At 39.4% G+C, this 230,686-nt stretch carries 200 protein-coding genes, 5 tRNA genes, 1 pseudogene and 2 riboswitches (2 of these 208 cut by a window edge); of the genes and pseudogenes, 113 read left to right on the forward strand and 93 right to left on the reverse strand.

Going from position 1 to position 230,686, the window contains the following annotated elements; translation table 11 throughout:
* Positions 1 to 759 carry the 5' portion of a hypothetical protein gene (locus CMT41_RS03675; RefSeq protein WP_058026398.1) on the reverse strand. It extends 216 nt beyond the left edge of the window, so the window shows 759 of its 975 coding nt (coding positions 1–759); the start codon lies at positions 757 to 759; its stop codon lies off the left edge, out of view.
* A 91-nt stretch (positions 760 to 850) separates the two neighbouring features.
* Between CMT41_RS03675 and CMT41_RS03680 the strand changes: the two are divergent.
* Positions 851 to 1,285, forward strand: a pseudogene (locus CMT41_RS03680) (IS1595 family transposase); the annotation flags it as partial.
* A 256-nt stretch (positions 1,286 to 1,541) separates the two neighbouring features.
* Here the strand turns inward: CMT41_RS03680 and CMT41_RS03685 are convergent.
* Complete coding sequence (locus CMT41_RS03685) at positions 1,542 to 2,090, reverse strand: TrmH family RNA methyltransferase (protein ID WP_088568917.1); 549 nt, start codon at positions 2,088 to 2,090, stop codon at positions 1,542 to 1,544.
* A 422-nt stretch (positions 2,091 to 2,512) separates the two neighbouring features.
* Between CMT41_RS03685 and CMT41_RS03690 the strand changes: the two genes are divergently transcribed.
* The 3 genes from CMT41_RS03690 (at position 2,513) to CMT41_RS19320 (ending at position 3,400) form a co-directional block, all read left to right on the forward strand.
* A complete protein-coding gene (locus CMT41_RS03690) occupies positions 2,513 to 2,932 on the forward strand; it encodes a hypothetical protein (RefSeq protein ID WP_057179835.1) in 420 nt (139 codons plus the stop codon).
* 176 nt (positions 2,933 to 3,108) lie between these two features.
* Positions 3,109 to 3,219, forward strand: a complete 111-nt coding sequence (locus CMT41_RS19660; RefSeq protein ID WP_198149782.1) for an adenylyltransferase/cytidyltransferase family protein — start codon at positions 3,109 to 3,111, stop codon at positions 3,217 to 3,219.
* Positions 3,209 to 3,400: a hypothetical protein gene (locus CMT41_RS19320; protein WP_198149783.1), complete on the forward strand. Its 192-nt coding sequence runs from the start codon at positions 3,209 to 3,211 to the stop codon at positions 3,398 to 3,400. The genes CMT41_RS19660 and CMT41_RS19320 overlap by 11 nt, the downstream gene beginning before the upstream one ends.
* A 230-nt stretch (positions 3,401 to 3,630) precedes the next feature.
* Here CMT41_RS19320 and CMT41_RS03700 read toward each other — a convergent pair whose 3' ends face one another.
* Complete coding sequence (locus CMT41_RS03700) at positions 3,631 to 4,194, reverse strand: class I SAM-dependent methyltransferase (protein ID WP_232300011.1); 564 nt, start codon at positions 4,192 to 4,194, stop codon at positions 3,631 to 3,633.
* A gap of 30 nt (positions 4,195 to 4,224) precedes the next feature.
* Positions 4,225 to 5,118 (reverse strand): LysR family transcriptional regulator, encoded by an 894-nt coding sequence (locus CMT41_RS03705; protein ID WP_058026401.1) that lies wholly within the window; start codon positions 5,116 to 5,118, stop codon positions 4,225 to 4,227.
* Between the two features lie 186 nt (positions 5,119 to 5,304).
* Here CMT41_RS03705 and CMT41_RS03710 point away from each other — a divergent pair, with 186 nt between their 5' ends.
* Positions 5,305 to 6,282: a zinc-dependent alcohol dehydrogenase family protein gene (locus CMT41_RS03710; protein ID WP_057179837.1), complete on the forward strand. Its 978-nt coding sequence runs from the start codon at positions 5,305 to 5,307 to the stop codon at positions 6,280 to 6,282.
* 178 nt (positions 6,283 to 6,460) lie between these two features.
* Here the strand turns inward: CMT41_RS03710 and ygjK are convergent, their stop codons facing one another.
* From ygjK to CMT41_RS03725, 3 genes are all read right to left on the reverse strand, one after another.
* Entirely contained in the window at positions 6,461 to 8,941 is a 2,481-nt protein-coding gene (gene ygjK / locus CMT41_RS03715) for an alpha-glucosidase (RefSeq protein WP_057179838.1), read from the reverse strand.
* A 256-nt stretch (positions 8,942 to 9,197) separates the two neighbouring features.
* Positions 9,198 to 10,529 carry a TonB family protein gene (locus tag CMT41_RS03720; protein ID WP_057179839.1) on the reverse strand — a complete coding sequence of 444 codons (1,332 nt, stop codon included), beginning with the start codon at positions 10,527 to 10,529 and terminating at the stop codon, positions 9,198 to 9,200.
* Positions 10,522 to 10,932, reverse strand: coding sequence for a BlaI/MecI/CopY family transcriptional regulator (locus tag CMT41_RS03725; protein WP_057179840.1), 411 nt, complete (start codon positions 10,930 to 10,932; stop codon positions 10,522 to 10,524). The genes CMT41_RS03720 and CMT41_RS03725 overlap by 8 nt, the downstream gene beginning before the upstream one ends.
* Before the next feature lie 148 nt (positions 10,933 to 11,080).
* Here CMT41_RS03725 and CMT41_RS03730 point away from each other — a divergent pair, with 148 nt between their 5' ends.
* A complete protein-coding gene (locus tag CMT41_RS03730) occupies positions 11,081 to 11,770 on the forward strand; it encodes a hypothetical protein (RefSeq protein WP_057179841.1) in 690 nt (229 codons plus the stop codon).
* 66 nt (positions 11,771 to 11,836) lie between these two features.
* On the opposite strand, the gene CMT41_RS03735 is transcribed toward CMT41_RS03730, so the two are convergent.
* From CMT41_RS03735 to CMT41_RS03745, 3 genes are all read right to left on the reverse strand, one after another.
* Positions 11,837 to 12,745, reverse strand: a complete 909-nt coding sequence (locus tag CMT41_RS03735; RefSeq protein WP_057179842.1) for an aldo/keto reductase — start codon at positions 12,743 to 12,745, stop codon at positions 11,837 to 11,839.
* Between the two features lie 13 nt (positions 12,746 to 12,758).
* Positions 12,759 to 14,285, reverse strand: coding sequence for a tryptophan halogenase family protein (locus CMT41_RS03740; RefSeq protein ID WP_058026402.1), 1,527 nt, complete (start codon positions 14,283 to 14,285; stop codon positions 12,759 to 12,761).
* A 132-nt stretch (positions 14,286 to 14,417) separates the two neighbouring features.
* Positions 14,418 to 17,390, reverse strand: a complete 2,973-nt coding sequence (locus tag CMT41_RS03745) for a TonB-dependent receptor (RefSeq protein WP_057179844.1) — start codon at positions 17,388 to 17,390, stop codon at positions 14,418 to 14,420.
* 456 nt (positions 17,391 to 17,846) lie between these two features.
* On the opposite strand from CMT41_RS03745, the gene CMT41_RS03750 reads away from it, so the two are divergent.
* Both CMT41_RS03750 and CMT41_RS03755 read left to right on the forward strand, forming a co-directional pair.
* Positions 17,847 to 20,504, forward strand: coding sequence for a hypothetical protein (locus CMT41_RS03750; RefSeq protein WP_058026403.1), 2,658 nt, complete (start codon positions 17,847 to 17,849; stop codon positions 20,502 to 20,504).
* Positions 20,505 to 20,724: 220 nt separating this feature from the next.
* A complete protein-coding gene (locus CMT41_RS03755; protein WP_232300012.1) occupies positions 20,725 to 24,957 on the forward strand; it encodes an alpha-1,6-glucosidase domain-containing protein in 4,233 nt (1,410 codons plus the stop codon).
* Positions 24,958 to 25,099: 142 nt separating this feature from the next.
* Here the strand turns inward: CMT41_RS03755 and CMT41_RS03760 are convergent, their stop codons facing one another.
* Entirely contained in the window at positions 25,100 to 26,035 is a 936-nt protein-coding gene (locus CMT41_RS03760; protein WP_058026404.1) for a TlpA family protein disulfide reductase, read from the reverse strand.
* A 215-nt stretch (positions 26,036 to 26,250) separates the two neighbouring features.
* Here CMT41_RS03760 and CMT41_RS03765 point away from each other — a divergent pair, with 215 nt between their 5' ends.
* Positions 26,251 to 27,222 carry a LysR family transcriptional regulator gene (locus tag CMT41_RS03765; RefSeq protein ID WP_058026405.1) on the forward strand — a complete coding sequence of 324 codons (972 nt, stop codon included), beginning with the start codon at positions 26,251 to 26,253 and terminating at the stop codon, positions 27,220 to 27,222.
* Between the two features lie 118 nt (positions 27,223 to 27,340).
* On the forward strand, positions 27,341 to 30,235 hold the full coding sequence (gene pulA, locus CMT41_RS03770) for a pullulanase-type alpha-1,6-glucosidase (RefSeq protein WP_058026406.1): 2,895 nt from the start codon (positions 27,341 to 27,343) through the stop codon (positions 30,233 to 30,235).
* A gap of 133 nt (positions 30,236 to 30,368) precedes the next feature.
* Here the strand turns inward: pulA and CMT41_RS03775 are convergent, their stop codons facing one another.
* The gene (locus CMT41_RS03775) at positions 30,369 to 31,241 is read right to left on the reverse strand and encodes a 1-acyl-sn-glycerol-3-phosphate acyltransferase (RefSeq protein ID WP_057179849.1); all 873 of its coding nucleotides are present in this window, start codon (positions 31,239 to 31,241) and stop codon (positions 30,369 to 30,371) included.
* 564 nt (positions 31,242 to 31,805) lie between these two features.
* Between CMT41_RS03775 and CMT41_RS03780 the strand changes: the two genes are divergently transcribed.
* The 5 genes from CMT41_RS03780 to CMT41_RS03800 all read left to right on the forward strand — a co-directional run bounded on the left by CMT41_RS03780 (position 31,806) and on the right by CMT41_RS03800 (position 38,963).
* Complete coding sequence (locus CMT41_RS03780) at positions 31,806 to 33,953, forward strand: winged helix-turn-helix domain-containing protein (RefSeq protein ID WP_058026407.1); 2,148 nt, start codon at positions 31,806 to 31,808, stop codon at positions 33,951 to 33,953.
* 74 nt (positions 33,954 to 34,027) lie between these two features.
* Entirely contained in the window at positions 34,028 to 34,204 is a 177-nt protein-coding gene (locus CMT41_RS03785; RefSeq protein ID WP_157447788.1) for a hypothetical protein, read from the forward strand.
* A gap of 215 nt (positions 34,205 to 34,419) precedes the next feature.
* Entirely contained in the window at positions 34,420 to 34,683 is a 264-nt protein-coding gene (locus tag CMT41_RS03790) for a hypothetical protein (RefSeq protein ID WP_057179861.1), read from the forward strand.
* Positions 34,684 to 35,290: 607 nt separating this feature from the next.
* Positions 35,291 to 36,304: an FHA domain-containing protein gene (locus CMT41_RS03795; protein ID WP_057179862.1), complete on the forward strand. Its 1,014-nt coding sequence runs from the start codon at positions 35,291 to 35,293 to the stop codon at positions 36,302 to 36,304.
* Entirely contained in the window at positions 36,297 to 38,963 is a 2,667-nt protein-coding gene (locus CMT41_RS03800) for a serine/threonine-protein kinase (RefSeq protein WP_058026408.1), read from the forward strand. The genes CMT41_RS03795 and CMT41_RS03800 overlap by 8 nt, the downstream gene beginning before the upstream one ends.
* Positions 38,964 to 39,018: 55 nt before the next feature.
* Here the strand turns inward: CMT41_RS03800 and CMT41_RS03805 are convergent, their stop codons facing one another.
* The gene (locus CMT41_RS03805) at positions 39,019 to 39,399 is read right to left on the reverse strand and encodes a hypothetical protein (protein ID WP_058026409.1); all 381 of its coding nucleotides are present in this window, start codon (positions 39,397 to 39,399) and stop codon (positions 39,019 to 39,021) included.
* Between the two features lie 452 nt (positions 39,400 to 39,851).
* Between CMT41_RS03805 and CMT41_RS03810 the strand changes: the two genes are divergently transcribed.
* The 6 genes from CMT41_RS03810 (at position 39,852) to panP (ending at position 45,568) form a co-directional block, all read left to right on the forward strand.
* Positions 39,852 to 40,253, forward strand: coding sequence for a hypothetical protein (locus CMT41_RS03810; protein WP_058026410.1), 402 nt, complete (start codon positions 39,852 to 39,854; stop codon positions 40,251 to 40,253).
* Positions 40,254 to 40,340: 87 nt separating this feature from the next.
* The gene (locus CMT41_RS03815; protein WP_058026411.1) at positions 40,341 to 40,550 is read left to right on the forward strand and encodes a hypothetical protein; all 210 of its coding nucleotides are present in this window, start codon (positions 40,341 to 40,343) and stop codon (positions 40,548 to 40,550) included.
* Between the two features lie 717 nt (positions 40,551 to 41,267).
* Positions 41,268 to 42,248: an ABC transporter ATP-binding protein gene (locus CMT41_RS03820; RefSeq protein ID WP_058026412.1), complete on the forward strand. Its 981-nt coding sequence runs from the start codon at positions 41,268 to 41,270 to the stop codon at positions 42,246 to 42,248.
* A complete protein-coding gene (locus CMT41_RS03825; protein WP_058026413.1) occupies positions 42,249 to 43,013 on the forward strand; it encodes an ABC transporter permease in 765 nt (254 codons plus the stop codon).
* 1 nt (position 43,014) lies between these two features.
* Positions 43,015 to 43,770: a tRNA (guanine(46)-N(7))-methyltransferase TrmB gene (gene trmB, locus CMT41_RS03830; RefSeq protein ID WP_082606418.1), complete on the forward strand. Its 756-nt coding sequence runs from the start codon at positions 43,015 to 43,017 to the stop codon at positions 43,768 to 43,770.
* 166 nt (positions 43,771 to 43,936) lie between these two features.
* A complete protein-coding gene (gene panP, locus CMT41_RS03835) occupies positions 43,937 to 45,568 on the forward strand; it encodes a pyridoxal-dependent aspartate 1-decarboxylase PanP (protein ID WP_057179869.1) in 1,632 nt (543 codons plus the stop codon).
* A gap of 208 nt (positions 45,569 to 45,776) precedes the next feature.
* Here the strand turns inward: panP and nagB are convergent, their stop codons facing one another.
* Entirely contained in the window at positions 45,777 to 46,583 is an 807-nt protein-coding gene (nagB, locus tag CMT41_RS03840) for a glucosamine-6-phosphate deaminase (RefSeq protein WP_057179870.1), read from the reverse strand.
* Between the two features lie 279 nt (positions 46,584 to 46,862).
* Here nagB and CMT41_RS03845 point away from each other — a divergent pair, with 279 nt between their 5' ends.
* The 10 genes from CMT41_RS03845 (at position 46,863) to CMT41_RS19325 (ending at position 56,256) form a co-directional block, all read left to right on the forward strand.
* Positions 46,863 to 48,320 (forward strand): HDOD domain-containing protein, encoded by a 1,458-nt coding sequence (locus CMT41_RS03845; RefSeq protein WP_058026414.1) that lies wholly within the window; start codon positions 46,863 to 46,865, stop codon positions 48,318 to 48,320.
* A 131-nt stretch (positions 48,321 to 48,451) separates the two neighbouring features.
* The gene (locus CMT41_RS03850) at positions 48,452 to 48,997 is read left to right on the forward strand and encodes a YcxB family protein (RefSeq protein ID WP_438819291.1); all 546 of its coding nucleotides are present in this window, start codon (positions 48,452 to 48,454) and stop codon (positions 48,995 to 48,997) included.
* Positions 48,998 to 49,033: 36 nt separating this feature from the next.
* Entirely contained in the window at positions 49,034 to 49,903 is an 870-nt protein-coding gene (locus tag CMT41_RS03855; RefSeq protein ID WP_057179872.1) for a sulfite exporter TauE/SafE family protein, read from the forward strand.
* Between the two features lie 116 nt (positions 49,904 to 50,019).
* Positions 50,020 to 51,030, forward strand: a complete 1,011-nt coding sequence (locus tag CMT41_RS03860) for an extracellular solute-binding protein (RefSeq protein ID WP_057179873.1) — start codon at positions 50,020 to 50,022, stop codon at positions 51,028 to 51,030.
* The gene (locus tag CMT41_RS03865) at positions 51,027 to 52,655 is read left to right on the forward strand and encodes an ABC transporter permease (RefSeq protein ID WP_082606419.1); all 1,629 of its coding nucleotides are present in this window, start codon (positions 51,027 to 51,029) and stop codon (positions 52,653 to 52,655) included. Before CMT41_RS03860 ends, CMT41_RS03865 begins: the two co-directional genes overlap by 4 nt.
* Entirely contained in the window at positions 52,652 to 53,728 is a 1,077-nt protein-coding gene (locus CMT41_RS03870) for an ABC transporter ATP-binding protein (protein WP_058026415.1), read from the forward strand. The genes CMT41_RS03865 and CMT41_RS03870 overlap by 4 nt, the downstream gene beginning before the upstream one ends.
* Positions 53,729 to 53,853: 125 nt before the next feature.
* Complete coding sequence (locus CMT41_RS03875) at positions 53,854 to 54,624, forward strand: response regulator transcription factor (RefSeq protein WP_058026416.1); 771 nt, start codon at positions 53,854 to 53,856, stop codon at positions 54,622 to 54,624.
* A 181-nt stretch (positions 54,625 to 54,805) separates the two neighbouring features.
* Positions 54,806 to 55,534 carry a 1-acylglycerol-3-phosphate O-acyltransferase gene (locus tag CMT41_RS03880; RefSeq protein ID WP_057179876.1) on the forward strand — a complete coding sequence of 243 codons (729 nt, stop codon included), beginning with the start codon at positions 54,806 to 54,808 and terminating at the stop codon, positions 55,532 to 55,534.
* 49 nt (positions 55,535 to 55,583) lie between these two features.
* On the forward strand, positions 55,584 to 55,934 hold the full coding sequence (gene rraB, locus CMT41_RS03885; protein ID WP_057179877.1) for a ribonuclease E inhibitor RraB: 351 nt from the start codon (positions 55,584 to 55,586) through the stop codon (positions 55,932 to 55,934).
* Between the two features lie 166 nt (positions 55,935 to 56,100).
* Positions 56,101 to 56,256, forward strand: coding sequence for a hypothetical protein (locus CMT41_RS19325; protein ID WP_197410250.1), 156 nt, complete (start codon positions 56,101 to 56,103; stop codon positions 56,254 to 56,256).
* A gap of 223 nt (positions 56,257 to 56,479) precedes the next feature.
* Here CMT41_RS19325 and CMT41_RS03890 read toward each other — a convergent pair whose 3' ends face one another.
* Complete coding sequence (locus CMT41_RS03890; protein WP_058026417.1) at positions 56,480 to 57,502, reverse strand: LacI family DNA-binding transcriptional regulator; 1,023 nt, start codon at positions 57,500 to 57,502, stop codon at positions 56,480 to 56,482.
* 255 nt (positions 57,503 to 57,757) lie between these two features.
* On the opposite strand from CMT41_RS03890, the gene pgi reads away from it, so the two are divergent.
* From pgi to CMT41_RS03930, 8 genes are all read left to right on the forward strand, one after another.
* Positions 57,758 to 59,398: a glucose-6-phosphate isomerase gene (gene pgi / locus CMT41_RS03895; RefSeq protein ID WP_057179879.1), complete on the forward strand. Its 1,641-nt coding sequence runs from the start codon at positions 57,758 to 57,760 to the stop codon at positions 59,396 to 59,398.
* Positions 59,399 to 59,888: 490 nt separating this feature from the next.
* Complete coding sequence (locus tag CMT41_RS03900) at positions 59,889 to 62,540, forward strand: TonB-dependent receptor (RefSeq protein ID WP_058026418.1); 2,652 nt, start codon at positions 59,889 to 59,891, stop codon at positions 62,538 to 62,540.
* Between the two features lie 109 nt (positions 62,541 to 62,649).
* On the forward strand, positions 62,650 to 64,176 hold the full coding sequence (locus tag CMT41_RS03905; RefSeq protein ID WP_058026419.1) for a tryptophan halogenase family protein: 1,527 nt from the start codon (positions 62,650 to 62,652) through the stop codon (positions 64,174 to 64,176).
* A gap of 389 nt (positions 64,177 to 64,565) precedes the next feature.
* Positions 64,566 to 67,205, forward strand: a complete 2,640-nt coding sequence (locus tag CMT41_RS03910; protein WP_058028132.1) for a family 20 glycosylhydrolase — start codon at positions 64,566 to 64,568, stop codon at positions 67,203 to 67,205.
* 179 nt (positions 67,206 to 67,384) lie between these two features.
* Positions 67,385 to 68,290, forward strand: coding sequence for an N-acetylglucosamine kinase (gene nagK / locus CMT41_RS03915; RefSeq protein ID WP_057179882.1), 906 nt, complete (start codon positions 67,385 to 67,387; stop codon positions 68,288 to 68,290).
* 60 nt (positions 68,291 to 68,350) lie between these two features.
* Entirely contained in the window at positions 68,351 to 69,481 is a 1,131-nt protein-coding gene (nagA, locus tag CMT41_RS03920) for an N-acetylglucosamine-6-phosphate deacetylase (RefSeq protein ID WP_058026420.1), read from the forward strand.
* A gap of 58 nt (positions 69,482 to 69,539) precedes the next feature.
* A complete protein-coding gene (nagP, locus tag CMT41_RS03925; protein ID WP_058028133.1) occupies positions 69,540 to 70,856 on the forward strand; it encodes an N-acetylglucosamine MFS transporter NagP in 1,317 nt (438 codons plus the stop codon).
* A 348-nt stretch (positions 70,857 to 71,204) separates the two neighbouring features.
* Positions 71,205 to 71,414, forward strand: coding sequence for a TIGR02922 family protein (locus CMT41_RS03930; RefSeq protein WP_057179884.1), 210 nt, complete (start codon positions 71,205 to 71,207; stop codon positions 71,412 to 71,414).
* A gap of 103 nt (positions 71,415 to 71,517) precedes the next feature.
* Here CMT41_RS03930 and ccmE read toward each other — a convergent pair whose 3' ends face one another.
* The 5 genes from ccmE to ccmA form a co-directional block, all read right to left on the reverse strand.
* Positions 71,518 to 72,054: a cytochrome c maturation protein CcmE gene (gene ccmE, locus CMT41_RS03935; protein WP_058026421.1), complete on the reverse strand. Its 537-nt coding sequence runs from the start codon at positions 72,052 to 72,054 to the stop codon at positions 71,518 to 71,520.
* Positions 72,054 to 72,299, reverse strand: a complete 246-nt coding sequence (gene ccmD / locus CMT41_RS03940) for a heme exporter protein CcmD (RefSeq protein WP_058026422.1) — start codon at positions 72,297 to 72,299, stop codon at positions 72,054 to 72,056. Before ccmD ends, ccmE begins: the two co-directional genes overlap by 1 nt.
* Positions 72,300 to 72,327: 28 nt before the next feature.
* Positions 72,328 to 73,071, reverse strand: a complete 744-nt coding sequence (locus tag CMT41_RS03945) for a heme ABC transporter permease (RefSeq protein ID WP_057179887.1) — start codon at positions 73,069 to 73,071, stop codon at positions 72,328 to 72,330.
* A gap of 810 nt (positions 73,072 to 73,881) precedes the next feature.
* Positions 73,882 to 74,535, reverse strand: coding sequence for a heme exporter protein CcmB (gene ccmB, locus CMT41_RS03950; protein ID WP_058028134.1), 654 nt, complete (start codon positions 74,533 to 74,535; stop codon positions 73,882 to 73,884).
* A gap of 154 nt (positions 74,536 to 74,689) precedes the next feature.
* Positions 74,690 to 75,334, reverse strand: a complete 645-nt coding sequence (ccmA, locus tag CMT41_RS03955; RefSeq protein ID WP_057179890.1) for a cytochrome c biogenesis heme-transporting ATPase CcmA — start codon at positions 75,332 to 75,334, stop codon at positions 74,690 to 74,692.
* Positions 75,335 to 75,670: 336 nt separating this feature from the next.
* On the opposite strand from ccmA, the gene CMT41_RS03960 reads away from it, so the two are divergent.
* The 6 genes from CMT41_RS03960 to dinB all read left to right on the forward strand — a co-directional run bounded on the left by CMT41_RS03960 (position 75,671) and on the right by dinB (position 82,393).
* On the forward strand, positions 75,671 to 77,710 hold the full coding sequence (locus CMT41_RS03960) for a heme lyase CcmF/NrfE family subunit (protein WP_058028135.1): 2,040 nt from the start codon (positions 75,671 to 75,673) through the stop codon (positions 77,708 to 77,710).
* A gap of 2 nt (positions 77,711 to 77,712) precedes the next feature.
* Positions 77,713 to 78,261 carry a DsbE family thiol:disulfide interchange protein gene (locus CMT41_RS03965; protein ID WP_057179899.1) on the forward strand — a complete coding sequence of 183 codons (549 nt, stop codon included), beginning with the start codon at positions 77,713 to 77,715 and terminating at the stop codon, positions 78,259 to 78,261.
* Between the two features lies 1 nt (position 78,262).
* A complete protein-coding gene (locus tag CMT41_RS03970) occupies positions 78,263 to 78,730 on the forward strand; it encodes a cytochrome c-type biogenesis protein (protein WP_082606420.1) in 468 nt (155 codons plus the stop codon).
* 42 nt (positions 78,731 to 78,772) lie between these two features.
* A complete protein-coding gene (gene ccmI / locus CMT41_RS03975) occupies positions 78,773 to 80,083 on the forward strand; it encodes a c-type cytochrome biogenesis protein CcmI (RefSeq protein ID WP_058026423.1) in 1,311 nt (436 codons plus the stop codon).
* A 59-nt stretch (positions 80,084 to 80,142) separates the two neighbouring features.
* Positions 80,143 to 81,219: a ferrochelatase gene (gene hemH / locus CMT41_RS03980; protein ID WP_057179892.1), complete on the forward strand. Its 1,077-nt coding sequence runs from the start codon at positions 80,143 to 80,145 to the stop codon at positions 81,217 to 81,219.
* Between the two features lie 112 nt (positions 81,220 to 81,331).
* On the forward strand, positions 81,332 to 82,393 hold the full coding sequence (gene dinB, locus CMT41_RS03985) for a DNA polymerase IV (protein WP_058026424.1): 1,062 nt from the start codon (positions 81,332 to 81,334) through the stop codon (positions 82,391 to 82,393).
* Positions 82,394 to 82,467: 74 nt separating this feature from the next.
* Here the strand turns inward: dinB and CMT41_RS03990 are convergent, their stop codons facing one another.
* On the reverse strand, positions 82,468 to 83,676 hold the full coding sequence (locus CMT41_RS03990) for a carboxypeptidase-like regulatory domain-containing protein (protein ID WP_058026425.1): 1,209 nt from the start codon (positions 83,674 to 83,676) through the stop codon (positions 82,468 to 82,470).
* Positions 83,677 to 83,692: 16 nt separating this feature from the next.
* On the reverse strand, positions 83,693 to 84,907 hold the full coding sequence (locus CMT41_RS03995; protein ID WP_058026426.1) for a hypothetical protein: 1,215 nt from the start codon (positions 84,905 to 84,907) through the stop codon (positions 83,693 to 83,695).
* 678 nt (positions 84,908 to 85,585) lie between these two features.
* Here CMT41_RS03995 and CMT41_RS04000 point away from each other — a divergent pair.
* From CMT41_RS04000 to CMT41_RS04050, 11 genes are all read left to right on the forward strand, one after another.
* Positions 85,586 to 85,795 carry a hypothetical protein gene (locus tag CMT41_RS04000; protein WP_057179904.1) on the forward strand — a complete coding sequence of 70 codons (210 nt, stop codon included), beginning with the start codon at positions 85,586 to 85,588 and terminating at the stop codon, positions 85,793 to 85,795.
* A gap of 74 nt (positions 85,796 to 85,869) precedes the next feature.
* Entirely contained in the window at positions 85,870 to 88,500 is a 2,631-nt protein-coding gene (gene alaS / locus CMT41_RS04005; protein ID WP_058026427.1) for an alanine--tRNA ligase, read from the forward strand.
* 451 nt (positions 88,501 to 88,951) lie between these two features.
* Complete coding sequence (csrA, locus tag CMT41_RS04010) at positions 88,952 to 89,149, forward strand: carbon storage regulator CsrA (protein WP_057179906.1); 198 nt, start codon at positions 88,952 to 88,954, stop codon at positions 89,147 to 89,149.
* Positions 89,150 to 89,513: 364 nt separating this feature from the next.
* Positions 89,514 to 89,605, forward strand: a tRNA-Ser gene (locus tag CMT41_RS04015).
* A gap of 166 nt (positions 89,606 to 89,771) precedes the next feature.
* Positions 89,772 to 89,848, forward strand: a tRNA-Arg gene (locus CMT41_RS04020).
* A gap of 64 nt (positions 89,849 to 89,912) precedes the next feature.
* Positions 89,913 to 89,989 (forward strand) — tRNA-Arg (locus CMT41_RS04025).
* Positions 89,990 to 90,054: 65 nt separating this feature from the next.
* Positions 90,055 to 90,131: transfer RNA gene (locus CMT41_RS04030), tRNA-Arg, on the forward strand.
* A gap of 1,873 nt (positions 90,132 to 92,004) precedes the next feature.
* Positions 92,005 to 92,274: an OadG family protein gene (locus CMT41_RS04035; protein ID WP_231732966.1), complete on the forward strand. Its 270-nt coding sequence runs from the start codon at positions 92,005 to 92,007 to the stop codon at positions 92,272 to 92,274.
* A 61-nt stretch (positions 92,275 to 92,335) separates the two neighbouring features.
* A complete protein-coding gene (gene oadA / locus CMT41_RS04040) occupies positions 92,336 to 94,114 on the forward strand; it encodes a sodium-extruding oxaloacetate decarboxylase subunit alpha (RefSeq protein WP_057179908.1) in 1,779 nt (592 codons plus the stop codon).
* Between the two features lie 8 nt (positions 94,115 to 94,122).
* Complete coding sequence (locus CMT41_RS04045) at positions 94,123 to 95,253, forward strand: sodium ion-translocating decarboxylase subunit beta (protein WP_057179909.1); 1,131 nt, start codon at positions 94,123 to 94,125, stop codon at positions 95,251 to 95,253.
* A 135-nt stretch (positions 95,254 to 95,388) separates the two neighbouring features.
* A complete protein-coding gene (locus tag CMT41_RS04050; protein ID WP_057179910.1) occupies positions 95,389 to 96,213 on the forward strand; it encodes a M48 family metallopeptidase in 825 nt (274 codons plus the stop codon).
* An 88-nt stretch (positions 96,214 to 96,301) separates the two neighbouring features.
* On the opposite strand, the gene pdxH is transcribed toward CMT41_RS04050, so the two are convergent.
* The 8 genes from pdxH to napE all read right to left on the reverse strand — a co-directional run bounded on the left by pdxH (position 96,302) and on the right by napE (position 102,479).
* Entirely contained in the window at positions 96,302 to 96,955 is a 654-nt protein-coding gene (pdxH, locus tag CMT41_RS04055; protein WP_058026428.1) for a pyridoxamine 5'-phosphate oxidase, read from the reverse strand.
* Positions 96,956 to 97,061: 106 nt separating this feature from the next.
* A complete protein-coding gene (locus CMT41_RS04060; protein ID WP_058026429.1) occupies positions 97,062 to 97,274 on the reverse strand; it encodes a PA3496 family putative envelope integrity protein in 213 nt (70 codons plus the stop codon).
* Positions 97,275 to 97,545: 271 nt separating this feature from the next.
* Entirely contained in the window at positions 97,546 to 98,133 is a 588-nt protein-coding gene (locus tag CMT41_RS04065) for a cytochrome c3 family protein (RefSeq protein WP_058026430.1), read from the reverse strand.
* Between the two features lie 168 nt (positions 98,134 to 98,301).
* Positions 98,302 to 98,817 carry a nitrate reductase cytochrome c-type subunit gene (locus tag CMT41_RS04070; protein ID WP_058026431.1) on the reverse strand — a complete coding sequence of 172 codons (516 nt, stop codon included), beginning with the start codon at positions 98,815 to 98,817 and terminating at the stop codon, positions 98,302 to 98,304.
* Positions 98,818 to 98,826: 9 nt separating this feature from the next.
* Positions 98,827 to 101,325: a nitrate reductase catalytic subunit NapA gene (gene napA, locus CMT41_RS04075; protein ID WP_058026432.1), complete on the reverse strand. Its 2,499-nt coding sequence runs from the start codon at positions 101,323 to 101,325 to the stop codon at positions 98,827 to 98,829.
* A 110-nt stretch (positions 101,326 to 101,435) separates the two neighbouring features.
* Positions 101,436 to 101,729: a chaperone NapD gene (locus CMT41_RS04080; protein ID WP_057179916.1), complete on the reverse strand. Its 294-nt coding sequence runs from the start codon at positions 101,727 to 101,729 to the stop codon at positions 101,436 to 101,438.
* A gap of 29 nt (positions 101,730 to 101,758) precedes the next feature.
* Entirely contained in the window at positions 101,759 to 102,286 is a 528-nt protein-coding gene (gene napF / locus CMT41_RS04085) for a ferredoxin-type protein NapF (RefSeq protein WP_058026433.1), read from the reverse strand.
* A 28-nt stretch (positions 102,287 to 102,314) separates the two neighbouring features.
* Positions 102,315 to 102,479, reverse strand: coding sequence for a periplasmic nitrate reductase, NapE protein (gene napE / locus CMT41_RS04090; protein WP_058026434.1), 165 nt, complete (start codon positions 102,477 to 102,479; stop codon positions 102,315 to 102,317).
* A gap of 243 nt (positions 102,480 to 102,722) precedes the next feature.
* Between napE and CMT41_RS04095 the strand changes: the two genes are divergently transcribed.
* Complete coding sequence (locus CMT41_RS04095; protein WP_058026435.1) at positions 102,723 to 104,969, forward strand: tRNA(Met) cytidine acetyltransferase TmcA; 2,247 nt, start codon at positions 102,723 to 102,725, stop codon at positions 104,967 to 104,969.
* 265 nt (positions 104,970 to 105,234) lie between these two features.
* Here the strand turns inward: CMT41_RS04095 and CMT41_RS04100 are convergent, their stop codons facing one another.
* Together CMT41_RS04100 and CMT41_RS04105 are read right to left on the reverse strand one after the other, a co-directional pair.
* Positions 105,235 to 105,435, reverse strand: coding sequence for a hypothetical protein (locus tag CMT41_RS04100; protein ID WP_058026436.1), 201 nt, complete (start codon positions 105,433 to 105,435; stop codon positions 105,235 to 105,237).
* A gap of 280 nt (positions 105,436 to 105,715) precedes the next feature.
* On the reverse strand, positions 105,716 to 105,898 hold the full coding sequence (locus CMT41_RS04105; protein ID WP_057179922.1) for a hypothetical protein: 183 nt from the start codon (positions 105,896 to 105,898) through the stop codon (positions 105,716 to 105,718).
* 173 nt (positions 105,899 to 106,071) lie between these two features.
* On the opposite strand from CMT41_RS04105, the gene CMT41_RS04110 reads away from it, so the two are divergent.
* From CMT41_RS04110 to nqrM, 22 genes are all read left to right on the forward strand, one after another.
* Positions 106,072 to 106,953: an ABC transporter ATP-binding protein gene (locus tag CMT41_RS04110; protein WP_058026437.1), complete on the forward strand. Its 882-nt coding sequence runs from the start codon at positions 106,072 to 106,074 to the stop codon at positions 106,951 to 106,953.
* A gap of 33 nt (positions 106,954 to 106,986) precedes the next feature.
* On the forward strand, positions 106,987 to 108,006 hold the full coding sequence (locus CMT41_RS04115; protein WP_058026438.1) for an ABC transporter permease: 1,020 nt from the start codon (positions 106,987 to 106,989) through the stop codon (positions 108,004 to 108,006).
* A gap of 240 nt (positions 108,007 to 108,246) precedes the next feature.
* Positions 108,247 to 109,365 (forward strand): beta-ketoacyl-ACP synthase III, encoded by a 1,119-nt coding sequence (locus CMT41_RS04120; protein WP_058026439.1) that lies wholly within the window; start codon positions 108,247 to 108,249, stop codon positions 109,363 to 109,365.
* 20 nt (positions 109,366 to 109,385) lie between these two features.
* The gene (locus tag CMT41_RS04125; protein WP_058026440.1) at positions 109,386 to 110,036 is read left to right on the forward strand and encodes a hypothetical protein; all 651 of its coding nucleotides are present in this window, start codon (positions 109,386 to 109,388) and stop codon (positions 110,034 to 110,036) included.
* Positions 110,037 to 110,102: 66 nt separating this feature from the next.
* On the forward strand, positions 110,103 to 110,426 hold the full coding sequence (ftsB, locus tag CMT41_RS04130) for a cell division protein FtsB (RefSeq protein ID WP_058026441.1): 324 nt from the start codon (positions 110,103 to 110,105) through the stop codon (positions 110,424 to 110,426).
* Positions 110,426 to 111,139, forward strand: a complete 714-nt coding sequence (ispD, locus tag CMT41_RS04135; protein ID WP_058026442.1) for a 2-C-methyl-D-erythritol 4-phosphate cytidylyltransferase — start codon at positions 110,426 to 110,428, stop codon at positions 111,137 to 111,139. Before ftsB ends, ispD begins: the two co-directional genes overlap by 1 nt.
* An 11-nt stretch (positions 111,140 to 111,150) precedes the next feature.
* Positions 111,151 to 111,663, forward strand: a complete 513-nt coding sequence (ispF, locus tag CMT41_RS04140; protein ID WP_058026443.1) for a 2-C-methyl-D-erythritol 2,4-cyclodiphosphate synthase — start codon at positions 111,151 to 111,153, stop codon at positions 111,661 to 111,663.
* Between the two features lie 55 nt (positions 111,664 to 111,718).
* Complete coding sequence (gene truD / locus CMT41_RS04145; RefSeq protein WP_057179930.1) at positions 111,719 to 112,813, forward strand: tRNA pseudouridine(13) synthase TruD; 1,095 nt, start codon at positions 111,719 to 111,721, stop codon at positions 112,811 to 112,813.
* Positions 112,814 to 112,827: 14 nt separating this feature from the next.
* On the forward strand, positions 112,828 to 113,583 hold the full coding sequence (surE, locus tag CMT41_RS04150; protein WP_057179931.1) for a 5'/3'-nucleotidase SurE: 756 nt from the start codon (positions 112,828 to 112,830) through the stop codon (positions 113,581 to 113,583).
* 19 nt (positions 113,584 to 113,602) lie between these two features.
* The gene (locus CMT41_RS04155; protein WP_058026444.1) at positions 113,603 to 114,253 is read left to right on the forward strand and encodes a protein-L-isoaspartate(D-aspartate) O-methyltransferase; all 651 of its coding nucleotides are present in this window, start codon (positions 113,603 to 113,605) and stop codon (positions 114,251 to 114,253) included.
* Positions 114,253 to 114,831 carry a YqaA family protein gene (locus tag CMT41_RS04160; RefSeq protein WP_057179932.1) on the forward strand — a complete coding sequence of 193 codons (579 nt, stop codon included), beginning with the start codon at positions 114,253 to 114,255 and terminating at the stop codon, positions 114,829 to 114,831. Before CMT41_RS04155 ends, CMT41_RS04160 begins: the two co-directional genes overlap by 1 nt.
* A gap of 137 nt (positions 114,832 to 114,968) precedes the next feature.
* Entirely contained in the window at positions 114,969 to 115,781 is an 813-nt protein-coding gene (locus CMT41_RS04165; protein WP_083494345.1) for a peptidoglycan DD-metalloendopeptidase family protein, read from the forward strand.
* Positions 115,782 to 115,894: 113 nt separating this feature from the next.
* The gene (rpoS, locus tag CMT41_RS04170) at positions 115,895 to 116,785 is read left to right on the forward strand and encodes an RNA polymerase sigma factor RpoS (RefSeq protein ID WP_088568896.1); all 891 of its coding nucleotides are present in this window, start codon (positions 115,895 to 115,897) and stop codon (positions 116,783 to 116,785) included.
* Between the two features lie 245 nt (positions 116,786 to 117,030).
* The gene (locus CMT41_RS04175; protein WP_198149784.1) at positions 117,031 to 120,171 is read left to right on the forward strand and encodes a ligand-binding sensor domain-containing protein; all 3,141 of its coding nucleotides are present in this window, start codon (positions 117,031 to 117,033) and stop codon (positions 120,169 to 120,171) included.
* A 486-nt stretch (positions 120,172 to 120,657) separates the two neighbouring features.
* Positions 120,658 to 121,995: a Na(+)-translocating NADH-quinone reductase subunit A gene (locus tag CMT41_RS04180; protein ID WP_057179935.1), complete on the forward strand. Its 1,338-nt coding sequence runs from the start codon at positions 120,658 to 120,660 to the stop codon at positions 121,993 to 121,995.
* A gap of 2 nt (positions 121,996 to 121,997) precedes the next feature.
* Positions 121,998 to 123,209, forward strand: a complete 1,212-nt coding sequence (locus CMT41_RS04185; protein WP_057179936.1) for an NADH:ubiquinone reductase (Na(+)-transporting) subunit B — start codon at positions 121,998 to 122,000, stop codon at positions 123,207 to 123,209.
* A complete protein-coding gene (locus CMT41_RS04190) occupies positions 123,202 to 124,014 on the forward strand; it encodes a Na(+)-translocating NADH-quinone reductase subunit C (protein WP_057179937.1) in 813 nt (270 codons plus the stop codon). Before CMT41_RS04185 ends, CMT41_RS04190 begins: the two co-directional genes overlap by 8 nt.
* Positions 124,014 to 124,637 carry an NADH:ubiquinone reductase (Na(+)-transporting) subunit D gene (locus tag CMT41_RS04195; protein ID WP_057179938.1) on the forward strand — a complete coding sequence of 208 codons (624 nt, stop codon included), beginning with the start codon at positions 124,014 to 124,016 and terminating at the stop codon, positions 124,635 to 124,637. The genes CMT41_RS04190 and CMT41_RS04195 overlap by 1 nt, the downstream gene beginning before the upstream one ends.
* A gap of 4 nt (positions 124,638 to 124,641) precedes the next feature.
* Complete coding sequence (gene nqrE, locus CMT41_RS04200; RefSeq protein ID WP_057179939.1) at positions 124,642 to 125,265, forward strand: NADH:ubiquinone reductase (Na(+)-transporting) subunit E; 624 nt, start codon at positions 124,642 to 124,644, stop codon at positions 125,263 to 125,265.
* 69 nt (positions 125,266 to 125,334) lie between these two features.
* Positions 125,335 to 126,558 (forward strand): NADH:ubiquinone reductase (Na(+)-transporting) subunit F, encoded by a 1,224-nt coding sequence (gene nqrF / locus CMT41_RS04205; RefSeq protein WP_057179940.1) that lies wholly within the window; start codon positions 125,335 to 125,337, stop codon positions 126,556 to 126,558.
* Positions 126,559 to 126,815: 257 nt separating this feature from the next.
* Positions 126,816 to 127,847, forward strand: coding sequence for an FAD:protein FMN transferase (locus tag CMT41_RS04210; protein WP_058026447.1), 1,032 nt, complete (start codon positions 126,816 to 126,818; stop codon positions 127,845 to 127,847).
* A 192-nt stretch (positions 127,848 to 128,039) separates the two neighbouring features.
* Positions 128,040 to 128,270: a (Na+)-NQR maturation NqrM gene (gene nqrM, locus CMT41_RS04215; protein WP_057179941.1), complete on the forward strand. Its 231-nt coding sequence runs from the start codon at positions 128,040 to 128,042 to the stop codon at positions 128,268 to 128,270.
* Between the two features lie 175 nt (positions 128,271 to 128,445).
* Here nqrM and dxs read toward each other — a convergent pair whose 3' ends face one another.
* Genes dxs through CMT41_RS04230 form a run of 3 tightly spaced genes read right to left on the reverse strand, consistent with a single transcriptional unit; the run spans position 128,446 to position 131,543 of the window.
* A complete protein-coding gene (gene dxs / locus CMT41_RS04220) occupies positions 128,446 to 130,338 on the reverse strand; it encodes a 1-deoxy-D-xylulose-5-phosphate synthase (RefSeq protein WP_058026448.1) in 1,893 nt (630 codons plus the stop codon).
* A gap of 54 nt (positions 130,339 to 130,392) precedes the next feature.
* Entirely contained in the window at positions 130,393 to 131,295 is a 903-nt protein-coding gene (locus CMT41_RS04225) for a polyprenyl synthetase family protein (protein ID WP_058026449.1), read from the reverse strand.
* The gene (locus CMT41_RS04230) at positions 131,295 to 131,543 is read right to left on the reverse strand and encodes an exodeoxyribonuclease VII small subunit (RefSeq protein WP_057179944.1); all 249 of its coding nucleotides are present in this window, start codon (positions 131,541 to 131,543) and stop codon (positions 131,295 to 131,297) included. Before CMT41_RS04230 ends, CMT41_RS04225 begins: the two co-directional genes overlap by 1 nt.
* 274 nt (positions 131,544 to 131,817) lie before the next feature.
* On the opposite strand from CMT41_RS04230, the gene pomA reads away from it, so the two are divergent.
* From pomA to thiI, 3 genes are all read left to right on the forward strand, one after another.
* On the forward strand, positions 131,818 to 132,582 hold the full coding sequence (gene pomA, locus CMT41_RS04235; protein WP_057179945.1) for a flagellar motor protein PomA: 765 nt from the start codon (positions 131,818 to 131,820) through the stop codon (positions 132,580 to 132,582).
* A gap of 59 nt (positions 132,583 to 132,641) precedes the next feature.
* A complete protein-coding gene (locus CMT41_RS04240) occupies positions 132,642 to 133,586 on the forward strand; it encodes a flagellar motor protein MotB (protein ID WP_057179946.1) in 945 nt (314 codons plus the stop codon).
* A gap of 93 nt (positions 133,587 to 133,679) precedes the next feature.
* Positions 133,680 to 135,134, forward strand: coding sequence for a tRNA uracil 4-sulfurtransferase ThiI (gene thiI / locus CMT41_RS04245; protein WP_057179947.1), 1,455 nt, complete (start codon positions 133,680 to 133,682; stop codon positions 135,132 to 135,134).
* A 103-nt stretch (positions 135,135 to 135,237) separates the two neighbouring features.
* On the opposite strand, the gene CMT41_RS04250 is transcribed toward thiI, so the two are convergent.
* Positions 135,238 to 136,179, reverse strand: coding sequence for a ketopantoate reductase family protein (locus CMT41_RS04250; RefSeq protein ID WP_083494206.1), 942 nt, complete (start codon positions 136,177 to 136,179; stop codon positions 135,238 to 135,240).
* Between the two features lie 41 nt (positions 136,180 to 136,220).
* Complete coding sequence (locus CMT41_RS04255; RefSeq protein ID WP_058026450.1) at positions 136,221 to 136,598, reverse strand: VanZ family protein; 378 nt, start codon at positions 136,596 to 136,598, stop codon at positions 136,221 to 136,223.
* A gap of 205 nt (positions 136,599 to 136,803) precedes the next feature.
* On the opposite strand from CMT41_RS04255, the gene CMT41_RS04260 reads away from it, so the two are divergent.
* Positions 136,804 to 137,286 (forward strand): YajQ family cyclic di-GMP-binding protein, encoded by a 483-nt coding sequence (locus CMT41_RS04260; protein ID WP_057179949.1) that lies wholly within the window; start codon positions 136,804 to 136,806, stop codon positions 137,284 to 137,286.
* A gap of 165 nt (positions 137,287 to 137,451) precedes the next feature.
* Here CMT41_RS04260 and CMT41_RS04265 read toward each other — a convergent pair whose 3' ends face one another.
* The 4 genes from CMT41_RS04265 to CMT41_RS18510 are packed head-to-tail and all read right to left on the reverse strand — an operon-like array spanning position 137,452 to position 139,128.
* A complete protein-coding gene (locus CMT41_RS04265) occupies positions 137,452 to 138,210 on the reverse strand; it encodes a hypothetical protein (protein ID WP_058026451.1) in 759 nt (252 codons plus the stop codon).
* Positions 138,191 to 138,496 carry a heavy-metal-associated domain-containing protein gene (locus CMT41_RS04270; RefSeq protein WP_058026452.1) on the reverse strand — a complete coding sequence of 102 codons (306 nt, stop codon included), beginning with the start codon at positions 138,494 to 138,496 and terminating at the stop codon, positions 138,191 to 138,193. The genes CMT41_RS04265 and CMT41_RS04270 overlap by 20 nt, the downstream gene beginning before the upstream one ends.
* A 13-nt stretch (positions 138,497 to 138,509) precedes the next feature.
* The gene (locus CMT41_RS04275; RefSeq protein ID WP_058026453.1) at positions 138,510 to 138,905 is read right to left on the reverse strand and encodes a hypothetical protein; all 396 of its coding nucleotides are present in this window, start codon (positions 138,903 to 138,905) and stop codon (positions 138,510 to 138,512) included.
* A 1-nt stretch (position 138,906) separates the two neighbouring features.
* A complete protein-coding gene (locus tag CMT41_RS18510; protein WP_083494207.1) occupies positions 138,907 to 139,128 on the reverse strand; it encodes a GDCCVxC domain-containing (seleno)protein in 222 nt (73 codons plus the stop codon).
* Between the two features lie 67 nt (positions 139,129 to 139,195).
* Between CMT41_RS18510 and CMT41_RS04280 the strand changes: the two genes are divergently transcribed.
* Complete coding sequence (locus CMT41_RS04280) at positions 139,196 to 139,624, forward strand: MerR family transcriptional regulator (RefSeq protein ID WP_057179953.1); 429 nt, start codon at positions 139,196 to 139,198, stop codon at positions 139,622 to 139,624.
* Between the two features lie 224 nt (positions 139,625 to 139,848).
* On the opposite strand, the gene CMT41_RS04285 is transcribed toward CMT41_RS04280, so the two are convergent.
* The 16 genes from CMT41_RS04285 to CMT41_RS04360 form a co-directional block, all read right to left on the reverse strand.
* Positions 139,849 to 140,805 (reverse strand): tetratricopeptide repeat protein, encoded by a 957-nt coding sequence (locus CMT41_RS04285; RefSeq protein WP_057179954.1) that lies wholly within the window; start codon positions 140,803 to 140,805, stop codon positions 139,849 to 139,851.
* A 2-nt stretch (positions 140,806 to 140,807) separates the two neighbouring features.
* Entirely contained in the window at positions 140,808 to 141,785 is a 978-nt protein-coding gene (locus tag CMT41_RS04290) for a type II secretion system F family protein (RefSeq protein ID WP_057179955.1), read from the reverse strand.
* Positions 141,786 to 141,788: 3 nt separating this feature from the next.
* On the reverse strand, positions 141,789 to 142,757 hold the full coding sequence (locus tag CMT41_RS04295; RefSeq protein ID WP_197410251.1) for a type II secretion system F family protein: 969 nt from the start codon (positions 142,755 to 142,757) through the stop codon (positions 141,789 to 141,791).
* 11 nt (positions 142,758 to 142,768) lie between these two features.
* Positions 142,769 to 144,091, reverse strand: a complete 1,323-nt coding sequence (locus CMT41_RS04300; protein WP_057179957.1) for a CpaF family protein — start codon at positions 144,089 to 144,091, stop codon at positions 142,769 to 142,771.
* The gene (locus CMT41_RS04305) at positions 144,091 to 145,332 is read right to left on the reverse strand and encodes an AAA family ATPase (RefSeq protein ID WP_088568895.1); all 1,242 of its coding nucleotides are present in this window, start codon (positions 145,330 to 145,332) and stop codon (positions 144,091 to 144,093) included. The genes CMT41_RS04300 and CMT41_RS04305 overlap by 1 nt, the downstream gene beginning before the upstream one ends.
* Before the next feature lie 53 nt (positions 145,333 to 145,385).
* Positions 145,386 to 145,886, reverse strand: coding sequence for a TadE/TadG family type IV pilus assembly protein (locus CMT41_RS04310; protein ID WP_057179958.1), 501 nt, complete (start codon positions 145,884 to 145,886; stop codon positions 145,386 to 145,388).
* Between the two features lie 2 nt (positions 145,887 to 145,888).
* A complete protein-coding gene (locus CMT41_RS04315) occupies positions 145,889 to 146,371 on the reverse strand; it encodes a TadE/TadG family type IV pilus assembly protein (protein WP_057179959.1) in 483 nt (160 codons plus the stop codon).
* Positions 146,372 to 146,380: 9 nt separating this feature from the next.
* Positions 146,381 to 147,697: a TadE/TadG family type IV pilus assembly protein gene (locus CMT41_RS04320; protein ID WP_057179960.1), complete on the reverse strand. Its 1,317-nt coding sequence runs from the start codon at positions 147,695 to 147,697 to the stop codon at positions 146,381 to 146,383.
* 11 nt (positions 147,698 to 147,708) lie between these two features.
* Positions 147,709 to 147,975, reverse strand: coding sequence for a hypothetical protein (locus CMT41_RS04325; protein ID WP_057179961.1), 267 nt, complete (start codon positions 147,973 to 147,975; stop codon positions 147,709 to 147,711).
* A 29-nt stretch (positions 147,976 to 148,004) separates the two neighbouring features.
* Complete coding sequence (locus tag CMT41_RS04330; protein ID WP_058026454.1) at positions 148,005 to 149,471, reverse strand: type II and III secretion system protein family protein; 1,467 nt, start codon at positions 149,469 to 149,471, stop codon at positions 148,005 to 148,007.
* A gap of 77 nt (positions 149,472 to 149,548) precedes the next feature.
* Positions 149,549 to 150,346 (reverse strand): Flp pilus assembly protein CpaB, encoded by a 798-nt coding sequence (gene cpaB / locus CMT41_RS04335; protein ID WP_057179963.1) that lies wholly within the window; start codon positions 150,344 to 150,346, stop codon positions 149,549 to 149,551.
* On the reverse strand, positions 150,346 to 152,064 hold the full coding sequence (locus CMT41_RS04340) for an AAA family ATPase (protein ID WP_088568894.1): 1,719 nt from the start codon (positions 152,062 to 152,064) through the stop codon (positions 150,346 to 150,348). Before CMT41_RS04340 ends, cpaB begins: the two co-directional genes overlap by 1 nt.
* A gap of 108 nt (positions 152,065 to 152,172) precedes the next feature.
* A complete protein-coding gene (locus CMT41_RS04345; RefSeq protein WP_083494208.1) occupies positions 152,173 to 152,784 on the reverse strand; it encodes a prepilin peptidase in 612 nt (203 codons plus the stop codon).
* The gene (locus CMT41_RS04350) at positions 152,766 to 153,008 is read right to left on the reverse strand and encodes a Flp family type IVb pilin (protein ID WP_058026456.1); all 243 of its coding nucleotides are present in this window, start codon (positions 153,006 to 153,008) and stop codon (positions 152,766 to 152,768) included. Before CMT41_RS04350 ends, CMT41_RS04345 begins: the two co-directional genes overlap by 19 nt.
* Positions 153,009 to 153,357: 349 nt before the next feature.
* Positions 153,358 to 154,905 carry a L,D-transpeptidase family protein gene (locus CMT41_RS04355; protein WP_058026457.1) on the reverse strand — a complete coding sequence of 516 codons (1,548 nt, stop codon included), beginning with the start codon at positions 154,903 to 154,905 and terminating at the stop codon, positions 153,358 to 153,360.
* Positions 154,906 to 154,960: 55 nt separating this feature from the next.
* Entirely contained in the window at positions 154,961 to 155,821 is an 861-nt protein-coding gene (locus CMT41_RS04360; RefSeq protein ID WP_058026458.1) for a helix-turn-helix transcriptional regulator, read from the reverse strand.
* Between the two features lie 360 nt (positions 155,822 to 156,181).
* On the opposite strand from CMT41_RS04360, the gene CMT41_RS04365 reads away from it, so the two are divergent.
* From CMT41_RS04365 to metH, 4 genes are all read left to right on the forward strand, one after another.
* A complete protein-coding gene (locus CMT41_RS04365; protein WP_058026459.1) occupies positions 156,182 to 157,339 on the forward strand; it encodes a GNAT family N-acetyltransferase in 1,158 nt (385 codons plus the stop codon).
* Positions 157,340 to 157,394: 55 nt separating this feature from the next.
* Positions 157,395 to 158,009 carry a DUF938 domain-containing protein gene (locus tag CMT41_RS04370; RefSeq protein ID WP_058026460.1) on the forward strand — a complete coding sequence of 205 codons (615 nt, stop codon included), beginning with the start codon at positions 157,395 to 157,397 and terminating at the stop codon, positions 158,007 to 158,009.
* Positions 158,010 to 158,133: 124 nt separating this feature from the next.
* Entirely contained in the window at positions 158,134 to 159,072 is a 939-nt protein-coding gene (locus CMT41_RS04375) for a homoserine O-succinyltransferase (RefSeq protein WP_058028137.1), read from the forward strand.
* A gap of 56 nt (positions 159,073 to 159,128) precedes the next feature.
* Positions 159,129 to 162,821 (forward strand): methionine synthase, encoded by a 3,693-nt coding sequence (gene metH, locus CMT41_RS04380; protein ID WP_058026461.1) that lies wholly within the window; start codon positions 159,129 to 159,131, stop codon positions 162,819 to 162,821.
* A 149-nt stretch (positions 162,822 to 162,970) separates the two neighbouring features.
* On the opposite strand, the gene hpf is transcribed toward metH, so the two are convergent.
* The 3 genes from hpf to radA form a co-directional block, all read right to left on the reverse strand.
* Entirely contained in the window at positions 162,971 to 163,468 is a 498-nt protein-coding gene (gene hpf, locus CMT41_RS04385; protein ID WP_232300014.1) for a ribosome hibernation-promoting factor, HPF/YfiA family, read from the reverse strand.
* Between the two features lie 92 nt (positions 163,469 to 163,560).
* Positions 163,561 to 165,834 carry a S9 family peptidase gene (locus CMT41_RS04390; RefSeq protein WP_057179972.1) on the reverse strand — a complete coding sequence of 758 codons (2,274 nt, stop codon included), beginning with the start codon at positions 165,832 to 165,834 and terminating at the stop codon, positions 163,561 to 163,563.
* Between the two features lie 244 nt (positions 165,835 to 166,078).
* Positions 166,079 to 167,467: a DNA repair protein RadA gene (radA, locus tag CMT41_RS04395; RefSeq protein WP_058026462.1), complete on the reverse strand. Its 1,389-nt coding sequence runs from the start codon at positions 167,465 to 167,467 to the stop codon at positions 166,079 to 166,081.
* A 308-nt stretch (positions 167,468 to 167,775) separates the two neighbouring features.
* On the opposite strand from radA, the gene CMT41_RS04400 reads away from it, so the two are divergent.
* Positions 167,776 to 170,244 carry a PilZ domain-containing protein gene (locus CMT41_RS04400; RefSeq protein WP_058026463.1) on the forward strand — a complete coding sequence of 823 codons (2,469 nt, stop codon included), beginning with the start codon at positions 167,776 to 167,778 and terminating at the stop codon, positions 170,242 to 170,244.
* Between the two features lie 81 nt (positions 170,245 to 170,325).
* Here the strand turns inward: CMT41_RS04400 and serB are convergent, their stop codons facing one another.
* Entirely contained in the window at positions 170,326 to 171,336 is a 1,011-nt protein-coding gene (gene serB, locus CMT41_RS04405) for a phosphoserine phosphatase SerB (RefSeq protein ID WP_057179975.1), read from the reverse strand.
* Positions 171,337 to 171,445: 109 nt separating this feature from the next.
* On the opposite strand from serB, the gene CMT41_RS04410 reads away from it, so the two are divergent.
* Positions 171,446 to 172,159 (forward strand): hypothetical protein, encoded by a 714-nt coding sequence (locus CMT41_RS04410; protein ID WP_058026464.1) that lies wholly within the window; start codon positions 171,446 to 171,448, stop codon positions 172,157 to 172,159.
* Positions 172,160 to 172,236: 77 nt separating this feature from the next.
* On the opposite strand, the gene CMT41_RS04415 is transcribed toward CMT41_RS04410, so the two are convergent.
* From CMT41_RS04415 to aceK, 8 genes are all read right to left on the reverse strand, one after another.
* Complete coding sequence (locus tag CMT41_RS04415) at positions 172,237 to 173,133, reverse strand: TatD family hydrolase (RefSeq protein ID WP_232300015.1); 897 nt, start codon at positions 173,131 to 173,133, stop codon at positions 172,237 to 172,239.
* A gap of 201 nt (positions 173,134 to 173,334) precedes the next feature.
* On the reverse strand, positions 173,335 to 175,119 hold the full coding sequence (argS, locus tag CMT41_RS04420; protein WP_058026466.1) for an arginine--tRNA ligase: 1,785 nt from the start codon (positions 175,117 to 175,119) through the stop codon (positions 173,335 to 173,337).
* A 375-nt stretch (positions 175,120 to 175,494) separates the two neighbouring features.
* Positions 175,495 to 177,075 (reverse strand): peptide chain release factor 3, encoded by a 1,581-nt coding sequence (gene prfC, locus CMT41_RS04425; protein WP_058026467.1) that lies wholly within the window; start codon positions 177,073 to 177,075, stop codon positions 175,495 to 175,497.
* Positions 177,076 to 177,732: 657 nt separating this feature from the next.
* Positions 177,733 to 178,002: a hypothetical protein gene (locus tag CMT41_RS04430; protein WP_058026468.1), complete on the reverse strand. Its 270-nt coding sequence runs from the start codon at positions 178,000 to 178,002 to the stop codon at positions 177,733 to 177,735.
* Between the two features lie 175 nt (positions 178,003 to 178,177).
* Complete coding sequence (rimI, locus tag CMT41_RS04435) at positions 178,178 to 178,678, reverse strand: ribosomal protein S18-alanine N-acetyltransferase (protein WP_058026469.1); 501 nt, start codon at positions 178,676 to 178,678, stop codon at positions 178,178 to 178,180.
* Positions 178,675 to 179,052, reverse strand: coding sequence for a DNA polymerase III subunit psi (locus CMT41_RS04440; protein WP_057179981.1), 378 nt, complete (start codon positions 179,050 to 179,052; stop codon positions 178,675 to 178,677). The genes rimI and CMT41_RS04440 overlap by 4 nt, the downstream gene beginning before the upstream one ends.
* 212 nt (positions 179,053 to 179,264) lie before the next feature.
* A tRNA-Trp gene (locus CMT41_RS04445) sits at positions 179,265 to 179,341 on the reverse strand.
* 151 nt (positions 179,342 to 179,492) lie between these two features.
* Entirely contained in the window at positions 179,493 to 181,259 is a 1,767-nt protein-coding gene (aceK, locus tag CMT41_RS04450) for a bifunctional isocitrate dehydrogenase kinase/phosphatase (RefSeq protein ID WP_057179982.1), read from the reverse strand.
* Between the two features lie 263 nt (positions 181,260 to 181,522).
* Here aceK and queA point away from each other — a divergent pair, with 263 nt between their 5' ends.
* The 6 genes from queA (at position 181,523) to CMT41_RS04485 (ending at position 189,447) form a co-directional block, all read left to right on the forward strand.
* Positions 181,523 to 182,611, forward strand: coding sequence for a tRNA preQ1(34) S-adenosylmethionine ribosyltransferase-isomerase QueA (queA, locus tag CMT41_RS04455; protein ID WP_057179983.1), 1,089 nt, complete (start codon positions 181,523 to 181,525; stop codon positions 182,609 to 182,611).
* A gap of 102 nt (positions 182,612 to 182,713) precedes the next feature.
* The gene (gene tgt / locus CMT41_RS04460; protein WP_057180337.1) at positions 182,714 to 183,847 is read left to right on the forward strand and encodes a tRNA guanosine(34) transglycosylase Tgt; all 1,134 of its coding nucleotides are present in this window, start codon (positions 182,714 to 182,716) and stop codon (positions 183,845 to 183,847) included.
* Positions 183,848 to 184,069: 222 nt separating this feature from the next.
* Complete coding sequence (gene yajC / locus CMT41_RS04465; protein ID WP_057179984.1) at positions 184,070 to 184,408, forward strand: preprotein translocase subunit YajC; 339 nt, start codon at positions 184,070 to 184,072, stop codon at positions 184,406 to 184,408.
* 183 nt (positions 184,409 to 184,591) lie between these two features.
* Positions 184,592 to 186,439, forward strand: a complete 1,848-nt coding sequence (gene secD / locus CMT41_RS04470) for a protein translocase subunit SecD (RefSeq protein ID WP_057179985.1) — start codon at positions 184,592 to 184,594, stop codon at positions 186,437 to 186,439.
* 18 nt (positions 186,440 to 186,457) lie between these two features.
* Complete coding sequence (secF, locus tag CMT41_RS04475) at positions 186,458 to 187,405, forward strand: protein translocase subunit SecF (protein WP_058026470.1); 948 nt, start codon at positions 186,458 to 186,460, stop codon at positions 187,403 to 187,405.
* 626 nt (positions 187,406 to 188,031) lie between these two features.
* The gene (locus tag CMT41_RS04485; protein ID WP_083494210.1) at positions 188,032 to 189,447 is read left to right on the forward strand and encodes a DEAD/DEAH box helicase; all 1,416 of its coding nucleotides are present in this window, start codon (positions 188,032 to 188,034) and stop codon (positions 189,445 to 189,447) included.
* A gap of 101 nt (positions 189,448 to 189,548) precedes the next feature.
* Here CMT41_RS04485 and cobA read toward each other — a convergent pair whose 3' ends face one another.
* A complete protein-coding gene (cobA, locus tag CMT41_RS04490; RefSeq protein ID WP_058026473.1) occupies positions 189,549 to 190,340 on the reverse strand; it encodes a uroporphyrinogen-III C-methyltransferase in 792 nt (263 codons plus the stop codon).
* Between the two features lie 148 nt (positions 190,341 to 190,488).
* Complete coding sequence (suhB, locus tag CMT41_RS04495) at positions 190,489 to 191,292, reverse strand: inositol-1-monophosphatase (RefSeq protein ID WP_057179990.1); 804 nt, start codon at positions 191,290 to 191,292, stop codon at positions 190,489 to 190,491.
* Between the two features lie 320 nt (positions 191,293 to 191,612).
* Between suhB and trmJ the strand changes: the two genes are divergently transcribed.
* The 9 genes from trmJ (at position 191,613) to fdx (ending at position 199,233) form a co-directional block, all read left to right on the forward strand.
* The gene (gene trmJ / locus CMT41_RS04500; protein ID WP_058026474.1) at positions 191,613 to 192,428 is read left to right on the forward strand and encodes a tRNA (cytosine(32)/uridine(32)-2'-O)-methyltransferase TrmJ; all 816 of its coding nucleotides are present in this window, start codon (positions 191,613 to 191,615) and stop codon (positions 192,426 to 192,428) included.
* Positions 192,429 to 192,470: 42 nt separating this feature from the next.
* A complete protein-coding gene (gene cysE / locus CMT41_RS04505; protein WP_057179992.1) occupies positions 192,471 to 193,280 on the forward strand; it encodes a serine O-acetyltransferase in 810 nt (269 codons plus the stop codon).
* A gap of 247 nt (positions 193,281 to 193,527) precedes the next feature.
* Entirely contained in the window at positions 193,528 to 194,034 is a 507-nt protein-coding gene (iscR, locus tag CMT41_RS04510; RefSeq protein WP_057179993.1) for a Fe-S cluster assembly transcriptional regulator IscR, read from the forward strand.
* A gap of 48 nt (positions 194,035 to 194,082) precedes the next feature.
* Positions 194,083 to 195,297 carry an IscS subfamily cysteine desulfurase gene (locus tag CMT41_RS04515; RefSeq protein ID WP_057179994.1) on the forward strand — a complete coding sequence of 405 codons (1,215 nt, stop codon included), beginning with the start codon at positions 194,083 to 194,085 and terminating at the stop codon, positions 195,295 to 195,297.
* Between the two features lie 135 nt (positions 195,298 to 195,432).
* Positions 195,433 to 195,825 carry a Fe-S cluster assembly scaffold IscU gene (gene iscU / locus CMT41_RS04520; protein ID WP_057179995.1) on the forward strand — a complete coding sequence of 131 codons (393 nt, stop codon included), beginning with the start codon at positions 195,433 to 195,435 and terminating at the stop codon, positions 195,823 to 195,825.
* A gap of 11 nt (positions 195,826 to 195,836) precedes the next feature.
* Entirely contained in the window at positions 195,837 to 196,160 is a 324-nt protein-coding gene (gene iscA, locus CMT41_RS04525; RefSeq protein WP_057179996.1) for an iron-sulfur cluster assembly protein IscA, read from the forward strand.
* Between the two features lie 164 nt (positions 196,161 to 196,324).
* On the forward strand, positions 196,325 to 196,852 hold the full coding sequence (hscB, locus tag CMT41_RS04530) for a co-chaperone HscB (protein WP_057179997.1): 528 nt from the start codon (positions 196,325 to 196,327) through the stop codon (positions 196,850 to 196,852).
* A 91-nt stretch (positions 196,853 to 196,943) separates the two neighbouring features.
* Positions 196,944 to 198,806, forward strand: coding sequence for a Fe-S protein assembly chaperone HscA (hscA, locus tag CMT41_RS04535; protein WP_058026475.1), 1,863 nt, complete (start codon positions 196,944 to 196,946; stop codon positions 198,804 to 198,806).
* Positions 198,807 to 198,894: 88 nt separating this feature from the next.
* On the forward strand, positions 198,895 to 199,233 hold the full coding sequence (gene fdx, locus CMT41_RS04540) for an ISC system 2Fe-2S type ferredoxin (protein WP_057179999.1): 339 nt from the start codon (positions 198,895 to 198,897) through the stop codon (positions 199,231 to 199,233).
* Positions 199,234 to 199,342: 109 nt separating this feature from the next.
* Here the strand turns inward: fdx and CMT41_RS04545 are convergent, their stop codons facing one another.
* The gene (locus CMT41_RS04545; RefSeq protein WP_058026476.1) at positions 199,343 to 201,682 is read right to left on the reverse strand and encodes a peptidase U32 family protein; all 2,340 of its coding nucleotides are present in this window, start codon (positions 201,680 to 201,682) and stop codon (positions 199,343 to 199,345) included.
* Positions 201,683 to 201,815: 133 nt separating this feature from the next.
* On the opposite strand from CMT41_RS04545, the gene CMT41_RS04550 reads away from it, so the two are divergent.
* Entirely contained in the window at positions 201,816 to 202,538 is a 723-nt protein-coding gene (locus CMT41_RS04550; RefSeq protein ID WP_057180338.1) for a glutathione S-transferase, read from the forward strand.
* An 8-nt stretch (positions 202,539 to 202,546) separates the two neighbouring features.
* Here CMT41_RS04550 and CMT41_RS04555 read toward each other — a convergent pair whose 3' ends face one another.
* Entirely contained in the window at positions 202,547 to 203,095 is a 549-nt protein-coding gene (locus CMT41_RS04555; protein ID WP_058026477.1) for an NUDIX domain-containing protein, read from the reverse strand.
* A gap of 393 nt (positions 203,096 to 203,488) precedes the next feature.
* Here CMT41_RS04555 and CMT41_RS04560 point away from each other — a divergent pair, with 393 nt between their 5' ends.
* Positions 203,489 to 205,183 carry an RluA family pseudouridine synthase gene (locus CMT41_RS04560; RefSeq protein ID WP_058026478.1) on the forward strand — a complete coding sequence of 565 codons (1,695 nt, stop codon included), beginning with the start codon at positions 203,489 to 203,491 and terminating at the stop codon, positions 205,181 to 205,183.
* A gap of 89 nt (positions 205,184 to 205,272) precedes the next feature.
* Here the strand turns inward: CMT41_RS04560 and CMT41_RS04565 are convergent, their stop codons facing one another.
* Positions 205,273 to 205,482, reverse strand: a complete 210-nt coding sequence (locus CMT41_RS04565) for a helix-turn-helix transcriptional regulator (protein WP_058026479.1) — start codon at positions 205,480 to 205,482, stop codon at positions 205,273 to 205,275.
* Entirely contained in the window at positions 205,479 to 205,805 is a 327-nt protein-coding gene (locus tag CMT41_RS04570; RefSeq protein ID WP_232300016.1) for a hypothetical protein, read from the reverse strand. The genes CMT41_RS04565 and CMT41_RS04570 overlap by 4 nt, the downstream gene beginning before the upstream one ends.
* Before the next feature lie 467 nt (positions 205,806 to 206,272).
* On the opposite strand from CMT41_RS04570, the gene CMT41_RS04575 reads away from it, so the two are divergent.
* Complete coding sequence (locus CMT41_RS04575; protein ID WP_057180004.1) at positions 206,273 to 206,650, forward strand: response regulator; 378 nt, start codon at positions 206,273 to 206,275, stop codon at positions 206,648 to 206,650.
* Between the two features lie 54 nt (positions 206,651 to 206,704).
* On the opposite strand, the gene CMT41_RS04580 is transcribed toward CMT41_RS04575, so the two are convergent.
* From CMT41_RS04580 to CMT41_RS19455, 10 genes are all read right to left on the reverse strand, one after another.
* The gene (locus tag CMT41_RS04580; RefSeq protein WP_197410252.1) at positions 206,705 to 207,931 is read right to left on the reverse strand and encodes an EAL domain-containing response regulator; all 1,227 of its coding nucleotides are present in this window, start codon (positions 207,929 to 207,931) and stop codon (positions 206,705 to 206,707) included.
* Between the two features lie 46 nt (positions 207,932 to 207,977).
* Positions 207,978 to 209,084 (reverse strand): protein-glutamate methylesterase/protein-glutamine glutaminase, encoded by a 1,107-nt coding sequence (locus tag CMT41_RS04585; protein WP_307188489.1) that lies wholly within the window; start codon positions 209,082 to 209,084, stop codon positions 207,978 to 207,980.
* Positions 209,059 to 209,601 (reverse strand): chemotaxis protein CheD, encoded by a 543-nt coding sequence (locus tag CMT41_RS04590; protein WP_198149785.1) that lies wholly within the window; start codon positions 209,599 to 209,601, stop codon positions 209,059 to 209,061. The genes CMT41_RS04585 and CMT41_RS04590 overlap by 26 nt, the downstream gene beginning before the upstream one ends.
* A gap of 80 nt (positions 209,602 to 209,681) precedes the next feature.
* Complete coding sequence (locus tag CMT41_RS04595) at positions 209,682 to 210,509, reverse strand: CheR family methyltransferase (protein ID WP_198149786.1); 828 nt, start codon at positions 210,507 to 210,509, stop codon at positions 209,682 to 209,684.
* 94 nt (positions 210,510 to 210,603) lie between these two features.
* The gene (locus tag CMT41_RS04600; protein WP_057180009.1) at positions 210,604 to 212,280 is read right to left on the reverse strand and encodes a methyl-accepting chemotaxis protein; all 1,677 of its coding nucleotides are present in this window, start codon (positions 212,278 to 212,280) and stop codon (positions 210,604 to 210,606) included.
* A gap of 41 nt (positions 212,281 to 212,321) precedes the next feature.
* The gene (locus CMT41_RS04605; protein WP_082606432.1) at positions 212,322 to 212,798 is read right to left on the reverse strand and encodes a chemotaxis protein CheW; all 477 of its coding nucleotides are present in this window, start codon (positions 212,796 to 212,798) and stop codon (positions 212,322 to 212,324) included.
* 58 nt (positions 212,799 to 212,856) lie between these two features.
* Positions 212,857 to 215,076 (reverse strand): chemotaxis protein CheA, encoded by a 2,220-nt coding sequence (locus CMT41_RS04610; RefSeq protein ID WP_058026482.1) that lies wholly within the window; start codon positions 215,074 to 215,076, stop codon positions 212,857 to 212,859.
* The gene (locus CMT41_RS04615) at positions 215,076 to 215,423 is read right to left on the reverse strand and encodes an STAS domain-containing protein (RefSeq protein ID WP_058026483.1); all 348 of its coding nucleotides are present in this window, start codon (positions 215,421 to 215,423) and stop codon (positions 215,076 to 215,078) included. The genes CMT41_RS04610 and CMT41_RS04615 overlap by 1 nt, the downstream gene beginning before the upstream one ends.
* Positions 215,424 to 215,495: 72 nt before the next feature.
* Positions 215,496 to 215,858 carry a response regulator gene (locus CMT41_RS04620; RefSeq protein WP_057180012.1) on the reverse strand — a complete coding sequence of 121 codons (363 nt, stop codon included), beginning with the start codon at positions 215,856 to 215,858 and terminating at the stop codon, positions 215,496 to 215,498.
* 43 nt (positions 215,859 to 215,901) lie between these two features.
* Complete coding sequence (locus CMT41_RS19455; RefSeq protein WP_082606433.1) at positions 215,902 to 217,125, reverse strand: methyl-accepting chemotaxis protein; 1,224 nt, start codon at positions 217,123 to 217,125, stop codon at positions 215,902 to 215,904.
* 337 nt (positions 217,126 to 217,462) lie between these two features.
* Between CMT41_RS19455 and CMT41_RS04630 the strand changes: the two genes are divergently transcribed.
* The gene (locus tag CMT41_RS04630) at positions 217,463 to 218,803 is read left to right on the forward strand and encodes a hypothetical protein (RefSeq protein ID WP_058026484.1); all 1,341 of its coding nucleotides are present in this window, start codon (positions 217,463 to 217,465) and stop codon (positions 218,801 to 218,803) included.
* A 106-nt stretch (positions 218,804 to 218,909) separates the two neighbouring features.
* Here the strand turns inward: CMT41_RS04630 and CMT41_RS04635 are convergent, their stop codons facing one another.
* The 6 genes from CMT41_RS04635 to CMT41_RS04660 form a co-directional block, all read right to left on the reverse strand.
* Positions 218,910 to 220,784, reverse strand: a complete 1,875-nt coding sequence (locus CMT41_RS04635; protein WP_058026485.1) for a TonB-dependent receptor domain-containing protein — start codon at positions 220,782 to 220,784, stop codon at positions 218,910 to 218,912.
* 454 nt (positions 220,785 to 221,238) lie between these two features.
* Positions 221,239 to 223,071: a TonB-dependent receptor domain-containing protein gene (locus tag CMT41_RS04640; protein WP_058026486.1), complete on the reverse strand. Its 1,833-nt coding sequence runs from the start codon at positions 223,069 to 223,071 to the stop codon at positions 221,239 to 221,241.
* Positions 223,072 to 223,107: 36 nt separating this feature from the next.
* A riboswitch (cobalamin riboswitch) is annotated at positions 223,108 to 223,276 on the reverse strand.
* A gap of 17 nt (positions 223,277 to 223,293) precedes the next feature.
* Positions 223,294 to 224,190, reverse strand: a complete 897-nt coding sequence (locus CMT41_RS04645; protein ID WP_057180017.1) for a cobalamin-binding protein — start codon at positions 224,188 to 224,190, stop codon at positions 223,294 to 223,296.
* Between the two features lie 114 nt (positions 224,191 to 224,304).
* Positions 224,305 to 224,922 carry a cob(I)yrinic acid a,c-diamide adenosyltransferase gene (cobO, locus tag CMT41_RS04650; RefSeq protein WP_057180018.1) on the reverse strand — a complete coding sequence of 206 codons (618 nt, stop codon included), beginning with the start codon at positions 224,920 to 224,922 and terminating at the stop codon, positions 224,305 to 224,307.
* Between the two features lie 56 nt (positions 224,923 to 224,978).
* Positions 224,979 to 225,965 (reverse strand): FecCD family ABC transporter permease, encoded by a 987-nt coding sequence (locus tag CMT41_RS04655; RefSeq protein ID WP_058026487.1) that lies wholly within the window; start codon positions 225,963 to 225,965, stop codon positions 224,979 to 224,981.
* Entirely contained in the window at positions 225,958 to 226,788 is an 831-nt protein-coding gene (locus CMT41_RS04660) for an ABC transporter ATP-binding protein (RefSeq protein ID WP_058026488.1), read from the reverse strand. Before CMT41_RS04660 ends, CMT41_RS04655 begins: the two co-directional genes overlap by 8 nt.
* Positions 226,789 to 226,832: 44 nt before the next feature.
* Positions 226,833 to 226,943: riboswitch (adenosylcobalamin-variant (AdoCbl-variant) riboswitch) on the reverse strand.
* Positions 226,944 to 227,249: 306 nt separating this feature from the next.
* Between CMT41_RS04660 and bfr (CMT41_RS04665) the strand changes: the two genes are divergently transcribed.
* Together bfr (CMT41_RS04665) and bfr (CMT41_RS04670) are read left to right on the forward strand one after the other, a co-directional pair.
* Entirely contained in the window at positions 227,250 to 227,735 is a 486-nt protein-coding gene (gene bfr, locus CMT41_RS04665) for a bacterioferritin (RefSeq protein ID WP_057180021.1), read from the forward strand.
* Positions 227,736 to 227,746: 11 nt separating this feature from the next.
* Entirely contained in the window at positions 227,747 to 228,214 is a 468-nt protein-coding gene (bfr, locus tag CMT41_RS04670) for a bacterioferritin (RefSeq protein ID WP_057180022.1), read from the forward strand.
* 47 nt (positions 228,215 to 228,261) lie between these two features.
* On the opposite strand, the gene CMT41_RS04675 is transcribed toward bfr (CMT41_RS04670), so the two are convergent.
* Positions 228,262 to 228,456 (reverse strand): (2Fe-2S)-binding protein, encoded by a 195-nt coding sequence (locus CMT41_RS04675; protein ID WP_057180023.1) that lies wholly within the window; start codon positions 228,454 to 228,456, stop codon positions 228,262 to 228,264.
* Between the two features lie 210 nt (positions 228,457 to 228,666).
* Complete coding sequence (locus CMT41_RS04680; RefSeq protein ID WP_058026489.1) at positions 228,667 to 229,893, reverse strand: threonine/serine ThrE exporter family protein; 1,227 nt, start codon at positions 229,891 to 229,893, stop codon at positions 228,667 to 228,669.
* A gap of 88 nt (positions 229,894 to 229,981) precedes the next feature.
* Between CMT41_RS04680 and CMT41_RS18985 the strand changes: the two genes are divergently transcribed.
* Positions 229,982 to 230,155, forward strand: a complete 174-nt coding sequence (locus CMT41_RS18985) for a hypothetical protein (protein WP_157447790.1) — start codon at positions 229,982 to 229,984, stop codon at positions 230,153 to 230,155.
* 86 nt (positions 230,156 to 230,241) lie between these two features.
* Positions 230,242 to 230,686, forward strand: the 5' portion of a protein-coding gene (locus CMT41_RS04685; protein ID WP_058026490.1) for a class II aldolase/adducin family protein. It continues 326 nt past the right edge of the window; 445 of the gene's 771 nt are visible here — the first part of the coding sequence; its start codon is at positions 230,242 to 230,244; its stop codon lies off the right edge, out of view.

The raw sequence follows: 230,686 nt of genomic DNA on the forward strand, positions 1-230,686 counted from the left end.
ACAGCGGCCAGTTAAATCAATGAGTTCAAGGTAATCGTCAATATTAAAGGGCAGTCCTTTCGGTTGGTTTTTATGCTCATTGCCAATAAAAGTTAGCAATTTTTCTGCTTGCTTACCTTGTACTGCCGCTTTGATGCGTTGCTTAATACTGGTGTAGTCTGATTGCTCAGGCGTGGTTGCTATTTTTGCCCTCACAGGGTTTAAGTCAACATAGGCCATACAGGCAATAATCGCGGCTTCATCAAGTAAAGCTTGCGATTTAAAACGACCTTCCCAGAAACAGCCCGTGCAGTTATCTTCACGATTAGCCTGTCTCGCTATGCCCTCATTAAGTACCCGCATAAACCAGCTGATATCCGTTAATCGTTGCCGATAGACTTGGGCGGTTTGTTCAACCATGGCCTGTAAAGGTTCAATGAGTGCATCACCGCGCGAATATTGCTGGGTTAGCAGTGTGCCTTTAAATAGTCGATGCCAGCGATGAATAACCTCTGCGGTTGACCATGATTTGGCTTTTTCTTCATCAACAAAAAGCACCAAATGGCTATGATTACTCATCACCGCATAAGCACAAACATCAATGGAAAAAATATCCACTAAAGAAAGTAGCTTATCTTCAACCCAAGCACGGCGATGCTCAAAACTGCGACCCGTCACCTTATCTTCACCACATAAAAAAGCACGACGAACACAGCGAGAAATACAGTGATAGTAGGGCGTATCAATTAAACTGATTTGTCTTTTTCTTGCCACAGCCATATGAGCCTCGATTAAAATAAGGGGTGATTATTTGATTTTAGCTCAGTCACAAATTTTTCCATAACGATGGCTGTCCTAGTTATTTCTAACTAAACCCAGAAAACGGGGTGGTAATATTGATAAAAGAACTAGAGAAGGACAGGTCACAGTACTTTTATCTATTGATCGCAGTAACCATATGATTAATCCGATATTATCGGCTGATACAACGGCAGAAATAGCCGCTAATTTAGCTCCTAACATTACTGAGAACTCGGTATTATGCAGTGATGGCTCATGGTCATATGTGACGATAGCCAAGCAAAAAAATTGTGACCATAAGCGACTAATAAATGGTAAGGAGAGAGTCATAGATAAGGTTTACCATATCCAGACCGTGAACGGTGCAATAGCCCACTTTAAGGGTTGGGTTAACGGGAAAATGAAAGGAGTAGCCACAAAGTATTTATCGAATTACCTTGCTTGGTTTAGGGAAAGTAATGCAAAGCTTAATAAACAGGAAATATTAATCGCTGCCTATGGGTGACAACAGTGTTCTACAACAGAGCCATAATTTAGCTGTTCACTTTTTATGAGATGTCAGTTTCATATTAAAGCGGATTTTATGCATTCAATTTATTGTTAATCTGGATTTTTAATAAAGGCTGTTTGGCTTTAGACCTCTAATTTTTTGATTCTATTAAGAGCAGAATTTTACTTTAAACTGGATTTCACAAATAGATGGCAGCAGACTAAATAGCGATAAAAAAGCGACCTAAACTTATCTTGAGGTCGCTTTTTCTTTACACTTTTAACGTCTTACGAATTTGGCTGGCACACTCAGCTAAGACAATAGCGCCAGCGGTGGAAACATTTAACGAATTACCCATGCCAAACATGGGGATGTGTATTTGTTGCTGGCTTAATTGTAATGCTGCTTCACTCACGCCTTTACGTTCATTGCCTAATACTAAGACACAGGGCGATGGGTAAGTAACCGTTTTATAATCAACAGATTCATGGCATAGCTCGACACTAAAAATTCCATAACCTTGCTCTTTTAATGTTTGTAAGCTTGCCGTGGTGCTATCGCTATATTCAATGCAAACCCATTTAGCTTCATTGCGCGAGGCTTTGCGCAACTTCTTTTCTGAAATAGTTAACTGGCCACAAACAATGATTTTTTCAATAGCGAAAGCATCGGCTAAACGAATAAAAGAGCCAACATTGTAGCTATTAGTGACATTATCCAATACCACGACTAAAGGCAGTTTAGGCTGATTGAGGTAGTCCTCTCTGGCGGGCTTATTTTTTCTAAGCTCATCTTTACTTAGTTGTATTGAGGGCTGTATTGCTGACTGCATGATATAGATCCTGTTACGTGTATGAGCACGTATATAAATTAGTGTCTGAGTGAATGCCATAACTCAGCACCACCACATGTTTACATCTGATGGCGGTATTGTACTTGTTGACAGCGTAATGTTTAGGGCATTTTTTAGTTTTTTTAAAAACTGTTTGTTTTATGCTCTAAGGGCGTTTTTAGCCATCATAGCAAGGTCTTAACTTCAATTTTTTTGTGTTATATATTCTATTAAATCTAATAGCGACACTTCACCTAGTAAAGCTAAAACGCAACTAGGGGGTAATTAGCATCACTTATATGAGTAAGTATGCTGTTTAGTTGCCATTTAGTTGCGGTAAAACATTATAATGGTCGCTTAAAACTTAGTTAACCCTAATTACTTTCTACTATAAATAATAAGGCCACAAGATGAATACCAAAATATACAAGCGAGTACTTTTACTCACTGATAGCTTATTGGCGGCGGCTCAACAAAAAAATCAAAAGATATTCGATGGTTTTTATGCTGAATTAAAGCAACTCTGTGAAGAGTATGAAAAATCGGATAAAGACCATCCGGTCCAGTGGGAAACTCTTGCTGATTTCACCGATGATATAGAGTTAGCCATTACTATATATCAACAAGCTTTAGATAAGGCAGAAGCGATTAATTCTAAAGATTTCCGTTCTTCTATTGGTTTTTCAATTGCGGCGCTAAAAGTCGAGTTAGGTGATAAAACTGGGGCTATTGAGCATTTAGAAAAAGCTAAAATCAGTTGTAATAAAATTATTGATAAAGAATTAAAAGCTGAGATTCATGATTTATTGGAAGAATTAAAGCAGTCATAAAACAATTTTAAAAAGTAACTGCGTTATGGTTAATACGGCTGATTTTCTCCTGAGCCCTTCTTAGTCAGCAGGGGGATATTGACTTAACTGACAATAAATTATCGTTCAGTTTAGTCACTTATAAAAGAGCTGTATAATAACAGGGATATTACTCTAAACTAGGACTTAAAAATCATATGTTGGTGTATACAGTTGGTACGTTTGATTTATTGCATGTTGGCCATATTGCCTTGTTAGAGTACTGTCGGACATTGGGTGATGAAGTCGCGGTGGAGGGTGGCTTCTGATGAAGTGGTCAGTTCTTATAAGCCCAATGTGCCTGTTATTCCACTTGAAGAGCGCATTGAAATGCTGAAAGCATTACGGTGTGTTGATATTGTACGGCTTTACCACAAACTTGAATATGTATCTGCTTGTCAAGAATTGAAACCTGATATTTTTGTTATTGGTGAGGATTGGGGGAGATAAACCGCATAACCTTGATGTGGAAAACTATTTACCTGCTGAGGGCGGTAAAATCATTCAAGTCAGTTATAACCCAAAAACATCATCGACAAAAATAAAACAAAATGTCATTGCTCAATCTCATCGCCATTAGCGGGGTTTTATGCCGCTGCGCTGCATTGCTTTAGCGAACTGCATAACTAAAGCTAGACCTCATTTGTGCTGATGTGTCCGTATTATCGCAGCAAGAGCATTTATCTCTTACTAATTTTATAGAGATAGACGGGGGATTTATAAAAATCATTAACTTGTATTATTTTGCTGGCTTGCCACCCCGGTAGGGCAAAGTTATTGCTGATGACAAAGCTAACGCCTGATAGCTCAAGCGGTAATTTATTACTGATTTTTTCCATGGCTTGTGGGAATAAATAGCACACTAATACCGAGGACGAAGGTAGCTCTGCCTGATAAAAGTCTTGTCGATGTAAAGTTAAGTTCTTTAATCCTAGTAGCTTCTTAACTAAGCTCGATGTTAGCCAGGGCAGATATGATAATTCATAACCAATTATTTCCCGGTGCGGATATCGCTTGGCAATAGCGATAACAAAGTTGCCCCAACCACTGCCTAAATCAATTATCGGCCCTGCTTTTGTTTCTATTTCAGTTTCATCAATTAACTGCATCATAGCGTGATTGGCTTTATTAGAGCTAGGCATAGGAGATATACCTAATTTTACCGTGCTAAAAATGATCGATACGGTCATAGGCAGTGCAATAAAGGCAAAAAACAATAGTAAAAAGAGTTCAAATATAGGCAAGGAAAATTCTCTAATGGGGAGTGCTAGCTATTAAGTTTCTACAATGTTTTCTACTAAAAAGTCCAAAAATACCCGTGTTTTTACTGACACCATTTCTCGCTGTAAATAAATAGCGTAAGTGGAGCTTAGTTCTTCATAAGGACTGAAGGTATATTCCGGCATTACATTAATCAAAGAGCCATCGTTTAACTCTTTTTTAACTGCCCATAGTGGCATTAAGCTAAGCCCAGCATCATTTAACACTAGCTGTTTTTGGCCGTTTACTGAGTTAACAGAAATAGTATCACTAATGGTTAATTTTGTTCTTTTATCAGCCATTAAATACCAATTTTGCCAGCGAGAATAGCTATAACGGATACATTGATGGTCTATTAGCTCTTCAGGGCTTTGCGGTGTGCCCTTGCTCGCCAAATATTGCGGACTGCCACAGAGTAAAAAATTATTATAGGCCAGATGTTTGGCAATCAAGGTCGAATCAGCTAAGCGTCCGCTGCGAATAGCAACATCGATATTCTCTTCTACTAAATCAACAACGCGCTCAGTTAACTCAAGTTTGATATCAATATCAGGGTACAGCGCGATAAACTTTGGCATTAGTGGCAACACAATACTTTCGCCAAAACCTACCGTCATAGTTATTTTTAGTTTGCCCTTTGGTTTTTCTTGCAAGTCATTGACTGCTTTTTTAGCTTCATCAAACTCAGCAACAATACGCTGAGAATACTCATAATACTTTTGCCCGGCTTCGGTTAAACCGGTATTTCGGGTAGTTTTATTTAATAAACGCACACCTAGCTCTTGTTCAAGCGCGGCTAATTGTCTTGAAATAGAGGAGGGCTGTACATCAAATATTCGACTCGCTGCTGAGATACTGCCGGTTTCAACCACAGAGTTAAAATACAGTAATCTATTTAATGAACTCATTACTACTCCGCTTGGCGCTAATTTTAGATGCTAACACTTATTGCTGACCACTTTAACTTTGCCTTGCTAAAAAAGCAAAGGTGATTTGTCAGTTGGGTAATGGTTTGCTTTGTTGGCAACACATAAAATGGCGACACTTACACGAACAAGCAGACCCGTACATAAACAAATAAAGAGAGTAAAAATATGAAAGCAATGATCATTAAAGAAATCGGTAGCACTGAAGTTTTCCAACTTGTCGAAAAAGCAAAACCAGTAGTTAAGCCAGGTCATATGGTAGTTGCAGTGAAAGCAACAAGTGTCAATCCCATTGATACTATGTTGCGTTCAATAGAACTACCTTGGTCAACAAACTTACCTGAAGTATTACATGGTGATGTTGCCGGTATTGTTATTGAAGTGGCTGCAGACGTTAACAACTTCAACATTGGCGACGAAGTTTACGGCATGGCTGGCGGTATTAATGGTGTTGATGGTGCCTTAGCTGAATTTATGTTGGTTGATGCCCGTTTAATGGCGATGAAGCCTAAAACACTAACGATGAAACAAGCGGCGGCTCTGCCATTGGTAGCAATCACTGCTTATGAAGCACTGGTACAAAAAATGAATGTGCAAGAGGGTGACAAGGTACTTATTCATGGCGCTACCGGTGGCGTTGGTCATATTGCCATTCAATTGGCGAAAGTGCTAGGTGCCACTGTTACTGCTACTTATGCTCCTGCTAATGAAGCGCTAGCAAAAACACTGGGGGCCGATAACTTAGTTGATTATGCCACTGAGTCAGTTGCAGACTATGTGCAAGCATATACTGATGGTGCAGGTTTTGACAAAATATTCGATACCGTTGCCGGTGATAATATTGAAAAATCATTTGCCGCAGCTAAGTTCAATGGTCATGTGGCAACAATTTTACCCATTGTCGATCCATTACCAATAGCCCTTAAAAGTTTGTCATTCCATAGTGTTCTGGCGCTTATTCCATTATGCCATGGCATTAACCAGGCATCACATGGTCGCATCCTTACAGAAATTGCTGAACTTGTTGATGCCGGTAAAATCACCCCTATTATCGATGAAAGTAACTTCTCAATTTGGGACGTTGCCAAAGCTCATGATTACCTTGCTTCTGGTAAAGCGGTAGGCAAAGTTACCCTTACAGCATAAGTTTAGCTCTATGCCATAATACTGTGGTCTACATTATAACCCTATGATTTTATGTTGAGTATTGCTGAAGTGATAAAGGCGAGCTTCACAAGCAAGACGGTATATGGATATACCTTATGTGGACAATGCAGGACGCATATTGTCCTGATGTCAAAGAGCGTGTACGCGTCTCGCTTGTTTACTCAGCTAAAAACTCTCGATACAACATTAATAAATGTGCGGCGCTCCAGCTAAAGTTTGTTGCGCCTTGTACCGCGCCCGTTTCAGGGTTGTAGTTCTCTCTAATAGCGCCATTTTCACTTAAACCTTCGGCATTATTAAATAATTTCTCTGCTAAAGTTTTAGCTTCTTGATGATAGCCATAATTATCGAGGGCAATTAAACCAAAATAGAGCTGGTCTAACCAAACTCGGCCACGCCAGTATATATCTGCATCATAAGCGGGGTTTGATAGTGCTGCCGTACCTAGTGGGATAGTGCTATTAAACTCGCTACTTTTTAACATGATATTTTTAACCCGCTCGGCTTTCTCGACGTCAGCTATATTGGCCCATAATGGACTCCAGCCCTCGGGACCTCGGCCACGGGCGGTTAATAGTTTACCAGTACAGGCCATATTATCGGCTTGCTCAGTTTTTTTCTTACCTTTTTGATAAGTGACGGTAAAACTTCGATCATAGAAAAAGCCGCTATCTTCATCGAAAAAGCACTGGTTAATACGTTTTGCCAATGTTTTAGCTGCTTGGCGATAACTTGCGGCAAGTTTATTTTGCTGCAGTAGCTCTGCCATATTGGCTAATAATGTTTTTTCATGAGCAAGATAGGTATTAAGCTCTACTGATTCTTGATTGATAGAGAAACCGAGCAAGTCACCAGCGTCGTTGGTATTTGGGTAGAACAGCACTTGCCAGTCTTTACGGGCTTGTTTTACATCACCTTGATAATATTGCTTAGCATAAGCGGTTAACTGCTCGGTATTAATAAAGCCAAATCTGGCGGCATTATCCATACCAGACTCCCAAGCGCTGCCATGTTGAGCGCCAATATCTATATCATCATAATCGCTGCTCGCTATGATGCTTTGGTAAAGGGCAATACCTGAGCAGTGATACCAATGTTCATCTGCGCTTTGACACGCGGATAAATCAAAACCTGCTTTGCTAGGCTTAGTGATATAGCGCACCTTAAAAGTGATATTGCCTTGTTTGTCATTATGGTATCTATGTTTAGTCGCGCCATACTCAACCAAACCGTTTTGGTTATGATCTCTGTTACGATACCACCATTGATGATAACGCTGTAATTTAGGCAACATTTCTGCGATAAAGCTCACATCTTCTGTGGCTTTATATATCTCCCATACCGCCCAGCTAGCAAGAGGTGGTTTAGTATTACGTTCGTTCCAGTTACCGCCGTCACCGCCACGGGCTTTATCCTGATTATAAAATATGGCATCAATGATCATGCCTTCATCTTGTGGTCTGATGGCATCATCTGCTTGAATTTGATAGGCAAACATTGCACGAATATTTTCTTTGGCGACATCAGCATTAAAGTGCGCCATAGCATAAGCATGTTTCCAGCTATCCCATGCCCAAAAACCATTGAACCAACGCGCGGTAACTGAGGGAGTAACCCCCGCATGGCTTAATTTACCGGCTGGGCTACGCCAATTACCATTAAGGGTTTCAACCGCTTTGATGGCTACTTTATTTTGGGCTGGGCTGCGTTTACTGTTTTTACCAACGGCCATGGCTTTGTCTAAATACTGCTGCCAGCGTCGCTTTGTGGCTAAAATTTTGCTTTGCGGCTTCTTTAAAGCTGCTTTGATAAAAGCTTGCTCAGCATCTGCTTCAGTTTGGTTATGAAAGTAACTTTGTGTACTAAATATGCTGGTACTGCTATTTTTAGCAATGCTGATTGTGGCTGTACTCTGGTAGCTATGCTGTTTTTGTTTAATCGTCGTTTTAGTGGCTAGTGAGCGGCTAATTTGATATTGAGCACTGTTGCTGGTGAGAATATTCCAAGTGTTACGCACTTCGCCAAAATGAAAGGTTATGCCGTTCGTTGTTGTTGATAAACTTCTCTGCCATTGGGGTAGGGCTTGTTTAACCGTTTTTTTATCATCCCATTGTGTCAGTAATTCACCTTGCCAACTAAGGGCTAAAGCCAGCTTATCATTTGTGTTATTTATAATTTTTGTTTCAATAATAGCGGTTCTGTGACTGATAAAGTACAAACTCAACTCAAGTGTTAATTTTTTAAAAATAAAGGCTTGCTGTAATTCACCAGGTTTAGCAGTACGGCTGATTTTCGCCCGAGAAAAGTCTAAAACTTTATTGTTACTTAAATCCGTTATGGTTAATTGCTCTAATTTTTCAGCAATAAATAAGCTGTATTCTTCGGCAATAACCATAGGGCCAGTAAAAGCGGCGTAATTGTTCTCTTGCTCAGGCAATAAAAAACCATGCCAAGCACCTAAATCAAACAGTGGGTTAAAGCGTTGGTTTTGGTATTTATCGTATTCTTTATGCTGTTTGGGCGTACCGGCTCTATCAATGACATTACTAGTATTACTCGACGCTGCCAAGGCAATGAATGGTAATAGTATTAGTGTGGTAAATATTAATGCTAGTGATGGTTTTCTAAATAACGGCATGGTACTTCTTCTTATTTGAACTTGTTACTATGGCAAATGGAGCAATAAACTATTTCGATTGGAATTAGTCACGGACAAGTGGCATTAGATAACCGTACTATGAAGTAAGCTTGGTATATTGTATATCCTTTTGTTTTTAGTTGCGGGCGCACTTTTTAAAATGGAAAATTAAAAGTTAAAAGTTAAAGGGGTATAAAAATAAAATACCTGTAAAGCAGGGGATGCCTTACAGGTGGAACGATATAAGAACTTAAAACTATCGGCTTACCTTGATACGCTCTATTAATGACTCTGGCTGTTCAGATGACTCACTCATAACAAAGTCTAATTGCACCAATAAGTTTTTATGCACCTTATCAGTTGCTTTATAGCGCCACTGTTTTAACGCAGTAACTGCTGATCTATCAAAGGTGTAAGCGGGCTTGGCATTAATCACTTCGACATGACTTACTGAGCCGTCAGCCTCGACATCAAATTTTAATACCACAGATCCTTCGGTGCCAGCTTTAGCCGCAGCAAATGGATACTTAGGCTCTATCCTGTGGGTAGGGGATAAGCCAACGACAACTTTTGTCTGGCTAACCTTGCTACCTTCATCTTGATGTAATTGATGACCCGCATAACTAACGCCTGCCAGTAATGAACTTGATACTAGAGTAAGCAAGCTTAATTTAACTACCTTAGTGATGGTGCTCTTTGTTGAGAAGCCTTTTGACATCTGCCTTATTTGTGCTATTCGATTAAACATAAAATGTTGTTCTCCGTTTTGCTTGAAACTGAGTAAGGTAAAAGCATTAGGCGGTGACGTTTCCGCCGCTAATACCAGTGCTTTACAGTATTGGATCCTGGATTGGGTATGTTTTTTCGCCAAAACAACTTGGTCACAGGAATGCTCTTGATCTTGACGAAATGCCGCATAAGCACGCCAAGCTAGCGGATTGAACCAGAATAGCGCTAAGAGCATAAGCGCTAGCTGATTCGTCCACATATGGTGCTGAGAAAAATGACACACTTCATGACTGATGATCAGTTGTTGCTGCTCAGTGGTGTAAAGTGCGGCAAAGTCTTCAGGAATAACTAAGATTTGTTTGAATAAACCCATAAGTATTGGGCTATGAATATGGCTGCTTTGCGCAAGCATTAACTTCTTTGCGCCACTTTCATTTATTTGTTTTTGATGTTTACTATCTGTTAAAAAAGCTAATTTTAACGCTTTTCGATAGTTATATTGCGTTAAGCCCCAGTAACTAACAAGTAGGGAAAAACCTAACAGCCAAGTGCTAGTGAGCCATAAACCGAGTAGGTTATCCAACGATAATTGCTGGCTAATGCTCTGGCTTGGGGTCACTAGATAACGTTGTATTAAGCTATTTTGTGATTCAAGAGCTGTTAGCTCATTGATACTTAGACCAGTTAAATACTGCCAAGGTAAGGGTAGGAAATAAAGCACTAAACTTAGTGGAATAACCAGCCATAAGTTATAAACAGTATTGGCATCGATACTTTTTCTTAACGGCTGGCGGATAAGCAGCATTAGTGATAATAAAACTGTCAGTGGTAGTAATGAATTAACTAACGCGCTAATCATTATTTTTCTCCCAGTCAGATATCAATGATTTTAGTGCGCTAATATCGTCTTTATTAAGCTCGTTTTGCTTAGCAAAACCAGCCACTAAAGGTGCTAACTTACCGCTAAACATGCGTTCAATTAGACTTTTGCTTTCGTTTTGTGTATAGGTTTCACGCTCTAATAAAGGTGAATAAATATAATGACGTTGTTGTTTTTCAAAGCTAATCGCTTGTTTTTTTACTAACCGATTTAATAAAGTTTTTACCGTTTTTTCATGCCATTGCTTATCTTGATTTTTATCAACGCTACCACTGTCATTGGCACTGTCATTAAGCTTGGCAATTATATCGTTAGCGCTAGCAGGGTGGTTTTGCCACAGTGCTGCTAATACTTCAAATTCGGCATTACTGATTTCAGTCATATCACTTCCAGATTTTTTCTAGGTATAATTCTAGGAATCGTTAACGATTACAAATGTAATTTATGAGTTAAGATTACACTTGTAATCTTAACTGTCAATTGTTATTTTTATCTGCGGGTTTATTATTTCACATTAGGAGGTTAATAAAATGAAGATGATAAGTATGGTGTTGATGTGTTTTTTTCTTTTGGCGTGTTCAGCAAGCAAAGTACACCTGTATACTCGTTATTTATCTGCACAGGAAACGGAGGCAATCACTAAAAACCTCGAGGCACATGGTTTTGATGTCATAGCTAATACTCTTGTTTTTCCTGATGATGTTCAGCAATCTACCTTACTTTATTCTCCATTTGTTGAAGGGGAAAACAGGGTAAATGTTTTAATAGCGACACTCGATAAAATGGGCTGGACTATCGCTAATGTACAGCTTCTTTTTGCTGGCAATCACTATTACACCAAAAATAGTATTGGTCTGCTTTTGCTGCCTGATGGCGTGAGACAAAGTGATAAAGTGACCCAGCAAGATCTGGTCAATGAATATGAAAGCAAAGGGTGTGATACATGGATAAAACTTAGCCTAAATAGTGATGCTAGTTATCAATTTTTATATTTAAATAAAACTGACCATCAAAGTGAGCAGTTAACAGGACGTTGGCAGATCACCAGTTACCCTTATATTGAGCTGACTTCGTCAAATAAAATGTGGCGTTTCTATTATGAAATACAAAAAAGTACCACTACCGATGTGGTAGGTAAAATAGAACTTATTGAATTAAAACCGGTAGATGAACATTATACCTGGCCGAAATGCAGTTTTGTTTATGGGCTAAGAGTGTAATATTTATAAAAGCAAAGCGTATTAGCAAAACTAATACGCTGAGGGTATTTACTAATGGTTGACGACTTAAGGCTGGGCATAACCGTTTCGTGCTTCAAGTAAACGATACCAATCGGCATGGCTATATTCAATTATTAAGGCTTGTTTAGCCGCGATAATACGCTTAGGCGTAGTTGAACCAATAATGGGGCAGATATTGGCTGGATGTTTAAGCAACCACGCTAAAATAACTTGCCAAGGCTGACAGTTATATTGTTCTGCTTGTCGTGTTAATTCTGTTGCAATACGCTGCTCATCATCAGTTGAAAAGGTATTGCCCCAAGCAGGATAAGCCACCCCGCCTAGTGGGCACCAAGCAATAGGTGTTATGCCTAACTGTTGACACTGATCTAAACTGCCATCGGTCAAGCTGCTGATATTATGTATATTAATTTCTATTTGATTAACCAGTAATGGCTCATCTAAGGCTGATTGCAATAAGTTAACTTGTGACGGGCTAAAGTTACTGACACCAAAGTGTTTCACTTTACCGCTGGCTTTTAGTTGTTGGAACGTTTGCGCTACTTGTTCGGCATTCAATAAATAATCAGGGCGATGCAGTAAAAACATATCGAGGTAATCAACATTTAACCGCTTTAGTGAGTTTTCGACACTGGTAGTTAAATAGTCTGTTGAAAAATCATAACGCTGGGGCTCAAAGCGAATACCGGCTTTGGAGGTGATAATAAGCTGTTCACGTATTGCCGGTGTTTCTTGTTTAAGCTCATTAAGCCATTCGCCAAACAAACTTTCACAGTGACCACCGCCATAAATATCGGCATGATCAAAGTGGTTATAACCCGCCTCAAGTGCCGCTCTAAGTGCCAATTTACCCTTGGCTTTATCTGCAGGGTTATTATCACCGGCAATGCGCATACAGCCATAAATAAGGCGAGTAGAGTTTAAATGGGCATTTTTATAATGTATTTTTTTCATAAGTTATTTGTTTCTATTTTATTAAAAAAGGACATTTTTCTTTTAAGTAATCTTCATGGTTAGGTAGTTTTTGCACCGTTTTTGTCATGATGTCATAAAATGAATTCATCGTGCGTGGTAAATCAATTTTCTGCTTGTAAGCCATGATAGGCGCAACCGTCGTAGGATGTATATTTTGACCGGTTAACACAGCTAACCAATTATCTTGTTTAAATAAATCATTAGCATCCACATTCAGGTGACCATGGCTTGAAAACAAATCTATTTGATGTTGAAGTGAATCAGGAATGTCCATATGTTGGCAATAACGCCAAAATTCGCTGTCATCCCGCTTGGTTGCTTTATAGTGCAAAATAATAAAATTTCTTATATGTTCATATTCAGTAACGGTTAAATTATTAAATTGTTTGGTGTTGACTTCATCACATTTTTTATTAGGGAAGTGAGCAATTAAACGCATCACTGCTCGTTGGATTAAATGCAAACTAGTAGACTCTAGCGGCTCTAAGAAGCCAGCCGATAAGCCAATGGCAACACAGTTTTTATGCCAAAATTTTTCACGACGACCAACATTAAAGTGAATAACCCTTGGCTCTGAAAGTATTTCGCCATCAATATCACTTATTAATTCGTCCATTGCCGACTGTTCATCGATGAACTCACTACAATGCACTGAGCCGTTACCCATGCGAGTTTGTAGTGGAATGCGCCACTGCCAACCTGATTGTTTAGTAATAGACCGTGTATAAGGGCTAATCACTTTAGTATGACAAGTTTGCACAGCAATAGCGCGATTACATAATAAGTTTTCTGACCAATCTATAAACTTAATACCTAAGGTTTTATTAATCAGTAAGGCAGTAGTGCCACTACAGTCAATAAAAAAATCGCCAGCAATATTTTGGCCACTCGCTAAAGTGACAGAAGAAATAAAACCATTACTTTCATGAGTGTCTACTTTGGTAATTTTACCTTCTTGTCTTTTTACTCCCCGTTTTTCACTGTAAGATCTTAAATAGTTGGCATATAAACTGGCATCAAAATGATAGGCATAATCAAAGCCAGAAAAGAGTGATTTTTTGTCAGGTGAAGGCGGTGAAAACTTATTGTTTTTAGCTAAATGCCAGGCACTGGCGTAATCGTGTAATGGTTTATTATCCCCCGACGCTCGATGTTTATTCCAAAAATAAGAAAAAGGAATGTAATCAAAATCGACCGCAAATCGTCCAAAAGGGTGAAAGTATTGATGGTTTTTCTTAGGCCAATTTTCAAAACTAATACCTAACTTGATTGAGCCATTACAATGTTTCAGAAAATCATTTTCGTCGATGCCAAGCATCCGATTAAAGGTTTTGATTGGTGGTATGGTAGCTTCACCCACGCCAACAGTACCAATGTTGTCTGATTCAACAAGTGTTATGTTAACCTTTGAGCCCTTTGCGTTACATTCTAGTTGTTTAGACAACATTGCAGCCGTCATCCAACCAGCTGAGCCGCCGCCGACTATAACGATATTGTTAATTTTATCTGTTGAGGACATTTTGCACCTTAGCTTTTTTAACGTTATTCAAAACAGTATTACACTAATATCATTATCATTATTATTATTGAAAAAAAAAGCAACACTTCATATTTCATAAGTGTTGCCCTTTATTTTCTATCGGGTAACTATTTACATAGTGTAATTTACGCCGAAGTATATTGTGCGACCGAAGTACTGAATAGTACCTGTGCGCGATGTATTACCAAAATATGAGATATTTGGTTCATCGGTGATATTATCCGCAGAAATAACGGCTTGTAGATTTTCAGTGAAGTTATACGACACTTGTGCTGAAATAATCGTTTCTTCTTGGAAGTAAGCCGATTGATCACTACCAATCGCTACTTGACGACTTAAGTAGTCACTACGATATCGACCACTAACACGTGCGGATAGCTTATCATCCCAATCATAGAATAATGTCGCACTTAATACGCGTGGTGATAAACCTTCAAGAGGACCAAGTTGATTTTCTTCTCCAGGAACTGAAGATTCAACTTCAATTTCACTCTCAGTATAAGAGAAATTCACATTAGCGCCTAAACCTGATAAATATCCAGGGAGAAAAGAAAAGGTTTGTGTGTAACCTATTTCAATACCGCGTATGTAACCCGCATCGCCATTGTTTTCCGCATGGCTATAATCACCATTTTCCCAAACTAAGACATTACCACTGTCATCTTCTACTTTATTGTCTGGAATAGACGGTAAATCAAAACCATTGGCTGCAAAGTCATAATTTATTTCAGTATTATCACTGACAATATTTGCAACATCTTTGTACCAAAGGGCAACAACGAAAGCCCCTTCAGTTTCAGTGAAATAATGTTCAAAAGAAATATCATATTGGTTCGCATAGAACGGGCGTAATTTCGGGCTGGTAGAGCTATCTAAACCAATATAGTTACGACCATCACCATCACGGTTAACATCAAATTTCCAGTTACCACTGTTTGCCATAGTTGGCATTTCAGGGCGTGACATTACTTTTGCATAAGCAAAACGAATTTGATCATCATCGGTGACTTTGAAGTTTAAGTTCAACGAAGGTAAAAAGTCGTTGTAACTTTCGCTAATTTTTTTATGTTCCCAATCGCTATTAGTTCCGCCAACATCATCATAGATGGTATCGCCATTACCTGCGCCAACATTGACTAAACCCGTACTGCTTTGTGTCGTATCAACATAACGAGCACCAAAGTTACCTGTTACGGGGAGGCCAAAGAAATCAGTATCAATGTTTATTTGTAAGTAGGCTGACAATACGTCCTCTTCAACAAGGTTGGCTTGGGTCATGGTCCAATCATGTTGCCAAGTACGTACTGGTGTACGATCAACATTGGGAATCCAAGCATTTAAGATAGCGTCATTATCAACAGATAAGAAGCTAGGCATACCTGATAAGTTGCCACCAATGGTGCTAACTGTTGAGTTACTACTATCTAATACATGTGGTTGAAAACGCGCAACTTCAACAAGGTTGCCATCGGCATCTTCGCCATAAGTAATATATTGGCCATTACGCATGTTACCGTCGGTAGTACCATATAAGAAACGGGCACGGCCTAAGTCATAATCACGCATTGATGCACGAACACCAAACTCTACTGAACTAAATATGTCACTTTCTAGTTGGTAAGTAAAATCAACACGAATAGCGTCTGAAGAGTTTGACTCAATATGAGGGTACGACTCCGAACTAGTTACCATCATGTGTGCAGTGTCAGTGAAGTCTTGATTAAATTGAAGATTAGGGTTATTTAAACCATTTAGCTGATAGCTAAAAATTACATTATCATCAATAATTGGTGTTGGCGCACTTGAATCTTCAAAGTAGGCCATACGCAAAACCTGATCTTTGTATTCTTCTTCACCTTCAGAATGAGATATATCAACTGTCATCATCAAGTCATCAGTAATATCCCAATCACCACGTAAGCCAAAGGCTGATGATGAACTATTAGTAGTATTATCATCGGCTTGTGTTTGGATGTTTATATCACGTGAGGACCCTGGATACGGAGGAGCAAGCAAAGTGCCATTTGGATCTCTGTAGATAGTACCACCAACAAGTGCACCATCGGCAGATAAAGGGTTGTCAATTAATAACCCTGCACCAGGGGTGGCAATATTATTTATACCTGAAATACGTAAGCCGCGATCCCATTTGTTTGAGTCAAACTTAGAGTGAAAACCATCGAACTGAAAGCGCAGATCATCTCTTGGCTCCCAGTTTAGTGCTAAGGTAAACGCGTTACGCTCATCTTCACCGCCACGCTCATTAATTTCGAAACCAGAAGAAACTAAAATGCTTTCGGGAGCACCATCGTAGGCGGCAGATAAGTCTTGTTCATCAAATTGATAGTTAACAAAACGACTGGAAACGGTAGGTTGAAACATATTGGCCCAGCCAACAGCAATGCCTACTGTTTCATCAAAATATTTGCCTTGATAAGATAAGGTTAGACGACGACCAAAGGTGTCAGAATCCTCATTGTCGGCAGCGGCTTCATTGTAGTTGCCATGTAACGAAGCACGAAAGGAATGGTCTTCTTCGTTATCTAAGGCATTAGCTGTTTCTAAGTTAATCGTTGCGGCGATGCCACCTTCGATTAAAGAGGCTTTTTGTGATTTGTATACTTGCGCGCCAGAAATCAACTCAGCTGGGAACATATCGAACTGAATTGAGCGACCACCACTGGTTGATACCATTTCACGACCGTTTAAGGTAGAGAAAACAAAGCCACCAGATAAACCACGAACGTTTAACTCGCTTGATTGACCATCAATACGAACAGAAGTTACACCGGGTAAACGTGTAAGAGAGTCTGCAATGGAAACATCGGGTAAACCACCAATATCATCGGCTGAAATAGCATCAACAACCGTATCAGAAAAGCGTTTAGTATTAAGAGACTTGATGATACTGCCTCTAAAACCTGTTACTTCAATAACTTCGACTTGTTCTTCCGATTTATCTTGTTGTTTTTGAGCTTCTTTGGGAGTTTCTTCTGCCGCATAGGCAATGTTAGACATTGCCGCGATTTGAACTCCTCCCATCATGAGTGCGAGAGTCAGCGCACTGGGCTTAAATGTTTTCATGTGTATCCCCTAAGGCAAGTTGTAGTTATGCTTAATTCTTAATGCTTGATGTTTAGGCTGTTTTCTCTGTTGAAAAGAGCTGCACCTTGCAGTTATTGCTACCTTTATTTAGTTATCGGAATGTAACTTTTATATACACTAGTGTTTAGTCTTGTTCGTTCTGGTAATTCTATATTCAGCAAATCGAGTTTAAAACAACTTAATCAAAAAACAAGCAATTGTTCAGTGCATACGTATGCAGTTTACTAATCATAAATGCATACGTATTCATAGATTTTTAAAGGGATAGGGTTATATACAACATCATATGCTTTGTGTAGGTTTAAGAGGTTACTGAAAAAAATTAAAATCGGAAAAGTAATCTTGTGTTCCTTACTTAATCAGCAAAGTTTTAGGGATAATACAAAATATATACACATAAACTAAAACCATAATAGTTAATGGAGTTATAAACTCATGAAATATAAATTCAAGCCAATTATGCTTGGAAGTGCGATTGCCGTATCTTTAGCCCTAAGTGGTTGTGGTAGTGATCAAGCACAGCCAGAAATAACAGACATATTTGCAGAAGTCGGTTTGTGGTGTAAAAACCCTGACTTAGTTCAAATTGCGAGTGCAGACTTTTATCCACTTACTGCTGATGAACAAGCTGGTATTGATGCGGGTAAAGCTGAAGCCAAAACTGCTGCAGAAGCAGGAGCAGGCGATTCATGGGATGAAGCTGCTTGGGAAGCTGATTTTAAATATGAACAGTTAGACCTTTATAGCATTTTAGATTTAACGCTTGAAGAAACTGAGCGTCAGGTTATTGCGAAAGAAGAAGCACTTGCTTTTCAAATAGCACAAGGCCAAGACGTGATTCGTGGTGAAGGTTTTAATGAATGGTTTGAACTTTGGTTTGCAGAAATCCCACCAGCTAGCTACTTAGGGCCATCACAACGTATCAATCGTTCTGTAAATGCAACGACTGCGGACATGGATGGTGATGAAATTTGTTATACGCCGCCATTATCTTGTCCTAACTATAAAGTGATTGACGAAGCGGGTATATACGAGTGTATTATTCCCGAGCAAAACCCTATTTTAGATGCTCCTGCACCTGTTGTTATCGCGGGCCCAAATGAAGCTGTTGTATTCTACCGTAATGAAAATCATGTTGATGGTGGTGATAACGACGCACTTTATGAAAACATGGTAGCTCATACATGGAATGATGATGCCGGAGTCTGTACTGCTTATGCTGATGATAGTATTTCAAGTTGGGGACAAAACTCAAATTATGCAAATGAGCCTGGTAATATAGGCATTGACCCTAATTATGGTATGTTTTGGAAATTACTTTTAGTTGATGAGCCAGGTAATTGCGGTAATGTTATTTTTAATGATACCGCTGACGGTAAAAAGATTTCTGATAGCGATTTAATGATGCCAATTGGTCCATCCGGTAATGTGGTATTACATAACCTTGATAAAAACGCTTATGCTGATGATAACTTCTCCGTAAACGTGCTTGATGGCATGTTACTGGTTAACCAACATCCTTATTTTGGTGCGGAAGCCTCTTCAGGAGTAACGTCTTGTGGTTGGAGCCAAACAGCAAATGATGCGGGGATTTGTGTTGGCGAAGAATTAGTCTGTCCGGTTGACACAGTAGCCGTAGGTGTTGGTGCTGAAGAAATTTCTTCAAAATGTGTTGTCACCTTTAACCCAGATGAAACCGCATTATTACTTCGAGGTGCTTTTAATGGTTGGGATGGCGCTGGAGATGCAAATTCAACATTCGCCTATGCAGAGGGTCAATATCGTGTAAACCACACTTACACCACAGAAGAAGAATGTGTAATTGTTGCACCTATCGAAGAAGATCTAGAAGCTGAACCAGTCGTTGAAGCCGTAGACGGTGAAGATTGTACTGACTCATATGACTTTAAAGTAGCTGACATTGATTGGTCTGAGCCTAGCTCTTTCGGTAGTATTAAAGGCGGCGATCAATCAGCTGTTGGCTCTACTATCACTATGACTGTTGGTGAAGGTGTTGGTCAGAACATGAAAGTTGATATGACTAAAGACAAAATTTACCAGTTTTTAGTTAATGCTAGTGATGCAGCTGAAGTTAAATTAACTATTAGCGAAGTACCTGTAGATGCCTTCCCAATGTTAACTATTGGCGCAGAAACTATGGCGCTTAGTTATAGCACTAATGGTCAATACGTAACACGAGTTGACTTAGCTGCTGAAACGCACAGTTTCACTATTGCAGATTCAAGCACGGGTTTTGCTGTCGGTGCAATTGATACTGATAATGTTGTTATGGCAAGTACGCCATTAACATTAGAAAGTGGAGGTGGCGCGTTAAGCTTTACTTCAATGGCTGCGAAATATGACTTTGTTTTAGATCTGTCAGACCCTGCTGCACCAAGTATTGAAATAAAACCTGCTTTACCATTTGGCTCAACGCAAGTTTTCATTCGTGGCTCAGTCAATGGTTGGTCTTCACCAGCTACTGACCAAGTTAAATGGAATGCTGATACTAGAAGTTATAGCGTAATTTACGGTTTAGAAGCTGATGGTAATCATGCCTTTAAATTTGCTGACTCTAGTTGGGGCGTAGTTAACTTAGGTTTTAACGACGTGACTATTTCTACTGATGCTGATGCAATTACGGTAACTGATGATGGCGGAAATATGCGTGTATCAGTATCTAAAGCAACATCTTATAAGTTTGAAGTGATCTTTGATTCAGCTGACCCTGTGGTTAAAGTGTCAGAAGCGCCATTGTATTTACGCGGTAGTATCACTGATTGGGGCGCTTCAGAGGTTAATCAGTTAGCTTTTGTTGCAACTGATGCAGGCAACACTGCTGAAGCTTCACATACTTACTCACTTGAAGTGGTTATTACCGGTCCTGGTGAATTTAAAGTAGCCGATGAAAATTGGGGCGGATCTTTTGGTTATAACTGGGGTGTTGAGATTGCAGATACTAAAGTTGAATTGGGTGTTGCATTGGAACTTGTACAATCTAACAACAACATCAAAATTGACTTACCTGCCGGTACCTATATTTTCGCTTTTGAAGATGGTGTTACTAAAACGATGACGGTTACGGAAAAGTAGTTACTTTGACGTAAATGTTAAAAGTTATTATTACAAAGTGAAGCTGATTATTTTGTAAATAAAATCAATTAGTTTAGCTAAAAAGCCCTGCCGATAGGTAGGGTTTTTTTATACCTGAAAATTGCTTTATTGAATACGTATGTAACCTCTGTTCAACAAATAAACAAAGCTTTAGCATGAGGTAATTACCTAAGAAAAATAATGATAAAAGGATAATATTTTGATATTACCAATAAGCTTTAAAAAGATAATAATATGCGGTGTATTAACCACTGGCTTAGCTGCTTGTGGTGGCGGTGGTGATGATGGTGGCAAAGGGTCAGATCCAGATACAAACCCAAACAATAATGCACCAACCGTAACCAGTTTTAGCGCACAAACCAGTACGACTTCTCTTTTTGAGGTCACCTTCTCTTGGGAGGTAGCTGATAGTGATAATGATGCGCTTGCTTGCGTATTATCTACGGGTGATAGTCAAGCTAACATCGATATTGCCGATTGCAAAGCAACCACTTCAGCAACGGTAACTTATCAAGCAGCAGGCAGTTATAGTGCTAATTTAGCAGTGTCAGACCCGAGTAATGCCTCAGCGAATAGCGACTTTGCACTCAGTTTGGTCGATGAGAATACTTTACCTGATCCAGTGGTTAGTGCAGGTGATGACGAGTTAGTTATTTTCTATAACCGCTCTGACGATAATTATGAGAACTGGGTATTACATTTATGGAATGGCGATGGCTGTATTGCTTATGCCGATTTTGCTGATGATGAAGGTACTGTTTGGGCTCTAGGCCAGGCAGCAAATGGTGAAGATGCAAACTATGGTGCTTATTGGATACTACCACTAAAAACTGATCATAACGGTTGCGCTAATTTTATTGTTCATAAAGGTGATGAAAAAGACATTGGTGGCGATACTAATAATGTAGTCGATCTAACCGGTGAGCACACTATTTGGACATTATCAGGTAACAGTGAATTATATACAGAGGCTATATTAGCCTCTGAAGGTGTATTTATCGAAGGTGCTAGTGCACATTGGCTAACTGCATCGACAGTTTTACTACCGATAGACAATGCCGCTGAAGTTCGTATCTACCATTCGGCCACTGCTGATTTAGCCTTTGATGCTGTTACCGGCATAACGGGTGATAATTATATTACTTTTACCGCAAGTACGCTTAGCGAAAATGAAGCGGCATTGGTGCCTCATATTAAAGATTCATTTGCAGCTTATGCAACGAATGCCGATTTATCATTAATTAAAGCCGCCCTAAAAGATGAGTTAGTGGCAATAGCGTATTCAGCAAACGGCGAGATGTTATCGGCAACACGTGTGCAAATAGCCAAAGCCCTTGATGATATTTATACCTCAGGTGATAACGACGCTAATGAAGCAATCTTGGGTCTTGTCTATACGGCTAATAACATTACCGCTTCAGTTTGGGCACCAACAGCACAAAGTGTTGCCTTACACGTTTTTGATAAGGCTAAAACTCTAACTAGTACCGAAACCATGATACTTGATGCGGCAACAGGTATATGGTCATTTACTGGGGATAAGGTCTCTTATGATCGTCAGTTTTTCCGTTATCAAGTCAGTGTTTATCACCCGGTTTCACAAAAAATTGAAAACATTTGGTCAACTGACCCTTACTCAGTGAGTTTAGCGACTAATGGTTTGTATTCGCAATTTGTTAACTTAAATGACGATGATTTAAAACCTGTTGATTGGGATAATCATTTATCACCTACGATTGCAGAAATTGAAGATGCTGTGATTTTAGAGGCGCACATTCGTGACTTTAGTATCACGGACAGCAGCACAACAGCACAAAATCGTGGTAAATATTTAGCCTTTACTGAAACTGATTCAAATGCCGTGCAATACCTGAAAAGTCTAGCCGACGCGGGTGTTACTCATTTTCATATGTTGCCTGCTAACGATATCGCTACCATTAAGGAAGGCGTAGGAGAAACCGTTAATATTCATAATACTGTTGCTGAGTTATGTATTTTAAATGCTAGTGCACCGGTATGTGGTGTGGAAGATAATAGCGCCACCATTCTTTCAGTTTTAGAAAGTTATCAACCAACCAGCAATGACGCTAAAGATTTAGTGGCGTCTATGCGAGGCATTGACAGCTTTAACTGGGGTTATGATCCTCATCACTTTAATGCACCAGAAGGCAGTTATGCTTCAAATGCTGATGGCGTTACTCGTATTAAAGAAATGCGCGAAATGAACAAAGCCTTACACGACTTAGGTTTTAGAGTGGTGCTCGATGTGGTTTATAACCATACCTCAGCTTCTGGTTTATGGGACAATTCTGTTTTTGACAAAATGGTGCCGGGTTATTATCACAGGTACAACGAGATTTCTGGTGATTTAGAAAAATCTACCTGTTGTGATAATACCGCGACCGAACATGTAATGATGGGTAAATTTGTCATTGATTCCTTAGTGCAATGGACCAAGCAATATAAATTTGATAGTTTCCGTTTTGATATTATGGGGCATATGCCAAAAGCCACTATATTAGCAGCGCGTGCAGCGGTGCAAGCAATCGACCCTGATAATTACTTTTATGGTGAAGGTTGGAACTGGGGGGAAGTAGTCAGTGGCCGTTTATTTGACAATGCCATTCAACAAACGATGGCTGGCTCAGAGGTAGGTACCTTTAATGATCGGCCACGTGATGCCATTCGTGAAGCGGTACTTTCAGTAACATCTCCCGACTTAAATAAAATAGATAAAATTCGTCGTGGTTTAGCGGCAACCTTACAAAATTATCAACTGCAAGATTTTAAAGGTGTGATTAAACTAGGTCGTGATTTTTCAGACGGTCAAGCCTATGCTTTAGACCCTGCCGATATCATTAACTATGTTTCAAAACATGACAATGAAACCTTATGGGATTATTTACAATATAACTTACCGACAGCAATGCTTAATGATGATCGGGTGCGAGTACATAACTTATCGGCAAGCATTCCGTTATTAAGCCAAGGCATACCTTTCTTTCAATTAGGGCTAGACAAGATGCGCTCTAAATCTATGGACAGAAATACCTACGATGCTGGTGATTGGTATAACGCCGTTGACTATAGCAACCAAAGTAATAATTGGCAGGCGGGTACCCCTATTGATAATAGTAATGACAGTAATTTAGCAACGATTGCTAGCATAAAAACCAATGTTGAAATTGCTGTTGATAACAATGATATTGAGTTCAGCTCGGCGATATTTGCTGAGTTCTTAGCTATTCGAAGTGATAGCCCGTTATTTAGATTAACCACAGAGCAAGATGTTATTAACCGTGTTGGTTTTCATAATACCGGCTCTAGTCAAACCCCAGGTTTAATCGTGATGAGCATCGATGATGGTACTGGTGGCTCTACTCAACTAAAGGACTTAGATAATAACTATGATGCTATTGTGGTGGTCATTAACGGTACCGATGCCGAGCAAAGTCATACTATCAGCACAGCTACTGATTTTGCCCTTCATTCAATACAATTAACCTCTGCTGATACTAGTGTTCAGACAGCAAGTTTTACCGCTGGAACGGGTGCAGGAACCTTTACTGTACCGGCTTATACCAGTGCCGTATTTGTTAAGGCACAAGTTGGCGCTCAAGGAGCAGGGTTAGCAGCGGGTATTACTCGAGATGCTGTCGATGTTGCACCCTATGGTGATACCGTTATTTACCTACGCGGCAGTATGAATAACTGGAGCAGTGAGGAGTTAACCGATGCTTATCGTTTTATCTATGAAGAAAACGATATTTACAGCCTTAACGTTAATTTAACTGCGGGCCAGCAAAGCTTTAAATTTGCCGATGCACAGTGGGCCAATTTAAATTTAGGCTTTAATGATGTGAGTTTTACCGCAAGTTCAATTACGGTAAATGATGATGGTGGCAATATGACGTTTTCGGTAGCAAGTGATGGTATTTATAGCTTTACCATTGACGCTTCTGCTGCAACAGCGCAAATCACTATTACTAGCATTGCACTAACCGTGGATTGTCGCGCATTAATCGACTCTGCTGATGCTATTCCATTTGACATTGCCGGCGGCGGTGAACTCTATGTCAAAGGTAATCATTCTGGCTGGGGCGCAAATGAGTTATATCGTCTACATTATAAAGGCAATAATATTTATCAGGCAGTAGCTGATTTTGCTGGTGATATGCAATTTAAGCTGGCTTCAGACGATGATGATTGGACGACACAGTTATGGGTACAAGCTGAAGCTAGTAACGATATTAGTAGTGATAACTTAGCTGTTGGAGTGAACTATGTTGTTGCCTATGATGATGGCGGAACTGATAATAACGTTATTACACTGGAAGCCGGAAGTTATAGCTTTTTGTTAACACTCAATGAAGCTAACCCAAGCCAAGGTGCTAATGTAGGCAGCCTGATTATTCAGCAGTGTCAGCCATAGCAATCAAACCAGAATAACATGCTGGTAAAATAGACCTTGAGCTTGTTTTGAAGGTTTATCAGAAAGGCTTGCTAAGTAAATCAGCAAGCCTTTTTTTATTTTAACTTTGCACCGGAAAGCTACTGGTAAATTATTACTCTTCTTATAGCTTGGATATTTGTTCAGCTAAAGCTTCAGGCTCGTAAAAGTCAGAAGTTCTTAATATGACTTCACCATCTTTTACCATGATTAAGCTCGGTAATTCTTTCACGGCATATTGATGAAACATGCTATTGCTAACATCAATCGCAATGGCATGTTTTACCTGATACTTCTTAGTGTAATTCGCGAGTTCAGCAGGACCAGTCCAAAGTCTGGAAATGATGCCTTGCCATTCGATGTTAGCAAACTGTTGAGTTAAATCATTGATTGAATTTTGTGCCGCTATGCATTGTTGTGATGAGCTTGGGCGAGAGTCTTTAAAATACCAATCACACCAAGTAGCGGTAAATAAAAACGCCTGTATTTTATTGTCATTAAGCCCTAACTCCAGTGGCAATGCGGTTTCGGTAATGGCATTGTCGGCCAGTAAATCAAGTTGTTGTTCACTACTGAGCAGGGAAATTTTGTTATCAAGCACTGAATCAGCTTTATGGCCAAGGTGAACTAAGTTCATTTGTTTATCAAACAATAAATGATACGGGGTACCGAGTAACCGAAACGCTTGCGCTAAGTCGCCACTTTTATCGATAGCCATAGGCATTGATAAGTTAAACTCTTGCTGCACTTTTTGCACCGCAGCTAAATTATCATTGATACCTAGATTAATGGCGATGATCGCTAAATTGTCACTATGTTGTTGACTAATTTGCTCAAAATGGGGCATTTGCTCAATACAGGGTTTGCACCATGTTGCCCAAAACTTTAAATAGACCGGCTTTTTACCTTGATATTGCGCTAAGGTAACCACTTCTCCCGTGGTTAAGGTTATTGGCATGGTTAATAACTGCTGTGATACATTACTGGCTTGCACCAATAAAACTGGACTGATAAATAATGTCAGAGTGATGGACAATAACAATCGTTTTAACATGAACATAAGGATTCCCTTAGTTATTAGGTTGAAGGTAATCAACTTAAAGGTAATTTTTTGAAAATTTTATCAACTTTGTTGACTGGTGTTTTCAATCAAACTTAGTTTACGTCAAATAATTATTATCAGAAGTGCCGATAATGACTTACATTAGTGAATATAATTCATCAATACCATCCGTCGATTTAATTCACTCATTCCATTCATTGAGGAAGAGCATTATGGATAAATTTAAAAGCATCGCCTTGTTTATGTCGACTATCGAGACTGGCAGCTTTGCTGCAACAGCCAAAAAACACTCGACAGATCCATCCACGGTAAGTAAGGCTATTAAAAGGTTAGAAGAGCAGCTCGGCCTGCAATTGCTTTATCGCTCTACTCGGCAGTTAAGTTTGACCTCAGCAGGGCAAAAGTATGCCGATACCGTTGGCTCTCTCTATCAACAACTTGAATCGTGTGAGCAAGAATTAAAATCAGACAACAATAGTTACAGTGGTGCATTGAAAATTAATTTACCGGTATCGTATGGCCGTATGTATATGCTGCCAATGTTAAGCCAATTTAAAAAAACCTATCCTGAAATCCAGCTAGATATCAGTTTTAATGATGAATATGTCGATATGATTAGTGATGCGGTCGACGTTACTATTCGCAGTGGTACTTTAAATGACAGCCGTTTGGTGGCACAAAAACTGTCACCCATGCCTTTTGTGCTGTGCATCAGTAATGAGGGGGTCAGTAGTAAGGGCGTAAGTAATAAGTTAGTAACCAGCAGCGAGATTGATATTTCGAATAAAGGGCTCTCAGTTTTACCTTGGCTGTTATTTCGCTTCAAACAAACAGGTAGGACAATGCCGATAAATTTCTGCTATCAAGGTTGCCATATTAATGTTGAACCGAAAAACGTCACCATTGTTGATGATGGTGAAGCAATGGCCCAAATGTGCGCGGAAGGTTTGGGCCTTAGTCTTATGCCTCATTTTACCGCTAAGGCATTAGTCGTTGCCGGCAAAATGAGGGTGGTGGCAGAACTTGATGAATTTGCCAATTCAGGGGTATTTATTGTATATCCAAAAAGAAAATACCTGCCCAAACGCACGCAACTATTTATCGAATTTGTTAAAGCTTACCTTAAAGAAATAGGCGAGTTGCCATCCAAAACTTGGCTTGATAGCCCACTAAAACCGAGTTAACAGTGTAGAGTATCATGGGGTAAATATTGAATACGTATGCAATTAAGCAAAATCAGTATTTATATAATGGCTGAACGAGTAAGTTAATATCCATAACAATATTACCGACTCGTTTATTATGAAAATGTCTTTTTTTTCTCGCTCTCACTCAAGCCTTAGCCGGGCAATTTATGCTGTACTCTCAACAACTATATTGGTTAGTGCATGTGGTGAAACAAGTAAACCTAGCCAACTAAGCCAACCAATAATTAATACTGTCAATAAGGTCACTGCTGTTGCAGCAAGCTTGTTTAAAGCAAGTGACTTGGCTAATTTACCGAGTGATAGCTCTGCTCATTGGTTAACCAGCCAATTATTGGTACTGCCAAAATCACGGAACAACTATCAATACCAGTTACTGAGTAAAAAATCAGCTGGTTTTAATGCCATTGATTTATTAGCGGTTAGTTTCCCAGATAAATTAGCAAAAGAGTTTCCTCATTTAGCTGATTTTCAAGCCTATAAAGTGCAATTAACGCCAGAGCAAAGTAAGCGCTGGTTAAAACAACAACTCATGGTGGTGGCGATTGAAGCCGGTCTTGGTCTAAGTAAGCAAGCAAAAAAAATTGCTTACGTGCAAACCGGGGGCGTAATTGATGCACTTTATACTCAGGGTGATAATGATGCCGATGAAGTGGCTGATTTAGGCGCAACCATTATCAATAATCGACAAGGTGAGGGCGTTAGCGCTGTTGTAAGTAAAACCGTTAGCTTTAAGTTATGGGCACCAACAGCACAAGCGGTTGCTGTGCAGCTTTTTGATGACAACTTACAAGCAATTTCAGGCGGTAGGCTTGAAATGGTAGAAGATAGCCATACCGGTGTTTGGCAGGTATTGTCAGATAAGCAAGCGAGTTATGCTTATTATAAATATCAGCTTAGCGTTTATCACCCGGTATCCCAAAAGGTAGAAACCTTATCGGTTACCGATCCCTATTCCTTAAGCTTATCTGTTAATAGTGAGTACTCACAGGTTGTAGATTTGAATGACGCTATTACGCAGCCTGAAAACTGGCTAAATCAGTCAATACCGACGGTGAAAAATGTCGAAGACAATGTTTTTTATGAAGTACATATTCGAGACTTTAGTGCCAATGAACAACGGCTAAGTAACCCTAAGTTTAAGGGGAAATATAAAGCCTTTAGTGAGACTAACTCTAATGGCGTGCAACATTTAAAAACACTGCAAGCGGCAGGCTTAAATAACATTCATTTATTACCTACCTTTGATATGGCCACCGTTAATGAAGATGCCAGTAAACATCTTGATATAGATGATAACCTGGCCAAAGTTTGCGCTATTACAGCCAATATCAGTATCTGTCAGCAAGCTTACAATGCTGAGCAAAGTATTAAATCACTATTACAGAGTTATGCCGTTGCAGGCGAGCAAGCACAGCAGTTAGTTAGTGAGTTACGCCAAGTTGATAATTACAACTGGGGTTATGATCCTTTTCATTACACTGTGCCAGAGGGCAGTTATGCCGTTAATGCCCAAGGTGTTGCACGCTTAGTCGAATTTAGAGAGATGATTCAAAGCCTGCATGGTTTGGGATTTCGGGTGATTATGGATGTAGTGTATAACCACACCCATCAAGCTGGCTTAGCAACCAATGCTGTATTGGATAAAATAGTACCTCATTATTACCACAGATTAGACCCGATAACAGGCGCTATCGAGCAATCGACATGTTGTGATAATACCGCGACAGAGCGAGTGATGATGGCAAAACTAATGACCGACTCGTTAGTAGTTTGGGCACGTGATTATAAAATTGATGGTTTTCGTTTTGATTTAATGGGCCATCAACCCAAGGATGTGATGTTGGCAGCAAGAGCCGCTGTGCGCCAAGTCGACAGTGATACTTACTTTTACGGTGAAGGTTGGAATTTTGGTGAAGTGGCTAATAATAAACAATTTGTCCAAGCCAGCCAGTTAGAGTTAGCCGGCAGCGAAATAGGGACTTTTTCTGACCGATTACGTGATGCCGTGCGTGGCGGTGGTAATAATACTCGCGATTCTCAAGGCATTGGTAATGGTTTATTAACTTTTCCTAATGAAAAACAACATAAAGAAAAAAATCGTCGCGCTTATGTGTTAAGAATGGACCAACTACGCATCGGTTTAGCCGGTAATTTAGTGAATTTCCCTTTAAAAGTTATTAATGGTAAAAAAGTATTAGGCAAAGATATTCCTTATGGTGATCAGCCAACGGGTTATGCCCTAGACCCCGCTGATACCATTAACTATGTTTCTAAGCATGACAACCAAACCTTATGGGATAACAGTCAATATCGTCTAGCTTTTGATGTTTCTACTGATGACAGGGTTAGAATGCACTTGCAAAGTTTAGCGTTCATCTTATTCGCCCAAGGTATTCCTTTCATTCACATGGGCTCAGAGTTTATGCGCTCTAAGTCTTTCCTGAGAGATAGCTATGACTATGGTGACTGGTTCAATCGTGTCGACTTTTCTAAGCAAGATAACTTTTATAATATCGGCTTACCACCAGCAGAGAAAGATAAAGCTAACTGGCCGTTAATAAAGCAAGTTCTTGCCGGTCATCAGGGGCGAGATCAGGTTAATGCTAAGCATATTGAGTTTAGCAGTAATATATTTACCGAAATGCTAACACTGCGGATGAGTTCGCCGTTATTTAGATTAACAAGCAGTGCCGCGATTATTGATAAAGTGACTTTTCTCAATACGGATAACGAGCAGCTAGGTTTATTGGTGATGAAAATTGATGATAGTCAGGGCGAATCTGTTGATGCCAAGCTATCTAGCATGATGGTTATTTTTAATACCAGTGATAAAAGACAAACTTTCGCCTATGGCAGCACTCAGGGTTATCAATTACACCCAATACAAAAAAATGGTGTTGATGAAGTGGTGAAGCAAAGTAAAGTAACGGCAACAGGCTTTACTGTGCCAGCACTGAGCAGTGTGGTATTTGTCAAACTGAGAGGTTAGTTAAGTTTTATTAATTAATCGAGTTTCATAACTCTTTAGGCAAAAAAAGGTCCTGTTGAGCAATTATTAATAATTGGCTCAACAGGACCTTTAATCTTTTTAAACCATTAGCGCTTACTCGCGTAAATGGTATTTATACACTCGGCGATAAATGTAAAAAACAGCCACGACCGGCGAAGGTCAGTTGATAGTGAGGCTCAATATTTTTATCTGTGCGCAGGGTTTTTTCTAACAAGCCTTTTTCAACTAAAAAATCTAACATGTTAGTTGATAGCTCACCCAATTTTGCTTTTGCGGTAATTTCAACTTTAGTGGCAACACCTTTAAATGAGTACAGCGCTTGTATTATTTTTGCTTCAACTTCAGAAATCTTTGGCATGCTACCTGTGTATGGAGGGTATTGATTTATGGGGAACTTACCTTGAACACTTTCGTAAGACGCCTGTATCGCTTTAATATCATTCTCTTTATTATCGGTTAATTTAAAGGTATGAAAAACGCCAGTCTCTTTACTTAAGTAATCTACTTTCGCTAAAAATATCGGTAAGTCACAACCTTGGGCAACATGGTAAAAGCCACTTCTCCATTTAGGTACTAGGCCGCGTGTTCCTTCTGGAGTGAATAAGAAAAACACTCGGTTTAATTTTTGGCTATTGATAAAGTTTTTTATTTGCTCAACTTGGCCAATGCCTTTTGCGGAACGATCAATAGGTATGGCGCCAAGATACATCATCCAAGTGCCTAACACTGGGACTCGACATAAGGTGTCTTTTACCGAAAAGTAAATTTTCACATCTTGCAAAATAGCTGCACCTAGGGCGTAAAAGAAATCCCAGTTTGAAGTATGAGGAGCAGCGATAGCCACACCTGCACCTTCAGGCGCTGTTTTACAAAGTTTCCAACCAGCAAGTTTAAACCAAAGAGTAAACATAAATTTTAAGAAGTATTTAATGAAAATACCGTCGAAGATGGTTTTTTCTCGAATGGTGAGTGCTTTTTTAGCCATGGTAAAGTCAATTCAAAGTTACAACTAAGATAGCTGCTATTGTAGCAGGTAAGTTACAAAAAATATTGATGTAGCTAGCTATTTAATCAGCTTAGTCTTGGTGGTAAACACTCAAAGTGAACGTTTGTTTGAAATAGGGCTTGCTCCTTGAGCTAGCTAGTATGTTTTTATCAATAAAAACGGGTTGTTAGTTTGTTTTTTTGCATAGAAGAAACTTATAGAGGGCTAGCAAGGTGTTTGAAATAAATAAACTGGGCTCATAGATAAGCTGCTTTATTTAAAAGGATTAACTTAATGATTATCTATATCGGAATTTTCCCAGGTAAAAACACTGATGTTGTCTTAATAAACTGAACTAGTGATAGCTTGCTACCATGAATGAGTTGAACTCGACGATATCTTGTTATCTTACCTAGTAGAGTGGTGGCTATTTATATACAATCTATTTTATATAAATTTATTATTCGCGTAATAACTCAATTTTATCATTAGTTTAAAGGTTTTTCTTGTCTTTAAAACAAGTTTAGCGAGTAGGTAAAGCAATAAACATGAACCGAGCCCTTAATGAATAAAACCATGCATAAGTTAATGAAGTATCAGCTAGCTAATTTAACCTTTTGCCCGGCGACTAAAACCGTGGTTAAAGCGGACGGTTCTGTTGAAAAGTTACGGCCACAATTAGCCAATATCTTAACTTTATTTATTGAAAATAAAGGCCAGTTGATTAGCTCTGAGCTTTTACATAGCAGTGTCTGGAAGAAACGTACCGTAGAAGATAAAACGGTGCAGGCGGCGTTAACAAAACTGAGAGCAAGTTTAGGTTGGCAAGCAGATGAAAACCTTATAAATGAAAGAAGTGAAGGTTATCGCTTAGTTTGTGAAGTAACCGAACTCATTGAATCAATCGAGGAAAAAATCGATAAACCGTCAGAGACACTCGCTGAAAAAATAACAACAAACACTATTGTTAAACCTTTATATGCCGCCTTATACGTTTCGCTAACGTTAACTTTAATAATCATGTTATATGTCCACTTTAGTACTGACCACTCAGTAAATGGTAAAACATTTACCACAAAACCCATTACCTATATTAAAGGTCAGGAGCTGAACCCCAGTCTATCTCCTGATGGTAAATACCTAGCTTTTACTCATGCTAAAAGTAAAACCTTGCAATATCAGGTTAAAGTTAAGTTATTGTCGAGTAATCAGTTCTTATCGGTGGATGAGGCAGAATTTTCAAGTACGCCTAGTTGGAGTCGTAATGGTTCAACTTTATATTATCAGGCCTTTACACAAGAAGAATGCTGGGTAAAAAAGGTAGAACTTATTGGTGAAATGACTTTTGCGAAACCCGAAATTATTACGTCATGCGGTAAAGAAAAAAGCGAAAGCCCAGTGGTGGTAGATAATGATAATGAGTGGTTGTACTTCTCTTATAAAACCGCACTAAATAAGCCAATGCAAATTAAGCGCATCAACTTAAATACTGAGAAAGTGCAACAACTAACTAGTCCAACGGAAGATGCCTACGGTGACTACAGTTTAAGCTTAAGTCCTGATGGAAAAACCTTAGCTATATTAACGTTTGACTCTGCGGCTCTTGGTCGTGCTTACCTTATGAATTTGCAAACTAAAGAGCAAGTTTTAGCCTTTAGCTATAGTCACCTTTTATATAATGTATCTTGGGCAAAGGATGGGGAATCGTTCTTTTATATCGACCAAGACGCTTATATTGTGCAATTTAATCTAGCTAAAAAATCTCACCGCCAAATAACAAAACTGAGCCAACCTTCGCAAACCATTCAAGTGATTAAAGACCATCATTTTTTAGTGGGTTTTGGTGAGTTTTATATAAGTGATTTATATAAGGCGACATTAGGCTCTTATAAAACCGTACAGCTGCAAGAAAGCTATTTTAATGATCATTCAATTACACCAATAAGCACATCACCGGAGCAATATGTTTTTGTTTCCAATCGATCTGGGCTACAACAAATTTGGCTATATAATAATGGCAGCTTAAAACAGCTGACCCACTATCAAAAGTCGCTATCAATTAAAGAACTCAATTTGTCTGGTAATGCTAGCGCATTAGTTTATTTAACCGATGCAAGGTTAAATGTGATGGATTTAAAACCAAAGCAACCACGTTATCAACAAGTAGCTAGCAGTGATGCGTTATTTAGAAGCCCAATCTGGCACTGTAATAACCATACCATATTGGCTTCGACCAAGATTAAGGATGTCTGGTCTTTAGCTGAAATTAAGCCATCAACCGGCACTGTTAATATTCTCTTGCAAGGAGTCACGGGCATTAAAGCAGATTGTAACAATGATAAATACTATGTTACCCAGGAAGAAAAGTTTGGCATCTATTTATTAAGTAACTTAGCCAATCACTTACTTGGTGATTTACCCGAAAAGTTACCCGAGAGTTTATCTGAGAATATTCAAGCAATACCCTATTTAGCAGATTATTATTTGGGTAGTGGCAGGCAATGGTTAGTAGATAATGATGTTGCTTACTTTGTCCATCAACGAGCATTTTACTCAACAATACTTAATGGCAGTACTGAGCCAGTAAAACACATGAGCAACATAAATCTGAAAGAGTTCAAGATATTAGACGCAAAGCTCTACTTCAGTGAAAAAGTACTTAACGATTCATATATTGCACAAATATCCGACAACGGCAGTAAAAAGCAGTAAACGGCAGTTATTTATTGTCGTTAATTTGCCGTAGTTTAACTCCATCTAAGCGCTAATTTTTAAAGATGGAAACCATGAATAAAATAATTACTGTTATCACTCTGTTATTCCTTACGCTATTCATTAGCACTGCTTCTGCTCAAAGCCCTGGTCAAGAACATGATTTCAGCGGCACCGCCAAAGGCGAGCAAAAAACGCCAATAATCATTTTTTGCATGCCTTTTCCGTCTTGTGAAAAAGATGAAAAATAAGGGCCAAAGCCAGTAATTATTTTTAAGTCATTACTGATATTAATTACTTTTAATTGTTATGAGTGGCGATGGGCTGACAGAAATTGCTAAAGATATTGACAATACATGGACAGAGTCACAGCTCTTAATCTATCAAACGCTAGCGTTATTCGTCATCAACATTGATGTAGGCCTCTATATTTCCCACGCTTTTGTGGGCAAGGAAACAAAAAATCATGCATGCAATGCTATCCCTAGATTTAGATAAAAAGACTTCGACAGAGCAACGTGAAAAATTTTATGCGCACATAAGAGATAGTGGCTGGATGACCTTAGCTAAGGTCACGACAACGTGGTTCACTTGTTATAGAGACTCGGTAACAGAAGCAAGAATCATCGCTGAAGTGAAACAAGATGTAGCAGCTGCAGCTAAGTATTCAGGGGTTACTTCTTATGATGCCGTGGTGAATGTCAGCCAATCGAAGCCAAGTTCATTTTAAAAATAAATAGGCTGATGCAAGACTCGCTAAATAAACTAGCAACCAAGACATCCTTAATTGCTCGTTTAATAACGTAATAGAGCAACTAACGCAACACTGGTTGCCCTCTTATTATTACATTTTTGTGAGCTCTTTAACGGTTTGATAAATACTCTTTGCCAGCTCAGTCTTCATGGTCTTATCAAACAAGCTAGTACACTCGCCATCATATTTTATTGCCTTTTTTCGGCAACTTTGGCTAGGATGCGCTTAAAAAATAAATCATAACTGTTTATTATTCTTAATTAACGTATTGATTTAGCACTCACTTCCTTAGTGATGAATACCTTCATTATTATGCCTGCACCAGACTAGCTAATACAATATTACTGTTGATTTAAATAGATATTTTGTTGTTAATTATTACTTGAACCTTAGCTAGGTAAGAGTAAATAAGGACTAAAGTATTGTATTCTCGATGCTTTTTTAGGCTGTTTTTTAGTTAGTTACTAGCGCGTAATACGAGAAGTTAGTATATTCACTAGAAGAGTCACTTGTATTTATATACAATCAACCTTTCCATGCATTTTGCATCCCAGTATCAACTTAACGTATCAATGATAATAATATGGCTTCAATTTTAGAACTTGGTAGTAAAAACAAAGCGTTAAGTTACTTAAATGCCTGTCATTGTTTTGGCCGTTCGCCGACTAATGTTGATACTGTTATCAATGCTCAGGAAGTATCTCGCATACATGCGGTAGTTGATTGGACCCACGGCCAATGGCTTATTCGTGATATCAGTAATAATGGTACCTGGGTAAACAGCCAAAAATTAGTTAAAGATAGCCCGCATAAACTCAAGGTCGGCGATAAGATATTTTTTGCTGCAAGTGATAGCCACGGCTTTGTCATACAAGACTTGAGCCCTCCGCAAAACATGTTACTGCCTATTGAGCAACAGGGTGAGCACGCTACTGAAACACCCATTATTTTATCCGATGGCAATTTACTGCCCTCAGAAGAAAATCCTGAAATTGCTTTGTTTTATGTGCCGAGTAAAGACCAGTGGTATAAAGAGTTCTTGGTTGATACCGACGGCAGTGCTTATCCTGTGGTAAATTCGGATTTAATATTTTTTGCGAATCAAAAGTGGCAGTTAAAATTAATTCCCTTAACTGAAAATACCGTGTTAATGGCTAAACCTAAATTATTAGCTCATCAGATAAAATATCGCTTTAATTTAAGTCAGGATGAAGAAAATACCGAATTGACGGTAACGACTGATGATGAAAAATTCTCTTTAGCCATTAAAGCACATCATTACTTAACCTTGAGCTTGGCTAGACATCGTGATGAAGACGCAAAAAATGGTATTGATGAAGATAATCAAGGTTGGCGCTTGCCAGAAATTTTAACCAAAGAGCTAGGCTGTGATATCACCCTTTTTAATACCCATGTTTGTCGCGCTAAACAGCAATTTAGAGACATGCTTGATGGCGCTTGTGACGGTGATGAATTAATTGAGCGTAAAGGTAAAAAAATACGTTTTGCGGGCATTTTTTATCGTATTTATAAAGGCAATGAACTGATTGTCAATCGCGGACAAGATAAGATTTCTCTTACGGTATTACATGGATAATCAGTTACCACATTACAGCCGTGAACGATTATTGGGTGAGGGTGGTATGGGTAAGGTTTACCTAGCCCAAGATAACCAATTACAACGACAAGTAGCGATTAAAGAATTAACCTATCAGCCGAAAGATGGAGAGGTTAATCACGCCCTACAAGAAGCACGTTTATTAGCGCGGGTGAATCACGCTAATATTATCCAAATTTATAATGTCCATGATGAAGGTGATCATATCTCCTTAGTCATGGAGTATTTCAATAGTAAAACCTTGACGCAATTTCTACTTGAGTCCTACTGCACCCTAGTAAAAAAGTTAGATTTGTTGCAACAACTCTCTGCCGGCTTAGCCGCGGCGCATAAAAGTGATGTTATTCATTGTGATTTAAAGCCGAACAATATTTTAGTGAATGCTCAGGGACTGCTTAAAATCACTGATTTTGGCATCGCCTTGATAGCAAGCAACGAAATTAATAATGAGCAGACCGACAGTACTGAAGGCATGCAATATGGTAGTTTGCTTTATATGTCGCCAGAGCAAATACAAAAAAAACCTTTAGATTATCGTAGTGATATTTTCTCATTTGGTATTGTTGCTTATCAATTAATGGTGGGTAGCCATCCTTTTACTCTTGGTAATAATGGCGGCTCAGCCACTGATATTGCTCAAAGAATATGTCAGCAAACGCCGGAACACGCTAAAAACTTAATGCTTAATGCACCCAGTGCCTTAACCGATTTGTTAATGGAAATGTTAATCCAACCTCTTGAGCAAAGAACCTTAACGGCTAGCGCCATAGAAAATCGTTTAAAACATATTAGAACCGCGTTAATACAAGCTGAAATAAGTGAGCAAGCAACTATACCTTTAAGTGAAGTACCTTTGGGTGAGTTGCCGTTATCTGCTCAGCTAACAGCGAATGAATACGCTACCCAGCCTATTCAGCTAGCTGAAAACTTACCAACACCCTGGTTTAGACAGAGCAATATAGCCATTACTAGCATGACCATATTATGTATTATGCTGATTTTACTTTATTGGTTTGATCAGACTAATAAAGTGGAAAGTAAGCAAGTTGTTATATTAAAACCAACGTTGTCAGACAGCTCAATAATGGCGCCTATGCAACAAGATTTAGTTACTTCAGCGGTAGAAGATGCTTTAAGGCAGGCAGTGATAAATACTAAAGATATGTATTTAATCTCGCAACGAGAAGTGAATGCCATTACTAAAGCATATCCAGATGATTTGAATAAACTAAGGCAAGCAACAGGTGCATCAGACATTATTTCCACCGAGCTAGAGTGTGATAATAACCGCTGCAAGGTGAGCTTTTCTCGTTTAGTGGCGAACGTTAATAACAGTGACAGGTTAGCGGTGAAATCTGAGAAAAATTGGTTAGCACCGATAGATAGATTTAGTGCCGTTTTTAGTACCAGCCAAACGCAGTTTGCTGCACTTTTTCCTGAACACTCCGAAGTAAACCAATCAGCTTTAGTGCAGCGGCCTATTAATGAAGATGATTATCGTGACTACATCGAACTTTATAGTGAAATTAAAGGTCATGGCAATTACAGTGCTGACAGTTTAGATCAGTTAGAAGCCTTGTTAACTCGCTCTCCCTATTTATATGCTGCTTATGGCCTATATAGGGATACCGCTTTAGATTTGTACATGGATTCAAAGGATAAAAAATACTTTCAACAGCTAGAACAGTTATTACAAAATTCACCACCTGAGTACCGTTACAGTGTTTTTGAAGCTATAGATAGGTTTTGGTTAGCCTCGGATATGGGACAAGTTAAAGCAGCAAAACTTCAAATTACTGAAGCGAAAAAAAGAGGCGCTGATGGTTTAACCATTTTAGGTTTTGAAGCCTTTATGTTTTTTAGCTCTGGAAAATATCAACAAGCAGCTGACTCATATGCTAATGCTTTTAAACTCAGACCCAGTACAGCACTATTAAACAATATTGCCTTTAGTTATTGGCGTTTGGGTGACTTAACTAAAGCAGAGTATTCATTAAATGAAATGCTTGAAATTGTTCCTGATAATTCTATCGCACAACGTTTACAAGTAAATATTTGGCTAATGCAAGGCAAGCTGGAATTAGCCATTAGTGCCTATGAAAAAATAGTTATTAGTTTAAATAATAGTAAAGACTTAAGTAATCTAAGTTTAGCTTATGGCTTAAATAAACAATATATTAAGTCGCTTGAATTTGCCCATAAAGCGTTAAAGCTAAGCCCCAAGCACCCTGTTAATTTATTAAATTTAGCCGATATTGAAATGATTCTAGGAAATGAATCGGAGGCTATTTCACTTTATCAAAAAGTAGTTATCATTTTAGCAGATAAAGATGAAGTTAAGTCTTTAACATATTTAGCGCAAGCTTATGGCCAGTTAAAGCAAGCTAATTTGGCGATAGCAGCGTTAACTAGAGCGCAAGCATTAGCGCCAGAAAATGGCGAAGTATCTTATAGTTCAGCCATCGTTTATAGTTTGTTAAAAGAAAATGCTTCGGCACTTCATCATGTGAAAAAGGCATTAAAGGATCATATAGGTGTTGTTTGGTTTAACCTTCCTTGGTTTGATGGTTTATGCGCAGAATTTGAGTTTCAACAGTTAATGAAAAAATATGATAATGCTACCCGCTGTTCAATTTGACCTTACGTTCTTTTGAGATGATTTTAAGTTTCATTGCCGCAATGAGTTAATCAGCTTAATTTCGGATAATGCCACCGCCATCTTGAATAGCCCCAAATGTTGAAAATGGTTGTTCTTCTACCGGCTGTTCTAATGTAATCGATTGTGCGTTATAAATATTCGCTATCATCCAAAACATATGGGCATTTCTTTCTGCTAAGTTTAATAATCTTTCTAGTTTTACTGGCTCTGACTCAGCCATATTCAATAATTGCTTGAGTAGTTTTTTATCCGTTAAGGCAATGTCATTTAATCTGTCAATGAGAACTGGGTCAGTTTCTGCCAGGGTGATTAACATCTCTGTAGTGTTAGTGGTGCTAGCTGCAAAGGCACTAGGTAAATAAACGCTGCTAGTTAATACCAACACTAGAGATAAAACTTTAATAACTTTGTTCATGACATATCCTACTTAATTTTTATGGCTGAATTTCAGTACTATTTCTGTACTTGGAATGAGTTTCCCTTAAAAGCTGAACATAAATTTACAGACTTACTGCCTCGCAAACCATGACAGCTAATTACAGCTTACTTAATACTGTTATTTATCTTGCTTTTCAATGTATTTATGCGCAATAACTTGTTATTTAATCATTGCTTAGTATTATTATTTATTTAGCATGTTTTTTTTTAAGTTATGGCTGATATTTTATCATTCGTAATGGCTTGTCATTTTTTGTACGATTTTAACGGTAAAAATCATTAATTTTTTTAATGTCAGGGTAATGTCATTGTTGTTGTAATGGTGTGTAATGTTTTTTTTCTTGTAACTATGGAATAGTGCATTAAGGAAAAAAATCATTAACTTCCCTAAGAGTATTTATATATTCGCAGGCAAGGAAGGCAATAAAAATGTGTGCAATGTTATCACCGAGCTTAGACTTAACTTTTGACTTTAACCTAGGCAATGAGGTTGCAGTTGCAGCACCCCGCCTTATTGCTGGCTCACAAAGCTTAACCAAAGTAAGTAGGCAGGATAAAATGTCATGCCAGCAAGATCACCAGCGGCAGTTTGACGAAAGTGCATTGACAACCTTAGCTGAGTATCAAATGCATGGTAAAGGTAAACATAAGTGTTGCCATTGCGCTTATAACTCTGGCTTCAAGCAAGGCTCGCTGTTACAAAATTTCATTAGCTTGGATATTGATAGTTTAGGAGACGCACAGGTCAGTGCTGATGGTGGCTATAAAAGTGTTCACCAAGCTTTTGCCCTAGGGTATAGCGATGGCGTTAATTCATTTATTAGAAGTTAACGGTATTTTTCAAGGTGTTGCATAAGTTATAAGGAAGTAAAAGGGCTCAATGTTATTTGCGGCCAATATTTGCAACCGGAGTAGTTTATGCAAAGTAGAAAAACACTAACAAGTAGATCTGGTTTTACTCTAGTACAAATAAATATCTTGGATAACAGCGGCAAGGTTATAAGAACTTCTTATGAGGTGGCAGACCATAATGAAGATGTTATTGGCCGTTTTGGCAGCTTAACAGAGGCTGAGAGCTTTATTAAGCTGTTAAGCAACTTGAACCAGCCAAGCCTAGTGGCACCATAAGTAGTCGCCTCATAATAGAATGGCATAGTAATGACAGCTCTAATCGTCTTTTACTAACTATAAGAAATAATAGAAGTCATAATATTAGTAAAAGTACCCGAGCAAAGCCAAGCTAATCGTTAATTTCCCCATAAAAAGGGCAAGGAGTTAAAGCTCCTTGCCCTTTTTGATGCCCAGTTTTTAGTGCCTCATTTTTGTTGGCTCTAATAGTTAAGAGCATCTAGTGAGGTACTGTTGCTATGGTTCTTTTTTAGTGCGCTATTCTTTATTGAATTACATGCCTGTGCACTTGGCTCAGGATCGTCATCCCCGTGGTGTTTTAATCGGGGATCTAGTGTATAAAGAGCAATGGATCTTCGATCAGAGACTTCGAAGATGACGTATACAAAAAGTTCCTGAGTAAACTACATAGGCATGTTGAATTATTACGTATTGAGCTACAAGTGTGCTTTAAAAAACGCAGTTTTCATGGTTTTATAAGGCAAGTAAGTGCCAGCACCTTCTTTTATACTGTGGCTACGATGAGGATAAGTCATAAATTCAAATGACTTATTGTGCTCAATTTAATATCACTAGTTTCTAGCCGACAGACAATAGAGGCTTAGTGATAAAAGGGACGATAAACTAGCTTTAGCGGCTAAATATAATATTTGCGCTATTGAAAATAAATAGTTAGGCTCCATATTTATATCCATCCATATTTCACTGGCAGCTAACATGACCTACGCACTAGAAATTAGCGCATTAAAAAAAACCTATAAAGGCGGTTTTCAAGCTTTAAAAGGTATTGATTTAACTGTATCACAGGGCGATTTTTTTGCCTTGCTTGGCCCTAATGGTGCCGGTAAATCTACAGCTATTGGCGTGATAACGTCGCTGGTGAATAAAACGGCCGGTCAAGTAAAAGTATTTGGTTATGACATCGATACTGATTTGGAAAAAGCGAAAAGCTTTATCGGTTTAGTACCACAAGAGTTTAATTTTAGTCAGTTTGAGCCCTTGATGAATATTTTAGTGAATCAAGCTGGCTATTATGGTGTAACTAAATCTGTGGCTATAGAGCGGGCAGAAAAGTACCTAAAGCAACTTGAGCTATGGGATAAACGTGATGCACCCGCGCGGACACTCTCCGGTGGTATGAAACGTCGTTTAATGATTGCCCGTGCTTTAATGCATGAACCGAAAATGTTGATATTAGATGAGCCAACGGCTGGCGTTGATATTGAATTACGTCGCTCGATGTGGAGTTTTTTACGTGAGTTAAATCAGCAAGGCATTACTATTATCCTCACCACTCACTATTTAGAAGAAGCTGAAATGCTGTGTCGCAATATTGCCATTATTGATGGTGGTGAAATTGTTGAAAATACCAGTATGAAAAAATTACTGGCACAATTAGATGTTGAAACCTTTATTTTCGATATCAAAGAGGGGACCGCGGTAAGTAAACTTGAGCAATTTGTTAAGCAATCCTCCGTCATTACTTATCGACTTATTGATGATCATACCTTGGAGATGGATTTAAAAAAGGCGCAAAACCTTAATCAGGTTTTTGAACAATTGAGCGTGGCTAATATTGAGGTACAGAGTATGCGCAATAAAAGTAACCGCTTAGAAGCCTTGTTTGTGAGTTTGATCAATAAAAAGTCCAGCGCTAGGCAAACTAAGCCGCAAAGTGCTGTTGTCGGAGCAAACTAAATGAATAACTCTATTGCCTTAAAAAGTATATTAACCAAAGAAATACAGCGTTTTATGCGTATTTGGGTGCAAACCTTAGTACCACCAGCCATTACTATTAGCTTATATTTTGTTATTTTTGGCTCATTAATTGGCTCGCGTATCGGTGAAATGGACGGCTTTGATTATATGTCGTTTATTGTGCCTGGCCTTATTATGATGAGTGTTATCACGAACTCATACTCTAATGTGGCATCGTCATTTTTTAGCGCTAAGTGGCAACGAAATGTTGAAGAAATGCTGGTAGCGCCGGTACCTAACTGGGTGATTGTGGCGGGCTATGTTGGCGGCGGTATGTGTCGTGGTATTTTAGTTGGCTTGATTGTTACCCTGGTTTCCTTGTTGTTTGTTGATATTCAACTACATAATATTTGGGTGATTATCGCTACTGTGGTACTTACATCGGCAACGTTTGCCTTAGGCGGTTTAATTAATGCTATTTTTGCTAATAGCTTTGATGATATTTCTATTATTCCTACCTTTATTTTAACGCCGTTAACGTATCTTGGTGGGGTGTTTTATTCGATCAGTTTACTGCCTGAGTTTTGGCAGGGCGTTTCGCAGGCTAACCCGATTGTTTATATGGTTAATGCTTTTAGGTATGGCTTTTTAGGGATATCAGATGTTAGTCTTGTGACAGCTTTTGCCGTGATTATTTTCTTTATTGTCACTTTATTTACCATTGCCATGGTACTTATCTCTAAAGGTATAGGACTTAGAACTTAACATGACAGAAAAGATGACAGCTAATATTACCGGAAAAATGACCACATTGAACTCGCAACCAGCATTGGGTGACTCTAAAGCAATTATTAGTAATCAAGCGGGCATTCATGAGAAGCTTGATGAGGTGGTGAAAAAGCATCTTAGCCATGTATTTCAAAAGCCTTATCAAGCACACACGCAAGCAGCCTTTGCGCAAATGGATGTTTTGGTACAAGATTTTTTAGTGGCTAACCCTGAGGGTGAAATCATCTTAGATGCTTGTTGTGGTGTCGGACAAAGTACCCGCATCTTAGCTCAGCAGAACCCACAAGCATTAGTGATTGGTGTGGATAAGTCAGCTCATAGAATTAATCGCAATGTTGAAGGCTTTGCTGCGGAAGATGGTTTTAGTGCACAAAACTATCATTTAGTGCGCGCCGATCTTAATGATTTCTATCGTTTGGTGAAAAGCGCCAATTGGCCGGTATCAAAGCACTACATTTTATATCCTAACCCTTGGCCTAAGTCTAAGCATTTACAGCGCCGTTGGCATGGTAGTGCCGTATTTCCACAAATGGCCAGTATTGGTCAGCAGCTTATTTTACGCAGTAATTGGCGGATCTACTTAGCCGAGTTTCAACAAGCGGCTAAGCAGGTTAATTTGCACGGTGAAATTTCTTCATTAACGGTAGTCGAAGCCTCGTCTGCACTGACGCCGTTTGAAGCAAAATACCAAGCTAGTGGACAAGTTTGTTGGCAATTAATCCTACATAGATAATGAATATAGTTAGTAATGTTGACGAAATCACAAGACTTTTGCGCTGTTTTTTATTAAAGTGCGTTTTTCGTGTTAGCTACAAATAGCCAATAAGTATTAAACTTGCGTATGGGCATAACAGTAATTGGTCAAGCAAGTCAATATAGTGAACAGTTAAGTGAACAGTATGAGAGCAACTAAGCGCATTGCCGAGGCAACGCAAGAGTCATTACATCGAATTTTTACTATTGCCGAAGCGCCTGATTCTACTTTGGGGCGCCTTGAGCAAGAAATGTCACAAAATTTGGTTGGTTTTTTAAACAACCATATTGTTGCCAGTAAAAATGCGTTATCGGACATTGAGAAAGATTTTGTTAATCCTCATATTCCTGAGCAGCCAGAATTTGTCTCAGATCATATGCATCATTTGCTCGATAAATTAGTCGCGCAATCAGTACATACCTCTAGTCCTAGTTTTATTGGTCATATGACCTCAGCGCTACCAGCATTTATTTTACCCTTATCTAAGCTGATGGTGGGTTTAAATCAGAACCTAGTTAAAGTTGAAACCTCTAAGGCTTTTACCCCGCTAGAACGTCAAGTTATCGGTATGATGCATAACTTGATCTATCAACAGGATGATGATTTTTATAAAAGTTGGATGCATAGCGCACAGCATTCACTGGGCACTTTTTGCTCCGGTGGCACAGTCGCTAATATTACCGCTTTATGGGTCGCACGAAATAAGCTACTGCAAGCCGACGGTGACTTTAGAGGCGTAGCTCGAGAAGGCTTACACCGTGCTATGAGACATTATGGCTATCAAGACTTAGCTATTTTAGTCTCGGAACGTGGTCATTACTCACTGAAAAAATCCGCTGATATTCTCGGTATAGGCCAAGAGAATGTTATTGCCATTGCCACCGATGAAAATAATAAAATAGATTGTCAAAAGCTGGCAGAAAAATGCCAGCAACTTAGCGCTAAAAATATCAAAGTACTCGCTATTGTTGGTGTTGCCGGTACCACAGAAACCGGTAATGTTGACCCTCTTGATAAAATGGCTGTCATTGCTCAGAAAATCCAATGTCATTTTCATGTTGATGCCGCTTGGGGGGGAGCTACATTGTTATCGAATAAGTACCGTCCTTTGCTTAAAGGCATCGAACAAGCCGACTCAGTAACCATTGACGCGCATAAACAGATGTATGTGCCTATGGGCGCTGGTATCGTTATATTTAAAGACCCTGGCTCGGTGAGTGCCATTGAGCATCACGCCGAATATATATTACGTAAAGGCTCAAAAGATTTAGGTAGTCATACCCTTGAAGGCTCTCGCCCGGGCATGGCGATGTTAGTGTATGCCAGTTTGCATATTATTAGCCGACCAGGTTATGAAATGCTGATTAATCAGGCTATTGAAAAAGCGGAGTATTTTGCTGAGATCATTAATCAGCATGATAGTTTTGAGTTAATTACCCGCCCTGAATTGTGTCTGTTAACCTACCGTTATGCACCTAAGTCAGTACAAGCACTGTTGGCTCGTAATGATAATGACGCCAATAAATCGGTGAATTTGCTACTTGGTCAGTTAACCAAGTTTATTCAAAAACGCCAACGCGAAGACGGTCGCTCTTTTGTTTCACGTACTCGTATTGAAGTGGGTAAATATGGCGGTGAAAAAGTAATAGTTTTTAGAGTCGTCTTGGCCAACCCATTAACCACGAAAGAAATTTTACAAGATATATTAGAGCAGCAATGTCAGTTAGCGCTGGAAAGTGAGAACTTTTTACCTGAGCTACTGCAAATAGCAAAATAATATTCGCATTCTTTAGTGCCTACTCAGCCAATGAATACCTTAAAAAAGGCGCAGGTTAATCAATCGATTAACCTGCGCCTTTTTTGTTTTTCTTTACCGATATTAGCTAATATTTAGCTTGGTTTTAACAAGGAATACTTGCTTAAATGCAACTAAATTATGCTTTTAGTAGTTGTTTATTAGTAATTATATTTTTAGTAATTGTTTATTAGTAATTATGATACAAGCCAAACTCTTGGTTTATCTTACCGTTTTGTTTATCGGCCCACAGATAATACTCTTGATCTGCCAATTCACTAGCCGCTGCTTTATCAAGTAAGACAATGGCATTTTCATGTAGCTGTAAAGACGATGCCGGACAAACTGCCGATAAGGCACCGGTTACCATATCGTTTACTGCCTTGGCTTTGTTTTTACCTGTTGCCATAAGAAGTACATACCTAGCATCGAGAATAGTGGCAATACCCATGGTCATGGCTAACGTAGGTTGAAATTCATTAGCAGAAAATAAACGACTGTTATCATCAAGGGTTTGTTGAGTAAGTGTTTTAATGCGTGTCCGAGAGGCTAAACTTGACGTTGGCTCATTAAAACCAATATGGCCATTTGCACCTATGCCTAATATTTGTAGATCGATACCGCCTGCTTGGGCAATTTTATCTTCGTATGCTAAGCCTTGTACTCTTGGGTTTTCACCCTGGTTACAAATAGGTAAAAAGGTCTTGGTTTTATCGATATCAACATGGTTAAACAAGTGCTCATTCATAAAATATCGGTAACTTTGTGCATTTTTTTCATCAATACCTAAGTATTCATCCAAATTGAAACTGGTGGTATTGCTAAAACTTAGCTCACCAGCTTTATATTTATTAACCAATTCTTGATAAAGGCTAATAGGTGTGCTGCCTGTTGCCAAACCTATAACAGGGTTTGATTTTTTATTGATTAGCTCTGCAACCCATTCTGCTGCACTTATGGCAACTTGTTGTGCATTATCAAAAATAATAACTTGCATGTTTTTTCCTTAGAAAAATGAAATTAAATAAAAGTGCACTGTACGCTTATAGTGTAAGCGATAAAATTTATAATATGATAAATATACTATCACCCTATTGAAAAATGACAGCGCTGTCAATTACTAATACTGTCTGTTGATAGATATATATATATATCTAGCTATCAGTGTTTTTCTAAACATAAATAATCGTTTTATTGTGTTAAAAATTTAGACATATCCGCTTATTGATCGCATAGTTAGTTTATGCATAGTAAAGATAATCGTTGAGAAAATGTTATGAACTATAGAGGTTTACAAACAACGGAACAATGGATTGAGCTTATCGCTAATAGTGAGCTACCGGCTATTACTTCTACCGCGAAGATGTTGGATAAATTTGCCAACGATGATAAATCGTCATTGCCTAAATTAAGTGAAGCTATCTTGCATGATCAAGGGTTATCTTCATGCTTGCTTAAAGTTGCCAATAATATTCAGCACATCAGTATTAATAAAGTCACCACAGTATCTCGGGCTACTGTGGTATTAGGTATTCAAACGGTTAAAAATATCTGTTTAACGGTAAAATTAGTTTCTAGTTTACTGGCCACCAAGACCCTTGATATTAATGTCTATGAAAAATTAACTCAGCTGATGGCTAATTCATTTTACGCGGGTATGTTAGCTAAAATGATGGTGCCTACTTACAGTGATGAAGTGCAAGAAGAAGTATACCTAGCTGCGATGTTATATCGTATTGGCGAAAGCGCTTTTTGGAGTGCTGGCGGTGACGTTGCCAAAAAACTAGCAAATTATCAGGCAAAATCAAGCCAAGATTTTAAGCAATATTGTCAACAAGAAATGGGCACCAGCTTTACTGAATTAAGTAAAGGCCTTGCCAGTACGTGGAACTTGAGTGATTTATTAATCAAGGCCTTGGATCAGCCCACCAATCGTACCGATGAGGTGAAAATTATTTATTTTGCCGATAAATTGAGCGCTATTATTGCCAAGCCAGAAGGTAGTAGCGCAGACTATCAACGCTTACTGGCCGATATAGCTGATATTATGAATATTTCGGTAAGGCAGTTAACGGTGAGAGTTGACCATACCCGTGAGCAAGCCGATAAGTTACTGTCATCTTATGGTGCAGAAATTTTAATTCCGTTAATTAAAAGCTTACCTGCTAGTAAAGATTTCGAAGCCCAGAGCGATATTGCTAGTACTGCGGAGCCTGCTAGTAAAGATAAAGCCTTATTAGCAGGCTTTATCAAGCTAACTAACTTGATGAAGACAAGTAAAGATCTTAATGAATACCTACAGTTAGCGCTAGAGAACATTGCTTTTACCTTTGCTTTTGATCGTAGCTCTTTCTTATTGCTGGTTGATGAGAGAGCTAGTGTTAAGTCTCGCTTGGTGGTTAACAACAATGGCCAAAGCGAAGCCGGTAAAATCAATATTGATCTAAAAAACAGTGATAATGTTATTGCTAGGGTGATCAGTACGGATACCGCTGCGCTGATTAATGATCATCAAGAAGTTCGTTGGCGTGATTTAATTACTCAACAGATCAGTGATTTGATTACTCATGGTGCCATAGCTTTTGTACCCGTAAAAATAGCGGGTAAAGCTATAGGGGTCATCTGTTTGCAATTACTTACGCCAAAGCAAAAGATAGCCACGCAAGACTTTCAACAAGTATGTAGCTTTATTGATCATCTTAATATGTGTTTAACCATGATCAAGTACCGTTAAACTAGTATGAAATAGTATTTTATGCCATAGACACTGCCCGCTATTTCTTTGTAAATATAGAGACAATTAGTTACTCGTTTTAGCAGGTCTTCTGATAAACTAGCGCTAACTTTCTTTGTGAACCGACTTTAATGTCTGTAAATTTAATGACTCAACCTGCAACGATGCAAACAAGCTCCTTTTCTACCAGCTTTACCCTAGATAAAGCGCACTATACTGAATGTTATAGCCAATCTAGTACTTTGACACATAATAAAAAAACCTATTTTAAAGCGAATATTCTAACTGTTTTTGGTTTGATTATTTTGTTATTTACCCCGGTTAACCCTTATGCTGCTTGGTTTGTCATTGTCTTAGGTATTATAGAAACCTTGGGTGTTTATTATCATAAACCTTGGTGGGTGATGAGGCAGATGTTTAGTAAGGCCTCTGGCAGTGAAGTGAAGCTTACTATTGATGAGCAAGGCATACTGACCGAGTCATTTCATATAAATAATCGCATTTTATGGACCGATGTTACTATCGTCACTGAAACTGAGCTAGGTTTTGTTGTTTTTTTTAGTTTGGGTAAAACGGCAATGGGCAAAAATATTGCCAGTAAGAGTTATATTTCTAAAAGTTGCTTATCCGATGAGGCTATTGCCTTTATCAGCCAGAAAAACCCAGTTGTTGCTTAAGTTAAGTCAGCTAAGTTAAGTTAACTCGGGATAGTTATGGCCAAACCAGCATTTATGCGCTTATCAAACCCCAAGTTTATTGGCCTCTTTATCGTCTTATGGGCCAGCTTACTGTTAAGCTCTAACCATGCCATGAACGAGCTGCTGGACTATGTCTTATTTACCTTTTTAGGTACCTTAGGGGCTATTTTTGCTAACTCAACCGGAGCTGGCGGTGGTGTGGTTTTTATTCCCATGTTTGCTAAACTTAACTTTTCTGAACAGCAAGCAATAGCGACCAGCTTTGCCATTCAATGTTTTGGCATGACCGCAGGTGCTGTCACTTGGTGGCATCATTATAAAACAGAAAAAACTGACTTACGTTTATGGCAGGGCTTTAAACGTATCATTTTTGTCACCACCATTGCCGCAATTATTGGCTTAAATGTGGTGTTTTATTGGCAAGTAAGCTCTCCAGCATCTTTGCATACCAGCTTTAGTTGGTTTTCATTAGTACTCGGCTTTTTCATTATCTTAACTATTTATTTACTGCAACCGCACCGCGAGCGTAGTCAGTTATACTATCTAGATTATATTGCTCTTGTGCTCATTGGTTTATTTGGCGGCGCCGTAACGGCTTGGTTAAGTGTTGGTGTGGGTGAGTTATTAGTTATTTATCTGCTATTACGCCACTTTGATATCAGCATGGCGGTAGCCGCAGCGGTTATCGTTTCCGCCATTAGTGTTTGGACGGCAATTGCCCAAGTTCATAACGATGTTTATTGGCAAGTGGTTTTATTTGCTGGCCCTGGTGCCGTATTAGGTGGTATTTTTGCTAAAACGTTAGTGACACATTTATCGGCAATTAAGTTGAAATTGTTTTTTGCTGCTTGGTTATTGATAAGTGCTGCCGTGGGGTTAAGTTAAGTAAGTAAAGAAATAATGATCTGTTACAAATCTTAATGAGAATAATTCTCAAATGCCTTGACAGCCTTTGCTGTCCTTGTACAATTCGCGGATACTATTTTACCGAGACTATTTATATGTTTAAAAAGATGTTGATAACCTTATTTTTTGTATTTTTTTCTATGACAGGTTTTATCGCTAATGCTAGCGAAGAGGTTAATGTTTATTCATACCGTCAGCCTTTTCTTGTTGAACCTTTGTTCGATAAGTTTACTGAAAAAACCGGTATCAAAGTTAATGTGGTCTTCGCCAAAAAAGGCATGGCTGAACGTTTAGCGCGTGAAGGTAAATATAGTCCAGCAGATATCTTACTTACCACAGATATTAGTCGTTTGATTGAATTACGTGATAAAGGCTTAGTGCAAGCGGTTAATTCTTCGATATTAACTAGTGCTATCCCCAAGCAATATCAAGCAGAAGATAATACGTGGTTTGCCTTAACTATTCGTGTTCGTAATATATATTCATCGAAACGTTTAGGTAAAATTGATATAAATTATGAAGACTTAGCGGACGAAAAATATAAAGGTCGTATTTGTACTCGTAGTGGTAAACACCCTTACACTGTCGCTTTAGTTGCTTCGATGATCAGTGAACATGGCGAAGCTTATACTTTAGATTGGTTAAAAAAGTTTAAAAATAACTTAGCGCGTAAACCACAGGGCAGTGACCGTGGTCAAGTACAAGCTATTCATCAAAACCTTTGTGATATATCCTTAGGTAATAGTTACTACTTTGGCAAAATGCTAAAAGATGACAAACAAAAAGTGTGGGCTGAAGGGGTCTATATTAACTTCCCTAATCAAAAAAATCGTGGTGCTCATATAAATATTTCCGGCATTGCTATGGCTAAATATGCACCGAATGCAAAAAATGCCCAAGCCTTAATGGAGTTTTTAGTGTCTAAACCTGCGCAACAGCTATATGCAGAAATGAATATGGAATACCCAGTTCGAACGGATGTGGCTGTTTCTGAACTTGTTGCCTCATGGGGCAGCTATAAAGCTGATAGCTTACCGCTAGAAGAGATAGCAAAAAATCGTAAAGTGGCATTAAAGTTATTAGATCAAGCACAGTTTGATTTGTGATAGCACTGAATAATAGTAAAACATGGAAGTTTTCTAGCTATTTAATTGCCCTGGTACTTATGGTACCAGTGCTGGTTATGCTAGTCGGCGGTATTAGTGCTTCAACGCAATTATTTGCCCATTTATGGCAAACGGTACTGCCAACGTATCTTGAAAATACTTTATTACTCGCCTTTGGGGTGGTGATGTTGGCGTTAATCTTTGGTGTATTCAGTGCCGCACTCATTACCCAAACCAATATCGTTTTTAAAAAGCAGTTACGCTGGTTATTACTGCTACCTTTAGCGATGCCAGCCTATTTAGTAGCTTATCTTTATACCGATTTATTCGATTACGCTGGTCCGGTACAGCGTAGCCTGCGCTCTTGGTTTGGTTGGCAATCGCCCAATGACTATTGGTTTTTTGATATACGTACCTTACCTGGCGCTGCGTTAATGCTAGCCTTGGTACTATTCCCTTATATTTATATGCTGACTCGAGGCGCTTTTGAGCAGCAAGATCAAAACTTAATTCGCGCCAGTCGATTATTGGGCTTAACGGCAAAGCAGAGTTTCTTTAAAGTTGCTTTACCCTTAGCTAGACCTGCTATTGCGGTTGCCGCTAGCCTAGTGTTGATGGAAACCTTAGCTGATTTTGCTACGGTGCAATACTTTGCCGTTAATACCTTAACGACAGCGATATACGATACTTGGCTTGGTTATGGTGATCTTGGCGCGGCCAATGCGCTAGCAAGTGTCTTGATGCTATTAGTGCTGTTTGTGGTATTAGCCGAACAACGCAGTAGAGCAGGATTACGCCATCAAAGCGCTCGACCTAATTTAAGCCGAGAGTTAATACAATTATCTTTTAGCCAGCAAGTTATCGGCAGTATTTTTTGCTGGGCACTGGTTATTTTTGGCTTCTTACTACCTATTAGTTTATTGATCGTTATGGCGGTGCAATACAGTGATGTTGCACAATTATCGGTGTTAATATCTACCGGTATTAATTCATTGAAAATATCAGTCATTGCCGCGACAGTTGCGGTACTTATTGCTTTATCATTAGGTTTATATCAGCGCTTACATAGTGACAAGTTTCGTCATATACCTCATCATATATCAGGGTTTGGCTATGCCGTACCGGGTACAGTACTTGCCATGGCGATGTTGTCGACCTTAGGGCCATTAGATCATTGGCTAAATGATCTAGCAGAGCTCTTGGGTTTTTCCCCACCAGGCTTAATTTTATCCGGTTCAATATTTGCCATTATATTTGCACTAGTAGTACGTTTTTCTGCCATAGCCAATGGCACTATTGTCAGTGCTATTAAACAAATTCCACAATCACTCGATTATGCTCCGGCATCATTAGGGGTTAATTTAACGGGCAGCTTAACTAGGGTACACTTACCTATTTTAACCCCCGCCATACTGGTGGCATGGTTATTAGTTTTTGTTGAGGCGATGAAAGAACTACCCGCGGTATTATTATTGCGGCCTTTTAATTTTGAAACCTTAAGTAGTCAAATTTATCAGCTTATTTCGGATGAAATGCTAGAGCAAGGTGCCTTAGGGGCAATCATGATTGTGTTGTTTGGTTTATTACCGATAGTGCTACTAAATAAGAGCAAGGAAAAAGTATGACGGCGTTGTTAACTATCCAACAACTTTCGATAACATTACAAGACAATGTTGTTTTATCTGAGCTAGATCTTAGCTTAAATAAAGGTGATATTTTAGGACTTGTTGGCGCAAGTGGTTGCGGAAAAACTACCTTGCTCAATGCCATCGCTGGTTTTAATAAGCCAAGTCAGGGCAAAATAGTTATTGATGAACTGTTACTCAGTGATGATAACTGTTGCGTACCAGCGGAAAATCGTCAAGTAGGCATGATCTTCCAAGATTATGCCCTTTTTCCCCACTTAACGGTACACGAGAATATCGCCTTTGGTATTAGTAAATTAAGCAAAGCACAGCAAAATCAACAAATTGATCAGTTACTCACTATTTTAAAGCTAAAAGAATATAGTGATAGTTATATTCATCAACTTTCTGGTGGTCAACAACAACGTGTCGCTATTGCCCGTGCGCTGGCGCCAAAACCTAAATTACTCTTGCTTGATGAGCCATTTTCCAATATAGATGCGCGCCTTAGAAATGAATTAATGGTGGAAATAAGACAGCTATTAAAGCAATTTGATATGACAGCTATCTTTGTTACCCATAATAAAGATGAAGTTTTTACTTTTGCCGATAAAATGGCGGTGATGGCACAAGGTAAGTTACTTCAATTTGATACGCCAAGCGTTATTTGTCAACAACCTAATAGCTATCAAGTTGCTGACTTTCTTCAGCTTGGCAGTTGGTTACCGTGTCATCTTGATGCTACGGGGGCACAGAGTTTACTGGGTCGACTTGCTCTCGATAAAAAGTGCCTTGAGCAGCATAAGTTGGCTTATTTATTGGTAAAACCAGCACAGCTATTACTCAATACGGTAGTCGCAGGGGATCATCTGGCCAATGCACAAGTTGACTACATCAGTGTGACCGAGCAAGGTTACCATTATTACTTAAGTAGCCTAGACAGTGCAGTGACTGACAAGGCATTGTCTTTTAGCAAATTAAGTTTATACAGTGATAGGGTGCTGTCATTAAAGCAACAAGTATCGGTAAGTGTTAAACCTCATGATTTTTTATTTTTTAGCAAAAGTAATTAACCTTCAATATCTTACCAGCGCTGCAAGTTGTTACAGCTCCTTTACAAGCTATTACAGTCTCCTATCGACTTTGATTTTATACTTTAGTTATCAAATCTAAGTCGTTTAATTTTAAGGAGTCTGTCATGCCATCAAGTATAGAGCTTGTTGAAAATACAACACCACTTGAAACTAACCAGAATGAGCAAAGTTCACAACAATTATTGTTGATTGAAAATGAGCAATACCTAAGCGAAGCTTTTGCAATTCATGGTACTAACCTTGGCTATCAAACGATAAAGGTTAGTACTGGTGAGGTAGTTAGCAAAGAATTGCCACGTTATTTAGTTGATAATCAACCCAATATGATTGTCTTAGATGTAGGTTTTGCCGATAGTGTAAAACTGCTGCTAATTCGTGATATTCGTGCGCTATTTGACGGTCTGTTAGTGGTGGTTTCCAGTAAAAATAGTGAACAAGAACAAATTGATGCTTTTACTTTAGGTGCTGATGATTACTTAGTTAAACCGATGAATAATCGTATTTTAATGTTGCGCATAGCGGCGTTATTTAGTCGGCAAAATAATAAAAGCAACCAGGTTGCCTTAGCTAGTTTAACTGTGGGAGATGTCTGTTTACAGCCAAAATCTCAAAAATGCTTTATCAACGGTGCACTGGTGAAATTAACTACCTTTGAATTCAAGTTATTGAAAGTACTACTTGAACATCAAGGTAAAATTTTATCGCGAGATCAGCTCTATAACACCTTGCTTAGGCGGGTATACAACGGGGTTGAGCGTACGCTTGATGTCAGGATGTCGCAATTGCGTGAAAAATTGACTTTGGCTGGTATGAAGAAGAATCAAATCGAAACGGTTTGGGGGCAAGGTTATATGTTTAATAATCTATCCTCTTAGTTGTATTTTTTTCAGCGGCTAAATGGTGTGCAATAGTAGGGGTGTTACCACCCTTATTATTTGACTATTATTAGCTCAAGAACCATTTTTAGCTTAAATAGCTAATAGCTTTACCCTATTATTTGATTTTTCTGTATACTCGCCCATAGTCTTTTCCTAGCTACCAATATGGGAGCTTTTTTTGCTAGCTGTAATCCGTTTTATTTTAATAATTTTAGCCTTGATGTTTATTTGCATCATCTCTATTTTTTACTGTTTAATTCGTCCATTTCATCGTGATAATGTCTATCATACGGCACGTTTTTTAGGGAAAATCCCTAAACTAATGGGTGTTGAAGTGGAAGTTAGAATCCCTGAATCAGTTAAAAATATTGGCCCTGTGGTTTGGCTGGCAAATCATCAAAATAGTTATGATCTTTTTACTCATGCCAATGCGGTGTTACCTGGTACTGTCAGTGTTGGTAAAAAAAGTCTCAAGTGGATTCCTTTTTTCGGACAAATGTATTGGTTAACCGGTAATATTTTAATTGACCGTAATAATACAAATAAAGCTATGAATACCATAGAGTTAACAGCAAATAAAATAAAAAATGATAAACTTTCGATATGGATGTTTCCCGAGGGAACCCGCAGTCGTGGTCGAGGTTTATTACCGCTTAAAACGGGCGCTTTTCGTACGGCCATGCGGGCTGGTGTCCCTATTGTACCTGTTTGTGCCAGTAACCAACATGGCACTATTCAGTTAAACCGCTGGGATAATGGTAAAATCATTATTGAGTTCCTTGAACCGCTGTATATTGAAAATACTGGTCGTGAAAATTTACGAAAAACGGTGCATCAGGTCCATGAATTAATGAAAAATAAAATTGAACAATTATCTGCTGAAGCCGCGGCTTATCATAATAAATAACGCGGGTATTAATGGGGAATTTTACGAGTCAATATAAATAGGTATTAAAATGATAGATGAAGAATTACAGCACTGGCTTAAACATACCGAAGTACTTGTTGGTGAGCTACTTGCAGATGGTACTAACGACGAGGTTTACCACACCATAGAGCACCATTTTGCCAGTAGCGATTTTGATTTGCTAGAGAAGACAGCCATTGCGGCATTTAAGCTCGGCTTGGAAATTGAAGACCCGGAAGAAGCCGAATTAGAAAATGGTGATAAGGTCTTTGCTTTTGATATAGTTACTGAGCAGATGCTGGATGTTGATTTAATTAAAACAGAAACTAAAGTTATGTTTGAGTTGGCAAAAAAATGTAAAGTCGACTACGATGGTTGGGGCACGTATTTTGAAGAATAACTTTTTATTTTTTGTAATGTACTAATAAACTTGAACATATATGCTAAATATCATAAGGTGGATTGATTACTCGCTAGTATAATATCTCAGCAATGTCACTGGCGCTAATATAGAGCCAGTTGCTCGCTAACTTATCAGTATATAAAGACACTAAGGAAAGTAAACCATGGAATGGCTTAGTAAATCTCTGTCACAAGAACCTCTGGTATTAGTTCTCTCAATTACTGTTGTTGTCGGTATCTTTATTTTTGCCGCAAGAAGAGCACACTTAAATCATTTAGCTAAAATGAAAAAGATAGATGATTCATTTAACATCAAATAAAGCGTGTGCACGTTTCTCTGACTAACACTTTTCAAGCAATTAAATCAATAACATTCACTAGGTGAGCATTGCTACGGGCGACAATCAGCCTAATCTGTATTTTCAATTTAAGCATAGCCAGCAGAGTTAACAGCATAAAGATCTTTTATTTGCTGAATTCCCTACCTTAAAACTAACTTATCGGCTAAAACACGTCGAATAAAGCCTAAAACAAGTCAGCTATTTAACACCTAGCGGTAGAATCTCTGACGATAATTTTTGGTACATATTGACTTATAGTGATCGGATTTTTTTGCTTACGAATTTGACTAATAAGTAACTTTGCCGCATCTTCGGCAATTTGTTTATTTGGCTGATCAGCGGTAGTTAATTTAGGCCAAGTTTGGCGGGAAAAGGGACTGTTTTCAAAACCAACAATAGATAATTGTTCTGGAATAGAGATATTCATTAATCTTGCGGCAAATAATGCCCCCGCGGCAATTTCATCGTTACACGAAAATATGGCAGTAGGGCGGGTATTAGCCGTTTGCTTAGACATTAATTCTTTCGCACCATTGACACCAGAATCAAACGAGTAATCACCTTCAATAACAAGGGTTTTATTAAACTCAATATTGCTGGCTTTTAGTGCTCGCCGATAGCCTTTATAGCGTTCTATAGTCGACATATGTTCCGCGTCACCGGCTAGAAAGGCAATATCTTTATGGCCTAAATCAATAAGGTGTTGGGTCATCGTTTGCGCAGCATCTCTATCATTGACCATAACACAAGGGCTAAGATCATCAGGGGCAACATCACCAGAGAGGATACGGACAACTTTAACATCAAGCTCTACTAGCGATTTTACAAAGTCAGGCATTTCAGATAAAGGCGGTGTTAAAATTAAGCCAGCAATACGCGCATGCTTGACCATGTTTACTACCTCTTTGCTAACATCTTTATCTTTTGCATCACAAGGGTGAATTAATAACTCAAAACCATGTTGTTTGCAGGCTGATAAGATGCCCTTCTGCATATCAATAATGTAATAGGCATTGGGATTATCATATATATAGGCAATTGAGTAGGATTTTGCTCCTGCTAAATTACGAGCAGATAAGTTTGGTTGATAGCTAAGTTCATCAACAGCCAACTGTACTTTCTCTCGTGTCAATTGGCGTACTGAAGTTTCATTATTAATAACACGAGAAACCGTTTTTATTGATACGCCGGCACGTTTTGCTACGTCATTTATTGTCGCTTTCATTTGCAGGTAACCTTGCTGTTATTATTATAAATTGACTGGTTCTACCAGATGCTTTGTTATTATTACATGGCTGTTCGGTGGTAATCTACCTGCTTTTACAGTATTCTGTAGAGTATTAACAATTGACAGCGCTGTCATTTTTTTATAGGGTATCATGAAATTTTTGCAAGTCATAATGATTAAATCGAGTAAACACTCAGTTGAAACTTGTGGCAAAGTCGATAATCGTGTCTAAATCATCTTATAGGAACTTGTATGTCATCTCGTCAAGCATTAGCTAGCTGGAAAAAGCTTCAGCAACTTGCCAAAGATAAAAAATCTCAGCACATGAATACCTTGTTTGCACAAGACAGTGAACGTTTTAATAAGTTCTCTATTGAATTACCCAACATGCTGCTCGACTACTCTAAAAACCTTATTGATAGTGAAACCATGACTGCATTACTTGCTTTAGCCGAAGAGACAAAAGTTTGTGATTGGCGCGCGAAGATGTTTGCTGGTGAGAAAATCAATCAAACTGAAGATCGCGCGGTACTTCATACCGCGTTACGCCGTCCACATGATAAACCTCTTATTGTTGATGGTGAAAATGTCACCGATCAGGTGCAAAAACAGCTCGGCGAGATGGAGGTTTTTGTTAATAAGGTCCGTCAAGGTCGATGGTTAGGTTACTCTGGTAAGCGTATTACCGATATTGTAAATATAGGTGTTGGTGGTTCAAATCTTGGCCCTCAAATGGTTACCGAAGCATTAAAACAGTATAGTGATGGTAGTGTTAATGTTCACTATGTTTCTAATGTCGATGGTGCGCAAATTGTTGAAGTACTACGTCCACTAGAGCCTGAAAAAGTACTTTTTATTGTTTCAAGTAAAACCTTTACCACCAAAGAAACCATGACCAATGCTCGTACTGCTATTAATTGGTTAACCAGCGCGTCTTTTGACGAAAACTCGGTTGCTAAACACTTTGTCGCCGTAACAGCAAATAAAGAAAATGCCATGAGTTTTGGTATTGAAGAGAAAAATATTTTTGATATGTGGGACTGGGTTGGTGGTCGCTTCTCATTATGGTCGGCTATTGGTCTTGCCATCGCTCTTGATTTAGGCTTTGATAAATTTAAAGAGTTACTCAGCGGTGCCTATGATATGGATCAGCACTTTATCAACGCGCCATTAAAAGATAATTTCCCTGCTATTTTAGCCTTGATCAGCGTTTGGAATACCACATTCCTTGGCTCACAGTCACAAGCTATTCTACCCTACGATCAAACATTGCATATGCTGACCGCTTATTTACAACAAGCTGAAATGGAAAGTAATGGTAAGTCGGTGACTTGGGATGGTGATGAAGTAGACTATGCCACTGTGCCCTCTATTTGGGGAGAGCTTGGCATTAATGGCCAGCATGCTTTTTATCAGTATCTACATCAAAGTAATAATGTCGTGCCCGCTGACTTTATTGGCTCGGTAAAAAGTGTAACGCCGGTAAAAGGACATCATGAAACGCTGATGTCAAACTTCTTTGCCCAAACCCAAGCGTTAATGACGGGTGTTAATGAAGAGCAAGTCCGTGCTGATCTTAAAGCTAAAGGTCGTACTCAAGATTACATCGATAAAGTAGCACCACATAAAGTCCATAAGGGTAATAGACCGACCAATACCATTTTATTAAAATGTATCAATCCTAGAAACCTTGGTAGCTTAATTGCCGCTTATGAACATAAGATTTTTGTACAAGGTATCATCTTGCAAATATGTTCATTTGATCAATGGGGGGTCGAGCTTGGTAAGGGGCTAGCGGCAGAAATTCAAGACGAATTAGAAACTAACAATATCTCTGAGCAACATGATTGTTCAACGGCAAGCTTACTGAAGTTTTATCAGTCAGCAAAATAGCGCCAGCAAGTAAAACTAAACCTTTAAAGCGTTACTAAAAGCAAAGCACACTATTAAAAGCTAATGTCTACCTAGGGTGGCATTAGCTTTTTTTTATCCACAAATCAATTAAGTCAGTAAAATATCTGTTTGCCTTATCCTCTAGCACCAGCTGATTTTTTATTCTATAAAGTAGAATAAAAAATCATTTTGTGCCCTTTTACGTGTTTTTTTTATACAGAAAGTGATGATCTTAGATAGTTCAGTAATTAATAACAAAATAATATATTAAAAAAAACCTATTAATTCATACTCTTTGTGAATTTATGTAGTCATTATGTAACTATTGGTTAAATTATTCTGGTCAAACGTAAAAATAAACGGTATGGTTTCTTAGCTCTTATGACAGCGTTGTCATTAAATATTGACAGCGCTGTCGTAAAACAAAAAATATTATAAATAAAATAAAATAAAAACATTTTAAAAACAAAACATGTGTAAGGGAAAGTCGATGTCAATTAAAACATTTAAAAAAGGCGTGTTAGCAAGTTCAATTGCTATGATCCTAGCGGGTGTATCATCACAAGCTATAGCAGCCGAAGAAACAGCTTCAAAAATAAATAAAGATGAAGTAGAAGTCATTCAAGTAACCGGTATCCGTGGTTCTAACAGAGCTAGCGTAAATGCCAAACGTTTTTCAAATGCTATTGTTGATTCAATTAGCGCTGAAGATATTGGCCAATTCCCAGATTCAGATGTTGGTCAAGCATTAGGTCGTATCCCTGGTGTTACTGTCAGTCGTTCATTCGGTCAAGGTTCATCAGTTTCTATTCGTGGTACTGACCCTTTAATGACGTTAACAACATTAAACGGCCAAAACGTAGCATCAACGGGTTGGTATGATCAATTAAATATTGACCGTTCTTTTAACTACTCAATGCTTCCGTCTGAACTTATTGGAGGTATTGAAGTTTATAAATCTAGCCAAGCCAACCTTGTTGAAGGTGGTATTGGTGGTACTGTTATTGTTAAAACACTTAAGCCTTTCGATTTAGAAGCGAACAAAGCTTTTATATCAGTTAAAGGTGAATACGGTTCAATTAACGAAACTGTTAGCCCTGAATTATCTGGTTTATACAGCTGGAAAAATGATGATGAAACATTCGGTGTTTTAGTTTCTGCTTCTTATGTTGATCGCGAATATTTACGTCGTGGTACTGAGTCTGATTTAGATTGGGGTGGCCGTTCGTCTATTCAACCTTCAGGATTCTTACAAAACCAAGAGCGCACAGCCTTAGATGCAACTCTTCAATACCGCCCAACAGATAATTTAGAGTTTGGTGCTCACATTTTATCTTTAAAACTTGGCGCTGATAGTCTTGGTGCTAACATGTACATTCAAACTGATACCGATTGGGGCGACGGTGCTAGTAACTGTCAGCAGTTCAATAATGCTGGTGTTTGTACATTAAGTGATACTTCTGAAGCGAATGCATCTCGTGTATTCTTCCAAAACTGGGCACGTACAGGCGAAATGACCTCTAATACCTTTGAAATTAATGGTTCATATGAAGGTGATGGTTTCGCTATTTCTGCAGTAGCTGGTAACACTAGTGCTGAAGGTGGCACTCAAATGACTGCTAACTTTGGTTATGGCTGGTGGGGCGATAACTTTGGTCAAGTCAAATGGGCTGGTCAAGTTGACGCTACGGGTAAACAAATCGATATCAACGGTCGTGATATGAGTTTTACTCAAGATCAACTTGATACCACTGTTGGCACATCTCAATGGACTGGTACTCAAGGTCCTAACTCTGATGAAGAGAATTATGTACAATTAGATGTTGATTTTGATTTAGACTTAGGTGTAATTACTAAGTTTGAAACAGGCATTCGTTATACTCAACATGAATTTGAAAAATCTGAATACCGTGCAATTTACGGTGATGGCGAGAACTCTTTCAATACTTCAGACCTATACAGTGGCACAATGGAAATAGGTGAAGCGGGTTACACTGTACCTAAAGGAAATTTAGATGCAATGATTAACGCTACAATCAGCTTAGTTGATCAATTTGCCTATAGCCGTTCTGCATATGGTTTAATTGAAGAAGATAACTTCTCGTTATACGGAATGTTCACTTTTGAAGGTGATAATTACCGCGGTAACTTCGGTGTTCGTTATATTAGCACTGATGTAACTTCTAATGGCCATGTTGTAGATAACTCTCCTGCTGATGCTCTGGCTGTAAACGAAGGTTGGAGTGAAGAAATACATAGTGTTAAAGATAGCTATGATGATTTCTTACCTAGCTTTAACTTAGCGTATGACTTATCTGAGGATGTGATTTTACGTTTCTCAGCATCGCAAGCAATAACTCGTCCAAACTATGATAATTTATTCTTATCAAGTCTTTCTGGTTATCCAGATGATCGTCAAGGCAATGAAGAAATTACTTATGGTAATCCTGGTTTAAAGCCTATGAAGTCAACTCAGGCTGATTTAGGTATTGAATATTACTATGGTGACGGTAACTTAGTTTCTGCGACGTTATTTACTAAAGATATAGAAAATTTTATCGTAGCAACTACAGAGTATAATCAACAAATTGGTGTCATTAACAATGACCTTGACCCTGCTGCGGATGATTGGACAGTAAATAATTACAAAAATGCTGGTGGTGGTAAAATTCATGGTATAGAACTACAAATAAACCACGCTTGGGACAATGGTTTTGGTATTAATGCTAACTACACCTATGCTGATGGTAGTGCTCCTGCTGAAGTTTATACTGATGGAATTGGTCAGTTTACAGAATCTTCAGAGCATACTGCCAACTTAGTTGGTTACTGGGAAAATGATGATTTCTCAGCACGCGCTGCTTATAACTGGCGTTCAGAGTACATGGTTCGTGAATATGGTAAATACTACGGTAACCGTATGCATGATGATTTTGGTACTTTAGACCTAACATTCGGTTGGAATGCAACAGAGAGTCTTACTTTAAGACTTGAAGTTGTTAATGTACTTGCTGAAGACGATATTCAATACGGTGCCGCTGCTGTTGGTACAGCAGTTAAACCTGCTTTACAAGACGGTTACCCAACTTGGTCTTTCAACGGTGAAACAACTTACAAGCTAGGTGCTAGCTATAAGTTCTAATCACTGAGTATAATGATGAAAACCCAGTCTCGACTGGGTTTTTTTTTATGTACAAAAAATGGCTTTTATGTAATTTTAATTTATTAGTAATATATTGCGGAGAAAGCATATGAAAATTAAACGCATAGCAATAGTTGGTGCCGGAACATCGGGATGGCTAGCTGCAAACCATCTTGGTTGTGAACTCAGTGCCGATGCCGAGATAGAAATTACAGTTATTGAATCAAAAGACGTGCCTACTATTGGCGTCGGTGAAGGCACAGTCCCTTATATTATGAAGGGATTAAAACGCTTTGGTATTTCAGAAGCCGAATTACTCAATAGCTGCGATGCAACATTCAAGCAAGGTGTTAAATTTGTTAACTGGCTCGACCCAATTAAACATGGTGAAAACTATTATTATCATTCGTTCGATGACCCCTATCCCAATGGCTTTAATGTAACGCCTTATTGGAATTCTTATGAGGGCAGTAAATCTTTTGATGATATAGGGGTTCAAGCCAGAATATCGGAACTTGGTTTATCGCCTAAAATGAAAAACTCTGGTGAGTATGAGGGGGAGCTATCTTACGCTTACCATTTTAATGCCGCCAAATTTGCTAATTTATTGGCATCGAATGCACAAAAAAGATTTAATGTTAAACATCAATTTGCCACCATTGAAGGAATTAAAAGGTGTAATGAAGGTAATATCAGCCACTTAATAACAGCGGATGGCGATGAGTTAGCTTTTGATTTTTATATTGATTGTAGTGGGTTTTCTGCTGTCCTTATCGGTAAAGGCTTAGCGGTTCCCTTTGAAAGTAAAGCAAAAGAGCTGCTTGTTGATACTGCGCTTGTGCAACCCATGCCACTGAAAGCCGATGAAGATATTAATCCTTATACAACCGCCACAGCACATAAAGCAGGTTGGATTTGGGATATTCCTTTAACAACGCGAAGGGGCACCGGCTTTGTATACTCAAGCAAGTATATGAGTGAGTCAGAGGCTTTGGCTTTATATGCTGAGTATTTAGGTGTAAATGAAAAAGATCTATCGCCTAAAAAACTGCCAATGGCGGTTGGTTACAGAAAAGAGTTTTGGTGTAAAAACTGTGTACCTTTAGGTTTAGCTCAGGGGTTTCTTGAGCCCTTAGAAGCAACCTCCATATTACTTTCTGATTTTTCAGCTGAATTATTAGCAAAAAACTTTCCACGCGACTCAACAAATATTGAAACTATTGCTCCCTATTTCAATAAGGTAGTTACTTATGTGTGGGAACGAACTGTCGATTTTATCAAGTTACATTATTGTTTGTCTGATAGAACTGATTCTGATTTTTGGTTAGATAACCAAGATGAAACTTTTTTATCAGCTGAGTTAAAAGAACGCTTGCAAAAATTTAAACTCTGCCCACCACAACAGTCTGACTTTTTCAGTCGATTTGATTTGTTTAATGAGAAAAATTTTCTTTATGTTTTATACGGTATGAAATTTGAGACACAAAAGACAATACTATCGGACAAAGAAATAGAAATGAGTCGTACTATTTTAAAAAACAATGATCGTTTAGTCGAACAAGCAGACCAGCACTTATTAAAACACAAGGATTGGTTGATGGGGCTAAAGAGTGCAATGGAAAAATCGAAATCTTAATTGATTTTTTGATATTGTTATTGCAACTTTTGTTGGGGGTTATCAAAAACAGGGCTTTGGTAATGTCGTTATTCTCCATAGATGCAAATGAGTATTTTACCACTGTCAGCTGTCTTTTTATGGCAGTAGTCGGCAAAAAGTATATCAAGTGTTCGCTTGAAAAATAGGGTGAATTCTAAATCGTAGTGTGGCTGCGTGAAGATAAAACAATCAAGTTTTACAAAAGAAAGTGGGTAATCTTGTAATTAGATTATCTTTTAATTTATTTAATTTCTATATTTTTGACAGCGCTGTCAAAATTATAGATAGTTATGATAACAATAATATCTAAAGCAGAGCAGCTTATCAAATAACGCTGTAAAAGGTCCTTTAACATGCACATTAGCAAGATGAATAAAACAGTCTTAGCGCTTACTATTGCCGCTAGCTTATCTTTACTCGGTTGTGAAAAATCTCCAGCGCCAGCCGTTGATACCGGGGAAAAAATTAACTTACAAGCCATCTATTCAGTCAGTCAAGGTGACATTGATAAAATAGCCCAGCATTTACAGGTTAGCTATCGTGTGGTTACTAATATCGCCAGTGATAAATGCGACAGTAAAGTTGCCGATGGTGCCTGTTTTGAAGTGGAGTTAACCTTTACCGCGCAACAAGCCATAGCAGCAAAAGACTGGACCATTCATTTTAGCCAAATTGCCCCAATTCAATCTTTTGAAAGTGATGATTTCAGCGTAAAACACCTAAACGGTGATTTACATCAGATCAGCTTAAAAGATAATTTTTCCGGCTTTGCTGCGGGTGAAAGTAAAAGCTTACTCTTTCGCGCACAATTCTGGTCATTAGCCGAATCCGATGTGATGCCAAATTACATTGTCAGTGCGCCCGGTATAGAGGCTAGGGTAATTGCCAGCACTAAGCCATTTATTGATACCGATTCAGGCTTAGAAATGCTGCCTCATGTTGCTAGCTTTACCGATATTGAGCGCCAGTTTAAGCGCAGCGCCGCCGATAAGACGCAATGGTTAACCCCGGAAAAACTCTATCAACGTAACGCTGTGCTCACTGAAGACCAGCTCGGCGTTGTCCAAGCAATTATTCCTACGCCTAAATCCGTGAGTATCGATGCTAATAGGGGCTATGCCAATATTAGCCAAGGTGTTGCTGTATCTTTAGGCAATGTTAACCACGCTGATGTTGATGCGGCCCTTTCACGTTTAAGTACTTTAGGCGTGAAGCAAAGTACTACCGGCTTACCACTACGCTTAAGTATTATTAAAGATGACGATAAAGTTATCGGCAGCTATAGCTTAACGGTTACAGAAAAAGCCATTACCATAGTGGGTGTTGACGGTAATGGCGTATTTAATGGCTTGCAATCATTAGCCAGTCTTGTGACCGTGGGCGAGTCGCGTATACCCATGCTAGTGATTGATGATGAACCTCATTATGTTTTTCGTGGCATGTTAGTTGATGTGGCGCGTAATTTTCACTCAAAAGAATTTATTTTAACCCTGCTTGAGCAAATGGCAGCTTACAAATTAAATAAATTACACTTACATCTAGGTGATGATGAAGGCTGGCGTTTAGAAATTCCAAGCTTACCGGAATTAACGGATATTGGCGCCAAGCGCTGTTTTGATGTTACTGAAGAGCATTGCTTAATGCCGCAACTAGGTGCAGGCATTGATGAAAACTCGTCGGTAAATGGTTATTACAGCGTCAGTGATTATCAAGAAATTTTACAAGCAGCAAGCGCGCGTCATATTCAAGTGATCCCATCACTTGATATGCCGGGTCATTCTCGTGCTGCAATTAAGGCGATGACGGCACGTTATAAAAAATATCAAGCCTTAGAAGATGAAGCAAAAGCGAAACAGTTCTTACTAGAAGATTTTGAAGATACCACCAAGTATGCATCGGTGCAATTTTATGCTGATAACACCATCAATGCTTGTTTAGAGTCTTCTTATGATTTTGTCATTGAAGTGATGACCCAGGTGAAGAAGATTCATGCCGATGCCGGTCAACCGCTGACCCGTTATCATATTGGCGCAGATGAAACCGCAGGGGCATGGTTAGACTCTCCTGCTTGTATAGATTTTGTTGCTAATAATGATAAAGGTGTCACTAAAATGAGTGAGTTAGGGGCTTATTTCATTGAACGTGTTGCCGGTATCTTATCAGAGCTTGATATTGAAACAGCGGGTTGGAGTGATGGTATGGAGCATACTAACGTCGATAATATGCCAGCTATTGTGCAAGTTAATGCTTGGGACACGCTATTTTGGGGCGGTCACGATAAGGTTCACCAGCTAGCAAACCGAGATTGGCAAGTGGTTATTTCTAGTCCTGATGTTTTATATTTTGATTTCCCCCATGAAGCGGATCCTAAGGAGCATGGCTACTATTGGGCATCACGTCATACCAATACTGAAAAAGTCTTCCAATTTATGCCGGATAACTTGCCTGTTCATGCTGAATTTTGGCTCGATAGAGAAGATAATACTTATGTTGCTGACGATACCAAAACGCCATTGGCCGCTGGGCAAAAGTTCTTAGGTATTCAGGGGCAATTGTGGAGTGAAAATGTTCGCACTGATGATATGGTGGAGCATAAGATTTTCCCACGTTTATTAGCTTTAGCTGAGCGTGCTTGGCATCTAGCTGACTGGGCGGTGCCTTATAACTATCAAGGCGCTAAATATTCATCACAGAGCAATACCTTCACCACAAAAATGCAAGCCCTGCGTGATAGCCAATGGTCTTTATTTGCTAATACCTTAGGGCAAAAAGAGTTTGCCAAGCTTGAGTTAGCTCAAGTCGATTACCGTTTACCTACCGTAGGCGCTATTGTGCAAGCAGGGAAGTTACATGCCAATATTGCCTTCCCAGGCTTAACCATAGAGTATCAAGTAAACGGCGAAAACTGGCTTATTTATCAAGATCCTATTGCAGTTTCTGGTCAGGTAAGTATCCGTAGTCGTAGTAGCAATGGTTTGAGAACCAGCCGTATCACCCAAGTAAAATAATAACGCTAAAATGATCTGACTGGTATTTATCTAGTATTATCAGTCAGTTAATTTACATTTAATTACACTTGTAATGAAAGCTTAATTTTTATCAAAAAAAACAAATGACAACGCTGTCATTTGTAGCTAAGATGAAAAAATCAAAAAATAAAAATATGAACAGTTAACATGGGATCGGTATGCTGACAAGTAGTGACAAAAACAATGAATTATTTTTAGGCATTGATGGTGGTGGCAGTAAATGCAAAACCATTATTATGAATAAAGATAATGAAATACTTGGTACAGGCATGTCAGGTCCCGGCAATCCCTTGCATGGTTTTGAGCAAGCAACACATTCTATTACTGAGTCGGCTAAATTGGCGTTAGCTGATGCAGGTTTAGCCCATATCAAACTGGATGAGCTAGTTGCCGGTGTTGGTTTAGCGGGTGTTAATTTACCTGGGCTCTATGAGCAAATGGCTGCTTGGCAGCATCCTTTTAAAGCGATGCATTTAGCGACCGATTTATTAATTGCTTGTTTAGGTGCCCATAACGGTAGTGATGGCGCGGTGATTATCGCCGGTACCGGTTCTTGTGGCTTTGTTTGTGTCGATGAACAACACACTATCGTTGGCGCTCATGGTTTTCCCCATGGCGATAAAGGCAGCGGTGCTTGGTTTGGCTTACAAGGGGTTAAACAGGTTTTATTATCTCTTGATGGCTTGGTCGCACCAACCTTGATGTCAGCTGTATTGTTGAAAAAACTTAACTGCAAAGACGATACTGATTTAGTTGAAGCCGTTGCCAGTCAAAAGGCGACCTACTATGCCCAGCAAGCAAACTTAGTTTTTGATGCCGCAGAGCTAGGCGATAAAGTTGCCTTGGCTATTGTCTATGAGGGTGCTGAATATATTAACGCCATTGCGCGGACTTTAGCGGAAAAAAAGCCACCACGTATGTCTATGCTTGGCGGACTAACACCGAGATTAAAATCTTGGTTAGCAGGCGATATAAAGGCGAATCTTGCTGAGCCATTAAACCCACCGGAAGTTGGTTCAATACTTTTTGCTCGGCAGCAACAAGCTAAACAGTCGGCACAGTAATCGGCGTAATGCCAGTATAATTCAATATAACCACTTGAACTTGATAAATTAGGACAGCTAATGACACCAATGCGCTTCCATGCTAAACGACTATTTGACGGACATGCTTTTCTTGATGATCAAGTGTTGACTATAGTGGCCGGTAAAATTACCGACATTGACCAAAACACCAGTAAGGTAGATGTTACCGCGAAAGGACTTGTGGTTCCTGGTTATATCGACTTACAAGTTAACGGTGGTGGCGGGGCATTATTTAACGACTCACCCTCGGTTGATAAGCTAAAAATAATCATGGCTGCTCATGCTCGGTTTGGTACTACAGCTATGATGCCCACTTTGATTAGCGATAAAATTGAAGTAATGCAGCAAGCCGCCGATGCTATTGCCCAAGCAATATCAACTGGTGTCGCTGGTATTCTTGGTATTCATTTCGAAGGGCCACATTTATCAATCGAGAAAAAAGGCACTCATTGTGCTGATTATATCCGCGGTCTTTCCTCCGCAGAGTGGCAGGTTCTTTCCCGTCAAGATATTGGCCAGGTTATTGTCACCCTAGCACCCGAAACAGTCAGTACTGATGATATTAAGCGTATGGTTAAGTTAGGTATTAAAGTTTGCTTAGGTCATAGCAATGCCGATTATCAAACAACTCAACAAGCAATCGATGCCGGCGCTAGTGGCTTTACTCATCTATTTAATGCTATGTCGCCATTACAGGGGCGTGAGCCTGGCGTTGTTGGCGCGGCGCTATTAAACAACAACACTAGCTGTGGCTTAATTGTTGATGGTTTTCATGTCGATTACGCCAGTTGTAAATTAGCGATTCAAGCTAAACCCCGAGGTAAAATATTCTTAGTCACTGACGCTATGCCGCCAGTGGGTACCACACTAACTCAATTCGCTTTATATGACCGCACTGTTTATGTTGATAATGGCAAACTTACCTCAACCACGGGGGAGCTAGCTGGCTCTTCGTTAGATATGGCTAGTGCCGTTAAAAATACCCACCAAGGCTTGGGTATTCCTTTAGATGAAGCACTTCGTATGGGCAGCTTGTACCCGGCACAATATTTATATCAAAACCAAGCTGTTATTCGTGGTGAACTTATGCCAGGAAAACAAGCTGATATGGTGGTATTAAATGATGACTTATCGGTAAAAGAGACTTGGATTTCAGGTCAGAAAATTTAATTTACACTAATAATTTTACGCAAAAACTATAATAACAATGCAAGATAACGAGGAAGTTATGGAAATGTCACTCACGCAAGAAAAACAAGAGAAAAAACAGAGTAATGTCGTGCCGATGATAATCGTCGCTGGGCTATTCTTTATTCTAGGTTTCGTCACCTGGTTAAATGGCTCCTTGATGCCTTACTTGCAACAGGTTTTGCAACTAAGCCCCTTTCAAGCATCACTTATATTATTTTCATTTTATATCGCGGTGACCTTTACCGCGCTACCTTCTGCCTTGGTTATCCGTAAAGTGGGCTATAAAAATGGCATGGCGCTAGGCCTAGCTACGATGACATTTGCCGCTTTATTGTTTATTCCCGCCGCTAAAACACAAATGTTTCCTTTATTTTTGTTAGCTCAATTAGTAATGGGCGCAGGACAAACATTACTGCAAACAGCCGTTAACCCTTACGTTGTCCGTATTGGCCCTGAAGAGTCAGCGGCAGCACGTATTTCAATTATGGGCATCTTAAATAAAGGTGCTGGTGTGGTAGCGCCTATCGTATTTACTGCCTTAATCTTAAGTGGCTTTACTGATACCGTTGGTGTTGAATTAACACAAGGTCAAATTGATGACATGGCAAATAGCTTAATTACCCCGTATTTAGGACTTGCTATTTTTATTGGTGTATTAGCTTTTGGCATCAAAAAAGCTCCTTTACCTGAACTACCGAGTGAAGAAGAAGAGGGTGAACATAAAGGTCAACTAAAAGAGGCGCTTGCTCACCCTAACTTGGCACTTGGTGTTGTTGCACTATTTTTATATGTGGCAGTAGAAGTTATCGCCGGCGATACTATTGGTGCTTTCGCACTGGCTTTAGGGGTTGAAAGCTATAGTGTGATGACTTCATATACCATGGCTTGTATGGTATTTGGTTATATTTTAGGTATTACCCTTATCCCTAGGTTTATTTCGCAACAAAAAGCCTTGATGGTTTCTGCCGTTTTTGGTTTAGTGTTAAGTTTTGGTGTTATTTTGGGTGATAACAATTCGTTTGCCATTGCTAACTCACTGTCCTTTATCCTTGGTGGTGCGCAATTACCCGATACCTTGATTTTAATTGCTTTCTTAGGACTTGCTAATGCCATTGTCTGGCCTGCTATTTTTCCATTAGCACTTTCAGGTATGGGTAAGTTAACCAGTGTTGGCTCTGCGCTTTTAGTTATGGGGATTTCAGGTGGTGCATTTGGTCCATTATTCTGGAGTATAGCAAGTGGTAGTAGCGGTCAAGCGGTAGATCTTCAAGGCGGTTATATTGTTATGTTACCTTGTTATTTGTTTATTTTATTCTACGCTGTTAAAGGCTGCAACATGAAATCTTGGAAATAATTGCTTAAATTAGTGCTTGCTACGTTTATTTTAGAGTGGCATTTAAAACGCTAGTAACAATAACCTCAATGCTGCCTTGTTTAAACTAGGTAAGCTTGAGGTTTTTTTATGATTAAAATTCAATAGTTTAACCTATAGTTAATAATGTCATAGCATATGAAATATTATTGTTTAAAACATGGCTTACTGGTTGGTCCAGGTGTTGACGTACTGGTCGAACCATTATAGTATTAGCTCACTGGTTAAGGTCTGACCACTTTTATGGCCTTGGCAAATGAAAGTGGCTAGCTACTTTAGCGGGAAGTAAATAAAAAAACTAAACTTTAAATGATTTAAAAGGATTTAATTATGTCTGCAGCTAAAAGGAAAGTAACCGTTATCTATTGCTGTGATGACGACTTAGCTATGTATCGGAAAACACAAACCTTTAACCTAAACGCCTATGGCGATATGATCATTCCACAAGAATTTAAACGTGGTAAAACCATAGTGGCGGTTTGTGACGGTGACGTTAACGTGATTAATAGCGTTGGTGATAAACTTGTTGATGAGTATTAGCATTGATAAACAATGGCAGTAATAAACACTGCTATTGATAATGTGGTTAAGTAAAAAAACAAAAAAAGGTGACAGCAATGTCACCTTTGTTGTGTCTATCTCATTAATAGCCGTTAGTACTTTTACTTTGTAGTTGTTTATCCGTGTAAGTGGCTTTTTCATGTTTTTTACCAGCAGCCTCAGCTAGCTCTGCCGGCATATAGTTTTCATCATGTTTAGCAAGTACTTCACTGGCTTCAATACTTAAGCCAGTAAGCGGGTGGTCGACTAGCGTGCCATTGGCGACTATGCCTTGGCCTTCACGAAATAGATCTGGCAAGATTCCTTCATAATAGACAGTAACCGTAATGTCGCTATCTTTGAAGACAATAGGCATGGTCATATCACTGAGCTTAAATGATACTTTTAAGTTCTCAGGGTCGCGCTTTACCGTTCCAGGGACCACTAAGCCACCAATGCGAAGACGTTGGCCAAAAATTGGTTTTAAACCGGTCTCTTTTTTACCCTGAGTGATCTCAGAAGGGGTAAAAAATAAATCAATATTTTGACTTAATGCATATAAAACAAGGCCAAAGACAGCGCTGATGCCAATCAGGATAGAGGCGACCATAGCTAGACGTTTTTTACGGCGTGGATTCATTATTCAGGTACCTTATTTAATTCTCTATTGTGGAGTTCATGTTGTTGCTTGCGCAGGTCTTTGGCTTGGCGGAGTTTATCTTCTCGCTGCTTGCGCTTAGCTATTTGGTCGATGATCTGCTGATGACCAGCTTTAGAGCTGATCAATAAAAGGCTAAGTATCAAAGCGGTGGCACCAAAAGAAAGCCAGACATAGAAACCATATCCGCCCATATTGATGAAATCGCTAAAACTATTAAATTGCATTGAGTGCTCTCCAACTTGATGCTAATTATTAACGGGTATGATTTTTTACTAACTCACGCACCCAAGGACGAATACTATTGCGCGCTAAAATTTCATTACGAAAACGCAGGCTGATAATTACAGCAACTAATAAAGAAAATCCAATAAAACAAAAGATAAATGGCCATAGCATCTCAAGTGCCATCGATGGTTTCTCTAGCTTACTTAACGTTGATCCTTGATGAAGAGTATTCCACCAGTCAACAGAGTACTTAATAATTGGAATGTTGACCACACCAACTAGGGTTAATATTCCTGCCGCTTTACCGGCTAAGTTTTTATCTTCAAAAGCATTGTGTAAAGCAATAACCCCTAAATATAAAAACAATAAAATGAGCTCTGACGTTAAACGTGCATCCCAAATCCACCATGTGCCCCACATAGGTTTACCCCAAGCAGCACCGGTAATTAACGCTATAGCCGTAAATGCAGCACCGACCGGCGCCATGGCAGCAGCAGAGGCATCAGCAAGTTTTAATTGCCATACTAAACTGCTAAATGCTGCGATGGCCATGGCAAAATAAATGCCCATAGACAAAGAGGCTGCCGGTACATGAACATAGAAAATACGAAAGCTGTCACCTTGCTGATAATCAGCAGGGGCAAATAGTAGTGCCCATACTAAGCCTATACTCAGGAATATTGCCGCAAGCGCACTTAGCCAAGGTAATAACTTATTGGTGAGGCGATAAGATACTTCCGGGTTTGCGTAAGGGTGTAACCATTTCCACATTTATTTATTCTCACTATTTTTGTCGGTTATAAGGCAGGGTTACCGTGTTATTTCTCATGGTAAAGTAACAGTGCTATTTAGTGTTTATCGTGTCTATATTGAGCGTTACCATTTCCACGTACCGCCTATTCATGTTAATTACTACTCACTATTTTTTGTCGGTTATAAGGCAGGGTTACCGTGTTATTTCTCATGGCAAAGTAACAGTGCTATTTAGTGTTTATCGTGTCTATATTGAGCGTTAGCATTTCCACGTACCGCCTATCATGTTAATTACTACTTACTATTTTTTGTCGGTTATAAGGCAGGGTTACCGTGTTATTTCTCATGGCAAAGTAACAGTGCTATTTAGTGTTTATCGTGTCTATATTGAGCGTTACCATTTCCACGTACCGCCTATCATGTTAATTACTACTCACTATTTTTTGTTGGTTATAAGGCAGGGTTACCGTGTTATTTCTCATGGCAAAGTAACAGTGCTATTTAGTGTTTATCGTGTCTATATTGAGCGTTACCATTTCCACGTATCGCCTATCATGTTAATTACTACTCACTATTTTTTGTCGGTTATAAGGCAGGGTTACCGTGTTATTTCTCATGGCAAAGTAACAGTGCTATTTAGTGTTTATCGTGTCTATATTGAGCGTTACCATTTCCACATACCGCCTATCATGTTAATTACTACTCACTATTTTTTGTCGGTTATAAGGCAGGGTTACCGTGTTATTTCTCATGGTAAAGTAACAGTGATATTTAGTGTTTATCGTGTCTATATTGAGCGTTACCATTTCCACATACCGCCTATTCATGTTAATTGGTACTCACTTTTAGGGCGGCGCCCACAGCAAAGGGGGCGAGCGTTAAAGAGCCAAAGAACAATGCGCCGATTATAGCAAGTTGGCCGCTGTAAGGTAAACCAAGTGCGGCAGTGTCTATGGCGCTGGTAGCAAAAATTAATACTGGGATGTATAGCGGTAACACCAGTAAACTGAGTAACACACCGCCTTTTTTAATCCCCACGGTAAGGGCAACACCAACCGCGCCTAATAAGCTAAGCACCGGTGTGCCGAGTAATAGAGTAAGCATTAAGGCGGTGTAACTGTTTTCATCTAGATGCAGTAACACCGCTAACAGTGGTGCTATTAAGATAAGTGGCAAACCGGTTATTAACCAATGAGCAAATATTTTAGCTAATACTAACAAAAAAATAGGATGAGGGCTTAGCAGCATTTGCTCAAGGGAACCATCGAGGTGATCTGATTTAAATAAGCGGTCTAACGATAATAGCGTTGCTAAAAGGGCTGCTACCCAAATAATGCCGGGGGCAATCCGGCTTAAGGTTTGCGTTTCAGGACCTATGCCTAAAGGGAAGAGTGTAATGACAATAACAAAAAATAATAATGGATTAATGATGTCATCTTTATGTCGCATGGCAATGGTAAGATCGCGCTTTAATACCAACATAAAGGCATGGCGATAAGAAAGCTGCTGTGATAACTGCGTGTTATTGTCGAGATTAGCTGTTACGGTTGCAGTTTCGTGCGCAGACTGGGCTTTTAAGGTCATTAGGTTACTTCTCTAAACGCTCTAAACGAAATACATATTAATCGAAGCACCATCAATAACTGTAATCTAAAGTGATTTTTTTGATTTGCTCTGGCTTAATGCTAATTAAATCTTGATGCGTGGTTAAGATAACACAGCCACCGCGCTCTGCCTGTTGAGCAAACAGCTGTTCTAAGCTGGCAACGCCTTGTTTATCGATGGCAGTAAAAGGCTCATCTAAAATCCAAATAGGCGCATGACTTTGATATAAACGCGCTAAAGCAATACGTCTATGCTGACCGGCACTTAAATGTGAGGCTAAGCTGTCTTCAAAGCCAGACAGATTTACCTTGGCTAAATACGCTAAAGTATCGGCATTTTTGTTACCATGTAAGGCCAAATTAAAATCAAGATTTTCTTCTGCGGTCATCTCACCTTTTACCCCGGCTAAGTGGCCGAAATAGAGCAGGTTTTGTTGATATTCTTCTCGACAGCGATTGATCGCTTGGTTTTTATAGTGAACTTGACCATCATAAGGCTGAGACAAACCTGATAAAATACGCAATAAACTGGTTTTACCTGAGCCATTAGGGCCTTCAACTTGCACTATATCGCCCGCATGAATATCGATTGACAATTCATCAAATAATAAGCGTTCTTCGCGAATACAGGTAAGCTTTACCGCACTGAGCAAGGGAGTTGAGGTTTGTTTAGGCAATGTCTTCACTTTTTCTTTATCTATGTTGGTTAAAATCTACCGCTTTAAGTGTGCCGGGTGAATGCTAACGTTGTTGGTCGAATAACTTTTGCTATGGATCGTATAATCACTTTGCTCGATATACTAACATAGCCAAGATTAACATAGCCCAATAAAGTTGTAACATTATGAAACAATTCGAGCAGTTAATTTACATTAATATTTGCATCAATAAAATGTTAGTATGACGCGGTAATTTTTAGCCTTATTAGTATCGATAACTAATTATTCAAGGTTAATTGTTTTTTTTGAAGTAGAGCGGAGAACCCAATGATACCTGACCTGGTAGCAACCCAGATGCCTGAGCTTATACCTGAGCTTGGTCACTTAGCCCTTATTATTGCTTTTGCATTTTCTATTTGCTTAAGCTTGATTCCGTTAATAGGTGTTCATAGCCCGGAGCATAGTTCTTTAAAGAAGCTTATGACCTATGCTAAACCACTGGCCTACGGTATGTTTTTCTTTACCGGTATCAGTCTTATTATTCTCGGCTACAGTTTTGTCATTGATGATTTCTCCGTTAAATATATTGCCAATCATTCTAATACCCATTTACCCTATTACTTTAAAGTAAGCGCTGTTTGGGGCGGTCATGAAGGCTCATTATTATTGTGGGTCTTCTCTTTAACCGCATGGACTGCTGCAGTTGCACGTTTTTCAAACGGTATTGAAGAAGAGTTTATCTCCCGTGTTTTAGCGGTAATGGGTATGATTGCTATAGGTTTTATCGCTTTTACCTTATTAACATCGAACCCATTTGAACGTTTATGGCCGAATGTACCCATGGAAGGCCGGGATTTAAACCCCCTATTACAAGATGTTGGTTTAATTATCCACCCGCCCTTACTCTATTTTGGCTATGTTGGCTTTGCTGTCTCCTTTGCTTTTGCTGTTGCCGCTTTAATGGCTGGCAAGATGGATGCCGCTTGGGCTCGTTGGTCTCGTCCTTGGACAATTGGTGCTTGGACGTTCTTAACCATAGGTATAGCGCTAGGTAGTTGGTGGGCATACTATGAACTTGGCTGGGGCGGTTGGTGGTTCTGGGATCCAGTTGAAAATGCATCCTTTATGCCTTGGCTTGTTGGTACGGCACTGATCCACTCTTTAGCGGTAACAGAAAAACGTGGTATCTTTAAAAACTGGACTATTTTACTGGCAATATTTGCTTTTGGCTTAAGTTTATTAGGCACCTTCTTAGTACGCTCAGGGGTGATTACCTCGGTACACTCCTTTGCGGCCGATCCGGGTAGAGGTATCTTTATTTTAGTGCTGTTGGCGATAGCTATGGGTGGAGCGTTAACCCTGTATGCCTTCAGAGCGAATAAAGTGGCGAGTTTTTCACGCTTTGCTTTTTACTCCCGAGAAACAGCACTATTATTGTGTAACGTCATTTTGGTTATTGCTACGGTAACCGTACTGCTTGGCACCTTGTATCCATTATTGGTTGATGCCTTAGGTTACGGCAAAATCTCAGTGGGTCCTCCTTATTTTAATGCCGTTTTTATCCCGATAATGAGTATTCTTTTCATCTTTATGGGTGTTGGTCCTTTAATTCGTTGGAAAAAAGCTAAAAAAGGCGAGTTACGTAAGCAATTATTTAAACCCTCGGTATTTAGTATTGCCTTTGGTTTAATGTTTCCAGTGGTTTATGGTGGCGAATTCAATGCCTTGGTGGCCATGGGGATTACCTTAGCAACTTGGGTTTTCTTAATCGTGGTTAAAGAAGTTAAAAATCAGTATCAATTAGCCGGAAAAATAACCACCAGTCATTTAGGTATGGCAACTGCGCACGCGGGTATTGCTATCACTATTGTTGGCGTCACTATCGTTTCCATGTATGAAACTGAAACCAATGTAAAAATGTTCCTCAATGACAGAGTCACTGTTTCAGGTTATGAGATTGAGTTCAAAGGCATTAAACATGTCGAGGGGCCAAACTATAGTGCTGAGCAGGGACAAATCAATATCTATAAAATTAATGGTTCGGGCGAAAGTGACTTTGTTACTTTACTCCAACCTGAGCGTCGACAATACCGTGTGCAAACCATGGGCATGACTGAAGCAGGTATTGATGCCGGTTTATTTCGTGATGTCTATGTCGCCTTAGGTGATCCATTACCTGGTGGTGCTTGGGCAATACGTGTGCACTATAAGCCATTTGTTCGTTGGATTTGGTTAGGTGCTCTTTTCATGGGGCTTGGTGGTATTCTTTCAATACTGGATAAACGCTATCGCCGTAAAAAGCCTGTGGTGGCTAAATCAGCGGTAGTGGCAGATTCACTTATTAATCCGCTAGCCATTTCACCTACCAGTACGGCAAAAGTGTCGGAGACATAATGATGGGCCAGTTAATACGTTTTTTGCCGCTGTTGTTAGTCATCGCTTTAGGTGTGGTGTTATATCGTGGCTTATCACTTAATCCGCAAGCTATGCCATCGGCATTAGTGGGCAAAGCTATGCCAGATTTTGCCCTGAAAACACTTAGCAATAGTGACAAAGTAGTCACGCAAGCAGATCTGCTCGGTGATATTGTCTTAGTTAATGTGTGGGCGACTTGGTGTCCTACCTGTAAGTATGAACACCCCTATTTGGTTGATGTGGCGAAAGACCCTCAGGTTAAACTGTATGGCTTGAACTATAAAGATGAACGTATTGCCGCACAGCAGTGGTTGCAGGATTATGAAGACCCCTATGTATTTTCTATTTTTGATGAAGAAGGGTCTTTAGGGCTTGATCTTGGTGTTTATGGTGCGCCGGAAACGTTTGTTATTGATCATCACGGTATTATTCGTAAGCGTTTTGCCGGTGCCATTGATACAAAAGTATGGCGACGCGAATTTGCGCCATTAATTGCTCAGCTCATTGAAGAAAAAAAGCAGGGAAAATAACATGCGTATATTCAGTCTAGTTATACTTTTGTTGACGTTAGCGTTTAGTGTTAATCAGGCGCAAGCAAGTCCAGTCGATACATATGAGTTTCGTGATGAAGTCACTAAAATTCGCTTTCAAGCGTTAACTAAAGAGCTACGCTGTCCCAAGTGTCAAAATCAAAATTTAGCCGGTTCAAATTCACCTATTGCGGCTGATTTGCGTAAAGAGCTTTATGAGTTATTGCAGCAAGGTAAAGCAGACAGTGAAATTGTCAACTTTATGGTAGAGCGCTATGGCGAGTTTGTTTTATATCGCCCAAGAGTCTCTGCTCTGACCTACATATTATGGTTTGGTCCTGCACTCCTTATTTTGTTAGGTATTATTGTCGTTATTGTCGTTGTGCGGAGAAAACCCGTGGCTAAAGAAGTCTTGGTGTTAACAGCCGAGCAAGAAGATAAGTTGAAAAACTTATTGAATGACAAATAACCGTTACCACTCGAACCATTAACAGAAGTAGTAGATAGCATTATGGAATTTTTAGTAATAAGCCTTATATTTTTAATTTTATTATTATTGATGGTATGGCGACCTTTCTTTAAACAGAATAGCCAAGACGTTTGTCTAGAAAGTAACGTGCGTGATGAAACCAATGTGCGTTTATATCAGGAGCACAAAAAAGAGCTAGAAAAGGACTATAGCGAAGGTGGTATTGATGAAGAAAATTATCAATACCTGCTGGCTGAACTCAATCGTACTTTACTACAAGATATTGAGCATAGTAGCCAAGACGTAAATACTACTGCAAATATAAGTAAGCCATATTCACCTTTATGGCCGTTAGGATTAAGTGTATTTATTCTGATTTTTTCTGTGGCGCTATATGACAAACAGGGTAGTTACAAACTGCTCACCGAATTACCTGCAGGCCATGTTCAGCAACAAGTTATGTCACAAGATAACATGCAACAGCAACGTGAAAATCAAGCCATGGCACATATTGAAAAGTTGCTACAGCATATTGAAGATAAACCACAAGATAGTGAAACTTGGTATAACTTAGGGCAAACTTATGTTGCTGTTGGCAGCTTTGACGAAGCGATTGCGGCGTTTACCCAAGTGATCAACATTGAAGGGGAGCATGCTGATTTATTAGGGGCTATTGCTCAAGCGCTTTATTATAAAAATGACCAAAAAATTAATGGCCAAGTACAAGAATATATTGATAAAGCCTTAGCCCTTGATGTTAATGACCCCTCAACCAATATTTTACTCGGTATGCATAATTTTATTGGTGAAAATTATCAACAAGCCATTACTTATTGGCAGCGGGTAATTGATGCTAATAATCAAGGGGTTAATATTGCCGCCCTGCAAGAGGCTGTAGCAGAGTCTAAAAGTAGACTCGGTATTTCAACCAGTAACTCAGCAGCTAACGCAGCAAGTAATACCGCGCTTAATTCTAGCCAGAGCGCACACGATAGTTCAGGCCCACAATTGAAAGTGAGTGTCAGCCTGTCTGATGATCTTGCCAAGCAGTTAGCGCAAGGCGAAGACCGCGTAGTCTTTATTTATGCAATACCGACCAATGGTCAACGTATGCCACTTGCGGCGGTTAAAATGAAAGCCAGTGATCTACCGACCGTTATCGTATTAAATAATAGCCAAGCAATGAGCAGTGAACATACTATCGGTAGTGTCGATAAAGTACATGTCTATGCCATTGTCTCAATGCAAGGGGGTGTGGGTATTAAATCAGGTGACTTTAAAGCGGAAGCCCTTGGTGTCGAGGTAAACCGTACTGAAACCCTTGAACTTATAGTGAATGAACTAGTTGAGTAGTCTGGTAGAGTAATTGCCCAGGGGTAATTCAATAACTTAAAAATAAGAAGAAAAGCCCAATGAAATCTCGCTTTAGTGCCGGTAAAAAAAATAACGATAACACTGATTTAGATAACAAAAGTTCACTAACCGCAGTGTTATTAACTAACTTAGGTTCACCAGATGAACCTAGCACTAGTGCCTTACGCCGTTATTTGCGAGAATTCTTATCAGATAGAAGGGTGGTTGAAATTCCACGCTTGCTCTGGCTTTTGATCTTACACGGTATTATTTTACGTATAAGGCCGGCCAAGTCAGCTAAGTTATACCAAAGCATTTGGCAAGATGACGGCGCACCTTTGTTAACCACCACCGCCGCACAAAAAGAAAAATTAGCCATTAAAATTAAAGTGCAATACGGTGATAATGTCATTGTTGATTACGCCATGCGTTATGGCAAACCGTCAATTGCCAGTGTTTTGCAGAAATTTCAGCAACAAGGTGTAGATAAAATAGTAGTATTACCTTTGTACCCGCAATATGCAGGGCCAACAACGGGCTCTACTTTTGATGCTTTAAGTAAAGAACTTCAACAATGGCGCTATGTGCCAACAATCTACTTTTTAAATACTTACCACCAAAACCCGCTTTATATTAAGGCGTTGGCCAATACCATTGTTGAACATGTAAAAGCGCATGGTAAGCCGGATACATTGGTTTTGTCTTATCACGGCATGCCAGAGTTATTTCGCCAGTGGGGTGATCCCTATTATGATTTTTGTTTGCAAACAAGTCAGTTGTTAAAACAGCAATTATTAACCGGTGATATAGCCGCACAGTGTTGTTTTAAAGAAGATGAAATAATCTCTACCTTTCAATCTCGCTTTGGTAAAGCCCAATGGCTACAACCTTATACCGATGAAACATTAGCTAGCTTACCCAAACAAGGTAATAAACATATTGCCATTATAAGTCCGGCCTTTAGTAGTGATTGCCTAGAAACGTTGGAAGAATTAGAACATGAAAATCGGGAAATATTTATGGCGGCAGGTGGCGAGCACTACCATTATATTGCTGCACTAAACGATCGTGATGATCATATTGATGCCTTGTTTGATGTCTTAGTACCAGCACTCGGTTCGCCAAAACTTAATTAATTTAGTTCAGCTGTGGGGTTAGCAACAAGTTAGCCACCAGACAATGCACTTGCTAAGCCAGATTAAAATGGTATACTGTTTTTATATACAGTTGTTTGGCGGTAGGTGTTAAATGAGTAATCAGCGAAAAATAATTCACATTGATATGGACTGCTTCTATGCCGCCGTTGAAATGCGAGATTTTCCTGAGTACCGGAATATCCCACTAGCAGTGGGAGGTGATGGCCCTCGTAGCGTATTGTGTACCAGTAACTATCAAGCACGCCAATTTGGCGTTCGTGCTGCCATGCCAGCTATCAAAGCAAAACAACTTTGCCCCGAGCTTAAAATAGTCCATGGCCGCATGGATGTATACAAACAAACCTCTAAAGATATAAGAGCAATATTTTCTCGCTATACCGACCTTATTGAACCTTTATCCCTCGATGAGGCTTATCTTGATGTTACTGATGCAACTATGTGCCAGGGCAGTGCCACGCTCATTGCTGAAAAAATTAGAGCTGATATCTTTAATGAGTTAAATTTGACCGCATCGGCAGGCATTGCGCCCAATAAATTTTTGGCTAAAATAGCCAGTGATGAGAATAAACCTAATGGCCAATGTGTCATTACTCCAGATAAAGTTTCAGCTTTTGTCGAACAATTATCGTTAAAGAAAATACCCGGTATTGGTCCTAAAACCTTTGCCAAGCTCAATCGCCATGGTTATGTAACCTGCGCGGACGTACGCCAAAGCAATATAAGAGCATTACAAAATATTGTTGGTAAATTTGCTAATAGTTTGTATTTAAAAGCTCATGGGGTCGATAATAGAGCTTTAGAGGTCAGCCGACAGCGAAAGTCACTCGCCATTGAAACCACGTTGATGGACGATTTATCAACGCAAGATGAGTGTCAGCAGGTAATAGAGAGCTTATATGAAAAACTATTAACTCGATTGGCACCGCACAGTAATAGGGAGATCATTAGGCAAGGGGTAAAGCTAAAATTTGCTGATTTTAATCAAACCACGGTTGAGACCCAGAGTAATGAATGTCAGCAAGCCCTTTTCCATAGTTTATTGTCAAAGGCATATGGTAGAGCAAATAAACGCGGTATCCGCCTTGTTGGTTTAACCTTAGGTTTTGCGGACGAAAAAGACAATAATGCTCAACTGACCCTACCTACTTTTTAAACAAAAAAGTCAGTAGTAATAGACTACTGACTTTTGTTTTGCTATATCACATTTTAAAACTATCTAGTAAGAATTTATTGCCAAATTAACGTGCCCCATTTGCCATTATCCCAGTCTGTCGAGTTTGCAATAATAACGATAACTTGCGCTAACTCTTCTTCAATGGCTGATAAATCTAAATTATCACCAGTTAGGTCAATACCAGTATTAGTAATTATAGTTATAATTACTCCTGCAGTATTTCGGGCCGTTGCAATTAACTCTTCAGTGGTTAGATCTGCTACTTCATCGGAAGTGACAATATTAACAATGTCATCAAGTAAATTATCGACAACATTTTGAGAGACTGCGTCTGCAACTGTAATATCGATAATATTATCGCTAATTACAACATCGGCAATTATTTCAATAAGCCCTGCAGTTGCTGCTATTTCTTGCTCAGTTGTTAAGCCACTCGCTTCAACTAAGCTGATAACGCCTTCAACAATTTCTTGAAAAGTTATCACATCAGTTAATTGAGCTGCAATAGTTGCATCGATTTGTTGTAAATCAAATATTTCTTCAATATTGCTTTCTGTCCCTTTTACTAAAGCTAGATTAGTGGCCACTGAAATAATAAATTCAGCTGAGTCTAATAATGTTGCCTCTGCTTCGGCTGCTTGAGCAATAAAGGTCGCGACATCAGTAGCTCCAGCCAGTTGAGAAATACTATCAAGTAGCACATCAGCAACTGAAGCCTGAGTATCAAAATCGTTGTCATCAGATTTAGCAATAAACGTATCAGAAGAAAAAGCATCATATTGAGCACCCGCACCAAATAAAGATGTTACCGCTTTTTGACCCGCTGTCGCCACATCACCTGCTGAGATGGCCGATAAATCAGTATCAGCTAAAAGTGTATCAGCAACGTAGCTGGTTATCGGGTTAACATTAGCAATAGTCGCATTAGGATCATCAACAATAGCACTGAGTTTTTCACCGTCTGGTGTGATTACGCTAATGAGCACTGGCGTTGGTAGTTCCCCATCAAACTCAATGGAGTAATTACCATTGGCATCAGTCACCGCAGTTACTTCAATGGTATTACCATCTTTACCAGTAACTACAATGTCAGCCCCAGCAATGGCAGTACCGATGGCGACAGTACCGAACAAAGTAACCATAGTAGGCTCGACAATGACCTTATCATCCTCAATAACAACCACAGGATCATCTGATGAACCGCCACAGCCTGTTAATACCATGGCGAACAGAGCATACGAGAATATTTTTAATATTTTCATTATTATACCCCGTTATTTAAATGCTATTAAGATGGGTTGACAATAAACTGTTCCAGATATCTTTGTTAACACAGTTAGTTGAGGTATCAACAGTAGTGCCATCGAACTTCTGCCAGCCTGATATCTCTAGGGTTGAAAGACCATGACAAGAAAAGCTATAAATTTCGGCATCAGTACCAGAATTAAAGGTTGCTGTTGAGTTATCAAGCCAAGTGTTCCCCGACATGCTTGCTTCACCATCAACCTTAACACTTGAATCAAATACATTAAGATCACCAGCTAAGTTTAATGTACCAGCATTTAAATACGAGCCATTTTCTAGGTGCACAGTACCCGTTAAATTGAGTGGCAAACCTGCATATGAAGATATCCAATTAACACCGCCATTTAAGTACAGTGCTTGACCACTACCGCTGTTAATCGTTACGGTACCTTGCTGATTAACTGATACTCCGGTACGAAGCACTATACCTTCAGTTGAATTGACTGTGGTCTCACCTAAGAAGCGGATAGTGCTGTTATTACGGGCAAAAATACCAATTTGTGCACCGTTTATCTCCACGTTCGAGAAGTAAACTTGAGCGCCTTCTTGTACTACCACAGGAATTGAACCTGTTCCTGCGGCATTAATAGTGACATTGGTAATACTTCCATGACCATTTCTTGAAAAGAATACCGCGCCATATTCATTCTCACCTGTAGTGACATTTACGTCACTTAAATACAAACCACCACCTTGGCCAGCGATCAAAAAGGCTTTGCCTGTTTGATCATTAGGAATAATTGAAGCACGGTTTTCTGGATCAGCAGAATTAATGCCAATTGTTTGATCTGATACTTGTATTCCGCCATTATCAGTATCGTCACGATAATCATAAATATCCCCATAACAATTACCCGTAAGGGTAAAGTTAAGCGTGCGATAATTTACATGCTGATGATACGCAAGTTGTAACGCTTCTGGCTGATCAGTACAGTCAACTTCAACATCAATTTCACCATTAACTAATATATCCAAAGGGGAACCATTAGCAGCACTTTCAATCGTTGTTAATTTCGCTTCTATTGTAGCTATGGAAGTACTATTTAAAGTTGCCTTATCATTTACATGAGTGAAATTAGCATTCACATTCGCTGCTTTTGCGGGTGTGCCAGCGATAAAAGTATGAGGGACTTGCTCTGCATTGGCAAAAACAGGGGCTAAGACTAACAAGGGTAGTAATCTTTTCATGGATATTCCTTTTGATTAAAGCAAAATAAACAGCAGTGTTACAATTTGTAACCGTGACGGGAGAATACATATAAATAGTACGTATGTCTATTTATCTTGGGGTGGGTTTTTTTGTAGGTGTTATATTGTTTTTGCAGAATATTGAAATTTTACCTAGCTTCTTTTAGTAAAAGTTATTGCGTTATTTTTAGGGCAAAAAATCTAAAAGGATAAAGACATAAAGTGGTACCTTAATCATTATCTAGAATAGAGATAAAATACTTTATCAATAAAATCCCTTCACCTATCTATTAGTAAAAGTCCCTTTATTTATTCAGTTGCATTTGAGGTAAAGAATGCGATCGCCTTAAACTAAAGAATTTTGTAAATTGTTTATTAGCTAGATAGCTGGTGATTTGCATTAGAACTAATTGAAACAAGGCTGATGCTGAGGAATAAATACTCTATTGCGCTGTTGGAATTCATCAATACGCGATCACTCAACAAAAAAATTTCGACAAGTGCTAAAAAGAACTCTTGATAGCAGGAATTTCAATAATTCTAGAGTATTTAATTGAATAAAATAATTTAAGTGATGTGCGCTTTTCTGCCCATCGCTGTCGGTACCAAGCTAACCCTGGTTATGGCCGGTTTTACATTGTCAATGAGTTGGAACAAAAGCTCGTCTGCACAACAATTATGCAAAAATTGGCTGAAAGTTGCGAAATTGATTGGTATCTTCAAGCCGAGCTTGCGTATAATAAGCGCTTTGGCGCCAAGTACTCTATTGATGAAACCATTAAGAGCAAGCTTGATAAAAAAGCAGTACAAAAACAATGCGCCAAAAAGAAGCGTTTCTTACAATACCGCGCTTATGTCAGAGATAATATTTTTGCGGTATTAGACTGAATTCAGCATGTAGAACCATAATTAGAATAAACCCAGAATTTACATAGACCTAAATCGATTTACTGAGTATCCCCATGATTAAAAGCACCGCCGAAGTCCGTCAGGCATTTTTAGATTTCTTTGCCACCAAACAACATCAAATAGTTAAAAGCAGCTCATTAGTACCAGGGAATGATGCCACGTTATTGTTTACCAATGCCGGTATGGTGCCTTTTAAAGATGTTTTTCTAGGCGCAGAAAAGCGTAGTTATACCCGAGCAACGTCAGCACAACGTTGTGTACGCGCGGGTGGTAAACATAATGATTTAGAAAATGTCGGCTATACCGCCCGTCATCATACCTTTTTTGAAATGATGGGTAACTTTAGTTTTGGTGATTATTTTAAAGAGGAAGCGATCAGCTATGCTTGGGAGTTTTTAACCGTTGCGTTGGGCATACCAAAGGAAAAATTACTGGTCACTGTTTATGAAAATGATGCCGAGGCTTTTGCTTATTGGAAAGATGAAATAGGTATTCCAGTAGAAAAAATAATTCGTATAGGTGATAAGTCTGCAGATAAAAAGTTTGAGTCTGATAACTTTTGGTCTATGGGCGATACCGGACCTTGTGGTCCTTGCTCTGAAATATTTTATGATCACGGCGCAGATATCTTTGGTGGACCTCCAGGCTCTCCCGATGAAGAAGGCGATCGTTTTATCGAAATTTGGAACATAGTATTTATGCAATATAACCGTCAAAGTGACGGTACTATGGAGCCATTACCTAACCCATCTATAGACACAGGTATGGGGTTGGAGCGTATTGCTGCCATTATGCAAAATGTGCATAGCAACTACGAAATAGATATTTTCCAAGCGTTAATTAAAGATACTGCAGCGCTACTTGGTTGTAGCGATCTTGAACATAAATCTTTACGGGTAATTAGTGATCATATACGTTCATGTAGCTTCTTAATTGTTGATGGCGTAGTCCCATCAAATGAAGGCCGTGGTTATGTACTGCGTCGTATCATTCGCCGCGCGATTCGTCATGGCCATAAATTAGCAGCGAAAGGGCATTTCTTCCATAAAATTGTAGCTTCTTTAGTTAGCCAAATGGGTGAAGCTTACCCAGAGTTAGTGCAGCAACAAGCGACTATAGAAAAATTATTACGTATAGAAGAAGAGCAATTTGGTCGGACCTTAGACCGTGGCATGATTTTACTAGAAGATATTCTTAGCAATTTATCGGGCGATACCATCAAGGGTGATGATGTCTTTAAATTATATGATACCTATGGTTTTCCTATCGATTTAACAGCAGATATTGCCCGTGAACGTCAGTTGAAGGTTGATCATGACGGCTTTGATAAAGCAATGGCGCAACAACGTAAACGGGCTCAAAAAGCGAGTCAATTTGGTACTGATTATAATCAGCAGCTTAAATCTGATCACAAAACTGCTTTTAAAGGTTATGACAATGATTCATATTCTGCGACCGTGGTGGAATTATTCAATAACCAAGACCAAGAGCCAGTACAGCAATTAAATTCAGGTGAGCAGGGTATTGTCATTCTAGATCACACGCCCTTTTATGCAGAATCAGGTGGCCAGGTAGGTGATAGTGGCTTATTGCACCTAGATGGCGGAGTATTTGAAGTAACTGATACCGTTAAATTAGGTAATGCCTTTGCTCATAGAGGGACTGCGCGGACAGATATTGGTTTAAATCGACGGGTAAAAGCGGAGATTAATGTTGAACGCCGAGCCGCTATTATTAAAAACCATACCGCGACCCATTTATTACATGCCGCATTACGAAAAGTATTAGGTGAACATGTCACGCAAAAAGGTTCATTATGTGAGAGTGATAAATTACGCTTTGATTTTTCTCATTTTGAAGGTGTTACTGCAGAAGAATTACATGCGGTTGAGCAAATGGTTAATGATGAAATTCGTCGTAACCACTCTAGGAAAACTGAGTCAATGTACATCGAAGCAGCTAAAGAAAAAGGTGCCATGGCACTCTTTGGTGAAAAATATGATGATGAAGTACGTGTGGTAACTCTGGGCGATTTTTCAATAGAGTTATGTGGCGGTGTCCATGTTAATAGAACGGGTGATATTGGTTTATTAAAAATTGTTTCTGAATCGGGTATCGCAGCAGGTATTCGTCGTATCGAAGCGGTTACTGCTATTGGCGCGCTTGCTTTTATTAATCAACAAACCGCCTCTTTAACAAATATTGCCGCGCTGGTTAAAAGTGATGTGGCTAATGTTACTAGCAAAGTAGAGCTACTGGTTGGTCGCTCTAAGCAGCTGGAAAAGGAAATCGGGCAATTAAAACAGGAGCTTGCTGCACAAGCAGGCTCTGATTTAGTTAATAACGTGATTGAAATTAATGGCGTTAAAGTGCTAATTGCTGATTTAGGTGGAGTAGAGAGTAAAGCACTTCGCGGCATGGTTGATGAACTTAAAAATAAAATGCAATCAGGTGTTATCCTGCTTGCCACCGCTAATGGCGCTAAAGTGGGCTTAATTGCCGGCGTAACAAAAGATTTAGTTGGCCGAGTTAAGGCGGGTGAGTTAGTTAATATGGTGGCGCAGCAAGTGGGTGGTAAAGGTGGCGGACGTCCCGATATGGCGCAAGCGGGTGGCAGTCAACCCGAGAATATTACCCAGGCTCTGGCAAGTGTGTCGGTATGGTTGACAGAAAAATTAGCTTAAATGTTAGCTAAAATAGCTAGTAGCAATTAACTGTTAGCTTAAAGGATATAAAAAGGAAGCATTTGCTTCCTTTTTTGTTTTCATTTGATGTTATAAAAATGTTATTTTTTACCTCTAACTGCAATTGTTTTGTTATTGCTGACAAAAAACAACCAAAATATTGCAATTGATCACAGTATTGGCAGTAAAATTAGACTATAAAAGTATTCAAGGATGTGGAAATATTGCTAAAATATGAACGATAGATGTAGTAACAAAGTTATTTGTTGCTTATTATCTAAGGTTCATTGAAAACTATCATCGGATATGGTGTTTTTAGTGAATAATGACTTTTTATCGAAAATTGACTATTAGTTAATAGTGGATGGATTAAAAAGTAACTAATTTTAATATATTACTAGCTTATATATATTTATTTAGTGATCTCACTTTAAAGAATAAGGAAGAAAACATGCTTATATTGACACGACGCGTAGGTGAAACATTAATGATTGGTGACGAAGTCACCGTAACTGTTTTAGGCGTTAAAGGAAATCAGGTAAGAATAGGTGTTAATGCGCCAAAAGAAATCTCAGTACATCGTGAAGAAATTTACATGCGTATCCAAGCCGAAAAAGGTGATGCTGAAGTTTCAGGCAATAAAGTCTAACCGTTCACTTATTATTAAGTGGATTATTAGAGTATTGGCAGAACATCGTTATGTATAATGTTATATATGACTGCTAAAAAAACACTGCTAAGGCGGTGTTTTTTTATCTCTACGCTTGGTAAATGATTAAAAAATAGTACAATTGCATGAATTGTCAGCAAACAGTGATTTATCCTAAATAAAGGCTAGAAATTGTTTGACTTATTTTTAGGATCCATTATTATTCGCCCCGTTGGAGAGGTGGCCTAGTTGCCAAAGACACTTACCTGCTAAGGGAGTATCTGCTTAAACCCAGATTGAGTTGTTTTATCTAACGTTTATTGTTTAATAAACATTAGAACTTGAAGATGAAAGGTAAAATATTGGTGAGGTGGCCGAGTGGCCGAAGGCGCTCCCCTGCTAAGGGAGTAACGGCTTTAAATCCGTTCGAGAGTTCGAATCTCTCCCTCACCGCCATTTTTATCTTATGATAATTAATGGTTGTGAAGAACGAAAGTTCACTATCTTTAGGCTAAGATATAAAACATAGTTTATCAGGGCTTCAGCCGGATAGGTTATATCTGCTGGCTAAGAACTAGGTTAAAATATCGATAAGTAACGATATAAAACATAACTTAATTGAGGGCGCGTAGCTCAGCTGGATAGAGTACCTGGCTACGAACCAGGCGGTCGCAGGTTCGACTCCTGCCGCGCCCACCACTTTCTTTACGTGGTAAAAAAAAGAAGAGCAGCTATTGTTAAAGCTGGATAAAATTTATACTATGGGCGCGTAGCTCAGCTGGATAGAGTACCTGGCTACGAACCAGGCGGTCGCAGGTTCGACTCCTGCCGCGCCCACCACTTTCTTTACGTGGTAAAATAAAGAAGAGCAGCTATTGTTAAAGCTGGATAAAATTTTATACTTCGGGCGCGTAGCTCAGCTGGATAGAGTACCTGGCTACGAACCAGGCGGTCGCAGGTTCGACTCCTGCCGCGCCCACCACTTTTCTACTTAGTAGATATAAAAAAACCTAGCTTTTGCTAGGTTTTTTTATGTCTGGAATATACTGATACCCATTTAATACACTCAAGTTTAGTCAATAAGGCTTCATACTACTGATGCCTAGCTCAGCTGGATATACTTACCTATATAGAAAGTTGGCTACGAAACTGAATCCCTTCCGGTCGCAGGTTCGACTCCTGCCGCGCCCACCACTTTTCTACTTAGTAGATATAAAAAAACCTAGCTTTTGCTAGGTTTTTTTATGTCTGGAATATACTGATACCCATTTAATACACTCAAGTTTAGTCAATAAGGCTTCATACTACTGATGCCTAGCTCAGCTGGATATACTTACCTATATAGAAAGTTGGCTACGAAACTGAATCCCTTCCGGTCGCAGGTTCGACTCCTGCCGCGCCCACCACTTTTCTACTTAGTAGATATAAAACAACCGAGTTTTGCTAGGTTTTTTTATGTCTGGAATATACTGATATCCTTTTAATACACTCAAGTTTAGTCAATAAGGCTTCATGCTACTGATGCCTAGCTCGGCTGGATAGACTTACGTTGTATAGAAAGTTGGCTACGAAGCTGAACCCCTTTCTTTATTGCGGAAAATAGTCGCAGGTTCGACTCCTGCCGCGCCCACTACTTTTCTACTTAGTAGATATAAAACAACCGAGTTTTGCTAGGTTTTTTATGTCTAAAATAATCTGAACATCCATTTCATACTGTAGGCGCGTAGCTCGGCTGGATAGACTTACGTTGAATAGAAAGTTGGCTGCGAAACTGAATCCCTTTCTTTATTGCGGGAAATTGCGGAAAGTAGTCGCTGGTTCGACTCCATCAGAGCTCTACTACCTTGTCCAGTCGGCGTAAATTAATTTGGACCATCTCTATCTATCTCTCTTGGTAAAGTGCTCCAGGTTCGACTGTAGCCACGTCCGTCACATTGAAAGCGCTACCTATATATAGAAAGATTGTTTTGAGTAGACGCTATCGAGCTAAATTCGGCTGAACTTAGCTGGATAGCATTATATAAAATAGAACGTTGGCTACAAAACTGTACCACGCACTATATCTCTAGCGTAAAGTGCTTCAGGTTCGACTGCTGCCACATCTGCCCCTTTATAGTCCGTAAGTTAGCAATAAGTTCTTATTGCTAACTTACGCTTTTATTAACCAAGCTGAAATCATTGCTAATGCCTGGTTGATATTTAAGTAAAATGAAAAAATTATATTTTATCACAATATTAATACCAAACTAACGTCATTATATAGTCAATCCAGGGTGCAATTTATTCGATTATTAAGGCTAAATGTTTATCAATATCGACTTAGTTATCGGCGTTTTAACGCGGATAATCGGATAAAGGGGGGGGGTGAGCAAGTGCGGCTTAGGCAGAGTTTAGATTTTAGTCTTTTTAGTGTCAGCTCCGTAAAAGTTTCTCTTCATCAGGTAGCTAACCTTGCTACAGTGATCTCATTAAAGTAAAGGTATATCAGTATGGAAAGTGAGCGTTTACTGTCTGTTTTATACTACTTCGAACTGTTGATTTTATCTCACCTACCAATAGCTTCGTATATATATTCCGTAATGTGAATGATACAAGTCCTTGTGTATATTGTATATTATAGCGAATTATCTTTTGCTGAATGCCTATATTCATGGTTTTGATACTGTATACAATATTTAAAGTATGCAAAATGGCAGCTATATTTCTACTGTTATGATGAATATTCGTTGTTTTGGGGGTTGATCTTAAATTATTTTTCTGAAACATAATAAAATTATTTGCTTTTTAGCTATTGGAGTGATTATTCTAATTACAATAAGTTACAGTCAGCTTGAGCGAGAATAAAGATGGACAATATGCAGCAGCAATTTTTAGAAGCTGGCACATTAATGTTAGCCGGAATGGTATTTGTATTTGTATTTTTAGGTATGTTAATTGTTTTTATTAATACAGTGCTGGCAAAACTGGCAATAAAGTTTCCAGATCCTATCGTAACACCGCCTTCTCGGGCTAATAAAAAGAGAAAGAGTAACGGCAAAACTCATGGTGAGGTTTCACCTGCTGTTGTTGCTGCAATAAGCGGGGCGGTTAAACGTTATCGCGCAAAGCATGGCCAAGATAAGTAACCTAAATCTTTGATCATACTCTTCCTCAGAAACATTTTTAAAAAAATATAAGGGCATAAAAATGAGCAAGCCACTAGGTATAACTGAAGTTGTCTTAAGAGATGGACACCAGTCAATTTTAGCAACTAGACTCCGTTTGGCCGACATGCTACCTATAGCCTCGACACTTGATGACGTTGGTTATTGGTCAATAGAGTCATGGGGCGGAGCAACATTTGATTCGTGTATTCGATATTTAGGTGAAGATCCTTGGGAGCGCATTCGTGCCCTTAAAAAAGCGATGCCTAAAACCAAACAGCAAATGTTATTTCGCGGTCAAAATATTTTAGGCTATCGTCATTATGCTGATGATGTAGTGGAAAAATTTGTTGAACGTGCTCACATCAATGGTATTGATGTTTTTCGTATCTTCGACGCCATGAATGATGTGCGTAACTTACAAACCTCAATCAAAGCCGCGGTTAAAGTAGGTGCACATGCTCAAGGCACACTCAGTTATACCGAAAGTCCAGTGCATACGCTTGACGGTTGGCTAACAATGGCCAAACAAATCGAAGATATGGGTGCACATTCTTTGTGTATTAAAGACATGTCTGGCTTGTTAAAACCATACGATGCCGAAGAGCTGATTAGCCGCTTGAAAGAAACTGTTTCATTACCTATCGCTCTACACTGTCATGCGACGACGGGTTTAAGTGTTGCCACGCAAATGAAAGCGATTGATTGTGATATTGATGTTATAGACACTTCAATTTCTTCAATGAGTATGACTTACGGCCATTCTGCCACGGAAACCATTGCGGCTATTGTTGAAGGTGGTCCTCGAGCTACCGGACTCAATATTGAAAAGATGGCGGAAGTTGCCGCATATTTTCGTGATGTAAGAGAAAAATATGCTGAATTTGAAGGCAGTTTAAAAGGTGTAGATGCCCGTATCCTAACGGCGCAAGTGCCCGGTGGCATGTTAACCAACATGGAAAGCCAGTTAAAAGAGCAGGGCGCAGCTGATAAATTTGATGAAGTATTAATTGAAATACCGAAAGTACGTAAAGACTTAGGTTATATTCCTTTAGTTACCCCTACCTCACAAATTGTTGGTACCCAAGCGGTACTTAATATTTTAACCGGTGAACGTTACAAATCGATAACCAAAGAAACTGCTGGGGTGTTAAAAGGTGAATATGGTGCAACACCCGCACCAGTCAACTTAGAACTACAAACAAGAGTTTTGGATGGTAAAGCTGTGATCACTTGTCGTCCTGCTGATTTACTTGACCCAGAGGTTGACAAATTATCAGTAGAGCTACAAATTATCGCCAAAGAAAAAGGCATAAAGTTAGCGGATGAAATTATTGATGATGTCTTAACTTATGCATTATTCCCGCAAATCGGCTTGAAATTCTTAGAGAATCGCAACAATCCTGCGGCATTTGAACCTATTCCTACTAAAGACAATACAGCTGGCAAAGTGGTTAGTGAAAAAAACTCGGCCACGGCAACAGAAAACTATGCCGTGAGCGTTGATGGCAAGGTTTATGATGTAGTAGTTGCGCCTGGTGGCTCTATTGACGCTATAACTCATCCAGCGGGTGACGATGCTATGAAGCAATCTACGTCTATTTCCGCGGAAGAAACGCTGAATGCTCCTTTAGCAGGTAACATCTTTAAGGTCTTAGTCAATGTAGGCGACTATGTAGAAGCGAATGATGTCGTTATCATTATGGAAGCCATGAAAATGGAAACTGAAATTCGCGCGGTAAGTGCCGGTGAAATTGTATCGGTATTTACCAAAGAAGGTGACTCAGTTGCTGTTGGTGATGCCTTACTTAGCTTTTCTTAGGAGGTCTCATGGATTCATTAACTAAATTATGGCTATCAACTGGCTTAGCTAACTTTGAGCCAGGTCAGGTGGTGATGATGTTAGTGGGCTGCGGCCTGCTTTATTTAGCGATCGCTAGAAACTTTGAGCCGTTATTATTATTGCCTATGGGTTTTGGTGCTATCTTAACCAATATCCCTGTTGCCGGCTTTTCAGAGGTCGGTGGTTTATTACACTATATATATTACGCTGGTATTGATACGGGCATATTTCCTTTAATTATCTTTATGGGTGTTGGTGCTATGACCGACTTTGGCGCCTTAATCGCTAACCCTAAAACTTTATTACTTGGAGCTGCCGCGCAGTTTGGTATTTTTGCTACCTTGTTTGGCGCAATTGCCTTGAATTACGTTCCCGGTATTGAATTTACCTTAAAAGATGCTTCTGCTATTGCCATTATTGGTGGCGCTGATGGTCCAACGGCTATCTTTCTTGCTTCAAAACTAGCACCTGATTTACTTGGTGCCATTGCTGTGGCCGCCTATTCATATATGGCCTTAGTTCCTATTATTCAGCCGCCAATCATGCGAGCACTAACCACTGAAGACGAACGTAAAATAGAAATGGCACAGCTACGACCAGTAACTAAAATAGAGAAAATTATTTTTCCTCTTGGTGTGTTAATGATGACCATTTTCTTCTTGCCTGCGGCAACACCATTAGTGGGGATGTTTTGTTTAGGTAACTTAATGCGTGAAGTAGGGGTTGTTGATAGGTTGAGTAGTACTGCGCAAAATGAACTTATTAATATTACTACTATCTTTCTAGGTTTAGGTGTTGGTTCAAAATTAAGTGCTGAAGCTTTCTTAAATGTTGAAACCATAGGTATTCTAGTGTTAGGCGCGGTGGCTTTTTCAATTGGTACCGCTTCTGGTGTCATAATGGCTAAGATTATGAATAAGTTCTCTAAAGTCCCGATAAACCCATTGATAGGCGCTGCCGGTGTTTCCGCTGTCCCTATGGCGGCACGTGTTGCTAATAAAATTGGCTTAGAGGCTAATCCGCATAACTTCTTGCTGATGCATGCTATGGGGCCTAATGTGGCTGGTGTACTTGGCTCGGCCGTTGCTGCCGGGGTGTTGTTGGCTCTAGTTGGCTAGCCGTAAAAATAACCGGTGACATTAATTGAAAACCGAGCCTAGCTCGGTTTTTTTATGGTGCTATTGACTAGTATATTCTTGGTCATAGTAATAAAATATGCATTACTTACCATTTAAGGATTATATAAGTTAGTCATGAAACTTCCTCTCATTATGCTTAGCGTAGTAATTGCGCTTACCGCTTGTTCTAGTTCAAGCACAGGTCGCACCCAAGTGATGTTATTTTCAGATAGCGAACTCGATAAAATGGGCGCCGCTTCCTTCGAAGATATAAAAAATAAAACGCCGATTAGTACGGATAAAGCTACCAATGATTTTGTGCAATGTGTTGCTAAAGCGATCACTAAAAATGTGCCGCAATCCGTGCATAAAGGTGATTGGGAAGTGGTTGTTTTTGACTCTGCACAAGTCAATGCCTTTGCTTTACCCGGTGGTAAAATAGGTATTTATACCGGTATTTTAACGGTTACTGAAAACCAAGATCAGTTAGCGGCTATTATCGGTCATGAGGTTGGTCATGTGATTGAACATCATTCCAATGAGCGTTTATCAGCCAATAAGCTAAAAAATATGGGTATGGCTGCGGCCACAGCAGCGGTAGGCATGTCTGATATAGAAAATAAAGGCCTATGGATGGCAGGGTTAGGACTTGGCCTACAGTACGGTGTTATTATGCCATATAGTCGTGCTCATGAAAGTGAAGCCGATATTGTTGGTCAAGAACTTATGGCTCGTTCGGGCTTTGAACCCAGTGCTAGTATTAAGCTCTGGCAAAATATGGCTAAACTAAGTGCAGGCTCTGGCCAAGGCTCGCCAGCAGAATTTATGTCGACTCATCCATCCAATCAAACACGCATTAAGAAACTAAGCCAGCATTTACCGAATTCAATGAAGCTTTATCAGGCAAGCAATAGGCCAAATTGTCAAAAACCTAAGGTCATTCCGCTAGCCAAGTCATAAGCCAGTAACTTCAGCATTTGCTAGTAAGGCTTACTTCATTGGCAAATGCTAATTTTACTTATTGATTGCCGCAGGGTAAGGTCATTTATTAAGGGTTTAACTTATGATTATGCCATTGCTTACCCTGTTTTTCGAAGCAAAGACGTTCATGTAAACGATTCGCTCGCCCTTGCCAGAATTCAATGGCATGGGGTTTAACGCGCCAGCCTCCCCAAAACTCGGGGTGAGGTACGTCACCCTGGACAAACTTCTCTTGAAAGTGTTTCATTTTATCTTTAAGTTCATTATCATATTTTAGCTTTTGACTTTGTTTTGACGCCCAAGCACCTACTTGACTACCTCTGTCTCGACTATGAAAGTAATCCGCAGATTCTTGTTCCGATACTTTCTCTACTGTACCTTCAATGCGAATTTGTCGTTGTAAAACATTCCAATGGAACAATAAAGCCACTTTGTTGTTTTCAGCGAGTTCCTGGCTTTTTCGACTGGCGTAGTTGGTAAAGAAAACAAAACCTTGTTCATCATAACTTTTTAGTAGCACCATGCGGGAGCTCGGCTGGCCATCGGTACTACAACTGCTTACGGACATAGCTTCAGGTAATAAAATCCCAGCTTTATGCGCATCAGTAAACCATTGTTCAAATAATTGTTCAGGTGTTGTGTTCGCAGAAAGTTCAGGGAGAGGTAGGGCGACACCTTGACCAAAAGTAAGTAGGCAGCGCAGCTTTTCAAATAACGTCATAATATTTAAAAGTGAGTATGAAGGTGTGCGGTTATTTTATGCTTAAATGATGTTATTGCAAGGTTATACCGAGCTTATATAAGGATGAATGATAATTAGTTAACGCTTACCAATCATTGCTATCATCAAGTAAATATTTAAGGCGTTTTTTTTCTTTTAATTCATCAATACGCTTGCGTGCTAAGAGGTTTTTTTGCGCCTGCTCTTGGGCCAGTTTTTCCGCCAAAGAAATACCCTTTAAGCTATAGTTTACGTTACTTTCATGTAAACTGCTTTCACTTGTTTCATCGAGAAAATTATGGTCAAGATCGCTTATCATCGGCTCTACCTTGGTTGTTAATGGGCTGGTTTTTTCAAAGCACCTTGCTTAACATAGGTAAGATAATTGTTATTTTCAATGTTAGCTTCAAAATAGTATAAAAAGTACCACGACTCATTAGCGCTTATCTAGAGTTCAGCTTAGATAAGCTCTTTATCGATGAAATTTCATTATGAGGTGTTCAGGTTATCTAGCTGAGCTACTTAATAACGATAATAAAAAACCAGTGACAGGCACTGGTTTTAATTATCGTTATTAAGCTATATTTTCCTTACCAGCCTTCAACGCCTTTCATATCAGGTAACTGATGAGCAATACCTTTATGACAATCGATACAGGTTTTCTCGCCGCTAGCTAACGCGGTAGAGTGTTGATAAGCAGCACGTTCACTTTGCTGAGTAAAGTCCATATAGTCGAAGTTATGACAGTTACGACACTCTAAGGAGTCGTTAGCTTTAAGTCTTCGCCATTCATTTTCGGCTAAACGGCGACGATGCACTAAAAACTTTTCACGTGTATTGATGGTGCCAAAAATCATGCCCCAAACCTCTTTTGAAGCCTGCATTTTACGTGCTATCTTACTGGTCCAGTTATGCGGGACATGACAATCAGGACAAGTAGCGCGCACTCCCGAGCGGTTAGAAAAATGTATGGTAGTTTTTAGTTCTTCATAGACATTATTTTCCATTTCATGACAAGAAATACAAAATTCTTCGGTATTGGTTATCTCAAGTGCGGTATTAAAGCCACCCCAGAAGATAATGCCGGCAATAAAACCCCCGATAACCAAAGCACCTAAGCTGTAATATCCACTCGGTTTAGTGAGTGTGCTCCAGCCAATGATTAATAAATTTTTCATGGCTACTCCCAGCGCTCTTTAGTCTTAGTAGATGATGTTTGTAGTTCTGCCAAGCTCATATTTTTTAATGATTTTTTCATGGCTACTCCTAGTGCTCTTTAGTCTTAGTAGAGGATGTTTGTAGTTCTGCCAAGTTCATGTTTTTTAATAAATTTTTCATGGCTACTCCTAGTGCTCTGTAGTGTTAGCTGTTTTTTGTTTCATTAAGCTGTGCATATCAATAAAAGTATTTTCCACTAATGGTTTGGCATCAAGTTGTGCGACATGACACTGGTTACAGAAATAACGACGTGGCGATATTTCGGCTAAGAAGTTGCCATCACGGTTCATGTAGTGAGTTACACTGACCATAGGTGCTTGTGACTCTTCGGTGCGATGACGTGAATGACACGACATACATTTATTGTTATTTTTGTTTACCTCATAACTACGAATAGTGTGCGGGATCACGGGTGGCTGCATAGGATAATTACGCACTTGTTTAATATCATTATTTATTACTTTTGGCATACGATTTGGTTTTTTCTGCGTCATTATTTCTGTGTGATTTCTTAATGTTGCTAGCGTATTTTTTTCTGCTTTATCGGCAGCATGTACGGTAAACGACGTTAATATCGGCGCTAAAAATAATGTTGACAGCAAGGCCATTAAGCCGGCAATTGATACTAGTTTTAAATCTTTCATATCACTCTCCTAAACTTTAACAATTTTGATAGCACATTTTTTATAATCTGTTTGTTTCGATAATGGATCGGTAGCATCTAAAGTCACTTTGTTTACTAAGCGACTGGCATCAAACCAAGGCATATAAACTAAGCCTACCGGCGGTTTGTTTCGGCCTCTCGTTTCAACGCGTGTTTGTACTTCACCACGACGAGAAATAAGCTTAACTAAATCGCCACGGCGCATACCACGAGACTTGGCATCATCAGGGTGCATATATACCAAGGCATCAGGCATGGCTTTGTATAACTCGGGCACCCGTTGGGTCATTGAACCTGAATGCCAGTGCTCTAATACCCGACCTGTTGATAGCCATAAGTCGTATTCATCATCGGGTGATTCTGCTGGGGGTTCGTAAGGTAAGGCAAAAATAATGGCACGACCGTCTTTGTGACCGTAAAAGTCCCAACCACTGCCGGGCTTAACATAAGGGTCTGAGCCTTCTTTAAAGCGCCATTTAGTTTCTTTACCATTAACTACCGGCCAGCGTAAACCACGCTCTTTATGGTATCTATCATACGGGGCTAAATCATGAGCATGACCACGACCAAAGCTGGCATACTCTTCAAATAAACCTTTTTGGATATAGAAGCCAAAATGACGAGACTCATCATTTAAGCGATCGTCTGGAATTTCATCAAGGGAGTATTTACCGACATCACAATCTTTATAAAGTACATCAAATAAGGTTTTTCCACGTACGTCAGGTTTTTTAGCAATTAATTCTTCCGGCCACACATCTTCAATGTTAAAACGTTTAGAGAACTCAACTAATTGCCACATATCTGATTTAGCGCCTGTCGGTGCTGTAACCATTTGATACCAAGATTGAGTACGGCGCTCAGCGTTACCGTAAACGCCTTCTTTTTCTACCCACATGGCGGTTGGTAAAATTAAGTCAGCGGCTTGTGCGGTAACCGTTGGGTAAGGATCTGATACCACAATAAAGTTTTTAGGATTACGATAACCTGGGTAGGCTTCTTCGTTAATATTAGCGGCGGCTTGCATGTTGTTATTGCATTGCACCCAGTAGAAGTTTAACTTGCCATCCTTAAGCATACGGTTTTGTAAAACTGCGTGATAACCTGGTTTTGCCGGAATAGTACCTTCTGGTAAATCCCAAATTTTCTCAGCAATGGCTCTATGTTTAGGGTTGGTAACAACCATATCAGCGGGTAACCGATGCGAAAAAGTACCTACTTCACGGGCGGTACCACAAGCGGATGGTTGGCCGGTTAGTGAAAACGGGCTGTTACCTGGTGTTGAAATTTTACCGGTTAATAAATGGATATTATAAACCAGATTATTGGCCCACACACCACGCGTATGCTGGTTAAAACCCATAGTCCAGAATGAGGTGACTTTAATTTTTGGATCGGCGTATAACTCAGCCAATGCCTCTAACTTATGCTCAGGCACACCAGAAAGTTTTGCGGTGTATTCAACCGTATAAGTACTGACAAAATGTGCATATTCGTCAAAATCTATTGGCGTAGAGCTACCTTTGCTCTTACCATTATTCTTCGCTTTTTGCTCTAGCGGATGTTCAGGGCGTAAACCATAACCAATGTCGGTTTCACCTAATCTGAAATTAGTATGTTTGTTAACAAAATCTTTGTTTACCCGGCCGGTACTAATAATGTAATGGGCAATATAGTTTAAGATGGCTAAATCGGTTTGCGGCGTGAAAATCATGCCATTATCGGCTAAATCAAAGCTTCTATGCTCGAAAGTGGATAATACCGCGACTTTTACATGGGGGGCACTTAAACGACGATCGGTTAAACGTGTCCATAAAATCGGATGCATTTCGGCCATGTTAGAACCCCATAAGACAAAGGCATCAGCAGCTTCTAAATCATCGTAACAGCCCATAGGCTCATCGATACCAAAAGTACGCATAAAACCACCAACCGCTGATGCCATACAGTGACGGGCATTAGGATCTATGTTGTTAGAGCGGAAACCTGCTTTATATAATTTAACCGCAGCATAACCTTCTTGTACTGTCCATTGACCTGAACCAAACATACCGACGGCTTCTGGCCCGTCTTTTTTTAAAGCGGCTTTAGCTTTTTCAGCCATAATATCGAACGCTTGATCCCAAGAGATAGGGGTAAATTCACCTTCTTTATCGTATTTACCATTGGTCATGCGTAGTAACGGTGTAGTTAATCTATCTTTGCCATACATGATTTTAGAGAGGAAGTAACCTTTAACACAGTTAAGACCCTTGTTTACCGGGGATTTAATATCACCATGGGTAGCAACAACTTTACCATCCATTACACCAACATTTACGCTACAGCCGGTACCACAAAAACGACAAGGGGCTTTGTCCCACTTGAGTTTAGTAATGTCTGAGCTGGTGATTAAATTAGAGGCTATGGCGGGAACAGATACGCCAGCAACAGCTGCTGCTGCGGCTACCGCATTTGCTTTTATAAATTCTCGGCGATTAATGCTCATTGGTTCACCTTCCTTTGTTTTTGTGATTCGATGTTAAAATGGGGTTAAATTTACTCATTTTCTTTTACTGAGCTTTTTAATAAGTGTTGTAGTTATTATTACTTTTATCGCTATTGCTTAGTGGCATCGTCATCAACACTTTCATCTAGGACTTGATGATAAACTGGTGATAAATTTAGGATGCCGGTATGAACTCTTAAGATGTCCATTTTTTTGCCAATATCTTTATGGCTAGTGCCTTCTATGGTGAAAACTATTTTTCCTTCGGCACTGGTTACATGAATTTCAGTGTCATCAACGGCTAAAATAGCGGCTTTAACCTCGTCAACTTGGGCCAGTATGCAAGAAGCGATTAAGCTAGCTACGTGATATTCAGATGTTTGACTGTTTGAACTTTGTGTCATATTTATTCTTTCATTTAAATGAGGTTAAGTTAATTTTCTGTTGCATTGAAGGTAAAAGCGATGGCATCTTGTGGGCAACTTTTGATGCAGGCACCACATTGATTACAATCAATATTATCTAAGCTTGGCTGTGGAATGCTTGAATTAAGGTAGTTAAATTTAATTACGCTGGTTTCACATTCATCACGGCAACTTTGGCAGTAGATGTTATTCTTGGCTAAACATTTGTCACTAATTTCCAAGGTTACCGGCCAAGCTTTTTCACTCTTGTTTATCCTGTTCTCTTCTGTGAAAGCGCCAGAGAAAAGTGGTTGTTCGCAGGCCTCAATACATTTATTGCAAAAGCTGCATTCACCTAAGCTGAAATCGATTTTTGGATAACCATCTTCATCTTTAACAATGATATTAGTTTCACAACGAGTAATGCACTTTTGGCATTGTGTGCAGCCAGAGGTAAACACCGCCTCATTAATTACCCAAGGTAAGCGTATTTCTTGTTTGGTTTTTACCCGGCCGCGAAAAAAACGTCTTCTTGATGGATCGGCCAACTTTTCCATAGTATTGGTCTTCCTAGTAAGCAAGCACTTAAGAGCTTGGTGGGCCTAAGAAGGCTAGTTGGCTGAACCATACGGCAAAACCAAAGCCAGCAACGATTATTACCGATAAAATGGGTGCTAAAAATACCGCTAAAAAGATAAAGGTATTTCGCTCATGCTTTCTTTGTTGTTCAGGAGACGTTGCTTGCTTCATAATGCTCTCGAAAGTTTATGATTAAGGTAAGCTATATTTAGGGTTAATTTTAATCCCTTGCTACGTCATGCATATTGACCTAGATCAAACTTTACAAAATAATCATGCTTCATTTAGGCGGGTATTCAGTAAAGGCGTTGTTTATTTTAAAATGTGAGATTGATTTTTATTCTTTTGCTTTAACATACTTGATAAACTTAGTGTTCTTCACTCAGATGCTAACTTTTAGGACGTTACGACATAATGCCAGCCCAACATTTCAGCCCTTGGATTAAAGATTATGCTAAGCAAGCCGCGTTAAATAATGAACGCCGCTTAGTCGTTTTATCGGGAAGTGAGTCTTGGGCACTGTCATTATTGTTATCTTTGGATACGGTATCAGCGGTTGTGTCTGGCAATGCTAAGCGTGAATCGCCATCATCTGCGCCTCATTCAACCTGTCTAATATATGGTGACAGCAGGGTACTTACTGCTAATGTTAAGCAAAAGCGCTACCGGGATAAGCTTGGCAGTGAAAGTGATGTCATTGTTTTTATCGACAGCCAATTCACTATTGATGCCTTTGCAGCATTATCAGGCACCCTAAGAGCCGGCGGGATATTTTTTCTTGTGTTGCCATCATTAGCGGAAAAATGTCAGGAAAGTTTGTTTTTTAAACGTTTTTATTCATTAATTGAAGCCATGCCTAGTCATACCATAATTACCGAAGCGTCAGCTAAGCTGCCACCACCAAGCATGACTATTCATCTGCATAAGCCAGAATATGAGCCTATGCAGGGAAAATATCCTTTAGGCTGTATTACTAGTGAGCAGTATCATGCGGTGCAAGCCATTGTTAAGGTAGTTACCGGTCATAGGAAAAGACCGCTGGTGTTAACCGCTGATCGCGGTAGAGGGAAATCATCTGCCTTAGCTCTTGCGTGTGTACAACTGTTGCAAACGCATGAACACCATGTCTTTAGTATTATTATTACGGCTCCGGATATTCAAGCTTTAGCGGTTTTCTTTCGGCAGTTAAGTGATAGCTTGCCCAATGCTGAGCAGCGCGGCAATACTTTTACCTTGGGTAAAGCCCGCCTTGACTTTATCGCCGTTGAGCAACTGTTAAAGCAGCCGGTAAAGGTTAACCTACTCTTGGTTGATGAAGCGGCCGCTATTCCGGTGTATTTACTTGAACAATTACTTAACAGTTATCACCGAATGGTTTTCTCTAGCACTGTCCATGGTTATGAAGGCGCAGGGCGCGGTTTTACCTTAAAGTTTCAGCAGAGCCTTACTAGATTATGCCCGCAATGGTTGAGTTTACATATCAATCAGCCGATTCGTTGGCGGGTAAACGATCCACTGGAGCAGTTGGTCTTTGATAGCTGTTTATTAAATGCCGAGTTACCAATCTTAGCTGCACAGGTGCCAATAAATAGTGATAATAACGCCACTGAAAATACGGATTTTCTTGCCGCCACCGTGTTTAAAGTTATCAGCGCTGAGCAGCTGATTACCGATGAGGCTTTGTTACAGCAAGTTTTTGCTGTTTTGGTTACGGCACATTATCAAACGAAACCGAGCGACTTGAAATTACTGTTAGACAACCCGCAGGTACAACTGGCCTGTCTTTTTTCAAAAAACAATAAGCAAGTTGATGTGCTCGCTGTTGCTTTATTAATGAATGAAGGCACAGGTTATGGTGTTGATGACACGGATGTTAAGGCAATTAAAAACTCCCAACGTCGTTTACGTAATCACTTCTTGCCACAGTCACTATTCAGCCATTGTGGTTTTGAACAAGCCTTTGATTATCGTTATTTACGCATTATGCGCATCGCTGTGCACCCACAAATACAACAGCGAGGTATTGGCGCTTATTTTCTAGAAAAAGTACAGCAGCTAGCGACACATCAAGGCGCTGATTTTGTTGGCTCCAGTTTTGGTGTTAATGAACAGCTGTTATCGTTTTGGTTTAAAGCCGGTTTTACTATGGTGCGTATTGGCTTTACTAAAGATAAAGCCAGTGGTGAGCATTCTGCTTTAGTGATTAATGGCAAAAATTTTAGAGCTAGACAAAAGCAACAGCAATTAAAGCAGGACTTTTACCGTAGCTTTGATTATTTACTTTTAGACGAATATAAAACGCTGACCAGTACACTGGTGTATTTACTGTTGACAAAAAATGCTAAGGAATTCCTCACTGAGCTGACCATAGCCGATATCGAAAGTGTGCATGCCTATGCTCAAGGGCAGCGTTTATATAGTAGTTGCGCCTATAGTTTGTATCTATGGTGCAAACATGATCTGCTAACGCATGATAAACATAACTCTACGGACGTTATTCAGCATTCCTTAGTGCTTATTGCTAGGTTGATACAAAAACATGATATTGATACTGTATGTCATTTTTATGGCTTAACAGGAAAAAAAGCTCTAAACCAACACCTTAAAAATTATATCTCTTTGCGACTAGATACTGTTAATGGTGGTACAAAAGCTAGCTAATTAATGTGTTTTTTCTTTTTCTTTTACTGCCTGCCAGTGCCAATAACGTTGCATGCTTATACCCATGATACCTCAACATGCGTGTTTCAGGATACCTGAGCGATTCAGGGTCAAGGCGCCTCTTTTTATTAAGGGTTATTCCCTTAAAAATAGAGTCAACGATGAGCATTATTTGTTCAGGCATCCCCGCAGGGCCGGTTTAGCAACGCTTTATGTTACGTTATTGATTTCGACAATAGAATAACTATTTTCTTCAATCAATGCCTTACCTAAAGGCATTGCTAATTCCAGCTGAATCCTGCATCTTGAAGTAACATGGGTATATATAGTCACAGCGTTTGTCACCACAAAAGTGGATATCCTCATGCTGCAGTAACTTGTCCAAATAAAAGCTAATCGTTTGAGCTAAACCGTTACTGGCATTACTTTGATAAACGGTCAGTAGCATAACTAACCAATTTTCCATATAAGTAACCTGAACTCTGGATAAGCAGCACTTGCTCAATATTCCCCTTTATCCGATTCTCAGCGTTAACACGTCGATAAATAACCCGTTATTCATAAACGTTTTGCCTTGATAATCGAATAAATTGAAACATTGATAGTGTATATTGCTACTTAATCTTGTATATTTTGTTGTTAACAACCGTAAGTCGTTGTTTTTACTTAACCATCAAGTACTCATTATCCAGAATTCAGGTTAAGTAAACTCTTTTGGTGTGGCTAGGCACATAATGATGTTCTCCCTAGAGCACATCACTGTTGGTACTACTTGCTAGTAAGGTATGCCAGATAACAGCCTTGGCATTAGCATTTAAACATTTGCAGTCACCGCAGTGTAGTAAACCTGAATCGAGTAAATGAGTAAGTAGATTAGTTGATATCTCTACTTGTACTTTATCGGCATTATTAACAGCTATAGTGTTCATATCTATCCCCCCATGTTTATATTAAGCATAAACAAAGAAACCAATCAATGCAAATGATAATCATTATCATTTATTGGTTTTGCTTAAACTGATTGAAAGTAAATGTTATTTAGTTTTACTAACGCCCCTTAGTCAGTACAATATGGGTAGAAATTGAGAAATAGGGAGCAGTTATGATCGCCGCGGTAAGCGTACAGTCACTTAGTAAACATTATAAAGATGTTTGCGCCGTTGATAAGGTGAGTTTTGACGTATTACAAGGACACTGTTTTGGTCTTTTAGGGCCCAATGGTGCGGGTAAAACCACGACTATTGAAATTATGGAAGGCATTATTAGTGCCTCTTCAGGGCAAGTGCTTTATCAAGGTCAGCTGGTTGATAGCCAAATATCTCAACAAATAGGTATTCAATTTCAAAATACCGCCTTACAAGACTTTTTAACCGTTAAAGAAACCCTTAATTTATTTGCTGCTTTTTATCAAAATACTGTCGCGCAAGAGCAATTAATCGAATTGTGTGATTTAAAAGATTTTATCGATCGCGATAATCGCTTGTTGTCGGGGGGGCAGAGGCAACGATTACTACTGGCGTTAGCCTTGATCAACGATCCTAAAATTATCTTTCTTGATGAGCCAACGACCGGTTTAGATCCTCATGCCAGACGTAACTTTTGGCAATTGATCACAAATATTAAAGCGCAAAATAAAACCATTATTTTGACGACTCATTATATGGACGAAGCTGAACAGCTTTGTGACGATATCGTTATCATGGATAAAGGCAAGATAATTGCTGCAGGTACTCCACATCAATTACTTGCCAAACACTTCGACGATATTTTTATCTACCTTCCCCAAGCACAGGTCCCTCATGAACTGGTAAGCGAGTATGGCTGGACTAAATTAGCTGATCGCATTGAAATTACCAGTAAAAACGTTGAAAAAACGCTAAGGCTGTTGATGGCACAGGGGGTTTCTCTTGATGGCTTGCATGTTAAGTCAGCTAACCTCGATGATTTGTTTTTGAAACTTACCGGTCACTCATTACAGGCGTAGCTAATAGAGCACTATTACACTTTAGGAAAGCTTATGAATTTTAATCGTTTTTTTGCTGTTTTTAAAGCGCGGAATATTGAGTTTTTCCGTGATAAGTCATCACTTGGCTGGAACTTGTTATTCCCGGTTTTATTATTAGTAGGCTTTTCATTTATTTTTTCGGGTGACGGTCGACCAGCCTATAAAGTGGGTTTGCTTATTCAACCAGAGCAAAGACAAAACTCGGCTCAATCAGCACTGACTCAATTACGTTATATTGATTTTATTGACTATAGCGATGTGGTTTTAGCGAAAGAAAAACTTAGCCGCCATAGTCTTGATTTGTTAATAGACTATAACACTCAGCGTTATTGGGTAAATGAAGAGTCATCAAAAAGCTATTTAGTTGAAAAAATATTCCTTGGCCAGCAATCAGGTTTTACTCGCTTAGCAAGTAGCGGCATAAGTATTCGTTATATTGATTGGGTCTTACCGGGTGTTTTAGCGATGAATATGATGTTTAGCTGCCTATTTGGTGTTGGTTTTGTCATTGTGCGCTATCGGAAAAACTCAGTATTAAAACGGTTGAAAGCAACGCCGCTATCGGCTTTTGAATTTGTATCCGCACAATTGTTGTCACGTTTATTTATCGTGATGTTTATGTCAACGGTGGTCTATAGTGGCTGTAATGTCTTTTTTGATTTTTATATGCTGGGCAGTTATATCGATTTATTTATTATTGGCGTATTAGGCGCTTTGTGCTTAATTAGTCTCGGACTACTGGTGGCAAGTCGTAGTAAAAGTGAAGAGCTTATTGGCGGCTTATTGAATTTAACGTCTTGGCCTATGATGATGCTTTCTGGCGTTTGGTTCAGTTTAGAAGGGGCGCCTGATGCGCTGAAGACCTTAGCTGACTTTCTGCCACTGACCCATTTAGTTGCTGGCGCCAGAGCGGTAATTACCGAAGGAGCATCGCTCAGTGATATTAGTTTTCATGTTAATGCCTTACTGGCGATGACTAGTGTATTTTTACTGCTCGGGGCATATTTATTTAGTTGGAATACTGAACGTTAAATTATGGAACCTTAAGAGTAGCGCTTGAGTCGGCTAATTCATTTTTAAATAAAAATTGAACTGATGCTGTTGTTGTGTAGTATTATTGAATAAACAAGCAAGTAGCGTAAATCCGTTTGGTAGCTTAAGCCAAAGAGAACCATTGGCTGAGTACTTATCAAACCAGTATACTTGCATTGAATTATATCGTTGTAATAGTAACTACAATGGCATTTATCCCCTTATTTTAAGAGACCTATTATGGCAGTAGTGATTAGTGGAACTGGGTTGTTCACTCCAACACAGAGTATCTCAAATGATGAGTTAGTACACTGTTTTAACCAATATGTAGAGAAATTTAACCTTAGCCATAGTCAAGATATCGAAGATGGCAAGGTCACCGCGTTATCTCCTTCAGACAGTAGCTTTATTGAAAAAGCCTCGGGCATTAAAAGTCGTTATGTCATGGCGAAAGAAGATATTTTAAATGTTGATGTTATGGCGCCGCGCTTTACTGAACGCAGTAATGACCAGCTTTCCATGCAGGCTGAAATAGGAGTTGCCGCGGCTAAAGATGCTATGCAGGCAGCCAATAAAACACCGGCAGATATTGACCTGATAATCGTTGCCTGTGCATACACCCAACGCTCATATCCGGCGATGGCCATTGAAATACAAAAAGCTCTTGGTTGTGGTGGTTGGGGTTTTGATATGTTAGTGGCATGCTCTGCCGCAACGTTTGGCATTATCAATGCGGCCAATGCCATTCGTAGCGGCACAGCAAAAACAGTGTTGGTGATCAACCCTGAGATCTTATCACCACAAATTAATTATCGTGATCGTGATAGTCATTTTATCTTTGGTGATGTGGCTACAGCGTCTATTATTGAAGACGAAAGTACCGCCAATGGTGAGCACGTTTTTAAAATATTGAGTGAAAAACCCATCACCAATTTTTCCAATAATATCCGCAGTAATATTGGTTATATGAATCACTGCAGTCCTGATAAGGTTGATGATGTTGATAAGTATTTTATCCAACAAGGGCGTAAGGTTTTTAAAGAAGTTTTACCTATGGTATCTAACTTAATAATTAGCGAAATGGATAAGCTTAACCTTGGCTCGGATGATATTAAGCGGCTTTATTTGCACCAAGCGAATATTAATATGAATAATTTTATTGTTAAAAAAGTCCTTGGTCGAGAAGCCCTTAGCAGTGAAGCGCCTATTATTTTGGATGAATACGCCAATACTAGTTCAGCTGGCTGTATCATAGCTTTGCACAAAAACAAGCAAGGCTTGGTCGCTGGAGATAAGAGTATATTATGTTCCTTTGGTGCGGGTTATTCTGCCTGTTGCTTAATACTGGAATATCTATAAATAATTAGTATCTGCGCCTTATGACACAGTCTAGCTTTTGGCAAACACACACTGAGACCGGAGACTTTGCTGAATTATGCAATGGTCTTTATCAGCGAGAAATCGGCCTTATTGCTAAGGGTGATTATGCCAATGCTCAGGCTGTGCAGGCGCGTTTACAAAGTTTGCCTTATTACATTAATAGAACTGCACATGCCATGATAGAAGTTATCTATCAAGGGCTGTCGCCATTGCAACTGGACAGTCAAAATGCTACTTGGTCGGCAAAACAAAATACAAAAATACCTTTATCTGGTCAAGAAACGCCGCAAGAGCGTGCTAAGGTTTTTACCTGGTACTTACAAGAAGATATTAGTGTTGGGCTAGCTGTGCCGGTGTTGCTGGTTGATCATATTATTATTGATTGCATTGATCGCATCGATGTCGATAAGCAAAGGTTACGTACCAATGTTGCTGGCTGGTTTTCGTTAACCGCTTTCAATAGCGCGAATGAAGACAAGGGCGTCGGTAAACAGCTACTTAAGCCGAATAAAAAAATAATGGTCTCCGCTTGCGCAGGTCATTATTGGCAAAGAAATAGCAGGCAAGTTCCTATTATTCCTAGCTTGCGAGAATTACTATTATCTTGCTCTATTAACTGGAAAAACTTCAAAAAACCCTTGGCTATTTAACTCTGCCCTTAGTTAGGTATAATAACGGTAAAATTCTCTACTTTTTATATCTTATTTTAGGTTGTTATGCGCGTATTTACCGCTATTTTACTGATAATATTAGTTTTACTGCAATACCGACTTTGGTTCGGTAAAAATAGTGTGCCTGATTATCTGCTCTTGAAAGAAAATCTAGTCCGCCAGCAAAGTGCTAATGAAAAGCTACAGCAACGCAATAAATTACTTTATGCCGATACTGACGATTTGAAGTTAGGGCTTGAGGCCATAGAAGAGCGAGCTCGAAACGACTTGGGTATGATCAAAGTAAATGAAACTTTTTTCCGGCTAATACCGACAGAAAGTGGCAGTCGTCATGTAAGTAATAATATCAATGACAAGGTGATTCCTTAATGGTAAAAATACAACAGTTTGTTGTCATTGTCCCTGCAGCTGGTGTAGGTAAACGAATGCAAGCCAATTGCCCCAAACAATATCTACGTATAAATAATGAAACAATTCTTAGCCATACTGTGATGCGGCTGTTAAGCCATCCGTTGATCACCCAGGTTATTATTGCTTTAAGTGAAAACGATGAATATTTTAGTGAATCCGATTTAGCTCAGCATACAGATATTATTCGGGTCAAAGGTGGCGCTGAGCGGGTAGATTCTGTGCTCAGTGGTTTACAAGCGGTTGATGGACAAAAATATCCTTGGGTGTTGGTCCATGATGCAGCGCGTCCCTGTGTTAGTCACCAGGATATTGATAAACTCATCAGTGAATGTCAAAAAAATGATTGTGGTGGGATTTTGGCGACAGCTGTGCGAGATACCATGAAACGAGGTATTGCTACAGCAGGTGGCATGTGTACGATTGAAAACACCGTCGATAGAGAGCAATTATGGCATGCTTTAACACCACAACTTTATAAAACAGAAGAATTAACTCATGCCATAGAGCAAGCAATGGCACTTGGTCTGCCAATCACCGATGAAGCCTCAGCAATGGAACATGCACATCATAAAAGCCTAATCGTTGCTGCCAGTAGTGAAAATATAAAAATAACTCACCCTAATGATTTAGCATTAGCTGAATTTTATTTAAATAAGCAAAAAGCTAGATAAAGGACGACACAATGCGAATAGGTCATGGTTTTGATGTACATAAATTTGGCGGTCAAGGGCCTCTAGTGCTCGGTGGGGTGAAAATTCCCTTTGAACAGGGCTTTATTGCTCACTCAGATGGCGATGTCGCTATTCATGCTCTGTGTGATGCCATCTTAGGGGCATTATGCTTGGCTGATATTGGCAATCACTTTCCGGACACCGATGGCCAGTATAAAAATATTTCCAGCAGAATTCTCTTACGTCATGTGGTGGCGTTAATGACAGCTAAGGGTTTTCAACTAGGTAATGCCGATATTACCATTGTTGCTCAAGCACCCAAAATGGCGCCTCATTTATTCGCTATGCGTACCTGTTTAAGTGAAGACCTACAAACAAGTATTGGACAAGTTAATGTTAAAGCGACCACGACAGAAAAGTTGGGCTATACCGGACGAAAAGAAGGTATTTCAGTACATGCTGTGGTTTTATTGATGCCAATAGAGCAAGCACAGCCTCCTGTTGAGAACAAACAAGATATTTAGTTGGCTTTATGCCTTTTCAGCGAACTCATTACCACATTAGAAGAAGATTGATAACATGTTGACAGAACACGCCTACTTGTACGGAAAACCAGAATCGAGAGGTTTATTGCGTAGCCAAATAACTGACTTTAAAGTTTTTGAACAATTACCTTTTTTACCCTGTGGTGAAGGGGAACATTTATTTGTTCATCTTCGAAAAACAGGGGCTAATACCTTATTCGTCGCACGAGAACTCGCTAAATATTTTCAAGTGAAAGAGCAACTTGTTTCCTATGCGGGCTTAAAAGATCGTTTTGCGGTTACAGAGCAGTGGTTTGGTGTGCATGTTCCGGGTAAAAAATCCTATAATTTAGACGACTTACGTATTGAAGGCGTTGAGATCCTGTCCTACCAGCGACACAATAAGAAATTACGCACAGGTGCATTAACAGGCAATCGCTTTGAATTGATTTTACGTGAGGTGAGCGCTATCAAAGCCTTGACAAAACGATGGCAAAAAATTGTTGAACAGGGTGTGCCAAATTATTTTGGCGAACAACGTTTTGGTATTGGTGGCGGCAATATAGAGCGTGCTTTAGCTTTATTTTCAGGTCAAAAAGTAAAAGATAAAAAAAAGCGTGGTATGTATTTGTCAGCAGCCCGCTCTCATATATTTAATGCTGTGCTGAATGAGCGTATAGAGCAACAATGTTTTGATAAAGTGGCGGTTGGTGACGTATTAATGTTAGCCGGTACTCAATCAGTTTTTCATCTTGATGAGCTCGATAACACGATAAAACAGCGTTTTGTTGATAAAGATATTGATATCACCGCACCTATGTGGGGCGCTGGTGAACTGATGACTAGCAATGAGCCGCTGCTCCTTGAGCAAAAAATAGCCCAAGAAAATGATGAGTTATGCCAAGGACTGCCACGTTTTGGTTTAAAACAAGAACGTCGACGTATTCGCTTAACTGTCAGTGAAACAGCGATTGAATTGTTGTCAGCAGAAGAGGCAACGAGCACAGTAAAAATTAGCTTCTTTTTACCTGCTGGCTGTTATGCTACCACCATTTTACGTGAGCTATTGAACTACCAAGATATGACCGCGCGCATTGATAAAAGAGAAAATAGTGCTAAGCCTGTAGCTGCAACGCCAGATAATAAGTAATGGATAGGAGTAAGATGAAAATATTATTGAGTAATGATGATGGTGTACATGCCTTAGGCATCAAGGTGCTTTATGAGGAACTGGCTAAGCACTTTATCGTTAATGTGGTTGCCCCAGATAGAAACTGTAGCGGTGCCAGCAATTCTTTAACATTACTGAACCCTTTACGAACCCAGCAGTTAGACAATGGTTTTACCTCGGTAAATGGCACACCAACAGATTCAGTGCACTTAGGGCTTAGTCAGCTTTATACCGATTGTGATTTAGTGGTTGCCGGCATCAATAAAGGCGCCAACTTAGGTGATGATACTCTGTATTCCGGCACTGTGGCGGCCGCAACTGAAGGGCGTCATATGGGCATGCCGGCTATTGCAGTCTCCTTAGCCGGTAAAAACGAGCAGTATTACCAAACGGCGGCGATTGTTACCGCGAAAATAATCCAACGTCTGCGTACCCATCCATTACCAGCAGACCAAATTTTAAATATCAATGTGCCAGACATTCCTTTGACTGAGCTTAAAGGTATACAGGTAACACGTTTGGGGCACCGACACAAAGCTGAAGGTATGCAGAAAATGCAAGACCCATGGCAGCGAGATATTTATTGGTATGGCTTGTTAGGCGAGGAGTTAGACGGTGGCGAGGGAACAGATTTTCATGCGGTAGCTAATGGGTATGCATCGGTGACACCACTCACCGTAGATATGACTGCTTACGCCAGTATTGAAAATATTAAAAGTTGGCTCACTGAGCTTAACTTATCAGCTTAAATCGAGATGTATTTTTATGATGTCTAGTCGTATAGGCGGAAAATCAAGACGCAGCGGTGAATTGCTGGCGAAAAAGTTACAAAGTGAAGGCATCAGTAATACCGCCGTTTTACAGGCTATTGCTCAATCACCGCGGCATATTTTTGTGCCTGAGATATTGGCACATAAAGCCTATGACAATACCGCCCTACCTATTGGTCAAGGGCAAACTATTTCACAACCTTATATCGTTGCTAAAATGTCTGAGTTATTACTGGCAGCAGGGCGACCGAAATCTATATTGGAAATAGGTACTGGCTCGGGTTATCAAACCTCTATTTTAGCTCAGCTAACGGATAAGGTTTTTTCAGTTGAGCGAATTAAAGCCTTACAGTGGCAAGCTAAGCAGTGCTTGCGGGCAATGGATTTACATAATGTCGCGATGAAGCATGGTGATGGCTGGCAAGGCTGGCAGAGTAAGGGGCCATTTGAGGCGATTATAGTGACGGCGGCTCCTGCGAGTGTACCACCAGCATTACTAAGTCAACTTGCTGATGGTGGACGCTTAATAATCCCTGTAGGCGAACAAAGTCAAATTTTAAAAATAATCACCCGAGATGGTGATACTTTCAACGAAGAGCAAGTAGAAGCAGTTCGCTTCGTACCTTTAGTACCCGGAGATTTATTGTAGTGAAAATATTTTCTAGTCTTTATCAGTGGACTTTACGTTGGGCTGAACACAAGTTTGCACCACGAGTCTTAGCTGTACTTACCTTTGCAGAGTCCATCTTTTTCCCTATCCCACCGGATGTGTTGCTTGCGCCTATGGTTTTAGCTAAGCCGCACAAGGCTTGGTATTTTGCCAGTTTAACCACAATCGCGTCTATTTTGGGTGGCGCTGTTGGCTATTGGCTTGGCTATTTAATGTTTGAACCTTGGATCCAACCGCTAGTAACAGAGTTTGGTTACCAAGACAGGTTTAATACCGCTATTAATTGGTTTAGTGAATGGGGTGTTTGGGTGGTATTTATTGCCGGCTTCTCGCCTATACCTTATAAACTATTCACCGTCAGTGCTGGCTTTTTACATATGGCTTTTTTACCTTTCTTTATTGCTTCAGCAATAGGACGAGGCTTACGTTTTTTCATGGTTGCTGGTCTAATAAAGTGGGGCGGCAATGCCATGGAGCAGAAAATACGTCAATGGGTTGATGTCCTAGGTTGGGGCTTTGTCGGTGCCATAGTCGTTGGCTATTTTGCTTTACGCTAAAGTGGGTTTTTATTCCATAATATGTATATGAATAATCAGCTGATCTGGTTGCTAAAGCAAAGGGAACTTCGTCAACGGGAGTATTTGTGAGTGTTTTGCGTACAGTAAAATACACATTTGCTTACTTTATATTTGCTATGACAATTTTTTCTTGTAGTAGCAGGAATACACCTGCGCCAGTCTCAAATATACACAGTATTAATATCTTAGGTGAACGTAACAGAGATACGATAAAATCTACGCAATACACTGTAAAGAAAGGTGAAACTCTTTACTCCATCGCTTGGCGAGCAGACTCTGATGTGAGAAGAATAGCTCAGCTAAATAATATATATTCACCCTATCGAATCTACCCAGGACAAAAATTATTTTTAGTGACACAAAAGCTTAAAAAAACAACGAAAGTAAGCAAGGGTAAGGTGCCGAATAAAAAATGGACTAAAAGCTCTACCGCTAAGCAGGAATATAGTCAAAAAAATACGCTTGCATCTACCAAAAAGCAGGCGTATGGTGAAAATGTAAGCACTCGGAAATCATACCAAAACAGTACTTTACCAAGGGTTGATTTTTCACAAAAAATCAGTCGTTGGCAATGGCCCGTTAAAGGCAAAGTTGTTAAGTTGTTTTCTAATAGTGCTCAAGGTAATAAAGGCATTGATATTACTGGCCGCCGAGGCACTAAAATTAAATCTTCGGCAAAAGGTAAAGTGGTATACGCAGGGAACGCTCTTCGGGGCTACGGTAAACTCATTATTATAAAACATAACGATGACTACCTGAGTGCTTATGCCCACAACGACCGTATTCTCGTTAAAGAGCAACAACGCATTAACATAGGAGATGTTATTGCCACCATGGGAGATACGGATACCAACAAAGTCATGCTTCATTTTGAAATACGCTTTCGAGGAAAGTCGGTCAATCCTTTAAAATATTTACCAAAAAAATAATGTTATAAAATAATAGCAATAAATAATAAGTCTTAAGATAAATACTAAAAAAAACTGGAGTTACCGTGAATATTTAAATATTAAAACAAGCTTTGCCAATCTGGGAGAATAGCATGGTCAAATTACAAGAAGAACAAAGTACTGTAGAATCAAAGGAAGACGTATCATCTAATTTAGATGCGACGCAGATTTATTTAAGCGAAATTGGTTTTTCACCATTGTTAACCGCTGAAGAAGAAGTATATTTCTCACGTTTAGCCCTTAAAGGGGATGAGCCATCACGAAAACGTATGATAGAAAGTAATCTACGTTTAGTGGTTAAAATTGCCAGACGTTATAATAATCGGGGACTGCCCTTATTAGACTTAATCGAGGAAGGTAATTTGGGTTTAATTAGGGCGGTGGAAAAATTTGACCCAGAACGAGGCTTTCGCTTCTCAACCTATGCCACATGGTGGATACGCCAAACCATTGAACGGGCAATAATGAATCAAACCCGGACCATTCGATTACCCATACATGTTGTTAAAGAACTTAATATTTATTTGCGTGCATCACGTGAATTAATTCAAAAGCTTGATCATGATCCCACCGCAGAAGACATAGCCACTCACCTTGATAAACCGGTTGCTGATGTCAATAAAATGTTGCGGTTAAATGAGCGTATTGCCTCTGTCGATACACCTTTTGCTGGGGACTCTGATAAAGCACTACTTGATGTGATTGCGGATGAAAAAAGCGCTGGTCCAGAAGGTGACCTGCAGTCTGAAGATATGAGTAATAATATTATTCATTGGCTAAATGAGCTTAATACTAAGCAAAGAGAAGTGTTAGCAAGGCGTTTTGGTTTACTTGGCTATGAAGCAGCAACCTTAGAAGATGTAGGTTGTGAAATAGGCTTAACTCGTGAGCGTGTTCGCCAAATTCAAGTAGAAGCATTAAAACGATTACGTGATATTTTATCACAGCAAAATTTATCAATCGAAGCTATTTTTCAGGCCTAGCTAAAATCATAGTGGTAGTTAAATAGTTAACATAGCCGAAGCCTAACAATAGCAGCAAGACGTTTAAAGCAGCAATATTCATTGCTGCTTTTTTGTTTATTAAATCGTATCTGTATAACTTGATTACCAGTACTTATTGCAAAAATTCAGCTCTTATACTTTACTTAATTGACCTAGTATAAAAAGTGATCAATTAGAGGTGTGAGTTGAGCTTTAAGTTAGTCAAACCTTTCATGTATTACTTTATGCTTATGCTACTTTTAGTGTGGCAAACTGCTCATGCTAATTTAGCCTATAGCAGCTTTTTATCCCCCCAATATCATGTGCAAAGCCCGTTAGGATCTTTGCAGATTGAAAACCTGACCATCTTCACCATGTTTCAAGACCATCAGGGTTTTATTTGGTTGGGCACATCTGACGGGGTATTACGCTATGATGGCTATGAGTTTAAAAGTACCAGTAAAGACTTTGAGCAGTTAGAGGTTCGGTCTATCATCCAAGACGATAATAAAGATCTATGGTTTGGCACCCGTAATAAAGGCCTAGTAAAACTGGCCAGTAGCAATCAAAAAATAACACTATTTCAGCATGATAAAAATAATCCCCATAGTTTGAGTCATAATAATATTCGCAAACTGTTACTTTCCAAACAAGGGGAACTCTATATTGCCACCTCGGGTGGCGGTCTAAATAAATTCAATGCCGATAAAGATAATTTTCAGCGAATACCTTTAGGGGATAGCCAAAATTATTCAACATTATATTTACGTGATTTGGTCGAAAGTAACCAGGGTGATCTATGGATAGCCACTCGAGATTTCGGGGTAATAAAATTGCATAAGCGCACAGGCAAGGTAACTTATTATCAAACGAGTGCCACAGATAGCAGTACGCTGTCGAGTAATATGATTCAATCTTTGTCATTTGATGACAGCAACCATAAATTATGGGTTGGTACCTGGGGTGGCGGCTTAAATTTACTGGATATAAATACTGGTAAGGTGAGACGACTCTACCTCGACAGCGGCGATAAAAGAAAAGTTGGACCACAAACTATTGTTACTATGATGAGGGACAGAGAAAATATTTTATGGTTAGGTACACTTAATGGCGTTGTTTATTTTGATCTGACGGCAGAAAAATTTTCTTATTTGAAAGACGAGTACCCAGATTTTTCTACGCTGGGGCATGCGGCTTATTATGCTTTGATGTGCGATGAATATGGTAGTATCTGGTTAGGTAGTTGGCGTGGTAAATTGCATTTTCTTGCTTTAGACGACCATAACTTTCATTTGGAAAATTTAACGCCATACTTTCCCGGCAGCAGGCATGAGAAATCGATATCATCGATTCTTACTGACAACTCAGGTGATATATGGCTGGGCACCGAAGCAAGCGGCGTGCTCCATCTAGATGCGAATATGCAACTGATTAAGCATTTTCAACACCAAAAAACTGAAAAAAATTCTCTCTCGGATAATGCAATAACCACTATTAAGCAGCAAAAAAATGGTGATATTTGGATTGGCACTAGCAATGGTGGCCTAAATAAATACCAAAAAGAATCAGATGATTTTATTACTTTTACCCTAATTAATAAACATGGCGGTAGTAGCTCAAGCAATTATATCAGTGAAATATTTGAATTTAATGACAAGCTACTTATTGGTACTGCTAAAGGCTTATATGAATTTAATTTATCGAAAAAAGAAGTAACCCATGTAAATTTAGTTGGCAGGAGACAAACCGACTCGAGTAATGGCTCTGTTGATGCGATTTTTCTCGATAGCCGTTTAAGATTGTGGTTAGCGACGACTGAAGGGATATATTTAAAAACAAGTGATAGGCCATTTGAACTTGTCTTTAGCTTTAACGAGCAGCTGCCAGCGCGCAGTGTTCGTTTCTCTACTGTAAGCAAAATAGCCGAAGATGATCGGCAGAATATTTGGTTCGCCACCAATACCGGCTTATGGAAAATTGATCAAATTGAAAAGAATACCCATGGCTATACAGTATTAGTACTACACCAGCATTTATCAACTACCTTAGCTGGACTGCAAAAAGATAACGCCGGCATGTTTTGGTTAGCAAGTAATCATAATTTATATCGATTTTCACCAATTAGCTACCAACTTGAGACTTTTAGTCTATTAAATGGCATAAAGGGCAGTTTTAATATTGCGGCTCATGCGCTAGCGAGCAATAACTACTTATATTTTGGTTCAAACTATGGGCTATTATCATTTGACCCTACGAAAATTGAAGTAAAAAACCATCCAGTTAAAGTCACCATTGTTGATCTGCTACTAGCCAATAAGTCAGTACAGGCTAAGGAAAATAGTAATATTCTCACTAAGCCTATTTATCAAACTCAACATTTAACACTTCAGCATAATGAAAATATAATTTCATTTGATATCTCTGCCTTGGATTATAGGCAAGCGAATAAGATTATTTATCAACATAGGTTACTTGGTTTTGATGAGGCTTGGGTAGAAAGCTCCGCTAAAAATAGGCGTATAACGTATACCAATTTAAACCCGGGGCAGTACACTTTATCAATTCGGGGAGCCTATAGCTTTAAGCCAATATGGGGCGAAAGCACTGACTTAGCTATCACGATATTACCACCTCTTTGGTGGGCATGGTGGGCGAAATTAATATATGCATTTATCGCATTATTGTTACTTAAAATTAGCTATAACTTACATAAACATAGAATTCTTTTTATCGCTTATGAGCAAGCGGCCTTAACCGATTCATTAACGGGTTTGAAGAATAGGCGCTTTTTAGAAAGTACCATCGATCAAGATATTTCTCAATCGATGCGCTTGAAAAAAGATAATACCCCCAATGCTGATGTGACTTTCTTTTTCGCGGACATTGATTTTTTTAAAGAGGTAAATGATAAATACGGCCATGAATCTGGTGATATGGTGTTGAAACAATTTGCCACTTTACTACAAGATGTATTTCGATCTTCTGATCATATTATTCGCTGGGGGGGAGAAGAGTTCTTAATCGTTTCACGTTTTACTCAAGCGAATAAAGCCCAAGAGATGGCCGAGCGTTTACGAACTAAAGTGAGTAATAAGTCTTTTGAAATAGCCAATGGTGAAAAAATCACTAAAACAGTGTCCATTGGTTTTACCACCATCCCCTTTGATCGCGCGGCAACTTGTCGCTTAAGTTGTTCACAACTCATTGAGGTAGCAGATAAAGCGCTTTATCATGTTAAAGATAATGGCCGAGATGGTTGGGCAGGTATTTCAGCAGGTGAAAATTTTGACTTGAGAAATTTTGAACATATTGGTGATTTTAATCTAATTGATAAAGTGGATAGTGGCGAGATTATCTTAGTGAGTAAGTTACTTCATCGCGAATGAAGATAAAATTAGTGGTTAATTTACGACGCTCATATCAACGGATTATTAGCTGATTTATAAAAATATCACGTAATTATCAAAGCTTAATTCCAGCAGTAAAACGTAAGCATAACAGCTTAAATTCCGAGCAATAAAACCCCAGTAACGCGAATATTTTTCTATCTAGGTTTAGTTATCAGCAAAAACTAGGCAAAAAGTATATTAATAGACTAAATTGTAATGAAAAATAGCGAATGGTCGTAGAACAAAAAGGCCATTTTGTGCTAATATCGCGCCAGAAAATTTTAACTTAGAGCCAGTGGGTTTTTTTCTTTGGTGGTAACGCTAAAAATTAATTCTTCACTGAAATACACTGAAATTGGTGAATTAAATTTATCTAATTGATATTTATGCATTTACTCCATTTATATGGTTTAAGCGCCGATATTCATTAGATAAACTAACGAACTGATTTTTATACTCCCATCAAAAGTAGTGCAAGTGTTTATGATTACAATAAAAAAAGGCTTGGATGTTCCGGTAAAAGGCGCTCCCCAGCAGGTAATCCATGATGGTCCGTCCATCAAAACCGTTGCAACACTCGGTGAAGAGTTTGTGGGTATGCGTCCAACCATGTTTGTTAAAGTGGGTGATCGTGTTAAAAAAGGTCAAGTGATTTTTGAAGATAAAAAAAATCCTGGCGTTAAATTCACAGCTCAAGCTGCCGGTGTTGTTAAAGAAATTAACCGTGGTGAAAAACGTGTTTTACAATCAGTTGTTATCGATGTTGATGGCTATGATCAAGAAACGTTTACCAGTTACTCAGCCAATAAATTAGGTACTATCGCTCGTGCAGACGTAGTGAAAAACCTAGTCGATTCAGGTTTGTGGACTGCGTTACGAACTCGCCCATTCAGCAAAATTCCTGCCATTGATAGTGAGCCAGCTGCGATTTTTGTTAGCGCCATGGATACTAATCCATTAGCTGCAAATCCTGAAGTCATCATTAATGAACAAAGTGAAGCGTTTAAAAATGGTTTAACCATTTTATCTCGTTTAACGACAGGTAAAGTATTTGTTAGCAAAGCACCTGGGGCAAATATCCCAGTAGATGACAATGCCACAGTGACTGAATTTGCTGGCAAGCACCCTGCAGGTCTTGTCGGTACACATATTCACTTCTTAAAATCAGCGAGTGCCGACAGATTTGTTTGGCATCTTGGTTATCAAGATGTTATCGCCTTTGCCAAATTATTCACTACCGGTGAACTTGACAATAATCGTGTTATTTCACTTGCTGGCCCAGCCGCCACTAACCCGCGTCTAGTACGTACGGTGTTAGGTGCAAGTACTGCTGAATTATCAGCGGGTGAAGTCATTGACGGTGAACTACGTGTTGTTTCTGGTTCATTGCTAATGGGCTCTACCGCGACAGCTGTTCACGGTTACTTAGGTCGTTATAACGTACAAGTATCATTAATTCTTGAAGGTCGTGAAAAAGAGTTTATCGGTTACATGTACCCAGGTGCAAATAAATTCTCGGTAACACGCGCATATTTGTCGCACTTGTTCCCAAGTAAATTATTTAACATGACCACTACGACTAACGGTAGCCCACGCGCTATGGTGCCAATTGGTAACTTTGAGCGTGTTATGCCATTAGATATTTTAACTACCTTGTTTTTACGCGATATTTGCTCTGGTGATACCGACGGCGCGCAACAACTAGGTGCCTTAGAGCTAGACGAAGAAGATTTAGCACTGTGTACATTTGTTTGCCCTGGCAAAACAGATTACGGTGTTATTCTTCGTGATTGCCTAACCACAATCGAAAAGGAAGGTTAGTCATGGGCTTGAAAAAGTTTATTGAAGATATTGAACCGCATTTTGAAAAAGGCGGCAAACATGAGAAATGGTTTGCACTTTACGAAGCCGTTGCTACCGGTTTATTTACTCCTGGTTATGTGAACAAAGGTAAAACCCATGTTCGTGATAGCATCGATTTAAAACGTATCATGATCACAGTATGGCTTGCGGTTTTCCCAGCCATGTTCTTTGGTATGTATAACATTGGTTATCAAGCTGTTGACGCATTAGCGGCGGGTTATGCTTTACCACAATCTTGGCAAGTTGATTTATTTACCTTGCTTGGTGGTACGCTAACGGCCAGTGCTGATACCTTTAGCATGATGCTCTATGGTGCCTGTTTCTTCCTACCTATCTACGCGGTAACGTTTGCCGTTGGTGGTTTCTGGGAAGTGCTTTTTGCTGCAGTGCGTAAACATGAAGTTAATGAAGGTTTCTTCGTTTCTTCTATTTTATTCGCCCTTATCTTGCCAGCGAGTATTCCATTATGGCAAGTAGCCATTGGTATTACTTTTGGTATAGTTATCGCTAAAGAAATCTTTGGTGGCACAGGTAAAAACTTCTTAAACCCAGCATTAGCAGGTCGTGCATTCTTATTCTTCGCTTACCCAGCACAAATCTCGGGTGATGCAGTATGGGTTGCAGTTGACGGTTTCTCTGGTGCAACTATGTTAAGTGCTTTCAACGCTGCTACTCCAAGTTTAGTTGATTACTCAGTTAACGCTGATTGGTGGAGCGCTTTCTGGGGCTTTATCCCAGGCTCTGTTGGTGAAGTATCAACATTTGCTATCCTTTTAGGTGGTGCATATATCCTTTATAAAGGCCTTGCTTCATGGCGCATCGTTCTAGGTGTCTTTGGTGGCATGGTTGCGACTTCATTACTATTCAATTTAATCGGTAGTGAGTCTAATGCTATGTTTGCTATGCCTTGGCACTGGCATCTAGTTATTGGTGGTTTTGCCTTTGGTATGATGTTTATGGCAACAGACCCAGTGTCTGCTTCATTTACCAATACCGGTAAATACTGGTTTGGCGCTTTAGTTGGCGTGATGGTGGTATTGGTTCGTGTTGTTAACCCTGCATTCCCAGAAGGTATGATGTTAGCTATTTTATTCGCTAACTTGTTCGCACCATTGTTTGACTACTTTGTAGTACAAGGCAATATCAAACGGAGGCTTGCACGCAATGTCTAATACTAAAAAACCTGAAACGGTTGCCGGTACGCTGATCTTTGTTTTAATTATTTGTTTAGTGTGTGCTGCTCTGGTATCAGTGGCGGCAGTAGGTTTGAAACCATTACAAACGGCTAACAAATTACTGGATAAGCAAACTAAAATTCTTGAAGCATCAAATATATTAGCTATTGCTTTAAAGCCAGAAAATATAAAAAATGCGGGTAGCGAAGATAAAAGTATCGTAAGTACTTACAACAAATATGTTGTTGCTAAAATGATTGACCTTGATTCAGGGGCATTTATTGACGGTGATGTTAATGCTTTTGATGAACGTAGCGCGGCGCGTGATGTGACTCAAAGTATTAAACCTAAAAATGATATCGCTGGTATTAACCGTCGTGCTAATAGTGCGGTTGTTTATTTAGTTAACAACGAACAAGGCCAATTAACCACTATCGTCTTACCTATTTTAGGTATGGGCTTATGGGATTTAATGTATGGCTTTGTTGGCTTAGAAGCTGATTTAAATACCGTTAGCAGTGTCATTTACTCTGACCTTAAGGAAACTCCTGGATTAGGCGCTGAAGTGCTGAACCCTAAGTGGAAAGCCTTATGGCCAGGTAAAAAAATGTTTAACGAGCAAGGTGATATTGCCATTAAAATCGTTAAAGGTGGCGCTAAAAAAGGTGACATTCACGGTGTTGATGCTTTATCTGGTGCAACATTAACCAGTAATGGTGTTGAGCATACTTTACATTTTTGGTTAGGTGATGAGGGCTATGGTCCTTTCATCAACAAATTTAAAGACGGAGGGCTTGATTAATGTCTTCAGATACTAAAAAAGTCCTCTTTGGACCTGTTGTTGATAACAATCCTATTGCTTTACAAGTATTAGGGGTTTGTTCTGCGCTTGCTGTTACCAGTTCAATGGCGAATGCGCTAGTAATGTCATTGGCGGTAATGTTAGTTACGGCTTTCTCTAACTTGTTTATTTCGATTATTCGTAAGCAAATACCATCAAGTGTGCGGATTATTGTGCAAATGGCAATTATTGCCTCACTAGTCATTGTGGTTGACCAAGTTTTGAAAGCCTTTTCATATCAATTATCGAAAGAGTTATCAGTATTTATTGGTCTGATCATCACTAACTGTATTGTTATGGGTCGCGCTGAAGCTTTTGCAATGAAAGAAAAGCCAGGTGTGAGTTTCTTAGACGGTATAGGTAATGGTTTAGGTTACGGCGCAGTATTAATGGTTGTTGCTTTTTTCCGTGAATTATTCGGTTTTGGTACTCTGTTCGGTGTTGAGATATTTCAGTTAACACAAAACGGTGGCTGGTATCAAGGTAACGGCTTATTGGTATTACCATTTAGTTCATTCTTCATTATTGGTTTAATCATCTGGGCAATTCGCCAGTGGAAACCTGAACAAGTAGAGAAGGATTAAACCCATGGAACATTATTTAAGTATTTTTATTAAAACCATCTTCATTGAGAATATGGCGCTAAGTTTCTTCTTAGGTATGTGTACCTTCTTAGCTGTGTCTAAGAAGATAAGTACCGCCATTGGCTTAGGTGTTGCAGTAGTCGTGGTATTAGGGTTAGCAGTTCCTGCTAACCAAGTTATCTACCAAGCTATTTTAGCGCCTGGAGCACTTGATAGTCTAATGGGCATAACGGATCCGAAAGAATCAATTGACCTTAGCTTCTTGTCTTTTATTACTTTTATCGGGGTAATTGCTGCCTTAGTACAAATATTGGAAATGATTTTAGATAAATATTTCCCAGCTTTGTATCAAGCACTTGGCATCTTCCTACCTTTAATTACCGTTAACTGTGCCATCTTTGGTGCGGTATCCTTTATGGTTGCGAAAAACCTTACCTTTGGCGAAAGTGTTGTTTATGGCATTGGCTCAGGTGTAGGTTGGATGTTAGCAATCGTATTGATGGCTGGTTTACGCGAAAAGATGAAATACTCTGACGTACCAGACGGTTTAAAAGGTTTAGGCATTACGTTTATCACTGCTGGATTGATGGCCTTTGGCTTCCTTTCTTTCGGTGGTATTTCCCTGTAACTCAAGGTTAATGTTGGTTTAACAGTGAACATTGCTGTTAAACCCTTAATAAAATTAAAGGAAAAGTCGATGGAAATTATTCTCGGCATATCAATGTTTACCGCGATAGTATTACTTTTGGTGTTAGTGATTTTATTTGCTAAATCAAAATTAGTTTCTTCAGGTGACATTACAATTAGTATTAATGGCGACCCAAGCAAGTCAGTGACTGCTGCTGCGGGTGGCAAATTGTTAGGCGTATTAGCAGACCAAGGTATTTTTATTCCTTCAGCATGTGGCGGTGGCGGTACTTGTGGTCAATGTCGTGTTGACGTGCATTCAGGTGGTGGTGATATTTTACCTACTGAAGAAGGACATATTACTAAGCGTGAAGCCAAAGCTGGTTGTCGTTTAGCCTGTCAAGTTGCTGTTAAGCAAGACATGGTCATTGAAGTCGAAGATGAAATCTTCGGTGTGCAAAAGTGGGAATGTGAAGTTATCTCTAATGATAACCAAGCAACCTTCATCAAAGAATTAATATTAAAAATTCCTGATGGCGAATCTGTACCGTTTAAAGCCGGTGGTTACATTCAAATTGAAGCCCCAGCCCATCATGTCAAATACAGTGATTTTGACATTGATGAACAGTACCGTGGCGATTGGCAACACTTTGGCTTCTTCGATGTTGAATCAAAAGTTGATGAAGAAACCTTACGTGCTTACTCAATGGCAAGTTACCCAGAAGAAGAAGGCATTATTATGCTGAACGTGCGTATTGCTACGCCGCCTCCGGGTAAGTTACATTTACCAGCGGGTAAAATGTCTTCATACATTTTTAGCCTTAAGCCAGGTGATAAAGTGACTATTTCTGGTCCTTTTGGTGAGTTTTTCGCTAAAGAAACTGATAATGAAATGGTCTTTATTGGTGGTGGTGCTGGTATGGCACCGATGCGTTCTCATATCTTTGACCAACTCAAGCGCCTTAAGACTAAGCGTAAGATTAGTTTCTGGTACGGTGCACGTTCTAAACGTGAGATGTTCTATGAAGATGATTATAACGGCCTAGCGGCTGAAAATGACAACTTTGTCTGGCATGTTGCCTTGTCTGATCCGCAACCCGATGATAACTGGGATGGCATGACTGGTTTTATTCATAATGTTCTTTTCGAAGAATACTTGAAAGATCACGAAGCGCCAGAAGATTGTGAATACTACATGTGTGGTCCACCAATGATGAATGCTGCTGTTATCGGTATGCTTAAAGATCTTGGTGTAGAAGACGAGAATATTATGCTAGATGACTTTGGTGGCTAATATTTTAACTTAAGCTTGCCTAGTGGCGCTATTTCATCGTTAGATGTACTCACCTATAGTCATAGGCTCCGTGCATCCGCCTTGAATTAGTTCCACTATTCAGCGCTTAACTTTAAATATACTGTTGAAGAGCATTTAAATAAAGACGACTTAGGTCGTCTTTTTATTTTAACAACCGATTAAAGAAAATAGCTTATTTATATCACTATATTTTTCAGCCAAAAATATAGCGATATAAATAATAATTTGGAATCTTTATGAATAAACTCAAACTACTGTTGTTAACGGTGTTAACGATAACTTTATCCGCTTGCTTTCCTAGTAATCATTCAAATAAAATAGAGGTGTTACTGCAAGGCCAAACTATGGGCACTACCTATAGTATTAAAGTAGTGGCGATAGAAGAACAGTTGCTGGCACTGCAATTACAGCAAAAAATTGATGCTGCACTGCAACAAGTTAACCAAGAAATGTCGACTTATCTAGAGAACTCGGAAATATCTCTCTTTAACCAATCGAAATCAACTGACTCTGTCGAAGTGTCGGCAGGTTTTGCTCGGGTACTAAAAGAGTCAATTCGTCTTGGTAAGTTAAGTGGCGGTAAGCTAGATGTTACCGTTGGCCCCTTAGTCAATTTGTGGGGCTTTGGTCCAGAGCAGCGTCCTGAAAAAATACCCAGTGATGAGATATTAGCCGCGACCAAAAAACGGGTTGGGTTACAGTATTTAACGTTAGTGGGCAATCAACTTGCTAAGAAAATACCGGATTTATATATAGATTTATCTACCATAGCGAAAGGCTATGGCGTCGATGTTGTGGCTGAGTTAATTGAAAGTCATGGCTTTACCAACTACCTAGTGGAAATAGGTGGAGAAATGCGTCTAAGAGGCTTTAAGCATACAGGTGAGTTGTGGGCTATTGCCATAGAAAAACCAATTCTCGATCCAAGTGGCAAAGAGCGAGCAATACAGCAAGTCATTATTCCTAAAGATAATGCCGTAGCAACGTCTGGTGATTACCGTAACTACTTTGAAGTCGATGGTCGACGTTTTTCACATATTATTGACCCAGATACCGGTAAACCCATCAATCATAATTTAGTCTCGGTAACGGTAATTCATCCTTCCTCGATGACAGCTGATGGTTTATCAACCACCTTGATGGTGATGGGCATGGAAAAGGGCATGGATTTTGCCGTTGAAAATGATCTGGCGGCATTATTTATTGCTAAGACTGAAAATGGCTTTGAGGAGCGATTTACGGTAAAATTCCGTCAATATTTGAAATAATAATACCATTCTACATAAAGAGCTCTGTAATCAAAGGGCTTTCTTATAGCGTTGAGTATAATACTAGCGACACTTTCTGTTTTTAGAAATAGTGGGCACTATATTATTTAAAGCAATGACTCTTGTCCCGAGCATTGGCAGTTTTTAGTTAAATTAATTAGAATAAGTTAAGTAAGTTGAGAGCATAAGATTATGATGATTTTCTTTATTACCTTTGGTTTTTTCCTTATGGTAGGGGCTGCGATGGCAGTCGGTTATATTTTTCAGAATAAAACCTTGGCGGGCAGTTGTGGTGGTTTAGCCAGCGTTGGTATTGGCAAAGAGTGTAATTGTGACAATCCGTGTGAAAAGCGACAACAGCGTGAGAAAAAAGCCGCTCTTGAGCTAAACTTGCAAAATAGAATTGATGTTAAGAATTTATAATAATTGCACTTTATATTATTTGATAAGTTACTAAGTAGCATGGTTAATTAGTCAATACTAGTAAGGCTCACCAGTAAGGCCTGACCATGAAAACACTACTAAAAAAGGATAATGAATGACTCATTATCCTTTTTTAATGTTCGCTAACCCTGGTCAGATTAGCAATATATTGTCACTAGCCAATAAACTTAACTATTTTAGCGACAATTCCTTGGGCATCTAGGCCTAAATCATGGTGCACTTCTTCTTGAGTACCATGTTTAACAAAATGATCAGCAACACCTATATTGAGGATACTCACCGGCTTGCCCTGTGCTAGTAGGTATTCATTAACGCCTGAGCCAGCACCACCGGCAATGGCATTATCTTCAATAGTCACCAGACAGTCATGATTGGCATTGAGCTGATCAATCAGTGTTTCATCTAGTGGTTTGATAAAACGCATATCTACCAGCGTGGCATTAAGCTCTATGGCGGCTTTCTTTGCTTGAACTAACATCGAGCCAAAGCTTAATATGGCAATGCGTCGACCTTTTTGCTCCTTACCTTCTGTACTTGTGCCATTGAGGATGGTTACCCCTTTACCAATTTCTATGGTTTCATCAACACTGGGCAGAGTTGCCCCCGTACCATTGCCACGAGGATAACGGACAACGCTAGGACCATTTAATCTAAAGCCAGTATTAAGCATTAACTGACATTCACGTTCATCTGATGGCGCCATAATGACGGTATTTGGAATACAACGTAAAAAGCTTAAATCAAACACACCCTGATGAGTCGCACCGTCAGCACCGACAATACCAGCACGGTCAACGGCAAACATTACCGGTAAGTTTTGGATGGCAATATCATGTATAAACTGATCATAACCACGTTGTAAGAAAGTTGAGTAAATGGCAACTACTGGCTTTTGTCCACCGATAGCAAGGCCAGCTGCAAAAGTGATTGCATGTTGCTCTGCTATTGCTACATCAAAGTATTGCTCAGGAAAACGTTGGCTAAATTCAACCATACCAGAGCCTTCAGCCATTGCTGGGGTAACAGCGACTAATTTACTGTCCACTTCAGCGGTTTTACATAACCAATCGCCAAATATTTTTGAATAGCTAGGTAAGCTAGGTTTTGCTTTAGGTAAATGGGTATCTGCAGGGTTAAATTTAGGTACCGCATGATACTTGATAGGATCTTGTTCAGCGGCTTGATAACCTTTACCTTTTTTAGTGGCAATATGTAGTATTTGCGGACCTTTAAGGTTACGCATATTTCTAATAGTGTCAACTAAGCCATTAACGTCATGGCCATCTATTGGACCAATATAATTAAAACCGAGTTCTTCGAAGAAGGTACTTGGCACAATCATGCCTTTTAAGTGCTCTTCAGCGCGACTAGCAAGCTGTTTCATAGGGGGGATATTGCTCAAAATCTTTTTACTGCCCTCACGTAAACCAGCATAAAAACTGCCAGAGAGCATTTTTGCCAAGTGATTATTTAGCGCACCAACATTTTGCGAAATAGACATTTCATTGTCATTTAAGATAACCAGCATATCTTTGTTAATGTCGCCAGCATGATTTAACGCTTCAAAAGCCATGCCCGCCGTCATAGCGCCATCACCGATAACGGCTACCGTTTTACGGTTTTTACCTTCTTTCTCTGCTGCGACCGCTAAGCCTAAGGCCGCCGAAATTGAAGTGCTAGAATGGCCAACACTTAAAACGTCATACTCACTTTCTTCACGCCACGGAAAAGGGTGCAAGCCATCTTTTTGTCTGATGGTATGTAATTGGTCACGTCGCCCGGTTAGAATCTTATGAGGATAAGCCTGATGGCCTACATCCCAAATTAAATGATCGAATGGCGTGTTATAAACATAATGTAAGGCAACAGTGAGCTCAATGGTGCCTAGGCCAGATGCAAAGTGGCCACTACTTTTACTCACTGAATTTAGTAAGAAACTGCGCAATTCATCACTGACACGTTTTAATTGCTGTTGCGGTAAATTGCGTAGCTCTTTTGGTGTATTAATTTGGGCAAGTAGTGGGTAGTCAGCAAGGTTTGTAGTCATAGTTTGTCTATTGGTAATAATACGTTATTTTAAAGAGTTGCGCGGCTTAGATACTTAATGGCTGCGCTGCACAATAAAGGTAGCAAAATCTGCTAAAGATTGGGTATTGTAAGGTAATCTAGCCAAAGCTTGAAGCGCTTGTTGTAATAAGTTTTCAGCTTTGTCTTGTGCACCTTGTAAACCAAGCAGTGCTGGGTAGGTACTTTTGTTGGCAGCAAGATCCGAACCTACTGGTTTGCCAAGCTGCTCTTCTGTCGAGGTTAAGTCGATAATATCGTCTTGGACTTGGTAAGCCAAGCCAATAAGCTGGGCGTATTCACTTAATATTTTTTTGTGTTCACTGGTCACTTGCTCACTGCACTCGGCTGGCATCAATACGGCAGCTTGCAATAATGCCCCCGTTTTTAAGGAATGCAAGGTTTCTAATTCACTTAGTGGAATAGCTTTATCTGTTGCGGCTAGATCAAGCGCTTGTCCGCCACACATGCCTTGGTAACCTGAAGCGCGAACTAATTGCTGTATAAGTTTTACTTGCAGCGGAAATTTTGATGGACTGTTATTTGTTGAAAAACTGTGATTTGCCAAAATATCAAAAGCTAAGGTTTGTAAGGCGTCACCGGCTAAAATTGCGCTGGCCTCATCAAAGGCTTTATGACAGGTTGGTTTACCGCGCCTTAAATCATCATCGTCCATTGCCGGTAAATCATCATGTAAAAGTGAATAAGCATGAATACATTCTAAGGCACCCGATATGGCATCAATGTCATGCAGATTGGCATGTAACGCCTCGCCGGTGATATAGGCTAAGTATGGCCGCATACGTTTCCCGCCACTGAGCAAGCCATAACGCATGGCTGCAAGTAACTTTGGATCATTGATGGTTAGGCTATCAAGCTTGGCGGCTAGATAATCATTGATACGTTGTTGGAAATGCTTATATGAAGTCAGTGTGGTCATTAACTTTCGCTCACACTACTATCAAAATCCGTTAATTGTGCCGTGCCGTTTTTTTCGAGCAAAATTTGTACTTTTTGCTCGGCAGCTTGTAATTTCACCTGACTTAATTGGCTAAGATTTAAGCCACGCTCAAAAAGTGCCATTGATTCTTCTAAGCCCAAGTCACCTTGCTCTAAATTCTGTACTATGGTGTCAAGTTCATTTAATGATTCTTCAAAAGAGAGATTTTCTAGTTTCTTTTTAGCCATGATTATTGCTCTAAGCTGCTAGCTGTGAATTAATTGCGGCAAACTTACCTTAGCTTGCTACTCGGGTCAATTGACCCACTGCAATTATTATTGATAAAATATTTTATCATTAGTGTTAAGTTATTGACACTGCGGGCGATAATAGCCTTAAATATGTTTTTTATTATTAGTGATTTATTCGCTAAGACCATTAGCCAATAGTTTTTACATAATGTACTATTCTTTTATTGAAATCTGGTTTTGGCATAAAGTGTTGGTTGTTTAGGGGAACTCTGTGGATTTAGCTACGTTAATTGGTATTTTAGGCGCTGTCGGTTTATTGGTCATGGCTATGGTGTTAGCGGGTGACATCATGATGTTTCTTGATACCCAGTCAGTGATCATTGTTTTTGGTGGTTCACTTTTTGTGGTGATGTCTAATTATAATATGGGACAGTTTTTCGGTATCGGTAAAATCATACTTAAAGCTTTTATTTTTAAAATAGAAAAACCGGAAGAGTTGATTGAAAAAGCGGTTGATATGGCCGATGCTGCACGTAAAGGCGGATTTTTAGCTTTAGAAGAAGCGGAAATTAGCAATGCTTTTATGCAAAAAGGTGTCGATATGTTGGTCGATGGTCACGATGCCGATGTAGTACGAGCTACTTTACAAAAAGATATTGATTTAACTACCGAACGTCATGAAACTGGCGGCAATATGATGATGGCGCTCGCCGATGTTGCTCCTGCGATGGGCATGATAGGCACCTTAATTGGTTTGGTCGCTATGTTATCAAATATGGATGACCCTAAATCTATCGGTCCTGCGATGGCGGTGGCTTTATTAACAACCCTCTATGGTGCCTTTCTCGCCAATGTTATTGCCATACCTATTGCCTCTAAATTAAAGCTACGCATGGCCGAAGAAAAAATGAATCAAGAGCTAATACTTGATGCTGTTTTAGGTATTCAAGATGGGCAAAACCCCCGCGTTATCGAAGGCTTATTGAAAAATTATTTAGCTGAAGGTAAACGAAAAGTCGATACTACAGAAGAATAGCGGGAGTAGTCTTATGTTAGGAATGCTTATGTTAAGAGGGATTATGTTAGGAGGTATATATGGCTAAGCAAAAATGTAAGTGCCCACCTCCTGGATTACCCGCATGGATGGGCACCTTTGCCGACCTTATGTCACTGTTAATGTGTTTTTTTATTTTGTTATTATCTTTCTCTGAGATGGATGTGCTGAAATTTAAGCAAATTGCTGGCTCGATGAAATTTGCCTTTGGTGTGCAAAATAAAATTGAAGTAAAAGACATTCCTAAAGGTACCAGTATTATTGCGCAAGAGTTTCGCCCAGGAAAACCTGATCCAACGCCTATTGAAGTTATTCAGCAACAAACCATGGAAATGACCCAGCAAATGCTTGAGTTTCAAGCCGGAGATGAAACCTCTGCTGGTGGACGACAAGAGCAACGAGGCACTGAACGTGGTGGTCAAGCACAAAATACCGAAGATGCTATGTCTGCGCAAGCCATACTACAAGCACAAGAAGAAATAGCGCGTGCGGCACAAGAGCAAGTGAATGACTTAGTGAAGAAGATAGCTGAGCAACTTGAGCAACAAATTCAAGATGGTGCCATCGAATTAGAGTCACTAGGTCAGCAGGTGATTATTCGTATTCGTGAAAATGGCTCTTTCCCTTCTGGTTCTGCTTTTTTACAACCTAAATTTAGACCCATTATTGAAGAAATAGGTGCGTTACTTAATACCATACCAGGAGAAATCATGGTCTCGGGTAATACCGATGATCGCGGTGTCGATTCTGAGTTATTTAGCTCAAACTGGGATCTGTCGACTAAACGTGCGGTAGCCATAGCACATGTCTTGATTAAAGTGCCAGGTTTTGATCCTACTCGGCTTGTGGTTGCTGGCTATGCCGATACTCGACCATTAGTACCCAATACCAATGCCCTTAATCGTCGACGTAATCGTCGGGTTGAAATTTCGATCAATCAAGGTAAAGCCAAAGAAACCGATCGAATAAGTATCAGAAAAGAATAGCAAACAGATTTTTAGTGTTAAAACCTTAAAAAAGACTGATAAATAGTGTACAATCCGCGCCATTATTTTTTTGTCTTTTTTAGGTTATAACCGATGAAATTTATCGTAAAGCTTCAAGCCGAGATCACCATTAAATCTCGCCCCGTCCGTAAACGTTTTACTAAAATCTTAGAATCGAACGTTAGGAATGTTTTACGTCGTATTGACGAGCAAGTCACTACACGTATGAACTGGGATAATATTGAAGTCAATACCAAAGACAACTCACCTGAAAACCGTGAACGTTTAGTTGAAGCCCTTAAATGCATTCCTGGCATACCGATTTTTCTAGAAGTTCAACAAACTGATTTTGTTGATGTTCATGATATTTATGAGAAAACGTTGGCGGTTCATGCCAAAAGTATTGAAAACAAAACCTTTTGTGTACGTGTTAAACGGACCGGTAATCACGACTTTAACTCCTTAAAAGTAGAGCAATATGTTGGTGGTGGTTTAAACCAACACGTTGCCAGCGCTAAGGTTAAATTAAAAAACCCTGATGTAACCGTACGTCTTGAAATTAAAAATAAAGACTTATTTATTGTTACTGAACGTCATAAAGGTTTAGGCGGTTTCCCGATTGCAACCCAAGAAGATGTGTTGTCACTTATGTCTGGTGGTTTCGATTCAGGTGTTGCCAGTTACCAAATGATTAAAAAAGGTGCACGTACCCACTACTGTTTCTTTAACCTTGGTGGCTCAGCGCACGAAGTGGGTGTTAAACAAGTGAGTTATTATTTATGGAATAAATTTGGCTCCTCGCACAAAGTTAAATTCTTCGCAGTAGATTTTGAACCTGTGATCGCTGAGATATTAGAGAAGGTTGACAATAGCCATATGGGTGTGGTGTTAAAGCGTATGATGATGCGTGCTGCCACTAAAATTGCCGAGCGAGGTAAAATTCAAGCCCTTGTTACCGGTGAAAGTTTAGGCCAGGTTTCCAGCCAAACCTTAACCAACTTAAACGTTATCAACCGGGTCACTGATACGCTAATTTTACGCCCGTTAGGCGCATACGATAAACAAGATATTATTGATATTGCGCGTAAAATAGGCACAGAAGATTTTGCCAAGACTATTCCTGAATACTGTGGTGTTATCTCTAAAAAACCGACGGTAAAAGCGGTACTCGCTAAAGTGATAGAAGAAGAAGGTCACTTTGATTTTGATATTTTAGACAAGGTTATTAGCGAGACACGTGTTTTTGATATTCGAGATATTGGTAAAGAAACCGAAGAAGAAATTCATGCGGTAGATCTTGTTGAGAACATCCCTGATAATGCCGTCGTTGTTGATATCCGTAGTCCAGCAGAAGAAGAAGATAAACCATTAGTACTAGGTGATATCGAAGTTAAGCATATCCCTTTCTATAAGCTTGCTACGCAGTTTGGCGACTTAGATATGTCGAAAGATTACCTACTTTATTGTGATCACGGGGTGATGAGTAAACTACAAGCGTTGTATTTACTTGATAATGGTTTTAAAAACGTAAAAGTCTATCGCCCTTAATTATCATTCCTTAACGTCATAATGGGCAACATTATCTACCTGAGTAATGTTGCTATCTTAGCTTTAAGACGTCTTTATAAGGGCTAATTTTTAAAGCTTATTTTTAATGGACAGGTTTAAGGTCTAGCACCTGTTGCCACAGTCGAGTATTTTCCGGTGTGGCAACATTATTCTTCTTACCTATACGGTGAATATAACCGTTAATAAAATCAATCTCTGTTGCTCTGCCGCCCAAAACATCACTACGCATTGACGAGCAGTTTCTCGCCGTTGCTTGCGCGACTTTAGCAACCATTTTTTGTAAGTCGGTAAAGGCTAACTCTATACCTTCCGTGTGGCTGACTGCGGTAATTTCAGTTAATATTAAATTTATTTGTCTAGTAAACTTCTGGTTATTTATCTCGCCATTATCAATATTGTTAATGGCCGTGATTGGGTTAATGACACAATTTATTGCCAATTTTAACCATTGTTTTTTTACTATATCTTGATGGAAATTTACCTGGGCTAAGGCGTTGTTTAGCTGGTTGGTCAATTGCGTTTGTTGGTTTGAGCTTAACTCACCTGCAAGTAGCCCAATATCACTTTGGCCAAGTCCTGTATGGGTTATGGCTAAGGGCATATTTCGTAAGCAGCCATGGGTGGTTAACATGGTTAGTATAACTTGCTGACTTGGTAGCAAGTTAACCACCTCGGCAAAGGGTCCCATGCCATTATGAGCAAGAATTACTAGGCAATGAGGATTAATGTCTTGTGCCATTTGCTGTATCGCATCGGCAATATGAAATGACTTTAGGCATAGGATGATAATATCGGCGGCATTTATATCAGCACTTTGACTATAAGTGAGAGGGTGAATTTCAGCGTGCAGTTGTTGATAGGGGGTAAATTGATATTTTGCTGACTTAAGCTCACTGGCACTAAGTTGCTCTTGGTTAGAAGCCAGTAGAGTAACATTGGTATTGGTATGAGCTAAATGATGATACCAAAGTAAACCCATGGCTCCTTGTCCAACGACAACAATATTCGCTAGCGTATTTGTCATAAGTTAATTATTTACCTTTTTCATTCATTAGTAGTGGTTAGTTAGCGTTGCTTAGTTACTGTTTTTTGAAAAAAGATCAGGTAAAGCCATGTTGCTAAAACGAACAAACTAATGCCAATAACGTCAGCAATAAAGTCGCCAAACTCACCACTTCTATAACCGAGAAAAGATTGACCAATTTCAGTTAACGCGCCATAAAACATAAGTAAAGGCACACAAAGGCGCAGAGACAATTTTATAACCGAGTGGCTCACCCAAGTTAAAATAAAAAAACTGATCAGGTGGCCCATGGTATCAATTGCGGGAAACTGGAATATGCGTTTTCTTATGGTGTCAGGTAAAAATTCATGAGCGAAAAGCAGTAATATTGTGACGATAATCACAGCAATAAAAAAATAAGTATGTTGGCGAGCTTTCACAACGAGCCTGTTAATAATTAAGTAAGTGCCTCGATACTAGCATGGTTTGGCCAGTATTTCTTATGGGCTTTCCCTATCAGTTATCGTATATATATTTGTTAAGTGCTTTAGTTTAGTGCTTTAGTTTAGCGCTTTAGTTGCGTGCTTTGGCAGCAAAGGTATAATGGTGGCATTGTGCAAACTTACCCCATATAGAGAATATATTATGCCTTCAATGGATATTGTATCAGAAACTGATTTAGAAGAAGTTCGTAATGCTGTCGACAATGCTAATCGTGAAATTAGTACACGTTTTGACTTTCGTGGTGTTGAGGCAAGTTTTGAGTGGAAAAAGCCCAATGTAACCTTGAAAGCTGAAGGTGATTTTCAATTAAAGCAAATGTGCGACATATTGCGTAGCCAATTAACTAAACGCAATGTTGATGCTAAAGCCATGAGCATTGGTGATGCCAGTGCCACAGGTAAGAACTGGAGTCTACAAGTCACCTTTAAAGAAGGTATTGAACAAGATATGGCGAAAAAAGTAGTCAAGCTTATTAAAGGTGAAAAACTAAAAGTTCAAGCGGCTATCCAAGGTGAACAAGTGCGGGTAACAGGTAAAAAACGTGATGATTTACAAGCGGTAATGCGTTTACTAAAAGCCGCTGAGTTAGAGCAATCTTTTCAGTATACTAACTTTAAAGACTAGTTTTTCTTTCCTATTAGGAAGGTAAACAGCTAACTTAATTAGTGTTTTTAAAAAAAACCATAACTATTGTTATGGTTTTTTATGTTTGTTTAACCGTGTTAAATTCATTGCAACTAATGGTATAAGCCGACTTATAATGACATGGGGTAATAAAGCTTAGCCTATTCAAAAATGAAATCTGCTACTAAAGAGGACAGTTAAGTCATTATTGTTAGTTAAATTTTTAACAATGCCGCCTTCAATAACCCATGTTGGCTGCAGCCATTGCAGGCCAAGGGTAACTTGGTGCGTTATTTCATCTGCTTCTTGCCATCGGCCATTGAGCTCAGTTACTACATATAATTCTGACCCTATACCCCAATCAGGGTAAATTGACGGTGATAAACGATATTGCCAAGAAATATCATATCGACCACTATCTGCACGGCTATTAATACCCGCTTGATAAAGTGCATCAATATCGAATTCATGTCTGCCTTGAAAAAATGTATAAACAAAGCCAGCTTGAACTGCAGGCTCGCGAACATTGTCACTAGCATCACTAGGAACATTACTCAGAGGAACAATAGCACCTGCTAACAAGGCTAATCTTGCTGTGCCAGAGAAAAAGTCATCTTGCATTACCGTGTGACGATATAATGCAGAGAACTCGCCAAAATGATTTTCATCGTTAGCTGTTATTTTGTAAGGGATGGAAAATAGCAAAGCTTGATCATTGCTTAAGCCGTAGGCCGTACTGGTATGAAAGTTACCGCTGGTGCTACCGGTAATATGCTCATATAAAAACCTTACCACATAGCCATGTTTATCAAGGGGCAAAGCAACAAATGATCTTAAGCCCATACTATAGGCATTGGGCACATTAAGTAACGAAAGTAGGGTAATATTCGCTATGGCAGAGAGGCTAGTTGTTAGCTTCTTCATCTGATATCACCGTGACTTTTATTGGCGTAAATCCAGCATCGAGTATAGCTTGCTTAATCATTGCTATTGAGGGGGATTTTGCCTCAGTTTCTAATTGCACTTTCTTCATTTTCATACTGACCTGTACTTTTGCTACCCCTGCCATTTTATTGAAGGTGCGATTTAAACTATCAACACATAACGCGCAGGTCATGCCGTGAATTTCTACTTCTATTGTTTTAGCCTTGATTGCAAAGCTAAAAGATAATGTCAGTGCTAAAGCGGTTAGTAATAATAATATTTTCATTGTTTAGTTCTCCTTATAGGTCGAGCAAGTTTCGCATAGGTAGTAACAGGTAACTGGTGAAAAAGCCAATAAACCAGATCATTGCACTTAGCCAAAATATTTTTTTATTCAATTGTTTTGATTTTTTACAAAGGGCGGCTAAGTCAGCCTCCGCAGGGCAATGTTGATTAGGACGCCAAATAACCCCAGCTAAAATCAGCAAAATAAATGCTGCTAGGGTTAGGGTCCAGATCTTATGTTCAGCTAAAAAAAATAGCCCTGGAAGGTTGAAGTTTAAACTCGCCACTAGCGCACCAAAGCCCAAGGTGACGAGCAATATAGGTAAGGCACAACAAAGCAATGTGCCACTAGTAATAAAAAGTGTCAGCCACTTTAAATAAGGTTTTTCTAAAATATTAGAGTTTGCCATGTTAACCCTTACCGCTTGAACATGAGCCTGATGCTTGGATCGGTGGGCATGGCACTGAACCATAAGAACAAAAGACACAACAATCACCTTGAAGAGGTTTCAATAATACCTGACAAGCAGTACATTCATAGAACCATTGGCAAGCATTCGTCGGCATTTCCACTAATTTTTTATGGCCACATTCCGGGCAGATTAGTTCTGAGTCGATGGTGATTTTAGTCATAAGCGCTTCCTAGTTTGTTTATGTTAGTATAGAACCTATAGTTACTATAGGTTCAAGGGCTTTTGACATGAATTATGAAAAATATTCTATTGGCCAGCTGGCAAAAAAAACCGCGTGTAAGGTGGAAACGGTGCATTACTATGAAAAAATAGGTTTAATGCCTGAGCCACCGAGAACCGAAGGAGGGCACAGGGTCTATGCCTTACCTCATGTTAAACGCTTGAATTTTATCAGGCGTAGTCGTGCTCTAGGCTTTAGAATTGAGCAAATTAAAGAGCTACTTAAATTTATAGATGAGCCAAACCACTATTGTGGCGAAGTTAAAGCAATGGCAATGCAACAAGCTAGCGTTGTACAAGAGAAAATAGCTGATTTACAGCGTCTGCAATCAGCATTAAATGAAATGATTATTCAATGTTCCACTGGGAATAAACCGGTTGATGACTGTCCTATTGTTGATGCACTCTACACTGAGAACGTAGTAGGACAAGGCTAAGATAATAGTAATATTGATATTCATTATTACTGTTTATAGCCTAGCTTAGCGGTATTTCCACCATAGCATTTACTCAATACCCCCCGATCTAAGGGCTTTTCCAAATAACATTTATTCACAGCCTTAACCTTAGCGTTATTTCAGCGATTAGCTCGGTAACACTTAATACTAGGAGTGAACTAGTTTTCATTATTTATTTAAATAAATTAAGCCCAGGTATTAGGCTATATTTCTATTTCATGCAAATAAAGCTGCACATTTTCTAAGTTAATATGACTTTTTTTATAATAAGTAGGAGAAAGATCAATGGCGTGTTGTAAAAAATATTTTGCCTCTTGATAACGACCATCTAATAATAAAAAATAGCCGATATCATTATACGCCTCAGCTGTAGTCATCACTTGTTTAAAAAGCTGTATTGATTTGTTGTATTGACCTGTTCGTACATAAATCAACCCTAAGTTAAGCTTCGCCCGTTCAAAAGCAGGATTGGCATTAAGGGCTTCTTTATAGTGTTTTTCGGCCAAAACATAATGATGAGTTAGGTAATACGAATAGCCTAAGTTAGTGTGAATAAGGGATAAATCATCGCTGATGGTTAATAGTAGCTTAAATATTTCCCTGGCATATTCATGCTGGCTATCAAGATCATTTAACACCGCATAAACATTGTAAGCTGATAATGGTGAGTCTTGATCGAGTTCGATCAAACCATTTTCAATATTGCCATTTTGTAATCGATTTTGATCTAAATTAACGCTGCGCTCGAGTAGTGTTCTGGCTTTATTCATATTTCTTTGTTCTAGATAATAAATACCTACTTCAGCCAAGGCTGGGATATGGTCAGGATTGATGGTTAATGCTTGCTTAAAAGCCCTAATGGCTAATTCTGGACTATTCAAGCTATTTTGAATTTTGCCAATTTGGCAAAACACATCAACATCGTTTTTATCCAATTCAAGCGCTTGAATATAATAAAAAATAGCCTTTTTGGGATTGTTATTCAGCTCTTCACGTTTTGCCTGTGCTATATTTTGTTGTTTAGATAGCACAATATTGGCGGAGTCTTTGTTTGCATTTGTCTGTTCAAGACTATTAGTGCTAGTACAACCGACACTAGCGAAAGAAAAGCTTAACAGTAAAAAAATTCTAATTAGGTATTTATCACTTAAATATTTCATCACTAAAACGCCTTATCCCAAACATTCATTACTTTCAATACTGCGGGGCCAATGGCAACAATAAAGAAAGAGGGCCAAATACAAAACATCATCGGAAAAATCATTTTTACGCCAAGTTTAGCGGCATTTTCTTCCGCCGCCTGTAAGCGTTTATCCCGATACTCATCGGCATAAACCCGAATAGTTTCAGCGACACCAGTACCAAGCCTCAGGCTTTGTACAATAACTGAATTTAAGCCTCTTATATCTTCTAAGCCAGTTCGGTCACTAAATTCCTGTAATGCTTGCTGCATTGATAAACCGACGCGAACTTTACTGCAAACCAAACCAAGTTCATGGGCTAGGGTCGGGTGGACAAATTCCAGTTCATTTTTAACGCGTTGAAATGCCTCTAATAAGCCTAAACCGGCCTCACAACAGACTATTAATAAATCCAACGCATCGGGGAAAAACTTACGCAGCTCTTTCATGCGCCGATCAGCCAACTTATGCAGTATTAGTGCTGGCAATATATAAGTTAAGCCGATAATAAAGGCGAAAATATATAAGGTAACTAACATAGATATGCCACCAGAAAATTTCATCACCACAATAGCAAGGGTTACGCCAGATAACATCGACATTAATTTCAGGGCATTAAATATTTTTAAAGCATTGGTTGAATGATAGCCCGCATGTATAAGTAATTTTCTGGTGGCTTTATCGCCCGAAAATCGGTTATTAATTAATGGCAGGTATTTAAGTTTATTTAAATTATGCTCCAGCGTAGTGGTGTAATCTTCTTGTTGATGTGTTGCTGATAAGGGCTGTTTTTTAAGCTTGTCTATCTGCGCCTTTACCGGCGAATAAATTCCTGAAAAGAAATAGTAAAATGCCATAGCTAAAGTCACACCAGCGGTGGCTGCGACAATATAAATCACCCATTCAACCATGACTTTGTTATCAGTAAAACTTAGCAACAAACCTTGTATATATTCCATAGTTTATACCTCTATTTGAATCAGTTTTTTTATCCAAAAAATGCCTAACAGCATGCCAGCTCCTCCCCATTTAAGCAGGTTAATACCCGCGGGTGTTGAGGTTAATTCAGCCACATAATTTGGCGACGAGATGTATAAAACGGCAAAGAGTACAAAGGGCATTAACACTAAAACCCAACCGGAAAGACGGCCTTCTGCGGACAAGGTTTTTATCTTTCTTTTGAAGGTGAATCGTTGCCTGATCACTTTCGATAATTTATCAATATTTTCGGCAAGATTACCACCCGTGGATTTTTGAATAGCAACGGCACTGGAAAAAGCCATTGCTGAAGTGCTGGGCACTCGTTTGACAAAATAAAGTAGTGCTGTTTTTGTGTCATTACCAAAATTAATGCGATTAAACATTATCTTAAATTCATCGGCTAAATAACCGTCCATTTCCTCAAAAACCAGCTTAATCGCATCACTAAAAGCATAACCTGCTTGTAAACCTCTTTTTAGTACGTCCATGGCTTCAGGAAATTGCTCTTCAATTTTTTCCATACGAAGCGTGGTATCGCGATTTAATTTGAGATGAAACGCCAGTAAAGTCAGCAAGGCAATTATCAAACTAAATAACCAATCCTTGCTGAAGAAACTAACGGTAATAAAGGCCAAGCTACTCGTGGCTAAGGCGATAGCTAAATATTGATGACCTAATAGTTTTGACCCTGATATTTCCATTTTATAGGTTAAATTTTCAATCAAAGGTAAGGTCTCTAACCAGCGAGTAAAAGGGGGTAAGTGCGCGACTCTACTATTGAGTAATATATTTCTTTCAATGTTTTTGTCTGTTAATGCCAGAGAAAGTAAATGTTTTTTTAGCTGCTTGGTATCAGCCCTTTGAGGACTGTAGACTGAAACGAACAAACTTTGTGCCAATAAAACGACTGCGGCAAAAACTAAAAGTAAAAATATAAGTTGCGGACTCATAATGCCTCCTATTAGAAATTCACTGTTGATTCATCAATGCCAAATAAGCTATAAGGTAAGTCGATCCCCTTAAGGGCTAATTGACGATGAAATTCTGGTATTACTCCCGTGGCTTGGTAACTGCCTATTATATTTCCTTGTTCATCTTTATCCTCTCGTTTGAAAGTGAAAATTTCCGACATGGTAATCACATCCCCTTCCATGCCAGTAACTTCTTGAATACTGGTAATGCGTCGACAACCATCTTCTTGACGTTGTAACTGCACCACCACATCAATGGCAGAAGATATTTGCGCTCTAATATTATGTATAGGCATGTCAAAACCGCCCATACAAATCATATTTTCTAAACGACCTAAGGCATCGCGAGGAGAGTTGGCGTGCAAAGTAGTTAGTGAACCTTCATGACCGGTATTCATCGCCGCCAACATATCTATGGCTTCTGCTCCTCTCACTTCACCAATAACAATTCGGTCAGGACGCATTCTTAAACAATTTTTCACCAGATCTCGTTGTGATATTTCGCCCTTACCTTCGATATTGGCTGGACGTGTTTCTAAACGGACCGTGTGCGGCTGCTGTAATTGTAATTCCGCTGAATCTTCTATGGTGATAATCCGTTCGTCTTCAGGGATGTAACCCGATAAAATATTAAGTAGTGTGGTTTTACCACTACCAGTACCCCCTGAAATCAACACATTAAGCTTACCCTTAACAACCGCTTTGATTAGTTGTCCCATTTCGTAGCTCATAGTGCCGTAGTCAATGAGCTGTTCGGCTGAGAGTTTATCGACAGTAAAACGGCGAATAGATAAAACCGGACCATCAAGGGCTAAGGGAGGAATAATGGCATTGACTCTACTACCATCTTTAAGGCGGGCATCTACCATAGGCGATGATTCATCAACTCGGCGACCGACACTAGAAACAATGCGATCAATAATACTAAGTAGATGTTTATCATCATAAAATTTCACCGCTACTTTTTCTAATTTCCCCTTACGTTCTACATAAATACTGTCATAGCGGTTAACTAAAATATCGGCAATTGTCGGATCTTCTAACAGGGTTTCTAACGGACCAAGCCCTAAAATTTCATCAATAATTAGCTTTATCAATATTTGACGAACGTTTAAACTTATTGGTCGGGTTAATTCATCTAATAAACTACAGCATAACTCGGTAATTTGCGCTTTCGCGATCTTATTCTCCATAGTTTCCAATACGGACAAATCTAACAAGGTTAATATCTTGCCAAAAATTTCTTGCTTAGTTTGCATATCCTCAGCAGTTAAAATACTAAAGGGATCTACTGTTTTTGTATCAAGTAACATTACGCACCTCCGAAAATTTTACTGAAAAAGTTTGGCTTTTCTTTGGGGAACTTAATCGGAAAAGCATTTCTTATAATGGTACAAATTTCTTTATGGATGATTTTGTTCTCGGTCAGTTTTGCTAAAGGCGATCCTAAATCGGTACAAGAACTAGCTAATTGATAATTATTACTGACATAAAAAACACTATCGATAAGCAAGGCTTTTTTTATATCATTAAGGCTAATATGAGTGACTTTTTTGGAATGACGATTAACTATTATTTGAATCATATTCTTGCTGACACCCATTCGTTCCGTTAGTTGTTGAATAAGGGCTTTGGCTTCTCTCAAACTAACAATATTTTGTTGGACAACAATGAGAAACTGGCTAGATAGTGAGACTAAAGGCAAGGTGAGCATATCTAAACCACGAGATAAATCGACTAAAATCAAATCATGATTTAGTTTTATTTTCCATATAAGCTGCTCTAAGTGCTTAAAGTTTTTATTTTGCTCTTGATCAAGTTGAGCGTAGGCTTTACTGGCTAACAAGCTTAAATTATTGCGTTTGGTCATCATAGACTTTATCGCCATGTTATCCAGTTTATCAATTTCATTTAGCGCATCGGTCAAGAAATAATTGGCTTTAAGGTTGAGGGAGTCAGCGAGAGAGCCGTAGTGTAAATCTGCATCAATAAGTACTATTTCATCTGGACAGAGGTTGGCACTAATCTCACCTAAACAAGCGGTAATAAAACTAGCACCTGAGCCTGACTTACCATTAATGATGCTAATAACAGGGGCAACTTTTTTTGTTTTTAAAATATTATTGGCTGATAAGGTTAAGGTATTAAAAAGCTCCTGCTCAATATCGTCAAAAGGAATAATATCTAGTACATGATGATGCATCGCTGTTCGAATAATATCAGCGGCAATACCATCACCTAACAATAATGTAGGCATATGCTCAAGGGCCAATTTTTCAATAACCTGTTGGCAAGTATCATTGTCTTTATTAATGGCTAAGATAACTAATTCAAACTGACTAAATTGCTCTGGTATTTTTTCACTGAATTCAACGTTTAAATTACTTATTAAGTTAAATTGACTAGTAAGCGTAACTTGCATATTAACTTCGCTACAAATAACGAGCACAGCTAAGTGAACTGGTAGGCTTTGCTTCTTTTTGAAAAAGTTATCAGTCACAGTTAACCTTCCATCAGGTAAATCAACAACATTATTGATATTTTTACTATTCATAAGTCTTCCTTAAATAACTGTTCCTTAGCAATATATTCTTATCAACGCTATAACTATGTGGCGTCACTTGGCAAACAATAGCTATATTTTGTTCGTGTTGCACCTAAGCTTTCTCTTGGTAATGTGGTGGCAAAACTAGGTGAGTTAAGCGTTAAAAATAAACCAGGAATGATTAACTGGTGTTGGTAATTAATTATTTCTGCTCTAACAAGTTTTATTTTATCAATATCAGTTACTGGCGAACCATCTAGTTCTAGGTAACTTATTTGTAAATTTGTTATGCCTAGGTTTGGCGCCATCGGTATTTTGTCAAACAGGGCAGCTGCGAGCATAGGATCAAAAGCGGACATTGAACTATGGTCGAAATGACAAACCGTTGCTAATCTGGCGCCGCGCCTTGAGGCTTCGGTGAGTATATTCCACACAAAAAATAACCGTCCTACTTCAAATACTGCAAATAACAGTAAAAAAAATACCGCACCGACAATGGCAAACTCTATGGTATAAACGCCATTTTGTCGGTTTTTTTTAAGTTCTCTACCGCCTCTAAACATGGTTATAAAGCCCTCATGGTATAGGTCGATATCAGCGGAAAGCTTAAATCAATATCATCACCTAAACCGAAAGTAAAAAAAGTGTCAGAAAATATCGGTTGCCAATCATAAGTCACGGTGATGGTGATAAAATCGCCGCTAATACTGAAGCTGATATCATCATCATTAAGATTGGGCAGCAGTAAGTTAGCGTTAGCGTGTTGACCATAGCGTATTAAATTCTTTACTTCGTCCCAAGTAACACCGGATATGCTTATTTCGTCGTTGGTACCAGTTTTAGCCTTAGCCGTTAAATAGCGACTAGCATCTCTGACCGACTTATTCAGGGTATTGTATTGCAACATCAAGCGGCCAAATTCAGCACTGGCAAAAATTAACAGTAATAAAAAGGGCAATACCAGCGTAAATTCGATGGCGGCAAAACCTTGTTGTTTACTTTTATTAGTTATGCTAGCTGCGGTTATCTTGTTTTTGATAGTTATCATACATTACTCCTAAGAATCGGTACTGCCAGGTACATGGTATAACACCATTTTATAAGGGCCTGGCGTATCCACAGGCGCTAAGCTCGGATTACCGCCACCCGGGCAATCATCAATAAACTCCCCTATTACATAAGAAGTCAGGCCTTTATGTTCGACTTTTTGAGTGAGAAAAAAGCAACGAACCCCTAAAAAATTAACCTGTCCCGAACTGTTACATTCGCCAACCACTAGAGGCATAATTCTTCGTCTGTGTGTTGCGTGATCAGCGAAACTAAAATTTTCCTCGTTTGGGGGGGGATTGCTTAACCCCATGGTTGGTACGGTGCAGCCACTTATTTCATTGTCCTCTATATACCAAGCTGCTTGGTATGCTTTATGCTCATATGCAGCAGCTAAAGCATCCTCATTTATTACACCATCCACTTCAATGTCTGCAATAGTAATTATCTCCCCTTGACAAATATTTTCATCTCTGTGGTAAGTTAGTTCTTCTCCTCGGATGTTCCGCTCCCATAGTCCTAAACGAGTGTTAAGCCCTGTAGCTACAGCGTTTACTTTATTACCGGACGCAGTTGTATAATTTACTGTTGCATTAAAGCAAGTATCAATTTGATTTGGCGCGCCAGCCAGGCCTTTGAGAATAACATCGGCGCTGGAACTACCTCCTAGAGCAAGCAATTGAAAGTTACCTGGACCAACGGGTAAGCTGGTATGAGAGCCCAGTTTCATCATATATAACCTATTTTCATCTAAGCCAAAATTCTTCGTATTTGGGGTGCCACAAACCATCATTGGCACTACTTTAGTAAAACAATTCTTTATTGCGGTACTAGGGCCTGCCAAAGCAGTAGCAGAAACGCGTTTATTAAAACTAAAAACATGGGCGAGAAAGTTATCTAAGGTTATTTTCTTTAGTGAAACCTTGACAAATTGAGCGTCAATACTGGGGTCAGTGACGGCACTAAATGGATCCGCTTCGACAGAATACGCTATGGTTAACAAGGCGCTAGTATCGCCATCAAAAGCGATAGCACGGGATAATTCTTGTTGATCGGTATGGGCAAGATTTATTTGTAATAAATTGATAGCGGCAGCCGATGCTTGTGCCTTAGTTGCCCCCTGATCCAGCTCTTTGGCGGCATGTAAGGCGGCAGCATCTACCAGATTTTGCAAGCGGCCTTTATTTAATAATAAATGGCCGCCATCTAAGGCCAAGGATGCCAGCGTTATCAGTGCTAATAAACTGATAACAAAAAGCACCAGTACATTACCTTTTTGACAACCTTGGTCTGTTGTTGGCCTATGTGTATGCGGGAGATATAACATAAGTATTTAACCTACTTAGTGTTCTGTGTCATTTGACGAGATTCTTTCATGCTGTAAACACTGCGTTGATATTTTTTAATGACATGCTGGCCGTAGTTACCATTTAAGGTGGCAATAATGCCATCATTTAGCTCTGCTGCGTTGGGGTTGAGTATTTGCACTTGTTTTATTTGTTGGCTCGATACGGCTAGCTGATAACTAGGTTGCTCGGCACAGCCCAATATCAGTACGCTTGATAAGGCTAACAATGTACTGTTGAGTAAGTTACATTTTTTCATTACTAACTCCTTATTAAATTTTAGGGCTATTAATCGCTTTTAGTTACTTTAAGTTGATGACCATAACGCTGATTAGTGCCGCCATCATTGGTTAAAATAAGCGTGTTATGGTTTGCTGCTTGATTCGGTGATGTCGTTGCTTTTTGGCTGTTTTGCCGGGTCATTGTGCCTAATAGATAAAACTCCATATCGGAGACGGGCACAAAGCCATCGGTAGGTAAGGAAATATCTTTTTTATTAAAGGGTCTGACTAATCGGGGTGTTACCAGAATGACTAATTCCGTTTGACCACTAATATATTCATGGCTACGAAACAACTGTCCTAAAATGGGCAAATCTCCCAAACCTGGTATCTTACTCACACTGTCGCGTAAGGTATCACTTAACAAACCACCGATAGCTATGGTTTGGCCATCAGCAAGTTCCACTGTGGTTTCCGCCGATCTTTTGATAATTGAAGGGACTATTAAGGTTGATGATGAACCTATGGGGGTAACGCCAACGCCATGAGAATTACTTAATTCACTGACTAATATCTTGAGGTTTAAATTGATTTTTCCTGAATCTAATACCGTCGGTACAAAGCTTACGCCGACCCCGAAATTTTTAAATTGTATCGTGGTACCTTTTTCACCAGGTACCGGCACGGGAAATTCCCCACCAGCTAAAAATTCAGCTTTCTGGCCACTTAAGGCGGTAATGTTTGGCTCGGCCAGTATTTTTGCTAAACCATTTTGTTTAGCAACATCTAGGGCAAAGCTAAACTGCATATCGCCATTAATTAAAGAGCCAAAAAAGCCACTGCTAAGGCTGGTCGCCGCCCCTGCTCCAATGCCATTAACCATACCAAGGGTGCCATCTGAGCCTTTAAAGGTTAACGACATATGCGCATTAAATTTACGCGCAATTTCAGTGCTTACTTCTGCGACAGTCACTTCAAGCATGACCTGATGGCCGCCACCAATAGAAATCATATTGAGCACTTTACTTTTTACGTTACCTACCGATGCCGCTTCGGCATAACCACTAGCAAGCTCAACTGCGGTATTCATTTTTGCCAATGACGAGGATTGACCACTGAGTACTAATTGTCCTTGCGATGTTTCCACACCAATATTTTCACCGGGCAGATAATGATATAAGCGTTGGCGCAAACTATGTAAATCATGAGTCACTTCAAGGTTGATAATATCAACCAATTTATCTTCTTCGTCCCATACCATGATATTGGTGGTACCTAACATCTTGCCGACAATATAAAGTTCTTTGGCACGCAATATTAAGATATCCGCTATTTTATCATTACCTATTGAAACTCGGCTGACTGTTTGATTCATAGTTAGATTTCTTGACTTGAAAATGGGCACTTTTAATTCATCGTTTATTAGTTTAGTTGGTCCCCCAGCTAATACGGCCGAACTAATGAATAATTGCACTATTATCAATAAAATAGAGCAGTTGATTAGGGTAATTAGTTTAACGGTTTTACCTTTCATGACTGTATCCTTATTAGCCCAAGAGCCTCAATATATATTCGATTTAATAGCTAAGCGACGGCAGCTTTAAATAGCGATTAAATATCTACCTGCACGGTTTGTTGTCTAACACCTCTGATTAACTCTACTCTCTGCCTTTGGCGGATTTTAGGGGCAGGCTTAGGTGTAATATCAGCAACAACATCCACTTTTGGCTCTGCTGCTGGTTTTTCACTGGCAATAACTACCGGTTCGTCATCAATTGGATTACGTAAGGCAAGTTGTAAATAACCACTTCTGCGGGCACTCATTAGTATTTCTGCTTGGGTTAAATCAACCTCAACGGTGATCGCGCGTACCAGTTGCGGTTTGTTTTCACCGCTTGAGGCACGTTGATCAACCGCCAGTATATTGATATTGGAAAGAATCACTTCGGTTGTGGGCTTGCCATCTTGCTGGTAAGTATTGAGAATATCTACTCGGTTGCCCGGTAATAAAAAACCAGCAACACCAACAACATCATTCACTCGAATGGTTATCGCGCGCATATTTTCGCCGATCAAACTGGCTAAATAACTGCCATCACCTTGTTTTGCCAACCGTTCTTGTCTAACAATATCGCCAAGGTAAAATTGGTTTTTAGCGACTTTGCCGATAGCCTCAGCTAAACTTTGCACCGCTTTATCTGGTGCCATTGATTTTGGAAACACTTTTAAACTGAGATGTTTAGCGGTTAAAATAGTGCCGGTTGGAATACTTACTGCGGCCATAACAATATTGACTTGTGCTTCGGTTAATTCTTTCTGGCTATCATTTAGCCAATTTTTGGCAATTAATACAGCGCCAACACCAAAAACCAATGACATGGTAATAAAAATAATAGTGTTTTTATTCATTACTCACTCCTTAATTTATTTGACTCATTATGATGGTTAGGCTTATCTGGGGTCGAGTTATCTGAGCTATGCACAAAGTAATGTTGCCAGGCAAAACAGATAAGCGCCTGGGTAACTACAGGTGCTAATTGATTAAATTTGATTTGATCACAAACTATGCTTAATAAATCACGCGGCAAGCAGGGTAAAAAATCTTTCTGATCGACATAGTGACGCTGCTCAACCAAGTAATTGAAAATGTCATTTTCGCAAGTAAGTTGATAGTCCGCACAGGTTTTAAACCATAACTTTTTATAGAGTTCCACAGATAAGGCTTCAAACTTAATTTTGTAACCTAAGCGACGTAAGAAGGCTTCATCCACCAAGTCTTGTGGCGCTAGATTGGTTGAAAAAAGTAAAATGAGTTCGAAAGGAATTTCAAAATGTAAACCGTTGGGTAAGGACAAAAAATCTCGGCGTTCTTCTAACGGAATGATCCAGCGGTTAAATAGCGCTATCGGGCTAATTTTTTGCCGTCCTAAGTCATCTAATAATAAAATACCGTTATTGGCTTTTAATTGCAGTGGCGCTTTATAAGTATGATTAGTAGCATCAAAATTAACTTCCAACATATCAGCCGTCAATTCGCCCCCGGTGACTAATAACGGCCGTTGGCATAAATGCCAGCGGGGATCATAACCCTGTGTTAAGGATACTAATGTGGCAGCGTCGTTATGCTGTTTTACTCCTTTGGTGCTTAATATATGTAATTGTGGATCGTAAAGCTGAATAATAATATTATTCACTTCTATAGCGGCTGGTATTAAGACATCATCACCAAAGAGTAGATTCAAATGTCGACAGAGGTAACTTTTACCTACCCCAGGAGCCCCATAAATTAAAATAGGTTTAGTGGAATTTAATGCTGGACCTATGGTGGCCATTAACTCGGCTGAAAACATCAAGTTACTAAAGCGTTGTTGCAACAACTCTTTTACTATGATGGTATTGCGGCTGGTTTGTTTCAGACAAATATCACTGTATTGTGATAAAGGCACAGGTGCTATACCTAGGTAACCGCCTTGGTTAAAGGCTTTTTCTGCCTCTGTAGCGCCTAATTCACTAAGCGCGTAACGCATTTGACCACTTTTGCTCGATTGACGATTTTCCAACCAGTTAATCGTTTTGGCATGATCTAATAAATTTTGAATAATGCCACCACTTAAGGCCATTTTTTCTACTAACAGGCGTACACTGACCACATGTTCAACTAACATATGTTTAATTAATAGTTGTAATAGTAACTGTTCGGACAGGCCGGTTTCGGCAATGGTACTTGGCCGTTTTGCCATAGCCGCTAAGGCCTGTTCATCTTGAGGAATAACTAGTGATGGTGAATTATCGCTAAGTACGGAGGGACTATCTCCTTGACTGCTTTCTTTATTGCATTCTTTATTGTTTTCTGGGTTGTTTTTTTTGCTGTTTTTCCGGCCACTTTTAAGTAATAAGGACAGACCATGTTTAGGTGGAATTGGGTATTGTGTCTGAGGTAATGAGTCACGGGTGGAGCTAGCGACACTCTCTGAGACCTTGCCAGATAAATTTTCGGATATCGTGTTAGAAGCATTGCCAGAGACACTTTCAACTGTATTAGCAGCTGCGCTATTACTTGCACTATCACCAGCACTATTAGCTAAGTTGCCCGCTTGATTAGTCCGATCGAAAGGTGATGAGTCCATGGTAATTCCTATAACATTATTTAGTTATTTCTTGTCTGTGCCTGTTAAGTGTTTTTACTGCTAAGGGTAAGTACTTAGTAAATGTTACTGACCTTATTAGCCATTTTATTAGCTACGACTAAGCAGAACCGCAATTTTCGGTGCTATGTCAGCGGTTATTACTGCCGTTATTACTGCCGTTATTTCAGCGGCTATTTCTGGGCCTATCTCAGGACTCAGGTAACACGCGAACAACCAACCTAACGCTAAAGCGGGGGCGTAGGGCACCAAGACCGCTGACTGTTTTTCGCTGCTTTTTGCTGAGCTTTTTTTGATAAAAGCATGGCTGAGCATTTTGATAAAACCTGACCAACCGACCTTATAAAGCGCTAAGAAAAAGCTGGTAAAAGTGCCAAATATAATGCCGTAAACTAGCGACCAAAATAATAATGTCGGCCCTGATAAGGCACCGACGGCGACCATTAATTTGACATCGCCGGCGCCTAAACAACGAAAATAAAACGCCGGTAATAACAAAGCCAAGGCCAAACTTGCCCCCAATACTACTTGCCCTAAACCTTGCCATTGGCTGTAATAAGCTTGCAAGGCAAAGGCAGCTAGTAGCCCAGCCAAACAAAGCTTATTGGGTATACGTTGATAGCGCAGATCAAAATATAGAGCGCTAAACAACAATAGTAAGGTAACCAATAGCATTAGCATTTCTATGGTGCTGGGACACATGACGCAGTACCACCGGTAGTGGATTCAGTATATGTCCCTCCTGAGGCAGCACAGCTTAGCTTGGTAATTTGTCCAGTGGCGTTTTCTCCTAAGGTAAGAAAGGCGCCAACCATACCACCAACCACTAAACCACCGGCAATGGCATATTCAACCGCGGTCAAACCACTTTCATCTTCAATAAAATCTTTGATAAAGCTTTTCATAGTATTAGTTAATTTATTCATTAGATGCTCCAAATACATTGATGTTTATGCTTGATTGCAAAGCATGAGCTAACAAATGCACTGGGTCTATCCTAACTGCTGCTAGGACGAAGGTACTTATAAGAAGGTAAGTACCGATTAGTTAACGACAAAGGCAGTTGCAAGCAGTCCTTTGCTGTTTTACTCAATACAGTCAATTAAACTTAATACGGTTTATCAATATCGGTTAAGACTATCCGTTTAAGATATAAATTGAGCGTACTAATAAAGTTAGTCGGTTTTATTTGATGTCGCTAACATCAGATTGCTATCTATTGCACCCAGTTGCGAGTTGGTAAGGAAGCGCGAAAAAGTTCCCGCCTACGGGGAATTATAAAATGCTGGCGGTGATGGTGACGTTAACAGCGGTATCTTGTTGATAAATATCGGCCAACCACTGTATTTTACCCGTAGGGCTTAACCAAACAGTTTGATAAGTGAGGTAAACCGCAATGCTTTGCGCCAGTTTAATGTGCTGGGTTTTTTTCACCGCGAGTGCATTTCTTACTTGCCGTTGTTTGTTTTTAGGCTCATTAGTCATAAATTTTTCAACCAGTAAATTGGCGTATTGTAAACGTACACAACCATGACTTAGCGCCCGATATTTTTTCGAAAAAAGATGTTTTGCTGGGGTATCATGTAAATAGACTGAATGAAAGTTTTTTATATTAAAACGGTATTTTCCCAAAGCATTATTTCTTCCTGCTGCCTGTATTAATTTGTACTCTCCCAAAGCAGCCTTTATTGAGCGGGAATCATTAAAAACAGGTCGAAGCACTTGCTTAGCACCATAGCCTTTTGCCAATTTAAAGTTTTTCCGTCTTAGTGAGCCTGGGTTGCGGGAATTCTCGACTAATAACTCTTTATGAACAATATTATAGGTTGGTGTCCATTGTGGATTGATGGTGACACTGCTCACTTTAGTGACCATTATCGGGGTAGGGTGCTGATTATCACCAACAATCACTTTCATCGATAATGTTTCTTGCTGGTTTTCAATAAAGTATAAACGATAGGCGGGAATATTAACCAGTATATAACGTGATGGTGGTTTACTGGGTAATGATAACCAACGCCATAAATTGATTTGCATGATTTCAAGGCGTTTCTCTGGCTTGGTATTAAGTGCTTTAATGGTTTTCGCCGTTAACTTGCCATTGGCGGTTAAACCATGTCGAGCTTGAAATTTTTTAAGGGCGCTAATGACTTCTGGATCAAAAATATGCCGCCGATAGTGGGAGTACTGTGCTGTGCTAAGATCGGCTAAAGCAACTAAAATACTGCGCAGCTTAATAACATCTTTATGTCCTTGACCTAACCTTAAGGATAATGTTTCATCAATTACTGGCCAAGGCGTTTCTGTTAATTTACGGTAATGGGTAATTGCCATGCGCAGACGTATCACTTGATCAAATTGTGGTAATAACTGCTCAACATAACGGGCAAGCTGATTATTTTTTACTGCTTTAAGGATGTCTGCACGGGGTTTTTCTTGCGGCTTAAACTGATAACCATTAAATAAAGTAGCAATAGTAAATAATTGCTGAGTGAGCAGTTGATCAATTTTTTTACCCTGCGGACCCGCTAAGTTATTGATATCATCAAAAGCTAACGGGTGAATACCGAGATCATTCAGTAAGCTTAATAATGACAGCCCTGATAAATTGAGTTTATCATGTTCAAGCCATAAATAATTTTTACTATGATGAGCTATCAACTGCTGATAGTTAAGCTGCTTATCTTGAGCTAATAGCCCTACTGGTAAAACCATTACTGAGGAGTTATCCAAAAAGTTTTCAGTAAATACAAAAGCTTGCACTGTTTTTGCCATCGTATTGCTTAACAATAAAAAATATAAAAGAATCATGATTGATTTCACTTTATCTCCTTGGTTTTTTCGTTATGCAACTGGCTTTTACTTAAGTCGATAGCTATCAATTAAGAGCACTAAGGCGACGATTTTTTGCTTGCTGTCTTTTTGCTATTGGCAATAATTCCATTCTTAATTTTTGATATCGCTGATATAAGCAGCTGAGCTCTATGCCTAGTTCCTTTTTGATATATGCGGTTGGTGTTAGACCAAGATGCTCTTTAAAGCTGCGGCAAAAGTGTGATGGATTTGAGAAACCAACAGCAAAAGAAACATTGGTGACAGAAGAATTTTCTTGACGTAAGAGGTACTCACTCTCTTCCAAGCGTCGACATAAAATATATTGGCAATAACCAACACCACATAAATCTTTAAACATATGACTAATACGACTAGGGCTTAAATATAAACTATTCGATGCTTGTTTTAGTGACGGGGCATCGAAAAAATGTTGCTCGATTAATTCAAACAGTCCCTCTAAAGGATGACTTATTAGCTCTTCTATGGCGGGCATAAAATCACTTGTTATTGACTCTTGTTCAAAACAATCAATATCAGTGGTTTCGTTAAGTTCAACTAACAGGTTAGTCAAGGCTTGGTTATTCATCGGCAGATGGAACACATCTTTAACACCGAGTTTCAGCGCATGATGCAGCATAGGTATTGAGATGCAAGCGGACAAAATATAAAGTGATTTTTTTGAAAAATCACGACTGATAGTTTCTATATTATAACAGTGAAGTTCAGAATGGCAGTCCATTACATAAGCAATGGCACCTAAAGAGCCATTGAGCTTTTTTATATGCTCAAGAGAAGGTATGATTTTGAAGGCAAGTTTATCATCTAGTCTATGACAAACCTCGTTGAGGCTGTTTTTGTTATGTCCGATAACACCAAAGTATTCTTTCGCTTTGAGAATAGCCATACTCATCCTTAAATATCCGAGTGATTGATAACCTAATACAGACAAAGAACTAGTTGAACAATAGTTTAAAAATATGCATTTATCACACCTTTTTGTAATATATTAACCAATACAATTAGTTATAATCTCAATAAAAAATTCTTAAGTAAAACTGTTAAAAATTACGACACTTTTTCATCGATATTGTAATTGTGATTCGCAAATTGCAGATGAAGTTAAGAAAAAGTCTCTTGCTATTTTAGTCTAGCTAATACATTTAGCGGGTGACCTTGCTGCAAGATTATAGTTTCTCAGTATAGGAACTTGTTGTTAAAACTGTTATCTTCACACGGAAATAGCCCCTAAAAATGACCTTTTCCTGTGCAGATAACTTTTTTTGAACGTTTTGAACAAATACCCGCAAGTGATTGGCACCGGCTAAATACTTCCTCGTGCCCGTTGGTCAGTTATGAGTTTTTTAAGGCGTTAGAAGCTAGTCAGTCGGTATCTGGTGCGCGCGGTTGGCAACCACATCATATGGTTATTGAAAATGATGGTATAATTGACGGCATTATGCCTTTGTATCTAAAGCAAAATTCTTGGGGCGAATATGTCTTTGACTGGGATTGGGCCAAAGCATATGAGGATAACAATCTTGCTTATTACCCTAAACTCGTCGGCACTATTCCTTTTACTCCAGTTACTAGCAACAAACTATGGTCAAATAAGCTAAATTTAGCTGAGCTTTTTTCATCATTAATTAGCCATTGTCACCAGCACGAAATAAACAGTTGGCACATATTGTATTGCCCTGAAATTGATAGTGAGGTAACGCCAACCGAAAAAGGTAAAAGTACGACCATGGCTAAATTACCTGAAGATGTTTATCTGCGTCATACGGTACAGTTTCACTGGTTTAACCGCGGTTATGCAAGCTTTGATGACTTTCTTGCCACATTCACCTCACGTAAACGCAAAAATACCCGTAAAGAAAGAGCATCGATAAAGCAGCAGGGCATTAGCATTAGGCAAGTTCGAGGGCCAGATATTACGGCGAGCGATATTGATTTTTTCTATTTAACCTACCAACTTACTTATTTAAAACAAGGCCATCAGCCTCACCTTAACTTTGATTTTTTTAAGCACATATTCACTCACTTAGCGGCTAATGTTCTGCTTATTATTGCCAGTCATAATGATGAAGATGTGGCTTGTGCTTTATTTTTTTATGATGATAGCCATCTTTATGGTCGATATTGGGGCTGTAAAACAGCCTTTAACAACTTACATTTTGAGCTCTGTTATTACCAAGGCATAGCCTTTTGCATCGAACATAATTTACAATGTTTTAACCCTGGCACCCAAGGTGAACATAAAATTCAACGAGGTTTTGAGCCGGTATTAACTCATTCATATCACTGGGTTAAACATGCTGCTTTTAAAGAGGCGATTAAAGAGTTTTGCCAACGTGAATGTCAACATATGGAAAGTTATCAGCAACAATGTCGACAAGCACTGCCATTTAAAGTGGTGCTATAAACAGTTTATAAGCATTACTGGCAGATAAATAAATACGTTAAGGTAGGAAATTATAATGGATATCGCTTTTTCTCAAGCTTGTGAAAATAACAAACAGCCAATCTTAAGGGTGTTACAAAGCGCTTTTACCAACACTAAGCGGGTATTAGAAATTGGCTCAGGCACAGGGCAACATGGTGTATTCTTTGCAGAACATTTACCGCAGCTTTGTTGGCAGCCAAGTGATCTACTGGTGAATCATGCTGCGATAAACTACCGCAGACAGAGCAGTGGCTTAACTAATCTATTAGCGCCGGTTGTTTTAGATTTACATCAACCATGGCAAGCAGTCGTGGAAAAATCATCATTACAAGGGCGCATTGACGGCATTTTTACCGCGAATACCTTGCATATTGTTAGTAACTCTTTGGTTAACAAATTCTTCACTGGGGTAAAGCAGAGCCTAGTTAAAGGTGGCACTTTATGCATTTATGGGCCCTTTAATTATCAAGGAAAATTTACCAGTCAAAGTAATGCCAATTTTGATCTATGGCTAAAGCATAGAGATGAAGAAAGTGCTATACGTGATTTTGAAGACATTGCCGCTTTAGCTCATAATGCCGATCTTGCTTTATTATCCGATAACCCTATGCCGGCAAACAATCGTTTACTGGTATTTATTATGAATTAGCACAATAAAAGCCAACCAATAAAAACATCTAGACGTCTATACGTTTAGATGTTGACATATCTAGCAATCTAAGTAATATGAGAATCATCGATTTATTATGTTATTTTTTTTGTTAGGTAGTGTCATGCCCATTAAAATTCCCGGTCAATTACCCGCCTTATCTGTGTTAGGTAAGGAAAACATCTTTGTGATGTCAGAGCACCGTGCGGCCAATCAAGAAATTCGCCCGATGCAAGTGGCTATCTTGAATTTAATGCCTAATAAAATTGAAACCGAAGTACAAATTTTGCGGATGTTATCCAATACGCCACTGCAAATTAATATCGAATTTGTGCGTATTCATAAAAATGTCTCCAAAAACACTCCGAAAGAGCATTTAGACAATTTCTATTGTTTATTTGATGATATCAAGCACAAACAATACGATGGCCTTATTATCACCGGGGCGCCGTTAGCCTTACTTGATTATGCCGAGGTCAGCTTTTGGGATAAAATTTGTGAGGTGTTTGACTGGGCCGAGAAAAATGTCACTTCCACCATGTTTTCTTGCTGGGCTGCACATGCCGCCTTGTATCACTATTATGGTTTAAACCGTCATCTACGTCAGCAAAAACTATCTGGGGTTTATCAACATTATCCTCTTGATAGTAAAGAAGAGCTGACCAGAGGTTTTGATGAGAGTTTTAATGTGCCACATTCACGCTATGGCTATATTAATCAAGCCGATTATCAAGGTATTGATGAGCTCAATATTTTGGCGCAATCAGCTGATGCCGGGGTTTATTTAGTCGCCAGTAAAAATAAGCGCCAAGTGTACCTCACCGGTCATCCTGAATATGATACGGCTACCTTGCATGAAGAGTATCTGAGAGACTGCAAAAAAGAGGCGAGCACGCCATTGCCGATTAATTATTATCAAGATGATAATGTTAATAATAAACCGACTGGCTCATGGCGTAGTCATGGCAGTTTACTCTTTACTAACTGGTTGAATTATTATGTTTATCAAATAACGCCATACCAATTAGATGCCAATAATATCAATTCAGTGCTAAATAAATAGTAGCTTCAGCACTGATTATACCCTTATTCTTTAAATAGTTATTCCTGGATTTAACAATGAAAAAACACCCATCTTTTGCTTTATTTGAACAGCAACTGGCTAAAAATATTCTTATTCTCGATGGTGCTATGGGTACCATGATCCAAGCGTACAAGTTTGAAGAGCAGGACTTCCGTGGCGAACGTTTTGCTGATTGGCATACTGACGTTAAAGGCAATAACGATATGTTAGTGCTTACTCAGCCTGAAGTCATTACAGCGATTCATCGTGACTACCTTGAAGCTGGCGCCGATATTCTAGAAACTAATACCTTTAATGCTACCACGATTGCCATGGCTGATTACGACATGGAAGCATATAGCAGCGAAATCAACCGTGTTGCTGCGCAACTTGCCCGTGCCGCTGCCGATGAATACACTAAAAAAACACCTGATCGCCCGCGTTTTGTTGCTGGTGTTTTAGGGCCAACCAATCGTACCTGTTCTATTTCTCCTGATGTCAATGATCCCGCCTTTCGTAACGTGACTTTTGATGAATTAAAAGAGGCTTATATTGAGTCAACCCTAGCGTTAATTGACGGTGGTTGTGATCTCATTTTAATCGAAACTATTTTCGATACCTTAAATGCTAAAGCGGCTATTTTTGCCGTCGAAGAAACTTTTGAACAATTAGGTCTCCGTTTACCCGTGATGATCTCAGGTACCATTACTGATGCCTCAGGACGTACCTTATCAGGGCAAACCACCGAAGCCTTCTACAATTCACTGCGTCATGCCAAGCCGGTTTCATTTGGCCTTAACTGTGCGTTAGGCCCGGTTGAACTGCGTCAATATGTTGAAGAGTTGAGCCGAATTTGTGATGTTGCTGTTTCTGCTCATCCCAATGCCGGTTTACCTAATGCCTTTGGTGAATATGACTTTACCGTCAAGGATATGAATACTCACGTTGAAGAATGGGCCAATTCTGGATTTTTAAATATCATTGGTGGTTGTTGTGGTACTACGCCTGAGCACATTAAAGGCATGGCTGACACCGTTGCTAACATTAGCCCACGTAAAGTAGCACCCCGTGAAATCGCTTGTCGTTTGTCTGGTTTAGAAGTATTAACCATTAAAGGCGATAGCTTATTTGTTAACGTTGGTGAGCGTACCAACGTAACGGGTTCGGCTATGTTTAAACGCTTAATTAAAGAAGACAAGTACGAACAAGCTATTGCTGTCGCCTTACAGCAGGTTGAAAACGGCGCACAAATTATCGATATCAACATGGATGAAGGCATGTTGGAATCAAAAGAGGCCATGGTACGCTTTTTAAACTTGATTGCTGGCGAGCCAGATATTGCCAAAGTGCCCATTATGATCGACTCCTCTAAATGGGATATTATTGAAGCAGGCTTAAAGTGTATTCAAGGTAAAGGCATAGTTAACTCGATCAGTTTGAAAGAAGGCGAAGACAACTTTCGCAAGCAAGCTGAATTAGTACGCCGTTATGGCGCGGCTATGATAGTGATGGCGTTTGATGAAAAAGGCCAAGCGGATACCCGACAACGTAAATATGAAATTTGTCATCGTGCCTATCATATTTTGGTGGATGAAATTGGCTTTCCGCCGGAAGATATTATTTTTGACCCTAATATCTTTGCTGTGGCTACCGGTATTGAAGAGCACAATAACTACGCGGTAGATTTTATTGAGGCGGTTGATGATATTAAGAAAAACCTACCTTATGCGCTGATATCCGGTGGTGTTTCTAACGTATCATTTTCGTTTCGAGGCAACAACCCGGTACGTGAAGCTATTCACGCGGTATTTTTATATTATGCCATTAAAAATGGCATGGACATGGGGATTGTCAATGCCGGTCAGTTGGCCATTTATTCAGCGTTGCCGAAAAAATTAAAACAAGCCGTAGAAGACGTTATTAAAAATAGTGATGATGACGCGACCGAACGTTTACTTGATATTGCCCAAGAATACCATGGTCAAGCAGGTGGTAAGGTCTCAAAAGCGGATTTAACCTGGCGAGAGCTACCGATTAATGAGCGTTTGTCTTATTCATTAGTGAAAGGTATTAATGAGTTTATTGTTGCCGATACCGAAGAAGCTCGCCTTGTTGCTGTCCGGCCCTTAGACGTAATTGAAGGGCCATTAATGGATGGCATGAATACCGTTGGCGACTTATTTAGCGCGGGGGAAATGTTTTTACCGCAAGTGGTGAAATCAGCACGAGTGATGAAACAAGCGGTTGCTCATTTAAACCCGTTTATTGAAGCGGCAAAAACTGAAATTAGTACCAACGGAAAAATCTTATTAGCAACGGTGAAAGGCGATGTTCATGATATTGGTAAAAATATTGTTGGTGTCGTGCTCCAGTGTAATAACTATGAAATTATTGACCTTGGCGTGATGGTTTCCTGTGAAGATATTTTACGGGTAGCGAAAGAAAAAAAGGTAGATATTATCGGTCTTTCCGGTTTGATCACCCCGTCCCTTGATGAAATGGTCCATGTTGCTAAAGAAATGAAACGCCAAGGCTTTGACTTGCCATTATTGATTGGTGGTGCCACAACGTCGAAAGCCCATACCGCGGTAAAAATTGAGCCCCAGTATGATAAAGCCGTGGTTTATGTCTCCAATGCCTCGCGCGCGGTTTCTGTGGTCAGTAAATTATTATCCAAGGAACACAAAGGCAAGTTTTTTGCTGACACTAGAGCAGAGTATGATCGAGTCCGTATTCGTCATTACAAAAAAGGCCCACGTTCAAGTTTAATTAGTCTTGAAGCGGCTCGTGCTAATGCCACACCGATCAGCTTTGATGATTACACCCCGAAAAAACCTAACAAGCTTGGTGTTACCGTACTTGACGATATTGATTTAAATGAAGTGCGAAAATACATTGATTGGACCCCATTTTTCCTGACCTGGCAGTTATCAGGAAAATACCCATTGATCTTAAAGCATGAAGTTATTGGCGTGGAAGCAACTAACCTCTTAAAAGATGCTAATGACATGTTAGATGATGTTATTAATAACAAAAAGATCAAAGCGAAAGCGGTATTTGGTTTATTCCCGGCCAACCGAGATGGCGACGATATTAGCGTTTATACCGATGAATCACGTAAAGAGCTGCGCATGAAATTACACCAGTTGCGTCAGCAAAGTAAAAAACCTGCTGGGCAGTTTAACCGCTGTTTATCTGACTACCTAGCACCGAAAGGTTCGGGTATTGCGGATTATATTGGCGCCTTTGCCGTGTCATCAGGTTTTGGTGTTGATGAGCTAGTGAAAATTTTTGATGCCGATCACGATGCTTATAATTCAATACTTATCAAAGCTGTGGCTGATAGATTAGCCGAAGCCACGGCTGAATATTTACATGAAAAAGTACGGAAAGAATATTGGGGTTATGCGCCAGATGAAGCGCTCGATAATGACTGCTTAATTCGCGAACGTTATCAAGGTATTCGCCCTGCGCCAGGTTACCCTGCTTGTCCAGAGCATACTGAAAAAGGTTTATTGTGGCAGCTGCTGAATGTCGACGAAAATATTGGTATGGATCTGACCTCTAGTTACGCCATGTGGCCAGGTGCCGCGGTCAGTGGTTGGTATTTCTCTCATCCTGACTCTAAGTACTTTGCTGTGGCAAAACTGGCTAAAGATCAGGTGCTAGATTACGCAATCCGTAAAGGCATGACCATAGAGCAAGCTGAACGTTGGTTGTCGGCTAATTTGGACTACGAACCAGAGTAATTAAATTGTTCACTAAGGTGACGTCGGATTAAATTATCGTAAATAAAAAAGGCTGCACCAGGTTTATATTTATAAACAAGGATGCAGCCTTTTTTTGATAAGTTTTTCTTGTTATGACTTAACTTGCTTCGGCTATGGTTAGCCCCGGCTTAGCTAAGCTGTGATAAGTCTGTTTGTTGAACAACAAACTTATTGTTAAATTTGGCTGATAACACCCCTTTGCGACGAGCAAGGGCAACTTGTAGTTTCTTAGCAACTTTGGCAATGGCGACATATAATTGCTTGTCAGAAGCATTTACTGTTACTTTTTCACCTTCATACAAGGTGGTGACTTCAAGTTTTTGTATATGTGGCTCTACGGTAATGGTCGAGTTGAGTGTCATAATTGACGGATAATGCTTAGAGATTTTCGCAAACTTATTTTCGATTGATTGTTTGATACCTTCAGTAATTTCGACATGGTGTCCAGAAATCTTAATCTTCATAATATTACCTCTTTTGTTATCGTAATCATTGTCTTCAATTTCATAATCCTCCTTCAGTGATAAAAATGCAATAGAAAATATCGGCTTATTTGCAATTAAATGTAATTGAGCTTTGTGGCGTTTTTGAAAAAAAATGGCAAGTAACGGGGGGGTACTTGCCATTTTTATCTTAACTAAAGTTTAATCACGAGTGTTTGTTAGCTTAGGTCTATGCGCTAATGTCTGAGCCAATGTTTCCCCTAAAGATAAAGGTATTATTTAAAGTGTCTATTAAAGAAATCCATAATGGTTTTATTTAAATGCACTTTAACTTTTTTACCACGCATACTATGTTTGCTGCCTGGGTAGGTCATTAATTCAAATAACTTACCTTCATCTTGTAAGGCTTTAATTAACTTAGTGGTATTGGTGAACAAGACATTATCATCAGCCATACCATGATAAATCATCAGTGGCCCAGTTAGACCTGAAACATAGGGAAAGACACTACTTTGTCGATAACCTGCCGCATTCACTTTGGGGTGATTTAAATAACGCTCAGTATAATGAGTATCATAAAGCATCCAATCGGTAACTGGCGCGCCACTAACACCTGCTTTGAAATAGTCCCCAGCTTTGAACATAGTCATTAAGGCCATATAACCACCGTATGAGTGACCGAATACGCCGATACGTGCTTTATCGACATAAGGTAGGGTATGTAAATATTTAACGCCCGTTATTTGATCTGTTACTTCAACTTGGCCAAGGGTCTCATAGATTGGAAATTCAAAAGCAGTACCACGGTAGTTAGAGCCACGATTATCTAGCTGATAAACAATATAACCTTGTTGCAGCATAAACTGAGTCATATCTGCGCCTTGCCATGAGTTAGTCACACGTTGGGCAATTGGACCACCATAAACTCTAACAATAACCGGATATTTTTTGCCCGGTTGCATGTTTTTAGGCTTATAAATTTTGTAAAACAAGTCCGCTTGGCCGTCATCCGATTTTAGCGAGCCAAACTCAGGCATAACTAAATCATCATAATAAGGGGCAACCGGGTGCTCAGCTGTTACTTTATTTTGGGCTAACCAAGTAAGGTGTTCCCCAGTGGCTGAGTGTAAACTGACTTGTTTAGGGGTTTTAGTGTTAGAGAAGCTATCTATATAACTTTCACCGGTAGCGCTAAAGTTAATGTTATGAAAGCCATTACGTTTGGTAATACGCTGTACATGTTCTGGCGACTTACCCGTCATTGGTACCTTGTATAAGTGGCGCTCAAGTGGTGTATCGGCACGACCGGTAAAGTACAGCCAACCCTTTTTTTCATCAACACGAGTCAGTGAATCGACTACCCACTCGCCCTTAGTTAATTGTGAGATAAGTTCACCGTTAAGCTTATAATGGTATAGGTGTTTGTAGCCATCACGCTCAGATGCCCAGATAAAGGTTTTATTGTCTTTTAAAAAGGTTAAATCTTTATGTAAGTTAAGCCAGTGGGTCGATGTTTCCGTTAACAAGGTTTTTTGGCGGCGTTTTTTTAAGTCGTAGGTTTTTAATATTAAGGTTTTTTGGTCACGGCTTTGTAGCTGGTAAGATAGTTTTTTACTGTCGTTAAGCCACTTTACTCGTGGGAGATAAATGTCTTGGTTGTCACCAAGAGCAATAAAACGAATTTTCTTACCTTTAATATCGGTAACCGCTAATTGAATATGGACATTATTGGTACCTGTTGCCGGGTAACGTTGTTCAATTAATTCAATTTTCTCCGCGTATATTTCATTGCGAATAACCGTTTGTACTGGCGTTTCATCGACACGTAAAAAAGCGATGTACTTTTCATCGGGTGACCACCAATAGCCGGTCATTCGTGACATTTCTTCTTGAGCCACAAATTCGCTCATACCATTTTTAATGGTGCCGCCACCATCTATGGTTAATTGGCGCTCTTCACCTGAGGCGATATTTAACACATAAATATTCTGCTCTCGAATATAAGAAACAAAGTTGCCTTTAGGTGAAAATTTCACATCGGTTTCAAAGTCGGTAGTTTCGGTTAAACGTTTAGCCGTTTTACTGGCTAAATGGTAGTAATAAACATCACCATTTAGCGGGAATAATAACGCGCTGCCATCTTGAGAAAAGTGATATTCCATAATGCCAACACCATAAATACGCTGGCGTTCACGGCGCGATTTTTCTTCATCAGATAAATGTTCTGGGCCACTAAACAGGGATTGTGAATCAACAAGTAATTTATTTTCTTTACTGGCTAGGTTGTATTCCCATAAATCGTATCGGTGTAAGTCTTCTGCTTTACCTTGCAAATAGGTCACACGAGTACCATCGGGGGAGAATTTTAATGACTTGGGTGTTTGACCATTGAGGGACGGCGAACTATAAATGCGCTCAATGGTTAACTGCTGAGCACTAGGTGTTTGGGTGGTATCATCACTTGCGTTGTCATTATTTGCATTGGCACTTAGCGGGAAGGCTAATGAACAAGCAAGGGCAACAAGTGCTTTTTTAATGGTAAATTTCATAGCAAAGTTATCTTATTAAGTTATCTTATTAGCTGACTAAATTAGGCTATCTAATTAAGTCAGCTAAAGGGGTAATTGTGAGCTTTGTGTTTAATAGTAAACGGATTAATTAGTCCGATTGCTGTAAGACTTCCTTGCCAACACTTCTTTCAGTACTCGTTTGCTCGGCACTTTAGCAAACGTGGCTTTGTTAAACTAGCGCAGTAATAAAAAAGGCCAAGATTAAGACTAGCTTTGTTAGCTGCTATGTTATTAATTTAATGAGCTCATGAATGGTTTTTACCGGGTGGATATTGGCACCTAAGCCTTCCATTGACTTATGATAATTGCGATAAGGAATGACTATTTCGGTGAAACCATGCTGTGCCGCTTCTTTAACGCGAGGTACACCACTGTCTATCGGCCTAACATCACCGTTTAAACTTAATTCGCCCATAATGCAGGTATTTCTAGGGATAATAAAATCGTTAAGGCTACTTAATAGTGCACTGACCAAGGCGAGATCAATACAGGTTTCAGACTCGTCTATTCTTAAGCCACCAACAATATTGAAAAAGGTATCGTGAAATATCTTGGTCTTGGTATGTTTACGTAAAATTCCCGTTAACATTTTAATTCGGTTCATGTTCAAGCCCACACAAACCCGCTGCGGGAATTCAGCCTCGGTTTCCGTGGTTAAACATTGAATTTCTAACAATAGGTTTCGGTTACCTTTGCGAATACAGGTAATGGTTGAACCAGGCGATTCAGTACTCGAACCGGATAAAAATATTTCACTGGGATTATCCACACTGAGCATACCGCGCTCACACATTCTGAAAATCCCGACTGTGTCGATATCGCCAAAGCGGTTTTTATTTGCTCTTAGGGTACGTATTTGTCCGTCATTGGTGTCGATATGCAACAGTGCATCAACTATATGTACTAAGGTTTGTGGACCAGCAATCTCATTGTTTTTATTGACATGGGCGATAATAAACATGGTGACGTTATTTTGCTTACAGTACTGGGTTAGTGCTTGCGCGCTGCTTTTTACTTGTGAGGGTGAGCCAGGGCTGCCATTAGCATTTTCAGTCACAACGGCTTGAATAGAGTCAATAACGGCAAACTTAATGTTGTGGTTATCTAACTCTTCAATGATTGACTCAACACTGGTTTCAGCCAATAGATACAAGTTATCTTCGTTGTAATCTAGTTTTAATCGGTCGACACGGTTCTTAAACTGAGACAGGGACTCTTCCGCCGTACAATAGAGCGAGGCGGACGTTTTTGACATGTTAGCGACCAGCTCTGAGAGCAAGGTGGTTTTACCAGCACCAGGATCACCAGAAATCAGATTTACCGAACCGCGAGTGACACCACCGCATAAAACACGATCAAGCTCTCCTATGCCCGTTGGTATCTTTTCTGCATCGGAGGCGGCTATCTCGTTAATTTTCTTAGAGCCACCACCAATTAAACCCGCATAACCTGCCGTTTTTGCGCTACGGGTGACCGCAGTTTTACTGGTCGATTTAGGAATTCTCATTTCTACCAAGGTATTCCAGGCACCGCAACGGCACTGTCCTTGCCAGCGAGTGAAGTTCATGCCGCAATCTGAGCATACAAGTTCGATTTTTGCTGCTTTTGCCATCGAGATTATTCCTACCTTTTAAACGATAAAGTGATTGTCATAAGGATCTGTCATCGCAGATGTATTATGTTAATTGGACTAACTATAGCGTTATCAAGGAAAACACCATAGGATGAAAAAGGACCTTGCTTAACTCGCCTTATTGATAGGCACAGAAATTGCTTGGTTTATTTTGATAAAGTCGGTTAGATTATAATGATTTTGATTTTTTTGTCTAAGCTAAAAAGTGCAATAAAAAATGTTAACCTGCCATACAGGTGATAGATTGCAATTAAAACAGCGAGTAAAGAGAAGTTAATAATAAAATTATGAATAAAGATTTCAGCAAACATCATAAAATCATTAACAATTTTCGTGGTGAAGTGAGCAGTAATAATTTTGAAACTAATTTTAGTGCTGTAACCAAGCACCTCACTAAAACAGAAAAGTTTTTGTTGAAAATGGAATTGAAACGCTTAGCTGGTCTTTGTACTCGAGCCATCGATTTACGAGGTTTGGTTGACGGCGAGTGCCAGTTATTTGACTTTCAAGGACAAAGTCACTTTTTGGATAATATTGCTATCGCCACGTTCAATGAAAATGTTGCGATTTATGGCGGTTATACTTTTGGTGTTTATGAGGTGGTAAAAGATGCCAAAAATAGTTTTCGTAACCTTTATAAAAATGAACAAGTTACCCCTAATAGCATTGAGAATAATAAAAAATCTTCAATAGATAAACTGCAATATCCAGCCAAATTACAGCTTTTTGCAAACTACCCTGATCGGGTGGAAGAGCGGATGAACTTTGCTATATCGATCACCTTAACTTTATCGAATAAGCAGCAGCTGATAACAACCAGTATTGATCTCAGTGTAACCGGTATCAAATTTAAACTTATTAATGAAGTGACGCTATTTAAAGGTGATCAGTTAACCATAGCCTTTACTGGCTTAGAGCAAGAATTTCAATTTAATAAAGATAGCTTGTTTTCTTTTGACGTTAAAAATGTCTTACGTGACTCGGGCACTCAGCTTATTGGCTGTCAGCGCATAGCTATCCCTGACAATGATAGCTTCGAGCGATTTTTAGCCGGTTATATCCAAGGCAATAAACGCCGCTATAAAATAAATTTAGATAATAGCTTAGTGGCATTACAAGCGAGAAGCCTTGAACAGTACACTTTAGTCAAATTGAATGAATTAGTTGTTTTTATGCATGGCACTGGTGCAGATTCAGTGGCCAATACTAGCCCTCGCTATGCGCTAACGACTAGAAATAATCAGAAATTATATCAATATTGGCTAGACGATAAAAAACACTCTACCTTGCACTACCTTATTAATGCGGAACGATTACAGCGTTTAGTTACCTTGCCAGCCGGTAAAAGCTTATTAGTTTTTAGCTTTACTCATCAACATAAGGGGCGTAAGTACTTCTACACTGTCGATGAAGAGCAGCTTAAGGACGATGATAAATTTTTTCAGCAGTTTTTAGCTTTTGCTGCCGGTAAAAGTACTTTTGTCATCACAGCGTTAAGGTCCCACGCGTTGAATCCTGCACAGGCTTATTCACCGTTTACCTTGTCTAGCGCGATGACCAAGCAGCAAAGTTATTTAAATCCGCCGCTAACCAATGAAGTCAATGCTATTCTTGCCGAATTACCTTATCTGGTCACGGTAACCGATGTCACTAACACAAATGCTGTCACTGATTATCAAGCGTTGGGTTTTGAAGGTGTTGATCTTGGACGTCTGAAAAGTTTTGGTCATAAACAGGGTACTAAACAAAGCTGCCGAATTGATGAAATAGCGCTAGCTTATGGTCATCAACGTCAAGAAGTGCGTTTTAAATATAAGACCCCAGTTATCATTGAATGTGAAGGGGCAAAGTGGTCGGGACAATCGGCAGATTTTTCGGTTTCTGGACTGAAAGTTGACATAGAAAACCCTGCGGTACTTGCTAAAGGTGATATCGTTTATTTAACTTTTCCTAAATTGCAAAAAATCACCTCAGCATTTGACCTTAAAAAATTACCCTATAAGGTCATGAGGATCAGCAAAGATAAATCCGTGGTAAATTTACGGGTGTCGATTAAAGAACATCAACATATTGGTCGTTCGTTTTTTAAATTATTAATTGATAAAAATAAAAATAAGTTAACGCCTGATGAATATGCCATGTTAACTCCAGGTTTATCTGGCGCATTAAGAACCCTATATGCGGTGAATATGGCAATACCGACCGCTATAGTGCAATCAAGTGGCAGTCGTTATAAGATGGAAACCCTAGTGGCAGGGGAGTATGCCTATCAAAGCCATAAAAACTTATTATCAGCGATGTTACAATTAAGCGATCGTCATGGCTATTATAATTTATATCCATTACTGGGCAATATTCAGCTCAGTAATTTACTTGATCAACATATGAAAAAGTTATTGGCAAGCGATGTCGCTGTGTGTGAACTTATCTATGTTGCCATCAATACCACGGTTAGCGATATTGAAAAATCGGTCATTATAAAACAGGACAGTGACTTAAATACCCCGCAACTACGAAATTTCTTTATTAAGCAATCGTTAAAAAAAGGGGCGTTTTTTGCCTTGCAATTAAATCTGTCGCGTAGTGATGAAGCCCATATGGAATATTTAAACCCAGAGTTAGCTTATATTAGCGCTTATGCCATACATCGCAGTAAACAACTTGAACAAGAGATATATAGTGTCGCCGGGCTAGTGCAATTGATTGATGTCACCCAAGAAACACTGCTAAGGTATTCATTCACTGAGAAGTTCTAACTCGCTTGTATTGACCATATGAAAAAGCCCCAGCATTGATAGCAATCAGTGCTGGGGCTTTTTGCTTATCGGCTTAACTCGTTAGGCTAACCAATGTAATAAGCAGTCTAAACCTTGTACGTTAATGCTACTGTCAGCTTGTGCTAAGACAATCGGTTTGGCATGAAAGGCAACACCAAAACTGGCTGCTGCCATCATCACTAAGTCATTAGCGCCGTCGCCCATGGCAACTGTTTGGCTTTTTGGAATGTTATATTCTTTGCTCAATATAGCCAGAGAGTCGGCTTTAACTTGTGCATCCACCACATCACCTAATACCTTACCGGTGAGTTTGCCATCTATAATTTCTAACGTATTGGCAAACGCTGCATCTAAATTCAAGGTTTCTTTTAGGTGGTCAGCAAAATAAGTAAAGCCACCGGAAGCAATCGCTATACGCCAGTTGTGCTTTTTAAGCTCGGTAATCAAAGGCTTTAATCCTGCCATTAATGGCAGGTCTTTGGCGACATCACTTAATATGCTTATCGGAGCGCCAGCTAATGTCGCCACTCGTTGATGTAAACTTTGTGCAAAGTCCAATTCACCTAACATAGCGCGCTCAGTTACTGCTGCTACTTCTTCACCGACACCGGCTAGTTTGGCTATTTCATCAATGCATTCTATTGCTATGGTGGTTGAGTCCATATCCATGACGAGTAGACCCGGTTCACTTAAGCTAGGTACTTGGCTTAATAAGGCTGCCTCAATTTTATTGGCTAAGGTAAAGTCAGCCAGCGCTTTACGTGCTTTGATAAAGTCGGCGCAACGTACTTGAAAACGACAGCTGGTTTGATTATTACGGTGATTGATGGTGGTTAAGGCGATGATTTTAAGCTTCACTTGGCTTTGTATTGCTAAAAGTTGCGCCAGAGTCAGTTGTTGAAATACCACCAACTCGATCTTATCTTGCGCTGAGCTTGTGCCTAGCGGGTGTTTATCAAGGTTAAGTGCTTGCTCGGATAAGTCAAAGGCAATGGGTAATTGCTTATCTGCTAGCTTGTGGGCTAAATACTGTGCAAGGGACAGGGGTAAAACATTGGCGATAAAAGACACGTTAACTCTCTAGGGTATTGGTATATGTTATAAATATTAAACTTCACATCAGTTAATAATCTAACTATAGTGAGACTATTAATGCGCTAAAATAGTCACCTGTGTTTTTATGAAGCAAGCCGAACAGCCTTTATACCCTAAATTATCGTCGATTTATAATAAAATTCTGCAATTAGCTAGTGCTATTTTGCTTATCATAGTGCTGATCAGTATCTTACAAGCTAGCGGGGTCAAAAATAGTAATAATTTAACTAAGCATTTTAACTTTATAGCTAAGCAGCAATTACAACAAGCCATTGTTGGCGTCACTGTGATACTTGAGCAAGAGCATAAAGATAAACACCAACAAAAAGCCTTATTACAACGCTACCTTGATGGTTTGGTACAGGTTAATTTTGTTAATCAAATACACTTATATGATGCCACTGGCCGGCTATTCGTCTTTAGCACATCGTTGGAAAACGATAAGCAGGCTAATGACCTTGCTCGCCCTAAAGCCAAAAGTATTAACGATCTATATGGCATTTCACCCCAGCAAAGTAACCTAAGCGCTAAGTTAACGCCTATTGTTGCAGAAGTTCGTCATAGCGATTTTGCCAGTGATAAGCTGCATGGCTATCTACGTTTTACTATCGAGCCAATTTATTTAACTGCGATATTAGCAAAAGCGGATAAAGAGCAGCAGTCATTACAGCGATTAATGCTGTTAGTGGCAGGTGTGGTCGGTTTTCTGCTGACTCGTGGCTTAAACCGCTTTAGCAGACGCGGTTATCGTTTGTCTGCTAGCAGGTCAAAATCTAAAAGCGCGGTATCAAAAGAATGATCGGTTAAGCGTTAATAATTACTAGCTTAAGCTCAGACCTTAAAAAAAGGTTTTAATAAAGACTTCAACTAAGGGCGCTAGTCAAAGAAAATCCGTTCAATATTAACTTCCAGTTGACTGGCAATTTCTTCAGCACTCTCTACACGTATTGTGCTTAACACGGCAAAAATCTTGCTTAAATTGACTGGGGAGTTTGCCGGGGCGTTAGCTGGCGAATGTGCAGAAACCCTATGTTTTTCTTGTCTAGCTAGTTCGCTATTCGTCAGTATTTCTTTACCCGTCACATCAGCAGCCATTACCTCAGAGCTTAAGGGCATAGATGGCGCATCGGTTTCTAATACTAAACAGTCTAAGGGCAGGCGTTTGAGGGTATTGATGGTTTTTTTCGCCCGAGAATAGGTGATGGTACTACCAACACCAAGTTTAAAGCCCAAATCTAGGTAGCCCTTAGCTTGTTGGTAACTGCCAGTAAAACCATGAATGATACCGGCTCGGTTTAGCTGGTAGCGTTTTAAAAAAGGCATTATTTTATCGTGCGATTGTCGGTGATGAACAATTACCGGTAAGTTTTGCTGTTTGGCGAGATTAAGTTGAAAATCAAAAAAATGTTGCTGTTTTGCTAATTCGGCTGCGGGATCATCACTGCGTTTAATAATAGCGCCATCAAGACCAATTTCACCAATGGCAATAATATCATTTTTCGCCTGGGTTACTTTTTCACTTAACAGTTCAAGATGAGTATCGTTTAACCCTAGTAAAAACCACGGATGAATACCTAAACACGGGTAAATTTTAATGGGCTTATTATGGTGGTATTGAGCTAGGTTAAGTACTTTATCAAAGTTATCGGGGGCAATGGCGGGCACGATAATGCGCTTAATAGCCAATGTAGCGCATTGCGCTAATAAAGCGGGCAGTTGCTCACTAAAAACAGAGTCGTCAAGGTGACAATGACTATCGGTAAACTGCATCATTGCCTCCTTAATTGTTGCTTATCTACTCGTACTTTAGTTTGTAGCGGATTCAACGGCTGTGTGGCAACAGTATTATAAAGGGCTGCTGAGTGTGAATAAGTGTGCTTCATAAGCATGGATGCTTATGTCGAGCCCCAAGGATGGGTTAATGCGTCTCACTTATTTACTCAGCAATACTTTATTGCCACAGCATTAGAACTGCTACATGCGATCCATCACTTCGATGCCTAATATATCTAACCCTTGTTTTAAGGTATCTGCAATAACTTTACATAAGGCTAAACGTGACACTTTAACTTCGTCGCTAATACCTTCTTTAAGGATAGGGCAGGCTTCATAAAAACTCATGTAAAGACTGGCTAATTCGTAAAGGTAGTTACATAACAAGTTAGGTGTACATTCACTAATAACGGCATCAATGACATCTTCAAGTTGCAATAACTTTAATGCTAAGGCTTTTTCTTGCGGCTCAATGATATTGATAACCGTATTACCAAGTAAGGCAGTGACTATTTGAGCTTCTTTAGCCTCTGGTTTAGAGAATATGCTTTGAATACGTGAGTAAGCATATTGTAAATAAGGCGCGGTAGCCCCTTCAAAGCTCAACATGGTTTTCCAGTTGAAAATATAATCACTGGTACGGTTTTTCGATAAATCGGCAAACTTAACCGCGCCAATTCCTACTTTGTTAGAGATTTCAGCTAAATCAGCATCGCTAATTTCTGGATTTTTCTCCTTGATTAAATCACTAGCACGAAGCACTGCTTCATCAAGTAATTCAGCTAACTTGATAGTACCGCCAGTGCGGGTTTTAAATGGCTTGCCATCATCGCCCATCATCATACCAAACGGACAATGCTGATAACTGACATTTTCAGGTAAGAAGCCAGCTTTACGAGCAACAATTTCCACTTGTTTAAAGTGCAATGCTTGGCGAGCATCAGTGAAAATAATGATGCGATCAGCCGCTAGCTTGTCACTACGGTAGCGACATGCAGATAAATCGGTAGTGGCATATAAGAAACCACCACCGGATTTTTGTACGATAAATACCGACGGCTCGCCATCTTTACTGGCCATTTCATCAATGAATACGACTTTAGCGCCTTGACTCTCTTCGGCAATTTCTTTCGCCATGAGTTCATCAACTACCCTTGATAAATCGTCGTTATAAGCACTTTCGCCCATAATGTCTGAGCGCTGTAATGAAACATTTAACTTAGCGTAGATTTCTTCACTGTGAGCAATGGAGATATCAATAAATTGTTGCCATAATTTGGCACAATGCGCATCGCCACTTTGTAGTTTAACGACATCAGCACGCGCTCTATCGGCAAAACCTTCTTCGTTGTCAAAGCGAACTTTTGCTTCACGGTAAAAGTTTTCTAAATCGCTAAGGGCCGTTTCAGCCACTTCCTCGCTGGCAAGTTTATCGCTTAAGTGCGCGATTAACATACCAAATTGTGTACCCCAATCACCCATGTGATTTTGACGAATAACCTTGTCACCACGAAATTCTAGGGCGCGTACTACCGCATCACCAATAATGGTTGAGCGCAAGTGACCCACGTGCATTTCTTTGGCAAGGTTTGGTGCGCTGTAATCTACCACGACAGTTTGCTGTTTATCATCGACATTAACACCACGTTGTCTTACGCCGAGGTGAGTATCTTGAGCAACCATATTTAGTTGTGTTGCTAACCATTTTTCATCGAGGTGAATATTGATAAAGCCTGGGCCGGCTAATTCAATTTTGCTAGCGATACCGTCTAGGTTCTTACTTGAGGTAAGGTGCGCAACAACCTTAGTGGCTAATTCGCGCGGATTAGTTTTTAGTTTTTTTGCTGCGCCCATCACACCATTGGCTTGATAGTCACCAAAATTTGGACGGTTAGATAAGCTAACCGCCGGGTTAGTGCCTTCAGGTAATCCCGCAGCAACCATAGCAGCACTAACTTTTTCACTTAATATATTCTTAATATTCATTTCGTTATCTCATTCTCTTTGCTGTTTGGCTCTGCAGCGTTTCCGAGTAACTGAAGTAAGCAAGCGATACGCGTAAACCCGTCCATGGGGCTTAACACAAGCATCCATGCTTGTGAAAATCGCTTTTATTACCTTCAGTAACTTTGCAATAAATTTGAAGCTGCAAAGCAGCCTTAACACAGAGTTTACTTTAATTTATGGTGGTGAGTTGCATTTTAGCAAGCATCAAAAATAATATTATACTTATTATATTTGGCAAAGTGGTTTGCTTATTTTACCAGGCGCTTGGTCATTTTTATAAAGGAGCTTAGTACACTAAGTGACTGCATAAAAATGATTAAGCAACGCCGTAAAATGACAAACTAGGAAGCCAAACTAGTGTTCACGGGTCGAATGGAATTGTATATCGGGATGACGCTCTTGCGCTAAGGACAAATTAACCATAGTTGGTGCGATATAGGTTAAGTTATTACCACCATCATAGGCTAGGTTATCACCGGCTTTCTTTTTAAATTGCTCTAAAATACGCTCATCATCACAAGTACACCAGCGTGCGGTAGCAACATTAATTGGTTCGTATATAGCATCAACCTTGTATTCGGTCTTCAATCGGTGCACAACCACCTCAAACTGTAAGACCCCAACCGCGCCAACAATCATGTCATTGTTAATAAAAGGTCTAAATACTTGTACCGCACCTTCTTCAGATAACTGTATCAAGCCTTTTTGTAGCTGCTTGGCTTTAAGTGGGTCACGCAGACGAATACGGCGGAACATTTCCGGGGCAAAGTTAGGAATACCGCCAAATTTCATCATTTCACCCGTGGTAAAAGTATCACCAATTTGGATACTGCCATGGTTGTGTAAACCGATAATATCGCCGGCATAAGCTTCATCAATGTGTGAACGATCACCGGCCATAAAGGTTACCGCATCGGCAATTTTGACATCTTTATTAATACGCACTTGTTTCATTTTCATGCCTTTTTCATACTTACCTGAGCAAATACGCATGAAAGCAATACGGTCTCTATGTTTGGGATCCATATTGGCTTGTATTTTAAAAATAAAACCAGAGAATTTTTCTTCTTCCGGGGCTACCGTGCGTAAATCTGTTTTGCGAGGTAAGGGCTTAGGTGCCCATTTAATCAGACCATCAAGCATGTGATCCACACCAAAGTTACCGAGTGCGGTGCCGAAAAATACCGGTGTTAACTCACCCTTGAGAAACTCCTCTAAATCAAATGCATGGGAGGCGCCAAGGACTAACTCCATTTCTTCACGAAAATCTTCAGCAAACGGACCAATAGCTTCATCAAGCGCCGGATTATCAAGGCCTTTAATGACGCGCTTTTCTTGAATCATGTGGCCTAGACCTGATTGATATAAAAATATTTCATCGGTTAATAAGTGATAAACACCTTTGAATTCTTTACCCATACCTATTGGCCAAGTTATCGGGGCACATTTTATTTTTAAAACTTCTTCAACTTCATCCATGACTTCAATAGGATCACGGACATCACGATCCATTTTGTTCATAAAAGTAATGATAGGAGTATCGCGCAGACGAGTAACTTCCATTAATTTCACGGTACGTGCTTCAACACCTTTGGCCACATCAATGACCATTAAACAAGAATCAACGGCGGTCAATGTACGGTAGGTATCTTCTGAAAAATCTTCATGACCTGGGGTATCAAGTAAGTTTACTAAACAGTCTTTGTAAGGAAATTGCATTACCGAGGTAGTAATTGAGATACCACGCTCTTTTTCCATTTCCATCCAGTCAGATTTTGCGTGTTGACCTGATTTTTTACCTTTTACCGTGCCGGCTCTTTGCAAGGCTTGACCAAACAAAAGTACCTTTTCGGTGATGGTGGTTTTACCCGCATCGGGGTGAGAAATGATAGCAAAGGTGCGACGTAAGTCGACTTGCTGTTGCTGTACAGACATGCAAATTACCTGTTAAGTAAATAGTAGAGAAGCACCTTTAGCACTTGGTTTAGTACAGGGCTTTTCATAATGATAAGAAAATTGCACGCATTGTATCATTAAAATAGAGCTGATCTGAAAAAAGCATAGTTATTAGCACTAACTTTTTATATTGATTGTGGCAGTGGTAGCGTGGTGGGGCAGAAGCTAGCTAATAGCTCAGCAGGTGTTGAGCTATTAGCTCGTTTAACGCTTAGTTTCTAGCTTTGATCTAGCTGATTTTGGGCTTAAAGGTATACGGGCACTTTCTGGGGGATATAGCTAAAGTCAGAGTAGCTAAGATTACCCCATCGGGATTAACATCTTGAATATTGCAGACAATAATAGTTGGCAAAAAAGGATTTGAAATTTAACCGTATTTGTACTTGATATACTTAACCTGAACTCTGGATAATGAGTGCTTGATGGTTAAGTAAAAACAACGACTTACGGTTGTTAAGAACAAAATATACAAGATTAAGTAGTAATATACACTATCAATGTTTCAATTTATTCGATTATCAAGGCAACACGTTTATGAATAACGGGTTATTTATCGACGTGTTAACGCTGAGAATCGGATAAAGGGGAATATTGAGCAAGTGCTGCTTATCCAGAGTTCAGGTTACTTACACCGCATTAATTAAATAGACTTGCAATGAATTGAGTTTCATCCACTTCTAATAACGGAGAGTGTACTTTTGAGGTGCTTTCAAGGCTAACTTGCTCAGTCTGTCGGCTCACCTGCTCAGTCTGTCGGCTCACCTGGCTCAGTAATAATGCAAAGGCCTGCTCTTGGTTCAGTCCGGTTAATTTGCTAATGTTATTTAATGCCTCATTTACCATAAGGTTGGCAACATCTTCATTTGATAACTGGCTATCTGTGGCAGGATTTATTTTAGTAAACATGTTGCTCTCCCTATTAAGAGTTAGGCAAGGTAGCTAAGAAAGTTGTTAGCTATCTTAGCTAAAAGAGCGGGATTAACTAGCTAGTTTACGTATTGAAATGTGGTATTTTGTTAATGTTTTGGCTAAGTTGTTATTTAACCCTAGAGCGGTTACTTGTTCGATCAAGAACTATACATTAGCAAGTGAGTGACATCACGATAGCATCTTCATAACCAAAGCCTGAACTGCTAGGGTAGTAACCGGTGCGGCGGTTAATTTCGATAAAACCGGCATTCATATAGAGCATTTGTGCCGCGATGTTTTTTGCCCGTACTTCTAAGAATATTTTTGTTGCACCGAGTTTTTTTGCTTGCGCTAAAAATTGCTTAAGTAAGACTTTACCATAGCCTTTACCTTGCTCACTTGGCATGACACAAATATCCATAAGCGTGGCTTCGCCAATAACATATTCACCGATATAAAAACCAATGGCCGTTGCAACTTGTGGCGATTTTTCTTCTCCCGGTATTACAGGACTAAGTTTTTCACCAAAGTAACGGCCACCGATACAGCTTAAAAAGGTTTTTTCGCTCCACGGATGTGAGTGGCAAGCAAGCTCTATCAACATTAACTTATCGACATCGGCGGGCTTTATTTCAGTAAAATTATTGCTGTTTAGCTTTGAGGAATGACTCATTGTGTTTGTCTACCTAGTATTTGCCACAGTTGCTTTTTAAGCGTAGGCGACTTTGAAATTTCAGCGATAGCAGGGGTGATTAACTGCTGCTCAAACCAGTGCATTTCATCGGGTAATGATTCCGAGGTGAAATACCAGTTAAAGAGTCCTAAATCTAAGTGGTCATCTTGATGTTTGATTTCACCGATACTCAGCCCCGCAGCTAGCAAAATATCATTAAATAATTGCTGCTTAGCTAAATCTTTTAAATCAATATCAAGATAGTTTTGTACATGAGTCTGAGCGGTATCATTCTTATTATCACGCGAGCGGCTCTGCCATAGGCTAATACCCATTTCAGTTAGTTGCTCAAATTGATCTTGATTAATGCTCATCTGTGATGGCTCATTAGCGGTTAGATTTAAGGTTGAATATAATGACAGAATTTCTCGCTAACGAAAAGCAGATATATTAATGCTTGAGCGAATGTCTTTAGTAGTGGTTTCTTTGCTGTTTATCAGATATTTTATTGCTAATAACTCGATAAATTATTAGCTATTTTATTCGGGCATAGACGGGAACTATTTAGCTCAAACAGAAGATAAAATGGCAGGGGTGGAGAGACTCGAACTCCCAACCATCGGTTTTGGAGACCGCTGTTCTACCAATTGGAACTACACCCCTGCAACGGATTCGAATTATACTGATGCGTGCTAAAAGGTAAAGCACAAATGCTAACTTTTTTATTAAATAGCGATTGTTTGCCTGATTTATCAACAAACTGGCAGTAAAGTAGCCAGTTCATCTACCTTTTTACTTTGTGCTAAGTTAACGCTTATTTATTAAGTGATAAGTTTTGGTGACAAAATCGGTATTTATCGGGATAAGGGAAGACATCTTTATAAATACCATTGGCAACATCTTGCTGACACTGCTGCCAATAAGCCGGCGTTAATAAATCTTGATGATGTATCTTAAAGGCGGTTAAATAACTCGGGTTAGCCAGTGCAAAAGTGGCAAGCTCTTCTGGGAACATATCCCCAGGTAAAACACTGTACCATGGCTCTGCTGCGTAGAGTTGTTCTTCGGTAATGGCTTTAGGTTTTACCCGAAAGTTGACTTCATTCATATACGTTATTTCATCATAATCATAAAAGATCACTCGGCCATGGCGAGTTACGCCAAAGTTTTTCAGTAACATGTCTCCTGGAAATATATCAGCTGAGATCAGCTGCTTAATGGCCTGACCATAACCAAACATGGCTTGATTGATTTTTTCCTGGGCTTTATTTTTCAACGCATCCATTAGATATATATTAAGTGGCACCATGCGGCGCTCTATATAAAGATGTTCAATAATAATTAGTGCTTCTTTTCCTTCGCCTTCATAACGAATAATAGACGATGCGACTTTTTGTAATTCAGCTAACAGTTCATCGTTAAAACGTGCTTTGGGAAAGGCGACTTCTGAATATTCCATGGTATCAGCCATGCGACCCACTCTATCGTGCAGTTTAACTAAGCGATATTTACCCTTTACATCATTTTTAGTTATGTTTTTACTGGGAGAAAATTTATCTTTGATAATTTTAAAGACGTAAGGATAAGAGGGTAGGGTAAATACCGACATCACCATGCCCTTTATGCCGGCGGCTAATTCAAATTGATCGTCACTGCTATCGAGGTGATTGAGGAAATCTCGATAAAACTGGGTCTTGCCATGTTTATGAAAACCGATAGCGGAATATAAATCTGCTTTGGTTTTATGGGGCATAAGCCCTTGTAAGAAATTAACCAGAGCATAGGGGTGTAGGCAATCGACAAAAAAGTAAGCACGGGCAAAACCAAAAACTACCGCCATACTTTTGCTGGTGGTCAGTAAAGCATCTAAATATAAGCCGCCTTTCTCGTTGTTAAGTACCGCGACAATAAAGGGCGTTTCTCCAGCGGGGGACAATACTCGACCAATTAAGTAAGCACCTTTATTACGGTAAAAAGTAAAGTTAAGTATATCAAACTGTAAGTCGGCTAATTTAACGCGAGTTTTATGGGCATGGCGGCGAAAGGCATTAATAAGTATGTCGACATCACGGTCGAGGTTATCAAAGGGAATCACCGTTCGGTGACTATTCATAATGTCACAAATTGTTTGTTTTAAGCCAAGAGTTTGTGGTTGATAAGAGGTGTAAATTTCAGGAATGGCTTTATCATCAAGTCGGTGCGCAGTACTTTCGACAAAAATATAATTATTGTGATAATACTTACGCTCAAATAAGTGACAAAATACTGAATTATAGAAGGTTTCCGCTAGCTCTGGCTGGTTATGTTCAGTTAATAAATCAGAGTAGACGACTTTAACCTGTTGCCATAAAGTGTTATCAAGAGAGCTAATTTTTAAATCTGCCTTAATACAATTGAAGGTTTCCTTTACCCGTTCATCATAAAAGTTGGTCCTCGCTCTGGCCGAACGATGTACATCATGCCATTGGCATTGTTGAAACCGCTCTCTGGCTGATTGAGTAATTTCAATGAAAAGAGCAATATGGCGTTCAAAGCCGTTAATGATGGTGTTGGCTATAGTAAAAGCGAGTTCATCTCTCATAGGGCAATTAGCTCTTTAGTCAGTTTTAAGTATGTGTTAAGTCAATATTGGCTGATTTACCAACATACACTAAAACCCTTAGTGTTGAGATTATTTTCATAAATAGTGGCTATCACGGGCAATAATGTCATTAAAGATAACTTTGCTGACTGTGCTTTGCTGTTAAGGTTTACGCTAAAGAGCTAAAAATACGAATTAACTTGCTATCAAGGGCACGCAGCTCTAAAATTACGCCTTTTTTAAGCCGAAAAATAGCCAATATCATGCGTGTTTCAGACTTTTCTTTCAAATTACCCCAAGCCCTTATTGCTCGTTATCCAAAAGCCGAGCGCAGTGCTAGCCGTTTAATGTCCTTAAATGGTAATACTGGTGTGATAACTGATGGCGTTTTTACCGATATTGTTGCGCAATTAAATCCAGGTGATTTGCTGGTTTTTAATAACACTCGAGTGATCCCTGCTCGAATGTTCGGTCAAAAAGCCAGTGGTGGTAAAATTGAGGTCTTGGTTGAGCGTATTATCGATGACAATACCGCGCTTGCTCACATTCGCGCCAGTAAATCACCTAAAGTTGGCAGTGAAATTTACTTAGGTAATGGCGAGGGGCAAGGTAAAGTGAAAGCCACCATGGTGGCCCGTCATGGTGCTCTTTTCGAGCTAAAATTTACCGGTGAGCAATCGGTGTTAGCTATTTTAGATGACATAGGTCATATGCCACTGCCGCCCTATATTGACCGCCCCGATGAAGACAGTGATAAAGAACGTTACCAAACGGTATATAATGAAAAACCAGGGGCGGTGGCAGCACCAACGGCTGGTTTACATTTCGATAATGCCTTATTAGATAAAATTAAAGCCAAGGGTGTTGAGCTGGCATTTATTACCTTGCATGTCGGCGCAGGTACTTTTCAACCGGTTAAGGTGGACGAGATTGCCGATCATATTATGCACGCTGAATATGTGGAAGTGTCAGATGAAGTGGTTGCGCAAATAACAAAAACTAAAGCGGCTGGCGGTAGAGTTGTCGCTGTTGGTACCACCTCGGTACGCTCCCTCGAAAGTGCCGCTAAAGCTGCACAAGATAAAGGTGAAGCCCTAAGCGCTTTTTATGGCGATACTGATATTTTTATAACTCCAGGTTATCAATTCCAACTTATAGATGCTTTAGTAACCAACTTTCATTTATCAGAGTCAACTTTATTGATGCTGGTCAGTGCCTTTTCTGGTTATGAGCATATAATGCCAGCTTATCAACATGCTATAGATAAAGAATACCGTTTTTTTAGTTATGGCGATGCGATGTTCTTGACCAAACAAGAGTTAACGAAAAAGAGCAAAGCAAGAGCTAAGTAATCGTTAGTTAAGCAAAAATATTATTTTAAAAGCAAGCACCGCCAGCCTGTTCAGCTAGTAGGTGAGAGAGAAAACTTTATGACTAAAACTGTAAAAAATAAAATGACCTATGAGTTAATTACCACCGATGGTAAAGCACGTCGTGGTCGATTAACCTTTGATCGTGGTGTAGTGGAAACGCCCGCATTTATGCCGGTAGGGACTTATGGTACGGTTAAAGGTATGAAGCCAGAGGACGTTGCCGCGACCGGCGCTGATATAATTTTAGGTAATACCTTTCATTTGATGTTGCGCCCAGGTACTGACATTATTGAACAACATGGTGGCTTACATGGTTTTATGAATTGGCATAAGCCAATCTTAACGGATTCAGGTGGTTTCCAAGTTTTTAGTTTAGGAAAAACCCGCAAAATCACTGAAGAAGGTGTTCGTTTTAGCTCGCCGGTTAATGGTGAAAAAATTATGCTGACTCCTGAGCGTTCAATAGAAGTGCAGCGTAGCTTAAACTCTGATATTGTCATGATCTTTGATGAGTGCACGCCATATCCAGCAAGTCACAAAGAATCAAAAGACTCCATGGAGTTATCACTTCGTTGGGCGCAACGTTCAAAAGATGCGCATGGCGATAGTCCTAATGCACTGTTTGGTATAGTGCAAGGCGGTATGTTTGAAGACTTACGAGAAGTATCTGTTGCTGGTTTACAAGCCATTGACTTTGATGGTTATGCCATAGGCGGTTTATCGGTAGGTGAACCTAAAGAAGATATGATTCGTATATTAGATCATACTACACCCTTGATACCTAAAAATAAGCCCCGATATCTGATGGGAGTAGGCAAGCCAGAAGACTTAGTTGAAGGTGTTCGTCGTGGTATTGACATGTTTGACTGTGTTATGCCAACACGTAATGCCCGCAATGGTCATTTATTTGTCAATACGGGCGTTATTAAGATTCGTAATGCCGCTCATAAAACAGATACTGGCCCCCTTGATGATACCTGTGATTGTTATACCTGTAAAAACTACTCACGTGCCTACTTGCATCACTTAGATAAGTGTAAAGAAATTTTAGGCTCGCAGTTAAATACCCTGCATAACCTACATTTTTATCAAAAAGTAATGCAAGGTTTGCGTGATGCGATTGAGCAAGGTAGATTAGACGCCTTTGTTGAAGAGTTTTATGCTTTACGTGGTTTACCTGTACCACCATTAGCGACAGGTAGTAAGCAAGTTTAGCTTTAAGCCTTAACTAAAAAACAAGTTTAAGTAGTAAATAATTATCAACGTTTAATAAATCTAGTGGCTTAGTATTTTGCAGCTATTGGCTTCAATTGAAAGGAAAACGTACGGAGCTGACGTTAGTCAGTGAGTACCTTTGACGCCTCAATTGAGCGAAAGAGCAAAAAAATATAAAGTCACTAATCAATTAAGAATTAAAATAAGAAGTAAGAGGAATTTATGAGTTTATTTATCAGTACAGCACACGCCGCAGACGCATCCGCATTAACCAGTGGCGGTGGTATGGAAATGATGATTATGCTAGCCGTTTTTGGTTTGGTATTCTTTTTCATGATCTACCGTCCACAAGCTAAACGGGTAAAAGAGCATAAAGGTTTGATGTCTTCATTAGCGAAAGGCGATGAAGTGTTAACACAAGGTGGTATTGTTGGCAAAATCGTTAAAGTATCAGATGAAAAAGACTTTGTCGTTGTTAGCATTAGCGAAGGTACTGAAGTGACATTACAAAAAAGTGCTATCAACGCAGTACTTCCAAAAGGCACAATGAAAAATTTATAATCATTTTACCCTTGTTAATTGGCATTAGTTCGGCATCAAAAGTACTCATTGACGTGCGTCAACTCCGTGCATTTTCTTTGAATTAAAGCCAATTAACTTAGTTAACAGTAATTATGAACATATCCCAATAATTATTTTTTGATAAAAATAGTGAAAGAAATAAACGAATAAAAAGGACTCATTGTGTTAAATAAATACCCTTTATGGAAAACACTGATGGTGGTAGTTATTGTCGCTTTAGGTGCGCTCTATGCCACACCAAACTTATATGGTGAATCACCTGCGGTGCAAGTGTCAGGTTTACGTGGTGTCGAAGCTGATGCCGGCACACTTGATAATATCAAGGCATATTTAGACGAAAATAACCTAGATTTTGACAGTGTCGTTTTAGAAAATGGTCAAATATTAGCGCGCTTTACAAATACTGAAGATCAGTTGAAAGCCCGTGATATATTGGATGATAAATTAGGTAATAAGTTTTCAGTTGCCTTAAATTTAACGCCTAATACACCAGATTGGCTAGCAGCTATTGGCGGTACGCCAATGAAATTAGGTTTAGATTTAAGTGGTGGTGTTAGCTTCTTGATGGAAGTAAACATGCAAGAAGCCATTAATAAAGCTAAAAGCGCTATGGTGAGTGATTTTCGTGATGATTTACGCAGTGAAAAAATTCGCTATCGCAGCGTAAAAGAAGCCAATAATGGCGTCGTTGTTATCTTTCGTAAAGTTGCCGATCTAGAAGCCGCAGAGACACTACTGAAAAAACGTTACCGTGATTTACTGGTAAAAACGAATGATGATAAGTTAACGCTTAGCGCGAAAATGACCGAGCAAAAGCTGAAAGAAATTCGTGAATACGCTATTCAACAAAACATTACTATTATTCGTAACCGTGTTAACGAACTCGGTGTTGCCGAGCCGCTTGTTCAGCGACAAGGTAAAAAGCATATTGTTATTGAATTACCGGGTGTACAAGATACCGCTAAAGCAAAAGAAATTCTTAATGCAACAGCAACTATCGAGTTTCGCTTAGTCGATACCGAAGGTGATTTAGCTAATGCCTTAAAAGGTCGTATACCGGCAAACTCTATTTTATTAAGAGATAGAGACGGTCGCCCGAGCTTATTGAAAAAACGCGTGATGTTAACGGGTGATCATATTACCGATGCTAAATCAGGTTTTGACGAGTACTCACGTCCACAAGTTAATATTTCACTGGATAGTGCTGGTGGTGCAAAAATGTCCAATGGCACTAAAAGTAATATTGGTAAACCAATGGCGACGGTATTTATTGAGTATAAACCTACGGGTAAACGTGACGCCGAAGGCAATATTATTTTTGAAAAAGTACAAGAAATAATCTCTATTGCTACAATCCAATCTCGATTAGGTAAATCCTTCCGTATTACTGGCTCAGGCAGTCCTGCTGAAGCACATAACCTAGCGTTATTATTACGAGCGGGTGCTTTGATTGCACCAATTACCATAGTTGAAGAACGTACTGTTGGTCCTACCTTAGGCGCTGAAAACGTGCGACTTGGCTTTGAAGCTATTATGCTGGGTTTTGGCTTAGTATTTATCTTTATGATGGTTTACTATCGTGCCTTTGGTGTGGTGGCTAACCTTGCTTTAGGGGCAAACTTAATCCTGATAGTGGGTATTATGTCATTGATGCCAGGTGCAACGTTAACATTACCCGGTATGGCAGGTATTGTCTTAACCGTTGGTATGGCGGTGGATGCTAACGTACTTATTTTTGAGCGGATTCGAGAAGAAATACGTGAAGGTAAGACCATTCAGCAAGCTATTCATCAAGGTTATGATGCCGCATTTTCTACTATTATCGATGCCAATGTCACCACCTTAATCGCAGCAGTAATTTTATATGCGATTGGCACAGGACCTGTTAAAGGTTTCGCCATCACCTTGTCTATCGGTATTATCACTTCAATGTTTACTTCTGTTATTGGTACTCGCGCAGTCGTTAATGCTATTTGGGGCGGTAAACGCCTTGATAAATTACCTATATAGAGACAGGAACGATAAATTATGCAAATTTTACACTTAAAAGAAACTGTCAAATTTATGAGCTATCGCAAGATAGCCCTAGTATTTAGCGCCTTAATGATGATCGCTTCAGTGTTCTCGTTAGCAACAAACAAGTTAAACTTTGGTTTAGACTTTACTGGCGGCACCCTTATTGAAGTTGGTTTTGAACAACCAGCTGATTTAAAGATAATACGCCAAGTAATGGCTGAGAATGGTTTTGCAGATGCCAAAGTACAATTTTACGGCAGCAGTCGTGACGTAGTTATTCGCTTAGGTTTACGTGGTGATGTTAAAGCTGAGATGTTAGGTAATGAAATACTTAGCGTTTTACAAAAGGCTACGGGGCAAACTGTCGATATGCGCCGTATTGAATTTGTTGGTGCTAGTGTTGGTGATGAGTTAGCGGAGCAGGGCGGTTTAGCCATGTTAACGGCGCTTATCTGTATACTCATGTATGTAGCCTTCCGTTTTGAATGGCGCTTTGCTGTTGGCTCAGTGGTGGCGTTATTCCACGATGTATTATTAACACTGGGTTTGTTTTCTATTTTACAACTAGAGTTTGACCTTACGGTATTGGCGGCGATATTAGCGGTTATTGGTTATTCACTGAACGATACTATTGTGGTTTCGGATCGTATTCGTGAAAACTTTAGGAAAATACGCAATAGTGATCCGGAAGACGTGATTAATATCTCTTTAACACAAACCTTGAGTCGTACCATTATTACTTCGTTTACCACGTTAATAGTATTGGCGGCTTTATTCTTTAGAGGTGGAGAGCTAATTCACGGTTTTGCCACCGCATTATTGTTTGGTGTTTTTGTTGGTACTTACTCTTCAATTTATGTCGCTAGTTTAGTCGCCTTAGCTTTAGGGGTTTCACGAGAAGATTTAATTCAAGAAGTGATTGAAAAAGAAGGTGCAGATCAAGACGCTATGATGCCTTAACAATTATTGTTATTGAGCCATAAAAAAAGCCGAGTAACGAAAGTTACTCGGCTTTTTTGTTTCACATGCTTTATTTTTCTATAAAACGACAATGTTACCAAACTCGCGCCGCGGTTCAAGTCGCTTTAAATTACTTTAATTTAACCCTGAAAGTTCAACAAGTCCTAGCAATGATTCTGGTAAATCGAGCCGAGTCGGTAGATAACTTAATAGACTTGGTATTAACCTTACTGTATGCTGCCGCCCTTTCATGCTGCCAACATTTTCATTAGCGCTGTCAGTATTTGTTTAGGGCTGTTGAACTTTATTGATTATTTTTACAGCCGCTTATTCGCTTTTTATAGCGGGCAGAGCAGATGTATCCTCATTATTTAGGACCATATGCTCCTACGTTGTCTAATAAGCTAGCTCCATGTAGCCTGTACACTAATAGGTGATAACGCATGATATGGCTACTACACGCTGTCCTTTGGCTTAGTTTAAATGCCTATTGCTCTGTGTTTGCGACGAATTTACATAGAAGAACTATGTTTCATTCATAGCGCCTTGAGCAACAGGCAATTAATACCAACGAAATTTGAACATAAAAGGTCAATAGACCCTAATATATTTTAAAGAGATTACTTATGAGCGATACCCCGACAACTAAATTTACTGATTTAGGTTTATCTGAGCCATTACTAAAAGCAGTACGTGATAAGGGTTATGAAACACCATCTCCTATTCAAGCGCAAGCTATTCCAGCGGTTCTTTCTGGACGAGATATTATGGCAGTAGCGCAAACGGGCACCGGTAAAACGGCAGGTTTTACTTTACCGTTATTACAGCGCCTTTCTAGTAACAAAGGCAATAAGGTTGCGTCAAACAACGTAAGAGCATTAATACTTACCCCAACACGTGAACTAGCGGCGCAAATCCACGAAAGTATAGAGACCTATGGTAAGTATTTACATTTACACTCAATGGTCGTTTTTGGTGGCGTGAAAATTAATCCGCAAATGATGCGCCTTCGCCAAGGTGTTGATGTACTGGTGGCAACGCCAGGACGTTTACTCGATTTATACAATCAAAGAGCGGTAAAATTTAGTCAACTTGAAGTGTTTATTCTTGATGAAGCCGATCGCATGTTAGATATGGGCTTTATTCGCGATATTAAAAAGCTTATCGCAGTGCTACCAAAGGACCGTCAAAACTTACTTTTTTCAGCAACCTTCTCTCCTGAGATCCGTGCGCTTGCTAAAGGTCTGGTTAATAACCCATTAGAGATTTCGGTAGATGCTGAAAATAGCACCGCAGACAAAGTTACCCAATGGTTAATGGCCGTTGATAAAAAACGTAAGCCAGCAGTACTTACATATTTAATACAAGAAAATAACTGGCAACAAGTGTTGGTTTTCACTAAAACCAAACATGGCGCTAATAAGCTAACCAAGCACCTCGAAGCAGAAGGCATAACTGCAGCGGCTATCCATGGTAATAAAAGCCAAGGAGCACGTACTAAAGCACTTGCTGCCTTTAAAGATGGCTCAGTCAAGGTACTAGTGGCAACCGATATTGCTGCTCGTGGTATTGATATTGATTTATTACCGCAAGTGGTTAACTTTGATTTACCGAATGTGCCAGAGGATTATGTGCATCGTATTGGCCGTACAGCCCGTGCCGGTAATACTGGCCAAGCATTGTCATTAGTTTGTGCCGATGAGTTAGACTTATTGTGGGGCATTGAACATGTTATTCAGCAGCATATTGAGCGTAAAGTTATTGAGAAGTTTATACCTGCCAATGAGCTGGGCGAATCACGTGCGATAAAACCTTTAAGAACAGGTAGGCCGCCAAAGTCTAAACCAAGTCAACATTCAGCACGTGGTAGAGGTCGAGTTGAACATAAAGATGGTCAACGCTCAGGTGGTAATGCTAATGGTCACAATACCAGTGGCAATAAAGCAAAACCTGCGAACAACTCCTCTAGACGTAAAAAGCCGGAATACGACGGTACTGGGCCTAAGCCACGTACCCCAAGACGTGCAGCAAATAATAGCTAGTTCTATTAGCACATCTTAATAGCAAGAAAAAGGCTTATGACCAATAGTAATTCTATTCATCATAAGCCTTTTTTATTTACTGCTCGGAATTGTTAGTGCAGTTAAGGTGTTAAGTAACCTAAGTTAGTGAGCTGCTCACTGGGAAATAGTCCAACAACATCACCAATCACAATTAAGCTTGGTGGTGTTATTTTATGTAAGGTTACCAATTCGCTTAAATTAGCTAATGTGCCCTTTATCACCTGCTGATCTTGGTGCGTGCCTTTACGAATTAACGCTGCTGGGGTATTTATATCACGACCCGCAGCTATCAGTTGAGCGGTAATTATCGGTAAACTTTTTATACCCATATAAAAGACAATCGTTTGCTCTTTATCATTCAATGCCTGCCAAGGTAAGTCTAGTGCACCATTATCTTGCACATGCCCTGTGATAAAGGTGCAACTTCGAGCTATGTTTCTATGAGTTAACGGGATACCAGCATAACTAGTACAAGCCGATGCTGCGGTCATGCCAGGGACAATATGACAAGCGATACCATGGCTTAATAAAAACTGGGCTTCTTCAGAGCCACGACCAAAGACAAAGGGATCGCCACCTTTTAAGCGGACTACTCTTTTACCTAATAGAGCATTATCAACCAAAAGTTGATTAATGCCTTCTTGCGGAACCCTATGATCTGCTTGCTTTTTACCAACATATATTTGCTGACAATCGCTAGGTAATAGTGCCATTACAGCTGCACTGACTAGCCGATCATAGATAACTACTTCTGCTTGTTTGATAAAACGATAGGCTTGAATGGTCAGTAAATCTGGGTCGCCAGGACCCGCGCCAACTAAGGCGACTTCTCCGCCGATAAAGGCTTGTTTTGTGGTCTTAATGTTATCCATGAGCTCTCTTAACAAAGGTACTAAAAACTATATAGTTAGTCTAAAGCAAAAAAAGCGCCACAGTGACCTTATTTAGTAAGGTTACTGTGGCGCTTAATATTATTGTGTTATTACTTAGCTATTTTAACTAAGTAAACTCAGACAAAAATTACTTGCTAAGTGCCTCACCTAGGTGAGGACGAATTTCTTTCAACACATCTTTTAATATGCGGGTATTTGCGGCAACAATATTACCTGATTTTGCATGATTATGACCGCCAGTAAAGTCAGTTACTAGACCACCAGCTTCAATTATTAATAGTTCGCCAGCAGCAGTATTCCAAGGTTTTAAGCCTATCTCGAAGAAACCATCAAAACGGCCAGCTGCGACATAAGCAAGATCAAGGGCAGGAGAGCCGGTGCGGCGCATATCTGCGCTTTTTTGGAATAAGCCCGAGAACATTGCCATGTAAGCAGCAGTATGTTGTTTGTGTTTGAACGGGAAACCCGTGGCTAGGACAGTTCCTGAAAGCTCTTTATTTTTATTAACTCGAATACGGAAACCGTTTAATTGTGCACCTTTACCACGACTAGCGGTGAATAACTCGCCACGAATAGGATCAAATACTACCGCTTGGTCTAGTTTACCTTTTACTTTTAAGGCAATTGAAACGCAAAAATGCGGAATACCTTTTATGAAGTTGGTGGTGCCGTCTAGTGGATCAACAATCCACTGGTAATCGTCATCACTACCTTTTAACACGCCAGACTCTTCACCGATAATGGTGTGATCTGGATATGATTTACGAATAGTCTCAATAATTGCCTCTTCAGCGCTAATATCAACACTGGTGACAAAATCATTCGTTCCTTTTGATTCAATTTCAACTTTATCAAGTTGCTCCATAGAGCGAACGATAACTTTACCTGCTGTACGCGCTGCGCGCACGGCAATATTTAGCATGGGATGCATAATAGAGTACCTATTTGTAAATAATTTTTAAAAGAACAATTTATTTCCAAGCAAACATTGTCTTGAAATTCGAGCGCGCAAATTATAGCAAAAAAAAAACCATTAAGCGATAATCTTATAAAATAAATCGTTTAATAAATGAGCGACTCATTGGCTTGGTTTTTTAATAGAGAAAAAAAGACTATTAAATATCAAATTGCCATAGATAAAGATGCTTAATAAGCGTGCTTTTTGTTAGCTACAGCAGTAATCTTCTATGGTAGAATACTGGCCATCTAGATGGGTTTACAAGCCCAGTAAAATAAACAGTAGAGTATAAGATGTCAGATCCCCAACAAGATTCTCAGCAAAGCAACACCCCAGGTTCACTATTAGATCGCGTTAAAATTATTTTAGTAAATACCTCTGATTGTCGAAACATAGGTAGTGCAGCACGCGCTATGAAAACCATGGGTTTAAGCCAGCTTATTTTAGTTGATCCTATTGAAATGCCTAATGGTCAAGCGCAAGCCATGGCTGCTGGTGCAACGGATGTGTTAGCAAATGCTAAAGTAGTGAGTACTTTGCAAGAAGCCATTGAAGATTGTGGTTTAGTGGTGGGTACCAGTGCTCGCTCTCGGACACTACCTTGGCCTATGCTCGAGCCAAGAGGCTGTGGTGAGAAGTTGATTGCCGAAGCAGGTGAATATCCAGTAGCGTTAGTTTTTGGTCGAGAAAGTAGTGGTTTAACCAATGAAGAATTACAACTTTGTCACTTTCATGTACAGATACCTGCTAATCCAGATTATAGCTCGTTGAATTTAGCCATGGCGGTACAAACGTTAAGTTATGAAGTGCGTACCAGTTATTTACTGGCTCATGATAAAAATTATCAAGAACGCAGTACCGGTAATGGTAAATTGCTTGCTAAAAGCAAAAATGAAGGTGAAGAACTTTATCCGGTAAGTGAAGAAATTGAGCGTTTTTATCAACACTTTGAAAAAGCACTGAAAGCCACCGGCTTTATAGTAGAAAACCATCCTGGTTTAGTGATGACTAAGCTAAGGCGTTTATTTAATCGTGCTAGGCCAGATGTAAAAGAAGTTAAGATGATGCGGGGGATTTTTGCCTCAATGGAAAGGTCTAGTAAAGAGTAGTCATAATAGTTAGTCACTTAAGAGTAATAGAAGGAATAATTTATGTTTAGCCGTATCAAAGAAGATATCAATAGTGTCTTTGATAGAGATCCCGCCGCTCGTACTAGTTTCGAGGTGTTACTTAATTATCCAGGCTTACATGCCATATGGTTTCATCGAGTGAGTCATAAATTATGGTGTGCTAATTGGAAGTTATTAGCGCGCGTTTTTTCTACGTTTTCACGTTGGTTAACGGGCATTGAAATACATCCCGGTGCCACTATTGGTCGACGCTTTTTTATTGATCACGGCATGGGCGTTGTTATTGGCGGAACCGCCGAAATAGGTGATGACGTTACCCTTTATCAAGGTGTTACTCTCGGTGGTACTAGTTGGAAACCGGGTAAACGCCATCCCACCTTAGAAGACAATGTTGTTATTGGTGCAGGCGCCCAAGTACTAGGCCCTATCACTATCGGCAAAGGCGGTAAAGTTGGCTCTAATTCAGTGGTTGTTAAAGACTTACCCGCTAACGCTACTGCGGTAGGTATTCCTGGCAGAATCGTTCCGGATAAACCGAGTAAAGGTGAAGGCCAACAGCGAGAAGCTGCCGCTAAAAAATATGGCTTTGATGCCTATGCTGTTTCCCACGATAACCCTGATCCTGTGGCTAAAGCTATTGGTCGCTTACTTGATCATGTGCATTTAATGGATGATCGAGTGAGTGCTCTTTGCAAAGAAGTTAATAGCCTAGGTGGTAATATTTGTGATCAAAACTTGCCTGAATTAAGAGTGGGTGAGTTTATTGAAGATGAAAAAGCAGCGGCGCAGCGTCGTGAAAGCAAGGTGAGCAGCTTTGATCCTGAAATTTAATTTCATTAAAAAATAATAGTTGACTAATTTAGTCAACTATTACTTCTCGCCTCTCATTTCTTGGTGTACAATACTTGAGTAAATTACTAGGGTATTCATTTGACTAATATGTAGGGTTAGGTAGAATTGCGCAGCATTTACTAAACTAAGCATTTTTTTCTATGCTTTGGTGGTCAAATAGCTTTGACTTAATCGTCCTACTAAATTGATATATTGAGTACACTAACATAGTGTTTGAGAGCAGATTATGAAACTTACTTCTAAAGGTCGTTACGCAGTTACTGCCATGTTAGACGTTACTATTCATGCCGTATCTGGACCTGTATCTTTGGCTGATATTTCTGAGCGCCAAGGTATATCTTTGTCTTATTTAGAGCAACTCTTTTCTCGTTTACGCAAGCAAGGGCTAGTGACCAGTGTTCGTGGTCCTGGAGGCGGTTATCGCTTGAGCAGGTGCTCAGCTGAAATAGCGGTTGCTGATGTTATTTGTGCGGTAAATGAAAGTGTTGATGCCACTAAATGTTCAGGAAAAGACAATTGCCAGGATGGTGAACAATGTTTAACTCATTCTCTTTGGGAAGGGTTAAGCCAACGAATTGAAGAATTTTTGCAAAACATCAGCTTATCAGAATTAGTGGCAAAGCGTGATGTGATAGCCGTTTCTAAACGACAAGATAAACTACATATAAATGCTAATAAAAGCATACCGTTAGAGACATTGATAACCACTAAAAATGTAATGAACGACTGGTAATAGCCAGTCGCGTCGTATTAAAGATTTACCATCGGAGAGAGTTAGCGCATGAAGCTTCCTATATATTTTGATTACTCAGCTACTACACCTGTAGATAAGCGTGTAGCAGAAAAAATGATGCAATACATGACCACAGACGGTCATTTTGGTAACCCCGCGTCCCGTTCTCATAAATTTGGCTGGCTAGCCGAAGAGGCGGTTGATATCGCTCGTAATCAAGTTGCTGAATTAATTAATGCCGACCCACGTGAAATTGTATTCACCTCGGGCGCCACAGAATCAAATAACCTAGCCATTAAAGGTGCTGCTAATTTTTATCACAAACGTGGTAAACACATTATTACCAGTAAAACCGAACATAAAGCGGTATTAGATACTTGTCGCGAATTAGAGCGTCAAGGGTTTGAAGTAACGTACCTTGACCCGGAAGAAAATGGTTTAATTGATTTAAAAAAATTAAATGATGCCATGCGTGATGACACTGTTTTAGTGAGCATAATGCATGTAAATAATGAAATTGGTGTTATTCAAGACATCAATGAAATTGGTGAAATGTGTCGTGCTCGCAAAATTATTTTCCATGTTGATGCCGCACAAAGTGTCGGTAAAATTAACATTGATATGCAAGCGTTGAAAGTTGACTTATTGTCTATTTCAGCACATAAAATGTACGGACCTAAAGGCATTGGCGCTTTATATGTGTCACGTAAACCGCGTGTTCGTATTGAAGCACAAACTCACGGTGGTGGTCATGAACGTGGCATGCGCTCTGGTACCTTAGCAACGCATCAAATTGTTGGTATGGGTGAAGCCTGTCGTTTGGCTAAAGCAGAAATGGCACAAGACCTTATCCATGTAACAGCAATGCGCGACCGTCTTTGGGCTGGTGTCAACTCAATGGAACAAGTTTTTGTTAACGGTGATTTTGACAAACGTTATCCTGGTAATTTAAACGTCAGTTTTAACTATGTTGAAGGTGAGTCGTTAATTATGGCACTGAAAGACCTGGCGGTATCGTCAGGTAGTGCTTGTACATCAGCAAGTTTAGAACCGTCTTATGTGCTACGCGCATTAGGGCTAAATGATGAAATGGCCCATAGCTCAATTCGTTTTAGCTTTGGTCGTTTTACCACGTCAGAAGAAATTGACTACGCCATTAAATTAATTAGAGGCGCTATAGGTCATTTACGCGATATGTCACCGCTTTGGGAAATGTTCAAAGACGGTATCGATTTAGATTCAATTGAATGGGCTGCTCACTAAACTAAACTGAGTTAAATAAAATAAGGTTTAGTAAAATAGTTCAGCACTTTAGATAAAATTTAGTGTCAAATAAGGTGTATAAGTAATTATCTCGAAATTACCTAATAACAATTTGGCACAAGTTAGGAGAGTAACATGGCTTACAGCGAAAAAGTAATTGATCACTATGAGAATCCACGTAATGTTGGTTCAATGGACAAAAACGATCCAACAGTAGCTACTGGTATGGTTGGCGCACCTGCGTGTGGCGACGTGATGAGGCTACAACTTAAAATTTCTGCTGATGGTATCATTGAAGATGCTAAATTCAAAACCTACGGTTGTGGTTCAGCGATTGCATCAAGCTCATTGGTTACTGAATGGGTAAAGGGCAAGTCAATTGAAGAAGCGGGTAAAATTAAAAATACCGATATTGCTGAAGAGTTAGCTTTACCACCGGTAAAAATTCATTGCTCAATTTTGGCTGAAGATGCCATTAAAGCAGCGATTGAAGATTATAAAAGTAAACAAAGTAAACAAGGTAAATAACGGAGAAAACAATGTCTGTTACCATGACACCTGCAGCAGCTGAACGTATTCAATCATTCATGCAAAATCGTGGCAAAGGGCTTGGGCTTCGCTTAGGTATTAAAACTACCGGCTGTTCAGGTTTAGCTTATGTACTCGAGTTTGTTGATGATTTAAATGAAGATGATCAGCTGTTCTCTATTGATGATGTCAACATTATTATAGATAAGAAAAGCTTGGTTTATCTTGATGGCATTGAACTCGACTTTGTTAAAGAAGGCTTAAACGAAGGCTTTAAGTTCACCAACCCCAACGCCAAAGGTGAGTGCGGCTGTGGTGAAAGTTTTAATGTATAATATCTTTGCAACTTGATTCAATTACGACGTTGAAAGTGCTCATTGACTAACGTCTACTCTGCGCTTTCTCCTTGTACTTGAACCAAGTTCCTTCGAGTTTAGAACATTATTAAAATTAAGCTTATTATAGAAAGCTTTTAGACCCATTTCTCTAGGTATAAGCAGTGAATTACTTCCAACTCTTCGGCATTGAAGCCTCTTTCGATCTCGATTTACAAAATCTATCATCAAGTTATCAAGCCTTGCAAAAGGCGGTACATCCAGACAAGTTTGCCCACGCATCAGACCAAGATCAACGCATTGCCGTACAAAAGTCTGCGCAAATTAATGACGCATATCAAACCCTAAAACAACCATTACCACGTGCTGAATATATATTAGTTCAACGCGGTGTTGATATGCCAAACGAGCAACACTCTTTTAGCGATACAGGTTTTTTATTGCATCAAATGGAATTGCGAGAAATGCTTGAAGACGTTAAGCAGGCAAGTGATGCGGATGCCGCCTTACTTGAAGTTCAACGAGTATTATCAAGTGAATACTTACAGCTTACTCAACTGATGAGAGCACAGATAAGTGAAAATAACTCAGCATCTAATAATGCAGCATGCGATAATTTACGTAAATTAAAGTTTTATCAAAAGCTAAATATTGAAGTGGACCGCCTTGAAGATGCCTTGTTTGATGACTAGCAGAGCAAGTCGGCAGCAATAATTGAAAACCCAAGCACCTTAGTATTTACCACTTACCATTAACCTAAACTCAGATCATTGAATTAACATCATGGCTTTATTACAAATTGCAGAACCCGGTCAAAGTACCGTTCCTCATGAACACAGATTAGCTGCAGGCATCGATCTTGGTACCACAAACTCCTTGATAGCAAGTGTACAAAGCGGAAACGCTAGTACTTTAAGCGATGAGCAAGGCCGTGATTTATTACCCTCAATAGTCAGCTATCAAGCAGACAATATTTTAGTGGGTCAGGCAGCCCAAGCTCTTAGCATTGAGGACGCAGAGAATACTATTACTTCTGCTAAGCGTTTAATTGGGCGCTCACTGCCTGATATTAAAAGTAAATATCCATCTTTACCCTATGAGTTTTGTGGTGATGAAAATCATCCTGAAATTATGACCAGGCAAGGTGCTATTAACCCAGTACAAGTATCAGCAGAAATATTAAAAACCCTAAAGCTACGCGCACAAGCCGCTTTAGGCGGCGAGTTAACCGGTGTTGTTATCACTGTGCCCGCTCACTTTGACGATGCTCAAAGGCAAAGTACTAAAGATGCAGCAAAATTAGCCGGCCTTAGCGTCTTACGGTTATTAAATGAACCCACGGCCGCTGCGGTAGCTTACGGGTTAGATTCAGGACAAGAAGGTATTATTGCTGTCTATGACCTAGGTGGCGGTACTTTTGATATTTCTGTTTTGCGCTTAAATAAAGGTGTCTTTGAAGTATTAGCTACGGGTGGTGATACTGCACTGGGTGGTGATGACTTTGATGTAGCTATCGTTGACTACCTTGTTGAACAAGCGGATTTAACCAGACCTTTATCGCCATCATTAGAGCGTCAATTGATGCAGCAAGCTTGTTTTGCCAAAGAGCAGTTAACTGATAATGATCAAGTTGAGATCAGTCTTTCTCTTGATAGCGGTAGTGATTGGACGGTAAGTTTCGACCAAGCACAATTGAATGAACTTATTGGCACATTAGTGAAGAAAACACTACGTGCTTGTCGTCGTACCATTAAAGATGCTGGTATAACGGTTGATGAAGTCGTTGAAATTATTATGGTAGGTGGTTCAACACGTGTACCCTTGGTGCGCAGTGAAGTTGAAAAGTACTTTAATAAGACGCCATTAACTACTATTGATCCCGATAAGGTGGTTGCTATTGGAGCGGCTATTCAAGCAGATATTTTAGCAGGAAATAAGCCTGATAGTGATATGTTATTGCTTGATGTTATACCCTTGTCCCTTGGCCTTGAAACCATGGGCGGCTTAGTAGAAAAGGTGATCCCACGTAATACCACTATACCGGTGGCCAAGGCGCAAGAATTTACCACTTTTAAAGATGGTCAAACAGCAATGGCGGTCCATGTATTACAAGGTGAGCGTGAGTTAGTTGATGATTGTCGTTCACTAGCCCGTTTTGAGTTACGTGGCATTCCCCCTATGACTGCTGGTGCAGCCCATATAAGAGTGACATTTAACGTTGATGCGGATGGTTTACTTTCGGTAACTGCGATGGAAAAGTCCACCGGGGTAGAAGCCAGCATTGAAGTTAAACCTTCATTTGGTCTAGATGACAATCAAATTAGTCAGATGATTAAAGATTCAATGAATAATGCTGCCGAAGATATGCAAGCGCGTATGCTTAAAGAGCAACAAGTTGACGCGGCACGTGTTATTGAGTCAGTGCAAGCAGCCTTACTTGCCGATAGTAAATTGCTCAATAGTGATGAAGTTACTGTTATTGAAAGTGCGATTAAGTCCCTCGCTCAAGTAAGTCAAGGCAGTGATAATAAAGCGATAGAAACAGCCCTTGATAAGTTGAACGATAGTACCGTATTATTTGCTGAACGACGTATGGATAGTTCAATTAGCCAAGCATTATCGGGCCAATCGATTGATAAGCTTTAGCTAAACTGTAGGCGAGAATTTATTCTCGCTTTAAATTGAATAAGATAATGGTGCGAACAAGTTCACGCCTACAAAGAGAATAGATAAAATGCCAAAAATTATATTTTTACCTCATGCAGAACTATGTCCAGATGGCGCAGTTGTTGAAGCCGAAAAAGGCGAAAGCGTACTTAACGTCGCGTTAAGAAATGATATTGGAATAGAGCATGCGTGTGAAAAAGTATGTGCCTGCACTACTTGTCACGTTATTATTCGAGAAGGTTTTGACTCTATCGAAGAAGGTGATGAACTTGAAGAAGATTTGCTTGATAAAGCCTGGGGTTTAGAGCCTGAATCTCGTCTTAGTTGCCAATCAATTGTTGGCGATGAAGATTTAGTGGTTGATATCCCTAAATACACAATCAATATGGTTTCTGAAGCTCACTAATTTTTTTACCTATGTAAATTGAAAAGGCCATTGACATGAATATGTCAATGGCCTTTTTGTTATTTGTTGGCTGATGGTATCGTTAGCTCAACAAAGGTTTTATCATGGCTTATAAGCCATTATGATATTGTACGTTGGTCGACTCAGGTACTAAGCTATTCAGCTTGTTTTTGGCGTTTATCGACGAATTTGATAACGAGTTTGCTTGTCTGCCAAGTTGTCCAGCCTGCTCGATATTACTATTGTTAAGTAACAGTTCAAATTGTGCAATGAGTAACGCTTTATCAGGTGACTCTTTATCACCGGCACCTATGTTAGTTAAATCAATCATAAAACCATCAAATAACTGCGCTAAGTCTTGGATTATTTCTGTGTTTAAGAATTGATCGTTATTATAAATACTTGGGTAGCCAGCTTTTTGCTTATCAATAGCAAAGGAAACGCCTTTGAGGTTGGTGATACTAGTCGATTTATCGCATGAAAGCATACAGCCATTATCAATCCTAGGCTTCTCGCAACCAACACTTTGCTGGAAGAAACATTGCCTACTGACCATTAATAAAATGGGGTGGTAAACGCTGTACAACATTTTAAAGTTTTCCGGACGGGCGATTGTCTTCATCTGTTGGCGGTTAATTTCGTTGGAAATAAAAGCGCCACTACAGTTAAAGTTTTCTTTCATCGCCAATAACGCATAAGAATTGGTGGTATTTAAAAACGGTCCAGCAATCCAGTCAATGCCTAATTCAAAGGCTCTATTGGCAATGCCAGTGTTATTGGTGACAATCAATTTAGGTTTAACTTGCTGTAAAATATTTACCGCGACATCATAATCTTTACCAATTAATACCGAGGGGAACCAAGGAATAAGACGTGGGTTCTGTTGGAAAAAACTCACGTATTTAGTACAGCCCCGCTTATAAGCATCGGGCAGTTTAAAATAAATATCGGCATCAGTTATGTCGCCAAGCTTGATGTCGCTCTCATCAGATATTAATAGTGATAATTTGACCGCCTGGTCTTGTTTTGCATGACGTACTAGTTTTGGTAGCTCTACTGCTGCTAATAACGGGATATCGTTATTGAGTAAGGCCGCTATCTTATTTTTAAGTGCGGTAAGCTCTCTAAAAGGAATAGTGACACCTTGTGGTATAGCGTCAGTACTTAACTGAGTTAAGTTAAACTCAGCGTTATTGAAGCTTTTAAAGCGCTTTGCAATGGCACTATCATCAATGCAGTTTTTTTCACTGGCTATAAGTAGGCGTTCAGAGTGCATAACATGGGTTTGCTCTGTGGTAGCTTGCTCGGAAACACCTGTACTTGCCGCTTCTTTTATTTTGATGGTAACGGTTAAAGGTTTACCAACTTCACCAGAGAATACTAAAGATAAGACACGTTTTTCAATACTTAGGTGTTTTATTTTGTCAAAGACACTGGCGTGAATTTGTTCTTTTTCATCACTTAGTTTTTGTTCAACATCTTGTATTTCTACTACAGAGATAGCGTTACTTTTATCTAGTGCGTAATATTTTGAATTATCACGCGGGTTTTCAATAAACATCGATTGGTTTAAATCGCCGCGTAAAAAAGCATTAGAGAAATCGCGATTAAACACCTTATAAAGTCGCTCGCCGTCTTCAAGTAGTTCACCGGTGGCAACAAAGCCATCTATTTGCTTACGGAAACTATCGATAACGGTATGAACATAGCTAGCACCCTTGATACGGCCTTCAATTTTAAAGGAGTGCACGCCAGCATCGATTAGTGCCGGTAAATCGAAAAATGCCGAATTATCTTTAATGTTTAGTGGGAATTTATTACCTGTTTCGGTGGGTTTATATTCTTCACGACAAGCTTGGCTACAACGGCCTCTATTACCAGAATTACCGACACTGGCCGAAGTGGAATAACATAAACCTGAAAATGCGATACATAATGAGCCGTGAACAAATACCTCTGTAAGCAGATCTAACTCCGTCGATACGGCAGTAATTTCGGTGATTTCTTTTAAGTTTAATTCACGAGATAAATTAACCCGTGAGGCACCCAATTTTTTTAAAAATGGAATTTGACCAATGTTATGGGTTGTTAATTGGGTCGAAGCATGGATGTCTAAGGTCGGGAAGTGCTTTTTAAGAATATACAGCATGCCTAAGTCTTGGACAATAACGCCATCGAGCGTGGTGTTAGCCAGTTTACTTAATAACTTAGCCAGGGTTTTAAATTCGCGCTCTAGAATAATGATATTAAGCGTTAAGAATATTTGGCATTCATACTGGTGTGCGAGTCGAATAATACGGACCAGTTCATCAAAAGAAATATTAGTAGCACGGTTTCTGGCATTAAAAGTATCTAAACCACAGTACACCGCATCTGCGCCAGCAATAATTGCCGCTTTTATCGCATCTACATCACCACCGGGGGCTAACAATTCAATTTTAGGACTCATTTATACAACTTTAGCCAATTAAACGGCGGTTAAATTTCAAAGGGGGGATTTTACTCGTATAATGAGCCGATGAATACCGTTAAAATAGCTCTTTAAAGTAATTGTTTATTGCAGCGCTGGAATGTTTACCGTTATGAATAAAAGTACCAATGTAATTGTTAGTAAAAACAGTAATATAATAGAACTTCCCATATTATATTCTTTAAGAAACTGCCCTTATGCCATGCGCGCGAGACTGGCAATTTTTAAAGCTAAACAGGCAGTTTTGTTAAGAGACTTGGTATTAAGTAATAAACCTGCTGAAATGATAGCGGTATCGCCTAAAGGGACAGTACCGGTATTAGTCTTAACCAATGGTACGGTAATCGAAGAAAGTTTAGCTATCATGTTATGGGCTTTACGTGCAACGGATCCTGATGATTTATTACACAGAGACGAAGGTGGTCGCAAACCCAGTCAGCAAGAGGGCGCCTTAGCTGAAATGCTCTTACTCATTAATGAATTTGATACCGGCTTTAAAACTTGTTTGGAAGCCTATAAATGCGCTAAACGCTATCAAGAAGATAATATTGGCCAGTGCCGCGAAGCTTGCCAGTTATACCTAGAAAAATTAGAGCTACGCTTATCTAAACACTGTTATTTAATCTCAGATAAAGAAAGTCTCGCTGATATTGCCTTAATTGCTTTTATTCGACAATTTGCCCGCATAGAACGTCAGTGGTATTTGCAATCACCCTACCCAAGGGTAAGGCAATGGCTAAATAGTTATTTGCAGAGCCCTGTTTTTACCAAGGTTATGGCAAAGTACCCACTGTGGCTAGAGAACCGGCAAGATGTTTTATTTGGCGGTAACTAATCAGGTACTTAAGCCGGTACGGATTCGTTTACTAATTCACTGACAATGAGCTTTAGTAAAAAGGTCTCACGTTCTATCGAAAGACCTTTTTTCTTACTTGTTGCCATGGTTGCTTCGTTGTGAACAATGGCTTGATGAATGTTCATCCATACTGGCTGCATGCCATTATTTAGCTCATGGGTTTCAAATTCTGGCTCAAGTAGTTCCTCATCAATGGTGCAGGTATAGCAGTAAGATTGCATATGAACAAAATCAAAGCCTGCTTTATGCCATGGCCTGAATTCTTCGTAGAGGCCAAATTCTACAATGTTTCTGACATTATGCGCGCCAGTTTCTTCTTTAAGCTCGCGCACTAGTCCGTCAATATGACTTTCTCCCGCATCTATGCCACCACCGGGTAGGCTATAGTCGTGATAACGCTTGGTATAAAGTAGCAATATACTCTCACCATTAAGCACTATGGCTCGGGTCGCTTTACGAATAAAACGTTTCTTATCAGGGGAATTAACCGTAAGCGGATTAATATTCGGGTGAATTGTTGATTTAAGTAAACGCATAGTAAGTGATATTATAAAATTATTGTGTATTATACCAATTTCATTAAATTATTGCTTACTTGTGCTGGTTAAAATATCTCATGTCAGCGTTGCTCTCAATCCCAATAGCCCGCTATTGCTCAATCGAGCGCCTGCCCTGAAGTATTGTTCCTATGCACAACAAGATCACACACTTAATGAAACTGGTATTAGATGGGGCTCATTTGAACTTAATCAATGACAAGCAATTAATGGCAATGATATTTTCCATTGTCCTCCATGTGACAAACGATTAAAATAGCCTTTACGGATTTTGATTAGTGGTACTAATCTTTAATTGAAATCTATCTGGCTGATAAGGCCACTTTTGTTTTTGGTGTTATGCCTTTATTGTTATGGTTTTGAGCGTTATCTATGCAAATGAATGATCCTTGTTTTACTCGTTTTAAGTCCTCTATTGATGGTTATAGTTTACCTGAACGTTTTACTTTCCCCTTTTATTATCAACCACACCCTTTGTGTTTATTAGCGGCACAAGAACTGCAAGTTAGCCTAGAGCAGAAACAGTCATTACAGCATAACTTTAGCCAAAGTGGCAAAATGTTTGGCGTTCTTTTAGTGGTAAATGCTCAAGGGGAGCTAGGCTATCTGTCTGGATTTTCAGGACAGTTGGCGGATAATAATGATCTTAGTCACTTTGTGCCGCCGGTCGATGATTCAACCAAGGCCGAATTCTTTAAAAAAGAGCAAAAGTTGATTAATGACCTTAACGCACAGCTTAGCTTGTTAGAAGACAACCCTGAAATTGCGGTGAAAAAGCAGGCGCTAGCCAAATTATCCTCTTTAGCTAATAATGATATTAGCCAATTACAAAGTGAAAATTCGACTCAAAGACAAGCAAGAAAAGCACAACGTACCCTAGCTATGGCCTCGCTCTCAGATGATGAATTTACCCGGTTAAAAGAGCAACTAGCAAAAGAAAGTGTTGCTGATAAAAATGCATTAAAGTATTTGAAATACTCTTGGCAAGAAAAGCTAACAACAGCCCAATATGCTCTAGATAGCTTACTTGAGGTGATTTGGGGGATTAAAGAGAGAAGATCATTATTATCAAAGGCGTTACAACAGAAATTATTTGAGCAATACCGCTTTTTAAATATTAAGCAAGAAGAGAAAAACTTAACTGATTTATTTATTGATACGGCTTTTCACCATAGATATGGTGTTCCGCCAGCCGGTGCCGGCGATTGTGCCGCCCCTAAACTGTTGCAATACGCCTTTAAAGTAGGGCTGAAACCGCTTGCTATGGCAGAGTTTTGGTGGGGTAAATCACCTAAATCAGCAGTCAGACAACATAAAAATTTCTATACCGCCTGTATGGGTAAATGCCAACCTATTCTGGCTCACATGCTCAGTGGTATGCCCATGGATGATAATCCTATGCTGAAAGACCTAGCAAAAGAAAAAAGCATCGATATACTCTATCAAGATAATGAGATGGCGGTGATCAATAAACCCAGTGAACTTTTATCTGTGCCAGGTAAGAGTATAACTGATTGTGTTTATAGCCGAATGAAGCTATTTTTCCCTAAAGCAACCGGACCACTTATTGTCCATCGCCTGGATATGTCGACCTCAGGCTTAATGGTTATAGCACTGACTAAATCAGCACATAAAAGCTTGCAGCAGCAGTTTATCAAGCGAACAGTGGAAAAAAGGTATGTTGCTCTGTTGTCTGGTTGCCCTAAACAGATATTAGACAATGAAGAGGGCATTATTCGTCTACCCTTAGCGGGTGACTTCGATGATAGACCGAGACAAATGGTTTGTTTTGAAACAGGTAAAGACGCGGAAACAAAATGGCAGAGGGTCGCTTTTGAACAGCAAGGTAAGCAAACCCTAGTTAGAGTACACCTATATCCTAAAACGGGTCGAACTCATCAACTAAGAGTGCACTGTGCTCATCACTTAGGCTTTAATACGCCCATTGTTGGTGATGATTTATATGGCTCTACAGCTAACCGCTTACATTTACATGCAGAAATGTTAAAACTAAAACACCCAACAACAAATGAATTAATGGAATTCACTGTCGCTGCCAATTTTTAAACAATCAGCAATGAGCATAGTTAGCAAAGAGTCGCGTTAAAGTAGTATGTATAGAGGCTAAATTAATGTGACATACCTTTTAATATGAGCTAGCTTTTAACCATTGTAACTTCGTCCTGAAAAATATCTTCAATGGCTAAATTAAACAACCTAGCCGCTTTAAATGCCAAGGGTAAACTAGGATAAAACTTGCCCTTTTCAATGGCATTAATCGTTTGTCTCGATACCTCTAACGCGCTAGCAAGTTGAGCTTGTGTCCAGTCACGCTCTGCGCGTAACACCTTTAAGCGATTTTTCATTGGTATTTCCTATGGCCAGAGACAACGGCTATTAGGTAAGTTATGCCCATTAAGATAATCACATGAGGTATTTCAGCTTGATAAGTGATTAATTTTATATCTTCTAATGATTCATAGCTTAGGCCGACGACTAAGCCAACCCCTAAAGCTAAGGCCATGGCTTCAAACAGTATTTTTTGTTGCATTTCATCTAGGCCATGCAAATAAGTTCTATTAGCTATTAACATACGCAAACCAACCGCTAGGTTAATTAGCACGGCGATAATGGTTAACACTGTGTTGAATTCCCAAATAAATTTTGGAGCGAAAGAGGCTATAGCCATGGTAATAACCCAGCAGCCCGTCCAATTTCTGAATGTGACGTTATTGGCATTATTTTTTAGTTAGTAACTATTTGGTGTAGCATTTTTCTTAGTCATAAGTAAACTCTCTTTGATTTAATGTAAAGTTTATTTGACTTTATTGTAGGGATCAAACCCGATAAGTAAAGTTCGCTTTACTAGTCTTTGTAGTCGCTATTAGGGGATATAAGAACTTATGCTAGTTTCATTAAGTGTGTGATCTTGTTGTGCTTAGGTAAAAAAATCAGCACAGGCGCTCGATTAAGTAATCGCTGGTTCTTGCGATTGAGAACAAGCTGGTCTGGGATATTTTAACCGGTACAAGTGGGTAATAATTTAGTGAACTTGGTATTATTACTGATGAGGTGGAAAAATTTCAATGTGACGCTATAATTTTTAATCAGGCCTTAATTCAATATCCACGTCTTTAACTAAAGGGATTTTATAAGATGAAAATATTAGTGGTAGATGACATGCCATCAATGCGCCAAGTTATGCTGCATATGCTAACTAGTTTAGGTCATAACGACCCTGATGAAGCAAGCTGTGGCTTGCATGCGCTGAAAATGTTGCGATTAAATGACTATGATTTATTAATTACCGACTTACATATGCCTAATTTAGATGGTGAGCAATTGCTAAGTAAAATAAGGCATGATAAAAAGCTCTCTAACTTACCTGTGCTGATGGTCTCTAGCGAAGATGATAAGGCAAAAATAATGGCGCTTATTGCTGGGGAAGTCACTGGCTTTATGGTCAAGCCTTTTAATTGTAATACCTTGAAAAAACAATTACATTGGATAGAAGCCAATAAAAAAGTTGCATAATAGCTAATTTATTCAATTGGATAGTTAGCAATTATCATCACAATATAATAATTGCTAACTATTACTTTCCTGAGCTTGTTTTTCGTGTAAATCTTGCCTTATTTTAGCTAAGTCAACTTGTAGCCAATGGATTAACTTTTCAGGGGGCATAGGTTTAGCAAAGTAATATCCTTGTATTAAGTCGACGTTCAATTGATATAACAGTTGAAAGTCATCAAAATTTTCTACCCCTTCAGCTACCGTTGTTAAACCTAAATCTTTAGCAAGATTGACTGTGCTTTTTAATATTGCCAATTGCTGCGGCCTAGTGGCAACATTATCGACTAAAATACGATCTAGTTTTAGCTCGGTGGCAGGTACTCGAGATAACTGTTGAGCATTGGCAAAGCCAGTACCGTAGTCATCAATTGCCAGTTTAAAACCTTTTAATCTTAATTTCGCTAGCGTTTCTATCGCGGTTGATATCTCGCCACAAATAGCATTTTCAGTTACCTCTAAGACAATATCTTTTGGTTCTATATGGTGGCGTATCACTTGATTGTATATTTGTTCAGCAAGGTCATTATCGGCTAAAGATAGTGGTGATAGATTGAAAGCAAGATGGAAGTTTATGCCATGATCTCGCCACTGCACTTTTTGCTTGAGCGCGATATCAAATAAATAATGAGTTAACTCAGAAATAACACCAAATTCCTCTGCGGCAGTAATAAACTCTACCGGAGAGACAATACCTAGTTTAGGATGATTCCAGCGAGCCAAGGCTTCCACGCCTTTGAGTAATAAGCCCTTACAGGTCAATTTTGGTTGATAAAATAACGTGATTTGTTGCTCTTTTATGCCGTTAATTATGTCATCAACTACCAGTCGGTTGTATATCTTGTGAGTTTCATTGCTATTAGTATGAGTTGTTAGTCTATTTAAGCTATTTACTAGATCATTAATTTTCATAGGCTTTTTAAATGTACCTAGGACAATTAAGCCATCAGATTCAGCCATGGTGCCAATACTGGAAATTAGAGAAGGGTCTTTTGAGCTTAAAATGATTACCGACTTTGCCAATTTATCTTTAGCAATTTTACGTGATAATTCAACACCATCCATGACCGGCATTTCTAGGTCTATGAAAACAAGATCAAATTTATCCTCTGATAATTTTTTAATGGCGTCCACACCATTGATGGCACCGACGATATTAGTAACACCTTGCTCTAAACACATATTCATGACATGGTTTCGTTGCACATTACTGTCATCAACAACTAATACATTTAATTTATTCATAGAGTCACTCATAAGGTTAATTTCACTATCAAGCTTATTTTTATTTTTAATGCTTAATTAGCTCCGCAATTTCACTTAAATCAACAATCCTTTGCGCAGCACCTAACTTTATCGCTTCTTTTGGCATACCGAATACTACACTAGAACTCTCATTTTGAGCCATGGTCTTACAGCCAACATTTTTCATTTTTAGTAAGCCTTGAGCACCATCATTGCCCATCCCAGTCAGAATAATGCCAGTAGCATTTTGCTTAGCACTGATTGCTAGTGACTTAAACAATACATCAACAGATGGGCAGTGCCTATTTACAGCTGGACCTTCAGAGACAATGGCAATATATTGCGCACCTGAGCGCTTGACTTGTAAGTGTTTACCACCGGGAGCAATCAGTACTCTACCAGGGATAACTCTATCGCCAGAGCTTGCTTCTAAAACCTCTAACTCACATAAAGAGTTTAGTCTATCAGCAAAGGCTTTGGTAAATTTTTCAGGCATATGCTGAACTATTACTATGCCAGGGCAAGTGGGCGGGAGAGCGGTTAGTACTTTTTCAAGTGCTATAGTTCCGCCGGTAGATGAGCCAATAGCGATAACTTTATCTGTGGTAAGGCTCATGGATACTAAGTCAGTTGCTGTAGCTGAAGTTGAGTTGTTTAGCACAGCTTCAATAAGGGACTTAGTGGCCTCATTTGTTTTTGCCATTGAAGAGTATTGAGTCTTAGTAGCCACCTTACTAACCAGCGGTTTTTGTAACCTTGCCTTTGCCGCAGCGCGGACAACCGCTTTTATTTGACCGGCGGCTTCTTCTAAAAAGTTCTTTAAACCCATTTGTGGTTTGGTAATAATATCAAAAGCTCCTGCCGCTAAGGCATTTAAAGATATCTCAGCTCCTTTTTCCGCGAGTGATGAACAAATAACTACCGGCGTGGGCCGCTCAGCCATAATTTTTTTTAAAAAAGATATACCATCCATACGCGGCATTTCAATATCGAGCACTATGACGTCAGGCCACTGTTTTTGCATTTTACTGTAAGCAAATATAGGGTCATTAGCCACTGCATAGACCTCAATATCTGTTGAATCATTGAGTATCTGAGAGATAACTTGCCGAACCACTGCCGAGTCATCAACTATCATTACTTGAATGCTCACTAAAGCCTCCTTTATCATCTTTATACTTAATAACAGTGATGCCACCTGTGGTTAGCTCTAAAGTTACACTACGACCATGATGACCTAAGGTATCTTGCTGACAGAATGTTAGTTTGTTTTTCTTTGCCCAGTTTTTGGCAAACATGACATTAACTTTACCAATAGAAGGGTAGGTGACACTAGGGTACATATTACTGCCGCCATAAAGCGCTAATTCATATTCCTCTAATGGATGAAGTGATGCCATTCTTTTTAATAAATAATCTAGCGCTTGCTCTCCATAACGATATGTTTGTATTACCTGTGATGATTTGGACTTTTCTGCTTCCTGAACTAATAAGTAGTGACACATGCCCGCAGTTTTACTCTTTGCATGCCAAACTATAACCGCAACACAAGAACCTAATATTGTTTTTAATTCTTTTGGGGCATTATTTTTTAATGGTTGAGAAAAGTACACCTCGCCTGGCGGTAAATTAGTGCAGCGATTATCTTGTCTCATTGCTCTTATCTTCATAAAGTACACCTCGCTTGGCGGTAAATTAGTGCAGCGATTATCTTGTCTCATCGACCATATCTCGATAAAGCAGCTTTAATTTATTGATTTTCCTTTACGTGAGTTTTTTGATAAATTGCCGGTTTTATTAATTCAAATGAGTGCTCTAAACCATGTAATGTTTCTGAGTGGCCAATAAATAGGTAGCCCTCTTCATTTAGACATTGTTGTAGACCATTAATTATATTTTGTCGGGTTTTATCATCAAAATAAATCATCACATTGCGAATAAAAATAAGATCAAATTTCCCTAAAGCTGACATGTTGTCAAGTAAGTTGAAAGAGAAAAAGTGTAGCTGCTTTCTTAATTCCGGTTTCACTCGCATATAACCTTCAAATTCGTCGGTGCCTTTCACACAATAAGTTTGCCGATATTCCTTAGGCAGTAATTTAGTTCTATCATTAATATATATGCCTTTGCGGGCATGGGCTAAGACAGACTTATTAACATCAGAAGCGACCACAGACCAAGGTGTAGAGCAATGTTCATTCAGTAGCATGGCAATACTGTAGGGCTCTTCACCGGTAGAGCAAGCAGCACTCCAAACTTTATAGTATTGGTTAGCGTTTATCCTTGGCAGAATAATATTACTCATGTAATCAAAATGTTTTTCCTCGCGAAAGAAAAAAGTTTCATTTGTGGTCATCAACTCTAAGGCAACTTCTAGTTCATGACTATTATCAGGGTTAGTGATAAATCTAAAGTAAGCAGAGAAGTTATCAACTTGGATATGCTTAACGCGTTTTAACAAGCGGTGACCTAACATCATGCGCTTTTGTTTGGCTAAGTGAATGCCTAGCTTGTCATAAACTAGCCTTTGAAAAAGGGTAAAAATCTCCTCAGAGGGTAGTGTTTCTAATGTACTCATTACGGCTAACCCTCGCATTATCTAACCTTATCCTTTGATGCCATATTCATTGCCCAAAGGAGGGCTAACATGACAGTGTTATCAACAATAAAACTTAATAACTGACAAACTTATCATCGTCATCATCTCGATTACTGCTTTTATTTATTAATTTACTCGCCGACCTTTTAGTCTTTGAACTCAAAGAATTATTTATGGTAGGGCTGCTGTTTGATGATTTGTTTTTTGCTTGAGGAGAGGCTTCTAAGGTGAAAAAATTTACCGACTCTTGTAACTGTAATGCTTGTACATTCATTTCTTCAGACGTTGCACTGAGCTCTTCCGAGGCGGCGGCATTATGTTGCATAGTTTGATTTACTTGAGCAATGGCTTCATTAATTTGATGAACTCCTGTGGCTTGCTCTGCAGACGCTGCGGCAATTTCTTGTACCAAGTCCGCTGTTTTATTAATTGAAGGTACCATATCTTTTAGTGACTTACCGGCTAGCTCGGCGCGTATTACGCTATCTTTGGCCAATTCGCCAATTTCTTGAGCAGCGATTTGGCTGCGCTCAGCAAGTTTTCTTACTTCTGAGGCAACTACCGCGAAACCTTTACCGTGATCTCCCGCACGGCCGGCTTCAATAGCGGCGTTAAGTGCCAACATATTGGTCTGATAAGCAATATCATCAATGACACTTATTTTTTCGGCAATCTTTTGCATGGCAGCAACGGTTTCTGACACCGCTTCTCCACCTATCATTGCTTCTTTTGCCGCTTGTTGAGCTATGCCATTGGTTATGCCCGCATTCTCATTATTTTGTGAGATAGAGGCTGACATTTCTTCCATTGAGGCCGACGTTTCTTCAACACTGGCCGCTTGTACTGATGCACCTTTAGCAATAGTTTGTGCGGTAGAATTGACTTCTGTTGATGCAGAAGACAAAGCCTCGGAAGAGGATCTTACATCGTGGATAATGGTGGCTAATTGGTTTTTCATGTTAGTGATGCTATAAAGCAGAGATGTTTTGTCGTTGTGTTTTAATTCAATTTCGATACTTAAGTCACCATTGGCTACTTGATTACAAATATGTGCCGCGTAGCGAGGATCACCGCCTAAGGTTTTAAATAAATCATAAAAAATAACAATCATTAACAGTATGATAATGCTTGCTTCAATACCGGAGAATAATATTAATGATCTTCTATCTTCAATAAAATCTTCTTCCATTGATTTATGAGTTGTTTCTATAATTTTTTCAAAGTTCTTTTCAGCGTGTTCTGCTAGCTCAATCATGTCTTTACTGGTGGCTTTATCGATACCACTAACCATTTTATCTACTTTTTTACCTGCTTGTTGATCTTTACTATCAAAGTGCTGTAAGGCTGCTAAATATGACTGCTTTAATTTAGCATGATCATCTTTAGTTTTTTCTAATTCATCTGTGTTCTTGCCTACAGCTAAACTTTTTTCAATAACATGGCTTAATAATGACTGTACCTTATCTGAGTATTCAATAAATTGAGCATGGTATTTTTCAAATTGTTTTGGGTTATTACCGCGGATGAGAATATTCTTCCAGCTCTGTACTTGGCTTTTAAAAATGACATGTAGATGAGTAATATCATTCAAGATATCTACATTTCTTTCCACTTTTTCAAAGTTATGAATTGTTGAATCATGAAATTTTGATAGCTCATTGACGGCTTCCCAGCTTAACAATATCAGTGATAATGCCACCAGAAGGCCCAAAAATAGAACTTTGGCTTTTAAGCTTACTTTTTCTAACATGTTGTGTTCCTCTGCTCTCAAAATTATATTTAGTGAATGGATTATTGCAGTTCAGCTTCAACTAAATGAGCTAATTCCCTAGGCGATAAGGTTTTTTCTGCATCTAGAAGTACAATAAACTCACCATCTTTTTTTGCTATACCTTGAATAAATTCTGCTCTAATTTTTGCGCCAAAAGCGGGAGCCTCTTCAATATCACTAGCGGATATGTCGATAACTTCATTGACTGCATCTGCCAATAAACCGAGTACACAATATTGTTCGCTGGTGTGTAATTCAATGACGATGACACACGTTCTTTTATGTATGGTAATAGGTTTGCGACCTAAGCGAACGCTCAAGTCTATTACTGGCACAACTTCACCACGTAGGTTTATTACCCCAGATATAAATTTCGGCATTAATGGCACTTTCGTTATACCGGCGTATTCAATAATTTCTCTCGTTTGATGCAAGTCCATACCGAAATGCTCACCGGCAATGGTAAAGGTTAAGAACTGGCTAGTTTTATCCACCATTGTATCCTCCGAGTTATCATGTTCTTGCCTGTTAATTGGCATATTGTTCATAAGCTTATTACTCGCTATTTTTACTTTTACCTGTCTTGTTGACTATTTCATTGGCGATAGCTAATTCAATTAATTGTGGTATATCTAAAATAAAAGCTATTTCACCATTACCGAGTAAGCTAGAGCCCCCTATACCTTTAAGCGCTTTAAAAATTGGACCTAAGGGTTTTACTACGGTTTGAATTTCGCCATTAAGTCGATCAACAGCAATACCGGCAACATCATTGCCAAATTTAACTATAACTAACTCTCTTTTAACGGAACTCGGTATTTTATTATTGGCTAGTGTCTGTGGATGGCTTGGTGTTAGCTTGAATATTTCGGACATTTTTAGATAAGGGATCATATCACCACGTAAATTTATACAATGCCTGCCTTTGATGTCTTGGTGATTAGCCAGATTGATACATTCAATGATGGTCGCCTGGGGAATAATAAAATGTGTACCGCTAGCTTCCACGTGAAAACCATCAATAATAGCGAGAGTTAGGGGCAGTCGAATCTTAAACTCGGAGCCAACACCTGTTTGTGAACTGATATCAATACTGCCTTGTAATGCTTCTACATTACGTTTTACCACATCCATACCAACCCCCCGGCCTGATAAGTTTGTCACTTCGGTTGCGGTTGAGAATCCGGGGTGGAATATAAGATGAAATAGTTCGTTATCGCTCAATTGCGCGTCGGGATTTATAAGACCTTTTTCGATGGCTTTTTCTCGTACACGTACCTTATCAATGCCATTGCCATCATCACTGATAGCAATAATAATGTGTCCACCTTCATGGTAGGCCGCTAGCTTCAGCTGTCCTTTAATGTTTTTTCCCGCGGCTTGTCGCGCTTCTATTGACTCTAAGCCATGGTCCATGGCATTTCGAACAATATGAGTGAGTGGGTCGCCCAATTTTTCCACCATTAAGCGATCTAGCTCAGTATCTGCGCCCTCAATAATTAGTTCAACGTCCTTACCTAGTGCTTGGGCGGTATCTCTGACAAGACGTTTAAAACGCTGAAAGGTAGCACCAATAGGTACCATTCTTAAACTTAAGGCAGCATCACGGATTTGATTAGTAAAATTATCAAAATCGTCGACCGCTTCAGTTAGTGCTGGGTTCTTAGTGTCTTTAGAGAGTAATTCAATACGTTGTTGGTTGATTACTAATTCGCCAATAAGGTTAATTAGGTGGTCTAAGCGATTTGAATCAATGCGAATTTGCTTACCTTCAGAACTTTTGTTTTTATTTTGTTTAGTTAAGTCAACACTTACTGTTGATTCAGGCGTTTTATCTTGTTCAACTGCTTGCTCGGCTAATTTATCCGTTGCTGCTTGTTCATCTGGGGCAGAATTTTTTTTATTTTGTGAAATTAATCCTTGTTCGAGCGCATCTCTAGTTAGTGAGCCGCAATTTACCAAGATATCTGCAAGCCTTTGGTTGTCCTCTGGCCGTTTATCAATTAGGGCAAGGTAGTCGTCAACCTTAGCGCTGGCAGATAAAATGGTGATGTCAGAGTCATCTTGGACAAACATAAAGGTGTTTTCTATTTCCTCTAAGCTAGCGTCAGACTGTAGCGCTATTTCATAAGCTAAATAGAGAGTTTCAGCATCAAAGTGGGCTGAATCAGGGAATGCATCGATAATTGTTTCTATATGTTTAATTTTACCTAAGCTAGAGAGGAACTTGATAAAGGACAATGGGTCCATGCCATTTCTAAGGCAATCTGTTGATAGACGTAGGGAAATATGCCACAGCTTATTATTATCGCCCTCATCAGTGAGTTTATTATCATTTTGGCTTGCCGTTACTGTACTTGTTTTTGCTTGGGTTTGCTTACTGTCTGCACTTGCCCAAGGCGCTAATGCGGCAAGTAAATCACCGTCATTTTTTTGTAGTTCAGCTTGTCCATTAAATTCATCTAGTGTGACAGCAACTAAATTTTGCATATGATCGCGACATTTGAACATAACGTCGATTAAATTTTTTTCTATCTTAATTTCATTGTCTCTAGCACGATCAAGTACGTTTTCGACTACATGGGTAAAGCTAACAATGTGATCTAGGCCAAAAATACCAGCCGAGCCTTTGATCGTGTGTGCAGAACGAAAAATATCATTCAGCATGTCGTTATCGCATTCACCCTCATCCATTTTCAGCAGCACATTTTCCATTGACTCTAAATGTTCTTGCGCCTCGACATAGAAAGTTTGTAACACGTCATCTAGACTCATTACTCCTCCTCTGTTTTACTGGCAGTCATTACTTTAATGTCTTCAAAGTCAATAAAGTAGCGATTAAGCTGAAATAAATTACTATAATCGGTGAGCGCTTCACCTAAGCTAATTACTTGATAATGACAATTTTGTTCATTGACTATTTTCATTAGCATAATGAGTAATTGCACACCAGCGGTATCAATCTCGGTAATATTATCTAGTTTGAGTAGGGTGAGTCCCTTTACTTTTAGCTGTTTAAAGTGCTGCTGAAAGACTTCCATAGCACAATAAATTGTCAGCTCACCGCTAATGACAATTTCGGTACTGTCGTTGCTTGCTTGAGTTATTGTTATTTCAGCCATATTCTCTCAACCATTATCCTTTGCTTCTTGCGCCTTTTTACGGTTCAGCAGCCGTACACTTTAGCTAACCTCTTAAGTAAGCATAGTCACTGCTTGCAACATTTGTTCTGGTTTGAAGGGTTTTACCATCCAAGCCTTAGCACCTACAGCCTTACCTTGCTTTTTCATATCATCAGATGCTTCAGTGGTAAGCATAATGATGGGAGTAAACTTATAAGCGGGCATTTGCTTAATCGCTTTAACCATATCAATGCCGCCCATATTAGGCATGTTGACATCGGAGATGATTAAATGAATTTTTTTACCATCAAGTTTACTTAGACCGTCTTTGCCATCAACGGCTTCTAAAACTTCATAGCCCGCGCTTTTTAGCGTCATAGAGACTACTTGTCTGATACTGGCTGAATCATCAACTATTAAAATTGTTTTACTCATTACTCTGTTACCATTATTTAATTAAGCGCGACAGAATTTTCCTTTAAAAAAAGGTAATTTCATCATTTTTATTATCGGGTGATTTTTCACTGCCATCATGCAAGGCAACTTGCTCTAAGGTGGAATATGTCTGTTTAATATTATTAAGCCACTGATTTATATCTACCGGCTCTATAGGCAGCCCTTGGCTGAAATTGTATTGGCATTGTTGGTAGTTCGGGGCAAGTTTGTTCATATCATCAAAAACATGGCCAAGTATTTGGCTAACTCTATCTTGGAATTGCAGCGATACCAGTACATCATCTATCGCCAACTGCACCGTGGTATTTTCTTGTACTAGTTGGCTCGCATTGCGCATTATTTTCTCTCCAGCGACACTGTAATCTTTGATGACTTGTTTTATTGTTTCTTCAGCTGAGTTAATGATAAGGGCATCTTGTTCGGTAAATTCTTGGGTTTTAGTTAAGGTGTTTTGTAAGGTGGCATTAACTTGCTCAATGGTTTTGGTGATACGGGCACCCGTTTCACCAGAGCGAGTTGATAAGGTTCTAACCTCATCGGCAACAACGGCAAAGCCTCGGCCAGCTTCACCTGCACGCGCTGCTTCAATGGCAGCATTAAGAGCGAGTAAGTTCGTCTGTGAAGCTATCCCCGCAACTTCATCACCCATACGGGAAAGCTCTTCTGCAATGGTGGATAAATTATTTATTTCATTTAAAATTTGATCACGGCCTACCATAGCGTCGTGTAAGGATTGAATGATGGTATTTAATGACTGTTCCGATTGACTAATAATATGGGTTAGACCACCTTCGCCACTCATATCGCCAGAAGTATCTTGTGATGTTTGAATGGCTTCGGCTAATTGGTCCTTAATGCGGGAAAAATTTGTTGCTAGTTGATTTATATTTTCATCGCCTTGGCCCCTGGCCAATGCTGTTTGTCCAGCCCATACTGCAATGATTTGATGTGCTAAATCTAAATATTGCTCTATATGAATCTTGTCTTGCTTGTTTGTTGACGATGCTTTTTCCGCCTGTAATAGCTTTTGTTGGTATGCAATAAATATTTTTTTTTGGAAAAAAAAACAAGCATAACCGGCAGAAATAACAACCATAGCAAGGATAATTGCTAATGTTATGCTTTGAGCACTATCAAGTAAGGCGAGTAATACGCAAATAGAGAGAATGAAAAAGCTAATATTTAGTTTTTTTTGCATATTAATAAGCATTACTGTTCCTATAGATGATGGCGTGTGATTTATCATATGTTCATAAAAACTTGACCTTAAACATAAAGCTAAAAAAGTTACGCTATAAATTAGCGTAGACAATGAAATTCAATAAAACAAGGCTTGCTAGTTATATGCTAAGTGATTGTCCAATCTAACAAATGTTATTGTATTTCTTTTGCTTTTACCGGTGTTTTCCTCGAGTAAGTCGTCATAACAAAAGTTAGCTAATTGCCGTTAAAACTGGGTATAATTATGTCAAAGTTGTTTTGTTGACCTCTAAATAGCAGCAAGGTTAGACTGCTTGAGCAATGACAGCTTTATCGTTAGATTTTTTATCCTTTACTTTGAAATATACCCTGAGGAATTCTTCTTGAATAAATACTTAATATCACCTTTATTATTAACCATTCTTCTTCAAGGTTGTGGTGGTAGTTCATCTAGTACTCCGCCTGAGCCGTCTGAGCCGGTTGAATACAACTTCTCTTTAACCTCACAATTAAGCAATGATTGCGGCGTTAGTAGTGCTTTTATGGAAATTGAATTGTTACTGCAAGACGATACTTGGCAAACACTTAAAACCTATCAACCTGATGACAACGGTGTTATTAGCTTTATTACCCAAGATGAGTTTATTAACTACACCATAGTGGCTAAAAATCAGCAGGGCGATGAAGCCGAAGGTTTAAATGTTGTTAGCTTTTATCAAGCCAGTAGTGACACACCTAGCCATTACCAAGCGCAGTTTGATGACTTAGTTGATAATACGACTTGTCAATGTGTCACTAAAAACCTTGAACTATCGCATCGAACCTTTGAAACACAAACACAAACATCGGCAACTAGCTCTTTGGCGTTTGTAGAATCTAGCGAAATAGATAAAGGCACTACTTTATTTGAGGGAGTTAAGGTATGTGGCACGTTAGATGATGTTTGGCCGTTAAGTTCATTTTCAATATTAGGTACAGATAGTAATGGTAAAGAGATTGGATCTGCTGGCTTTATTGAGAACTTCAATGTCAACGATGATGTCTGGCTAGTAGAAGGATACGAACCTGCTGATATTTTTAAATTAAATCTACCATATCAAGAGGTCAGCAGTGTTCAGTTAATTGACGGTGAGAAACACTTTCCCATGCAGGTAGCTGAAGGTGAGCAGAGCTTACTAATTTTTGATAATCACATAAATACCTTTAAAAGTGATTACCAGTCTCAAGCCAGTGTGACCTGGGTGCTAAAGAATAATGATAGGGAGAGCGTTATTAGTAAAAATATCCGTCGAGTAACTTCAACCGATGCACAAACGTCAATAGACGTAAAGGCTAGTATGCATAAACCTGCTTTTGATGAGGATTTTCAAGAGATTAATGGCGATTATAGTTATGACTATAGCGCTGTTGCCGGTTTCCCAATGGCTGTGATTAGTTATACTTTTTTAGCATTTGATTCAGAAAGCAAGATATTACCAGCTAAGTGGACCTTTTATGGTCCTGAAAAAGGCATGTTAGCGATAAGTGCGCCTTTAACTGGTTATGAAGAAATTATTAATGCTAAAACTAGAAAAGACGCCATAGATGTACGCTTAGTTAATAGTCTGTCTAGCAATAATTATCATGATTATATTAAATATTATCAGGGAAATAGCTCTGCGAATATGACTAGTGATTTTGCTAAAGAGATGACAGCAGTAGAACTTGCTCGTAAATATTACTAGCTTAACTTAAATATATTCAGTTTTAATTTACTTATTCTGAGTAATAAAAAAGCCTGCAATTGCAGGCTTTTTTGTGTGAAAAATATGACCAGCCTAACTAAGTACCTTAAAACTTATAATCTAAGCTAAAGCTGTAACCGCGCTCTGCACTAAGATATTCACTCACCGTTTGATAATTTTTATCGGTGAGGTTGGTTATTTTAGCCCATAAACTCATTTGACTATTGATACGGTAATTTACCCCTATATCCAATACCGTATATGCTTTAAGTTGGCTCTCTTGAATAGCTGAATTATCAAAACTACTACCTTGATAATTGACATCAAAAGTAAAACCTAACTGGCCGAGGGTGTAGATAAAGTTATAGTTAGCGGAAAAGTGTGGCCGTCTCGCTAGTTGCTTACCTGTGCTCTTATCTTCAGCATCAATATGGCTTAAGGTTAATCTGTTACTGGTATCAGCTATATCTGCAGTAATAGTTGCTTCTGCACCAAATATTTCCGCTTTAGCTATGTTTTCCGGTCGCCAAGGGCTATATGGCACAGAGCTATCAAGAGGTGCCCATTCAATTAAGTTATCGATAGTAGTTTGGTAGACTGATATTTCCGCAGAGAATAGTTCAGTTTGATAACGTGTTAAGAACTCTAAGCTATCAGATGTTTCCGAAGTTAAATCAGGGTTACCTTGTAATGGATAATATAAATCATTTAAGCTCGGTGCTTTAAAAGCGGTACCATGACTTAATGAGAAAAGTAACTGGTCACTCACTTGGTAACCTACGGCTAATTGATAGCTAGTTTCACCATCAATATCAGCTATTTTATCGTAGCGTACCGAGGCTTCAAGTTTAAGTCGTTCAATGTTACGGCTAGTGCTAATAAAAAACGCCTTAGCATCACGTTCTGTTTTATCGTAAATGTTATTGCTATCAATACTTTCGTTATACCACTCATAGCCAGCAGTCAATTGTGACGCTTCAGTAAAGGGAAGTTGCGCTAAAGCGGTTACTTGCTCTCGCGTTGTGGTGAATAAGCTGTTTGGATTAGGAAAACCATTTTGATTATTGTAATCACTGTAGTTATCTGCTGTGCTGTCTTGAGAAGTGCTTAAACCAAGCTGTAAATATACTTGCTCAAGTTGCAGGTGGTTTCTTAATGATAGATGGTAGTTTTTATAGCTGATTTCGTCACCAGTGTATTGGGTATTAGCATCAATTTCTGTAGTGCCTTGGGCGTACTGTGTGCTTATTTCAACGGTATATTGTTTGCTAAATTGGCTAGTACCAGAAAGACTTACTGATTGACGGTCATAACCATCATCATCATTTTTGTCAACAGCAGGTGGAATGCTGCCACTAGGAGCCGTAACATCAAATCCCTTGGATATTTCAGCGCTAGCGCTTAATGTGTAACTATGATCGTCATTACCAAAACCTAATGCGCCATAACCTTGGTATAAGCTATTACTACCAAATCTCCCTCCTACTTGGCTCTCGCCAGCAGTTAAGTCTCTAGTGAAAATCTGTACTACGCCACCAACGGCGTCAGTGCCCCACAAGGCAGACCTTGGCCCTCTAATTACTTCGACACGTTCGACTAGTTGCACTGGAATATCGGCGAGGTTTTTTATGCCAAGGCGAACACCATTGACTAAAACCAAAATGTGAGCTGAGTTGGTGCCACGAACAAAATCTGACGATGTTTGTGCAGTAGTACCTTGTGTGCTTATCGATATACCGGCAACGCGGTTTAGTAAGTCGCTGATAGATAACGGTTGAATTTTTTCTATTTCTTCACGGGTAAAAATGTCGACCGCGGCTAGGGTATCAAACTTATCTTGCATACTGCGATTGGCGGTAACGACAATGGTTTCATCATTTTTCGTGGCTTTATTAAAAATTTGACTACTTGTGTGCTCAGCAAACGAAAGTGAGGAGTAAAGTAGACTGTGAATACTTAGTGCTATTAATGTTTTTTTCATTTTTCCTCAATTATTTACAGCTAATCATACCGCTAAAAAGGCGCAAAGCATTTTACTACAGAAATTGTTAAAGGTGAGCAAGGATTAGTGGTTTTTTTCATAGCTAGCCTATATAACAATGAAGCTTATTAGCAATCTCAGGCTTGTGTCCATTTGACGACAGAGGCAATGTTGTGGGTTTTCCTATGGCTAAGATTAATTTGATATTTATAGCCTTTAACTCATGAAATAAGTGATTACCAGTAAGTGGTTTTTTTGCTAGGAGGAAAAATACATGTTAGCTATTAGTATGCCAATAACGGGTTATAAATAGATTAACTTCTCCGCTCCTAAATTAAGTTAATACACATAAAAAAGGCCAGCAGCAAAAGCTTCTGGCCGTCTATTAAAAATCGTCAACATCTTTTAGGATGGGACACTCTAGCAAACTACCTGCTAGAGTTAGTCGCTACGATTATAAGTTGCTAAAGCTAATCTGCAAAAAGTACTCTGCTCCAGGGGTAACATAGCCCGGCACAGTTTCATAATCAGCATCAAAAATATTATTGGCTTTAAGTTGCAACTTCCAATCATCATTCAATTGATAATTAACACTCATATCAAGGGTGTTATACGCAGATAATGTGGCATTTGAGTAAGCGTCAAAGCGTGTTCCCTGATATTGATAAATGCCCGTTAGACTAACTTGTTCCCAGTCATATGTTGCGCCAATATTTGCTTTATGGCGAGCACGGCGACTTAGTTGTGTTCCTGTTGTTTTGTCTTCAGTATCGGTATAAGTATAATTGGCAGATAAGTTGAGGTTTTCTACCTGCTGAGATACATTGAATTCAACGCCTTTTATTTTAGCATCTGCAATATTATCAAATTGAGAAGTAACGTAATTGTAGTCTAATAAGTTGTCGAAACTTAAGTTGAAGTATGCTACTTCAGTTGTTACACCATAGACATCACCACGGAGTAAAAACTCCCAACTTTCTGATGTTTCTAGCTCAAGTTCAGCATTACCAGACCAGCTATCATACAGTTGATATAATGTTGGTGCTTTAAAACCAGTACCGTAGTTAATGCTGGTGAAAAAAGAGTCATTAATGTTATAACCTAGGCTAACGTTATAGGTGGTTTTTGTACCGGTATCATCTACGTCGTTATAACGTAATGAAAATTCGCTAATGAATGCATCTGCATTATATAAAGCACCAGCAAATACACTGCTGGTATTGCGTGATTCGCCATTAAAACCGTCATTAGAACCACTATACTCATCTTGATAAAACTGACCACCAAAGCTAAAGATCAAGGCATCCGCTACGTTGTAAATACCGACATAATCTGCTTGATTTCGCGTTGTTTCATCAACTCCTGGGTAGTCACCAAAACGTATTTGTTCTTCTTGGTAGTGGGCTATATTAATATCGTGAGACCAAGAATCCTGCGTATAGTTTAAGTTAGTTGCTAACAAATATTTTTTGTACTCTTGGCTTGGGGCAGTGACTGTCCATTCAGAGTTACCATCATAATCATATTCACCTTCATCGTATCGACCAACCCAGCTTAAAGTTAATGCATCACTCAAAGGTTGTTGCCCCTTAATTGACAGATTAATTTTTTCATAGCCATCTTTATCATCATCAACAGCGAAGTCATTACTTGTTATATCGTAGCCATCACTTGTTTCTTTACTAATACTGAATGTTGTTGCTCCTTCTCCATGGCTAATGCCAGCAGTTACGCCGGTAAAAATATAATTGTTTGAACCATATTCTACTGCGGCTTGATATTCACCACCGGTTAAATTACGGGTGAAAATCTGTATTACAGCGCCAATAGCATCTGAGCCATACATTGCTGCACGTGGACCTTTTAATATTTCAATACGTTCAATTTGGTATGTAGGTATATCATTAACCGATGCGCCACCTGAGCCAGTTACCGTATTAATACGTACCCCATCCACTAAGAATAAGGTATGACTTGAATTGGTACCACGAACAAAAATAGAAGTGAGTTGACTCGGACCACCATTAGAAGCAATATCAATACCAGCGGTGAGTTTTAATAGGTCAGCTATTGATTTCGGTTGAATACGGTCTATATCTATACGAGTAATGATAGATACCGTTGACATAATTTCATCGGTTGACTGCTTGTATGGGTTGCCGGTGATAAGTATAGTTTCATCGGCTTTGCTCGTTTTGTTAAAGTTTTCGATGTTACTTTGCTCAGCAAAAGAAAGTGATGAGTAAAGTAGGCTGCTAATACTTAGTGCTATTAATGTTTTTTTCATGTTGTCCTCAGTTATAAGCACCCACCGTGCTTACAATGATTAATTTAATTTTAGGCCGGTCTCCGGACTTGAGTTACACAAAAACTGTAACTTACACCGTTGCGGGGGCAGTATAGGGTTAACAAATTTCCCGTTTCACCTTCATTTTTAGTGATGATTGCTTACCAATTATCACTAAAACTATCGGGCACCTAAAATATTTATTATTGACTAGCGGATAGGCTAGTTATGCTTTTGTTGCAAAATCGTTCTTGTTTTATCGATTGCTGCACACAAATCTTTTAATGCCGTTAAGCTGCGTACTGTCATCCGATGCATAGCATCGGCGTCAGGTTGAATTATTTGCTTATTGGCTACTGCGGGTATCATTGGCCAATCTTGCCAATTAAAGCCCTCGCGCTCTTTTTGATTAACGGATAGTGGCTGAATAATGACTTGCACTGCCGCTGGTAGTACTTGCTCTATGCTAATTTGTGGGTATGGCGTGATCACCTGGGCAAAGGGGTTTTTGACTTTACAGATATTAAAAAATTGTTGTGGCCAACTGCCCTTGGCAACCGTTGTTAAGGGTCTTGACCAAAGCTCGTAAAAACCAGTGATTACTGTTTTATCTTGGTAAGCCATGGTTATCTTTGCTAACTCTAGCTCGAACTTTTTCGCTACTCTTTCACCTTGCGCGCTATGGCCGGTCAGCTTAGCAAAGTGGCGAACTTCTTTCGCTATATCTGAAAAAATCTGCGGGTGGGAGTAAATAACGTTAAACCCCAGTTGCTCTAATCGTGCTAAGTCATCACTCGGGTTGCCATTTTTCCAGGCGATAATTAAGTCAGGTTGCAACTCAATGACTCGCTCTAGTTGTAAACGGATATAATTACCTATGCGCGGTATTTTTTTCGCCTGCTCTGGGTAGTCAGCAAAGGCAGTGGTGCCAATAATTTGCTCACCGGCACCGATATCATAAAGCATCTCAACGATATGCGGGGAAAGGGCGATAATAGTTGGCTTGGCTTCTTTTTTAGATAATTCTTTATTAGTTTCTCTATTAAGCTCTTTATTGAGCTCGGCATACGCAGCATTGGCAATGAGCAATAAAGTAAGCAGCAGAACGGTTAGTTTCATGGTGTTTTTTCTGTTTGGTGATAAATTAAAGAGCTAGGGTATAAAGTGCTAGCTCTATTATTTGTAAAGGTAAGGTGCTTCTAAGGTAAAGTGGTTATATAGGTAAAGGGTGCTTTACCAGTCGATACCTTTTTGCGCTTTAATACCACTGTCAAAGGCATGTTTAATTGATTTTATTTCGCTAACTGTATCTGCCAGCTCTATGATGGCTCGATGACATGCACGACCAGTGATGATAACGTGCTGATGTTTAGGGCGATTGTTTAATGCGGTAATCACTTCATCTAAATCAATATATTTATATGATAACATGTAGGTCATCTCATCAAGTAAGACCAAATCAATATTGGTATCGCTGAGTAACTCTTTACACTTAAGCCAAACCTGCTGGGCTGCGGCGATGTCTTTTTCTTTGTCTTGCGTATTCCAGGTAAAGCCTGTGCCCATTACACTAAATTTTACCCCCGCATTTTCCAGCAGTTGTCGTTCACCACAAGCCCAGGTACCCTTAATAAATTGTGCCACTGCAGCATTAAGTCCATGACCGACGGCACGAGCGACAGTGCCAAAACCTGAGGTGCTTTTGCCTTTACCATTACCTGTTATTACAATGAGTATGCCGCGCTCCTCGGTGGCACTTTCAATGCGAGCATCAACTTTCTCTTTCATTTTTTGCATTCTTTGCTGGTGTTTATCAGTTATGTTGTGGTCAGTGGTTTTTTCATCAGTCATAGGGTTACCTCTGCTGTTCGTCTTTATTAAATATTAGTTTATTAACCGTTGATTTATTAATTTATCGCCCGAGAGCGGTACATGATAAATAAGAAAAATATACTACCTAGTGCCGAAGTGATAATGCCAATTGGGATCTCCGCATGAGGCAGTGATGAGCGAGCAATAACATCTACCCATATAAGAAATATAGCGCCAATTAACGCACTGCCAATAATTAGTTTTAGTGTTGTCACTCCGACTAGCTGTCTAACAATATGAGGTATCATCAAGCCAACAAAACCAATACCGCCACAATAGGCCACTATAGTTGCGGTTAGGGCCGCACAAATGCCTAACATAAGTAAACGTAACTTATCGACATCAACACCTAAGCTGGCAGCACTCTCATCACCTAATAACAGCGCATCTATTTGTCGGTGTAGTGCAAAAACGGTAACTATTGCGACAACAAGAACACTAGCAATGACGTAAAAGTTACTCATTTCAACCCGCGCTAAGCTACCCATAAGCCAGAAGATAACGCGGTTGGTGGCAAAAGGTTCGCCAAAATATAAAATAAATTGGGTGATCGATGCCAGCATAAATGAAACCGCAACGCCAGCGAGCAATAATTGCTCCATGCGCTGCAGTACTTTAGCGATAAAGACTACAATAATGACGGCAAACAGTGCTCCTAGAAATGCCGCCAAAGGTAAGGCTATGGTGAGGTTATCGGCCAGGGTAATATTGGCGATGGTAGCGCCTAAGCCTGCGCCAGAAACAATACCAAAGAGATAAGGGTCAGCAAGTGGATTACGGGTGGTATTTTGTAAAATCGCACCGGCAATGGCTAAGCCCATGCCTGCCACCAAGGCGACTAGCACCCTTGGAATACGTACTTGCCAGATAATGACATTAGCGATGGGGTTTTGGCAGCTACTCACTAAGCAACTAATTAATTCTGCAGAGTCGATATCAGCAGGGCCAAAGGTAATAGCCGCCATCGCCGATAAAATAACTAAGGCTGACAATCCCCACAAAATAGTAGTAACTTTATTCATCAGGTGATTCCGGAAATTGACTGTTTTTTCCATGACTATCTGGTAAGTAGAAAGATACTTGGATGGCACCTGTCATTTCATCGATACTTTTCTGACAAGGTAAACCAAATACCTGGCTTAATTGCTTAGGCACCAATACTTCTTCGGGGCTGCCATCACAAATTAATTGGCCTTGATTTAATAATATTAATCGTTGGCAGTATAAACTGGCCAAATTAAGATCATGTACTGTCATGATAACGGTGATATTGAGTTTGTTGACTAGCTGCAATACCTGATGTTGGTAATACACATCTAAATGAGTGGTCGGCTCATCAAGGATCAAGATTTGACTGGCTTGCACTAGTGCCCGAGCAATTAATACTCTTTGTTGTTCGCCACCGGATAGTTGATTAAAGTTAGTATGTAGCGCTTGCTCTAAACCCACTTTTTTAAGCGCTAAATTTATTTGTGCTTTGTCGTGATCGCTGTCTAAGGAAAAAAGCGTTTTGTGCGGTAATAAGCCCATTTTCATCACATCTTGCACAGAAAGCGCAAAAATACTGTCATTCTTTTGCATCACTAGGGCGAAGTGTTGGGCAATTTCTTTCGTACTATATCGCGTTATGGCACGGTTTTTTAATTGCACGCTACCGGTAACATTAGCGCTGGCGAGAATATTATTTTGATTTGTTATACAGCGTAGTAGGCTAGTTTTACCCGCACCATTGGGGCCAATAATACCGATGACTTCACCTTTGCGGACATTGAAGTTAATGTTGTGCAAGATGGCTTTATTTGGCACCTGCCAACTTAGCTGAGAGATATTAAGGAGTGTCGACATAGTAAAATTCGTGTTTTCCCGCACGGTGATAAGTGAGCATAGTTTTTTTGGTTAGCTATCTGACTTTGAGGCGATATTTATCGGAAAACTGAATATCACTTCATTTACAGTTGCGGGCACAGCGATGGATTTTCACCATCTTCATAACACAAAAATTCTTTAGGACGCGGATTCTAGCTTTATTTCATCTTATTAGCAAACTTTAGATGTTTAGACGGCTATTTGTTGTACTGATGGCGCCTCCTACTTGAGTCCTGGGTGATTTTTAGGAAATGTTTAGCACATTGTAAGTCTGATAATTTAACTAAGAGCAATAATGCAAATGATAATAATTTTCACTTAAAAAATAAATACTTAGTAACCGATGTTTAGCATATTAATTCGATAAATCTGTTACTTTCTACTAGGATTTAAGGCAACTGAAGCAAAGTGTTTTTTAACTTATTATGTCGAGGTGTCAGATGAAAGGTAATGCAAAAGTTATAGCGAGTCTAAATGGCTTGTTACACAATGAATTAGCAGCAATTGATCAGTATTTTACTCATTCACGTATGTATCAAGATTGGGGTTTAGATAAACTCTATGAACAATTAGATCATGAAATGCAAGAAGAGATCACCCATGCCGATGCGTTAATAAAGCGTATTTTATTTCTTGAAGGCACACCTAATTTAAAAGACCGTCGAGATTTACTTATTGGTAATGATGTTCCTAGCATGCTTAAAAATGACTTAATTCTGGAGATGGAAGTGGTAGCGGCATTAAAAACGACTATTAGCTTATGTGAAAGTGAGGGGGATTTTCAAAGTCGAGAAATTTTAGAAAAACTGCTAGAAGATACCGAGGAAGATCATGTTTACTGGCTTGAGAAACAGCTTGGCCTTATCGACAAAATCGGCTTACAAAATTATATTCAATCTCATATGGGTCAACATCTACCAGGGTAAGGGGAGTCATAATGAAAGGTAATAAACAAATTATTGCGTTATTAAATAGTGTTTTAGGTATTGAGTTAGTGGCAATTAATCAATATTTTTTACATGCCCGTATGTATAAAAATTGGGGCTTGGACAAACTTAATAAAGCCGACTACAAGCTTTCTATTGAGAAAATGAAGCAAGCAGATGGCTTGATTGAACGGATATTATTTTTAGAAGGTTTACCCAATTTACAAGACTTGGGACGTATACAAATAGGTGAGCATGCGACAGAAATGTTACAAGCAAATATGGATTTAGAATATGTCTCTCGTAAGGCTTTACAAAGCTTAATCGAAGAGAGTGAAAAGCTGCAAGATTATATCAGTAGAGATTTAGCGGAAGATTTACTGGAAAACGTAGAAGAGCAAATAGACTGGATTGAATCGCAACAATATATTATTGACCATGCCGGTCTCGAAAATTATTTACAGTCTATGATGGCTTAGTCTTTGTTATGAGTGGTAATTTAGTGATGAAACTAAAGCAGCTGATTTTAAGCGACTTTGGGTTGTGCTTCAGCAATTTGTAATAGTCTTTTGTTCAATACCTGTTTAGTACATTGACAGCATTTTCCGCATTGCGAGCCGACATTGAGTTCGTTAGTTAGCTGCTTCATCGTTTCTGCGCCATTATCAATTGCGGACTCTATTTGTGTGTCAGTGACCCCATGGCAAATACAAACGTACATACAACTCTCTACTTGAAAAATAACTCGTAATTTATGTTGCATATAATAACCTTAATGATAATAATTATCAATAAGGTTGTTTGTAGGTAAATTAATACGTTAGTCTATTTGTACAAAAACATTGCAAATAATGGCTGGTTTTTTCGCCAAAAGGCGACTGACTATCGTCCACTTTATTTGATTTAACAAAGCGAGTATTAATTTTATTAATTATAAAGTTTTACCATGTGGCAAAACCGCATTGGAGAAAATAATCCCGGCCACCAGTGACATAAATATTAAAAATGTTTGTGAGCCTAAATCGGGTACATTGAGCATATTCTGCCCTGAAACCGCACTATTGAGGCCTATATATACTTTAGAACCAGGGACTAGTACCACTAAACCGAGCAACCTGACAATGCTAGAGGGCAGGTTCATCACTCGTGAAAATAAGTTGCTATATAAGCCAAGGGCGAAAGCGCCAACAAATGCCCCTAAGGCCACGCCTAAATAAGTACTTGCCCAGATGCTAACACCAAAGGCAATATAGCCAGCAATCATCCCCCAAGGGGCATCCTTTAATCTGACTTTAAATAACACCACTAAACTTGCTGATAAGGTTGTTACCGCTACCCATGAGGTCCACACTGGCATTGATTCGGGAGCAATAAACTCAGCGGTACCCCACATCAAGTTACCAAAGGCCATACCCAAGACGGCACCAAAATAAAGCTTAAATAACATCATGATACTATCCATGATACGCGCCGTACCTGACATTAAATGTCGAGCGGCAAGTTCAGACAAACCAACGGTTAGTGATAATCCGGGTATAAAAACTATGATGCTTGATAGAATGACCATGGGTATATTGATACTCGGGTCAAATATCGAGATGGCTGAGGCTAACAGTGATGCTGTTAGCGCCGCAATAGGCTCAAGTAATTCTGCCATACGGCGCGATTTTTCTGCCCACAGCACAAAAACAAAAATAACCCAGCCTAAGACAGCCGACCAGAATACATCGTGCCAACTGGTATGCATTAACATGGCAAAGGCGCCGCTTGAAGCGCCAAAAGCTAAAAAGGATAAAAAGGTGCCGTAAGGAGCTGGTTTATTTTTAACTTCGGCTAAACGGTCAATCGCTTCAGCTAAGGTGCGCTCACCATTGATTAATTCATCAACTAGTTCATCAATTCGCGCTAATGAGCCAAGATCTATATCTCCTGGGCTAACACGTACTAAATGATTATATTGCTGATCATCTTCATCATCGGATAAGATAAAGGTCAGCGACGTAGGCGTAATAATAAATGATGCGCGAATATCGAGAAATTTAGCAATAGATAAAAGGTTGTCTTCTAGGCGATAAGCGGTCGAGCCTAATTTATGTAAGGCTTTGCCTAATTTTATGATAAAACGACGTTTTTGGTAAAAATTATCGGTTTGCTGCATTGCGATATTTAATGGTAAGTGGCACTAAGTACTATGGTAATCGATTTTGCTAAAACAGGGTATAAAAAATTAACAAAAAGAGAGAAAAATGACATTAATAATTATTTTGGCTGGTGTCTTTTTATCGGTGTTTTTGATGGTTACTTTGGGTGAGAAATTTGGTAAGCCCATGACCGATGAACAGCAAGCTAAGTACAGTAAAATTATACCTATATTGGTATTTGTATTAATAATAGCGGCTATTATCAGGGCAATGCTTTAAACAGCCTTAAACGACTTTATTGCCGAATCATCATCAGGTAAAATCTAATCATAATGGTTATTACCTATACATAGAGAGCGCGTGTAATGCAGCAACTGCCTAAACTAGATTTAAAAAACAAAGTATCAACACAAGAGTGGCAATTACGTGTCGATTTAGCGGCTTGTTATCGATTAGTACAAATGCATGGCTGGGATGATCTTATTCATACTCATATTTCGGCGCGTATTCCCGGTACCGAGCATATTTTGATTAATGCCTTTGGTTTGGCCTTTGAAGAAATTACCGCCTCAAATTTGGTGAAAATTGATATTGATGGCAATATTATTGATAAAGATTGTCCGTTTGAGATCAACCCAGCAGGCTTCACTATTCATAGTGCCGTCCATCAAGTGCGTCATGATGATATTTGTGCCCTGCATATTCATACCAATGAAACGATTGCCGTCGCCAGTGTTAAAGAGGGCTTGTTACCCTTAAGCCAGTACTCTATGTTTGCTTTAGCCTCGATGAGTTATCATGATTATGAAG

The organism is Colwellia sp. MT41, from assembly GCF_001444365.1.
Taxonomy (GTDB): Bacteria; Pseudomonadota; Gammaproteobacteria; order Enterobacterales; family Alteromonadaceae; genus Colwellia; species Colwellia marinimaniae.

Coding starts and splice junctions, on each gene's coding strand:
- napF (WP_058026433.1), bottom strand. CDS start 102,286: ATGGAAAAGTTGGCCGATCCATCAAGAAGACGTTTTTTTCGCGGCCGG.
- pulA (WP_058026406.1), top strand. CDS start 27,341: ATGAAAATGTCTTTTTTTTCTCGCTCTCACTCAAGCCTTAGCCGGGCA.
- CMT41_RS03855 (WP_057179872.1), top strand. CDS start 49,034: ATGGCCAAACCAGCATTTATGCGCTTATCAAACCCCAAGTTTATTGGC.
- CMT41_RS03760 (WP_058026404.1), bottom strand. CDS start 26,035: ATGTTCATGTTAAAACGATTGTTATTGTCCATCACTCTGACATTATTT.
- CMT41_RS04310 (WP_057179958.1), bottom strand. CDS start 145,886: ATGTTTAGAGGCGGTAGAGAACTTAAAAAAAACCGACAAAATGGCGTT.
- nqrE (WP_057179939.1), top strand. CDS start 124,642: ATGGAACATTATTTAAGTATTTTTATTAAAACCATCTTCATTGAGAAT.
- CMT41_RS04600 (WP_057180009.1), bottom strand. CDS start 212,280: ATGTTAGAAAAAGTAAGCTTAAAAGCCAAAGTTCTATTTTTGGGCCTT.
- rraB (WP_057179877.1), top strand. CDS start 55,584: ATGATAGATGAAGAATTACAGCACTGGCTTAAACATACCGAAGTACTT.
- ccmD (WP_058026422.1), bottom strand. CDS start 72,299: ATGCAATTTAATAGTTTTAGCGATTTCATCAATATGGGCGGATATGGT.
- CMT41_RS03990 (WP_058026425.1), bottom strand. CDS start 83,676: ATGAAAATATTAAAAATATTCTCGTATGCTCTGTTCGCCATGGTATTA.
- CMT41_RS04250 (WP_083494206.1), bottom strand. CDS start 136,179: ATGACAAATACGCTAGCGAATATTGTTGTCGTTGGACAAGGAGCCATG.
- napA (WP_058026432.1), bottom strand. CDS start 101,325: ATGAGCATTAATCGCCGAGAATTTATAAAAGCAAATGCGGTAGCCGCA.
- cobO (WP_057180018.1), bottom strand. CDS start 224,922: ATGACTGATGAAAAAACCACTGACCACAACATAACTGATAAACACCAG.
- nqrM (WP_057179941.1), top strand. CDS start 128,040: ATGATGATTTTCTTTATTACCTTTGGTTTTTTCCTTATGGTAGGGGCT.
- CMT41_RS19455 (WP_082606433.1), bottom strand. CDS start 217,125: ATGATAAATCACACGCCATCATCTATAGGAACAGTAATGCTTATTAAT.
- CMT41_RS04095 (WP_058026435.1), top strand. CDS start 102,723: ATGCCAGCCCAACATTTCAGCCCTTGGATTAAAGATTATGCTAAGCAA.
- CMT41_RS03795 (WP_057179862.1), top strand. CDS start 35,291: ATGGCTTCAATTTTAGAACTTGGTAGTAAAAACAAAGCGTTAAGTTAC.
- CMT41_RS04060 (WP_058026429.1), bottom strand. CDS start 97,274: ATGATAAGCGATCTTGACCATAATTTTCTCGATGAAACAAGTGAAAGC.
- CMT41_RS18510 (WP_083494207.1), bottom strand. CDS start 139,128: ATGACTAAAATCACCATCGACTCAGAACTAATCTGCCCGGAATGTGGC.
- CMT41_RS03705 (WP_058026401.1), bottom strand. CDS start 5,118: ATGAGTTCATTAAATAGATTACTGTATTTTAACTCTGTGGTTGAAACC.
- ccmE (WP_058026421.1), bottom strand. CDS start 72,054: ATGAATCCACGCCGTAAAAAACGTCTAGCTATGGTCGCCTCTATCCTG.
- nqrF (WP_057179940.1), top strand. CDS start 125,335: ATGGAAATTATTCTCGGCATATCAATGTTTACCGCGATAGTATTACTT.
- CMT41_RS03825 (WP_058026413.1), top strand. CDS start 42,249: ATGAATAACTCTATTGCCTTAAAAAGTATATTAACCAAAGAAATACAG.
- CMT41_RS03870 (WP_058026415.1), top strand. CDS start 52,652: ATGACGGCGTTGTTAACTATCCAACAACTTTCGATAACATTACAAGAC.
- CMT41_RS04305 (WP_088568895.1), bottom strand. CDS start 145,332: ATGAATAGTAAAAATATCAATAATGTTGTTGATTTACCTGATGGAAGG.
- CMT41_RS03900 (WP_058026418.1), top strand. CDS start 59,889: ATGTCAATTAAAACATTTAAAAAAGGCGTGTTAGCAAGTTCAATTGCT.
- CMT41_RS04230 (WP_057179944.1), bottom strand. CDS start 131,543: ATGGCTAAAAAGAAACTAGAAAATCTCTCTTTTGAAGAATCATTAAAT.
- cobA (WP_058026473.1), bottom strand. CDS start 190,340: ATGGATAACATTAAGACCACAAAACAAGCCTTTATCGGCGGAGAAGTC.
- CMT41_RS03765 (WP_058026405.1), top strand. CDS start 26,251: ATGGATAAATTTAAAAGCATCGCCTTGTTTATGTCGACTATCGAGACT.
- rimI (WP_058026469.1), bottom strand. CDS start 178,678: ATGAGTCATTCCTCAAAGCTAAACAGCAATAATTTTACTGAAATAAAG.
- CMT41_RS04370 (WP_058026460.1), top strand. CDS start 157,395: ATGGATATCGCTTTTTCTCAAGCTTGTGAAAATAACAAACAGCCAATC.
- CMT41_RS04280 (WP_057179953.1), top strand. CDS start 139,196: ATGAATTATGAAAAATATTCTATTGGCCAGCTGGCAAAAAAAACCGCG.
- alaS (WP_058026427.1), top strand. CDS start 85,870: ATGATTAAAAGCACCGCCGAAGTCCGTCAGGCATTTTTAGATTTCTTT.
- dinB (WP_058026424.1), top strand. CDS start 81,332: ATGAGTAATCAGCGAAAAATAATTCACATTGATATGGACTGCTTCTAT.
- CMT41_RS04320 (WP_057179960.1), bottom strand. CDS start 147,697: ATGTTATATCTCCCGCATACACATAGGCCAACAACAGACCAAGGTTGT.
- CMT41_RS04610 (WP_058026482.1), bottom strand. CDS start 215,076: ATGAGTCTAGATGACGTGTTACAAACTTTCTATGTCGAGGCGCAAGAA.
- CMT41_RS04225 (WP_058026449.1), bottom strand. CDS start 131,295: ATGACCACACTGACTTCATATAAGCATTTCCAACAACGTATCAATGAT.
- CMT41_RS03875 (WP_058026416.1), top strand. CDS start 53,854: ATGCCATCAAGTATAGAGCTTGTTGAAAATACAACACCACTTGAAACT.
- dxs (WP_058026448.1), bottom strand. CDS start 130,338: ATGACTACAAACCTTGCTGACTACCCACTACTTGCCCAAATTAATACA.
- CMT41_RS04110 (WP_058026437.1), top strand. CDS start 106,072: ATGATCGCCGCGGTAAGCGTACAGTCACTTAGTAAACATTATAAAGAT.
- CMT41_RS04400 (WP_058026463.1), top strand. CDS start 167,776: ATGAATAAAGATTTCAGCAAACATCATAAAATCATTAACAATTTTCGT.
- CMT41_RS04125 (WP_058026440.1), top strand. CDS start 109,386: ATGACACAGTCTAGCTTTTGGCAAACACACACTGAGACCGGAGACTTT.
- CMT41_RS04270 (WP_058026452.1), bottom strand. CDS start 138,496: ATGAAAATATTATTATTACTAACCGCTTTAGCACTGACATTATCTTTT.
- CMT41_RS04165 (WP_083494345.1), top strand. CDS start 114,969: ATGACAATTTTTTCTTGTAGTAGCAGGAATACACCTGCGCCAGTCTCA.
- CMT41_RS04570 (WP_232300016.1), bottom strand. CDS start 205,805: ATGGCTATAGCCTCTTTCGCTCCAAAATTTATTTGGGAATTCAACACA.
- CMT41_RS03910 (WP_058028132.1), top strand. CDS start 64,566: ATGAATAAAACAGTCTTAGCGCTTACTATTGCCGCTAGCTTATCTTTA.
- cysE (WP_057179992.1), top strand. CDS start 192,471: ATGTTTAGCCGTATCAAAGAAGATATCAATAGTGTCTTTGATAGAGAT.
- CMT41_RS03690 (WP_057179835.1), top strand. CDS start 2,513: ATGAATACCAAAATATACAAGCGAGTACTTTTACTCACTGATAGCTTA.
- CMT41_RS04285 (WP_057179954.1), bottom strand. CDS start 140,805: ATGAAATATTTAAGTGATAAATACCTAATTAGAATTTTTTTACTGTTA.
- CMT41_RS03960 (WP_058028135.1), top strand. CDS start 75,671: ATGCCTGAGCTTATACCTGAGCTTGGTCACTTAGCCCTTATTATTGCT.
- CMT41_RS04640 (WP_058026486.1), bottom strand. CDS start 223,071: ATGAAAAAAACATTAATAGCACTAAGTATTAGCAGCCTACTTTACTCA.
- CMT41_RS03820 (WP_058026412.1), top strand. CDS start 41,268: ATGACCTACGCACTAGAAATTAGCGCATTAAAAAAAACCTATAAAGGC.
- CMT41_RS04675 (WP_057180023.1), bottom strand. CDS start 228,456: ATGTACGTTTGTATTTGCCATGGGGTCACTGACACACAAATAGAGTCC.
- CMT41_RS04035 (WP_231732966.1), top strand. CDS start 92,005: ATGCAGCAGCAATTTTTAGAAGCTGGCACATTAATGTTAGCCGGAATG.
- rpoS (WP_088568896.1), top strand. CDS start 115,895: ATGGTCAAATTACAAGAAGAACAAAGTACTGTAGAATCAAAGGAAGAC.
- CMT41_RS03725 (WP_057179840.1), bottom strand. CDS start 10,932: ATGACTGAAATCAGTAATGCCGAATTTGAAGTATTAGCAGCACTGTGG.
- CMT41_RS03970 (WP_082606420.1), top strand. CDS start 78,263: ATGCGTATATTCAGTCTAGTTATACTTTTGTTGACGTTAGCGTTTAGT.
- csrA (WP_057179906.1), top strand. CDS start 88,952: ATGCTTATATTGACACGACGCGTAGGTGAAACATTAATGATTGGTGAC.
- CMT41_RS04575 (WP_057180004.1), top strand. CDS start 206,273: ATGAAAATATTAGTGGTAGATGACATGCCATCAATGCGCCAAGTTATG.
- suhB (WP_057179990.1), bottom strand. CDS start 191,292: ATGCATCCCATGCTAAATATTGCCGTGCGCGCAGCGCGTACAGCAGGT.
- CMT41_RS04485 (WP_083494210.1), top strand. CDS start 188,032: ATGAGCGATACCCCGACAACTAAATTTACTGATTTAGGTTTATCTGAG.
- CMT41_RS04560 (WP_058026478.1), top strand. CDS start 203,489: ATGCAAATGAATGATCCTTGTTTTACTCGTTTTAAGTCCTCTATTGAT.
- CMT41_RS03845 (WP_058026414.1), top strand. CDS start 46,863: ATGAACTATAGAGGTTTACAAACAACGGAACAATGGATTGAGCTTATC.
- CMT41_RS03740 (WP_058026402.1), bottom strand. CDS start 14,285: ATGTCCTCAACAGATAAAATTAACAATATCGTTATAGTCGGCGGCGGC.
- CMT41_RS04240 (WP_057179946.1), top strand. CDS start 132,642: ATGGCTAAGCAAAAATGTAAGTGCCCACCTCCTGGATTACCCGCATGG.
- CMT41_RS04595 (WP_198149786.1), bottom strand. CDS start 210,509: ATGAGTACATTAGAAACACTACCCTCTGAGGAGATTTTTACCCTTTTT.
- CMT41_RS04000 (WP_057179904.1), top strand. CDS start 85,586: ATGCAAAAATTGGCTGAAAGTTGCGAAATTGATTGGTATCTTCAAGCC.
- CMT41_RS04515 (WP_057179994.1), top strand. CDS start 194,083: ATGAAGCTTCCTATATATTTTGATTACTCAGCTACTACACCTGTAGAT.
- secF (WP_058026470.1), top strand. CDS start 186,458: ATGCAAATTTTACACTTAAAAGAAACTGTCAAATTTATGAGCTATCGC.
- CMT41_RS04605 (WP_082606432.1), bottom strand. CDS start 212,798: ATGGTGGATAAAACTAGCCAGTTCTTAACCTTTACCATTGCCGGTGAG.
- CMT41_RS04565 (WP_058026479.1), bottom strand. CDS start 205,482: ATGAAAAATCGCTTAAAGGTGTTACGCGCAGAGCGTGACTGGACACAA.
- CMT41_RS19325 (WP_197410250.1), top strand. CDS start 56,101: ATGGAATGGCTTAGTAAATCTCTGTCACAAGAACCTCTGGTATTAGTT.
- tgt (WP_057180337.1), top strand. CDS start 182,714: ATGACCTATGAGTTAATTACCACCGATGGTAAAGCACGTCGTGGTCGA.
- CMT41_RS19660 (WP_198149782.1), top strand. CDS start 3,109: ATGTTGGTGTATACAGTTGGTACGTTTGATTTATTGCATGTTGGCCAT.
- CMT41_RS03905 (WP_058026419.1), top strand. CDS start 62,650: ATGAAAATTAAACGCATAGCAATAGTTGGTGCCGGAACATCGGGATGG.
- iscR (WP_057179993.1), top strand. CDS start 193,528: ATGAAACTTACTTCTAAAGGTCGTTACGCAGTTACTGCCATGTTAGAC.
- CMT41_RS04660 (WP_058026488.1), bottom strand. CDS start 226,788: ATGTCGACACTCCTTAATATCTCTCAGCTAAGTTGGCAGGTGCCAAAT.
- CMT41_RS04615 (WP_058026483.1), bottom strand. CDS start 215,423: ATGGCTGAAATAACAATAACTCAAGCAAGCAACGACAGTACCGAAATT.
- CMT41_RS04390 (WP_057179972.1), bottom strand. CDS start 165,834: ATGAAATTTACCATTAAAAAAGCACTTGTTGCCCTTGCTTGTTCATTA.
- napE (WP_058026434.1), bottom strand. CDS start 102,479: ATGAAGCAAGCAACGTCTCCTGAACAACAAAGAAAGCATGAGCGAAAT.
- CMT41_RS03850 (WP_438819291.1), top strand. CDS start 48,452: ATGTCTGTAAATTTAATGACTCAACCTGCAACGATGCAAACAAGCTCC.
- oadA (WP_057179908.1), top strand. CDS start 92,336: ATGAGCAAGCCACTAGGTATAACTGAAGTTGTCTTAAGAGATGGACAC.
- fdx (WP_057179999.1), top strand. CDS start 198,895: ATGCCAAAAATTATATTTTTACCTCATGCAGAACTATGTCCAGATGGC.
- pgi (WP_057179879.1), top strand. CDS start 57,758: ATGTCATCTCGTCAAGCATTAGCTAGCTGGAAAAAGCTTCAGCAACTT.
- radA (WP_058026462.1), bottom strand. CDS start 167,467: ATGGCAAAAGCAGCAAAAATCGAACTTGTATGCTCAGATTGCGGCATG.
- CMT41_RS03930 (WP_057179884.1), top strand. CDS start 71,205: ATGTCTGCAGCTAAAAGGAAAGTAACCGTTATCTATTGCTGTGATGAC.
- CMT41_RS04295 (WP_197410251.1), bottom strand. CDS start 142,757: ATGAGTCCGCAACTTATATTTTTACTTTTAGTTTTTGCCGCAGTCGTT.
- CMT41_RS03745 (WP_057179844.1), bottom strand. CDS start 17,390: ATGAAAACATTTAAGCCCAGTGCGCTGACTCTCGCACTCATGATGGGA.
- CMT41_RS03890 (WP_058026417.1), bottom strand. CDS start 57,502: ATGAAAGCGACAATAAATGACGTAGCAAAACGTGCCGGCGTATCAATA.
- nagK (WP_057179882.1), top strand. CDS start 67,385: ATGCTGACAAGTAGTGACAAAAACAATGAATTATTTTTAGGCATTGAT.
- ygjK (WP_057179838.1), bottom strand. CDS start 8,941: ATGCCGTTATTTAGAAAACCATCACTAGCATTAATATTTACCACACTA.
- pdxH (WP_058026428.1), bottom strand. CDS start 96,955: ATGACGTTATTTGAAAAGCTGCGCTGCCTACTTACTTTTGGTCAAGGT.
- CMT41_RS03800 (WP_058026408.1), top strand. CDS start 36,297: ATGGATAATCAGTTACCACATTACAGCCGTGAACGATTATTGGGTGAG.
- aceK (WP_057179982.1), bottom strand. CDS start 181,259: ATGAGAGATGAACTCGCTTTTACTATAGCCAACACCATCATTAACGGC.
- CMT41_RS04260 (WP_057179949.1), top strand. CDS start 136,804: ATGCCTTCAATGGATATTGTATCAGAAACTGATTTAGAAGAAGTTCGT.
- CMT41_RS04080 (WP_057179916.1), bottom strand. CDS start 101,729: ATGACACAAAGTTCAAACAGTCAAACATCTGAATATCACGTAGCTAGC.
- CMT41_RS04070 (WP_058026431.1), bottom strand. CDS start 98,817: ATGAAAGATTTAAAACTAGTATCAATTGCCGGCTTAATGGCCTTGCTG.
- CMT41_RS04100 (WP_058026436.1), bottom strand. CDS start 105,435: ATGGAAAATTGGTTAGTTATGCTACTGACCGTTTATCAAAGTAATGCC.
- CMT41_RS04180 (WP_057179935.1), top strand. CDS start 120,658: ATGATTACAATAAAAAAAGGCTTGGATGTTCCGGTAAAAGGCGCTCCC.
- CMT41_RS03750 (WP_058026403.1), top strand. CDS start 17,847: ATGAAATATAAATTCAAGCCAATTATGCTTGGAAGTGCGATTGCCGTA.
- CMT41_RS04210 (WP_058026447.1), top strand. CDS start 126,816: ATGAATAAACTCAAACTACTGTTGTTAACGGTGTTAACGATAACTTTA.
- CMT41_RS04680 (WP_058026489.1), bottom strand. CDS start 229,893: ATGCAGCAAACCGATAATTTTTACCAAAAACGTCGTTTTATCATAAAA.
- CMT41_RS04065 (WP_058026430.1), bottom strand. CDS start 98,133: ATGAAAAATTTATTAATCATTGGCTGGAGCACACTCACTAAACCGAGT.
- CMT41_RS03810 (WP_058026410.1), top strand. CDS start 39,852: ATGTGTGCAATGTTATCACCGAGCTTAGACTTAACTTTTGACTTTAAC.
- CMT41_RS03720 (WP_057179839.1), bottom strand. CDS start 10,529: ATGATTAGCGCGTTAGTTAATTCATTACTACCACTGACAGTTTTATTA.
- CMT41_RS03805 (WP_058026409.1), bottom strand. CDS start 39,399: ATGAACAAAGTTATTAAAGTTTTATCTCTAGTGTTGGTATTAACTAGC.
- CMT41_RS03995 (WP_058026426.1), bottom strand. CDS start 84,907: ATGAAAAGATTACTACCCTTGTTAGTCTTAGCCCCTGTTTTTGCCAAT.
- CMT41_RS04360 (WP_058026458.1), bottom strand. CDS start 155,821: ATGGCTATTCTCAAAGCGAAAGAATACTTTGGTGTTATCGGACATAAC.
- CMT41_RS04155 (WP_058026444.1), top strand. CDS start 113,603: ATGTCTAGTCGTATAGGCGGAAAATCAAGACGCAGCGGTGAATTGCTG.
- CMT41_RS04050 (WP_057179910.1), top strand. CDS start 95,389: ATGAAACTTCCTCTCATTATGCTTAGCGTAGTAATTGCGCTTACCGCT.
- CMT41_RS03730 (WP_057179841.1), top strand. CDS start 11,081: ATGAAGATGATAAGTATGGTGTTGATGTGTTTTTTTCTTTTGGCGTGT.
- ccmI (WP_058026423.1), top strand. CDS start 78,773: ATGGAATTTTTAGTAATAAGCCTTATATTTTTAATTTTATTATTATTG.
- CMT41_RS03785 (WP_157447788.1), top strand. CDS start 34,028: ATGAATAAAATAATTACTGTTATCACTCTGTTATTCCTTACGCTATTC.
- CMT41_RS04590 (WP_198149785.1), bottom strand. CDS start 209,601: ATGAAGATAAGAGCAATGAGACAAGATAATCGCTGCACTAATTTACCG.
- trmB (WP_082606418.1), top strand. CDS start 43,015: ATGACAGAAAAGATGACAGCTAATATTACCGGAAAAATGACCACATTG.
- surE (WP_057179931.1), top strand. CDS start 112,828: ATGAAAATATTATTGAGTAATGATGATGGTGTACATGCCTTAGGCATC.
- prfC (WP_058026467.1), bottom strand. CDS start 177,075: ATGTCTGTACAGCAACAGCAAGTCGACTTACGTCGCACCTTTGCTATC.
- trmJ (WP_058026474.1), top strand. CDS start 191,613: ATGTCAGATCCCCAACAAGATTCTCAGCAAAGCAACACCCCAGGTTCA.
- CMT41_RS04440 (WP_057179981.1), bottom strand. CDS start 179,052: ATGAGCATTAATCAAGATCAATTTGAGCAACTAACTGAAATGGGTATT.
- CMT41_RS04410 (WP_058026464.1), top strand. CDS start 171,446: ATGAAGCAAGCCGAACAGCCTTTATACCCTAAATTATCGTCGATTTAT.
- hemH (WP_057179892.1), top strand. CDS start 80,143: ATGAAATCTCGCTTTAGTGCCGGTAAAAAAAATAACGATAACACTGAT.
- CMT41_RS04330 (WP_058026454.1), bottom strand. CDS start 149,471: ATGAAAGGTAAAACCGTTAAACTAATTACCCTAATCAACTGCTCTATT.
- CMT41_RS03965 (WP_057179899.1), top strand. CDS start 77,713: ATGGGCCAGTTAATACGTTTTTTGCCGCTGTTGTTAGTCATCGCTTTA.
- iscU (WP_057179995.1), top strand. CDS start 195,433: ATGGCTTACAGCGAAAAAGTAATTGATCACTATGAGAATCCACGTAAT.
- yajC (WP_057179984.1), top strand. CDS start 184,070: ATGAGTTTATTTATCAGTACAGCACACGCCGCAGACGCATCCGCATTA.
- CMT41_RS04315 (WP_057179959.1), bottom strand. CDS start 146,371: ATGATAACTATCAAAAACAAGATAACCGCAGCTAGCATAACTAATAAA.
- CMT41_RS04415 (WP_232300015.1), bottom strand. CDS start 173,133: ATGATGCAGTTTACCGATAGTCATTGTCACCTTGACGACTCTGTTTTT.
- CMT41_RS03780 (WP_058026407.1), top strand. CDS start 31,806: ATGAATAAAACCATGCATAAGTTAATGAAGTATCAGCTAGCTAATTTA.
- CMT41_RS04175 (WP_198149784.1), top strand. CDS start 117,031: ATGCTTATGCTACTTTTAGTGTGGCAAACTGCTCATGCTAATTTAGCC.
- CMT41_RS03945 (WP_057179887.1), bottom strand. CDS start 73,071: ATGTGGAAATGGTTACACCCTTACGCAAACCCGGAAGTATCTTATCGC.
- CMT41_RS04185 (WP_057179936.1), top strand. CDS start 121,998: ATGGGCTTGAAAAAGTTTATTGAAGATATTGAACCGCATTTTGAAAAA.
- CMT41_RS04635 (WP_058026485.1), bottom strand. CDS start 220,784: ATGAAAAAAACATTAATAGCACTAAGTATTCACAGTCTACTTTACTCC.
- ftsB (WP_058026441.1), top strand. CDS start 110,103: ATGCGCGTATTTACCGCTATTTTACTGATAATATTAGTTTTACTGCAA.
- CMT41_RS04045 (WP_057179909.1), top strand. CDS start 94,123: ATGGATTCATTAACTAAATTATGGCTATCAACTGGCTTAGCTAACTTT.
- CMT41_RS04115 (WP_058026438.1), top strand. CDS start 106,987: ATGAATTTTAATCGTTTTTTTGCTGTTTTTAAAGCGCGGAATATTGAG.
- CMT41_RS04105 (WP_057179922.1), bottom strand. CDS start 105,898: ATGAACACTATAGCTGTTAATAATGCCGATAAAGTACAAGTAGAGATA.
- nagP (WP_058028133.1), top strand. CDS start 69,540: ATGGAAATGTCACTCACGCAAGAAAAACAAGAGAAAAAACAGAGTAAT.
- CMT41_RS03790 (WP_057179861.1), top strand. CDS start 34,420: ATGCATGCAATGCTATCCCTAGATTTAGATAAAAAGACTTCGACAGAG.
- ccmB (WP_058028134.1), bottom strand. CDS start 74,535: ATGTTGGTATTAAAGCGCGATCTTACCATTGCCATGCGACATAAAGAT.
- CMT41_RS04190 (WP_057179937.1), top strand. CDS start 123,202: ATGTCTAATACTAAAAAACCTGAAACGGTTGCCGGTACGCTGATCTTT.
- CMT41_RS04290 (WP_057179955.1), bottom strand. CDS start 141,785: ATGGAATATATACAAGGTTTGTTGCTAAGTTTTACTGATAACAAAGTC.
- ispD (WP_058026442.1), top strand. CDS start 110,426: ATGGTAAAAATACAACAGTTTGTTGTCATTGTCCCTGCAGCTGGTGTA.
- thiI (WP_057179947.1), top strand. CDS start 133,680: ATGAAATTTATCGTAAAGCTTCAAGCCGAGATCACCATTAAATCTCGC.
- CMT41_RS04265 (WP_058026451.1), bottom strand. CDS start 138,210: ATGAAGAAGCTAACAACTAGCCTCTCTGCCATAGCGAATATTACCCTA.
- CMT41_RS04350 (WP_058026456.1), bottom strand. CDS start 153,008: ATGAATAAATTAACTAATACTATGAAAAGCTTTATCAAAGATTTTATT.
- CMT41_RS04275 (WP_058026453.1), bottom strand. CDS start 138,905: ATGGCAAACTCTAATATTTTAGAAAAACCTTATTTAAAGTGGCTGACA.
- CMT41_RS04345 (WP_083494208.1), bottom strand. CDS start 152,784: ATGTGTCCCAGCACCATAGAAATGCTAATGCTATTGGTTACCTTACTA.
- CMT41_RS03710 (WP_057179837.1), top strand. CDS start 5,305: ATGAAAGCAATGATCATTAAAGAAATCGGTAGCACTGAAGTTTTCCAA.
- CMT41_RS03860 (WP_057179873.1), top strand. CDS start 50,020: ATGTTTAAAAAGATGTTGATAACCTTATTTTTTGTATTTTTTTCTATG.
- metH (WP_058026461.1), top strand. CDS start 159,129: ATGAAAAAACACCCATCTTTTGCTTTATTTGAACAGCAACTGGCTAAA.
- argS (WP_058026466.1), bottom strand. CDS start 175,119: ATGAATATTAAGAATATATTAAGTGAAAAAGTTAGTGCTGCTATGGTT.
- CMT41_RS03735 (WP_057179842.1), bottom strand. CDS start 12,745: ATGAAAAAAATACATTATAAAAATGCCCATTTAAACTCTACTCGCCTT.
- nagA (WP_058026420.1), top strand. CDS start 68,351: ATGACACCAATGCGCTTCCATGCTAAACGACTATTTGACGGACATGCT.
- CMT41_RS04430 (WP_058026468.1), bottom strand. CDS start 178,002: ATGTTTACTAAAATAAATCCTGCCACAGATAGCCAGTTATCAAATGAA.
- truD (WP_057179930.1), top strand. CDS start 111,719: ATGTTGACAGAACACGCCTACTTGTACGGAAAACCAGAATCGAGAGGT.
- CMT41_RS04195 (WP_057179938.1), top strand. CDS start 124,014: ATGTCTTCAGATACTAAAAAAGTCCTCTTTGGACCTGTTGTTGATAAC.
- CMT41_RS03775 (WP_057179849.1), bottom strand. CDS start 31,241: ATGGCTAAAAAAGCACTCACCATTCGAGAAAAAACCATCTTCGACGGT.
- CMT41_RS04325 (WP_057179961.1), bottom strand. CDS start 147,975: ATGAAAAAATGTAACTTACTCAACAGTACATTGTTAGCCTTATCAAGC.
- CMT41_RS18985 (WP_157447790.1), top strand. CDS start 229,982: ATGACATTAATAATTATTTTGGCTGGTGTCTTTTTATCGGTGTTTTTG.
- ispF (WP_058026443.1), top strand. CDS start 111,151: ATGCGAATAGGTCATGGTTTTGATGTACATAAATTTGGCGGTCAAGGG.
- CMT41_RS04375 (WP_058028137.1), top strand. CDS start 158,134: ATGCCCATTAAAATTCCCGGTCAATTACCCGCCTTATCTGTGTTAGGT.
- CMT41_RS04300 (WP_057179957.1), bottom strand. CDS start 144,091: ATGTTACTTGATACAAAAACAGTAGATCCCTTTAGTATTTTAACTGCT.
- CMT41_RS04580 (WP_197410252.1), bottom strand. CDS start 207,931: ATGAATAAATTAAATGTATTAGTTGTTGATGACAGTAATGTGCAACGA.
- cpaB (WP_057179963.1), bottom strand. CDS start 150,346: ATGAATAAAAACACTATTATTTTTATTACCATGTCATTGGTTTTTGGT.
- CMT41_RS03815 (WP_058026411.1), top strand. CDS start 40,341: ATGCAAAGTAGAAAAACACTAACAAGTAGATCTGGTTTTACTCTAGTA.
- iscA (WP_057179996.1), top strand. CDS start 195,837: ATGTCTGTTACCATGACACCTGCAGCAGCTGAACGTATTCAATCATTC.
- panP (WP_057179869.1), top strand. CDS start 43,937: ATGAGAGCAACTAAGCGCATTGCCGAGGCAACGCAAGAGTCATTACAT.
- CMT41_RS04645 (WP_057180017.1), bottom strand. CDS start 224,190: ATGAAACTAACCGTTCTGCTGCTTACTTTATTGCTCATTGCCAATGCT.
- bfr (WP_057180022.1), top strand. CDS start 227,747: ATGAAAGGTAATAAACAAATTATTGCGTTATTAAATAGTGTTTTAGGT.
- hscA (WP_058026475.1), top strand. CDS start 196,944: ATGGCTTTATTACAAATTGCAGAACCCGGTCAAAGTACCGTTCCTCAT.
- CMT41_RS04655 (WP_058026487.1), bottom strand. CDS start 225,965: ATGAATAAAGTTACTACTATTTTGTGGGGATTGTCAGCCTTAGTTATT.
- CMT41_RS04120 (WP_058026439.1), top strand. CDS start 108,247: ATGGCAGTAGTGATTAGTGGAACTGGGTTGTTCACTCCAACACAGAGT.
- hpf (WP_232300014.1), bottom strand. CDS start 163,468: ATGGCAAGTACCCCCCCGTTACTTGCCATTTTTTTTCAAAAACGCCAC.
- bfr (WP_057180021.1), top strand. CDS start 227,250: ATGAAAGGTAATGCAAAAGTTATAGCGAGTCTAAATGGCTTGTTACAC.
- queA (WP_057179983.1), top strand. CDS start 181,523: ATGCGTGTTTCAGACTTTTCTTTCAAATTACCCCAAGCCCTTATTGCT.
- CMT41_RS04340 (WP_088568894.1), bottom strand. CDS start 152,064: ATGGACTCATCACCTTTCGATCGGACTAATCAAGCGGGCAACTTAGCT.
- CMT41_RS04620 (WP_057180012.1), bottom strand. CDS start 215,858: ATGAGTAAAACAATTTTAATAGTTGATGATTCAGCCAGTATCAGACAA.
- CMT41_RS04555 (WP_058026477.1), bottom strand. CDS start 203,095: ATGCGTTTACTTAAATCAACAATTCACCCGAATATTAATCCGCTTACG.
- CMT41_RS04550 (WP_057180338.1), top strand. CDS start 201,816: ATGAATAAAAGTACCAATGTAATTGTTAGTAAAAACAGTAATATAATA.
- CMT41_RS04545 (WP_058026476.1), bottom strand. CDS start 201,682: ATGAGTCCTAAAATTGAATTGTTAGCCCCCGGTGGTGATGTAGATGCG.
- nagB (WP_057179870.1), bottom strand. CDS start 46,583: ATGCAAGTTATTATTTTTGATAATGCACAACAAGTTGCCATAAGTGCA.